The organism is Kribbella pratensis, assembly GCF_004365355.1.
Taxonomy (GTDB): Bacteria; Actinomycetota; Actinomycetes; order Propionibacteriales; family Kribbellaceae; genus Kribbella.
This window is the reverse complement of the sequence record NZ_SODP01000002.1, coordinates 332,479-553,740: the sequence shown is the minus strand read 5'-3', so window position 1 is coordinate 553,740 and position 221,262 is coordinate 332,479. Positions and strand designations below refer to the sequence as shown.

The window sequence follows — 221,262 nt, the reverse complement described above, 5'->3', positions numbered from 1 at the left end:
CCGCCGTCGCTGACAGCTCCGCCCCTGACAGCCGAGGCCTGACACAGGAACTCGTGGGCTGAAACAGGAACTCGTGGGCCGACACAGGTTATTGCCTGTCTCCAGCCCCCACGTCGTGTGCCAGCCCCCCAAGGCACGCACCTGCGCCAGCCCGCCTAGGCGCGCACCTCCTTCAGCCGGCCTGGGCACCTACCGGCGCCAGCCCGCCCAGGCACGCACCTGCGCCAATCCGCCTGGGCGCGTACCGGCGCCAGCCGGCCTGGGCACGTACCTGCGCCAGTCCGCCTGGGCGCGGACCTGCGCCAGTCCGCCTGGGCGCGGACCTGCGCCAGTCCGCCTGGGCGCGTACCTGCGCCAGCCGGCCCGGGCGCGTACCTGCGCCAGCCCGCCCAGGCAGGCACCTGCGCCAGCTCGCCTAGGCGCGTACCAGCTCCAGCCTGTCTGGGCACGCACCAGCGCCAGCCCGCTGGTGCGATCGGGCCGGCTACAGCTGGGCGTCCTCTGGGGTTTCGGCTTCTTCGCCGAAGGGGTGGGCTTCGATGAAGTCTTTGGTTTCGGTGTAGAGGCGTTCTATGTACTTCTCGAGCTCGGTCGACTCGACCCGCCACTGGCCTCGACCGCCGATCTTGACTGCGGGGATGTCGCCGCGGCGGACCAGCGCGTAGACCTGGTTGGCGGAGATGTTGAGCACCTCGGCGACGTCGGCGAGCTGGAGGAAGCGGGGACCCGGCATCCGTCGGACTCCTTCACATAGTGGCTGGTTGTTTCAGTTTGCCACGGTTGGCGGATGGATGAGCGGGTTTGTCCCCAGCCTGTGACTGCCTGTGGATGACCGTTCACGCCGCGATCGCGAACCAGGCAGAATGTCGCCCGAGAACGATCGATTGACTGGGGAGACGACGTGGTCGAGACAGCCGTGCGAAGTGGATTCGGGGCGCCGTCCGCCCCGGCCCAGCGCAACCGCAAGGCCCGGTGGAAGGACGGTCGGCTCGTCCTCGGCGTGCTGCTCGTCGCCGTCACCGCGCTGGCCGGCGCGAAGCTGCTGTCGTCGGCCGACGACACCACGACGATCTGGGCCGCCAAACACGACCTCAAGGTCGGCGTCCCGCTGACCGACGACGACCTGACCGCGGTCCGGGTCCGCTTCACCAGCACCAACGACTCCGAGCGTTATCTCGCCGCCGACGCCGACGTGAAGGGCCTGGTCGTCGGCCGGGCGATCGACCAGGGCGAGTTCCTGCCGAAGGACGCGGCCGTCGCCAAGTCCGACCAGGACCGCACCGAGCTCCCGCTGTCCGTCGCGACCGGCCGTCTCCCGTCCGACACCGCGGTCGGCGACATCGTCGACGTCTGGGTGGTGCCGAAGGAGGAGGGCCAGCCCGCGAGACCGTTGTGGAGCAGTGTCCGCGTGCTGCAGATCGACTCGGTCAAGGGCGTCGCGGGCAGCACAGCCAGACGCCAGGTGTTGATCGGGCTGACCGCGGCCGACCTGCCCCGCATCCCGGCCGCGCTGACCGCACTCGGCGCCGGTGAGCCCACCCTGGTCCGGAAGGCCGGCTGATGTCGATCCCGGTCCTACTCGCCGTCACCGGCGCGCCCTGGGAGGCCGATGTCGTCCAGCGGACCGAGCGCGCACCAGGGATCAAGGTCGTACGGCGCTGTGTCGACATCGCCGACGTGATGGCTGCCGCCGCGAGCGGTCAGGCCCGTGCCGTGCTGCTGGCTGACGCCCTAGCCCGGCTGTCCTCCGACGCCGTCGCCGCACTGCACGCGCGCGGAATCGCCGTGCTCGCACTGGTCGACCCGACGGAGACCGGTGCGCCCTTCGGCCCGGAGGACAGGCTCAGCCGGATGGGCATCGAGCGGATCCTCCCCGCCGACGTCAGTCCGACCGACCTCGGCCGTGCGGTGACCGAGGCCGTCGAGTCCGGCCCGGAGATCTCGACCGCGCACTTCTCCGGCGGATTCGTGCCGCTCACCCCGGAGAGTGCCGTCAACTACGACCCACCGCCGTACTCCCAGGGCGCCGGCCGGATGATCGCCGTCTGGGGCCCGACCGGCGCGCCGGGCCGGACGACGGTCGCGGTCAACCTCGCGTCCGAGCTGGCCGTGAAGGGCGTGCCCACGCTGCTCGCCGACGCCGATGTGTACGGCGGGACCGTCGCGCAGATGCTAGGGATGCTCGACGAGACCTCCGGGCTGGCCGCCGCGGCGCGCTCGGCGTCGAATGGTTCGCTAGACATGATCACGCTCGCGAGGTACGCGCGACAGGTCGCGCCGCACCTGCTGGTGCTGACCGGGCTCAGCCGGGCCGACCGGTGGACGGAGCTGCGACCGGCAGCGATCGAGGCGATCTGGTCGACGGCGCGGGAGCTCGCGCCGGTCACGGTGGTCGACGTCGGGTTCTGCATCGAGACTGATGAGGAGATCTCGTTCGATTCGCTGGCCCCGCGGCGCAACGGCGCGACGGTCGCGACGCTGGAGCAGGCCGACGAGGTGATGATCGTCGGTACGGCGGATCCGGTCGGGCTGACGCGGTTGATCCGGGCGGTCCACGAGGTGCGCACCGTCGTACCGTCGACGAACGTCCGCGTCGTGGTGAACCGGCTCCGCTCCGGCGCGCTCGGCGGAGCACCCGGAGCCGCCGCCGCCGAGGCCCTCGGTCAGTACGCCGGCATCGAGCCGGCCGCCCTCCTGCCGTACGACTTGAACGCCGTCGACACCGCCATGTCCCACGGCCGCAGCCTCGCGGAAGCGGCCAAGTCGAGCAAGCTCCGCAAGGCGTTCCAGCAACTGGCGGCCACCGTCGTCAAGCACCTCGTGCCGGCCTGAGCCGGTGCCCCGGAAGTCAGGGTCGGATCGGTGGGGAACCAGGGGATAACCCCGCCGACAGCCCGCCGACGATGTGCCAGGGTTGGCAGTACTTCGACCCGCAGGGAGAGTCATGTCCGATGTCCAGGGCCGGCCGCCGAGCTCGATGAGCACGAACCGTCGCTACGGGATTGCAATCTCGGTCGCCCTCATCCTCGGTGGCGCGTACTGGGCGCTCACCGGGCTGACCGAGGGCACCAAGTCCAGCCAGGAGAGCTACCCGGTGCAGGGCGACTCGCTGCTGGTCAAGGGCGGCGCGGCAGAGGTCGAAGTACGGCCCGGCGACGGGACCGAGGTGAAGATCGATCGGCAGTTCGAGCGGAACGTGTTCGGCTCGGACCCGAAGGAGAAGTATCACGCGGACGAGGGAAAGCTCGAGCTGAACAGCGGCGGCTGCGGGTTCCTGTCGTTCGGCTGCAAGACCAGCTACGTGCTCACAGTCCCGCGGGATCTGAAGCTCACCGTCGAGAGCAGCAGCGGGAACGTGACGGTCACCGGATTCTCCGGCGGCGCCGAGGTGAAGACCAGTTCCGGCGACATCGACGTGCACGACGTCGGGGGACCGTTGCAGCTCGAGTCGAGCTCGGGAGATGTCGAGGCGGACGGACTGACCGCGACGTCCGTGACAACGCACAGCAGCTCCGGCAGCGCCTCGCTGGACTTCTCCGTCGCTCCGCAGTCGGTCGAGGCGAAGTCGAGCTCGGGTGACGTGTCGATCCGGATCCCGTCCGGCGACGAGGCGTACAAGGTCGACACGAAGACCTCTTCCGGCGACGAATCGGCCAACGTGAAGATCGACCCGAACGCCACCCGGACCATCCAGGCGAAGACCTCCTCCGGCGACGTCACCATCGAGTACAACCACTGACCACGGGGAGTGAGGGCCGGGGCCGGAAGCGTGATGACAGCCCCCGCCTGAGTAGGCTTGCGGGCATGGTTGAGGTCCAGGTGGTGCCGCGTGGTCTGTTGGTGGACTGGGGCGGCGTACTCACCTCCGGGCTGGAAGCGGCACTGCGGCGCTGGGCCGAGGTGGACGATTTCGACTTCGACTCCTACCTCGAAGCAGTGCTGAAATGGCTGCCGGCCCGGTCGCCCGAGGACGCCGCCGCGGAGGCGGAGCTCAACCCGGTGCACGCGCTCGAGCGCGGCCAGATCGCCGTCCCCGATTTCGAGCGGAAGCTGGCCTCGATGCTCGTCCGCCGCGACGGTACGCCGGTGCCGGCCGAGGGCCTGATCGAGCGGATGTTCGCGCATTTCGAGCACCAGCCCGCGATGTCCGGGCTGGTCCGCCGCGCCCACGAGCGCGGGATCAAGACCGCCCTGCTGTCGAACTCGTGGGGCAATACCTATCCCCGCGACACCTGGGACGGGATGTTCGACGACATCGTCATCTCCGGTGAGGTCGGGCTGCGCAAGCCCGAGCCGGAGATCTTCCTGCTCGCCGCCCGCCGGCTGAACCTGGAGCCGGCGGAGTGCGTCTTCATCGACGACCTGCAACTGAACGTCGACGGCGCCCGCGCGGTCGGCATGACCGCGATTCTTCACACCGAGTACGACGAGACCCGGCGAGCGCTGGAAACCCTGTTCGGAGCCGACCTGACGTGACCGTGACCACCCCTCCCTCCTCCCCGACTCGTCCCGCCGGCCGCCGCAGTATCGTCATCGGCGTTCTCGCCTGCGCCGCGTTGGTCGCCGTCGGCGCCTGGATCGCGCACCTGTACGGCGGCATGATCGACCTGCGTGTGTACCGGATGGGCGGTTCGGTCCTCCTGCACGGCGACTCGCTGTACGACGCGAAACTGCCAGGCGGCTCGAACCTCCCGTTCACGTACCCGCCGTTCGCCGCGATCGCGATGGTCCCGCTGGCCGCCGTACCGTGGGGTGTCGCGCTGGTGGCGTGGACCACGATCTCGGTGCTCTGCATCACCGCGCTGTGGCGAGCCAGCCTGACCAAGACGTTCTGGTCGTTCTTCACCCAGCGGAAGCGGACGGCGGTGCTGATTGCGCTGACCGCGCTGTCGCTGCTGCTCGAGCCGGTCTGGCAGACGATCCAGTTCGGCCAGATCAACCTGTTGCTCACCGCAATGATCTTGCTGGATCTGGTCCGGCCGAACAACGCGCGGCTGCGGGGTTTCTGGCTCGGAGTGACGATCGGCGTCAAGCTGACCCCGCTGCCGTTCCTCGCGCTGCTGATCGTGACGAAGCAGTGGCGGGCGCTGCGCAACGCCGTACTGGGCCTGCTGGCGACGATGGCGATCGGGTTCGCGATCGTGCCGCACCAGTCGTGGCGATACTGGACCGACGTGATCCTGGACGCGAACCGCGTCGGCGGGATCGCGTACACGGGCAACCAGTCGTTCAACGGCTTCCTGCACCGGATCGGCAACGACGCGGGCTGGGTGCAGCCGACGTGGTTCGTGATCTCGGTCGTCTTCGGGCTGCTCGTGCTGTGGCTGGCCCGGCGCTACTGGCTGGCCGACGAGCGCGTCACCGCGATCTCGGTGATGGCGTTGGCGGTCCTGTACGCGTCGCCGATCTCGTGGAGCCACCACTGGGTCTGGATCATCCCGCTCGGCGTCAGCCTGATCCGCGGCGTCAACCGCGTCTGGGGCCTGAACCCGGCCGTGGTCACGGGCGTCCTGTTCTACGGCCTGTTCGTACTGCGCTCGATCTGGTGGGTCCCGTACCGCGACGACCGCGAGCTCAGCTGGACCTTCTGGCAGTCGATCCCGGGCAACTCGCACCTGATTGTCGGGATGATCGCGTTCATCCTGCTCGCCGTCACCAGCCGCAGCCTGCCTAAGCCGTCAGCTCCCGCAACGTCCGAGTCAGCCTGACCGCCAGCTCGGGGTCGACCTCGGCTATCTCGGCCAGCAGTACGTCGACGCTCGCGCGGAAGGCTCGCTGCAACTCGGCCGTGTCGAGCGATCGCACCAGCGTCGGCTCGACCGCCGAAGTGGTGGCCGCAGGCAACAAATGCAGACCGCGACCCTGGGAGTGCGGTACGCCGTGGCGCAGGCACATCAGCATCAGCACGTGATCCCGTACTCCGCTGATCATGTACTCCGCCTGCCACGCCTTGCCGCGGGCGATGCTCGAGCGCGCATGCAATGCGTACAGCCAGCCCATACCGATCAGGTCGACCGGCTTCGGCGAACTGCCGGCGGGCTGCTCGACGGCCTCACCGAACAGCAGGTGGAAGGTCGGCCCCAGAGCCCCGAATGCTCCGCTCGGGGCGAAGGCGATGTCGACCTGGAGCGTGGAGTCGAGCAGGAAGACTCGGTAGATCGTTCGGCCTGACCACACATCCGTGTGGTGGATGGCGCCGTGCTCGGCGTACATCGTCGAGGTCCAGTCAGCGACAGTGTCGGACTGGTCCGCGTCGGCTGCGAGGCCGAAGGACAGATCGATGTCCGACCACTCGTCCTCCGCTCCGACTGCGGCGGATCCGGTCAGCGCGGCGCCAGTGATCCGCGCATCCGCTCGGGCCCGCGCGACCAGTGCGTCGCGCAGGGCCGAGCGGTCGGCGGGCGTGTACATCACGAAGAGAACAGTAGGAGCAGGCCGCCGCAGGTGTAGCCGACCATGACAACGAGCAGCGGGATCTGGCCGGCTAGCGCCTTGGCGCGCGGGAACAGCGCGACCGCGCGGTCGTGGGCCGAGACGACGCCGAGCAAGTGGCCGCAGACCACCGCGAGGACCTGGGTGACCGCGATCGCCGTGCTGTGGTTGGTGATGCCGGTGTTCACGGCAAGGAGGCCGGTCCCGAAGATGTTCGCGCCGTTGCTGAGCGGGTCGCTGAGGTAGATCAGCGTCCGTTGGCCTTCCAGGATGAACAGCGTCAGGTAGTGCGCGACGACGTACCCGAAGGCGATCGGTATGAGGGAGTGCGCGAACAGGCCGGGAAGCGACGTCCGCGAACTGTCGGACAACCGGCCGGCGAGGACAGTGGCGCCGGAGTAGGTGCCGAGGACGAACAGGATGAAGACGGTCAGCGCGGCTGTCCCGAGCCACGTCATCGAGATGTCCTGGTTCTGCGCCCAGCCGATCCAGGTCGACGAGTTCGAGAATCCGTCGTACGCCGTGGAGCCGAGCAGGGCTGCGACCATGCCGACGAGGCCCGGTTGCGGTTTCAGCCCGTCGAGGTTCTCGAGCGGACGCCGTACGACGAGAGCGCCGTCGGTGCGACGACCCCACGGGGACAACCGCGACATCAGCGTGGCGTAGACCTCGAACGGGTCGCCCTGCGCGAACCAGCGGTCGCCGAACAGGATCGCCCCGAACATCGTGATCACGACGTACAGCGCGATCCAGGCCTGCAGCACCGGGATCGTCGCGCGGTCCGGTGCAACCAGCTCGAGCCAGGTGAACGCGAAGATGCCGAGCGCGGCCGGCCACAGACCTACCCACGCTGGGAGCTCGAGCAGGCCTTTCGACGGCGGCTGGCGAAGGGCCTTCGAGAGGAGGAGGTGGAGCGTGCGCAGCGGGTTCAGCGTCCGCCAGACCGGGCCGAACACGATCGAGATCGGTACCAGCCCGACCCAGACCAGGATGTAGATGAAGCCGAAGATCGGGTTCGTCAGCCGGTCCACGCCGAACATCAGCGACACCATCGCGTACAGGAAGATCGCCAGCCCGACCACGCGGACGATCCAGCGGAACCAGCCCGCGTCCACCGTCCTGGTGATTGCGGCAGGCAACGGCTTCCCGGAGGCATTGCCGCGGTACTTCGGACTCCGCCACGCCAGCCCGAGGACGACGAACGAGAGCGTCACCGCGACCGCGGCGCCACCCACCGCCAACCCGAACGGAACCGGCAGATCCTGCCGCCCCCCGATCCCGTGAAGCGGAATCATGCGCGTCCTCGCTTCGCTCCGGGCGCGCATGATGCTCTCATGCTGTGCTCGATGGTGAGCTCGCTACGCTCGCTCACGAGACGACGAGTTTGGCGACCAGCTTGCCGCTCTTGTGGGTCTCGACCTCGAAGGTGCCCTTCATGTTCGCGGTGAACTTGACCGAGGCGGGCTTGCCCGGGCTCAGCTCGAGCTCCTTGTCGTAGCCGTGGATGTGCAGCTCGTCGTCGGCGTCGCTGATCACCTTGACCAGCACGGTCTGGCCGGCCTTCACCTTGATCGTCGCGCCGCTCGGGTTGACCTTGCCGTTGGCAACGGTGACGTCGATGGTCACGTCGGCCTGCTCGCCGGACGGGTCCGCGGTGTTCGACGGGGAGCTGGTGTTCGGGCTGCCCGGGGTCGCGGAGGTCGTCGGCAGGGTCGACGTCGGCGTACTGGCCGGGGCGCTCGGTGACGGGGTGCTCGCGCTGCTGCCGGAGTCGCCTCCACCACAGCCGGCCAGGACGAGCATGCCGAGGGTGGGCAGGAGAGCGGTGGCGGCACCGCGAGTGAGCGTCGAACGCATCGGTCCAGGAGCCTTTCGAGGGGTGGTGAACTTCTCAGGGTGCGGAACACACCCTCTTGCCTGACGAACACAGATACCGCAGTGTTCCCGTACGGCCAGTGTCGCAGCCCACTGTCGGTAGCGGCCGCTAGGGTGAAGCAACCCGTAGAGAGAGGAAGGTGAACCGGATGCCTGACCGGCTGACGTCGCTGGATCTCACCTTCCTGAAAGCAGAGTCACCGGCCACTCCGATGCACGTCGGGACGGTCGACATCTTCGAGCCGCCGGTGCACGGCGACGAGGGGTTCGACTACGAGAGCCTGGTCGCGCTGATCCGGGACCGGATCGCGTTCGTGCCGCGGTACCGGCAGCGAGTGCAGCAGGTGCCCGGCCGATTCGCGGGACCGGTCTGGGTGGACGACGAAGAGTTCGACATCACCTTCCACGTACGGCGCTCCGCCCTGCCCCGGCCCGGCACCCACGCGCAGCTGCTCGAGCTGGTCGCCCGGATCATGTCCCGCCGGCTCGACCGCGCCCGCCCGCTGTGGGAGATGTATCTGGTCGAGGGCCTCCAAGGCGACCGGTTCGCGATCATCGCGAAGTCCCACCAGGCGCTTGTCGACGGCAACAGCACGGTCGACATCGGCCAGGTCGTCCTGGACTCGACCGCCCACCCGCGTGAGACGCCGACCGACACCTGGCAGCCGGCGCACCCGCCGTCCGCACTTCAGCTGCTCGCCGGGGTGTTCTTCGATGCGACCAAGCATCCGACCGCGGTCCTGGAGCTTGCCCGCGCCGAGATGGCCAGTCTGACCGGTTCCACCTCGGTTCGCGAGGTGCTCGGTGACGTGGTCGGCTCGCTGGCCGCGCAGCGGCATGCGCAGGAGAGCTCACTGCACGTGAAGACGTCCGGCCAGCGCCGGTTCACCACAGTGCAGACCGACCTGGAGGACTACCGGACCGTCCGCGCCGCGCACGGCGGCACGGTCAACGACGTGATCCTCGCCGTGGTCGCCGGTGCGTTCCGGGCCTGGATGATGACCCGCGGTGAGGGCGTCGGCCCGACCCGGAGTGTGCGGGCGGTGATCCCGGTCAGCATCCGCGACGATGAGGACGAGGAGCCGACCTCGCTCGGCTCCCGCGTGATCGCCTCGACCGTGAACCTGCCGGTCGGCGAGAACTCCCCGGTCATGCGGCTGCACCAGATCTCGTACCAGACCAAGGTGCACAAGGACACCGGTCGTGCCGTCAGCGCCCGCTCGCTGGTCGGCATCGCCGGGTTCGCCCCGACCACGCTGCACGCCCTCGCCGCCCGGGTCGCGACCACCACAGTCCGCCCGATCGACGACGTCGTGATCACCAACGTCCCCGGTCCGCAGTTCCCGCTGTACGCGCAGGGTGCGCCGATGCTCGCGTCGTACCCGGTCGTCCCGTTGATGCCGGGGCAGGGGCTGTCCGTCGGCGTCACGTCGTACGACGGGAAGGTGTATTACGGTCTGAATGCGGACCGCACCGCGATGCCGGACCTCGCTGTTTTCGCCCAATGTGTGACCGACGCGCTCGACGAACTGCTGGACACCACGAAGGGCAGCCGGAACCGGGCCTCCCGGGGACGGAAGAAACCCCGCGGCCAAACCCCGAAAAACGCACAGCCCAAGAAGGCGGGTTCATGAGGGTCTACATCCCATCCACGCTCCGGTTGCTGAGCGTGGCCTGCAACGCGGGGGAGCTCGGGCCGGCCCCGCTGACGGCGTACGCCGTGACGCCGGCCTTGCGCGAGTGGTACGCCGAGGGCGACGACGAGGAGCTGGAGTACGCCGCGATGGCGCAGGCGGCGCGCGCCTCGGTGGGGCTGCTTGCCGCGGATCCAGGGATCTCGCGGAGACGAGTGGTGATCGCGGCCGAGGTGAGTGCCGTGCCGCCGGCGGACGGATCAGTGGAGCTGGGTGACGCCCGGCTGGAGCTGCATGTGGTCGTTCCGTGGCGTGCGGTCGCTGCCGTCCACATGGATGGGACCGACGCGATCCCGGTGGTCGGGAAGGCGGCCGACCTCTGGGAGGCCGCACAGAACGGTGACGACGACGCAGTGTTCGCCCTCGATTCGTGCGAGGGTGAAGACCTGCTGTGGTACGCGACGCAAGAGATTCCCGACCTGCTCGCGGCGGAGGGGCCGCGGGGCCGGAACGGGTCGAACGGATCGAGCTGACGGGAGCTGATGGCGATGCAGGCGATCTGGAAGGGGGCCATCTCGTTCGGGATGGTGACGATCCCGATCAAGGTGTTCTCCGCGACCGAGGAGAAGGACATCTCGTTCCGCCAGGTGCATGTCGCCGACGGGGGGCGGATCAAGTACAAGCGGGTCTGCTCGATCGACGGCGAAGAGGTGCCGTACTCCGATATCGGCAAGGGCTACGAGATGCCCGACGGCCGGATGATCGTGCTCGACTCCGACGACTTCGCCGACCTGCCGCTGTCCAGCAAGAAGGTCATCGACGTCCTCGAGTTCGTCCCCGCGGACCAGGTCGACCCGCTCTACCTGGGCAAGTCGTACTACCTCGCCGCTGACGGCGGCCCGGGCGCCAAGCCGTACGTGTTGCTCCGCGACGCGCTCGAAGGCTCCGAGCTGTACGCGCTGGTCAAGGTCGCGCTGCGGTCGCGGGAGAGCCTCGGGCTGCTGCGGACCGTCGACGACGTACTCGTGCTGCAGGTGATGCTGTGGCCGGACGAGATCCGCGACAAGTCGTTCGCGGCGCCGCCCGAGGACGTCGAGATCCGGACGCAGGAGAAGGCGATGGCGTCGTCGTACATCGACACGCTGCGGGGTGAGTTCGACCCGGAGCAGTACCACGACGACTACCGCGAGGCGCTGGAGAAGGTCGTCCAGGCGAAGGCCGAAGGCGTGCCGCTGCCGGAGTCCGAGGACGAAGAGACCGAGGGCGCCGAGGTTGTCGACCTGGTGGCTGCGTTGCGTGCGTCTGTCGAGGCGGCCAAGGCCCGGCGTGCGGGCGGTGGCGCCGGCGGGTCCGAGCCGGCCAAGAAGGCACCGGCGAAGAAGGCCGCCGCCAAGAAGGCTCCGGCCAAGAAGGCAGCAGCGGCCAAGAAGGCTCCGGCCAAGAAGACGGCCAAGAAGGCCACGAAGAAGTCGGCATGAGGAGGCTCGGATGAGCGACCTGCCACCGACGACGACCGAGATCCCCGCGGACGCGTCCGAGATCCCCGACGACCCGACCGCGGCGGAGGTCAAGCCGGGTGCGTACCTGCTGGAGCTCGTGCCGGTCCCGGTGACGGACGTCGACAGGGCGAAGCGGTTCTACTCCGAGCAGGCCGGCTTCCACGTCGATGTTGACGTGTCGCCGGCCGACGGCGTACGCATCGTCCAGCTGACGCCGCCCGGCTCGTTCTGCTCGATCACGCTCGTCACCGGGCTGCCGCAGCTCGACATGCCGGCCGGCACCCTGCGCGGCCTGCACCTCGTGGTGAAGGACATCGAGGCGTCCCGCGCTGAGCTCATCAGCCGGGGCGTCGAGGTCAGCGAGACCGAGGATCTGGGTGGGGTGTTCTACGCCTGGTTCGAGGACCCGGACGGCAACACCTGGGCCCTCCAACACATGCCCTGGCGGCGCTGACCCCCCACCCGCCGACAGCGGGGAACGAGCCCAGCTGGGTGAAACGTATGCTACAGATGGTGTGGCACGGAGTGGGTGCTTCCTGAGTGGACCACTCGGTCCGGTGGTCAGGTTTGTGGTCAGGTTCGTTTCCGGTGGTGAGTCATGGCACCATGCTTGTGTCACCGATGGGCAGGCCGCCCACCTACACCGGCCCCCAGCCAGCAGAGGAGCTTCGCAGAATGGATGCTGTCACCGCGGTCCCGACGCCCGCCAACGAGCCGGTCAAGGGGTACGCGCCCGGCTCGGCCGAGCGCGCGAGCGTTGAGGCGAAGCTCAAGGAGTTCAACGCGGCGGGCGCGATCGACCTGACCTGCACGATCGGCGGCGAGCAGAAGCTCGGCGGCGGCGCGCCGATCAACGTGGTGCAACCGCACAAGCACGCGCACGTGCTCGGCACGCTCGGCAACGCGACCGAGGCGGACGGCCGTGCGGCGGTCGTCGCGGCGCTCGCCGCGGCCCCGTCCTGGCGTTCGCTCGCGTTCGACGACCGCGCTGCGATCTTCCTGAAGGCCGCCGACCTGCTGGCCGGCCCGTGGCGCGACACCCTGAACGCGGCCACCATGCTCGGCCAGTCGAAGACGATCCAGCAGGCCGAGATCGACGCCGCGTGTGAGCTGATCGACTTCCTCCGGTTCAACGTGGCGTTCGCGCGGCAGATCGTCAGCGACCAGCCGATCTCGTCCCCGGGCGTGTGGAACCGGGTCGACTACCGGCCGCTCGAGGGCTTCGTCTACGCGATCACTCCGTTCAACTTCACCGCGATCGCCGGCAACCTGCCGACCGCGCCGGCGCTGATGGGCAACACCGTGGTCTGGAAGCCGTCGCCGACGCAGCAGTTCGCGGCGCACTGGACGATGCGGCTGCTCGAGGCCGCCGGTCTGCCGGCCGGCGTGATCAACCTCGTCACCGGCGACGGCATCGAGGTCAGCAAGGCCGCGCTCACCCACCCGGATCTGGCCGGCATCCACTTCACCGGCTCGACGAAGACCTTCCAGTCCCTGTGGGGCACGGTCGGCACGAACATCTCGGCGTACAAGACCTATCCGCGGCTGGTCGGCGAGACCGGCGGCAAGGACTTCATCCTGGCGCACCCGTCGGCGGACCCGGCGGTGCTGAAGACCGCCATGGTCCGCGGCGCGTTCGAGTACCAGGGCCAGAAGTGCTCGGCGGCGTCGCGCTCCTACGTCCCGCGCTCGGTGTGGAACCTGATCAAGGACGACATCGTGGCGGAGACCGACTCGCTGACCATGGGCGACGTCAGCGACCTGTCGAACTTCATCGGCGCGGTGATCGACGACCGCGCGTTCGCCAAGCACAAGGCCGCCATCGACCGGGCGAACGCGACCGACTCGATCCAGGTCGTTGCCGGTGGCACCTATGACGACAGCGAGGGGTACTTCGTCCGCCCGACGCTGCTCGTTTCCGACGATCCGACCGACGAGATCTTCACGACGGAGTACTTCGGCCCGATCCTCGGCGTCCACGTGTACGACGACGCGGACTACGACGCCGTGATGCGCGGCATGGAGCACTCCGCGCCGTACGGGCTGACCGGTGCGGTCATCGCCCAGGACCGGCACGCGATCGCGGAGGCCTCGGAGTACCTGCGGTTCGCGGCCGGCAACTTCTACGTCAACGACAAGCCGACCGGCGCCGTCGTCGGTCAGCAGCCGTTCGGCGGGGCGCGTGCGTCCGGGACGAACGACAAGGCCGGCTCGATGTGGAACCTGATCCGCTGGGCGTCCCCGCGCTCGATGAAGGAGACCTTCGTCCCGCCGACCGACTACCGGTACCCCCACCAGGGCTAGCGGAGTAGGCCTCGGCGGACGGTGATGTAGAAGGTCGTCAGGTCGTCGACCAGGGCCTCGATCTGGCCCTGGTCGGACAGGTTCGCCTCCAGCAGCCAGTCCGAGATCAGGTCGAACATGCCGCCGACCAGCCCGATCGCGACACTGTGCCGGACGGCCCGCTGCTCCTCCGGCTGCGGCCCGTCGTACCGGTCCCAGAGCTGCACCAGGAATCCGGCGGCCCAGCGGCGGTTGGTACGCCGCTGGCGCTCGACCGCCGCCGAGATGCCCGACGCCATTCCGAAGGTGACCTTGGTGATCCGCGGGTCGTCGACCAGCGCATGCACGAACGTCGCCAGCAGCCGCGGCGCTTCCTGCCGCTCGTTGCCGGTGGCCTGCGCGGCGGCGCCGGCCATCCGCTCCTCCAGCCGCTCGGACGTCCGCTGGAGGAGCGCGAGATAGCACTCCTCCCGGCTGGCGAAGAGCTCGTAGAAGCTCTTCGTCCCGATGAACGCGGTACTGCAGATCTGCTCGATCGACGTACCGAGATAGCCCTCGGCGGCGAACAGTTTGAGCGCTGCGTCCAGCAGTTGCTCGCGTCGTTCGGCCCGGCGTTGCTCGGCGTCGAGTCCCCGTATGGTCCTGCTCATGCGCTGGACACTACCCCGGGTACGCGAGTCGTAACCGAAGAGAACTTATTTCGAACCCGGGATCTTGTTTGTAACCGGCGTACGTGCTCAACTAACCGTGGTTCACTGGTCACCGACTGAAACCATCACGGGGAGCTTGTCATGCGCAATCGCTTCCGGCGGACGGCCGCCGGCCTGTTCGCCGCCGTCCTGCTGGCCGCCTCGGTCACCTCCGCGACCACAGCAAGTGCGGCAAGTACGGCACCGTCGTCCGGCTTCGACGACTGGTCCTGCAAGCCGTCGGCCGCCCACCCCGACCCGCTCGTCCTGCTCCACGGACTCGGCGGCAACGGTCCCGGCAACTACTCGTACCTCGGTCCGTTCCTGGCCGCGAAGGGGTACTGCGCGTTCACGCTCACGTACGGCCAGGCCGACCCGAACATCCCGGTCGGCGGCACGGTCTCGATCGCACAGTCGTCCGTCGAGATCGCCTCCTTCGTGCAGCGGGTCCGCACCGCGACCGGCGCCGCGAAGGTCGACATCGTCGGTCATTCCGAGGGCGGGTTCCAGAGCATCTACGGTCCCAAGGTCCGCGGGTACGCCGGTCAGGTCGGCAAGGTGGTCGCGCTGGCGCCGCCGACGCACGGTACGACGTTCGCCGGGCTCGTGAGCGTGGGGGATTACCTCGGGCTCGGGCCGCTCGTCGACCAGGTGCTGCAGCGGTTCGGGTGCGCGGCCTGCGACGAGCTCATCGTCGGCGGGTCGGCCGTGAAGACGCTGACCACCGGTCCGATCGCTCAGCCCGGGACGAAGTACACGGTGATTGCTTCGCGCTTCGACGCGCTCGTGACTCCGCACGAGACGTCGTTCATCCGCGAGCCCGGCGTGACCAACGAGTACGTGCAGGACAGCTGTCCGCTGGATCCGGTCGGGCATGTCGGCCTGGCCTTTGATCCGACGGTCGCTCAGCTGGTCGCCAACGCGCTCGACCCGGCCCACGCGAGCCGGGTGGTCTGCGCGTTCGGTCCCCCGCTGTAGACGTAGCTCAGGCGATGCGGCCGGCCTGCTGCAGTGGTGGGTCGACCAGGAGGGCGGATCCGCACTTCACGCAGATCCACTCGTCGGGCTCGTCGACCAGATGATCCGCCGCTTCGATGCACTCGAATGGCATCGTGGTCGCGCAGAACACGCAGAACTGCTCGACCTCGTTGGCAGGCGGGGTCTTCGGCTTGGAACTTCGCATGAAACGAGTCACCTCCGGTGCAGCCTTCATCTCAGGTTGCCACCGGAGGTGACCCGCTCACTGCAGCGACACGGTTCGGGCGTGTCTCCCGGCCTACTTCGCAGCCCACTCGCGGCCGAGGTCGTGCTCCTTGACCAGGCCGGCCCGGATCGCGTCGACGACGGTCGGCTCGAGCTTCTTCCCGATCAGCGGTACGGCGACCTTCACGTCCAGGTCGATCGCCTGGACGGTCTGCGACCCGTTCGGCGCGATGCTCGCGGTCCCTTTCAGCGTGACCGGCGTGTTGGCGATCTCACCCGACACGTCCGCCTTCCGCGAGCCGTCGGCCGCGGGCGCGTGCCAGGTCTCGGTCTGTACGACGGTCAGCGTGTCGCCGACGAACTTCTTCGCCATGTCGGGGATGTCGACGGCCGGCATCTTGCGGCTGACCCGGACGATCGTGTCGGCGCCGGACGTGCTCACCTGGACGTCGTACGACAGTGCCTTGGTCTTCTCGCAGGCCTGCTCGCGGAAGGTGGTGTCCGTGACGATTGCGAACACTTCCTCGGGGGTGGCGTCGTACGACGCCGACAGCTTCAGCTCCATGCCCTCATCATGGCATCACTCATCGGTCATCAGGGCGCGGCGTTGAGGAGGTCGAGGGCGGATTGCTGGCGGGCCGCGTCGAGCTTGTCGACGGGGCCGTACCAGCGCAGGCCGTACTGGTCCATCGGCGTCCGGTCGGCTGTGAAGGCGCGGTCGGCCTGGCGTTGCAGGTAGGACGTGTACGGGTGGTCCGGGAGGGCCGCGTTCAGCTTGCCGAGGCCGCGGACGTGTGCGCCCTTGAAGGACGGACCGTCGCCACCGCAGTCGCCGTTCTCACAGGGCTCGCGGAGGATGCCGTCGGCGGTGTGGAGCGAGGCGGCGGTTGTCGACGCGTCGGCGAGTTGGCGTGCGGAGGTCAGGTACGCCGAGTTGTTCGTTGCCTTCGACAACTCCGTGAGCGCGCCGATCAGCACGCCCTGGTTGTACGTCCACGCGGTGCCGCCGTTGTTCTTGCACGTGGACAGGTCGATGCCGTCGTTGACGAGGTTCGAGCCGTTGATCATCCCGGTCTGCTGGAACCAGGTCCAGCCGGCCTGCGCGCGTTGCAGGTACGTCGAGTCACCCGCGACGCGGGTGTGGAGTTGCGCGTTGAGCTGGATGTACAGCGAGTTCGAGATCGCGTTCTTGTACGTCTTCGCCTCACTCCACCAGACCCCGCCGCCGCAGGTGTTGTCCCAGTACGCCGCCATGTGGTCGGCGTCGGCGCGTGCGGTCTGGAGGTAGCGGGCATCGCCGGTCAGGTCGTACGCCGCGACCCAGGCGAGACCCCACCAGCCGGTGTCGTCGATGTAGTCGTTGCGGAACTGGCCTTCGGCAGCGTCGAGGTTCAGGTCGTACGTGCGGGCGATCGCGTACTCGTAACTGTGCACGCCGCTGACCCGGATGTTGTCGATCAGCGCATTGAGCGCGTTGGCCGAGTTCCACCAGCCGGTCGTGTCGAACAGGCCGGTCGCCAAGTTGTAGTCCTGCATGAGCGCGGTCGCGGCCGCCGTACGACGGTCCCATGCGTTCCACGTCACCCGCGCCCACGGCGTACAGGCGATATCGGCGCGGTCACCCGCCTTGCCGCAGGCGCGGAGGGCGCCGACGCCGAGGTTGTTCCAGTCGTCGACGTTGTACATCTGCGTGCGCCAGCCGCGTTCTCCGGCGGGAATCGCGGTGTTGCCGAGGCGGCTGCCGGCGGACCAGGTGCGGCCGCCGTCCATCGAGCGGTCCAGCCAGACCTCGTCACCGGGGTTGCCGTTGTCGATCGAGGCCCAGCCCATCGCGTCGTCATCGTCGAGGTGCAGGGTGATCGTGCGGCCGAAGAGGGTGGCGGAGACCGGGGTGCGATCTTTGGGTGCGAGGGCGGGATCGCGGGCATCGCAGTACTTGTTGCAGATCGTTGCCTGGACGGACATATTCACCTCCGGCGTAGCTGGCGCCGGTGGGGGCGCGCCGAGGGGTGCGATGAGCAGGGCAAGGCTGGAAACGATTCCAACAGACATCACAATTCTCCCTGGGGCGGTAGGAAGAGAGCGGTGTCACCGACGGTAGGTGGGGCGCGACAGCAGGTCAAGGCGTGGGTTCGGATCTCCAGCCCATCTCAATCGTCCGACCGCGGGGCGCTGTGCGCTGAGAGATGCCGGCGACCGACGATTGTGATGGCCTGGAGATCCGGGCCCACTCAGGACGCGAGGAGTGCGACCAGGATGCCGGCGGTGAGGACGAGCGTGGCGGCGATCGTGATGCGGCGGCCGCGGGCGCAGCGGCGGTGGATCGCGGTGCGGTCGGGGCGGACCGAGCACGGGTCGAACTCGAGGCCGTCGGCCGGTGCGATCACACTGCCGAGCCGCGCGAGCAGCGAGCGCCCGGCAGCCTGCCGGGTCGCTTCCTGTACGACGCGGTGCCGCAGGAACTCGCGGTGGCGGGTGGCGGGAACGGAGACCTCGGGCTGGGAAGTCAGGCTGTACGGGAGCTCCAGGCCAGGCGGGAGCGCGCGCTGGACGACCGCGTGCGCCGCCGCCACCCGCCTCGCCCGGCTGATCGCAGGCGGGAGGATCAGATAGGCGAGGTGGACCAGCGACCGGTAATCGTCGAGCAGCAGCGCCTCGACCAACGGCTCTTCCCTGGTCGGGCCCTGAATCGGACCCGGAACGATCGGGGTCTCGATCGTGGCGGACATGCAACTCCTCAACTCGGCGTACTCCAGGTCCAACGAACGAATCACTGACCAGTCACGAACTGGTCAGCTAACCTCCGTGTCATGAGCACTGGTGACGGGGTTGCGGGGCAGTGGGGCGGGACCGACGTACATTTCGGTGAGGACGGCGGGCGGCTGACGTACGGCAGCTATCTGCGTCTGCCGCAACTCCTGGACCAGCAGCGCCTCGAGTCCGATCCGCCGGCGCACGACGAGCTGCTGTTCATCACGATCCACCAGGTGTACGAGCTGTGGTTCAAGCAGGTCCTGCACGAGCTGACCGCCTCGCGTGACGCGATGCTTGCCGGGGAGCTGTGGCTGGCCGAGCACCTGCTGCGGCGGGTGCACACGATCGAACGGGTGCAGACCCAGCAGGTCGACATCCTGGAGACGATGACGCCGCAGGACTTCGGCGAGTTCCGCCACCGGTTGTCGCCCGCGTCCGGGTTCCAGTCGGTGCAGTTCCGCGAGATCGAGTTCCTGTCCGGGGCGAAGGACCCCTCCTTCGTACGTCGCTTCCGCGGGTTGACCGAGGCGGAACAAGAGCGCCTGCGCCGCCGGCTGGACGAGCCCACGCTGTGGGACGCGTTCCTCGAAGTACTCCGGAAGGCCGGTTTCGACACCGAGACCGAGGACGCCGTCCGCCAGGCTCTCCGGCAGGTTGCCGGCGACCGCTCGCAGTACGCCGCCATCTGGGAACTGGCCGAAGCTCTCCTCCAGCACGACGAACTGGCCGCCGCCTGGCGAGCCCGCCATGTCGTCATGGTCGAACGCATGATCGGCACCAAACCAGGCACCGGCGGCTCCTCCGGCGCCAACTACCTGAGAAGCCGCCTGGACCTCCGCTACTACCCGCTCCTCTGGAACCTGCGCACCACTCTCTGAGCTCTTTCCGGAAACAATTCGGCGCCTGGTGACGAAAAGTGTCCGGAAACCTCGTGGACAGTCACCTCCACCGCTAGGGTCGCGTCGCACGGGTGTGTGGGTCGGCGTGGAGGAGGGGTTTGGGGCGTGAAGCTCTACTCGGATGTCGGGGTGCAGCGGGTCGGGCAGCTCGTGGGGGACCTGGTGTTCGTCGCCTGGGTCCTGGTGTGTGTGGAGCTGGGGCTGATCGTCTTCAAGATCACCAACGCGTTGGGGTTGCCAGGACGGAAGGCGGCCTCGGCCGGGGACGGTTTGGCGGGGCAGTTGCGGCGGTTGTCGGAGCCGATCGGCAAGGTGCCGGCGGTCGGGGATCAGCTGCGATCGCCGATCGACGGGGCTGCCGGTGCCGCGGGGCAGATGGCGCAGGCGGGCCGGGACATGGCGCATGCGGTGGAGCAGTTGGCCTACGTGCTGGCCGGTGTGACGATCGCATTGCCCGTGCTGTTCGCAGTACTCATCTGGCTTCCGCGGCGGATCCGGTTCTCGCGGCGGGCGACGGCGGCGCAGCGGTTCATCGACAGTGCGGCCGACCTGGATCTGTTCGCGCTGCGCGCCATGGCCAACCAGCCGATGCACAAACTCGCGAAGATCTCCGACGACCCTGTCACCGCCTGGCGGGACCGCGACCAGACCGTCATCGCCCAGCTCGCCACCCTCGAACTCCGCTCCAACGGCATCAAACCACCCACATAAGGCATGTCTGGTGATCCAGCCATGCTTTAACTGCCGCTTGACGATCTCTTGACGGGCCTGAAGCTACGCTCAGTGGCATGGCGCGGGTGCTGCTGGTCGAGGACGATGATGCGATTCGGACGTCGCTGGGCAAGGCCCTGACGGCGGCCGGACATGTCGTCTCCGCAGTCGCGGCAGGCGCCGACGGGGTGGCGGCCGTGGCCCGCGACAAGCCCGAAGTGCTGTTGCTCGACCTCGGCCTGCCGGATCTGGACGGACGGGACGTGCTCGCGATGGTGCGGTCGGTCAGCGACGTACCGGTGATTGTGGCGACCGCCCGGGACGACGACGCCAGCGTGGTGCGGCTGCTCGATGCGGGCGCGGACGACTACGTGATCAAGCCGTTCAGCGCGGCGCAGATGGACGCGCGGATTCGCGCCGTACTGCGACGGCTCGGGCAGGACCAGCAAGGCGAGTCGACCGTCGAGGTCGGCGGGTTGCGGATCGATCCGCGGAGCCGGGAGGTGACCGTGGACGGGGCGGCGGTGGAGCTCACGCGCAAGGAGTTCGATCTGCTACTGGCGTTGTCGCGGCGGCCGGGTGCCGTGGTGACGAAGCGGGAGCTGCTCGCGGAGGTCTGGGGGTTGCCCTGGGGCGGTGGTGACCGGACCGTCGACGTACACCTGTCGTGGTTGCGGCGGAAGCTCGGCGAGACGGCGGCCGCGCCGCGGTTCCTGCACAGCGTTCGCGGGGTCGGGATCAAGCTCGCGGCGGACGGGTGAGCATGCGGCGCCGCATCCTCCTGCTCTCCGTGGGTATGACCACGTTGGTCGTGCTCGCGTTCGCCGTACCGCTGGTGATTCTGCTTCGTACGACGACGGCCGGTGAGGCGAAGGACAAGGCGCTGTACCGGGCCGAGACCGTCGCGTACTACGTCGGGGACAGGAATCACACGGCCGACGACATCACGGCGTACATCGACGGCTTGCGGGACGGACCGGGCAGTATCTCGGTGCGGATGCCGGACGGTACGACGCTGGGCGACCCGCCGCCGGGCGGAGTGCCGACGCCGAAGTCGCTACCGGACGACTACAACGACGACGACGGCGAGGGCAAGGGACCGCCGAAGCTCGGCGACGCGGACTATCGCGATCTGAACGGCGGGATGGCTGTCGATGTCGCCGTCGACAGGCATGCCGGGCCCGCTTCGGTTTGTCTCTATCTGACCGCTGACGAGCTGTACGAGGGTTTGGTGCCACGGCTGCTGGTCCTCATCGGTGCGAGCCTGCTGGTGTTGCTGCTCAGCATCGTCGGCGCGGAGTTGGTGTCGCGGCGGCTGGCGCGGCCGCTGGAGGAGACGGCGAGTACGGCGGAACGCCTGGCTGCCGGCGACATCGAAGCGCGCGCTCCGACGACCGGCCCGGCGGAAGTGGCGAAGGTCGGGGCCGCGCTGAACGGACTCGCGGACCGCATCGACGAAGTGATCGCCGTCGAACGCGAGGCCGTGGCGGATCTCTCGCATCGGTTGCGTACGCCGCTGACCGCGCTGCGGCTGCAGGTGGAGGCGCTTGGCGATCGTGAGAGCGCTGAGGAACTGAACACGCAGGTCACGAATTTGGAGCGCACGTTGACCGCTGTCATCAGCGCCGCGCGACGGCCGCAACGTGAAGGCCGCGTCCCGCACTGCGACGCTGTCGAGGTGACCCGCGCCCGAGCCGCTTTCTGGGAGCCGCTCTTCGAGGACCAGGGCCGTGAGTTGACGTTGGACCTGCCAACGAATGCTGCCATGGTCCGCTCGTCGTCCGAGGACCTGGCCGCGGCTCTAGACGCACTGGTGGAGAACGTCGTCGCGCACACGCCCGACGGCACTCCGGCGCACATCACGCTGACCCGCGACGCCTCCCACATCCACATCACTGTCGCCGACGAAGGCCCCGGAATCCCCTTGGGCGCAGGCGAACGCGGCCGCTCCGACCGAGGCTCCACCGGCCTGGGACTGGACATAGCCCGCCGCTACGCCGAAGCAACCGGCGGCCACCTCACCATCCGCCGCAACCAGGTAGAACTGACCCTCGCGGCCGGCTAGATCTTCGAGGGGTGGGTGGCCAGCGGGGTTACCTGGAGCTTCATGTAGGGGAACAGCGGCAGGCTCGACAGGATGTCGTGGAGTTCGTCGTTCGAGGGGACGTCGAAGATGCTGATGTTGGCGTACTCGCCGACGATCCGCCACAGCCCGGGCCAGGCGCCTGCCTTCTGCAGTTCGATCGCGCGGTCTCGTTCCCGTCCGAGCAGCTCGGCGCGTTCGGCCGGATCCAGGTCGGGTGGGAGCTGGACGTCCATGCGGACGTGGAAGAACATCAGGTCTCCTTGGTCAGGTGGGGCCGGCGGAGGGCGGTTACTGCCTCAGGGTTCAGTTCTACGCCGAGACCGGGTCCGTCGGGGAGTTGCAGGGCGCCGTCGAAGTACGAAAGCGGCGTACGCAGGATCTCCTCGGTGAACAGCAGCGGGCCGAAGAGCTCACTGCCCCAGGTCACGCCGGGCGCCGCGCAGGCGAGCTGAAGAGAAGCCGCGGTGCCGATGCCGGTTTCGATCGAGGTGCCGCCGTGACAGGGGATGCCGGCTGCGGCAGCGATTCCGACGATGTCGCGGGACCGGCGGAGGCCACCCAGCTTCGTGGTTTTGATCGACCAGATGTCAGCGGCTCGGAGCGAGACCAGGCGGAGCGCGTCGACAGGTGTTCGCAGCGACTCGTCGGCCATGACCGGGATGGGAAGCAGGCTGTTCAACTCGGCCAGTGCTTCGACCTGTTCGCCCGGCACCGGCTGTTCGACCAGCTCGACTCCAGCAGCGGCCAGGCGGGGGAGGTAGGTCCGTGCGGTGAGGAAATCCCAGCGGGCGTTGAGATCCACGCGGACTCCGGCTGTGCCGGTCAGCTTCTCGGCGATTGCGCACACCCGCCGCGTGTCCTCATCCGGAGGCAATGCGCCCATCTTCAGCTTGAACGAGCGATGCCCGGCGCGCAGTTTCGTCAACGCCTCCTCGACCACGACCTCCTCGGGCTCGGCGCCCAACGCCCAGGTCACGTCAACCGAGGTGCGGGCGAGACCACCGAGCAGCACATGCACGGGTACGCCGAGGGTTCGCGCCCACGCATCATGCAGCGCCACCTCGACTGCGCACTTCGCGTAGAGGTTGGCGCCGACCCGGTCCGAGATGTCGGACCACAGTCCCGCGAGGTCGGCGACAGAGCGGCCGGGCAGCAGCGGAGCGACGTACGTGTCGAGGGTGACCTTCATCGACTCGACCGACTCGCCGCCCCACCACGGGCCGCCCGGGACCACGCCCTCGCCCACACCCACGACACCGTCGCGGGTGTGGACGAAGGCCAGCAGGACCGGCTGGGCGGTCATCGCGACGCGGGCGAACCGGTGCGGCCGCCGGAGGGGTACGTCGATGATCACCGTCTCCAGCCGGTCGATGGTGAGATCCATCAGCCCTGCTCGAGCTCGAAGTCGTAGGACACCCGCCGTACGCCGCTGCCGTCGTCGACCGGGTCGAGGATCAGCTCGGGCTTCGTCGCCTCGGCGACGTCGGAGTCGAGCCACTCGCCGCCGGCGAAGTACAGCTGGGTCGTCACCGTCCGGTGCCCGGCTGCCCGGACCATCAGGTGCAGGTGGGCCGGCCGCCACGGATGCCACCCGGCCGCTTGGATCAGCTTGCCGGTCGGCCCGTCGGTCGGGATCTGGTACGGCGCGGGCTGTACCGTGCGGATCTCGAACCTGCCCTCGGCATCGGTCGTCACCACGCCGCGCAGATTGCCGAGCGGGATGTCCGGCGCGAACCCCGAGTAGTAGCCGTCGGCATCGGCATGCCAGATGTCCACCTCGGCGCCGGCCAACGGGGAACCGTCCACGTCCCGCACCTGCCCCGACAGCACCAACGGCTCGCCCTGCTCGTCGGCCCGGTGCGGCAACTCACACGACGAAGGCAACCGCACCTGGTCCGGCAGGTAGTACGGGCCGAGGATCGAGCCCTTCGTGCCGTGCTGCTGGTCGGCCGCGACCTCCTCGACGACGTGCTCGACGAACACGTCCATGAACAGCGGCCACTCGCCGACCTCGCCTACCTCCATCAGCCAGGCCTTGGCAGCCTGGAACTCGGGATAGGTGACGGCATGCGAGCGGATCGCCGCGTGCACGCCTTGGAGCACAGCCGTCACGACCGCGCTGACTCGTTCCGGCGAAGCCTCAGCGCCGGATCGCGTGGCGGCCTTGAAGCTGGAGCTCGCGTTGGCGCCGGAGCCCGCGGCGGTGGGAGAGTCCTGCACAGTTGTCATCATGCGCTCCTTCAGCGGTTCCGGATCCGGCTGACGTCGGTCGGGTTGATCAGGTCGGGGACGGTCCAGCCGTCCAGGTCGTACTCCGCGAGCATGGTCTCGGCGAACCCCTTCATCGCCGTCGTCTCGCCTTGGGCCTCCGCGGCGAACAGGATCTCGGCCTTCACGTTCTCGTGGTTGCCGGAGTAGTTCCGCTCGTACAGTTCGTGCCGTCCGCCGAACTCGGTGCCGACCGAGTCCCACAGCGCCTTCATCAACTTGGTTCGTTCGACCGCGTCGTACCCGTTGGATCCGCGCACGAAGCGATCGAGGTACGGCCGGACTTCCGGCGTCTTGAAGTCGATCGCGTTCGAGTTGAGGTAAATGAGGCCGGAGGCAACGTCCTGCTGGATGATCTCCTTCACCCGCGGGTATCCGGTGATCATGAATTGCCGGTAGATCAGGCCGTAGTCGAGCTTCGGCAGCACGGTCCCGTTCGGTCCCGGGTCCGGGTTCAGCGCCATCGCGTCGGCCATGCAGCGGAACAGGTTGCGCCAGCCGATCACCTCGCCGACCCGGGTCTGTACGCCGCGGAAGTCCTTGCTGCCCGTACATTCGAGGGCCTTGAGCAACAGTCCGGCGATGAAGTCGAGCTTCACCGACAACCGGATGCAGCCGTGGAACGTGAACCGCGGGATGAAGCCGGACTGCGGGAAGAAACCGTTGATCTTGTCGACATCGCCGTACAGGAAGATGTTCTCCCACGGCACCAGCACCTTGTCGAAGACGAAGATCGTGTCGTTCTCGTCCATCCGGCTCGACAGCGGGTAGTCGAACGGGCTGCCCATCACGTCGGCCTGCATGGTGTACGACGGCCGGCAGATGAGCTTCACACCAGGAGCGCTCATCGGGACCGTGCAGATCAGCGCGTATTCCTTCTTCTTGATCGGCAGCCCGTAGTGCGCGATGAAGTTGTAGTTGGTGATCGCGGACCCGGTCGCGACGACCTTGGCGCCGGACACGATCACGCCGGCGTCGGTCTCCTTCTCGACCCGCATGAAGATGTCACCGGCCTCGTCCGGCGGCAGGTTGCGGTCGACCGGCGGGTTGATGATCGCGTGGTTCCAGTACAGGACCTTCTCCTGCGACTCCTTGTACCAGCGCTTCGCGTTCTCCTCGTACGGCGCGTAGAAGTCGGTGTTCCCGCCGAGCGTGCCGAGGAAGCTGGCCTTGTAGTCGGGGCTGCGGCCCATCCAGCCCCACGTCTGCCGGGCCCAGTGCTCGATCGCGCGGCGCGAACTCTGCAGGTCCTCGACGCTGTGCGGCGTCCGGAAGAACGCGTGCGTGTAGCCGCCGTTGCCGGTATCGGTCGGGACGGTGATCTCGTCCTTGGTGGCGGGGTCGTGCAAGGCGTCGTACAGCCGGGCGGTCATCCGGGCCGGGTTGCGGAACGCCGGGTGCTCGGTGACGTCCTTGACGCGTTCGCCGTAGATCCAGATCTCGCGGTCGTCGCGGAGCGAGTCCAGGTACTCCGCTCCCGTCATCGGGCGCTTGGTGGTGGTCTGCGGCTCGACAGTCGTAGTCATGGAAAGTCCTTTCAGGCAAGGGCAAGCGGGGTGAAGACGGCCGCGGCGTCGAACCAGCCGCGCTCGGGGCAGTCCAGCGATCCCGACCAATGGGTCTCGACCGGACCGAGGTTGCGGAACCGGCCGCCGTGGAACAGCAGCGGGTCCCGGGCAGTGATCTCGACCGCGGCCACCTCACCGATCACGATCAGGTGGTCGCCGCCGTCGTAGGTCCGCCACGGCCGGCACGAGATCGTCGTGGCCGCGCCTTCGAGCAGCGGAGCGAGGGGACCGTCGACCCAGCCGGGCGTGCGGCCTGGCAATTGGATGGGACGCCCGGCGAAGTGCCAGGCGACGTCGAGCTGGTCGTCGGCAAGCACGTTGATCGCGAACGGCCGGCCGTCCAGGTACTGGCACGCCTTCGACGTGCGGCCGAGCGTGACCTGCGCGAGGGCGGGCTCGAGCGAGACGGCGGTGAAGGCGTTCACGGTCGCGCCGTGCGGCCGGCCTTCCTCGCTGGTGCAGGTCACCACGGTCACGCCGGTGGCGAACTGGCCGAACGCGTTCCGAAGTTCTCGCGAGTCCATCTGCGTCACCTCTTTCGGCTGTACGCTCTGCGTACATTGAGTACGCTTGGCGTACAACAAGACCTTGGAGTCCTCGGCGCCGACTGTCAAGGGCTCAACAACTTTTCGTGGAAGGATGGCCCGCATGGTTGGGGAGGGGAGCGAGCGCGATTACGTGCAGAGCATCGAGCGCGGGTTCGCCGTACTGCTCGCGTTCGACGGCGACCGGCCGAGCCCGACGCTGGCCGAGGTCGCGACGGCGACCGGGCTCTCACGTCCCGCCGTACGCCGGATCCTGCTGACCCTGCAGAAGCTGGGGTACGTCGCCGCTGTCGGGAGCCGCTGGACACTGACGCCTCGGGTTCTGACGATCGGGCAGCACTACGCCGCGACCCACACCTTCGTGGAGACCGCGCAACCGCATCTGCTCCGGCTGGCGGAGGAGACGCAGGAGTCGGCCTCGCTCGCGCAGCTCGACGGGACCGACGTCGTGTACGTCGCCCGGGTCCAGGTCCGCCGGATCATGGCGGTCTCCGTCGACGTGGGAAGCCGGGTCCCGGCGTACGCGACCTCGATGGGACGTGTGCTGACCGCGTGGGCGGACGCATCCGTCGTCGACACCGTCATCGAGGGTGGGCTCAAGCGGCTGGCGCAGCGCACGATCACCGATCCGACAGTCTTCCGCGATGCGCTGCACCAGGTGCGGCAGGACGGTTACGCCGTGGTCGAGTCCGAGCTCGAGGACGGGCTGCTGTCCGCGGCAGTCCCGGTCCGTACGCCGGACGGCGCCGTACTCGCAGCCCTCGCCTACTCGACAACCGTCGGGCGGATGACCTCGGCCGCGATCGTCGAGAAGGTCATCCCGCTGATGCAGGTGACCGCGACGGCGATCGCCGAGGACCTCCGCCTGCTGGGTGGTACGCGCCGCCTCGACGCCCAGGCCCGAGACGGCTTCTACTGAACCAGTCCGGCCAGGACGGCGAGCGCGCGTTGCAGGTGCGGTGCCTCGTCGCCGCCTCTTGTCGCTGCCGCCAACTCGACCGTCGCCTGCCCGCTGAGCGCCCGATAGGCGACGCCTGGGACCATCAGCTCCGCCACCGGCTCCGGCACCACCGCGATCCCGAGACCGGCCGCCACGAAGGTCACCAAGGTCGACGTCTCCGCGACCTCGTGCCGAACCTGCGGCTCGAATCCGGCCGCCCGGCAGCGCGAGAGCACGGTGTCGTGCATCACCGACCGTCCACCGCCGGCGTGGATGACGAAGTCCTCGCCGGCCAGCTCCTTGAGTCGCACCCGACGTCGCGCAGCCAGGCGGTGTCCGTCCGGCACGGCCACGATCAGCCGATCGGCACGCAGCACCTCGACCTGCAGCGAATCGTCCTCGACCGGTGGCCGGAGCAGCCCGAGGTCGATCCGCCCGTCCACCAGCGCGCGGGCCTGATCGGGCGCGAGCATCTCACCCTGCACGGCAACCTCGACGTCCGGCAGCTCCTCCCGCAGCGTCCGCACCAACTGCGGGAGCAGGCTGTACGTCGCGGAGCCCACGCACCCGATCGCCAGCCGCCCCTGCAGCCCGGCTGCGACCCGCTGCGCTTCACCGGCCGCCGACGACACCGCCCTGATGATCTGCCGGGCCCTGACCAGGTACGCCTCGCCGGCGGGTGTGAGCTCGACCCGCCGCGTCGTACGGCGGAGGAGTTGCAGGCCGAGCTCGCTCTCCAGCTGACGGATCTGCTGCGACAGCGGCGGCTGGGCCATGTGCAGACGGGCCGCCGCGCGACCGAAATGCCGCTCCTCGGCGACGGCGACGAAGTACCTCAGATGACGCAGCTCCACGATTCATACTCTCAGAGTCTTGATCATGCGTAAATGAGTATTTCTCCATATCGGTCCCCACGGCCTACCGTCGAGAGCATGAGCGATGTGGTGATCTGCGAACCGATCCGTACGCCGGTGGGCCGCTTCGGCGGGGCCCTGTCCACGCTGTCGGCCGCCGATCTCGCCACGGCCGCGCTCACGGAGCTGGTACGGCGTACCGGTCTGGGGGAAGGTGATGTCGACGACGTCGTCCTGGGCCAGTGTTACCCGAACGGTGAAGCTCCTGCGATCGGCCGCATCGCCGCGCTCGACGCCGGGCTCGGGGTGTCGGTGCCGGGCGTGCAGATCGACCGCCGGTGTGGCTCGGGTCTGCAGGCGGTCTTGTACGCCGCCGGGATGGTCGCGACCGGCGCGGCACGCGTGGTCGTTGCCGGTGGCACCGAATCGATGTCGCAGGTCGAGCACTACGCGCTCGGTCTGCGCACCGGCGTCCGCGGCAACGTCGAGCTGACCGACAGGCTGATCCGAGCTCGCGAGACCGCCGGTGGGAAGTATCACCCGGTCCCGGGCGGAATGCTCGAGACCGCGGAGAACTTGCGCCGGCAGTACGGCATCAGCCGCGAGGAGCAGGACGAGTTAGCCCTCCGCTCCCACCAGCGTGCTGTCGCAGCCCAGGCTGAAGGCCGCTTTGCCGACGAACTGATCCCGGTGGAGGTCCCGAACCGCCGCGGCGGTCCTGCGGGCCGCCCCGCATCCGGCGCGACCGCTGGCGCGACCACTGGCGCCACCACGCTGGTGTCCGTCGATGAGCACCCGCGGGCCGACACCTCTCTCGAGGGCCTCGCTGCTCTTCGGCCCGTCATGCTCAAGAGGGACCCTGACGCCACCGTCACCGCCGGCAACGCGAGCGGGCAGAACGACGGGGCTGCGGTCTGCGTCGTCACCACCCGCGACGAGGCCGAGCGCCGCGGCCTCCGCCCGCTGGTGGCCCTGCGCTCCTGGGCCGTCGCCGGCGTCGGACCCGAGGTGATGGGCATCGGTCCCGTCCCCGCCACCGCGGCAGCCTTGGCCCGCGCCGACCTCACGCTCGACGACCTGGACCTGATCGAACTCAACGAAGCCTTCGCCGCCCAGGTCCTCGCCTGCCTGCGCGAATGGAAGCTCGACCCCACCGACGACCGCCTCAACCCCAACGGCTCAGGCATCTCTCTCGGCCACCCGCTGGGCGCTACCGGCGCCCGCATCCTCGCCACGCTCTCCCACGAACTCCACCGCCGCAACGGCCGCTACGCCCTGGAAACCATCTGCATCGGCGGCGGCCAAGGCATCGCCGCAGTCTTCGAGGCCGTCAGATGACGGTGGCTCATCTCGTCAGCGGCCGACCCGATGCCCCGGTCGTCGTACTCGCGAATTCCCTCGGCTCAACCTGGGAGATGTGGGACGCGAACGTCGCCGACCTTGAGCAGCACTTCCGCGTCGTCCGCTTCGACACCCGCGGCCACGGGCGGTCCCCAGCGCCACCGGGCCCGTACACGATCGACGACCTCGCCGACGACGTCATCGCGTTGCTCGACGACCTTGCTGTCGAGCGTGCCCACTTCGTTGGACTCTCGCTCGGCGGCATGACCGGCCTGCGGTTGGCTGCACGCCACCCGTCGCGCATCGACCGCCTCGTCGTACTCTGCACGGGCGCTCGCCTCGATCCGTTGAGCAGCTGGACCGATCGGGCCGAGCTCGTCCGCGCGAAGGGTACGGCGGCCGTGGCGGAAGTCGTCGTACGGCGGTGGTTCACTCCGGGCTGGTTGGCCGAACACCCCGAGGTCCGGGCTGCTTGCGAAGAGATGGTGGCTTCGACACCGGCCGACGGGTACGCCGCGTGCTGCGAGGCGATCGCCACGATGGACCTGATCGACCAGCTCCCCGCGATCGCCGCGCCGACGCTCGCGATCGCGGGCGCGGATGATCCGGCGACCCCACCATGGCAGCTCGACCGGATCGCCGCATCAGTTGCCCACGGCAAGCTTTTCGTCGTACCGGACGCCGCTCATCTGGCCGCCGCCGAACGACCCGACGTGGTGACGCCGGCCGTCATCGCCCACCTTCAGGAGGACCACGTATGAGTGTGGACAAGGTCTTCGCGACGCCGGCCAACGCGGTCGCCGATATCCCGGACGGGACCAGTCTGGCGGTCGGTGGATTCGGTCTGGCCGGCATCCCTTGGTTCCTCATCGGGGCGTTGCTCGACCAGGGCGCGCGTGACCTCACGGTGGTGTCGAACAACTGCGGCGTCGACGGCGCGGGGCTCGGACTGTTACTGGAACAAGGGCGGATCAGTCGGGTGATCGCGTCGTACGTCGGGGAGAACAAGGAGTTCGCACGCCAGTACCTTGCGGGGGAGTTGACCGTCGAGCTGACTCCTCAAGGCACGCTCGCCGAGCGGCTGCGGGCGGGCGGTTCGGGGATCGGGGCGTTCTTCACCCCGACCGGCGTCGGGACGCTGGTGTCGGAGGGCGGGTTGCCGTGGCGGTATGCCCCGGACGGCACCGTCGCGGTCGCGTCCCCGGCGAAGGAGGTCCGTACGATCCAGGGCCGGGAGATGGTGCTCGAGGAGGCGATCGTCACCGACGTCGCGCTGGTCCGCGCCGCGGTCGCCGATCGCGCCGGGAACTGCGTGTTCCATGCCGCCGCGCGCAACTTCAACCCGGTCGCCGCGATGGCCGGCCGGCTGACGATCGTCGAGGCCGAGCAGGTCGTCGAGGTCGGAGCGCTTGATCCAGATGCGGTTCATTTGCCTGGCGTCTTCGTCCAACGCGTCGTACCGCTCACTCCTGAGCAGGCCGAGGAGAAGAGCATCGAGAAGCGCACGACTCGTCCGCGACCGGAGGCCTGAGATGTCTTGGACCCGGGACGAGATGGCTGCCCGCGCTGCCGCGGAGCTGAACGACGGCGAGTACGTGAACCTCGGCATCGGTCTGCCGACGCTCGTCCCCAACCACCTGCCGGCCGGCTCGTCCGTCACCCTGCAGGCGGAGAACGGGGTGCTGGGCGTCGGTCCGTTCCCGTACGACGACGAGGTCGACCCGGAACTGATCGACGCCGGCAAGCAGACGATCACCGTCGTACCCGGAGCGTCGTACTTCGACTCGTCCACCAGCTTCGCCATGATCCGCGGCGGGCACGTGGACGTCGCGATCCTGGGAGGAATGCAGGTCTCGGCAGCGGGCGACCTGGCGAATTGGATGGTGCCGGGCGCCGTGGTGAAGGGCATGGGCGGCGCGATGGACCTCGTCTCCGGCGCCCGCCGCGTCGTCGTCCTGATGGAACACCGAACCCGCAAAGGCGACTCCAAACTCCTCGCCTCCTGCACCCTCCCGCTCACCGGCCGCCACGTGGTCAACCGAGTCATCACCGACCTGGCCGTCCTGGACGTCGCCAACGGCACCTTCCACCTCGTCGAACTGGCCCCCGGCGTAACCCGCCCCGAGCTGGAACAAGCCACCGCGGCGCCCATCGCGTAGTACTGCAAGCACGCCGGACTGCTGCACTATCGGGCAGGAAATCGCCTGTGCAGCAGGGCGGGGCGATTTGCATCGAGCTGCGATATATGCACTATTGCTCCCTTTCCTCGGCTATAGTCGGCGCGGATCTCGAGTTGATCGAGACCACACTGGAGGGGGAACTCCTTATGAAGTTGCAGCGCTTTGCGCTCGCATTGGCCGGAATCGGCCTGCTGGGCGCATCTGTCTCGTCGGTTCCGGCCTTCGCCGGAAAGACCGACCCGAAGCCGTACACGTCGGACAAGGTCGCGCATCCGACGCCGGTGAAGGCACTGGCCGCCGGGGGGCCGTGCATCAGCTACGTCGGTGTGCCGACCGCCGCCGGCACGATGCAGGAGATCGACGCGACGCCGGGCGCGCACCCGACCGCGGTCTCGTGGGAGCCGTTCAACTACGTCCCGACCCGCACGAACGCGACCTGGTACGGCGCGGTCAACGCCGCCGGGACGCAGTTTTACTACTACGGGCTGATGCTGCAGGGCGCGAACCTGTACCGCCAGACGACGTACCTGCCGGACGAGAAGCCGCCGGTGCCGACGTTCAAGAAGGTCGGGACGGGCTGGAGCAGCTTCACCTCGATCGCCACCTCCAACTACAGCGTCGCGACCCCGCGGCACGCGTACCTCTACGGCCTGAACACCAACGGCAGCCTGTACCGGTACCAGATCGTCGGCGCCGGCTTCAAGGCCCTCGGCCCCCTCCCGGGCTTCCGTGGCTTCAAGGCGATGACGGTGATCAGCGAGTCCGCGACGTACGACACGCTGCTGATGTCCACCAAGGCCGGTGCGCTCTACACCGTGCACATCCCGATCGCGGCCGGCGCCAAGCCGGTGCTGAAGCTGATCCGCTCCACGGGCTTCGCGGACTACGAGTCGCTGGTCGCCGACGGCTGCGGCACCCGTGGCGGGACGCTGGTCGTCGGTGTCGACCACGACACCCAGTCCGGCTACCAGTACGCGTTCAGCAAGTTCAACGGCTCCGCGACCGCCATGACGGCGTACGGCAAGATCCCGGCCGTCTTCAACGGCGTGAACCACGTGTTGTTCACCACGCATTACGACCAGCTGGTCGGCGAGTAGTTGTTCCATCAGCGAGCGAGGCCCCAGCACTGCGTGTTTGCTGGGGCCTCGAGCCGCCACGGCGGTGGGGTCGTCGGGTAGACGCGGGTGCTGAGCACACGGCCCGCGCTGGTGAAGGCCTCGACGACCGAACCATCCAGGAAGATCCGCACCGCGGGCCGGCCAGACGACGGATCGAAGGCGTCGGTCGCGACCATCCGCCCGCCGTGGGCATGCGGGGCGAGGCTGGCCTGGCTGCGGTCGATCGTGATCGTCGTGTCGGTCAGTTCGATCTGCAGGCGTTCTTGATCGCCGAAGTGCAGGATGACCTCGCCAACTCCTTCCGGTACGACGATCTCGCACTGGGCGCCGATCGCGGTGGGCGAAGCCGAGCCCGATCGAAGGGTGTCCATCGTCGGCACCGGCGCACTCCGCAGCGACGAGTCCGCGCCCAGCCAGACCATCCGGGGGAGTGAGATCACTCCGGCCCAGCCGTCGTTCCAGCCCGGACGGTCGCGTCCTTCGGGTAGCCAGCCGAACAACAGCGGACCGAACCGGCTCTCGCGCAAGGCCGACGCCGCGTAGAAGTTGGTGCCGAGATCGACCCGCTGCGTAGCCGGCGGTACGTCGACATCGAACGACAACACCTCGCCCGGGCCGCCCTCCGGCGACCACGAAGCAATCACGGCGATCCGCCGGCCGTCGATCGTGAGCACCTGCGGGCATTCCCACGCGGATCCCGTGTCCTCGCCGCCCGCCCGCGTCCGAGGGAGCTCGGCGAGCGGCTCGACGGCCGTCCACTGCGACAGGTCCGGCGACCGATAGAGAGCGATGCTCGCACCGCGGTCGACGGACCCGGCGCCGACCGCCATCCACCAGGTCCCGTTTTCCTTCCAGACAAAGGGATCCCGGAACATCACCGCCTCGTCCGGATCCGGAACCACCTGATGCGCCGGCCCGAACGACGCGCCGCCGTCGTCCGATACGGCCGTGAGAACCGACTGGTACGGCCTACCCTCCACCCGGCCCGAGTAGAAGGCATGGATCCGCCCGTCGTCCAGCACGGTATTGCCGGACCAGCAGCCGTCGGTATCCGGCCCGCCCGGCTGCGGCGCCATCGCCGGCCGGTGCAGCGTCCAGTGCACGTAGTCGGGCGAGGTGGCATGCCCCCATTCGACCGGGGCCCGCAGGTCGAGCGTCGGCCGCGACTGGAAATACAGGTGTACGTCGCTGCCGTGCTCGATCGGCCCGTTCGGGTCGTTGAGGTATCCGCTGGGCGGCCGGACGTGGTACGCGGGACGGAGGTGTGCCACCGTCCCGGTCGACCGGTGTCCAGAATTGATCTGAGGTTGGGTCTGGGTCACCGTGAAGCTCCTGCCGTGATGCCTGCGATGAAGTACCGCTGGGCGAAGATGAACAGCACTACGCTCGGCAGGATCGCCAGCACCACGCCGGCCAGCACCACCGAGATCGAACCGGTGCCGAGGTTTCCCTGCAGGCCGACCAGGCCCAGCGGCAGCGTGAAGTTGTCCTGGGTCTGCAGGAAGATCAGCGGCCGGTAGAACTCCGCCCAGAAACCGGAGAAGTTCAGGATCGCGAGGGTGGCGATCGCCGGTCCGGCCATCTTGGCGTAGATCAGCAGGAAGGTCTGGAAGTGGCCGGCGCCGTCGATCCGGGCCGCCTCGCCCAGCTCCTTGGGCATTTGCATGAAGTACTGGCGCATCAGGAACGTGCCGAACGCACTGCCCAGCGCCGAGACCACCAGCGACAACGGGCTGTCCGACAGGCCGAGGTACCGGATGATCACGAACACCGGGATGATGATCGTCTGCAGCGGCACCATCATCGTGGCCAGGAAGATCCCGAAGATCAGCGAGCGGCCGGGGAAGCTGACCATCGCGAACGCGTAGCCGGACAGCGTGCAGGTGATGGTCTGACCGATCACGATCAGACCGGTCACGATCACGCTGTTGAAGAAGAACCGGCCGATCGGGATCTTGTCGAACACCGCGCTGTAGTTGGAGAAGTCCGGATGCAACGGGATCCACTGCGGCGGGTTGCTGAACGCCTCGGCCGGCGTCCGCAGCGAGGTGGTGATCGTCCAAAGAAGCGGGCCGAGGGCAACCATTGCGGCGAGGACCAGGACGGCGATGCCGGTGATCCGGCCGATCCGCACGAGGGTTCCGGTGGAGTCTGTCATTGGTAGAACACCAACTTCCGTGCCGCCAGGAACTGCAGTCCGGTGATGATCAGGATTGCCACCAGCAGCACGATCGCGATCGCCGAGCCGTAGCCGAACTGCAGATTCTGGAAGCCCTTCTGGTACATGGAGATCGTGACCGTGGTGGTCGCCGAACCCGGGCCGCCCTTGGTCATGATGTACGGCTGGTCGAACAGCTGCATCGCGTTGATCAAGGCAACGACCGCGGCGAACAGGATCGTCGGGCTGATCAGCGGGACCTTGATCCGGAACAGCGTCCGCAACGGACCGGCCCCGTCGATCTGCGCAGCTTCGAGGACATCGGTCGGTACCGACATCAACGAGGCGACGAACAGGACGAACGTGAACCCGACCTGCTGCCACACCGCGATCAGCACGATCGTCGTGGCCGCTCCGAATCCACTCGTCAGCCACGGTACGTTCGGGATGCCGAGCAGTCCGAGGTAGTAGTTCACGACGCCGAACTTGTAGTCGAACAGGTAGCCCATGAAGATCGACACGGCGGCCGTCGACGCCAGCAGCGGCAGGTAGAACGCAGTACGGAAGAGGGTTCGGATCCAGACCAGCTTGCGTTGGTTGACGAGGACTGCCAGCGCCAGACCGAGGGTCAGTTGGAGTACGACGATGGCAAGCGCCATACCCAGCGTCACGCCGAACGACTTGAGCACCGGACCGTCGGTGAACAGCCGCTGGTAGTTCTCCACCCCGACGAACTGCGGGCTCGAAATGACGTCCCAGGAGAAGAACGACAATCCCAGCGACGCGACGATCGGGATCGCGGTGAAGATCGCGACGAACAGACACGACAGCCCGATCATCGCGAAGCCGAACGGAGCTTCCCGATGCGACGACGGGTGCCGGCGGCGCCTGGTGATGGCAGCCGGCACCTCAGCGGCGGCGGCGGACATCAGCTCGCCCCCGCTGCCTTCTCGAGGTCGGACTGCAATCCGTCCAGGGCAGCCTTCGCGTCGCCCGACGAGATCGCCTGCGTCGTGCGCTGGTTGAGCGCGGTCGCGAGTGCGTTGTAGTACGGCGGGGCCGGGATCGGCGCCGTCTCCGGGTGCTTGGTCAGCGTGTCGTAGAAGACCGACCAGTGCTTCGGTCCGGTCTTCGCGTATCGCGCGGCCGTCACCAGGGACTTGCGGCCGGGGGTGGTCACATTGCCCGGGAAAACCAGATCGAAGGTGTCCGGCTTGACCAGCAGTTTCAGGACCTCCCAGGCGAGGTCCTTCTTCTTCGACGACTTGAAGATCGCGTAGCCGCCGGCGCCGAACAGGTGCCGCTGGCTCTTCCACTTCGGGAACAGCTGTACGTCGAAGCTCCCGTTCTTCATCCCGGCGTTGGTCAACCCGCCGGCCCAGAATCCGCCGCCGATCGACATGCCGATCCGGTTCGACGCGAACAGGCCCTGGAGCGTGCCGCCCCCGCCGACGTCGGGTGACGGCGACAGACCCTTCTTGGTCAGCTCGATCATGTAGTTGAGGGCCTCGACGGTGCCCTCGGAGTTGGCGGTCGGCGCACCCCATTTCCAGCCGCCCTTGCGGCCCGCGGCGGCCGGATCACCGGCGTACGCCTTGTTCCACAGCCAGTCGCCGCCGTCGTACTTGCCCTCCTCGAGCAGGTTCGCGTTATTCGCGTACATGAACGACGTCCAGCTGCCCCACAGGCGGACCACCCAGCCGAAGGCGTTGATGCCCTTGAACTTGGCGATCTTGGTCGCCGCGGTCTCGAAGTCGTCGAGGGTCCAGTTCTCGCTCGGCGGTACGACGCCGGCCCGCTGGAACAGCTCGGTGCTGTAGAACATGTTCCCGGCGTTGAAGCTGTCGGGCAGCTCCCACAGGTGGCCCTGGTACATCATCGACTCGACCAGCGCGGGGTGGATGTCGGCGAAGTACTCCTTCAGCGCGGACAGGTCCTTGGTGACGTAGTCGTCGAGCGGGATCGCGAGCTCCTTGGACGCCATCAGCTGCAGGCCTTCGGTGGCGACGCTGATGATGTCGGGCGGGGTCCCGGCGGCGATCTGGGTCAGGACCTTCGCGAGGAAGTCGTTCCAGTCGGTGCCGTTGATGGCCGAGATCTCGAATTTGATGCTCGGGTCGAGCTTGGAGATCTGCGGCTGCAACCGGTTCTGCAGCTGGGTCGCCGCCGCCTGCTCTCCGAAGTACAGCATCTTCAGTGACTTCGACGACGAACCGCCGCCGTTGTTGCCGCAGGCGGCCAGATCGGCCAGCGCTGCGAGCCCGAGTCCACCGGCCGCCCCGGCCTTCAGCACGGTACGGCGGGCGATCGGGCCACCGGGGGGATGGATGCCTGTCATGGGGTTCCTCCTTGGCCGCTCGGGTGACCCGGCGAGCCACCCAATACGTATTGACCCGGGACGTTAGCAGCGGTGTACGGTGGGACGCAATACGTATTGGGTCCAGCTGTGATAGAAAATTGGCTGCGGTCACACAGCCGCTCACCGTTAAGGGGGACCATGGCGAAGCAGCCGGCCGGCCGGCCGAAGCGCGTCACGATGACCGATGTCGCCCGGCGCGCCGGGGTGTCCCAGCCCACCGTGTCGTTCGTCCTCAACGATCGCCGCGACGTGGCGGTGGCCGAGGAGACGCGGCGGCGCGTGCTGGAGGCCGCGGCCGAGCTCGATTTCGTGCCGAACCGGGCGGCGCAGCTGCTGCGGTCGAACAAGTCGTTCACGGTCGGCGTCGTGACCAGCGGCATCGTCTCCCAGCCGTACGCCGGTCTGATCGTGCTCGGTCTCCAGCAGGTGGTCCAGCCGGCCGGTTACGTCTGCATGGTCGTCGACACGACCGGTGATCCGGGCGAGGGCGACGATGCGGTGGCGAGCCTGGTGGGCCAGGGGGTCGCGGCGATCGTGTACGCGTCACTCGCGCCGAAGCCGCTCCATCGCAGTCCACGGCTCGACGGGATCCGGACGATCTTCGTCAATTGCTGGCCCGAGGAGGGCAAGGCCGACACCGTCCTGCTGGCCGACGAGTACGCCGGTGGTCGCGCCGCTGCGGCCTCGGTGTTCGAGCGCGGGCATCGCGAGGTCGCCTTCCTCGGCGGCATGCGGAACGACTACGCCTGCAAGGAGCGTCGGCGCGGGTTCGACGACGCCGCTCGCGCGGCCGGTCTCCGTCCGGCCGACCTCGTGCATCGGTACGGCAACTACCAGATCGGGTCGGGCTACGACCTGGCGACGGAAGTGGTGACCGAGCACCGGTCGACCGCTCTGGTCTGCGGGAACGACCGGATGGCGATCGGGGCGATGCTTGCCCTGCATGCGCTCGGGCTGGACTGCCCCAAGGACGTCAGCATCGTCGGCTTCGACGATCAGCCCGATGTCGCCGACCAGGTGCGTCCGGGGTTGACCACGGCGGCGTTGCCCCACCTGATGCTCGGCCGTCGCGCCGGCGAACTTGTGCTCGGCTCGCCGGAGGACGCGCCCGAACGGATTGTCGTCGACTGTGAACTGATCGAGCGCGACTCGGTCGCCGCACCGCCGAGGCGTGGTCGATGAGCGGGTACGTCGGTGACGTCATCCCGTTCAGCTATGACGGCCGGATCTGGTTGTTCTACTTGCTGGACGAGCGCCCGGACCCGCCATTGGATGAGCGGACCGGTATGCCCTGGGCGCTCCTTTCCACGACCGACTTCGTGGAGTACACCGACCATGGCGTCGTACTGCCTGCCGGTGACCGCGACGCCGTCGACTTCGACTGCTACACGGGCAGCGTGATCGCGGACGGTTCGCAGTTGCATCTGTTCTACACGGGCCACAATCCCCGGCGCGGGGATGCCGACGGCTCGTTCCAAGTGGTCTGCCATGCCGTCAGCGACGGCGACCCGACGCGCTGGACGAAGCTGCCTGACCTCACCTTCGGTGCGCCCGATGGTTATGTTCCGCAGGACTGGCGAGATCCCTTTGTTTACAGGGTGGCGCCGGATCAGCCATGGCAGATGGTCCTCGCCGCCCGGTACGCCGGCCGACCGGATCGCCGGTGCGGTGTCGTCGCCCGCCTGACTTCGAGCGACCTGGAGCAATGGACTCTGGCGCGACCGTTGTGGGAGCCGCACCGCTACATCACCCAGGAGTGTCCCGACGTCTTCCAGTGGGGCGACTGGTGGTACCTGGCGTACTCCGAATTCAGCGACGCCTTCCAAACCCGCTACCGCATCTCCCGCGACCCGGACGGCCCCTGGCTTGCCCCGGCCCGCGACACCGTCGACGGCCGAGCGTTCTACGCGGCCAAGTCCGTCGAACACGACAACCGCCGCTTCTTCATAGGCTGGATCCCCACAAAACAAGACGGTGCATGGCAGTGGGCCGGCGACCTCGCCGTACTCGAAGCCCATCAGGAGGACGACGGCACGCTCGCGTTCACACTGCCTGAAGAGCTCCGTACGACGTACGCCGACGTACAGCAGGTCTCGCTGAAGCCGGTCGACGGCGCGCCAACCTCGCCAGGCCAGGGTGCGACCGATCGCTATGCCGCCTGGATGGCCGACCCGATCCCGGCCGACTGCCTCGTCCAGCTGACCGTAGATGTTGCCCCAGGCACTCAATCCGTGGGTCTGCTGCTCCACGCCTCGGCCGACGGCGAGCAGGCCACCATCATCCGCCTGGAACCCCGGCAGAACCGGGTAGTCCTGGACACGTGGCCCAGAGGCCGCACCGGCCCCGCCCAGTGGCAGGTGAAGGGCGACATCCCGCACGCTGTCGATCTCGAACGTCCCTGTCCGCTCCCGCCCGGCCGCCACACCCTTCAAGTCTTGCTTCGGGGCACCACCGGCCAGGCGATCCTCGACAACCGCGTCGCCCTGTCCTTCCGCTGCGACGACCCCGGCCCGGGCCAGGTCGGCTTCTTTGTCACCGATGGCGGCGCCGACGTCATCAGTTTTACCGTCAACAGCTGAGGTATCACCGTCCGCCGGCCCGCGGTCCGAGATAGAGAGCATCTTTCTCGACCGCAGGAGGCAACGTGAATACCGAAGAACCCAGACGGGGTGACGACCGGCCGGAGGGCCTGTGGAGCCGGCTGGGGACGTTTGGCCAGATCCTGACCGCGGTGATCGGCCTGGTCAGCGCGCTGGTGCCGGTGCTGGTGGCAACCGACGCGTTCGATGCCGGCGGCGCCAGCAAGATCATCCAGGTCAGCCCGACCCAGCAACCGACGCCGCCGACGCAGCTGTCCAGCCCGAGTACCGAGACTCCTTCGAGCTCGACGCCGGTTGCGGACGACATCGCGCTCACTCTGTCCGACCAGCTCACCGATGGTGCGCTGGAGGAGAGGATCGACGTCGTACTCGAGGGATCGAAGGTCGCCTCGCTGTACGCGAGCGTTGACGAGCCGATTGTGACCCAGCAGGTGACGGCGACGTCGCCCGGGAACTACGACTATGTGCTGGACGGGACGATCGCCTGGCTCGACGCCGACGGCGTACGCCAGGAGGCGGATGCCACCGGACACGGCAGCGTGTACGTCGACGACGGGATGCGGCTCGACGTCTACGTGCACGTCGAGGGCGACGGCGTGATGAGCCTGTCGCTCCGGTCTGCCACGCGGTCGTGACGCGGGTCGTTAGTCGACGCGGGTCGAGGTCAGTTCGACGCCTCCATTCGAACTCTGGTGCAGCGCCGCACGGTCACCGTGGTCGACGATGGTGAGGTCTCCGCTCATCCCGTCGACCACGACGCGACGGCCGCAGCCGTCAAGACACTCGAAAAGCAAGCCGGCCGGGCTCGCCGTACAGTCCATCCGATGTGTTCTGGCCATCCTTCATCACAGCACCGCTCACCCACACGCGCAATCGCATCCGGTCCGACGCGGTTCCTGCGGCGTACGGCACACCTGGTCGGGTAACAGCACCGGTCCGACTCCGGGGACAGCCTGGCTGCGGGCGAACCGCAGGAGGGCCTCGGTTGCTTGCGGTGCGTTCTCGCCGGTCCCGGACATCCGCGCCGCGATCATCCCGGCCACCAATGGAGCCGAGAACGAGGTCCCGCTCCAGTTGCACAGTCCGTCGAAGTGTCGCGTCTGCTGCGGGTGCTCGTGGATGGTCTTGTAGTCGCCGACCACGAAGGCATTGACGAGATCCACGCCGGGTGCGTACACGTCGACCCAGCCGCCGTAGTTGGTGAAGTCGGCCCGGTAGGTTCCGTTCGCCGACAGGGCGCCGACCCCGACCACCCACGAGTACGCCGCGGGGTACGTCGGCAGCCGGCTCGTGTCGTTGCCGGCCGGGGCGACGACGACCACGTTCACGTGCCGCAGATACTCGTCGTAGAAGGCACTGAAGGTGAGCATCGGCAGATGCAACCGGGTGATGCCGTCGAACTCGCAGACGATGACGTCCGCACCACTGTCCATCACCTCGACCATCCGCCGGATGATCTCGTCCTCGTACGCCAGGCCCGCGAGCTCTTCCGCCCGCTTCACCTGGACCACCGCGTGCGGCGCGACGGATCGCACGCATCCGGCGACGAAGGTCCCGTGACCGGCGTACGGCTCGATGAACTTGTTCGCGTCGAACGGATTCTCGGGATCGCCGTAGACGCCCGCCATCCACGGCCACATCTTCGGCGCCTCCTGGAACAAACCGTCGTCCACGACGCCCACCACGACACCGTCACCGTCCCAGCCGTGCGTCCCGCAGCAGATCCCGTCGCTCACCGGCGGCACGGGACTGAAGGACTTGGACGCGATGACGGCAGGTTCGGTCGCCGGGCAGGGGTGACCGCTGTTGGGACACAGCGACAGGCCGTGGACCGGAGTCGCGGTTCCGACCCCGTGCAACTCGTCCAGCTGTTCGAGAATCTCCGGCGTCGAGAAGTCGTCGCCGGGCCACTCGAGCTTCACGACACCGGCGATCACCGGCAGGTGACCGACATCAGCCCGCTGAGCGCTCTCGTCGCCTTGCGAGAGAATCCCGCGCAGCGTCTCCCGGACCTGCTCGGCGTCAGCCGTGCGGACCAGGATGCTGTTGCGGCGGTAGAAATACTCGACGCGCCCGTCTTCGCGCCAGCTCGGTGGGTAGGCGGCTGCTCGGGGGTCCCGTTCCAGGATGAGGTCGACGGCTTCCTCGAGGCGTTGTTGTTCTGACATGTTGCACCCTCCCTTGCCATGGACATTGCGGTACTACGATCGGACTTGTCCGCGTTTGGGAGGGCGGGTGCTGCGATGGACGCCGACGACTTGCATGCGCTTGCTTTGTCGCGTCCGACCGAGGCCCTGCGGATCGCTCACGAGGTGCTGGCGGGGACGCCGTCTGACGCCGAGGCCGCGGCGGCCCACCACGCGGCAGGTCTCGTCCATCGCGATTTCGGCGACATCCGCGAGGCGGTCGCGGAACTGAAGGCGGCGTACCGATCGATCCGCCGGACGACGGATCGCGACCGCGAGGACGAGATTCTCGCGACGCTCGGCGTGGCTCTGGTGATGGGCGGTCAGACCGAGCGCGGGCTGGCCGCGCTCGACGCCGTCGTACCCGGCCGGACCGGAGTGCTCGCCGGCCGGTTGCTGATCCGTCGTTCCTGGGTCCTCGGAGCTCTGCTCGGCCGGTACGCCGAGGCGCTCGCGGATGCCGAACAGGCGGTCGAGTCGCTGGCCGACACCGGGGACCTGATCTGGGAGGCTCGCGCGTTCCAGATGCGGGCCATGGTGCTGCTCGCGATGGGCGTGATCGATCGCGCCGACAACGACTTCGCCCGCAGCGAGGAGCTGTTCGCGAAGTCCGGCCAGGAGGTCGAGTACGCCGACGCGCGACAGGCTCGCGGCGCTGCAGCGTTCGCCCGCGGTGATCTCCCGACCGCGATGCAGCTCTCGGACGACGCGCAACAGCTCGTCGAGCGGCTCGGCGTACTGGAGCCCGATCTGTACGCCAACAAGTGCTTGATGCTGCTGGCGGCCGGCCTCACCCACGAAGCCCTGGTCGGGATCAACAGTGCGCTCGAGCGGATCGAGGCGCAGCGTGGCTCGTCGGCGCGGCACGCGGAGCTGTTGCTGTGCGCCGGTCTGGCGGCGCACGCGGCCGGCGCGTTCGAGCTGGCCGAGCGCCGCAACCGCGACGCGATCAGGCTGTTCCGTCGACAGCAGCGTCCTTGGTGGGCGGCACGAGCAGAGCTTGCGTTGCTGCAGACTCGCTTTGCGAATGGCGGCCGGACGGCGCCGCTGCTTCGCGCCGGCCAACGCATCAGCGCGATGCTCGACGAGCTCGATCGGGATCTCGCCGCGGAGGCACACCTGTTGACCGGCCGGATCGCACTCGCACGCAACGACAGCGCCGAAGCGGTACGGCACCTGAGCATCGCGGCCAGGGCACGGAAGCGTGGCCTGCGAACGCGCGGCGCCGGCTGGCTCGCCCAAGCACTGCTGCACCAGGACAGCGGCCGGTCGCGCGGCATGCTCGGCGCGTGCAGGCAGGGCCTGAGCCTGATCGAGATCTATGTGCGGACTCTGGGCGCAACCGAACTGCGCGCACTCGCGACAGCCCAGGGCGCGGAACTCGCGGCCATGGCGCTCGGGCACGCCGTCGAGCACGGCAGTGGTCGCCAAGTGCTCGAGTGGAGCGAGCGTTGGCGCGCGACGGTGCTGGCGATTCCACCGGTGCGACCGCCGGCAGATGATGGGCTCGTCGCGGACCTCGCCGCCCTGCGCGATCTCACCCAGCGGATGGAGTCGAGCCACGATCGTGGGCCGGGCAAGAGTCACCAACATCGGGAACGCGAGCGGCTCGAGTCCGCAGTACGACGGCGGGTTCTGCTCACGCCGGGGCAACTCGACGAACGGCGCGAGCGGCTTCGGATCGCCGAGCTGCTCGAACAGCTCGGGGACCGGACGCTGGTGGAGCTTGTCGACCTCGAGGACCAGCTGTATGCCGTGGTGGCTTCGCACCGCCAGGTCCGGCTGCGGCCGATCGGTCCGACCTCGGTGGCCACTCATGCCCTCTCGCATGCCTTGTTCGCCCTCCGCCGCGAAAACGCCCGGCGCGGCCGGCACGAGCTCCTGCTCGACCCGATCGGAGCGCGGCTCGAATCGGCTCTGCTGGGCAACACGCTGCAGCGCCTCGGCGACGGACCGGTAGTCGTCGTACCGACCGGCCGGCTGCATGCGGTTCCTTGGAGTCTTCTGCCGTCGTTGCGGACACGTCCGACCTCCGTGGTCCCGTCAGCCGCGGCGTGGGTACGCGCGATGCGGGCGAAGCCTCCTGGCGTAGACAGAGTCGTACTGATCGGCGGACCGCACCTGTCGGCCGGCCGGGAGGAGGTACGGCGGCTTGCCGAGCTGTACCCAGATGCTGTCCTGCTCGCGGACGGCAGCGCGACGGCGGACGCTGTACTGGAGGCGATCGACGGGGCATCGCTTGTGCATGTGGCGGCGCACGGCACGTTCCGCGCGGACAGTCCGCTGTTCTCCGCGATCGAGCTGGATGACGGCCCACTCACGGTGTACGACTTCGAACGCCTGAAGCGAGCGCCGCACCGCATGGTCCTGTCCAGTTGCAGCTCGGCGCTCGGTGGGCCGAGTGGTGCCGACGAACTGGTGGGTCTGGTCAGTGCGTTGGTGGCGCTCGGATCGGCCGGAGTGGTCGCGAGCGTCGTACCTGTGTCCGACCCTGCGACCGTTCCGCTGATGCTGCGCCTGCACGAACAGCTGCGCGCCGGCGACGGACTCGCGGAAGCGCTCGCTCGGACCCATGAATCGGACGACGCGACCGCTCGATCCTTCATCGCTCTCGGCGCGTGAGGGCCGGTCACAACTGCACCCAGTCCGTGACGACGCGGCCGGTAGCCGTGTCACACCGCAACCGCATGGCACCGGCAGGCAAGGTCGGCAGTTCGAAGAAGCCCGATTCGTCGACCACGATGTCGTACGTCGTGCCGTCCGCGGTCTCGATGCGGATTTCGGCTGCGCTGGGCGGCAGGATCTGACCGAAGACTTCGGAGTGCACCACCTCCAACTCCACGGACAGCGGCGTTGAGGTGAACACCAGGACCCGGTCCGCGTTCGACTCGGCCCGGACGTCCGCGGCCGACGCCATCGACGAGTCGAAGGTCAGGCTCGCCAGCAACAGATCGTCGTCGATCGTGCGCCAGGACAGGGCGCCTTCGGCGTGCTCGGCGATCGTGTGTGCCAACGGTTCGGTGGCACGGACGGCCGCCGCGAGATCCTCGAGGAGATGGTCATCGTCATCCCAGCGATGCCGCGTCATGCCGATCACCTCCTGACAGGTCGGATGCGACGTACCTTCTGACGGCCGGCGTTCTGCGCAGCCGTTCGAGCGCACGGGCCCGCGTCGGGCCGATGCTGCCGACCGGGATCCCGGTCCGCCGCCTGATTTCGTCGTACGACGGTTGCGGGTCGGTCATCAGCAGCAACAGCAGTTCGCGTTGCCGGCTCGGTAGTTCGGCCAGCCCGGCGAGCAGCACCTGGTGCCGCTCGGACCGGACGAGTCCTTCGTCCGGATCGGGAACCTCGACCGCGACCGGTGGCTGCTCGGCATTCAACGGGTCACTCATCCTCCGGTGGCGCTGGGAGGACAGGTAGCGGATCGATTCCCGGCGCGCGGTCGTGACCAGCCAGCCGGGGATCGCTCGCGGTTCCTGGAGGCTGTCGAGGTGCTCGACGAGCCGCAGCCACACCGTCTGTGCGACGTCCTCGGTCTCGGCCGGCGTCAACCGGAACCCGCGAATGACCGATACGAGCAGGGGCGCGTAGCGGTCGACGAGCTCCCGCCATGCCTGTTGATCGCCCGCGGCTGCGGTGACCACAAGTGCGGTGACTGGTGAGACATCCTGTTCCATTCCCGCTCCCGGGTTGGTACGTGATGCTTCGTGCGAGGGGTGCACGCCACCGATCCCCCCTGCGGTGGCGTGCGTCCGTGGAGTTCCGTTCCGCAGGCTCAGGGCTCGCGAAGCAGGAACGTCGGGCCCTCGCTGAAAGCGGCCATCTCCGTCAGCACGTTCAGTGCGGTGCGGTAGGTGATGACCACGACGAGCTTGTACACGCCGGAGTCCGGCGCCTTGTCCGGCCGCAGCGTGTTGGCCGGGACGGTGATCTTCGCGGCGTACGCCGGACCGCCGTTCGCCGGCACGACCTTGCTGCCGATGAGCAGCTCGGGACCGGGGCCCATCGATTCGGCGTACGCCTTGACGGTCCAGTTGCCGTCGAGCAGTACGGCCGTGGCCGGCGGCTGGACCGTCCACTTGATCGTGACGTCGAACGGGAACTCGTCGTCGAGGACGCGGTTCGGATTGCCGTCGTGATCGATGATCGCCACCGCGGTCACCGAGCCTTCGAGACCAGCGAGGCCGTCGAAGTTGGGATCTGCTGTCATTTCGGGTTCCCCCCAAGTAGGCGCCCCACTCACCAGAGCGCTCTTACTTGGACGGACCTGCTCCGAACTCCACCAGATACATCCAATCCCTCAGTCCGGGTCGTCCATTTCTTGCAATAATCGATCGAGATATTGCGCGTGCGTGTCCACGGGGTTACGGTCTGGCGCAAACCGCCCCGTTTGAGAGTGAGTCGCGCATGATCCGGTCAGTGAAATCCTGGAGAGCCGGCGTGCTCTCCGTGTGCGGCGCGCTGGTCGCCGCGAGCCTTGCAGTCCTCGGATCCACGCCCGCGTGGGCCGCCGCGTCCGGTGGTGTCGGCGCCACGCTGCCGTACGTCGAAGTGCAGGCCGAGAACGCGTCCACGAACGGGACGGTGATCGGCCCGAGCGCGGCGTACAACACGCTGGCGGCCGAGGCGTCGTACCGGAAGGCCGTCACGTTGCAGGGGAGTGGGAAGTTCGTCGAGTTCACAACGCCCGCCGCGACGAACTCGATCGTCTTCCGCTACAGCATCCCGGACACCGGCTCGGGCTCGGTCTACACGCCGCAGCTGTCCCTGTACGTCAACGGGACCAAGCAGCCCAACTTCACCCTGACCAACGCCTACAGCTGGTATTACGGCGGCTATCCGTTCACGAACCAGCCGGGGAGCAACCCGCATCACTTCTACGACGAGGTGCACCGGCTGTTCCCGACCACCTATCCGGCCGGCACCAAGTTCCGGCTGCAGGTCGACGCCGAGGACACCGCGTCGTCGTACACGATCGACTTCGCCGACTTCGAGAACGTCGCGGGTTCGCTGAGCCAGCCGGCGGGTTCGGTGTCCGTGACCAGCACGGGCGCGGACCCGACCGGCGCCGCGGACTCCACCGCGGCGTTCAACGCGGCGATGACCCAGGCCGGTGCCGGCGGGACGGTGTGGATTCCGGAGGGGACGTTCAAGATCCCGGGCCACCTGATCCTGAACAACATCACGATCAAAGGCGCGGGGATGTGGCGCTCGACGGTCGTCGGGGCGGCGCCGGGCTTCTACGGCAACTACGCGCCGAACGCCAGCAGCGGCGTACACCTGGCCGACTTCGCGATCTTCGGCGACGTCCAGGAGCGTAACGACGGCGCACAGGTGAACGGCATCGGCGGCGCCCTGAACAACTCCACCGTGGACCGGGTGTGGATCGAGCACGAGAAGGTCGGCGCCTGGATGGACGGACCGTTCACCAACCTGGTGATGAGCGGTCTGCGAATCCGGAACGTCACCGCAGACGGGGTGAACTTCCACAACGGCGTCACCAACTCCAAGGTCACCAACAGCGACCTGCGCAACCTCGGCGACGACGGCCTGGCGACCTGGGCCGAGCAGAACGCCGACGCCAACGACTCGTTCGACCACAACACCGTGCAGTACCCGATCCTTGCCAACGGCATCGCCATCTACGGCGGCCACGACAACTTTGTCACCGACAACCGGGTGATCGATGCCGGCCTCACCCAGGGCGGCGGGATCCACGTCGCCCAGCGGTTCGGCTCGACGACGCTCGGGCGCACCGACGTACTGCGGAACACGATCATCCGCTCCGGAAGCCTGGACCCGAACTGGCAGTTCGGCGTCGGCGCACTGTGGTTCGATGCCCGCGACGGCGCGATGTCCGGCCTGACCAACGTCGACAACATCCTGATCCAGCAGAGCCCGTACGAGGCGATCCAGTTCGTCTCGGGCTCGAACATCAGCAACGTCCACATCAACAACGCGACGATCCAGAACACCGGGACCTGGGTGGTCCAGGAGCAGGTCGGCGGATCGGCGACGATCACCAACAGCACCGCCACCGGCACCCAGGCGCCGGGACCGATCTACAGCTGCGGCGTCGGTTTCACCCTGACCGACGGCGGCGGCAACTCGGGCATCTTCGCTCCTGCGCAGTGCCAGAACATCACGTCGCCGACGTTCCCGCCGTACCTGCCGGACAACGGCTCGCAGATCTCGATCAGCCCGACCGCACTCAGCTTCGGCTCCGTCGCGATCGGCGGATCGAGCTCCCCGCAAGCCGTCACGGTCACGAACACCGGTACTGCGGCGGCGCCCGTCAGCGCGGTCGCGACCAGCGGTGACTTCAGTCAGACCAACAACTGCGGCACGAGTATCGCGGCCGGTGCGTCGTGCACGGTCAGCGTCACCTTCCGCCCGACGGCGGCGGGCAGCCGGTCCGGAAACCTGACCGTCAACGCTTCCGGCATCACGAACACCGTCCCGCTCTCGGGCACCGGCGTCGCACCCGGTCCGATCCTCAACGCGAACCCAGCCAGCCTGTCCTTCCCGGACACGCAGGTCGGCAGTTCCTCGTCGGCTCAGACCGTCGCGGTGACCAACTCGGGTACGACGTCGGCGACTGTCTCGGGCGTGACCGCTACCGGCGACTTCAGCCAGACGAACAACTGCTCGGCGCTCGCCGTCGGCGCGTCCTGCACGGTCACGGTCACCTTCCGGCCGACCGCATCCGGATCGCGCACCGGCGGTGTGACGGTGACCAGCAACGCCAACAACAGCCCGACGTCGATTTCCCTGACAGGTAACGGCATCGGGACCGACACCAACCTCGCGCGTGGGAAGACGGCCTCAGCCAGCAGCCAGGTGAACGGCACCCAGATCCCGGCCACAGCGACCGATGGTGACGCGAGCACCTATTGGGAGAGCGCGAACAACGCCTTCCCGCAATGGTTGCAGGTCGACCTCGGTACGGCGCACAGCATCGGCAAGGTGACGCTGAAGCTGCCGCCTTCGGGTGCATGGGGCACGCGGACGCAGACCCTGTCGGTCCAGACAAGCACCGACGGATCGTCGTACAGCACGGTCGTCGGGTCCGCGACGTACACCTTCACTTCGCCGACGAACGTCGTGAACATCACCGTGCCGGCCACGAACGCGCGTTATGTGCGGGTCAACATCACGGCGAACAGTGGCTGGCCGGCCGGACAGGTGTCGGAGTTCGAGGTGTACCCCAGCGGGGGTGCGGCTCCGGTGCTCACCACGAACCCGTCGTCGCTCACCTTCGCCTCGCAAGCGCTCAATACCAACAGCGCGGCGCAGCCGATCACTGTGACCAACACCGGCACGGCAGCCACCTCGATTAACGTCAGCATCACCGGTGACTACAGCCAGACCAACAACTGCGGCAGCCTCGCCGCAAACACGTCCTGCACTGTCAACGTCACGTTCCGCCCGACTGCCGCTGGGACCCGCACCGGCACGCTGACGGTCAACAGCAACACCGTCGCGCTGTCCGGCACCGGCGCCGGCGCAACCAACACAAACCTCGCCGCGGGCAAGCCCACCAGCGAGTCCAGCCACAACGACGTCTACCCGTCGAGCAACGCGACCGACGGCAACCAGTCGACGTACTGGGAGAGCGCCAACAACGCCTTCCCGCAATGGATCCAGGTCGATCTCGGCTCAGCCGTCAGCGCCGGCCGGATCGTGCTGCAGCTACCCGCCGGCTGGGGAGCCCGTAGCGAGACACTGTCTGTCGCCGGCAGCGTCAACGGCAGCACCTTCACCACCCTCGTTCCGTCCGCCGGCTATTCGTTTGCCCCCGGCAACAACAACACGGTGACCATCACCTTCAGCCCGACCACCCAGCGCTACTTCCGCCTCAACCTCACCGCGAACACAAGCTGGCCGGCAGGCCAGCTGTCCGAATTCCAGATCTGGAACTCGTAGTCGCCGCCCCCGGCCCGGCGCGGGTCAGGCCGGGGGCGATCACCACTCAGTTCACTACTGGTTGTTGCGGGTGAAGAGCTGGAGGAAGAAGAGGAAGACGTTGAGGATGTCGAGGAAGATCGAGGCCGCCATCAGCGGCGCCGAGGCCAGGTCGGTGGATCGGCGCAGACGCTGGAAGTCGAAGGCCGTGAGCGCGGCGAAGATCACCAGACCGATGACCGAGTAGATCACGGCCCCGCCGGGAATCCGGATGAAGATCAGCACGATCCCGAAGACAAGCAGGCCGATCAGTGCCCAGGACGCGACGCGGGCGATCGCGGACAGATCCCGGCGGGTGGCGTACCCCGCGGTCCCGAAGGCGGCGATGAACAGCGCGGTCGCGCCACCGGCCTGCCACAGCGCGCTGGGGTTGACGTCGGCGTAGTACGCCAGCGTCGGCGCAACCGCCACCCCCATCAGCAGGCCGAAGGCCGCCAGGAGCGCGACCGCGCCTCCCGGCGACCTCCGGACGGCAAACTGCAGGGCGATGAGCACCACGAACGCGCCGATGAACGCGATGATGCCCACAGCGCCGTGCAGATTGCGGCCGAGATACGCCCCGAGCGCGAACAGCCCCGCCGTCATCGCGACGTACTGCATGGTCTGCGCGAACAACGTCCGCACCTGATCCCGCCCGGCCGACGCCGCTCCCGGATACCTCATCGAATCGCTCATACTCCGAGCGTCGCCGATCCCGACCCCGGTGACACCAGGGAAAGTCCCTGGTGTCACCCGTGTGCACGCGAGCCTCAAGCCTCCGAACGCTGAAGTTGGCGGGTGGTCGGTCGACCGTCCTCGTCCAGGCGTACGACGATGTGGTCGTCCCAGCGATTGTCGGAGTGGGGATGGTCGGACCGCCAGTGGCAGCCGCGGCTGTCCTCGCGTGCGGTCGCTGCTGCGACGACGGATCGCGCCACCGTTGCGAGCGGTCCGGTGCCGGCGGTGTCCAGCTCGTCCGCGGCGGCGTTCAGACCAGCGCCGTCGCGGCGGATGCCGGCGTACCTGCTGAGGATCGTGCGGATCCGCTCCGCTTCGCGATCCTCGCCCAGCGCGACCTCGTGCGAGCGGCCGTGGTCCGCCGCGGGGAGCTCGAGGGTCAGGGCAGTGGCGACGCGCCGTCCGAAGACCAGTCCCTCCAGCAGGCTGTTGGAGGCGAGCCGGTTGGCCCCGTGTACGCCGGTCGCGGCGACCTCGCCGACGGCGTACAGACCGGGTACATCGGTGGCGCCGTTGCGGTCGGTCCGAACGCCGCCGCACAGGAAGTGTTCGGCCGGCGCGACCGGGATCTGGTCGGACACCATGTCGACGCCGATGCGTGCGCAGGAGGCCAGCACGGTCGGGAATCGCCGCCGGATGACCTCAGGCGCGACACCGGTTGCGTCCAGCCAGACGTGGTCGGACCCGTCCCGCCGCATCGTCGCCTCGATCGCCCGCGCGACGACGTCCCGCGGAGCCAGGTCGGCTCGCGGATGCAATCCTTCCATGATCCTGCGGCCATGCACGTCGCGCAGTACGGCGCCTTCACCTCGGACGGCCTCGGTGACCAGAGGCAACTGACCACTGGTCTCACCGGTGTGGAGCGCGGTGGGGTGGAACTGGACGAACTCCATGTCCACCAGCGACGCGCCGGCTCGCAACGCCAGGGCGATGCCGTCACCGCGCACCGCCGAGGGGTTGGTGCTCGCCAGGTAGGCGTTACCGATACCGCCGGTGGCCAGTACGACGGCGCGCGCGTCGATCTGCGTGAGCTGGTCACCTGTCTCGACGAGCACCCCGACGATGCTTCCGGAATCCGACTGAACCAAACCGACGGTCCGTCCGGTCATCGTCCGGACACTGGTTCGCTGCAGGGCGGCACGGAGCGCGCGATGAACCTCCGCCCCGGTGGCGTCACCGCCCGCATGCACGATCCGGGGACGGCTGTGGCCGCCCTCCAGAGTTCTCGACAGCGATCCATCGGCGTTGCGGTCGAAGCGGGCGCCGTGAGCGATGAGCTCGGCGAGTCGCTGCGGTCCTTCCTCGACCAGCGCCCGAACGTTGCGGGGATCGCAGAATCCCGCGCCCGCGATGTCGGTGTCACGCCAGTGGTCGAGCGGATCGTCCTCGCCGTACGCCGCCGAGACGCCGCCCTGCGCCCAGGGCGTGCTGCCGTCGCCCGCGCTGAGCAGAAGTACGTCGCGGGTCGCGGCGAGACCGAGCGCGGTCGACAGGCCCGCCACGCCGGAGCCGATCACGACCACGTCGACGGCCCGCGTCATCGAGCACCCGCAGGCTTGCCGATGGCAACCATCCGCTCGACCGAACGCCGGGCCCGTTCGACGATCTCCGGCGGGAGCTGGATCTCGTCGCGTCCTCCCCGCAGGCACCGCACCAGCAGCTCCGGGGTGATCATCTTCATGAAGCGGCACGAGGCCTTCGGGTTCACAGGGACGAAATTCGTTCGCTGGTTGACCTTGCGAAGCTGGTGGAGCATGCCGATCTCCGTCGCGATCAAGGCCGTCTTCGAGGTCAGGTCGCGAGCGGTGTCCAGCATGCCGGCGGTGGAGAGGATGTGGGTCCGCTCGGCCGGCAGATCACCCACGCCGGCGAGCCAGATCGCCGACGACGCGCAGCCGCACTCGGGATGGACCAGGACCTCGGCCTCGGGATCGGCCGCCACCTGAGCGCGCAGGTCGGCGGCGCTGATGCCGGCGTGCACGTGGCACTCGCCCATCCACACCTCGATGTTGTCCCGGCCGGTTTGCCGCCGGACATGTGCTCCGAGGAACTGGTCGGGCAGGAACAGGATCGGCTGGTCCGCCGGAATCGAGTTCACCACCTCCACCGCGTTGGACGACGTACAGCAGACATCGGCCTCGGCCTTCACCGCGGCGGTGGTGTTGACGTAGGCAACGACCGCGGCGTCGGGGTGCTCGGCCTTCCAGGCCCGTAGCTGATCGGCGTCGATGGTGTCCGCCAGTGAGCAACCCGCCTGAGCGGTGGGGATCAGCACGGTCTTGTCGGGGCTGAGAAGCTTGGCGGTCTCGGCCATGAAGTGCACGCCGCAGAACACGATCGTGGAGGCGTCCGTCTCGGCCGCGATACGCGACAGGGCGAGTGAGTCGCCGACGTGGTCGGCGACGTCCTGGATCGCCGGCTCCTGATAGTTGTGGGCGAGGATCACCGCGTCGCGCTCCTGGGCGAGGCGGCGTACCTCGTCCTGCCAGGTGATCGCTGTGTTCTGACCAATGGTCACAACAGTTCCTTCTTCCTCAGTTGAGGCTGTGATCGCGGACGACCAGCAGACTGATGTCGAGTGCCGTGGGGGAGTGGGTCAGGGCGCCGACCGAGACGGCGTCGACACCGGTGGCGGCGACGTCTGCGACGGTGTCGAGCGTGATAGTGCCGGAGGCCTCGAGTTGCGAAGTGGACCCGGAGGTGTTGCGCCGCTGGACGATGAGGGCCATCTCCTCGGCCGGCATGTTGTCCAGCAGGATCCACTCGACCCGGCAGTCCAGCGCTTGGCGGGCTTCCTCGGCGGTGGTGACCTCGACCTCGATCGCCAGACTTCGGCCTTCCAAGGTCAGGCCGTCCCGGACCCGGCGGACGGCCGGGAGGACGCCGCCGGCCGCGGCGAGATGGTTCTCCTTCAGCAGGACCATGGCGGCCAGGTCGAGCCTGTGGTTCGTACCGCCGCCGCAGGCGACGGCGTACTTGTCCATGGCCCGGAGGCCGGGCGCGGTCTTGCGGGTGTCGAGGAGCCGGACCGGGCGCGGTCCGATCGCGGCCACGAAGGCTGCCGTGAGGGTTGCGATGCCGGACATCCGCTGGACGAAGTTCAGCGCCACCCGCTCGCCGGTGATGATCGAGCGCGCCGCACCACTGATCGACGCGAGCGGCTGTCCGGGGAGGACCGGATCGCCATCGGCAACAGCCGGCCGCACCGTGACGGTGGGATCGACCGCGGCGAATACGCCTTGCAGGAGCGGCAGACCGGCCACGCGCCCCGCCTGCTTGGCGACCACTGTCGCCTCGACCTGTAGGTCGGCCGGGACACTCCATCGCGTGGTGACGTCGTCCACCGCCTGATCCTCGGCCAGGGCGGCCGTGACCGCGGTCCGGACCGTCTCCGTCGTCAGTTGCATAGGTTCTCCGACCTTCCGTGATGTTTTCGCTTCAGAGGCGATAACTAGCTGCACGCTACCATCGGCGTCGTGCCCGAAGCCAAGAAAGGTGATCCGGTTAACTTCCCCAGCTACCCGCACGAGGTGCTGTCAGCGGTCCTGTCGGTCCGGGACGGCAGGTTGTGCGTCCTGCTGTGGAAGCGCGCACGGGACCCGTACCGCGGTCGGTGGGCGCTCCCCGGCGGTGGGGTCGAGCCCACGCAGCGGCTCCGGGAGGCCATCACCAGCCACCTGGCGACGAAGGTGGACGTCCGCGATGTCGCACACCTCGAACAGCTGGCCACCCACAGTGCGATCGATCGCGATCCACGGGCGCGCGTGCTGGCGACGGCCTACCTCGGCCTGGTTCCGTCCGACGTACAGCCGGTGCTTCCGTCCGACACTGTCTGGCATCCGGTCGACGACCTGCCGCAGACCGCGTTCGACCACCACTACTTCATCGAGGCTGCCGTCGGTCGGCTGCGCGCCAAACTGTCCTACACGAACATCGGCTTCGCGCTAGCTCCGCTGGAGTTCACGATCGCCGAACTGCGCGATCTGTTCGGCGCCGCACTCGGGTACGAGCTCGGCGCCACCAACCTGACCCGCGTCCTGACCCGACGCCACGTCATCGACCCGACCGAGCGCCGAGCCACCCCCGGCCAAAGCGGCGGCCGGCCCGCGACCGTCTACAAATTCGCCGCGCGCGAACTGACCGTGACCGATCCCTTCGCTGTACTCCGACCGCCGCGCTGATTGTCTGTCAGGCGGGATTCGGACCCTTGGTGCGTCTCGAGGTAGTCCTCGACGGTGAACAGGTGGGCCGACATCTGGATCCGCGCCCGGTCGGGGTTGTGCGCCGTCAGGGCGGCGAGGATCGCGAGGTGTTCCCCGTGGGCGGTTTCATCGGCGCCGGGCTCCGTGATCGATCGACGGAGCCGGTCGCGCATCGTTCGTCCACCGAGTGCGTTGATCAACGCCGCCAGTACCGGATTGCCGGCCGCATCCGCGATGATGCGGTGGAAGGCGATGTCGTTCTCGATCACTGTCTCGTGGTTGGGTGCCTCGAGCCTGAGTTCGGCCTCGTTGTGGCGCAACAGCTCGGCAGCGGCCGCGAGTTCTGCCGGCGCGATCTGTTGCGCCGCAAGGCCTGCGGCCTCGGTCTCGAGGACCCGGCGTACCGCGTGCAGGTGATGCGTGCCGCTGCCGTCCTGCAGGTCGACGACGAATCCGATCGGGGCGAGGAGCATCGACGGGTCCAGTTTGGTGACGTAGGTACCGTCACCTTGCCGGGTCTCCAGCACGCCCATCATGGACAGCGCGCGGACCCCTTCGCGGAGCGGATTCCGGGAGACGCCGAGTGCCGCGGCGAGGTCCTTCTCGACCGGAAGCCGGTCGCCGGAGCGGAGCTCGCCGTCGATGATCATCTGACGGATTCCCTCGATGACCACGTCGGTCTGGGACACGCCAGGTGGCCGGGACCGCTCGACCACGTCGCCGGGGCTCACGGCAGCGGTTCCCGTTCCGCGCGGGCCGACCAGTAGCTGCCGTCCGGGAACCGGTAGGTCTGAAGTGACTCCCTGTGCATCTCGGCACTGTAACCCGGAGCGGCCGGAAGCACGTAAGCACCGGCCTTGACCACACACGGTTCGACGAAGTGTTCGTGCAGGTGGTCGACGTACTCGGTGACACGCCCCTCGAGGGTGCCCGACAGGGCGACGTAGTCGAAGATCGCGAGGTGCTGGACGAGTTCGCACAGCCCGACACCACCCGCGTGCGGGCAGACCGGCACGTCGAAGCAGGCGGCGAGCAGATAGACCGCGAGTACTTCGTTGACGCTGCCGAGGCGCGCGGCGTCGAGTTGGCAGAAGTCGATGGCGCCGGCTTGGAACATCTGCTTGAACAGCACGCGGTTCATGCCGTGCTCACCGGTGGCGACGCCGATGGGCGCCACGGCCTTGCGGATCGCGGCGTGGCCGAGGATGTCGTCGGGGCTGGTGGGCTCTTCGATCCACAGCGGGTCGAACCCGGCCAGCGCCTTGACCCATTCGATGGCCTGCGGAACATCCCAGACTTGGTTCGCGTCGATCATCAGGTGACCGTCCGGGCCGAGCACCTCGCGGGCGATGCCGCAGCGCCGGATGTCGTCGTCCAGGTTGGCCCCGACCTTCAGCTTGACGTGTTTGTAGCCAGAGGCAACGGCTTCCTCGCACAGCCTGCGCAGCTTGGCGTCCGAGTATCCGAGCCATCCGGCCGAGGTGGTGTAGCACGGGTAGCCGGAGACCTCTAGCTCGGCAATTCGTTGCTTGCGGCCCGCTTCCTGGGCGGCCAGTAGGGCCACCGCCTGATCGGCGGTCAGGACGTCGCTCAGGTAGCGCAGATCGGCGGCTTCGACGAGTTCCTCGGGCGACATCTCGGACAGCAGTCGCCACAGGGGTACGCCGGCCCGCCGGGCGGCCAGATCCCAGACGGCATTCATCACCGCGGCCAATGCCAGGTGGATGACTCCCTTGTCAGGCCCGAGCCAGCGCAGCTGGCTGTCCGACTGGAGCTCCCGGTAGATGCCGCCGAGGTCGTTGCACAGCTCGTCGACGTCCCGGCCGATCAGCGGCTGGGCGCGTTGCTGAGCCGCCGCGACGCAGAGGTCGTTCCCCCGGCCGATCGTGAAGGTGAAGCCGTGTCCGGACAGGCCCGGAGCGTCGGTGTGCAGAACGATGTACGCCGCCGAGTGATCACCGTCCTTGTTCATCGCGTCCGAACCGTCGCTGGTCAGCGAGGTCGGGAATCGGACGTCGACAACCTCCAGCGAGGTGATGCGTGGCATGGCGGCCCCTCACATCGGTCCCATAGAGATGGGATCTTTTTGACAGAACGATGCCGCTCAGTATGGACCAACCGTCCGCGCAGCGCTACGATCCCGGAAATTCATAGGACTAATACCTCGTCTCATCGACGGAGGACTGCGATATGAGCGACCTGGTGGGCTCAGATCGGTCCGCTGCGCAACGCTTGCGCTACGACCGGCCTGCGGAGACGTGGCTCGAGGCTTTGCCGCTCGGCAACGGCCGCATCGGCGCGATGTGTTTCGGCGGTCTTGGCACTGACCGGATCGGGCTGAACGACGAGACTCTCTGGTCGGGCGGCCCGGAGACCGCACGGTTGTTGTCGGCTCCGCTCGGTGCGACCGGCGCGGAGGCGGTGCAGGAAGTGCGTGACGCCCTCACGGCCGGCGAGCTCCGCCGGGCGCATGAGCTGGCCGGCGGTTTCCACTCCGGCTACTGCCAGGCGTACCTGCCGCTGGGCGACCTCCTGATGGAGGTTCGGGTCGGCGGCACCACGCCCGCCGTCGGCGAGGTCGCGCAGTACCGTCGCGAGCTCGATCTGGACACCGCGACGGCGACCGCGGAGTACGAGCTCGGCGGAGTCGCGGTGCGCCAGGAAGTCTTCGTCAGCGCTCCGGACGGTGTCCTGGTCGTGCGACTGACAGCGTCCGAGCCGGTACTGGGGCTGACGTGCCGGTTGACCTCGCAGTTGCAGTCACAACCACACCCAGTCGAGGACGGGCTCGGATTGTTGTTGCAAGCTCCGGCCGATGTCGCCCCGCACCATCGCGATGTTCCGGTGCCGATCCGGTACTCCGATGGTGCGGACCGCGGTATGGAAGCGGCCATCGCACTGCGTGCCACGACCGACGGGCAGCTCCGAGCCGTCGACACCGAGCTCACGGTCGAGGAGGCAACCGAGGTCGTCCTGATTCTCTCCACCGATACCGGGTACGACGGACCGTCGACCTCGCCGACCCGATCGGCGACGGAGTGCTGGGCCGCTGGGGATCAGAAGGTGCTCGCGGCGCGCGATCGCACGTACGACGAACTCGTGGCCGACCATCGTGAGGATCACCAGCAGCTGTTCCGTCGTTCGTCGCTCGAGCTGCCCGGTCCGGCCGAGAATGCCGACCTGCCGACCGACGTACGCGTCGCGGGTGCGGTCGACGTCGAAGACCCCGCACTGGTCGCGCTGCTGTTCAACTACGGCCGCTACCTGATGATCGCGGGTTCGCGATCGGGTGGGCTGCCGACCAATCTGCAGGGGATCTGGAACGACATCCTCCGGCCGCCGTGGTCCAGCAACTTCACGGTGAACATCAACACCGAGATGAACTACTGGCCCGCGGAGACCACCAATCTCTCCGAGTGCCATGAACCGCTGCTCCGCTACATCGGTCAGCTCGCCGAGGCCGGGCGCCCGACGGCGAAGGAACGGTACGGCTGTGGCGGCTGGACCGCGCATCACAACGCCGACGCCTGGTGCTGGTCGTTCCCGGTCGAGGGCGATCCGCGGTGGTCGAACTGGCCGATGGCAGGTGCCTGGCTGGCCCGCCACCTGTGGGACCACTACGCGTTCACCGGTGATCTGGACTCCCTTCGCGAATCGTGGCGCGTATTGCTGGGCGCCGCGGAGTTCTGCCTCGACTGGTTGACGGAGATGCCGGACGGAACCCTCGGTACGGCGCCGTCGACCTCCCCGGAGAATACCTACCTGGCCGACGACGGACAGCCCGCGTCGGTGACCTGGTCGTCGACCATGGACCTGGCCCTGATCTCGGACCTCTTCCAGCGGGTCGAGCGAGCGGCTGAACTGCTCGATATCGTCGACCCGTTGGTCGGCGAGTTGTCCACCGCCCGCAAGCGAATCCCCGAGCCCGCGATCGGCTCACGCGGACAGCTGCAGGAGTGGTTGGCGGATCTACCCGAAGAAGAACCCCATCACCGGCACATGTCGCACCTCGTCGGTCTTCATCCGGGCGATGCGATCACGCCGGACGGCACGCCGGCCCTCGCGGCCGCCGCGGCCCGGACGCTCGAACTGCGTGGCGACCAGGCCACCGGTTGGTCGCTGGCCTGGAAGATCAACCTGTACGCCCGGTTGCGCGATGCGGCCGGCACGCACCGGCTCGTCCGGGCGTTCCTCGCACCTGCCGGCGACACCTCGACCGACTATGTCGGCAGCGGCGCGGGCGTGTACCCGAATCTCTTCTGCGCCCACCCGCCGTTCCAGATCGACGGGAACTTCGGCGCGACCGCCGGCATCGCCGAGATGCTGCTGCAGAGCCACACGGGCGAGATCGAACTGCTGCCCGCGCTGCCGGCCGAATGGCCGAGCGGGCGGGTCACGGGCCTACGGGCTCGCGGCGGGGTCACCGTCGACATCGCGTGGACGCCGGCCGGCGTCGAAGCGGTCCTGACCGCCGACCGGGACCAGGAGCGGGTCGTGCGTCACGGCGACGACCGGGTTCCGGTCCGGTTGACCGCCGGCGTCGGCCATCGCGTTAGCCCGATCTGACAACCGGCACGGATGAAGGAGGTTCCATGGCTACCCTGACCACGGTCCGGCCACCGGCCGGTGAGACGCCGGTGCGGCGCCGGCGGCGGCGAGAACGTCCCGGCGTCCAAGGACTGCGCCGCAGTCTTCGACGGCACTGGACCCTGTACCTGTTGATGGTCGTGCCGCTGGTGTGGTTCGTGATCTTCAAGTACATCCCGATGTCGAACGCAGTCCTGGCGTTCAAGAGTTTCAACGTGATCAAGGGCATCTGGGGAAGCCCGTGGGTCGGCTGGCAGAACTTCGACCTGTTCTTCCACAACCCGGTGTTCTGGACCCTGGTGAAGAACACCTTCATCCTGTCGGTCTACACCGTGGCGGCGAGCTTCCCGATCGCGATCATCCTCGCGCTGGCACTCAACGAGGTCCGCAACGGTGTGTTCAAGCGGTCGGTTCAGTTGGTGACGTATGCGCCGTACTTCATCTCCACCGTGGTGGTCGTGTCGATGACGATCCTGGTGCTGTCGCCGCGGCTCGGCATCGTCAACGAGGGCCTGGGCTTCTTCGGCGTGCCGTCGATCGACTTCCTCGGCAACCCGGAGTACTTCCGTCACATCTACGTGTGGTCGGACGTGTGGCAGACCACCGGATACTCCGCGGTGATCTACCTGGCTGCGCTGTCCGGCATCGACCCGGCACTGCACGAGTCGGCCAAGCTCGACGGCGCCAGCCGGTTGCAACGGATCCGGCACGTCGACCTGCCCGGCATCATGCCGACCGCCGTCATCATCCTGGTGCTTGCTGTCGGCAACATCATGGCCATCGGGTTCGAGAAGGCCTTCCTGCTGCAGAACCCGCTCAACCTGAGCCAGTCCGAGATCATCGCCACCTACGTCTACAAGACCGGCTTGCTGAACGCCGACTTCAGCGGCGCCACCGCGATCGGACTGTTCAACTCGGTCATCAACCTCGCGCTGCTGCTGATGGTCAATGCGATCGCCAAGCGGATCACCGGGAACGGATTGTGGTCATGAGCGTCCAAACCGAAACCAGAACGCTGCCCAGCAAGCGGGTCGAGCGCCGCGCCGCGCGCGCCCGCCGGATCCGGGAGCCGCGGACCGACCGGATCTTCCTGTTCTGCGTGTACCTGCTGCTGGCGGTCTTCTTCGTGATCGTCCTGGCGCCGTTGCTGTACATCGTGGCCAGCTCGTTCAGCAGCCCGGAAGCGGTATCGGCCGGCCGGGTGTTGTTCTGGCCGGTGGACTTCTCGCTGCGCGGCTACCACGCGGTGTTCGAGAATCCGCAGATCGTCCAGGGCTACCTGAACTCGCTGTTCTACACCGTGGTCGGCACGATCGTCAGCGTCACGATGACGATCGCGATCGCCTACCCGATGTCGCGCCGTACGCTGGTCGGCCGCAACGTGGTGATGACCGCCATCCTGTTCACGATGCTGTTCACCGGCGGCCTGATCCCGACATACCTGGTGGTCCAGTCCGTCGGTCTGCTCGACACCCGGTGGGCGCTGATCATCCCGCAGGCGATCGGGGTCTGGCAGGTCATCATCGCCCGGACCTACTTCCGCACCGCGATCCCCGACGAGCTGGTCGAGGCCGCGCAGCTGGACGGCTGCGGCGACCTGCGGTTCCTGTGGTCGGTGGTGATCCCGTTGGCCAAGCCAATGATCGCGGTGGTCGCGTTGATGTACGCGATCATGCAGTGGAACTCCTACTTCGACGCGCTGATCTACCTGAAGAACCCGGACCTGTTCCCGCTCCAGCTGGTCCTGCGGAACATCCTGATCCTCAACACCACCGGCGGCGGCGCCGTCGACGCGTCGGTCGTCATCCAGCGCCAGCAGCTCGCCGACCTGCTCAAGTACTCGCTGATCGTGGTCGCGAGCGTTCCGGTCCTGGTCATCTATCCGTTCGTCGCCCGCTACTTCACCAAGGGAATCCTGATCGGCGCCGTCAAGGGCTGATCCTCCGGTACCACCCGGTATCACTCCGTATCACCTCGACCCCTGTGAGGGAACCATGTCTGTACGAATCAGTAGGCGGAGGCGTGCCGCGATCGCCGGTATCAGTCTCCTGGCTCTCGGCCTCGCGGCCTGCTCCGGAGGCGGTGGCTCGGACGCCGCGGACGGAAAGCCACTGCCGACGGTCACCGGGAATCCCGCTGTCACCCTGAACGTCTTCTCGCCGCAGGCGGCCGACACGAACCTGGCCACCAACGACTTCACCAAGCTGATCCAGCAGAAGTTCAACATCACCATCAAGTGGCAGACGACCACGTACGACGGTGGGCCGGCCAAGGAGAAGCGGCAGATCTCGCTGGCCAGCGGTGACTACCCCGACCTGTACCTGCTGATCCCCTGGGTCGACCAGTTCACGACGGCGGACCTGCTGAAGCTGGGAAATCAGGGTGTCGTCGTACCGCTGAACCAGCTGATCGATCAGTACGCGCCGAACATCAAGAAGGCGCTGGACTCCACGCCGGAGTGGAAGGCGATGGCGACCGCGCCGGACGGCAAGATCTACGGCCTCCCGCAGTGGGTCGACTGCTTCCACTGTTCGTACCCGGACAAGCTGTGGATGAACTCGGCGTGGCTGAAGAAGCTGGGCCTCGAGCAGCCGAAGACCACCGAGGACATGCGGAAGGTGCTCCAGGCGTTCAAGACCCAGGATCCGAACGGCAACGGCAAGGCCGACGAGATCCCGATCAGCGCGAACGTCCGCGACAACCTCATCCCGTACTTCATGAACGCCTTCATCTACGACCCGCAAGGGCAGAACAACAGCGGCGGCAACAACACCACACTGGTTCTCAACAACGGCAAGGTCGACGTCCAGGCGAACAAGGACGGTTGGCGCGAAGGCCTGCGGTACATCAACTCGCTCTACAAAGAAGGGCTGATCGACAAAGGCGCCTTCACGCAGAACCCGGACGCGATGCAGCAGCAGGGCAACCACGGCGGCTCGGTCATCCTCGGCGCGGGCACCGTCATGCACTCGGGCATCTTCGTCACCGTCGGTTCGGCGGACGGGCGGGACCAGCAGTACGACGCGGTACCGCCGCTGACCGGTCCGAGTGGCGCGAACTACGCCAGCTACGTCTTCCCGAGCATTCCCGGCGCCACGTTCGTACTGACGTCGAAGGCCACACCGGAGAAGCAGATCCAGGCGATCAAGATGCTCGACTACATCTTCACCGACGAGGGCCAGATCAACGGACAGTTCGGCTCGGAGGGCAAGGCCTGGACCAAGCCCGGTTCCGGTGACGTGGCGCTCGACAAGTCGCTGAAGCCGAGCTTCAAGCAGATCCCGCTGAAGCCCGGCTCGAAGCCGCGGAACTCCGGGTGGGGAGCGCTCGCGCAGTACAACAACACCGCGCAGTTCCGGAACTCCGAGGTCATCGACACCGACGTCCACACGCAGGCGGGGTACGAGCGCAAGCTCTTCGATGCCACCAAGCTGTACGCCGGCCACGAGGACAAGGCGCAGATCTACCCGTTCTGGAAGGTCTGGATCGACCCCACCCTCGCCAACGAGGTCGCGACCCTGCAGACCAACCTCGAGAACTACATCCAGCAGAACTCCCTGCAGTTCATCACCGGCTCGAAGAACATCGACACCGACTGGGACAGCTACGTCAAGGGGCTGGAGGGTCTCGGTCTGAAGCGCTACCTAGAGATCCAGCAGACCGCGTACGACAAGGTGCCCAACAAGTAGGCGGACCCGGGCCGGCCGGAGTGATCCGGCCGGCCCTCACCCGGTATCAGCGACGAGGAGCAAAGAGTGCCGTTCGACGCAACGTTCGAGTCCCTGTCCACGTTCGAGTGCCCTGACTGGTTCCGGGACGCGAAACTCGGCATCTGGTCGCACTGGGGACCGCAGTCGGTGCCTCGGTACGGCGACTGGTACGCGCGCCACATGTACCGGCAAGGCTCTGAGCAGTACCTGCACCACCTGCGGATGTACGGACACCCGTCGCAGTCGGGCTATAAGGACATCGTCCGGCAATGGAAGGCGGAGCGCTTCGATCCGGCCGACTTGATGAACCGGTTCGTGGCGGCCGGTGCGCGGTACTTCGTGGCGCAGGCCGTCCATCACGACAACTTCTTCAACTACGAGTCGTCGGTGAACCCGTGGAACTCGGCAAAGGTCGGGCCGGGCAAGGACATCGTCGGCCTTTGGAAGGCCGCCGCCGAGGAGCGTGGACTGCCGTTCGGTATCACCGAGCATCTCGGTGCCGCGTTGACCTGGTTCGCCGTCAACAAGGGCAGCGACCGGCACGGGCCGCTGGCCGGCGTGCCGTACGACGGGACCGATCCGGCGTACCGGGATCTCTACCTCGACAACGCCAAGTACCTGCCGGCCGAAGACATCGTGGTGCAGGACCCGTGGTACGGCCAGGATCCTGCCTGGCACGCGTACTGGCTCGCGGCGGTCACCGAGATGATCGACCGGTACCAACCGGATCTGCTGTACACCGACGGTCCCGTGCCGTTCGGCGAGGCCGAGTACACCCCCGGTTTGACCGCGATCGCCCACCTGTACAACACCAGTGCGGGGATCCACGGGACCAACCGCGCCGTGTACCAGCAGAAGGACCGCCGGCCCGAGGTGAGCGTGGTCGGCGTGATGGACATCGAGCGCAGTCAGACGCCTGGGATCAACCCCCGGCCGTGGCAGACCGACACCTCCGTCGGCGACTGGTTCTACAACGTCCGCGACGTCTACAAGACCGGTGGACACGTGATCGAGATGCTCGTCGACATCGTGTCGAAGAACGGCAACCTCCTGCTCAACGTGCCGCAGCTGCCGGACGGCACGCTCGACCTCGAATGCACCCAACTCCTCGACGATCTGGGCGCCTGGATGCGGGCGTGCGGCGAAGGCATCCACGGCACGCGTCCGTTCCGGGTCTTCGGTGAAGGCCCGTCCAGTGTCGTCATCGACGGATTCACCGAGGACCGGGTGGGCTGGACTGCTTCCGACTTCCGCTTCACCCGCCGGGAGAACACCGTCTACGCGTTCCAGATGGCCTGGCCGGAGGACGGACGCGCGGTGATTCGCAGCCTCGCGGATCACGAGACGGTGACCGGCGTACGACTGCTCGGCCACGGTCCGGTCCCGTTCGAACAGGCCCACGGGATCCTCGTTGTCCGCCTGCCCGCCACTGCTCCGCTCGACGTCGCAAACTGCCTCGCCCTCGAGCTCGGCGCTTGACGTGCTGCGCACGGTTCGTGCGTCAGGCGGCCGGACAACACTGAAGGAAGGGCCGACCAGAGACAGATGGTTGCTGAACGCCCGTTATCTACGCGGGCTCAGCGCGGACAACCTGCTGCGGCCCTACCGCGCCGAGGCCGGTCTGTGGAGTTATTCGGGCTCCTGGGGCACGACCGTTGGCGCGGACTCTCCGGATGGTCCGCAGACCTGGCATTGGGGATGGGAGTCGCCGACGTGCGATCTGCGAGGCCACATCCTCGGACATTGGCTGTCGGCGGCGGCACGGGTCGGTGAGGAGGACCGTGAGGTGGCAGCACGAGCTGCCACCGTCGTGGACGAACTCGCGATGTGCCAGCGGGCCAACGGCGGGCAGTGGGCCGGGTCGATTCCACCGGCGTACTTCGAACGGCTGGCCGCGGGCCGGGACGCGTGGGCTCCGCAGTACGTCGTCCACAAGACCTTGATGGGGTTGCTCGACCAGTACCGAATCGCGGGCAACGAACAGGCGCTCGAGATCGCGTCGGCTTTCGCCGGATGGTTCCACACCTGGACGGGTGGGCTCTCGCGGGAGCAGCTCGACGACATCCTCGACCGCGAGACGGGCGGGATGCTGGAGGTCTGGGCGGACCTCCTTGCGTTCACCGGTGATCAGACCGCCGCCGATCTGATCGAGCGGTACGACCGGCGCCGGTTCTTCGAGCCGCTTCTCGCCGGTGCCGACGTACTGACCAACAAGCACGCCAACACCCAGATCGCGGAGATTCTCGGGGCGGCCAGGGCCTGGGAGGTCACGGGCGAGCGACGCTGGCGCGACGTCGTCGAAGTCTTCTGGGACTCCGCGGTGCAGACCCGCGGGACGTACTGCACCGGTGGCAGCAGTTGCGGAGAAGTGTGGCAGCCGCCCGGCGAACAGTCCGCCCGTCTGCACGCTGTCCAGGAACATTGCCTCGTCTACAACCTGATGCGCCTCGCCGCCGTTCTGTTCCGGTGGACCGGCGATCACCGCTACGGAGACTACTGGGAACGGAACCTGGTCAACGGGATCTGGGCGCAGCAACACCCGGACACCGGTATGCCCGCGTACTTCTTGCCTTTGGCAACCGGAAGCCAGAAGAAATGGGGTCGGCCGACCGAGGACTTCTGGTGCTGCCACGGCACCCTGCTGCAGGCCCAGAGCTCGGTCGGCGAGGCGGCTGTTTACGTCGACGACCAGGGGATCGCGGTCTGTCAGTACCTCGAGTCGGTCACGACCTGGCCCGATCTGTTCGGCGGCCGGGTCGAGCTCGCGATCACGGCGGACATCGAGCAAGGCGTTTCTCTCGGCCAACGACAGAGTGCTTACGCTGCCGAGGGAATCCAGGAGTTGTCGGCGCGGCCGTTGCCGCGGCGTCGGCCGAACCACCACGTGCACGTCGTCGACGTACGGTGCGAGCGACCAACCAGGTTCGAGATCCGGCTCCGCGTCCCACTGTGGGCTACCGGCTCGCCGACGCTGGAGATCGACGGGAAACCGTTGCCGGTCGAGGTCAGGGGCGGATGGATCCTGTTGTCCCAGGAATGGAGCAGCCAGCGCATCCGGCTGACTGTGCCGTCGGGATTGTCCACCGTGCGATTGCCCGACCAGCCGGACCTGGTCGCCGTACTCGACGGTCCGGTCGTCCTGGCCGGCCTCACCGAGCAGGAGACCGCGTTGTCCGGTGACCCTGCCGACCCGGCGTCGTTCCTCACACCTGACCGGGAGCGACACCACAGCTGGTGGCAGCCGGGCAGATACCGGACCCACGGCCAAACCACCGGCCTGCGCTTCATCCCACTCGCCGAGGTCCGCGACGAGCGGTACACCGTTTACTTCCCGGTGCGCTGCGCGACGTTCACCGGTGAGGACATCTCCTCGAGCAACGCACGGCGAGCCGTACGACCAAGTGAGGATCTATGACCGACCTGCTGCACTGGAGCACGCCTGACCTTGCGCTGACCTTCGTCCTCGACGACGGCCCCGTCCGACTGGTTGCTGTCCGGGAGGCGTCCCAGCCGAGGGGTGGCGAGCCCGATCCGGGCCAGCCCTTGGTGGAGGTGGCCGCTGTGGGACATGGCCATTCCAGCAACCGTCACGCCGGCACCCTCCTGGGGCAGCGGTTGAGGTACGCCGGGCACCACGAGACCGGGACCACGCTGCGCATCGTCCAGGAGGAGCCGACCACGGGTCTCCGCGTCACCAGCGTCTTCGAGGCGCGGGCCGGCGTACGCGCCTGGACCGAAGCGTCGATCATCGGTCCGGGTTCTCTGGAGCTCACCAGCCTGTCGTCGTTGGTCGTCGGCCTCGCGTCGGTCGACGCCGAGCTGTACTCCGCCGCGAACAGCTGGATGGCGGAGAACCGTTGGTCCAAGCGCGTAGTGCGGGACGTGTTGGCTGACATCGTCCACGATCCGCATCACCACGTCGCCAAGAGCCGGGACGCGGTGACGGGTATGAACTCGTGGTCCACGGGGGAGAGGCTGCCTGTCGGCGTTCTGGTCGATCGGAGTACGCCGTACGCCCTGGGCTGGCAGATCGAGCACAACGGCCCATGGCACTACGAGCTCGGTGAGACCCGGCACGGTGGCTACCTGCTGCTGAGCGGCCCGACCGACCTGGAGCACCAGTGGAGTGTCGAGGTCACTGCCGACAAACCGTTCACGACGGTTCCTGTGTCGCTTGTCGTCGGGACCGACGTCGACAGCGTGTTCGCCGCACTCACGCGTCAGCGCCGGGCGATCCGGACGCGGCGCCCAATCGACGACCGGATGCCGGTCGTCTTCAACGACTACATGAATACGTTGCTGGGTGACCCGACAACGGAGAAGCTGCTGCCGCTGATCGACGCCGCGGCCGAGGTCGGCGCGGACTACTTCTGCATCGACGCCGGCTGGTACGCCGAAGGCGTCTGGTGGAACACCGTCGGCGAATGGCAACCGTCGGCGACGCGGTTCCCGAACGGACTCGCCGAGGTGATCGACCGGATCCACCACCACGGCATGGTGCCCGGACTTTGGCTCGAGCCCGAAGTCGTCGGTGTCCGCTCACCGATCGCCGACGAACTACCTGATGACGCGTTCCTCACCCGCCACGGCCGAAGAGTCGCCGAGAACGATCGCTACCTGCTCGACCTGCGCAGCCCGGCCGCACGCAAACACCTCGACACCACGGTCGATCGGCTGGTCGACGAGTTCGGCATCGGGTTCTTCAAGTTCGACAACAACTCCGTGACCGGGCCCGGAACCGACAAGAACGGGACATCCCTCGGGCAGGGCCTTCTGGAGCACAACCGCGCACTGCTCAGCTGGCTGGACGGCATTCAGGAGCGGCATCCGGACCTGCTGATCGAGAACTGCGCCTCCGGTGCCATGCGGATGGACTACGCCATGCTGTCCCGCCTCCACCTGCAGTCGACCTCGGACCAGGAACACCCGTTGCTGTACGCATCGATCACCGCCGCCGCACCGGCCGCCGTACTCCCTGAACAAGCCGGTCACTGGGCCTATCCGATCACCGGAACCACTCGCGAGGAATTCATCTTCGCCCTCGTGAACGGCATCCCTGGCCGCCTCTACCTGTCCGGCCACCTCAACCGGATGACACCCGCCGAGCTCGAACTGATCCGCTCGGCGCTGTCAGCCCATCGGGAAGTCCTCGAGGACCTGGAGACGCTCGTCCCCGCCTGGCCCCTCGGCCTGCCCGCCTGGACCGATGAGTGGATCGCCCTCTCCCTGACCGGCGCCAAGGTCTCGTACCTTGCCCTGTGGCACCGCGCGCCCGGCCCGTCCACCATCACCCTTCCGATCCCGCGGTCGCAGAAGATCGCGCCACACTTCCCGACCGACCTCGGCGACTGGACCTACGCCTGGACCGACGACGGTCTGGTCGTCACCGCCAACACCCCCGAACCCGCCGCCCGCGTCCTCCGCCTGCAATGACCGGCCGCGACAAGGATGAGTCAGCTCCCATGAAACCCAACCAAGTGCCACCCGACTATGTGGGCTACCTGTACGCGCATTTCAAGCGTGAATCAGCCGACGGTGAGCAGATCTACTTCGCCTTGAGCGACGGCAACGACCCGCTGCACTTCGACGACCTCAACGGCGGCAAGCCGGTGCTGTACTCCGTCCTGGGCGAGTGCGGTGTCCGTGACCCGCACATCGTCCGTTCCCCGGACGGCGACCGGTTCTACCTGGTCGCAACCGACCTGCGGCTGTATGTCAGCCTCGACTGGGACCGGCACCAGCGCCGAGGCAGCCGCTCGATCATGGTCTGGGAGTCGGCAGATCTCGTGAACTGGGGTGAGGGTCGACTCGTCGAGGTCGCTCCGCCCGAGGCCGGAAACACCTGGGCACCGGAGGCGGTCTGGGACCCCGAGCAGGAGGCCTACCTGGTTCATTGGTCCTCAACTCTGTACGACGACGCTGAACACGAGGGGGACAGCTACAACCGGATCATGTGTGCGTCCACCCGCGACTTCCGCGAGTTCTCCGCGCCCCGCGTCTGGATCGACCGGGGATGGCACACGATCGACACCACGGTGATCCAGCACGAGGGCGTCTATTACCGTTTCCTCAAGGACGAACGCAGCCGCAGCGGGGACGCACCGCACGGCAAGTCGATCTACTCCGAGACGTCGACGTCGCTGTCTGCGGCCGATTGGAAGCCGCTGGCCGAGGGCATCGGCCTCGGAGCGGTTACCCAGGGCGAGGGCCCATTGGTGTACAAGTCGAACACCGAGAACAAGTGGTACCTCTGGATCGACGAGTTCACGCCGGAACGCCGGTACGTCCCCTTCGAGACGACCGACCTCGCCGGCGGCGAGTGGATCCCATCGAAAGACCATCGGCTGCCGACAGACCCCTGCCACGGCGTCGTTCTGCCGGTGACCGCCGAAGAATACGAGCGGCTCAGTGCTGCTTGGATGTGAGTGCAGAAGTCTTTGGAGAGGAAGATCCGGCAGATGAAGGTGCGTTTGGCCTACGGAGAGTCCGGTCTGGTCGTCGAGGCGGACTCTGCGCGCACGACCGTGGTGGAACCGGTCCATCACGACGCCGCCGCCGATCCGTACGCCGTGCTGCGCCGCGCGCTGCGTGAGCCTGTGGCCGGACCACCGTTGCGCGAGCGTATCCAGCGCGGTCAGACCGTGGCGATCTCTGCCTGCGACGGTACTCGGCCGCAGCCGCGGCACTTGATGATCCCGGCCGTCCTTGCCGAGCTCGACGGCTTGGTCGACCTGGCTGACGTGGTCGTGCTGGTCGCCACCGGAACGCATCGCGGCAACAGCGACGCCGAACTGCGCCAGATGTTCGGGGACGAGGTCGTCGACTCCGTGCGGATCGTCAATCACGACGGACGCGATCGGGAGCAGTTGGCCTGGCTGGGAGTCCACGGCGACGGCGTACCGGTCTGGTTGAACCGCCAGTGGGTCGATGCGGACGTCAGGATCACCACCGGCTTCGTCGAGCCGCACTTCTTCGCCGGCTTCTCGGGTGGGCCGAAGCTGGTCGCGCCCGGTCTGGCGGGTCTCGACACTGTTCTGGTGCTGCATGACGCCGCCCGGATCGGAAGTTCGAAAGCGACGTGGGGGGTGACGCAGGGAAACCCGGTGCACGACGACGTCCGGGCGATCGCCGAGGCCACCGGTGTCACGTTCGCCTTGGATGTCGTGCTCAATCGCGACAAGGACATCGTCGCGGCGTTCGGCGGCGATCTGCCGTCGATGCACGCCGCCGCCTGTGCCACCGCCAAGCGAATCGCCATGCAGCCGGTAGATGCGCCGTTCGACGTGGTGGTCACCACGAACTCGGGGTTTCCCCTTGACCAGAACCTCTATCAGTCCGTCAAGGGAATGTCGGCCGCACACCAGATCGTTCGCCCCGGCGGCACGATCATCTGCGCAGCCGAATGTCGCGACGGCTTCCCCGATCACGGGGACTACCGCTCGGTCCTGGTCTCGGCCGACTCGCCCCAGGCGCTTCTCGATCAGATCGGACGGAGCGCCGAAACCGCCCCCGACCAATGGCAGGTGCAGATCCAGGCCCGGATCCAGGCCACGAGCCGGGTCGTCATGCACACCGGCTTCCTCACCGATGCCGAACTGCGCACTGCTCACCTGGAACAAACCGCCGACATCACCGCGACCATCGCCGAATCCCTGGCTGCAGCGGGTCCGGATTCGCGCCTGTGCATCCTGCCCGAGGGTCCGCAGACGATCCCGTACATTGCCGGCCGCTGATCGGGCCTGAACGGTCGGCGCCGGCCCACCCCGGCTCCGCCGTACGCGCGACCGGTTGTGATGACGGTCGCGCGCACGGGGACGAGCCGGGTCAGGCGCGAGTGAAGGCCCGGATCTCGATGCTGTACGGCGCAGTTGCCAGGACACTGTCACGTGCGTCGAACGCTGCTTCGGCCACGGTGACCTGCGGCGGTTGGCCGACCCTGTTCGTCGCGTCCAGGCTGGTGCCGGTGAGCCGCCACAACCGGCCGTTTGGCCGGACCTGGAATCCGGCGAGGTCGACACTGACGTTCTGGACGTCTGCGGTCGCGTTGACGGTTGCCACCGTCAACGTCCGGCCGTCTTCCGACAGCGCCGCCATCATGTCGACCGGGTACGTCGGGCTGCCCGCGTTGACGCTGGGCTGATCGCCACCAGCCGGCCAGCCAGGCGTCGGCTGGGGCGAGTTACCGGTGATGGCCACCGGCGTCACGCCGAACCGCTCCCGGTAGAGCTTGAACAGCACACCTGCCCCGCTGTACGTCGAATCCGTCTTGTTGTACGACAGCCACGACGTACCCATCGTGTACGCCGCCATCGTGATGAAGTCGCTGGCCCGGAACATCTCGTGCAGCATCATCGCCAGGCCGAACAACTGCTTCATCCCGGACGCGTTCTGGAAGCCCCACTCGTCGATGCTGACCTTGATCTGGTTCTGCTCGAGCTCCGGGAAGTCGGGCTTGTACAGCTCCCAGTTCTCGCGGACGGACTTGATGTAGTTGGCGCCCCGGCGGCAGGAGTCGACCATCGACTCCGCCGGGCTGACGTTGATGTACTTGCCCTGGTTGAGGTCGAACCGCTGGGTGGTGCCGTAGCAGTGCTCGGAGATGATGTCGAACTTACCGGCGCTGCTGGTCAGGAGCCGGTGGTTCCAGTCGGTCAGTGAACCGTACTCGACCTTCACCTTGGTCGGCTGCACGATCTGCCGGCTGCTCGGGTCGATGTAGAAGGGCAGCCGGTGGACCGTCATGCTGGCCGGGAAGCCGCCGACCGCGACAATCGCGATCGAGGGGTCGACCTTCCGCATCGCGTCCGCGAACAGGTTGTGCTTGATCATGTAGTGGGCCGGTGTCATGTAGCCGAGCTGCCAGAAGCCGAACATCTCGTTGCCGACGGCCCAGTACTTGACGCCGTACGGCTTGTGGTGACCGTTCGCGGACCGCAGGGCACCCATCGGGGTGTCGGGGGCGCCGTTGACGTACTCGACCATGAGCGCGGCCTCGCGAGCAGATCCGAAGCCGGTGTTGACGCACGGATACGGTTCGGTGTCGAGCAGATCGCACATAGCCAGGAACTCGTCGGTGCCGACATCGTTGGACTGCGCCTGATTGCGGTCGTAGTCGAACGTGGTCGCGCGTAGGTCCGGATCGCCGATGGCGTTCTGCCAGTCGTGGCCGGAGACGAAGTTCCCGCCGGGGAAACGCCAGAAGCCGCCCATACCGCGGAGCAGATCGATGGTGTCCTTGCGGAAGCCCTTGACGTTGTCGGCCGGCATCAACGACGCGGCGCCGACCCGGAACTCGCCGGAGCCCGTGCCGGTGATCTCGAGCTTGCCGGCGGTGGTCGCGGCGCGGCAGGTGAACCGCAGCGGGATCGTCGTCCAGCCCTTCTTCACCGCGAGGGTCACGCTCTGGCTCTGCCCCGGACCGTCGCCCCAGGTCAGCGTCGCGATGACGTGCGTACCCGGGTCTCCGGCGATCACCACCCGGCCGACGTACCCCTTGGCGGCAAGACCGAGGCCGGTTTGCCCGATGCCACGCGACTCCGAGCGGCTGAGCGCGACCTTCGCCGACTGCTCGCCGACGTACGGCGTCGTCGTGTCCATGGTGATGGCAGTCGCCGTCCCGACGGGCCGCCATTTCTTCATCGTGGGGTTCTGCGTGTCCACGGGGTAGAAGAACTTGCGGTCCGACAGGACCTCCGACCACAGGCTGTCGTAGACGAGCGTGCCGATGTGTTCGATGAAGGCGCCGTAGACGTACTTCTGGATCGGATCGTTCGTCTTCGAGACGTCGATCCCGGCCTGGATGCCGGGGCTGTCGGCGTACGCCGCGACAGTGCCGGCCGTCGCGGACAGTCCGGTCGCCAGACCCGCTGCAACGGATGCCTGGATGACGGTGCGGCGCGAGATGCCGCTGCTTTCGGGAGAGATGCTGTCCATCTGGTTCTCAACTTCCCCTCGACGCGTGGTGTGGATGGCGAATCCGTGCAGGTACGGCGATGCCGGCGCGGCGTACACGAGGCCTTGACACTCGCAGCGCGCCCACGACGACAGAACGGCGGATAGGTCCGCGGGACTTGCCCGGAAAGATTGAATGAAAGTTTCTGAATCTTTCGTGTCGAACGCTAAATCCCGTGATCCGGCTCGTCAAGACTTCGAGGCCACGGCCTTGGCTCCGCCGACGGGGTTGGCCGTGAGTAAACTGTCGGCGGGAGCGCCGAAAATTTCTGCCGGGGAGTCATGATGGCCAGAACCGACCGCGTGAAGCTCACCGATATCGCTCGCGCGGCCGGTGTGTCGGCTCCGACCGTGTCGAAGGTCCTCAACGGCCGAGCCGAGGTCGCTCCGGAGACGCGCGACCGTGTGCAGGAAGTGCTGCGGGCGCACAACTACCAGCGGCGGCCCAGCGGGAAGCAGCCCAAGGCGGGCCTGGTCGACCTGGTGATCAAGGAACTGGCGACCCCGTGGTCCGTCGAGATCATCCGCGGCGCGGAGGATGCCTGTCGGGAAGCCGGCATCGGTCTTGTGGTGTCAGCGGTGCACAGCGATCGGGTCGACGCTCAGCGGTGGCTCGACAACCTCGCCGGGCGGCACTCCGACGGCGTCCTTCTCGCCGTCTCGAACCTCGACCGAGCCGAACGGGAACGACTCGACGCGCTGGGAGTCCCGCTCGTGCTGATCGACCCCATCGGCGATCCTGACGCGAACATTCCGTCGATCGGATCGACCAACTGGGCCGGCGGCCTGGCCGCGACCGAGCACCTGGTCGGCCTTGGGCACCGACGGATCGCGATGATCGCCGGGCTACCGAACCTGCTGTGCACCCAGGCCCGCCTCGGCGGGTACCGCGCCGCGCTGGAACGGGCGGGAATCACCCCCGAGCCCGAGTTGCTCCGGTTCGGCGACCACTTTCCGCCGAGCGGGCAAGCGGCGGCACTCGAGTTGCTGGACCTGGCCGACCCGCCGACCGCGATCTTCGCGGGAACCGACCTCCAGGCTTTCGGCGCCTACAAAGCCCTGCAGTCGCGCGGCGTACGCATCCCCGACGACATCAGCGTCGTGGGCTTCGACGACCTGGCCGCGTGCGACTGGGTGACCCCACCACTGACCACCGTCCAGCAACGCCTCGTGGACATGGCCCGAATGGCAGTACAAGTCATCATCGACGGCGGTACCGAACCCGGCGAACCCAGCCGCATCGAACTAGCCACCTCACTCACAATCCGCGACAGCACAGCCCCACCGCCAGCCGCCCGCTGATCCCACGATCGCGACGGCCACCCGCCGGTTGGTCATCCGAAACTGACACGCTGCAGGTAGTAGTCGAGCAGGTCGTTATCGCCTTGCACTTCGATTCTGCTGTCGCGGCGCTTGTAGAGGTGGAGCAGCAACTCGGTGACCGGTCCCCGGGCGACGACCGCTGTGGGCTCGTCGCTGTGCCGCCAGCGGATCGCATCGCCGGTCAGGTCGACCACCCAGGACTGCTCCGGAGCAGCGAACTTCAGTGTTCGGCCCGGGCCGAGCAGCTCACGCATCCAGGGATGCACCTCGAAGTGGAACGGGAGAGCGCCGAGCTCCATCCACTCGTCGATCCCGTCCGCCGCGACCTCGGGATCTAGTTCGTACTCCACTCCGAGAGCGAGCGCCGCGTCGGCACGATGCATCACGGTCTCGTGCGCCATCCGCCGGGCGGTAAAACGTGTGGTCGGGTCCTCGATCGGCATCTTGATCGGTACGTCGGGACCCGCGCTACGCAGGGCCTCCGCCAGCTCATGTGCTCCCGCGACGACCCAGCCGGCGAGCTCGCGCAGTTCGGTGTCGGTGCAATCGGCCGGTTCGGAGTACCAGTGCGTCGGGTCGCGGAACTCGTCGTACGGCGGTGCCTCACCGGTCCGCGCGACAACGGTTGCCTCACGGTGCGCGCCGCCGACATGGCGGACGAGCTGCCCGACATTCCACCCCGGACACGACGGCACCGCCACCCCCAACTGCGCGCCCGGCCTACCAACCAGATGCCCGGCCAACAGCCCGGCCTGCTCGACAATCAACTCACAATGCCGCCCGAACTCCATCTACATCTCCTCCGCCCAGTCTCACTTGAGGGTCGAAGCCACCCGCTCCACCTTGACATCAGCCAAGAGGCTGCGGCGATCACACGCCTCGCCGTGCGAGAACGAGTCGAATCGGTTCGATTAGGTGTCCGGCGGCCAGTAGGGGCGTACTGCGATACTCCAGAGGGTTTGGTGTCCGGCTTCGCCGCATCCTTCACGACGCCCCGGGGGAGCGCGACGCGACGGATCATGACCCAGTCTGCGGGCACCTACACCCTCGACGCCGGATGGTTCAACCTCGACCACCTGGTGGTCACCCAGTAAAGATCGACGCCGTACGACGCTCACGGGCGGCTCCGCGGGTCGGTTGCTAGGAGCAACCGACTTCGGGGAGCCGCCCGTGAGCGCGACCGGCGGCAAGTTCTAGCTCGGGCTGGTGGTTGCCGCGGTCGTGTCGATCAGCTCAGAGGTCCGGTACGTGTCCGGCGTCGTGCCCGCCCGGACGAGGACGATGTTCTCGCCCTTGTGGGTCTTGAACTCCAGCAGACCGTTCTCGGGGGCAACGAGTGTCTCGGCCTTCCGTCCCTCGCGGTACAGCACCACATCGGAATCCCACGGGTTTCTGACGCGGGCGCGTTCGCCGAGCTGCGACTCGATCTCGACGTACTGGATATCGCCCGCCACCATCGACGACGACACCAGGAAGCCGTCCTTGGCCAGCAGCTTGTACTTCGCATCCCACGCCGTGGGCCACGCCGGGAACACGCGGATCACGGGATCGCCGACAGGAGTCGGGCTCAGGCTTTGGTGCAATGCATCCTGCAGCGCTGCCGCAAAGGTGCCGTAGCCTTCGGCCGAGTAGTAGTCCAGCTGGTTGAACAGCAGGTTCGGGAAGACGCCGTAGGTGCTGAACACGCCGTACTGCGTGTTCAGGATGTTCACCATGTCATCCGCTCGCCCGAGCTTGGCCGCGTCCACGTGGAAGCGGCTCGAGCCGTTCCTGTCGATGACCTGGCCCTTGACCTGGTTCAGGTAGCCCGGCGAGTGGAGATACGTGTTGAGCGCGATCTCCCAATCGCCGTTGTCGAGACCCTGGTCCCGCGTCTCCAGGTTCAGTACGTCGTACTTCTCGAGCATCTTGAAGATCGGGCTCTCGGTGCCGTGCAGATCCCGGATGAAGTACGCCGGTCGCAGACCCTGCGCCCAAGCCGGCTGGTCGGTTGCCAACTGCGACGCGAGCGCCGGATTCGTACTCGCCGCCCACAGGGCGTCGGGATCCGATCGCAGCGGGTACGCCGCGAGGTTGTCGCGGATGTCCCTCCACTGCGGGCGATTCTCCTGGTCGACACCGAGCAGTTCGGACGCCTTGACCACTGCGGCGAAGACGCCTCTGGCCATGGACAGGTCATCGATGACGTCCTTGCCGGCCCAGATGTGCTCGTGCAGGTTCGTGTTGTAGACGTGGTACTTCCCGTCGCTCTCCTTCCGGAGACCGTCGTACGACCGGTACATCTCCGCGGCGCCCTTGATGAAGGGATAGGCGACCTCCCGGAGCCAATGGACATCCTTGGTGTAGCAGTACACCTGCCAGTAGTACTCGGCGGTCTCCTGGGTGGCCATCATGGTGTGCGTGACGTAGCTCGCCTGGCTGTTGCCGCCGAAGACGTTCCAGTTCCACGGAGACAGGAACTTGTTCCTCCGCATGGTGATGTCGGTGAATTCCTGGCTGCGAGTGCTGGTCTTGAACGTGTAGTACTGCTGCATCGGGTCCGCGATGCCGGCCGGCAGGGTTTCCCAGCCGAGAATGCCGGCGGTCTCGCCGATGAAGATGCCCTCACTGCCCCACATCTGTTGTGCAGCACCCTTGTACTGCTCGAAACCCGCCTGCCGCATCGTGAACAGCGGCTCCAGCAGATCCAGGTGGTTGGCGGCGAGCAGGGGCTGATACAGGCAGTCCTGGTTCCAGTTCCAGAAGAAGCTGCCCCAGTCCCGCCGGTCCTCTTCTCCGATCCAGATGCCGCCGTTGTACTTGCTGGGATAGGAGCCGCGGTTCGAGATCGCGGCCAGGTACATGTAGTAGTTGCGGCGCTGCTCGAAATTGAACTGCGTGGGGAAGTAGACGTACGACCGGTGCCAGAAGTCGCGCCACCAAGCCTGGCTGCGGGCATAGATGCAGGTGTGGCCGGGAGCCTTCGTAGCGTTCGTAACCGCCGCGGCCGCGGCCGTCCGAACTGCTTTCCGCGTATCGGCGTTCCCACCGACGACAACCGTGAAGGTGCCCTGTCGCGCGGGCAGAGTCATTCGCAGCGTCGCCCGGTTGCCGATCGTGCCGCTGACGACGTCCGAGATCTCTCGATCCTGCACAGTCGCCGCTACAGCTGTGTTGACGTAGTGATCGTTGACCTTGATGCCAGTGTCCGCGGGTTCCTGAACGACCTGCTCCAGCACGATCGTTTCGTTCCGCGAACCCGGGCGCCCGGTGCCGGCGACGGTAGTCAGGGTGGATATCGCGCTGTGTGCGCCCCAGATCTGGTTGGCGTCCCGGACCATGGCCAGGTCGACTGTGATCGGCTGGGGCGTGGCTCGGTTGTCGGTGACCTGGATCGAGACGACATCCGAATCCACGTCGGCAATCACGTCGGCGCTTACGCCGACGCCGGCGATGCTCAGTTTCCCGTCGTACAACGACAGATGCTGTTGCGTCGTGGTGTCGAAGACGGTCCCGGTTCCGAAGCCGATGTGGATCCGGCCGAGGACGCCGCCACCGGAGTTCTGATGGTCCTTCGACGCTGCTGAGGCATCGTTGAACATGAACATGTCAGTGTGGTTCAGCTGCATCACCAGGGTGCTGCCGTTGCTCTGCCATACCGGGCCGCCGAACCGTCCGTTGGCCACGGACATGCCCTGGGTCCCGGTGGTGATTCTTCCCGTGTAGGTGAGGTCCGACCGACCGATCAGCCGGGCGTAGTCCGGATCGAACAGTGGCGCCTTCTTGTCGCTCGGGTGAGCGGGGGCCGGAACCGGACTCGGTGGGGAGGCCATCGCGGACAGCGAACCTGTCGCTGCCGCCGACAACCCGAGACTCAGGCTTCCACCGACGAACCGGCGCCGCGAGACCCCACTCGCCCGCGAGGTATTTTCTGCTGCCATCTCGTGCTCCTCCGTATCAGGAAGTTGTCTACCTGGAACGAACCGCCGACAGCTCAACCACACCCGCAGGCCTTCCGCTGGTGGGAAGGCCTGCGGTTTCTGCGTGAGTGCTTGGATACGAGACCTAGGAAGCTGATCCCGCGGCCGTTGTGATGGCGACGGAGTCGAACTCGTTGATCGCTGATTGCGTTGTGTTGTGGGAGGTGGAGAAGATGCCGCCGTCCTGTTGGGCTGCGGCCGAGGCCAGGGTTACCGGCGTGCCGATCGGGACGTAGTTCTGGCCGTCGTAGGAGTACGAGGCGCTGTACGACGTGCCGGACCGGGCGAGTTTCACCCAGATGGGCCGGTAGATGTCGGCGCTGGCGCGCGCCTCGGTGTCGAGGTAGCCGTCAGCGTTGGCGTCGTACTCGAAGACGACCCCGTTGCGAGCGGTGACCGCGACGACCGCGTAGCCGGCCGAGGATCCGGCCTTGGTCATGTCGTTGCGGATCATGACGCCCGACTTGGCGTTCGAGTTGGAGTCGTTGACCGCCACGACCCGCGCGGAGACGCTGGTCGTCGCCTGGACCGAACCGGGGCGGTAGATCGAGGCGAACTGGTCGTCGTGCTGACCTCCCGCGCCCCAGACGTCCGCACCCGCGGCCGCGATTCCGAAGGCTCCACCGTTCTGGCCGGTGTAGGAGTTGACGACAGAGGCGTTGGCGATCGCCCATCCGGGCGCGACAGGAGCAGCGACCGGGCAGCCGGTGAAGCCGAACTGGTTGGCGTTGAGCGAGGTCCGGTACTGCGGTGCGACTCCGGCCGCGCAGATCACGTCGACTGCTCCCGCGGGCCAGTTGGTGCCGCTGATCTTGAGGTTGTTGATCAGCTGGTTGTTGTGCGCCGCCGCGTTCGGCGTGGAGGCCCCGCCGGAGTTGTACCAGTTGTTCTGGATCAGGTTGTCGCTGGTGTTGTTCCGCAGGCTGGAGGCGTTCGTGAACACGAACGAACCGCCCTGGACCACGTTGTTCTCGTAGGTCATCGACCGCGAGCCCTCGTCGAGGTACAGCCCGACACCGGAGATGTTGAACAGGTAGTTCTTGCTGACCACTGCGCCGGGGTTCGCCGACAAGTTGTAGACCGACCCGCCGTCGGCGAAGCGTGCCTTCGTGTTGTGCACGAGGTTGCCCTCGACCTGGGTGTCCTTGAGCGTGGTCGGCGTCGTGTACTTGGTGTTCCAGTTGTAGTAGCCGCGGTCGACGTAGTCGTTCGACCCGCCGGCGTCGTTGATACCCCAGCCGTAGCCGGTGTCGATCCCGTCGTACGGGACGTTGGAGACCTCGTTGTGGAGGATCCGGGCGCCGGTGACGTAGGTGCTGAGGATGCCGCTGTTGTCCTTGTAGTCCACGCCGACCCGGTTGATCGTGTTGTTCTCGATCAGGATGTCCTGGTTGGTCATCCGCGGGTCGCTGGGGTGATGCGCGTCGGGCAGTACGCCGCCGACCGCGACGCCGTGGCCGCTGTTCTCGACGAACTGGTTGCCGACGACATCGATGTTGCTCGCGCCGAGGCCGACGCCGGTCACGGTCGCGTTCGCGTCGTTGCCGATGCCAAGTGCCGACTGGCCGAGGTTCGTGAAGGTGTTCCCGGTGAACGAGACACGGCTCGCGGCCGAGACCTGCACTGCGGCCGGCTCCTGGTACCACGAGGTCCGCGCGCGCTCGAACATCTCACAGCCGCGGGAGCAGCTGGTGAACGCGTCCGCGGGGCGGTAGTCGTAGGTGCCCTTGATGAACAGGCCGTTCTGCTGGTCGGCGTACCCGTCGACCGACGGGCCGAGCCACGACGTCCCGGAGAACTGGATGCCCTCGAAGGAGAGGCCGGTGACCGGGTTGTCGTAGGTCCCGCCGATGCTGATCAAGGACTGCAGCCGGGGCAGCTCGACATCCAGCTGATTAGGGTCCACGCCGTCGGCGGGCTTGTAGTAGAGCTTGCCGCCGGTCGGGTCGATGTACCACTGACCGACCTGGGTGAGGAAGCTCAGCGAGTTGTCGAGGTACCAGCTCGGCCCCGCCAGGAAGGATCGCTGGACAGTGTCCCAGCCCCACGTGTTGTTGTCCCACGCGGGCTGCACCATCGTGATCTCGGTCGGGCTGATGCTCTGCACCGGCGAGTACCGGTTGGTGAAGTCGCCGAGCGACTCGAACTCGATCCGGCCCTGGTCGGGAAGCGTGGCGAGATAGCTCAGTGCCGGGTTCTTGATGGTCAGACCGGTCGCGGTCGGAGTGACGTCGGAGTTGGCGAGACGGATCGCGGCGCGCGGAGCGATCACGCCGTTCACGTACAGCTGGCGGCTGTCGATGCCGCTGGGAGTGCTGGCTTCCCAGATCCCCGGGCCGGCGGTGGACTTGGTCCAGCCGGTGACCGCGGAGGCGCCGGTGATGACGGGGTGGGCGCCGGGGGCGGCAGTCCAGTGCACGGTGTTGTCGCCGCCGCTGTCGTCGGCGTCGAACCGGAGCGGCTCCGTCAGCCGGTAGTTGCCGTCGGCAAGTTGAACGGTAACGTCGCCGTGCTTCACGGATTTGCGGAGCACCTTCTGCGCTCGTTCCAGCGTGCAGGGCTTCGCCTGGGTGCAGTTCCCGGCGTCCTTGCCGTCCGGTGCCGCGTAGTACGTCGTCGCGGGGTCGGCCTGCGCGCTCAGCGGGCTGAGCGCCGAGGCGATGACGGCGCCGGCGCCGAGCAGCGCCAGCAGGGCCGGTCGGCGTCCCCTGGGTTTGGTCATCGAGCGTCGCGATTCAGACCTCAATGTCATGTTCGATCGCTTCCTGTTCTAGGGGGCGTCGATACCCCCGGAACAGAGTTAGCATACGTATGATGTTTGCGACAAGAGCTCGCTCGACTAGAGGTTTCGGGCCGGATCCGGAGCTGAACCGGTCGAGTGCAGCTCGTCCCACAGGGCGTCCGGGATGTCCTGCCGGTACCGGTTCGCGGTACTGCGGACATGCTCCGCGGTGCGCATGCCGGTGACCACCGAAACGACCGCGGGATGGCGCAGCGGGTACTGGATCGCGGCCGCCGGAAGGCTTACGTCGTACCGATCGCAGATCTCGGCGAGGCGTGACGCACGGTCGACGACGGCTTGCGGGGCCTGTCCGTAGTCGTAGTACGCGGTGCTGTCGACGGTTGCGCTGCTGAGCAGGCCAGAGTTGTAGACCGCCGCCGCGACCACGCCGACACCGCGCTCGTGGGCGACGGGCAGCAGTTCGTCGAGAGCCGAATGGTCGAGGAGGGTGAGCCGCCCGGCAACCATGACGACGTCGACATCCGTACGCCGGACGAACTCCGCCAGCATCGCGGCCTGGTTCATGCCGGCCCCGATCGCGCCGACGACGCCCTGTTCCCGAAGCTCAACCAGGGCAGCGATTCCGGTCGATGCGGCCGATTCCCAGTGGTCGTCCGGATCATGCAGGTACGCGATGTCGAGCCGGTCTGTCCCGAGGCGGGCAAGGGACTGCTCCACGGAGCGGAGGATCCCGTCGCGGCTGAAGTCCCAGACGCGCTTGGTCGTTGCGGGGACCACGAAGCCGTCGTCGTCGAGCTGATTGGCGGTCTCCGGACTCGCGACCAGCAGACGTCCCACCTTCGAGGAGACCAGGACGCCATCGGTGCCGCCCAATGCCTGGCCGAGCCGGCGCTCCGACAGTCCCAGGCCGTAGTGCGGAGCCGTGTCGAAGTAGCGAAGGCCTTCGTCGAGGGCGGCCGTGACCGCGCCGGCTGCCTGCTGGTCGGTGGTCTCGGTGAACAGGTTGCCGAACTGGGCGGCGCCGAGGCCGAGTTCGGTGAGCTGGTGACCGGTGCGCAGCGGCCTGGTGGCAAGTGGGTCTCTGGACATATTTTCAGCATACGTATTATGTTTGCCGCGTTCTATCGAGGAGGAAACAGGGATGTTCGCGGTCAACTACGTGGGTAGCCGGACGATGGCGCTCGAGGAGCGCGAGCCGGCCGACCTGCGTGCGGGGGAGGTTCGGATCGCCGTCGCGTACGTCGGCCTGTGCGGCACCGACCTGCACGTGTTCCACGGCGACATGGACGCTCGGGTCAGCACGCCGGCAACCATCGGGCACGAGATGTCGGGCACGATCGCCGCGCTGGGACCTGGCGTCGAGGGATGGTCGATCGGTGACCCGGTGACCGTCATGCCGCTCGTCTGGGACGGGACGTGTCCGGCATGCCGAGCGGGGAACCAGCACATCTGCCAGCACCTGGACTTCATCGGTATCGACAGCCCGGGTGCCTTGCAGCAGTTCTGGAACGTCCCGGCGGCAACACTGGTGAGGCTGCCGTCGGGAGTGTCCCTGCGAGACGCCGCACTCGTCGAGCCGGTCGCCGTCGCGGTGCACGACGTACGGCGGTCGGAGCTCGCGGCCGGCGACAAGGCCGTCGTCATCGGCGCCGGACCGATCGGTGTGCTGATCGCGACCGTCGCGGCCGCGCTCGGTGCCGAGGTCGTGGTCGCGGAGATCGATCCGGCCCGCAGGGCCTCTGCTGCGGAGCTCGGACTCACGACGGTGGACCCCTCGTCGGTCGACCAGGCCGCCTGGGTCGAGGAGTGGACAGGTGGCGCCGGCGCGGATGTGGTGTTCGAGGTATCGGGTGCTGCCGCGGCCGTCCGAGGAGCCACCGACCTGGTCAAGGTCCGCGGAACGCTTGTCGTGGTGGCGATCCATCCGCAACCGCGGCCGCTCGATCTCCATCGGGTGTTCTGGCGGGAGCTGAGGATCCTCGGTGCGCGGGTGTACCAACGAGCGGACTTCGAGCGCGCCGCGGAACTGGTTGCCGATGGCACCATACCGGCGGCGAAGCTGGTGACCGGCGTCGTACCGCTGGCCGAGGTGCAGTCGGCCTTCGGTGTGCTCGAGGCAGGGCAGGCGATGAAGCTGCTGGTGGAGCTGAACGCCTCATGAACCCCTTCGACCTGACCGGGCGGCTCGCGGTGGTGACGGGTGCGAAGCGCGGGATCGGCTTTGCTGTCGCCGAGGCGCTGGCCGCTGCCGGCGCCGACATCGTCGGTGTGTCAGCCACCCTGGACCCCACCTCGTCCGCGATCGGTGACCGCGTGCGCGAACTCGGCCGGGACTTCTCCGGGCACCGGGTGGACTTCGTCGACCGCGCTCAGGTGATCGATTTCGCCGAAGCGCTCGACGGCCGCCAGGTGGACATCCTGGTCAACAACGCCGGGACCATCCGCCGCGCGCCCGCGGCCGAGCATCCCCTCGACTGGTTCGACGAGGTACTCGAGGTCGATCTCACCAGCGCGTTCGTCCTCAGTCAGATTCTCGGCCGGCGGATGCTGCAGGCGGAGTACGGCCGGATCGTCTTCACCGCCTCGCTGCTCTCGTTCCAGGGCGGGATCAACGTGCCGGGCTACGCGGCCGCCAAGTCCGGTGCGGCCGGGCTGGTGCGCGCGCTGTCCAACGAGTGGGCCGGGCGCGGCGTGACCGTGAACGGGATCGCTCCCGGCTACATCGCGACCGACAACACCGAAGCACTGCGGGACGATCCCGACCGGTCGCGCGCCATCCTCGAACGGATCCCGGCAGGTCGCTGGGGTACGGCGGCCGACATCGCCGGCGCGGCCGTGTACCTGGCCTCGGACGCCGCCCGCTACGTCACCGGCACGATCCTTCCGGTCGACGGCGGCTGGCTGGCCCGGTAACACGCCGAGGCATAGTCATACATCATACGTATGCCCTATCATCTGGCATCACCGATCCACTCCGACTCGTCAATAGAGTCGACAAGACAAGGACAGCTCATGGTCGGAATCCACACCGCGGTTCAGCTCCGCCGCCGGCCGGCGAGGACCGTCGCCGTGCTCTGCGCCGCCGCAACGGCGTTCCTGGTGCTCGCCGCGTGCGGCGGCAGCAACAGCTCGGCGAGCGGGTCGCACGGCTTCCCCGAAGCCAAGCAGGACACTTCGTCGACCATCACGGTCTGGGTGGACGCCGACCGGCAGGCCGCCGCGAAGGCTTTCCAGCAGGCCAACCCGGACACCAAGATCCAGGTCGTGTCGTACGACGGATCGGCGAACGGGTCGAACTCGTTCCGTACCAAGATGCAGCTCTTCGACCGGGCCGGCAGCGGCTGGCCGGACGTCGTGTTCTCCAGCCAGAACAACGACGCGGCGTGGGCGAGCCAGAAGAGCGGCGGCAAGCAGGCCTTCGCGGCCGTGCTCAACAAGGGCCTGGTGCCCGATGACACGCTCTCGAAGTTCACGGCGGGTTCGCTGAACCCGTGCACCGTGGAAGGTCAGGTGTACTGCCTGCGGAACGACCTCGCGCAGGCCGTGCTCTGGTACAACAAGAAGCTGATGGACCAGTTCGGGTACGCCGTTCCCACCACCTGGGAGGAGTACCAGGCGCTCGGCGAGAAGGTGGCCAAGGAGCACCCCGGCTACATCATCGGCACGGCCGGGGACGCGTGGACGCCGGAGGTCTTCTTCTGGGCCAGCAAGTGCCAGGCCAACGGGATCACCGGACCGAAGGCGGTCACCGTCAACACCGACACGACCGAGTGCAAGCGGGCGGCGTCGATGCTGGACACCCTCCGCGGCAACGGAACCGTCCCGGTCGTCAGCGTCTTCACCCCGGAGTTCTTGAAGAAGTACACCGGCAAGGTACTGATGATGCCCGGTCCGGCCTGGTACGCCGGCGCGATCTTCAACAACCCGCAGTCGCTGAAGGTGCCCGCCGGCCAGCTCGGCATCGCCGCGCCGCTGCCGTGGAAGGGCGACGACAAGCCGGTCACCGGCAACGTGGGCGGTGGGACGTGGTTCATCTCGAGCCATTCGAAGAACCTCGCTGCGGCGGAGAAGTTCGTCCAGTTCGTCACCACTGCCGACGACTACCAGGTGAAGGTCGCGCCGGGTTACCCGGCTTACGCCCCGGCGGCCGAGAAGTGGGTCGCGAAGCAGGAGTCCAGCAAGTACTTCGCAACCTCGCTCGAGCCGATCGTCACCGCCGCGTCGCAGGTGTGGGACGGCTGGGGTTACGGCATCTTCAGCCAGGAAGCGGTCTGGGCCAAGACGGTGACCACGGCGGTGACCGGCGGCAAGTCGATCCTGGAACTGCTGCCGACGTGGCAGCAGGCGATCGAGAACCAGGCCAAGGTCAACGGATACTCGGTGAACTGACATGACCATCGCTCCCCCGAGCGACCAGCTGACCGCCGGCGCTTCCGAGCGCCGGCGGCCGGCCCGGCAGAACGGCCGGACAGCCGGCCGCACGCCGATCGGCTACGTCTTCGTCGCGCTCTACGCACTCCTGACCCTGGCCTTCGGCGTCGTTCCCGCGCTGTACGCCGTGGTGCTGGCCTTCACCAACGCCAACGGAGGATTCGCCGGCATCACCAACTTCACAAAGGTCGTCGGCGACTTCCGGTTCTGGCCGGCCGTGCTCCACGTGACCATCTACCTGGTGATCTGGCTGATCGCGCTGGTCGTCTTCGTCGTGGGTCTGGCCCTGCTCGTGCACGCCGTACGGGTCCGCTGGGTGAGTACGGCGCTGCGGTTCGTCTACTACCTGCCCGGCGCGCTCGCCGGGGCGTCCAGCGTGCTGCTCTGGCTCTTCGTTCTCGACCCGACCGCCAGCCCGGTCAGCGGCCTGCTCAAGGCCTTCGGGTTCAACAGCTTCGTCGCGGTCATCCAGCCCGGGCACCTGCCTGCGATCTTCGCGATCATCGCGTTCTGGACCGGGGCCGGCGGATGGATCGTGATCATGTACGGCGCGCTGAACAACATCAGCACCGAGGTGATCGAGGCGGCCCGGGTCGACGGCGCGAACGCCGTACAGACCGCGATCCACATCCAGCTGCCGATGCTGCGCAAGTGGATCGCGTACATGGGCGTCATGTCGCTGGCGGCGGGCACGCAGCTGTTCGTCGAACCGCAACTGCTCAGTCAGGCCAGCAACGCGGTGGTCCCGAACGACTACTCGCTGAACCAGCTTGCCTACCAGTACGCGTTCCAGCAGAACGACTTCAACGGCGCGGCGGCGATCTCGCTCCTGCTGCTGGTGGTCGCGCTCCTGCTGTCGTGGGTGTTCGTGACCCGCGGCGGCCTGTTCGAGAAGGAATGAGTATGTCGGCACTGTCCGGTGAGTCCAGCCGCGTGAACCTCCGCGGGTGGAGCGCGCGGTCCGTCGCGGGAATCGTGATGGCCCTGTTCGTCCTGTTCTTCGTGATCCCGATCGTCTGGCTGCTGCTCGCGGTCACCAAGTCCGCGAAATCGCTGATCGTCTCGAACCCGTTCTCAGCCGGCTCGTGGAGCGATCTCGTCGCCAACTGGCACCAGCTGTTCGCCTTCCAGGACGGCGCCGTCACCACCTGGATCGGGAACTCGGCCGTCTACGCGCTCGGTGCGCTCGTGATCACGCTCGTGGTCGGCGTCCCCGCCGGGTACGCGCTGGCGCTCACGGAGTTCAAGGGACGCCGGGCGCTCCTCGTGCTGACGCTGGTGGTGATGCTCATCCCCAGCACCGCTCTGGTACTGCCGATCTTCCTCGAGCTGAACAGCATCGGCCTGATCGGGAGTCCGCTGTCGGTGATCCTGCCGATGTCGTTCTTCCCGTTCGGCGTCTACCTGACCTATATCTACTTCTCGACGAGCATCCCGCGCGACCTGCTGGCGGCTGCCCGCATCGACGGCTGCACGGAGTTCCAGGTCTTCTCGCGGATCGCGTTGCCGCTGGCCGCGCCGATCGTCGCGCTGGTCGCCTTCTTCAGCTTCGTGCAGAACTGGAACAACTTCTTCCTGCCGTTCGTGATGCTGCCCTCGAGCGACGGCTATCCGGTCCAGGTCGGGCTCACCTCGCTGCTGGCCGCGACCCCCGCGTTCAACCCCAGCTCGGCAGGATCCGACTCCGTCCAGCTGCCTACCCTGGCTTTGGCGACGATCGTGTCGATCCTGCCCGTGCTGTTCGTGTTCCTCTTCTCGCAACGGTTCCTCGTCGCGGGGATGACCGCGGGAGGCACCAAGGAATGACCGCCCTCAAGGAGAACCACCTATGAAGATCACCGGATATCGCAGTCTGAGCACGGTTCACGATTGGGGGAGAGTCACCGGCGACGTCAACGGCGTACAGAGCGGGAACACGACCCCGGTGCCCGTGCTCGTCGTCGAGACGGACGCGGGCATCGAGGGTGTCGGCCTCGGCGCGCACAACGACATCGCGCGGGTCTTCCCTGCCGTGGCCGGCGAGGACCCGCGATCGGTGATCGCGCTCTACGACCGGATGCTCGACTGGGTGTTCAAGGCCGGCCACTCAGGACCCGTGTTCGGCACGATCGGTGCCATCGACATGGCGCTGTGGGACATCAAGGCCAAGGCGGCCGGGGAGCCGCTCTGGCGGCTTCTCGGCGCGCGCGAACGGTTCGTTCCCGGCTACGCGTCGGGCCTCGAGTACGGCCTCACCGACGAGGAGTTGGCCGAGCTCTACGGACGCTTCGCGGACCGCGGCTTCAAGGCGGCCAAGCTCAAGGGCGGCCGTGACCTCGACCGGGACCTGCCGCGACTGGAGATCGCCCGTGACGTCCTGAGCCGCAACTCCCGCCGGCCCGCGCTGATGTTCGACGCCAACGAGTCGTGGAACCAGGCCCAGGCTGCCCGGTACGTGGCAGCGATCGAGGAGCGGATGGACCTCACCTGGGTGGAGGAACCGCTGCGCCGGTGGGATGCCGCCGGTCTGGCCGCGCTGCGCGGCAAGGTCCGGGCAGCGATCGCCAGCGGCGAGAACCTGACCGGTCTCGAGCAGTACCGGCCGCTACTCGACGCGAAGGCCCTGGACATCGTCCAGGTGGGCAACGTCTGGGGGATCACCCACTTCCTGCGGGTGGCGACGCTGGCGCACGGTCACGACCTGCCGGTGAGCCCCGTCGCCTACAACGCGAACCCGATCGCGCACGCGGCCGCCGCCGTACCGAATCTTCTGACGCACGAGGTCCAGGATCTGCATTTCCCCGTCGGTCTGGACGTCGACCAGGAGTTCGACGACGGCGGGATCATTCTCGGCGATCGCCCGGGTATCGGCATCGAGGTGGACGAGTCCCAGCTGGTACCGGCCGGTGCCGCGGCGGCGGTTCCCGCGTCGACGGGACCGCACATCCGGCCGGAGCGCGCCGCACTACGGCTGGTGGCCGAGCCGGACGTGATCGACGTTCCCGCCATGCCGCTGAGGCCGGTCTCGTGACGCGCGCGCCGGAGCGTCACGCGCTCGTCGTCGGCGTACGTCCCGAGAAGCGTGAGGAGTACCTGAAGCTGCACAGCGCCGTCTGGCCGGGCGTGGAGCAGAAGCTTGTCGAGTGCAACATTCGCAACTACAGCATCTTCGTCTTCGGCGACATCTTGTTCGCGTACTACGAGTACGTCGGCGAGGACCACGACGCGGACATGCAGCGGATCGCGGACGACCCGGTGTCGCAGGAGTGGTGGAAGCACACCGACCCGTGCCAGGTGCGGATCGCCGAAGAGCGGATCCCGGGCGCGTTGTGGCAGCCCGTCGACGAGGTCTGGCATCTCGGATGACCGTGGGAATCGACGCGCACGTACATCTGTGGGATCGGGCACTGGACCCGCAGGACTGGATCGACCCGGAGACGATGGCGCCGATCGCCCGGGACTTTGGAGCGTCCGACCTGAAGGAGATGCTCGGCTCGACGGGGCTCGACCATGCGGTCGTCGTTCAGTCGAGCAACAGCTTGGCGGAGAGTGTCCGGCTCGCTCAGCTGGATCCGTCCGTGGTCGCGGGTCTGGTCGGCTGGGTCGACCTGACCACCGACGTTGAAGCGCAGCTCGACGAGATCCGCCGGAACGCGACCGTTCCGCTGGTCGGGGTGCGGCATCTCGTGCACATCGATCCCGATCCCGAGTGGCTGGCGCGGGAGGACGTTGCCCTCGGCATCGGTGTGCTGGAGCGCGAGGGTCTTTGCTTCGACTTCGTCGTCCGCGACTGGCAGCTGCCGCAGGCGGCGGTCGTGAGCGGTCGGCACGAGGGAGTGCGCTTCGTCCTGGACCATCTGGGCGGGCCGCCTGCGCCCGGAGCGGACGCGAGCGCCTGGGCAGCCGGGCTGAAGGAGCTCGCACGCCGTCCGAATGTCGCCGCCAAGGTCTCGGGCATCGTGTCCGGTCTGACGCCGGGGTCCTGGCGCGCCGAAGATCTCGCCGACCGTGTGCTGATCGCCCTGGAGGCGTTCGGGCCGGACCGCCTGCTCTACGGTTCCGACTGGCCGCTGGTGGAGCTCGGCGGTGGAGCGGTGGCCTGGAAAGCTGCCGTGGACAGCCTGCTGGGCGAGCTGTCCGCGGCGGAGCGTGCGCGAGTGTTCGGCAGCAACGCTGCCGACATCTACTCGCGCCGCTGACCTCGCTTGCGGCCGCGGGGGCGGGGAGCGTGGTCGGACAGCCGGCGACGCTCCCACGAACCGTGGATGTGATTGTGCATCGCCTTCTCGGCGCCGGCGCGGTCGTTGCGCGCGATCGCCTTGACGATCGCCTCGTGCTCCTTGAGAGTGAGCGCCACGGCGTCCGGCGGGTCGATGCCCTGGTACCGGCTGGACTCGACGGCTCGTTTGTAGAGGTGTTTGGCGATGTTCTCGGCGAGCTGGTTGCCGGAGATCTCCATGACGGCATAGTGGAAGATCACGTCGGCCTGCCGGAACGAGTCCGTCTCGGATTCACTCTCCCGCATCGCCGTCAACGCGTTCTCCAGCCGGCGGAGCTCGTCGGCGTTGTGGGCTCCGGCGACCGCTCCGGCCATCGCTGACTCGAGACTCGCACGCACCACGGTCAACTCGTCGAGGACACCCAGGCTCTCGTCGTTGTCGATCAGTGCCGACAGCACCACCGGGTCCAGCATGTTCCAGTACCCCGGTGCTCGCACCTGGGTGCCGCGACCCTGCGAGACGGTGACCAGCCCTTTCTCCTCGAGCCGTTTCACCGACTCACGCAACACCGTCCGGCTCACACCGAAATGCTCGCTCAGTGGCGCTTCCGGAGGCAGCAGGTCGCCCTCCTGCAACCGGCCCGTCACAATCAGGTCCACCAGCTCGGCGACGACCGAAACCCCGAGCCGACCCGCGGGCAGACGTCGCGGAATCAGCCCGGATGCCGGAATCGAGTCCCTTGCCATACGTATGATCTTACCGACGATCAGCCCGCCGGCCTTACGTCGACGGCGGCCAGGTGCTACTTCTTCCGGGCCTCGCGCCAGATCAGCGACAGCATGTTCGGGTTGTCTGCTGTGGTGATCACGTGGGCCACCTTCCGCACGAACCGGTCGTCCGAGACTTGCTGCAGCATGGCGGCTGCCAGATCCCGGCGCGAGGTGAACCGTCCCGGTCCGTGCTCTTCGGTGAGGGAGTAGTCCGTCACCCGCGGCAGTTCGAAGAGCCCTGAAGGGCGCAACACGGTCCAGTCGACATCGCTGGCTGCCACGAGGTCCTCCAGCCGGCGCATGTCGTCGTAAACCGTTTTGCCGATGACCCGCGTGACATAGGGCTGAAGCACTCGGTTGAACAGAAATCCGCCGGTCGGTTCAGGCCGATCCGTGACGGCGCCGGAGGTGACGACGACGAGTCGCGTCGTACCGAACCGCTTCATCGCATCGAGGGTGTTCCGGCCGCCCTCTGAGTAGACCTCGACTTTGCCCTTGGTGAACGGTGTCCCGAGCACCGACAGCACAGCGTCGCTGCCATCGACGACGGTGTCGACGGCCGTCGGATCGCGGACGTCGCCTCCGGCAACCACCAGGTTCGGATGCGCGATCGGAAACTCTTTCGGGCGCCTGGTCAAGGCGACGACGTCACACTTCGCCGCCAGTGCCTGTTCGGTGAGCAGTCGGCCGGTGGGACCGTTGGCCCCGAGGATCGTGACTCTCAGTCCAGCCGGAGCGACGACGTCCTCATGCATCGGTCGCACGCCTAGTGCTCGACCGTGAGGACGATCTTGCCGAACTGGGCGTTGGACTCCAGGTGGCGATGAGCCGCGACGACGTCGGTCAGGTCGAAGGTGCGGTCGATCACGGGCCGGAGCGTGCCCGCTCGCACACCGGCATTGACGAAGTGCTTGGCGCGGCGGAGCCGGGCTGGATCTTCGATCGTGACCTCGGTGAACGCGTAGGTCCGAATATTGCGGCCACGGAAGTCAGCGGCGATGGGCATCGGCGCCGGCGTCGGATCCAGCCAGCCGTAGAACAACAGGCTTCCGTCCGGCGCGACCGTTTGGATGAGAGTCGTGACCGCCGGGCCCATGATGGCGTCGATGGCCAACTCCACACCCCGGCCACCCGTCAGGCCATGAACTTCCGCGACGAGGTCCTCCTCCTCGGTGGCGATGACATGGGCCGCGCCGGCGTCCAGCAGCCGTTGCTTCTTGGCGTGAGTGCGAGTGGTGGCGATCGGGATGGCGCCGAGGTGGTTGGCGACCTGGATCGAGGCGAGGCCGACGCTGCTCGATGCCGCATTGATGAGTACGGTGTCGCCCGGATTGACTCGGCCGAATTCGACCAGCAGCCCGTACGCGGTCGTGTAGGCCATCCACATGGCGGCTCCGGTCACCGCATCGACCTCGGCCGGACGGTGCACCAGGGCGTGGGCGGGCAGAATGACCGCATCGCCGTACGTGCCGTAGTCGGTCATCAGGAACGTCGGCGCGGCGCTGACCGCGTCGCCGACCGCGAACTCGTCGACCCCGTCGCCGACCGCATCGACCACTCCGGCGGCCTCGTAGCCGAGCCCCGAGCCCGGCAGGTTGGGCGGATAGACGTAGGTGCCCGAACGGAAATTGGATTCGGCCCGATTCAGGCCGATCGCGTCGACGCGGATCCGGACCTCGCCGTGGGCGGGCTCCTCGAGCTTCAGCTCTTCCAGCCGGAGCACCTCCGGCCCACCGAGCTCGTCGAAGCGCACTGCCTTCGTCATGCCTGACTCCCTTTGATCGTGTGGCCCGGTACGACGCGAACCGGGCGGCGCTCCTTCAGGCTAGGAGCGTTCGATCAAGAGACTCCATGCTCGATCGTCCGCGACAACGAAGCGATCGTCTTCCGCCGGATCTGAACTTTGGTGGCCCGCGGCAACATCCTTGGACGAGGGACGCCGGTATCGGCCGGGGCTGACGCCGTGCTCTCGCTTGAACGCGGCGGCGAAGGCGATCTCGGAGCTGTATCCAGCCTGTCTTGCCACGACGCGCAAAGGGACATCGGACTCCCGCAGCAGCCGGGCGGCCGTGATCATCCGCCACCAGGTCAGGTACGCGAGCGGCGGTTGCCCGATCAACGTCGTGAACCGCCGGGCGAACGCCGCCCGCGACAGACCCGCTCTCTGCCCAAGTTCTTCGACCGTCCATGGATGGGTCACGTCGTGATGGATGGCGGACAACGCCGAGGTGATCGCCGGATCGCTCAGTGCTGCGATCCACCCTGCCGTGCTCTCGTCGTGCGATCTCTCGTCCAGCCAGGCCCGCACAATGTAGAGCAGCAGCGTGTCGAGCAACGACGGCACGATGGCGTCCATGCCAGGTTGCGGTCGATCCAGCTCATCAGCCAGTAACTCGACGACTGCGTGGACCGACGGATGCCTTCCGGAGTACGCCGGCAGGTGGACGACGGGCGGCAGCTCGGACAGCACAGGGTGGATCCGTGTCCGGTCCAGCAGATACGCGCCGCACAAGATCACCGTGCTTGGACCGGAACCTTCGTGCCGGATCTCGCGGTACGGCGTATCGCTGTCGCCGAGCTGGAATTCCACCAGACGTGACGTCGGGCTATCGGCGATCCCATGGGCGAGCTCGCCGCCGACGAGTGCCACATCGCCGGCCTTCAGCGCGATCGGTGGCCCCTCTGCCGGGATCAGCCAACACGAGCCCCGAAGTACGACGTGGAAGCCTGCGCCCTCGCCTGATGGGAAATGCATCCCCCACGGCGCGAACAACTCGTGCCGAATCGAGTGCGGCCGGCCAGTCCGCACGGCAACAATCGCGTCGCTCAGAACATCCACCTCATGAGTATCGGCGCTCCCGCCGGCCGGCCGATTCCGATGATCGCGCTGCATGGGGCTGCTCAGCGCGGCGGCGTGTTGGGGCGGAGCGCCTCCACGACCTGCGCGGCCTTGGGGAGCAGGTCTGTCGGGCAGCCCCAATAGTCGAAGATCCCTCCACGCCTGCTGTTGCTGCCGCAGACGACGAACACTCCCGTCCCCAGTTCGCGTTTGAGTGCGGTGGCAAGCCATCCGACGAACCCGCTGTTGTCGAGGTCCGCCGAAAAGTGGAACGAGAACACCCCGAAGACCTCTGCCTCGCGGGCGGCTCCCGACCATGGCACGAGAGCGCTCCAGACCTCCTCGTCCCGTACGACGGCGAGCTCGCGTCCGGTCAGCTGCGGAGGAGCTGTCAGCGGCGATTCCTCGAAGTACCAGGCTCCCGGATGTACGACGAACTCCGCCGCCGCGAGGACCCGGCGGAGGCGTCGCTCGGTCTCCTCGGGCTTTTCGACACTGACGCTCACCATGCAAACTCCATTCCTGCTGAGCTGGGCTTTCAGGGGATCGTGAGCACTGCTTTGCCGTGGAACGTGCGGTTGCGGAGCCCGTCGAGGGCTCGGTCTATCTGGTCCCACCCGGCCTGGAACCCTACGGCTGGCTGGAGGGATCCTGCGGCGACAAGGTCGGCAAGTGTTCGTAGGTCGGCGTTGACCGGAGAGGGGTCCGCGTACGAAAGGTAGCTGACCAGGCGTGCGCCCTCGTGACCGATGAAATCGTAGAGGTTGATGGACGCCTTGCCGCGACTGCTCGCGCCGAAGACCACCACCGTGCCACCCGGTGCGACCTTTGTGACGGCCGCTTCGAGGAACTCACCGCCGATCGACTCCGTGATCAGATCGAACAGACCGTTGGCCTGCGAGACAGCCGGTACGACAGAGCTTGCGCCGTATTTGACCAGAAGCTCCGCGGCTTCGCCACGGCCGACCGCGGTGACCTCGCCGCCGGCGAGGACTGCGAGCTGGACCTGGAGCTGACCGACGCCACCGGTTGCGCCGGTGACAAGAACCTTCTTGCCCACCAAGTTGCCACCGATGCGCAAGGTGTTCAACGCGGCCCGACCGGCCAACGGCAGCGCGGCGGCGTGCTCGATGTCCACGGTGTCGGGCAGCTCGGCCAAGCGGGCCGTGGATACCGCGGCGAGTTCGGCCCAGCCACTGGTCTCGGCGAGGGCGACGACCCTCGCTCCTGCCGCTGGTCCGGATCCGTCCGCGGCCGGTTCCACCACCACCCCGGCAATGTCTTGTCCCGGCCGCCAGTCCTCGGTGCGGGCCGCGAGCAGGTCGAGTTCGCCGCGGTTGACGGAGAACGATCGTACGGCGATCAGCGCCTGGTCGGGCGCCGGCACCGGGTCGGCGACGGTCTGGACGACGAGGCCTGTGGGCGTGTTCACGAGTGCTTTCATGGGTCCATCTCAGGCCGTGAGTACGCCGCCAACAAGGCGACTCCGCCATGTGCACTCATCACCGATCGGCATGAATCACCATCGTTGACGAAGCTCGGACCGAGCCGTCTGGGAGCCTGCAGCGGGCAGTCAGGCGGCGGCAAGGCAGCTGTCCAGCAGGAGCCGGACCGTGGGAGCCGGCGGGCCGGGAGCGGTCGCGATCAGGGTCTGCAAGGCCGGGACGTCCAATCGCCGGAAGGCGATCCGGTTGACGCGCAACCGCTCGGCCGCCGAGGAGTACAGGACGGTCCAGGCAGGTGGTCCGGCACCGATCTCGGCGAGTGCGTCGTACACCGATCCGATTGCCGGACCTCCTGGCGGTTCGACGCCGGATTGCTGAAGAAGGCCGGTGACGAAGTCGTAGAGCCCAGGATTCGCCGCCCGCGGGCTCAGTCTGAGCGGCGTACTCGCCAGATCGGTGAGGGTTACGAGCGAGCGCGCCGCGGCCACGTGGGTGGCCGGCAGCGCGGCCACGAGGGTCTCGTTCCAGACCGCAACAGTGTCCAGGCCGGGGACGTGCGCCGCGGGCCGAACGAAGGCGGCATCGAGCTCACCGCGCCGCAGTGCGTCGAGACGATCCGCGGACGGCAGGCTGACGAGCCGGACATCGACCTGTGGTGCCAGCGTCGCGATCGAGTCGAGGACGCGGTCGAGGCGATCTCCCAACCCCTGGCTCGTCCCGAGCCTGAGCGGACCGGTGATTTCCGCGACGGGCTCGGCAACCGCGGACCGCAGCCGCCCGAAGGCTGCCAGCGTGGCTTGTGCCTCCGGCAACAGCCGTCCGCCGGCCGCCGTCAGCTTGACCCGGCGGGTCGTGCGATCGAAGAGCTGGACACCGAGCTCACGCTCCAGGCGCGCGACCTGCTGGCTGACTGCCGGCTGCCCGATGTGTAGCCGTTCCGCGGCGCGGCCGAAGTGCAACTCCTCCGCGACAGCGACAAAGAACTCGAGCTGGCGAACTTCCATGATCCCGACTCCTGCCGTCTGCAGCCGTCCGTCCTGATCGCTACAACGTCTGCCGCAGACGTCTTCTTCCGTCCGCGCGGTGGTCGGGGGAGCCGCGCTGTGACCGGGGTCACTCCCACGCAACGACGGTTTTCGAGCTCAGCGGGGGTCATGACCTTCGACCGAACCTGATCAGCGTGATCCGCGCGACGCCAGACCGGAGGACATCCACAGTGAGTCTCACAGCGACCCAGGCAGACACCGGAATGCCACCGGACGGGGGCTTCGCCGCCGCGGTTGAGCCCTTCAGACGAGAACTGCTCGCGCATTGCTACCGGATTCTCGGCTCGATCCATGACGCCGAGGACCTGGTGCAGGAAACCTATCTGCGGGCGTGGCGCGGGTTCGACCGGTTCGAGGGGCGTTCTTCGGTACGGCGATGGCTGTACAAGATCGCCACCATGGCTTGTCTGACCGCCCTCGAGACACGCTCACGACGTCCGCTGCCGTCGGGTCTGGGTGCGCCGTCGGACGATCACAGGGTCGAGCTCGCGCCGGGCGACCCCTCGGTTCCGTGGCTCCAGCCCGCGCCCGACGCGCTGTTCGGTGGTGAAGACCCAGCGGCGATCGTGGAGGGGAAGAGTAGCGTCCGGCTCGCGTTCGTCGCCGCGCTTCAACTCCTGCCCGCCCGGCAGCGAGCTGTGCTGACGCTGCGCGACGTGCTGTCGTTCCGATCGGCCGAGGTCGCGGAGATGCTCGGGACGACGACCGCCGCTGTCGACAGCGCGCTGCGTCGCGCCCGGGCGCAGCTGGCAACGGCGGGGCCCGTCCAGGACGACCTGGCCGAGCCGGCGGAGGAATCGCGGCGCGAGCTCCTCGCGCGGTACGTGGACGCGTTCGACCGCGCCGATGCCGACGCGCTCGTGAACCTCCTACGGGCGGATGTCGAGCTGGAAATGCCGCCCGTCCCTACCTGGTTCACCGGCAGGCGAGCAGTCGTCGGTTTCCTGGCCGATCATGTTCTGCTGCACCGGCAGCAATGGCGAATCGTGCCGACGGCCGCCAACGGGCAGCCCGCCTTCGTGATCTATCAGCGCACCCACGACGGCCGCTACGAGGCGTACGGAGTTCAGGTCCTGACGTTGATCGGGGCCAGAGTCTCCCGCATCACCGTCTTCGTCGATCCGTCCCTGGTACCGGCATTCGGGCACGCGCCGGCTCTCGCGCGCTGATCTCGACCACCTCGCCCACCTCGCCGCCGACCGTCGGTCACGTCATGACCGGTCGGCGGGTCATCTCTCCCTCAGAAGAATGGAAATCGACAGCATGGTGTTCATTGCGGACAAGACAATTCTGGTGACCGGTGCCAACCGCGGCATCGGCCAAGCGTTGGTCGAGGAGGTCCTGAAGCGAGGTGCGAAGCGGGTGTACGCCGGCACGCGGACCGGCTGGACCCACGCGGATCAGCGCGTGACGCCGCTGACTCTCGACGTGACCGACGCAGCTCAGGTCGAGCTGGCGGCCGAACAGATCGACTCCCTCGACGTCCTGATCAACAACGCCGGAGTAGCGGCGTACGACGATCTCAGCGATCGCGCTGTAATCGATTGGCATCTTGCCGTCAACCTGTTCGGGACGCACAGGATGGTCGAGGCCTTCCTGCCGCAGTTGGTTCGTTCGGGTGGCGCGATCGTCAACAATCTCTCGGTCAACGCCCTCGCACCGTTCCCGGTCATTCCAGCCTATGGAATCTCGAAGGCGGCGGCCTTCTCGTTGACTCAATCGCTGCGGGCGCTGCTCGCGGATCGCGGCGTGAGTGTCCATGCCGTGCTGACCGGCATCGTCGACACCGACATGAGCGCGGGGGTTGACGTTCCCAAGGCGTCGCCGGAGTCCGTCGCGGAGAGCATTCTCGACGGAGTGGAGAAGGACGAGGAGGACATCTTCCCGGATCCGATGGCGCGGGCGTTGACCGAGAGCTGGCGCAGCGGCGCGGTGAAGGCGCTCGAGCGGGAGAACGCGTCCCTCGCCGGTGCAATTCGCGCGCAGGCACAGAACGCGATCGGAGCAAATTGATGTTGCTGGAAGGCAAGAACGCGGTCGTCTACGGGGCGGGCGCCACTGGTGGTGCGGTGGCTCGTGCTTTCGCTCGTGAGGGAGCGCGTGTCTTCCTGACCGGACGGGACCAGGCCGCTGTCGATGCCGTCGGCAAGGACATCTCCGGCGCCGGTGGACTGGTGGAGACGGCGCAGGTCGACGCGCTCGACGACGCGATGGTGCAGCGCCATCTCGATGCCGTCGTCGAGACTGCCGGCTCGATCGACATCTCCTACAACGCGATCGGGATTCCGCAGCAGGGTATGCAGGGCATCCCGCTGACGGACCTTGCGATCGAGAGCTTCATGTTGCCGATCACTACCTATACAAGGGCGCACTTCGTCACCGCGAGGGCGGCCGCCCGTCGGATGGTCGAGCAACGGTCCGGGGTGATCCTGATGCACACGCCGGAGCCGGCTCGTGCGGGTGGGTCGCTGCTCGGCGGCATGAGCCCGGCCTGGGCGGCGCTGGAGGGACTCAACCGCGCGCTCTCGGCGGAGTACGCGCAGTACGGCGTACGCGCGGTGTGCCTGCGTACTACGGGTATGGAGGAGACGGCAACGATCGACGTGGTCTTCGGCCTGCATGCCAAGGCCCGTGGGATCACGCAGGAAGCGTTCAGGGCCGCGATCGCCGAGATGCCCCATCGGAAGCGCGCGACAACGCTGGCCGAGTTCGCCGAGGTGGCCGCGTTCGTGGCCTCGGACCGTGCGGCGGCGATGACCGGAACCGTTGCCAACCTCACCGGCGGAATCATCGTAGACTGAGCGCGTCGACCACGTCACGCGCACGCCGGTCAGTCAAGGCGGCACCGGCCGGAGATCGTCGCGGCGCCTCCGACTTCGACGACCGGTGCGCCGGGCGATCCTGTGACTGTGGCTGTCATGGTCGCGGGATGTCCCAATGAATCGCCCATGTCGACCTGGAGCCTTGCGTGCCCTCGAGTCGACAGATACACGGCCGCACACGCTGTGCTGTTGGCGTTGGCGATGTCTTCTGGAACGCCGATGGACGGAGCGAACATGCGGGCGACCGTGTGGCCGTCAGCCGACGGCGTCACGTAGGCGTAGCAGCCGAGCAGATCGAGCCGATCGGTAGCCGCACGCAGCGCAGGCATGTCAGGTGCCAGGTTCGCGAGCGTCTGCTGGTCGGCGAGCTCGACCAGCAGACGCGGTCGTCCCACGGAGGCGACGTGGCATCCGGCGACCTCGGCGCTGACTCGTAACGCCGACAGAATTGGATCCGCTTCCTCCCTAGTCGCGGCGCGCAGGTCGACCGGGCCGGGCTCGAACGCCGCGCTGTAGTCGCCCTCGTTGCCGATGGCGTGACCTGGCAACGATCGCGCCGTCGAATGCAGTACTCCGTCGTACCGGTCGTCGCCGCTGCGCTGGGCCAGTACGGCGAGCGCGGCGACCGTGCCGTGGCCACAGGCGGGGAGCTCACCGGTAGAGGTGAAGAACCGCAACCTGACCGCCGACGGATCCTGCGCGGAGATGAAGACCGCATGGGATGCTCCGACTGCCGCAGGTACCCCGCGCCGCGCGGCGTCGCTCAGGTCACCGTCCTCGATCACCGCGGTCCGGCTTCCACCGCGTCCCGAACGCAGGCATGCCTGCACGATGGTCACCTCGAGGCTCATGGCTAGTCCTTCCTCCTGTCCTCACGAAGCATGCCTCGCCAGACCCTGACGCGCGATCCTGCCTCCTCCGAAGTACGACGTACGTCGTATAAGCTGGTGCCGAAAGGGGAGGTACCTCATGCCGCGTTCGCACCGTCGCGTGCTCACTCACCCGGACCTCGTCGAGCTGGATCTTCTCGACCTGCTGCACGCGTTGGCGGACCCGACGCGGATGACGATCGTTCGCACGCTTCGGTCCGATGTCGAGCGGCCGTGCGGCACGTTCCCGGTCGACGTCGCGCCGTCGACGCTGACGCATCACTTCCGCGTCCTGCGGGAGGCCGGGGTGATCCGTCAGCGCGACGAAGGCAACCGCCGGTGGACGACGCTTCGGCTGGACGATCTGAATGCCCGGTTCCCCGGCCTGCTGGACTCGGTGCTGGAGACCTACGAGCGACAGCTCGCCGGCACCTGACCGGCGTACGACCTCGTAGAACCGGTCGCCACACAGGGACGCCTGCCCTTCTGAGGCATCCGGCGGCGGCCCTTGCGCAGTTCCAGTGGCCTAGTTATACGATGTTCGTCGTACGTCGAACAACTAGGAGGGGACATGCATGCAGTGATCTTCGATCAGCCGGCCGCCGACGGCAGTGCGACCAGAGTCGGGGACGTCGAGGTGCCGGTGGCGGGGCCGGGTGAGGTGACGATCGACGTCCGGGCCGCGGGTGTGAACTTCATCGACGTGATGGCGCGCCGGGGCGACCCTGGCTACGCGACGGGCTGGCCGTTCGTTCCCGGCCTGGAGGCGGCTGGCACCATCCGCGCCCTGGGGCCCGGGGTGGACGGACTCGCGGTCGGCATGCCGGTGGTTGCGTTCACGACGGCCGGCGGATTGGCCGAGGTCGTGAAGGTGCCGGCGGGTCTGGTGTCGCCGATTCCGGCCGGGCTAACGTTCGAAACGGCGGCGGCAGTCCCAGGCACCTTGACGACAGCCGTGCTTCTCCTCCGGTCCTTGCGGCCGGGAGGGTCGGTGCTGGTTCACTCGGCGGGTGGTGGCCTGGGGCAAGCACTGGCTCGGGTGGCGCGCCGCCAGGAGGCAGGGCTCATCCTGGGAACGGTCGGCCACAGCAGCCGTTCCGCGGGCGCCGAACGGGCAGGGTACGACGCCGTGCTGGTGCGCGACGACGGGTTGTCCGCCGCTGTACTGCGGCGTACTGACGGACGCGGCGTGGACCTCATCCTGGACTCGCAGGGGACCAAGTGGATCGACAAAGATCTGGAACTGGTGGCGCCGACGGGACGGATCATGCTGTACGGCAACGCCAGCGGTGCGGCGCTCGACGCGATCCCCACGGGCCGGCTCTTCGCGACGAATGCGATGGTCGGCGCATTCAGCATGCGCGGCCTCGCGGCCAGGGCGCCGTGGCTCATCGCCGAGGCGCAATCCGAAGCGCTCGATGCCGTCGCGCGCGGCGAACTGCCGGTGGAGGTCACGCCCCTTGAGGGTCTCCAGCAGGTCGCCGGAGCCCAGCAAGCCCTCGCCGACGGACGCGGCGAGGGCAAGTATGTCGTCACCCTCCCGAGCCGGGCAGACTAGTTGCGCAGGGCATCGTTCCCGGCCTGGCGGGACGGTGGCCGGTGTGGGCGCTCAGTTCTCGTCGTTCGCGGTGTCTGTACGACGATGGGCGCGTGACGGCTGCGCGCTGCCGGAAAGGTGGATGTGGTGACGGAAGACCTGATCTCGAGGGCGCGGGCCGGTGACGCCGAGGCGTTCCGTGCGCTGACCGAACCTCATCGTCGCGAGCTCGCTGTGCATTGCTACCGCATGCTGGGTTCGATGCCGGACGCCGAAGACGCCGTACAGGAGACGCTGGTGGCGGCCTGGCGCGGTCTCGCCGGCTTTGGTGAGCGGGCGTCGATCCGCACCTGGCTGTACCGGATCGCGACCAACCAGTGCCTCAATGCGCTGCGAGCCGCTCGCCGGCGGCCGGCGAAGGCGTGGGACATTCCCGGTGTCGAGCCGCCCGAGCCGACCCGGCTCGGCGAGGCGGTTTGGCTCGGGCCGATCCCGGATGTTTTCGCGGAGGGTGCGCTCGGGCTGCCGGTCGGCCCCGAGGCGCGGTACGAGCAGCGCGAGTCGATCTCGTTGGCGTTCGTGGCTGCGCTGCAGGTCCTGCCTCCGCGGCAGCTCGCGGTCGTGATTCTCCGCGACGTCCTGGGATTCCGTGCGGGCGAGGTCGCGGAGATGCTCGACAGCACAGTGGCCTCGGTCAACAGCGCGCTCAAGCGGGCGCGTTCGAATCTGGAACGGCAACGGGCCCTGTGGGGACAGACCGACGTACAGCCCGCTGCCGGGTCGCCCGAGGAGGACGCCATCGTGGCCCGGTTCGTCCGGGCCTACGAGTCGTCCGACCTCGAGGCACTCGTCGAACTGTTCACCGACGACATTTTCGTGTCGATGCCGCCGATGCCGCTCGAGTACGAGGGACGGGAGCGCGCCGCCCAGTTCATGGAGTTGCTGTTCGGCAGTGGCCGCCAGTACAGCCTTGTCCCTACGCGAGCCAACGGCCAGCCTGCCTTCGGCGCCTACGTCCGCGGCCCCGACGGAACGCGCCGCGGAGCGAGTCTGTTCGTCCTGCTGATCGTCAACGACCGTATCCGCGCAATGACCCGCTTCGAGAACACCGTCTTCGGAGCATTCGGCCTGCCACAGTCCCTTCCGGAACGCTAGAGGCGAGTTCTAGAGGTCCTGGTCCTTGCGGGCACGCAGCCCGAGCATGACGAGCATCGAACTGACCAAGGTGACCGCGACGTCGACGGTCAAGGCGACGTGGATGCCGGTCAGCTCGACGCTCTGGGTTGCGGCAACGGTGCTGAGGATCGGGATGCCGACGGCGATGGCGACTTGTTGGGTCATGGTCGCGAGCCCGGTGGCCAGGCCCTGGTCGTCGTTGGTGAGTCCAGAGGTGCCGGTGACGGTGTAGCCGACGATGCTGCAGACGTGCCCGAAGAATCCGATCAGCAATGTCGGCACGACAACGGCAATAGTTGCGCGGCTTTGGCCGAGGAAGACCAGCGGGATGATGGCAGTCCCTTGCACACACATGGCGACAGGCAGAATTCTCGCGGGACCGAATCTGCCGAGCAGACGTCCGGCGATGACGCCGGCGGCGACGGCCGCCAGACCGGGAATGCCGAAGACGAGTCCGGTGATGAAGGGGCTGAGCCCCAGGATGCGCTGCAAGTACAGCGTCATCAGGAAGATCATCCCCGTCTCCATGGTGAACACGGTGAATCCGGCTACGTTCGCCCAGGTCACCGTGCGGCGGGACAGGACACTGATCGGCGCGAGCGGTGCGGGCGAGCGGCGCTCCACCAGCCAGAACGCGACCAACAGCGCGGCGCCTGCGATCGCGGCGACGACGCTCTTCTCGACTACGGCGTACACGACTCCGACCAGGCCCACGCTGACCGTCGCTGCGCCGGCGACGTCGAGGGCCGGCCTGACCGGCGGCCGGCTGTCCTCGATCACCAGTGGCGTGCACGCCAAGATGGCGATGGCGACCGGCACGTTGAGCAGGAACGCTGCGCGCCAGCTGAGCAGACTGACGAAGGTGCCACCAACCAAGGCGCCCAGCGTGAAACCGCCGGAGAGCAGAGCGCCGTTGAGTCCGAGTGCGCGCTCGCGCAGCCTCCCTTCTGCAAAGGTCGTGGTGAGTAGCGCAAGTGCGGTGGGGAGGGCCATCGCTGTAGCCGTTCCCTGCAAGGCACGCGCAGCGAGGACTGTCGCCGGGTCGGCTGCCAGTCCACCGAGCAGTGACGCTGCGGCCAGCAACAGCATGCTTGCCATGAACAAACGTCTGCGCCCGACGCGGTCCGCCAGCCTTCCGAACAAGAGTGCCAGCCCCGCCGAAGGGAGCGCGTAAGCCGACGCGATCCACGGCCAGTCCTTCAGTTGCATGCCGATCCCGGCACCGGTCTCTGGAAGAGCGACATTGAAGATGGAGAAGTCGACCGACACCAAGAACCCGGCGCCCAGCAACACCAGCAGAATCACTCGCTGTCTGCTGGTGAATGTCGTGGTCGGGCTGAGATTTGTGGCCGTGCTCATAACGGCTTTCCCTTTCATCTTTAGTGCAACCCTGCGGTTGCACATCATGGCATGAGTGTGCACCCTCAGAGTTGCAATAGGTTTGCTGATAACGCCTAGCGACGGGAGGGCGAAGAACTCCGCTCGGCCTGGCGGCGGATACGGTCCAGGCGTTGATCCCAGAGCCGTCCCACTCGTTCCAGTTCCTCGGCCAGGCGGCTGAGTTGCCCCCCGAGAGCATGGAACACCAGTTCGCGGCCTTCAGTTCTGGACTCCACCAGCCCTGCCGCCTTCAGTACGTCCAGATGTTTGGTGATCGCTTGCCGGCTGACCGGGAACACGCGAGCCAGTGCAGAGGCCGAGGCTGGTTGTTCACCGAGCGAGGTCAAGATCTGCCATCTCGTGTCATCGGCAAGCGCTGAGAGGATCGGGCCGATGGGCGTCTCGGTGGTCACGTCGCGACCGTGAACTTGCGGGCGGCCAGTAGTTCGAGCTCCCACCCGAATTGATGCTCCTCGAGCAGCCGCTCCTTGGCCTCAGCGGACATCGCCAGGGCCTCGAAGCCACTTTCGACGACGCGCAGTGTCACACCGCCCGGCCGCTCCTCGACGAAGAATTCGACGACCGTGTCGGCGGCGTACTGTCCACCGACCCAGCGATACGACAGGTAGCGGGGACGGTCGACGCGGAGTGTGTGGACCTCGAACCTGCCTTGCTGTGGGTGCTCGACGATCTGCACCCCACTCGTTGCCGCCGGCAAGGAATCCGGCTCGATCTCCCCGTCGTTGATCCACCACCCCGGGCGGCACACCAGTTCCCACACCTCTTCGGCCGACGCGTCGATCGCCGTACTCCGCTCAACCCGATCAAGCCCGCCATCACGAGCGACCGTCGCAGGATTCATACCTCCGATCCTGCCACGATCACCCCCATCCTGCAACCGTACGCTTGCACATACGGCAATGCTCCGGATGAGGCCTGGCGAACCGGGTAGCGTGGGCTGTGCAGCCCATTTTGATACGAGAGGACTATTGATGTCCGAGATCCAGCTCATCGCTCGCTACGTGATCAGCCCCGGCAAGGAGGACGAGGTCAATCGGCTGCTGGGGGAGTTGGCGACGGCGAGTCGGGGCGAGGCGGGCAACGTCTCGTTCGAGGCCTTCGCCGGCCTGGATGACCCGCGACGAATCGTTCTGCTCGAGCGGTACCGCGACGCCGCCGCGCTGGCCGCCCATCGCGAGACGCCGCACTTCGCCGACCTGGTGCTCGGCCGGATCGTGCCCCTGCTGGAATCGCGCGTACTCGAGACGTACGACGTACCGGACGAGGCGTGAACCCCCGCGACGCGGCGCGAGCCTTCCGCGCGCACCACGAGGGCCCGGCGCCGTTGGTATTGCCGAACGCATGGGATGTCGGCTCCGCACTGGGGTTCGTGGTCGCGGGCTTTCCCGCGGTCGGCACGACCAGCTTCGGAGTCGCGGCGGCCGGGGGCTCTCCGGACGGTGGCCGCTCCACGCGAGAGGCGACGGCAGCGCTAGCGGCTCGACTGCTGCGGTTGCCAGTGCCGGTGACCGCGGACGTCGAGGACGGCTACTCCGATGATCCCGACGAGGTCGCGTCGTACCTCGCCGAGCTCGGCGTGGCCGGTGTCAACATCGAGGACAGCACCGATCAACGACTCGTCGCCCCCGACCGGCACGCCGCCAAGGTGGCGGCGATCAAGGCGGCCTCGCCCGACCTGTTCGTGAACGCGCGGGTGGACAACTATTGGCTCGGCCAATCGGCGAACCTGGACGAGGCGTTGATCCGGGCGCGGGCCTACGTCGGGGCCGGCGCCGACGGGATCTTCGTCCCTGGTATCAGCCGGCCCGACGAAATCCGGACTCTGACGGCGACGCTGACCGTGCCGGTCAATGTCTTACCGGTCCCTGGCATGACGGTACGCGAACTCGCCGACCTCGGCGTACGGCGCGTGAGTACCGGATCGCTGCCGTACCGGGCAGCAATCGACGCGGGCGTGGAAGTCGCGATCCGGCTCCGCGACGGCGAAACTCCGCCCAAGGCGACGCCTTACCCGCAGGCGCAGGGGCGGCTGGTGGCCTATCGCGACGGCAAGCTTTCAGCGACCGGCGAGTGACTTTCGTTCATGCCCGCGATCGGGCGGAGCGGAAGGTCGACAGGTAGTTCATCGCGGCGGTGAGGGCATCGCGGAGCGCGGTGGAATCGCCCGATGCCTGGGAGAGCAGCATCCCCCCTTGAAAGCTGGACATCAGGGCATTGGTCAGGGCTCGGGGATCGGCGCTGCGCTTCAGTTCGCCGCGATCCCGCATAGCCTGCAGGCCCGCGCGGAACAGCTCCTCCCACTGGTCGAACCCGTCGGCCACCTTCCCCCGGAGCCCTGTCTCGCTCTTGACCAGCTCGGCTGCGAGCGAACCGAAGCTGCAGCCTGACACGCACGCCTCCTCGTGATCGAGGTAGGCATCGACCCAGGACTGCAGTCCTTCGAAGGTGTCCAGACCTTCCTTGGCCGCCATCTGGGTGAAGTTCATAACCGCCTGGGCCCGCCAGTCGATGACGGCCGACAAGAGCGATTCCTTGTCGGGGAAGTAGTGCATGAGCTGCGATCCGCTGACACCAGCGGCACGGCGCACCTCCTCGTTCGTCATCCCCTGGACCCCGCGCTCGAGCGCCACCGCAGCGGCACTTTCGACGATCCGGTCGCGGGTGGCACGGCCCTTCCGGGTCAAACGAGTCTCGGCGTCGGTCATGGCACCAGCGTAGCTCAATAATGGGCTGACCAACCCATAATGTGCTGAGGTGCCCGGCGGTCGGCTTGGGATGGTCGGCCGCCGGGGTGGGGCGGCGGAATCGTCAGTTTGTGAGGCTTTGAGCTCTTCGCGGTGATCCGCTCCTCGAGATCCGTCAACCATGTCGCGATCTCCGAGGGCTTGATGCTCTTGACCGGTCGGCTCCCGAAGTACGGCAGCACATACAGCCGCAGCGCTGTCTCGTACCGGATCAGCGTGGTCGGATCCTTCCCACTCGGGTCATGCCAAACCCCGCGCCACCGCCTTCCCCGCCCCCACCGCGGTTTGAAGCCGCTTGCCGCCTGACGGGAATGCGTTGCGCCGCTGCCGGGCACCGGAGGGATCGTGTGAGCGGGGAACACGCGCCCGTGTGGCGTGTGAACCGACCCGAAGGAGCAACGATGAGCCCCAACCCGACGGAGTCCGTCAAGAAGGCGGGAAAGACCAGCCGCAAAGCGACCAGTGATGCGGCGCACAAGGTCGAGCCCAAGCAGCTGGGGAAGAAACTGGCCAAGGAACTGCCGCTGAGCATCTGGACGAAGATCCGCATTGGCGTGGCCTATCTGAAGGCCAAGCTGAAGAAGTGGCGGATGAGCCGGCGCGTACGCAAGTCCTAGGCAACAAAGGGCCGCTACGCCTCGGCCCCGACGTACTGATGCAGTTTCACGAAGCTGTCCGTCCAGCCGTGCCTGTGGAGCGTCAGCCATGCCGGCGTCCGACTGGCCCGGCGGTCGGCTGGGGGAGGGCGGCCGCCGGGGTGAGGTGTGGAATCGTCAGTTTTGTGAGGCTTTGAGTTCGTCGCGGTGCTTGTCGAGCCAGTCCGCGAAGGACTCCAGTTGGGGGTTGAGTTCGCGGACCTTCGCCACGTCGCGTTCGCCGGTGAAGCGTTGGTGGTCCTCGGCGTAGAACTGGAACATGTTGGCCTTCAGTTGACCGAGCCGAGCGAAATCGGGTGAACGCCGGGCCTGGTCTGAGCGTGTTCCCGCAGGTCAGAGGCCTATTTCGAAGGATGGATCGGCCTCGAATTGGGACAGGTTCTGGAGGTCCCCTTTTGCCGCCTGCTCCGTGACTGCTCCGTGAGCCGCTGACGAGAAGATATGACCGAGCCGCGAGTCGATCGCCTTGCGGGCTCGCTCGTGCGACGACGGCAGCATGTGAGTGTAGAGGCGGAGCGTGAAACCGGGGTCGCTGTGTCCTAAGTACTCGGCCAGCTCCTTGATGTTGACCCCGTCCGCCAAGGCGACGCTGGCGTAGTAGTGGCGCAAAGCATGCATCCCGGTGTCTCTGCTGCTGACGTACTGCAGTGCGCCACGGTCCGTCCGGGTCGGCTCCGGGATGACGCCGGCGGCGACTAGCGCCGGCTTCCATACCCGTTCGTTGTAGCTGCGCGCCTGAATGTGCCGGTCATCTCTCCAGCGGAACAGGATCTTGGCCTCCAACGGATCCCCGTCCGGCTTCTCCCACGGCAGCGAATACGGTCGTGGCGGGTAGGTCTCCATGTGCTGGAGGAGCACAAGCGCCGCACCTTCAGACATGGGCACCTCGCGTTCAGTGTCGCTCTTCGGCAATGCGAAGACGAAGCTCCCGCCGAGTCGCTTCACCTGTCGCCGGACGTGGATGATCATCCGTTCAAAGTCGAGATCCTCGGTCGCGAGCCCGAACAGCTCACCCTGTCGCAGCCCAGCCGCGGCACCGATGACCGGGATGGCGCGGAACTGCGGTTGGTGGCACTCGACGACACGCTGAACCCGGGCATCGCCCCAGGCCAGGATCTTCCGGTGCTTCGGAGACGACAGGTGGACGACGTTCGCCTTGGCCGGGTTCCGCTTGATCGTGCCGTCGTCCACCGCCAGCTCCAAGGTGCCGTGCAGAACGACGAACGCTGTCCGGGCAGTCGCTACTCCGATCCGATCCTCGAGATCCGTCAACCAGGTCGCGATCTCCGAGGGCTTCATGCTCTTGACCGGTCGATTCCCGAAGTACGGCAGGACATGCAGCCGCAACGCTGTCTCGTATCGGATCAGCGTCGTCGGATCGACGGATCGCGACTTGAGCCAGATCTGCGCGATAACTTCGAACCGAACCTGTCCGGCCTTCGGATCGACATAGTCCCCACGAGCCGCGTCGGTCTCCATCGCACTGGCGTACTTGCTCGCCCGAACCTTCGTATCGAACGCCTGCGACTGCTCCTTTCCGCTCGGGTCATGCCAAACCGCCAGCCACCGCTTTCCCCGCCCCCACCGCTTCTCGTTCCGCTCCCGAATGACCGTCCCGTCCGGCTGCTTCACGGCAGTCGTCCACTGATCCTTGACGAACGCCACGCGCATCCTCCCCGCGGGTCGACTTCCGGACCGAAGCTCAACGCGCGAGGCGGGGAGACTTTCAGCGCGGGCAACCCAACGTCCGCCGTGCCGGAGTATGGACGCCGCCGGACTGGCCGTGGAGCCGTTGTCCTGGGAGCCGCGGCCGAAAACGAGCCGGCGAATGCAGTCCAAGCGGCACGACGCTCAAGACGCCGGGAATAGACATCAAGGAAGCGCTAGGACGGGCCCTCGAACTTTCTCGGCCGGGATGGTACAGACGCTCTCGTTGCCTTGGCGAAGATCGGGAGTTGGCTGCTCTCAGTCAGCTGATGGGGTCCTGTCGCCTTGACGTACGGATGATATTCGCCTTTCATCCTTCTACGGTGTTATTGCAAGTTTGCGACGGTCTTTGGCAACTTCCTGACATCGCGGCTGATGCAGTCGCCCCTTCGGGACGCCCCTCCCGACGCTGCGCGGTCAGAGAGGAAGACGATGCGCCCCATCCCGTTCCGTGGACTCGCAGGCTGCGTCCTGGCCGCTAGCACTCTCACGGCCGCGCTGGTCATGCCGGCCGCTGCGCACGAGACTCGCGTGGACGCCGCCGCCGGTGCGACTGTTCCGTTCACGTCGTACGAAGCCGAGGCCGGTTCGCTCGGCGGCGGTGCGGCCGCGGTGTCGCTGACCTCGCCGCCGACGACGCAGTACTCGAGTGCGGCTCTGGAGGCGTCCGGCCATGCGTACGCTCATCTCGCGGGCACCGGGCAGAGTGTGCAGTGGACAAACACGACCGGTCACGCGATCAGCGCGATCACCGTGCGGCTGAGCATCCCCGACAGCAGCGCGGGTGGCGGGCAGACCAGCACGCTGAATCTGTACGTCGACGGCGGCCTGCGCCAGGCACTCAACGTCAACTCGAAGCAGACGTGGTTGTACGAGGGCAACAACAACTACAACGGCAACAACCAGAATCCGTCAGACGGCGACCCGCGGGTGTTCTTCGACGAGACGCACACCTTCGTCACTGGTACGCCGATCGCCGCGGGCAGCACCTTCATGCTGCGCAAGGACGCCGGCAACTCGGCCGCTTTCTACGACATCGATGTCGTCGACGTGGAGAGCCCGCCCGCTGCGATCGCCCAGCCGGCGAACTCGATCTCGATCACGGACTGCGGTGCGGTCGCCGACAACACACCGACCAACGGCGCGGCCGACCCTGCCTCGGTCGACAGCCGGGCCGCCATCCAGAACTGCATCGACCAGGCACAGACGCAGAACAAGACCTTGTGGGTCCCGGCCGGAATCTTCTACGTCAAGGGCACGCAGGGCCTTCGGGCGCAGGGCATCACGATCGCCGGCGCGGGCGCGTGGTACAGCACGATCTACCGCGACGTACCGCTGCCGAACAGTACGCCGCTGCCCGCGTTGTGGGGCCTTACCTCGACCACGATCCAGAACCTGCACGTCGACTCCAACGCCACCAGCCGCGCCACGGTCGACGGCGCGGGCGGGTCGATGGATGTCAGCGGGACGAACTGGGTGGCCGACGGGATCTGGACCCAGCACACCCTGTCCGGCTTCTGGGCCTCCGGCACCGGCGGCACGATCCGGGACAACCGCCTGACGACGATCTGGGCCGACGGCGCCAACATCAACAACGTGTCGATGGGCAACTCCGTCGGCAACAACCTGACCGTCACCAACAACTTCGTCCGCGGCACCGGCGACGATGCGCTGGCGATCAACTCGGTCAACTACAACGACATCGACGGCACGAAGGTCTACTACACCCCGATGGTGAACGCGGAGGTCACGAACAACACGTCGATCGCGCCCTGGGGCGGCAAGGGCGTCGGCGTGTACGGCGGCAGCGGTCATCGGATCGAGAACAACTACGTGTCCGACACCGCCCGCTACATCGGCCTGGGCGCGGGACGTTTCGGTGTCAACGGCAACGATCTGCTGTCGGCGAGCGTGACCGGCAACGTCGTCGTACGGTCCGGTGGGAACGCGTACAACCAGGGACAGCCGGCATTCCACATCGGCAACGGTGGTGACGGCCAGAACGTCGGGGCGGTCGACCACGTCACCGCGAGCAACAACACCATCCTCAACTCGCTGTACGACGGGATCGGCTTCTCCACCTCGACCAACACCGTGCTGCAGAACAACACTGTTACCTCGCCGTGGCGCAACGGCATCGTCATCGCGCCGCCGTTCTACCCCGCTCCCTCGGGATCCGCGACAATCACCGGCAACACAGTGACCGGCGGCGGTACGCCGTACCTCAACAACTCCGGCGGATTCACCGCGTCGCTTAGCGGCAACAGCTGGCAGGGCGGTACGCCGGAAGGCCCGTACGGCGGAATGCCCGCGGCGATCCCGGGCACCGTGCAGGCGGAGAACTACAACACCGGTGGACAGGGAATCGCCTATAACGTGGACTCGACCAACGGTACCGCGAACACCTATCGGACCGATGGCATCGATCTCGAGTCCACTTCGGACACCGGTGGCGGCTACAACCTGGGCTGGACCGGCACCGGTCAGTGGTTCCATTACACGGTCAACGTCGCCACCGCCGGTACCTACAACGTGGCCATGCGCGTCGCGGCACCGGCGGTGGTGACGAATGCATTCCACCTGGCCAGCTCCTCCGGTGCCAACCTCAGCGGGAACGTCAGCCTGCCGTCGACCGGCGGCTGGCAGAACTGGTCAACCGTCACCACGCAGGTGGCCCTGCCGGCCGGGGTGCAGACCCTGACGGTGTACCAGGACAACGGCGGCTGGAACCTCAACAGCCTGCAGTTCACCAGCGGACCGACGGCGCCCGCGAACCTGGCGGCGGGCAAGCCCACCAGTGAGTCCTCACACAACCAGACCTACGCGTCGGCCAACGTGACCGACGGAAACCAGTCGTCGTACTGGGAGAGCGCGAACAACGTGTTCCCGCAGTGGGCCCAGGTGGACCTCGGCTCTGCCCAGTCCGCAAGCCGCGTCGTACTCCAGTTGCCCTCCCCGTGGGGAGCGCGGGACCAAACCGTGTCACTGCTCGGCTCGCTCGACGGCACCACGTTCACAACGCTGAAGGCTGCCGCGACGTACACCTTCACCCCCACGGCGAACAACATGGTGACCTTGACCTTCCCCGCGTCGACCCAGCGGTACTGGCGAGCAACCATCACCGCAAACACCGGCTGGCCGGCCGCCCAACTCTCCGAATTCCAGCTCTGGACTCAGTAGCCCCCGTCCGCGAATTGGCGCACGCGGTCGTCGACGTCGAACCCCAGCCGCCCCCGACCCGACCGCCTCCTCGCGGCCTCACCGCGGTGTACCAGGACTTCGGGCGTCGCCGGGCCGGACGGGATGGGTCACCGGCGCCAGCTTCCGTCGACGGGGAAGCCGGCCGCGGCAGCGACGTGGTCACGGGACTCCAGCAGACGGTTCCTGAGAGTGGACAGGTCGACGCCGACAAGTTGGCCGTCGCGTTTCACCACCCGCCCGGCAACGAGAACGGTGTCGACGAGCCCGGGATGTGCGGCGGTGACGATCGTGCCGACGGGATTGTTGAAGGGGAACACGGCCGGGTCGTCGATCCGCAGGAGGATCATGTCGGCGGCCCGGCCAGGGGTGAGGCTTCCGGTCGGCAGACCGACGGAGGCAGCGGCGTTGACGGTGGTGAAGGCGAGCAGGTCCCGCGACGTCAGGCCACCGTCGAGCCCGCGCTGGGCCGCGTATGCCGTACGCATTGTTGCGAACAGGTCGCCGCCCACCGCAGGCACGTCGTCCGCGGACAGCGTCGGCCGCAGTCCGGCGGCCAGCATCCGTCCTGTCTCGGGCTGCCCGAATCCCATCTTCAGTTCCACGTCGGGGCTGATCGACACCGAGCTGCCGGCGTCCGCGATCATCTGGATCTCGTCGTCGGTGAGCCCGTTGGCATGCACGTACGTCGTGGTGTCGCGCAGCAGGCCGTTGTCCCGTAGCGCGGTGATCGGGCGCCGGCCGTTGAGTCCGTCGACGTGGACGCTGACACGCAGGCCGAGTTCGTCGGCGAGCTTCAGGTCGGCGACGACATTGTCCATGATGGTTTCGTCCGGACCGCGCAGCCCGAGGGCCATCGCGTCGTCGGGGAGGAGCGCGCGGACCCGGCGTACCTCGGTTTCGATGGGCTGATCGGTGCGGTACCCGGCGCCGTAGCAGAAGATCGACCGCCCCGGCGCGTCCCGGAGTCCGGCGATCGCGGCGTCGGCGTGCGCGGGTGTCTGCGCTGCGTGGAACCAGTCGAGCATTGTGGTCACACCGGAGTGCAGCGCCTCGATACGCCCGAACAGGTTGCTGATGTAGACATCCTCGGGCCGGTACTGCGGTTTGAGCATCCCGTGGATCACGGTGGCGTAGTCTGCGAACGTCCAGTCCGCGCCGACCCCGCGGAACGCGGTCTGCCAGGTGTGCCGGTGGTTGTCGACGAACCCGGGCATGACGACCCGGCCGCTCGCGTCGATCACCTCGGCGTCCGACACCTCGATCCGCTCGGCGACCTCGACGATCACACCGTCGTCGATCAGCAGGTCGCCGCGTCCGAAGTCACCGATCACCGGATCCATGGTCACGACGTTGCCACCGGCAACGAGAGTCTTCATCGGTGGAGTGCCTCCCATATGTCCAGGTACGCCGGAGCGCTGAACGAGGCTCCGGCGGTCGCTCCAGCTTGGCCCAGTGCACGGATGGACGGAGTCGATCTGAGCAATCTTGGTAGCACATTGCTCTGCCTGGTGACGCGATCGATGTGCTAGGGGAGTTCAAGACGCAATAATCTGCCCCATGGATGAAGTCGACCGTGCCATCCTCGGCGTGCTGGAACACGACGGCCGGATCAGCAACGCAGAGCTCGCCGCGCGGGTCGGGCTGTCACCGTCGCCGTGTCTGCGGCGTGTGCAGCGGCTCGAACAGAACGGCGTGATCCGCGGCTACCGCGCGCTGATCGATCCGGCCGCGGTCGGACGTGGCCTGCGAGTGCTCGCCGGCGTAAGGCTGGTCCGGCACGCGCGCGCCGACGTTGCCGCATTCGAACGCGCGGTCATGAAGTTGCCCGGGGTCGTGTACTGCCATCACGTCACGGGCAACTTCGACTACCTGTTGCAGGTCGAGGTCGCCGACCTCCCGGCATACGAGGAGTTCCACGCCAACCAGCTCGCGGGGCTGCCTGCTGTTGCGACGGTGACGAGCTACGTCGCAATGAAGACGCTCGGCTGAGTGTCAGGCTTCCGCGAAGTCCTGCGGCCGTCGGACGCGGGCTGGTCGGGCACTCGATTCAGGCTGGGTCGTGCCTGATGATGTGCTGATGGACGAGGTGTCGGCCACGGCGTACGGGCTGTTCGGTCGCGATGACGCTCTGCAGGTGCTGCACCGTGCGCTGGAGGGTGGCGGTAGCGCCGTCGCGGTCGGTTCGCCGGGGGTCGGCAAGAGCAGTCTGCTCAAGGTCGCGCAGCAACTCGCCCAGCGCCGCGGCCAGAGGGTGTTGTCGGTCGCGCCGACCGAGTTCGATCGCGGCCTGCCGTTCGCGGGCCTGGCCGAGCTGGTCAACCAGTGCCCCGACGGCACGATCGAGCGGCTGCCCGGTCCGCAGTACCGCGCTCTGGCCGTCGCCCTACAGCGGGAGGAGTTCGACGGGCCCGAGGCCGATGCGTTGGCCGTACCGCTCGCGGTCCGCGGATTGCTGACGCAGCTGTGCGGGACCGAGCCGGTGGCGCTCGTCGTCGACGATCTCCAGTGGCTGGACCACGCCAGCGAAGGCAGCATCGCGTTCGCCGTACGGAACGTGGATGCGCGGCGCCTGAGCGTCCTGGTCGAGACAAGACCTGATCCGGACTCGGGCACCGACCTGCGCCGGTCGTTGCCCGAGCCTCAGCAGGAGTTCATGCTGCGGCCGCTGGAGGACTGGGCGATCGGGCAGTTGCTGCGCGAGCGGCTGGGTTCGCGATGGACGCCGCCGATGGCCGCGGGCGTCGCGCGTGCCAGTGGCGGCAACCCGTTCCTGGCGTTGATGATCGCGCAGGCGATGCAGTCCGATCTGTCCAAGTGGCGGTGGAGCGCACAGCAGGGCCACGATCCGATCTTCCCGGTGCCGCCGAGCCTGGCCGGCCTGCTCGCCGAGAAGGTGTCCGTGCTGCTGTCGCAGGATGCGCGGGACGTCCTGCTCCTGGTCGCCGCCGCAGGTCGTCTCACGGTTGCCCAGTTGCAGCGGATGATCGAGGAGACGAGGCTTCGGTTGGCGCTGGAGGCTGCTGACGACGCCGATATCGCGAGGATCGGTGCGGGATCGGTCGTCGACTTCACCCATCCGCTGCTGGCGTCAGCCCTGTACGACGGCGCGGCCCCGGCCGAGCGACGTCGCGCGCATCGCGTGCTCGCGGACAAGCTGGAGGATCCGGTCGAGCGGGCCCGGCATCGCTCGAAGTCGATCCTCGCGCCGGACGAACTGGTCGCGGACGAGCTGGAACACGCGGCGGACGTCTCCCGCGCCCGCGGTGCACAGCAGTTGGCCGGGGAGCTGCTCGAGGGAGCAGCGCTGGCCACTCCGGCCGACGTGGATGCGCCGGAAAGCTTCCGTCGCTGGATCCGAGCGGTTGACACCTACGTCGGAGCGGGCGATGCGCTGGCCGCGAGGGCGGCGTTGGAGAAGGCTGCGGAGGTGGCCGACGGACCGCCCGAATGCGCCCAGGTCCTCATTCGGCAGGCGCGGACATCGGACGACCTGACCGTCGCCCGCTCGTTGACGCCGCTGACGCCGTCGCCCAGCAAGCAGGTCAGGGCAACGACTCAACGCGGCAGCTTCACGCCGGTACGAAGTTCGGTCCACTGGTGCGGAAGTCGCGTTCGTTGTCGCGGACGAACTGGGTGACGTCGTGCGGCGAACTGCCTCCGATCCGCTGGACGTTGTCGTTGGTTCCGGAGAACACGCCGTCGCGGTAGTCGAGCGCGACTTGACTGAAGTGCTGCACGCGGCGTTCGGGCATGCCTCGATCGAGCATCGCCTTGGTGAAGGTCTCCACGCTCAAGGGCTCGTAATGCACCGGATGGCCCAGTGTGGCGGCGATTACGGCCGCTATTTCGTGGTGGTTCATGTCGGCCGGTCCGTGCAGTGTGTACACCGCACGGTCGTGAGGCTCCGGGTTGATGAGGATCGCGGCGATCACGCGGGACAGGTCCGCGGCGGCGATCGGCGCATGCCTGCCGAGGCCGAAGGGCAGGCGCAGGTATCCCTCGCCGTTGCGCAGTTCCCACCAGAGTTTCAACCACTCGGCGAAGAACGTCGGCCGTAGGTGCGTGGTCATCAGATCGGCGCGATCGAGCAGCCGCTCGCTGAGCCAGTGATCCCGGGCGGCATGGCTGCCGGCCTCGGGGTGGGCGGAAATCTGCGACATGTTCACCACGGATCGCACGCCCGCGTCGAGCGCCGCTTGGGTGAAGAACGTCGTCGCGTCGATCAGCCCCGGCATGATCGGATAGCAGAAGTATGCCGCTGACACCCCGCGTACCGCCGTCTTGATCCCATCGAAGTCGAGCAGGTCGGCGACGGCAATCTCTGCGCCCGCGTGCTGGAGCGCGTCCGACCGGTCGTCGTGGCGGTGCACCAGTGCGCGGACCCTGCGTCCTTGCTCGAGCAGAAGCCGAGCGGCGCCTCCTCCTGTTTTGCCGGTCGCGCCGGTGATCAGGAACAGTTCGTCTTTCGGCATCAGGTGTCTCCTTGGTGTCTTGTTCTTCTTCTCAGCTGGCAGGCGCTGGAACAACCGACAGCTCTCGCGCCACTGCTGAGTTCGCTCGGACTGCGCTCGTCTCGTAAGAGATCCGTGCCGGGCTAGGTGGTTGGCGAGTCGGTCGATGTATCGGGTTGCCCGATCGACCTCAGAATTCGGCGTTGCTGCCGGCCCACTCGCGTGCGAACCGTCGTTTCGACCGTGCGCGCCGCGACGTAGAGGATGAACATCGTCGCGCCGGCGAGCACTACCCAGACGTAGGTCTTCCACCCGGGTGGACGCACCGCGTTGAACCAGCGGATGGCGTAGTTGGTTGTTGATGCGAGTGGGAAGGTGAAGATCCACCAGCCGGCGCTGAAGGTCAGGGTGCGGTATTCGCCGATCAGCGCGCCCTGCACGAGGAGCATCAGTACGAGTACGCCGGTCATAAGCTCTTGTGCCTGATCCGGAGGGCCGGGGTGGGCGATGATCCAGGCGAGGTTCGCGGTCGCTGTACCGGCGACGAAGGCGGTCATGGCGGGTCGAAGCGCGTCTGGGAGCCGTTCTCCGATCAGCATCCGAACGGTGACGATGGCGGTCATGGCGACCCAGAAGAACAAACCTGCCCCGATCGCGGCGGTGGCGAGGGAGTGCTGCCCGATCGCGGACAATCCGATGCTCGCGATGAATGGGCCGGCGACCGCCGGGATGTAGTACCCCGGATGAATGGCGTGCAAGTCGATGGCACCGCTGATCCAGTGAGCGATCAGCTGGGCGACCACGACCGCCAGTGCCGCTGTGGCCGCGCCGCAGATCCAGGCGAACACGGTGAAGCTGTACGTCGTCGAGTAGTGAGCGGAAAGCAGTACGGCGACGAGCGGGATCACGGACGCGAACGGACCGCTGAACGGATGCCGCAGGTCGTCTCCGAACGCGCCGCGGGTGCGGATGCCGCCGTGAAGGTAGAGCGCGACGTACGTCAACCAGAGTGCAGCACTCATCCCGTAGCAGATCTCAGCCGGCCATGTTGGCGCATTGACCGCGATCGCGGCTGCAGACCAGGCTCCGCCGAGCCCAGCCAGGCCGAGCGGCATGCCGAAGAGGGTCAGTGGTAGCCGCCACCTTGTGCTGGCGGATTCGACCCCTCGGTGGCCTCGGCGCGCAGACATGTTCCGACCTCTCGATGTAAACGGAAGCGTTTACATGACACTAACACGACCGTCTTCCGAGGTAAACGACGGCGTATACTTCCGGCATGACCCAGGGTGTCCAGGCAACGTCGAGCCGCGACGCGCGGAAGCGGATCTTGGTCGCCGCCGCGCGGCTGTTTCGTGCACAGGGGATCGTCGCCACGCAGATGGAGGCGGTGGCGACTGCGGCTCCGGTGTCGAAGCGCACGCTGTACAAGCACTTTCCGGACAAGTTCGCCTTGATTCAGGCGTATCTGCAGGAACGCGACCGGCAGATGTTCGGGGTGCAGTTGGCTTCGGAGCAGGATGCGCGTGAGCAGATCCTCGGTCTGTTCACTCCGACCGGTACCGACCGGCCGATCGCGACCTGTCCCTTCATCGCGGCGTCGACCGAGTTTCCCGAACCGCAGAGCGAACCACATCGCGCGGCGGTCCTGCACAAACAGGAGTTCGAGAAGCGGCTGCAGCACCTGGCGGCAGGCGCCGGTGTCGAGGATCCGGAGGGAGTCGGCACGTTGATCTCGTTGCTGTACGACGGCGCGATCAGTCGATCGCAGACTCTGAACGATCGTCGGCCGCTGGAGGCGGCTCGTCGTCACGTCGCCGTGTTGCTCGGCGCGACGGCCGGCGCCGAGTCGTAGTAGTTCGCAGCGGCGCGACGGGTGCCGGGCGCGCGCATCGCCCGGTCCCGCCGCGGTTTCGGCTGTCGGCCTCGCCGACGTGATCGCTGTGTCAGATCTCGGGGTGCAGGTCCCGGACCGTGCTGGCCTGCTCGAGCAGCTTGCCGATGTGCAGGACGGTTGACTCGGCGTGCCAGGCGGCCGCCACCTGGACGCCGATCGGCAGTCCTTCGGAGCTGGTGCCGAAGCGCAGTGACAGTGCGGGCAGACCCGTGACGTTGAACTGAACTGTGTACGACTGGATGTGGCCCGCGTCGACGGTCTGGCCCTCGATGACGAACTCCGACGCGCCGTGGGGATAGGCGGGAATCGGAAGCACGGGCAGCAGTACGGCGTCGAATCGGGAGAAGTAGTCGGCGTAGCCGTCGCGGATCCGGTCGAAGGCCTGCTCGACGTCGACATACTGCTCGACCGGGGTGAGAGGCGTCTGCAACAGCGCCTTCGTGTACTTGTACATCTCGTCCTCATGGCCGGCTGTCGCGGCGGCGACGGCCGGCTTGAGCTCGTTGACATGCTGTTTGTAGAACAGCGCGAGCGGGTTGTCGGCCTGGAGGGCGGGAATCGACACCTCCTCGACGTGCACCCCGGCCGCGCGGAGAGCCTCGGCGGCGTTTCGCACGGTCCGGGCGACCTCCGGGTCCACCGGTCCCAGGCCGGAGTCGACGAACCATCCCACGCGCAGTTGCCGCGACGGCGCCGACCCGACGCCCGCGTCGTACCCGTGCGGAGCAACCGACGCGCCGTCGGCGCCATCCGGGCCGTTCAGGACCGAGTACGCCAGCTCGACGTCACGGATCGAGCGCGCCATCGGACCGACGTGCCACACCCGGCGTGGTTCCCGCGGCCAGATCCCGGTCATCGGGACACGGCCGTGCGTGGGCTTCAGCGCCACGATTCCGGTCAGGGCCGCCGGACCGCGCACCGAGATCGTCAGGTCGGTGCCCAGCCCGATCGGACTCAGCCCGGCCGCGATCGCCGCGGACTCACCGCCGCTGGAACCACCAGGCGTGCGCTCGAGGTTCCACGGGTTGTTGGTCGTTCCGGTCAGAAGATTGTCGCTCTCGCAGGCGTAGGAGAACTCGGGCAGGTTCGTCTTGGCGAGCAGGATCCCGCCTGCGGCCTTCATCCGCGCGACGCTGGTGGCGTCCTGGTCGGGCACCCGTCCGGCGAAGATCGGTGATCCGCGCTGCGTGAGAACGTGAGCGGTGTCGATCGAGTCCTTCACGGTGAACGGCACACCGTGCAGCGGCCCGACGGCCTGTCCCGCGGCTACTGCGTCGTCGGCCGCCTTCGCCTCGTCGAGGGCGTTCTCGTTCAGCGTCACGATCGCGTTCAGCTTCGGATCGATGGCCTTGATCCGGTCGAGGTAAGCCTGGACGACCTCGACCGACGTCACCTTCTGAGCCCGGATCTGCTCGGCGAGGACCGATGCATCCTCGTAGATCAACTCTGTGTTCACGATTCTCCTTCGACGACCGGAGTAGACCGGTCGTCTCTAAATGGATAAGCGTTGCCGTTCAGCAACGTCGAGGTGTTACACCCCCAGCAGCCGGCGAGTGCCGGCCATGGCGCGCTGGAGGGGTTCTGGCGTTCGCTGCACCTTGGTCAGCACGCTGGCCCCGAGCCAGGAGTCGTACTGGCTCTGCGCGAGTTCCCGCACGGTCGTCTGCACGGCGCCGGCCGGCAGTGATCCGTCGTCGCGAGCAATCGTCAGGAGCTTCTCCAGCCGATCGATGATCTGCGACGTCCCGTCGACGAGTTCCAACCGCATCGCTTCGGACAGGTCGGAGACTTCTGCTGCCAGCTTGACGACGAGACATTGCCCTTGGCAATCGTCAGCGGTCTGTACGTCGTAGAACCATTGCCAGTAGTCCATGGTCCGCTCGGTCCCAGTCTTCGAGGTATCGGCGATGATCCGATCCATCGTGGTGAGATAGGTCCGGAAGTAGTTCTTCATCAACGCTTCCCCGAACGCGTCCTTGGAGGGGAAGTGGTGGTAGAAGGAGCCCTTCGGAACGGCCGCGTGCTTCAGGACCACGGTCAACCCGGACGCCGCGTAGCCGCTGTGGGCTATGACTTCTTGTGCCACATCCAAGATGTGCTGGCGGGTGTCGGACTCCTTGCTGGCCATGAAGGAACCGTAGCACGAGTAGACCGGTCGTCTCCAACTCTTGGATGGGAGATGGCGGCAGAGACTCATCCCCGCATCCGTTTCTCGGGTTGCCCAGTGCTCCGGTCCCAGAACCTCTTGACCCGGTCGGTCTCATCGATCCACTGCCTGCGGCCGGCCTCGAACGCAGGGATCTCAAGGCTCGGGTTGAGAAGGTCGCGGCCGCCATCGGTGAGATCGAGAAATCGCTGGGCCGGCATGACAACCTCGACGGTGGGCCCGTGGCGCCTCAGCGTTTCGATTTCTTCGGCGAGGGCGGCGCCGCGCGGCGTGGCGGCGCCGACCGAGTGGCAGCTGATGACTAGGACTCGATCCGCGTCCGCCGCCGCGTCGGCGTTCAGGGAACTGCGCACGCCGCCGTCGATGTAGCGGTCGTGTCCTATCGTGATCGGCGGCCACACGCTGGGCATTGCGGAACTCGCCGCCAGGGCTTGCTGCAGCGATGCACCTGAGGACTTGTCGAGAAGAATCAGCTGGCCGGTGGTGATGCTGACCGCGGCGGCACGAAAGCGCCGTGGCCAGGGAACGCCTTTCATCGAGACGATGTTCGGTCGCGCCATCGCTGTCGCCTCGTCAGGCGTCACCGCTTCGAGGGCGGCAGCCCCGATGCGCCGGCGAGTTTCTGCCGGGTCCGGGGCAACTGCTGCGCCGGTGATCATCGCCAGAATCGCCGGGTCGGGGCGTGGAGGCGTCTCATCGCCCTGCGAAGGGGGCGGGAGCGTGGTGCGCATGTCCCGCCCCAGGGCGATCTCGGCTCCGACGATCGCCCCGGCCGACGTCCCGACGATCAGGTCCGCCGAGCCGAGGTCGAGCCCGGACTCGATCGCACCAGCGACGAATCCTGTCTGCCAAGCCCGCCCGACGGACCCACCAGCTCCCAGAACGAGCCCGCGTGATCCTTGTAATGCCAGGTCGGTCATCGGCGGTCAGGCGGCTGCTGCTCGGACGAGGCGTGCCACTCCCACCGGATCGACCCGGCACGGAGCATGCCCGGTGTCGAGCAGGTCGAGTGCATCGGTGCGGGACGTGAAGACCTCGGTCAAGGCCGCGGGAATCGCGCGGTCGCGCGATGCCCGCACATATGTCGACGGCACGCGCTTCCACGCGCTCGAGGTGAGTGGTTCGGTGAGCGAGCGCAGACTTTGTGGCCGAAGGCCTTTGATCGCTGCCGCCGCGATGTCTCCCTGCAGGTCGGCGTAGATGTTCTGCTCCGGCGTGCGCACGCGAACCAGTCCAGCGGATTCGTCGATGTCCCAGTGCGGCTTCGGGCCACCTGCGATGGAAACCATCGACTCACCCTCGTAAAGGACGAACGAGGCGAGGAAGACGATGCGCGCCACCGCGGGACAGTAGGAGACGGCTTCGGCGGCCGGAATCCCGCCGTACGAATGGGCCACGACGGTCACCGGGGCGTCGAACTCGTCGATGGCCCGGCGGATCTCCTCGGCGTCGTCGTACATCCCTGCCGGGTGTGCGCCCGGGGATCTCGAGGAGGACGGCAAGGCGATCGCCCGGACGTCGTAGCCGTCCAGTTCGGGAAGTACGGCATCCCACGCCTCCGGGCCGTTCCAGGCTCCGCGAACAAGAAGAACAGCGGTGTTGGTCACAACGTCACCGTAGGCCGGAGCAACCACGATGTAAACGCTATCGTTTACACTGATGCGGTGCCGCATTGACAATCTGAGTCGCGGTACTCAGTATCAGCTGTCTGAGTCGACCAACTCAGATTCGCCCGTGGTGTATGGAGGTCAGGATGCGGAAGTCGGACTGGAAGTCGGTGGTGGATACGGCCGCGGGTGCGGCGCTCGAGTACTTCGAGTCGTTGCCCGAGCGTGCGGTGATGCCGGCTTCGGACCGGGCGCTGGTTCGAGCAGCACTCGATCGGCCGCCCGCGGGCGAGGGGACGGATGCCGCGCAGGTCGTGGCGGAACTGGCCCGGGATCTGGGGCCGCACGTGGCCGCGCAGTCCGGCGGTCGGTACTTCGGCTTCGTCGTCGGCGGGCTGCATCCGGCGGCGTACGGCGCTGAAGTACTGCTGACCGCGTGGGATCAGAACACTTCGATGTTTTCGTCGACACCTGGGGCGTCGGTGGCTGAGGAGCTCGCCGCGGAGTGGCTGGTGGAGCTGCTCGGGCTGCCGGAGGGCAGCTCGGTCGGGTTCGTGACCGGTGGTCAGATGGCGACGTTCACCTGCCTCGCGGCGGCGCGCAACGAAGTGCTCCGCGCCACCGGCTGGGATGTCGAGGCCGACGGGTTGATCGGTGCTCCGTCGATCACGGTGGTCGTGAAGGCGGGGGCGCATTCGACGGTGTTGCGGGCGCTTCGGTTTCTGGGGCTCGGCGAGAAGGCGGTCGTGACCGTGGACTGCGACGACCAGGACCGGATCCGGGCGGACGGACTGGCCGAGGCGCTGGCGTCGATCTCCGGTCCGACGATCGTCGCGGTCGAGTGCGGAAACGTGAACACCGGCGCGTTCGACGACTTCCAGGCGGTCGCGGACCTGGTCGACGCACATCGCGAGGCGGGCAATCCGGCCTGGGTTCATGTCGACGGTGCGGTGATGTTGCTGGCGGCTGCCTCGCCGGCCATGGCCGATCGGGTCAGCGGGCTCGAACGGCTCGACTCGTGGTCCACCGACGGGCACAAGCTGCTGAACGTCGCGTACGACTGTGGGATCGCGATCTGCCGGAACGCCGCGGCGCACCGCGCCGCGATGAGCGTCCAGGCGTCGTACCTGGAACAAGGAACGGGTGGACGGGACCCGATGGACTGGAACCCGGAGTTCTCTCGTCGCGCTCGCGGTGTCGCCGTGTATGCGACGTTGCGGGCGCTCGGGCGCACCGGCGTAGTCGAGCTCGTGGACAGGACCTCTCAACTGGCTCGACGCTTCGCGGCATCACTCGCGGGCAGCGGATTGGCGGAGATCGTCAACGAGGTGGTGTCCAACCAGGTCCTGGTCCGCTGGCTTGCACCGGACGGTGACAACGGCGGGCTGGCGGACGCGGTGATGGCCGGGGTGCGGGCGGAGGGCAGCGCCTTCTTCAGCGGTACGACGTACCGCGGTGAGCGGCTGATGCGTATCGCGGTGTCGGACTGGGCGACCGACGAGCAGGATGTCGATCGGGCGGTGGAAGCGCTCCTGCGCAACGCTCACCGGTCAATCGCAGCACTCTGACAGTGACCCGCTGCTCGACTCACAAGGTCGCGACAAGCCGGCGCAGAGCCTTGAGGTGACGTGACCGTTCTGCACCGTCGCTGTCGGCGCGCGCGATGACCAGCGTGCCGAGAACCGCCGACGTGAACACGTCGGCCATCACGGCGGGATCGGCGCTCGACTCCCCCAACGTGCGGGCACGCCGCAACGCCGCGCGGAAGCCGGACCGAAGTTGCTCCCGGTAGCGGTGGGTGGCGCGGGTGACGTGGTCGTCGACCGGCCTGGCCATCGCGGTGGTCGCGAGGCATCCGAATCCTGCGTTCGGACCGCCGAGAAGCTTCTCGAGGCGGGACAAGCTGAGCAGAAGGTCGTCGCGGCCGCGCTCGCCGTCGGTGAGCGGCTCGACGACCTCTTGCATGCGGTGCAGGTACTCGTCGACCGCCTCGCGGTAGATCTCGATCTTCGTGCCGAACGAGTTGTACAGGCTCGACGTCGACAGCCCGGTCGTAGCGGCCATCTGTTGCTGGGTCACCCCGTCGAACCCCTCGCGCCAGAACAGCGTCATCAACCGGTCGAGCATCTCGGCCCGATCGAAGCCCAGCGGGCGGCCGGACCGCCGATCGGCGAGTTTTGAGTGCACGAACTCAGTGTCCGTTCCAGGCTCGGCGATCTCAACTCGTCCGAGAGTTCGCGAGTCGCGTCGTGTCCGAGTCGATCGGGTCACTGCAGGTCGCGCAGACAAGCGCGGTCGAGCCCTGATGCCCGCACCGAGGGCGGCTGAATTCGATCCGTTCGCCGGGCGTCTCGCAGTACGCCTCGCCCCACTCGTACAGCATCTGCAGCACCGGCCACACGTCACGGCCCTTGTCGCTCAGCTGGTAGTCGAAACGCAGGGGGCGGTCGCTGTACGGGACTTTGACCAGAACCTCGTTGTCCACCAGAACCTCGAGCCGCTGCTGCAGAACATTCCGGGCGATGCCCAGCTGCTGGAAGTCGTCGAAACGACTCACTCCTCGAAACGCGTCGCGCAGGATCAGCAGAGTCCAGCGATCCCCGATGACCTCAAGGGCCTGGGCGATCGAGCAGTTCATCTCCTTGAAGCTCGTGCGTCGCATGTCGTCAGCATAGTTCGTTGCATGAAGAAACTCAGATGAGTAGGGTGAGTTGCATCAAGCAACTCTTCCGTGTGTCGGCACGCTGACCGCAGCCGGCGCGCGGTGCATCGAAAGGATCGGGTCGATGAAAGCCATCCAGTTGCAGGCGTTCGGCAAGCAGTCCGAAAGTCTGCGTCTCGTCGAGGTCCCTGACGTGGGAGCGCCCGGTCCGGACGAGGTGATCCTTGCGCTCGAGGCGTCGCCGATCACGGGCTCGGATCTGTCCGTGATCGCCGGAAGCTACGGCCAACTCCCCGCTCTGCCGAGCATCGGCGGCTTCGAAGGAGTCGGCCGCGTCGTCGCGGTAGGGCGCGACGTGACGTTCCTCGCCGAGGGAGAACTGACCCTCATTCCCCCGCTGCAACCGGCCTGGGCGGAACGCATCAAGAGCCGAGCCGACTGGCTGCGCCCGCTGCCCGATGGCGACGTGAAGCAACTGTCGATGCTCGGCATCAACCCGGCCACCGCCTATCTGATGCTGACCGAGACCGTGTCGCTGGCTCCTGGTGCCTGGGTGATCCAGAACGCCGCGAATTCCGCAGTCGGACGAGCCGTGATCGCGATCGCGCGATCTCGCGGTCTGCGCACCGTGAACGTCGTACGGCGACCCGAGCTGATCGAGGAGATCGAGGCGATCGGCGGTGACGTCGTCCTCGTCGACGGCCCGGATCTGGCGCAGCAGGTGGCGAAGGCAACGAGCGATGCCCCCGTCGTGCTGGCCCTGGACACGATCGGAGGTGACGCCACCTTGAGGTTGATGAGCGCGGTGGCGCAGGGCGGCTCGGTCGTCATGTACGGCAACGTGAGCCGGCAGCCGCTGCAAGCTTCCGTGCCGCAGCTGGTTTTCACCGATCTCACGATCCGCGGGTTCTGGCTGGTCGAGTGGTTCAAGACCGCCACGCTCGACAAACTCGTTCCGATGTACGAGGAGCTCGCGGATCTGGTCGCATCCGGCGCGATCACAGTTCCCATCGCCGCGACCTACTCCTTCGAGCAGTATGCCGACGCGATCGACGCTGCGGCCCAGTGGCAAGGCAAAGTGCTGCTGACCCCACACTCCGACGGCCTGCCGAGCTGAAGCACGTCGCTGTGATCTCAGACGAGGCAGGACGTGAGGTAGCGGCAGGCCCGAGTCTCTCGATGCTCGACAACCCGGTCCGGCACTCACTGGCCGGCACGCACCGGCAGTGGGCTGCCGTGGCCGGGCACACCGCTCGCTACCCGGCCGGTGTTGCCCCCTTCATGGCGCTGCCAGATGCTGCGGAGCCGGCGGACTGGGACCAGCTCATCGAGCTCGCCGGCGAAGACGACGTGGTGCTGGTGAATCCGCCGGACACGGTGCCGCCGACCGTGACGGCGACGCGCCGACTGCTGGCGCTGCAGATGGTTGCCGACAGCACGCTGCTCCCCAGTGTGGACGCTCCTGACGGGTTCGCGGTCAGAAAGCTGGACGAAGCGGACTCCGCGCAGATGCTCGACCTGGCGCAGCGCACCAAACCGGGACCCTTCGGCCCGGATACCTGGCGCCTCGGCGCCTACTACGGCATCGAGCGCGGCAACAAGCTGGTGGCGATGGCAGGAGAGCGAATGCGCCCTCCGGGCTGGTCGGAGATCAGCGGAGTCTGCAGTGACACCGAGTACCGAGGCTTCGGCCTCGCACGGACAGTCGTGACTTCTGTGGTGGGCGAAGTCGTCGGCCGCGGCGACCAGCCGTTCCTGCACGTCATGGAAGACAACGTCGGCGCGATTCGCCTGTACCGCGCCCTCGGCTTCACAGTACGGCGGCGAATCGTCATCGGAAGTTATCGCAAAAGGTGAGACCCGAGGCCACCGGCGACCCGGCCCGCGCAGCCGAAGCGGCACGGCACCGAAGGGTGCCGGCCCGCTTGCTGCGCGAAAGGCGACCAAACGCCGCCAGATCATTCGGGGACCGCGCCGAAGGTCGGGTCGTCCTCACTTCGGCGCCCCATCAAGTAGCCGGTCGGGTGCTGCACGTGTCTCGTCCGCCAACTGGTTAGATCTTCACCACGATCAACACTGGCCGATGCGCCGAGTCAGCTGCACCCGAAGAGGATCAGGCCTTCGCGGGAAGATCCTTGGCGGCCCACTGATCCAGCTCGGCGAGACGCGAGGTGAGTGCGGCGCGGATGCCGTCGACTGCGTCCTGACCAATCGCCAGTCGCAGCGGCGGCTCGTCCATCTTCGCCACTGCGAGAATCGCGTCCGCGACCGCGCTCGGGTCACCCATAGCGTCGGCGGGCAGCTGCGATACGCCGGCGAGGAACGCCCCGACGGTCGGCTGATACACGTCGTTCGGAGCCATGACCTGCGAGGTGCCGACGAACTCGGTCGCGAACATGCCGGGCTGGATGACCGTCACCTTTGCTCCGGTCGGCGCCAGCTCCTGCGCGAGGCCTTCGCTGAACAGCTCGACCGCGGCCTTGGAAGCGGAATACAGGCCGGAGCCGGGCCAGGAGAACGACCCGACGAATGAGGACAACTGGATGACACGACCCCGTGACGCGCGGATGGCGGGCAGGGTCGCGCGCAGAATAGCGAGGTTTGCGAGCACATTGGTGTCGAAGATCGCCTGCGCTTGGCCCGCGTCGGTCTGCTCGACCGAACCGAAGAGACCGTAGCCGGCGTTGTTCACGACGACGTCGAGCCGGCCCGCGGCCTTGACGGCGTCGCCGATCACCCGCTCGGCGGAAGTGTCGGTGACGTCGAGCGCGATCGCAGTGACCTGGCCGGCTGGGGCGGACGCGACGAGGTCGTCCAGGCGGTCGCGGCGGCGGCCGACGGCGATGACCTCGTCGCCCCCAGCCAGAACCCGGTCGGCGACCAGCCGGCCGAATCCGGAAGTGGCGCCGGTGATGAGCCAAGTGGACATTGCGAACTCCTTGAGTTGGTGTGCAGTCTGTTGCTGATGGCACCCAGTCAACTCAGCTCGATGTGTCGTTGGAGGGCCGGAGCGAGCCCCGCGAATCCCGGGTTGCCGCGACCTAGGAACGAGAGGGCTAGGCAGTCCCCGCGAGGACGCCGCAGTCGGGGGACAATGACGGTATGGCCAGGAATGAGGAGCTGGGAGATTTCCTGCGTGCACGCCGCGCTGCGCTGGATCCGGCTGCGCTCGGGATCCACGATGCTCAGAAGCGACGGGTCCCAGGCCTGCGCCGCGAGGAGCTCGCGCGGCTGGCTGGAGTCAGCGTCGACTACTACACGCGTCTCGAGCAGGGCCGGCCGATCGAGCCGTCAGGCGCGGTACTGGACGCGATCGCCGCAGCCCTGCAACTCGACCGGGCCGAACGCAACTATCTCGAAACAGTGGCCGTCCGGGCGCGTCCCGCGCGAACGCGTGCACCGCGGTCCGGGCAAGCGGTACGCCCAGGAGTCTTCGCCTTGATGGAGCAGCTCGGAGACGCCCCCGCATATGTACTCGGGCGCCGTACCGATGTTCTGGCCGCGAACCGTTCGGCCAGGGCGCTGCTTGCCGACTTCAACGCAATGCCCGCCAAGCACCGCAACGCGACGCGCTGGGTCCTGCTCGACGAGGCGGCCCGGCTGCTGTGGGCCGACGAGTGGGAACGAGTTGTGGCCGAACTCGTCGGCGCGCTCCGGATGGACGCGGCGCGGTACCCCGACGACCCCAAGACGACCGAACTGGTCGGCGAACTGTCGATCAAAAGCGAGCACTTCCGCAAGTGGTGGGCCGAACAGAAAGTCGTCGAATTCAGCCACGGCACCAAACGACTGCACCACCCCGTCGTCGGCGACCTGACCCTCGAATCGGAGGTCGTCACCTTCCCAGGCGATCCAGATCAAGCGCTGTTCATATACCTGGCCAAGCCCGGCACCACGTCAGAACACGCCCTCCACCTGCTCACCAACTGGTCCGCGACCTCTGCCCCACAGCAGGACAAGATCACAAGTGGTTCCCTCAACCAGCCGCACTAATGACACGACAACAAGGCCGGAGCCGCGTCTGAAACACTGCGGGGGATCCTGACGGCCTGTTCGCTGCCGTACCGCTGGTGGGACGACCCCTGACCCAGCAGCCACCCGGCCCTGGCCGGTCCCGCCGACGCAGTGCCGGCAGGCCTGCTCGACGTGATCCGGGCTGTGCGGTCGGACGGACCGACGGGCACTTCATCGACCGCGCTGGGAACATTCATAGTGAACCCGCCCCTGCTCTGTCTGGTCCCGACCTGACATTTGATCCGTTATCGGCTTCATCGACGCATCCGGCTGCGGCTGAGCAGCCGCCGGTGATCGTTCATCGGCTAGCTAGCGTCTTCGGTTCCAGAGCTGATTCGTTGCGGCGGCGATGAGGCGTTGTTCGATGATCGCAGCGGCCACGCGGTCCGGACTGACGGTCCAGGTCAGCTCGAGATCTGCTCGGGTCAGAGCTGCCTGCGCCCATTGCTTGGCCCGCAGAGGACCTTCGGTCCGAGTGCGTCGGATCATGTGATCCAGCCACGCCGGGTCGGCCAACGCGCGGTCGAGAGCGGCTTCGCCCAAGCCGCTGACGGCCGCCTTGCCGGTGAGGTAGATGCGCAGCCGGCCGCGGATTCCTTGGCCGCGACGCTCACCTGCCATTCCGATGTAGACGATCTGCCCCAGTGGGTCGTTCGCGGGCAACGTAGACCCCTGGCTCGCGCGGCGCGACGCGCACGGCCTCCTCGAACAACAGCCACGGCGCCCACTGCAGGCCCGAATCCAGTTCCATCTGCAGATCTTCGGGCACCCGTCGGGTAGCTTGCGAGCTCTGCCGCTGCCTTTCAGGCGGTGAGGTGTGCTGCCGGAGTGCGGACCGCGCACCCACATCGGACACCGTGGCCGCTGGTGCTCACCCTGGACCGGCTGCACTCCGTGGTGATCGCCGTCATGGCCACCTGGCCAGTGCAGCAAACCAAGGATTTCGAAGGAGGACCGCCGGTATCGGTCGCCTGGTCGACGCTCTCTATCCGGCTGAGCTGGCGCCGCCGAGGGTGGGGTACAGCTGGCAGGACTTTATGCCTGCCCCGCTGACTGTGACCTGGACGGCCGTCGATCCGCCGGACTTCACGGTGAAGTAGTCCTCGCCGCCGCCAACGATCGTGCCCGCGGCGCTTCGGCAGACAGCCGCCACGTAGGCGTCCTTCACGTCCTGGTCGTACTTGCTGGTGATCTTCCCGGTCACCGATGCGTCGTAATCCCCCGGCCGATACTTAACTCCGCTGGCAACGAACGTCGAGGACGGGTGCTCGTCCTTCTGCTTCTGCAGGACGTTCGCCTCTGCCGTCACTTTCGCTACCTTGCCGCTCTTGATTTCAATCGGCGTGGTGGTGGCGACGGTCGCGCCGGCGCGAGCAATCGGCGCTGACGTCTCCTGCTGGCCGAGCACCTCTCCCGCAGCGTCATACGCCGCGAAGCTCACCTGCAGCGACGAAATCTGATCAGTGCCGTTCCGAATCACCGCGACCGCAGTGACGTAGTCGCCCGACTTCCCGAACCCGACCTCGGTGACCTTGATTCCGCCCGCCGCCTTGGCCGGCAGGCTTGTTTGCGTGCTTGGCGTCGCCGAGCTGGGCGCCGTCGCGGTGGCCTGGTCGGCCTGCACATCTCCGCTGCTCGCCTTGGATCCCCGCTGCAACCGGTGAGCAGCATTCCGGCCGCCACGATTGCAGCCACGAGCTTCCCCGTCATATCCCCAACCCCTTCACACATCTCATATGGCACTGACCTCGGTTCGCCGATCGTCGATCGTTCCCTGGTCAACTACCTGCGAACTATCCATGTGTCCCAACGACTCAGCAAAATCGTGAGCAGTACGGCGAGGGATGCGATCTTCGCAGTTCTGGGTCGGCGAGACGACGATCATGCGTTCGTACGAGCCGTGCAGCGGAGCGGTAGGCCGGGGCGTCGGCGGTTTCGTCGCGGTGGCCGCGCGCGGCAGCTCTCTCGAGGTGGCTTCATGAGCTCAAAGGGGACGGAGGTCGGCGCCTGGGACCCATGTGACGTGACCGTTCTTGTCGCGGACTCGGCCCAGCCATTCGCCGTTGTCGCGGATCCAGACGTCGAGCTCGCCGGTGGACCAGGTGGCACGCTGTACTTCCTGGGAAGGCTGGAGGTGCCGGATCGCGTCAGCCGGGCGCGGGCCGTGGGCGTCGTACTGGATGTCTAGGTCGGAAGCCAGTTCGCGGGCCTTGGGCTCGTCGGAGATGCCTGTTGCACGCCATCCGTTGACCGCGCTGTCCCAGACGCCGAATGTGTTGGCACCGTCATCGGACGGGCGCACGGTGAACCGACCGAGCATGGCCTCAGAATACATGTTCTTCGAACGTATGTTCTAGTTGGCGCAACGCTCCCTGCTCCGTCACTGCTCCGTGAGGTGCTGCGAAATGGCGGTCAACGACGCGAGTTGATGAGTGCGAATCAGTCGGATGCCCGGCGGCCTGGGGGTACGCCTCAGGCCGCCGGGGTGAAGCGGGGGTTCGTTAGTTTTGCGAGGCTTTGAGCTCGTCGCGGTGCCTGTCGAGCCAGGTTGCGAAGGACTCCAACTGCGGGTTCAGCTCGCGGACCTTGTCGACGTCGCGGTCGCCGGTGAAGCGTTGGTGGTCTTCGGCGTAGAACTGGAACATGTTGGACATCTCTACTGCCATCGGGAAGGGGTATTCGCGGAACTCTTCCCAGGTGGGGGCGTGGTAGAGGACCTCTTCGCCGAAGGCTTCGCTCAGGGCGGCGGCGTACTGGTCGACGGTGAGGTGGTCGCCGGCGATGCTGATGGTTTCGCCGATCAGGTCGGGGTGCTTGAGGATGGCGAAGGCGGTGCGGCCGATGTCCTCGGAGGCGACGCCGGCCAGCGGGCGGTCGGCCATCGGCATGGTGATGGTCAGCTTGCCGTCGGCGTTGCGGGTGGGCGGCATGCCGTTGATGAACGCGTCGAAGTAGAACGTGGTCCGCAGGAACGTCGTCGGTACGCCGTACTTCGTGAAGATCTCGTCGGCCTCGCCCTTCGCGTCGAAGTGCGGGACCTTGTAGCGCCCGTCCTCCAGGCTCGGTACGTCGTCGCGCCCGGCGAAAAACGTCCTGGTGTCCTCGAGCGTCGACCAGACCACGTGCTCGACACCGGCGTCGCGGGCGGCCCGGGCGGCGATCTCGGCCTGGTCGAGCTCCATCTCGGCGCGGGTTCGGGCGGCCTCTTCCTCGTCGGTCCGCTGGACCCAGTAGTCCGTCACCACGAAGGCGCCGTACGCGCCGTCGAACGCGGCCCGCATGCTCGCCTCGTCGTCGAGGTCGGCCGCGACCACCTCGGCGCCCGCGGCGGCGAGTGCCTTGCCCTTGGCCGAGTCCGGGTTCCGGGTCAGGGCCCGGACGGCGTACTCGCCGGACGTGTCGGCCAGGATCGCGCGGACCAGACCGCCGCCCTGGTTCCCGGTGGCGCCGACGACAGCGATCAGCTTGGTCATATCCAGTCACTCCCAAGAGTTAGGTTGATGTGTCAACTCGACCGATCGTAGCTCGTTGGGTTGATGTGTCAACCCGACCCGGTAGGATGGGTTCGTGAGCAAGGGACCGTGGCTCGACGACGACGAGCAGAAGGCGTGGCGCAGCTACCTGCTGATGACCCGGACACTGGAGACGCACCTCGAGCGTCACCTCCAGCGGGACTTCGGCCTGTCCAAGTCGGACTTCGAGATCCTGGTCAACCTGTCCGAGTCGGAGTCCGGCCGGATGCGGGCGTTCGAGCTGAGCCGGTCGACGCAGTGGGAGAAGAGCCGGCTGTCGCACCACCTGACCCGGATGGAGAAGCGCGGCCTGATCCGCAAGGAGGCGTGCGAGTCCCGCTACCCGGAGATCGCCATCACCGAGGCGGGGATGGCTGCGATCAAGGAGTGCGCGCCGGCGCATGCGGCCCGCGTCCGGGAGTTCTTCGTCGACGTGTTCGGCCCCGACCGGATGACGGTCCTCGGCGAGGTGTCCGACGAGGTGGTCGCGACGATCGGCAAGCACTGCGACACCGACTGCCCGCTGGCCGACCGGTCCTGAGAGCCCCTCTCAGAGAGCTTTCAGCAAGACTTGACGATGGCTTGATCTTCTCTTGGAGTGCGGCTGACGGGCCTCGACCGAGGCTTGGGGCATGGTCAGCACAGACAAGCCCCAGTCCATTCGCCGGCGCTGGTTGCATCGGGCGTCCGCAGCCGCGATAGCCACCGCCGTCCTCGGTGTCGGCGCGACCGGGATCTCGGTCGCGGTCGTGTCGTCCAAGAACAGCGACAGGACAAGCAACACCAGCGGTACGACGGCCACCTCGAGCAGCTCGGACGACTCGAACTCGAGTGGCTCCGACGACAGCGGTAGCTCCAGCTCGAGTGGGCTCGGCTCGTCCAGCTCCGGCTCGACTTCGCAAGGTGGGAGCAACGGGTCATGACCGCCTCCCGGACCTGGACCGCGTGGAGTTGTACCGTCCGGCTGACCGTCGACGATCCCGCCGTACTGGGAGCGGCCTGCGGCGAGCTCAAGACGCTGATGGATCGCGTCGACAAGGCCGCCAGCCGCTTCCGCCCGGACTCCGAGCTCTCCGCCGTGAACAGTCGCGCCGGCGCGCTCGTACCGGTGTCCCGTCTGCTCGTCGACCTGGTCGACGTCAGCCTGGTCGCGGCCCAGATGAGCGGCGGCGCGGTGGACCCGACCGTCGGCCCGGCGGTGATCGCGGCCGGGTACGACGCCGACATCGAGACGGTACGACGCCGCTTCCCGCAGGCACCGGCCGACCCGAAGCCGGTCGCGGGCTGGCAGGAGGTTCGCCTCAACCGCAAGCTCGCCCTGCTCGGCGTACCGACGGACTGCGCGCTCGACCTGGGCGCGACGGCCAAGGCCTGGACCGCGGACCGTGCTGCGAACGTCATCAGCAAGCGCTACGGCTGCGCCGTCCTCGTTGAGATCGGCGGTGACCTCAGAGCTGCTGGTACGCCGGCTGAGCCGTGGGTAATCACTGTCGCCGAGCGCGCCGGCGAGGAGGGCGTCCTCGTCACGCTGGCCCACGGCGGTCTGACCACGTCAACTCGCACGGTACGGCGTTGGCAGACGCCGACCGGCTACAACCACCACGTCATCGACCCTCGGACCGGACTGCCTGCGGCAGGCTCGTACCGGACTGCATCGGTCTGGGCTCCGACCGCAGTACGGGCGAACACCTTCAGTACTGCGCTTGTGGCCACCGGGGACGCAGCGGTCGGTCGACTGAAGCTGGCTGGTCACCCGTCCCGGCTGGTCGCTGAGGACGGCGAGGTCACCGAGTTGTCGGGCTGGCCGACTGCAAGCAGGGCTGCCTGATGACGCTGTGGTACCTGGCCCGCGCTGCTGGTGTGGTCACCATGGTCATGTTCACGCTGTCAGCAGTGCTCGGCATGGTCATGCCGAACGTCCGTCGGCCTGAGCGCCGGTTCTGGCTGCAGTACGTGCACCGCTCGGCCGCAGTGACCGGACTGGTCCTGCTGACAACCCATGTGGTCGCTGTGATCGCCGACAGCTATGTGGCGATCAGTCCGACTGTGCTGGTCTGGCCGTTCGGCGCTGGCTACAGGCCGTTCGCGATGGCGGTCGGCGTAGTGGCTCTCTACAGCCTCGTACTGGCGTCCCTCGTCGGCGCATCCCGTGGTCGGTTGGCCGCGTCCGCGACGTTCACGAAGTACTGGCGCAAGCTCCACATCGCCGCGTCGGTCGGCTGGCTGCTGGCCATCGGGCACGCACTGCTCGCCGGCACAGACCGCAGTACGCCGTGGATGCTCGCCATCACCATCGGCTGCCTGACTGCGGTCGCCACTGCGGGTGTGTACCGCCTCAACGCCGCCCCGAAGCTCACCCGTGCCTGGAGGACTCAATGATCACCGTGGACGACACCCGGGTCATCGGTGAGGCCAGAGTCCTCGCCGGACTCGACCAGGGCCGCCTGGACCTGCAGCGTCATCTGCTGACCCACGGCAGCCTGCCCGTGTTGACCCGCGACCAGTACACCAAGCTGTGTGAAGCGGTGGGACTCAGAGGACGTGGCGGAGCGGCGTTCCCGGTCGCACTCAAGCTGCAGGACCTCCCAGCTCGTGGAGTGGAAGCTGTCGTGGTCAACGGCTCAGAGAGCGAGCCGGTGAGCCGTAAGGACCGCTTGCTCCTGACCCAGTCACCACACCTCGTCCTGGACGGCGCGGTCGGACTGGCGCACGCGCTGGGAGCGCCGCATGTGCTGATCGCCGTGCATGACGCAAGAGCCGCCGTCTCCATCCGTGAGGCGCTGATGGAGCGTGACGACCGGCTCGCCATCGAAGTACAGGAGACGCCGGGTCGGTTCGTCGCGGGGGAGGCCCGTGCGGTGCTGAGCGCGCTGGAGGGTGGCAACGCCGTACCGCCTGGTCGCAGGGTGCTGCCGACCCGCAAGGGGTATCACCGACGACCGACGTTCCTGTCGAACGTCGAGACCTTCGCTCAGCTCGCCGTACTCGCGCGGCTCGGGTCCCGTGGGTTCAGCAGCACCGGACTGATCAGTGAGCCCGGCACGCAGCTGCTGACGATCGACGGCGCCGTACAGCGGCCCGGCGTGATCGAGACACCGACCGGTATCCCACTCGACACAGTCCTGCAGTACGCCGGTGCGCAAGCCGGCCCCGTACTGCTGGGCGGCTACCACGGCCGCTGGCTGCCACAGACCGAGGGCGTGACGCTGCAGCGACCGGAGGTGTCGGCCGGCATCATCCTGGCGCTCGGGTCCGACACCTGCCCGCTCGGTGAGATCACCCGTGTCACCCAGTGGCTGTCCAGTCAGTCAGCCGGGCAGTGCGGGCCCTGTGTCTTCGGCCTGGCAGCTCTGGTCGACGACTTCGCCCGGTTGACGGCCGGCGATCCGCGGGGCTGGCACGACGCACACCGGCATCTCGGTCTGGTTCCGGGGCGGGGAGCCTGTGCACACCCGGACGGGACTGCGAGATTCCTCACGTCCGCGCTCGAGGTGTTCGACGACGACGTACAGCATCACCTCACCGGTCGGGGATGCGGCCGCCCGGTCCTCGGAGTCCTCGGAGGTACCCGATGAACAAGCTCGAGATCGACTGGACCAGGTGCGACGGGCACGGCTTGTGCGCAGGCCTTGTGCCCGACGACATCCTGCTCGACGAGTGGGGATTCCCAGTGCTGCGCGGCCGTGAAATCACCGCCGGTGAACTGTCGGATGCGCGCCGCGCAGTCCTCGCGTGTCCGGCTCTTGCCTTACGCCTCACCAATCGATGACAGCTCCGTCCCGACACCACACCAGTGACAAAGGTGGACTAATCTCTGAGTGACCGCACAACGTCGTGCGGTCCGGCGAGAGCGACGCCGACGTCACGTGTGGAGACGGTGGGGAATGCAGAGCAAGCTGGACGTCCAGAAGGCAGATGTGCTCGCCAAGGCGGTGGCAGCGGGCACCCATGGGCACGACAAAATGGTCGACCCGGGCAAGCTGAGGACGTTCCTCGAGCAGTACTACCGGCACGTCGCCGCCGAGGACGTCGCGGAGCGCCAGCCGAACGACTGTCTGGGCGCCGCGCGGCATCATTACAAGTCCGCGATGAGCCGCCCGCAGGGTACGGCGAAGGTCCACGTCTTCACCCCGACCGTCGATGAGCACGGCTGGTCCGCGAGCGGCCGGACCGTCGTCGAGATCGTCATCGACGACATGCCGTTCCTGGTCGACAGCGCCTCGATGGCGATCACCGAGCACAACCTCGAGCTCCAGCTGCTGATCCACCCGCAGTTCGTCGTACGCCGTGACGTCGCCGGCACGCTGCAGGAGGTCCTGGACGACAGCGCCGCCGCGGACGGGCACGACCTGGTCCGCGAGAGCTGGATGCACCTCGAGATCGAGCGGATCGCCGACGTCGCCGAGCACCGCGCGCTCGAGCAGGCGCTGCAGAAGGTGCTGAACGACGTACGCGAAGCCGTCGAGGACTGGCCGAAGATGCACGAGAAGGCGGTCAGCATCGCCGCCGGGCTGAAGGCCGACGACCTGCCGGTCCCCGAGAGCGAGGTGGAGGAGGCCCGCGAGCTGCTCGAGTGGCTGGCCGACGAGCACTTCACCTTCCTCGGCTACCGCGAGTACGACTTCACCATGGAGGGCAAGCAGGGCATCCTGCGCGGACGTCCCGGGACGGGTCTGGGCATCCTCCGGTCGGACCCGAAGCCGGGCTCCGGCAAGCTGCCGCCCGAGGTGAGCGCCAAGGCGCAGGAGCGGAAGCTGCTGATCCTCACCAAGGCCAACTCGCGCTCCACCGTGCACCGGTCGACCTATCTCGACTACGTGGGCATCAAGCAGTTCGACGAGAACGGCGAGCCGGTCCGGGAGTGTCGCTTCATCGGTCTGCTCTCGTCGACGGCGTACACCGAGAGCGTCATGCAGGTGCCCGTGCTGCGACGCAAGGCGCTCGAGCTGTTCCGCCTGACCGGCTTCGACCCCAACAGCCACAGCGGCAAGGGCCTGCTCGACGTACTCGAGACGTACCCGCGCGACGAGCTGCTGCAGGCCCCGGTGGAGGACCTGCTGCCGATCGTGCAGTCGGTGCTGCACCTGCAGGAGCGGCGTGCGGTCAAGCTGTTCGTACGGCGTGACGTCTACAACCGGTACCTGTCCTGCCTGGTGTACCTGCCGCGTGACCGCTACACCACTGCGGTCCGACTGAAGATGCAGCAGATCCTGAAGGACGCTATCGGCGCGGAGACCGTCACGTACGCCGCGTACGTCACCGAGTCGGTGCTGGCCCGCGTGCACTTCGTGGTCCGGATGAAGCAGGGCGAGACCGTCGGGGAGTACGACGCGGACCTGCTCGAGCAGCAGGTGATGGACGCGACCCGTGCCTGGGCCGACGACTTCACCGCCGCGCTGCACGCACAGGGCGGCGACGGTGCGGTCACCAAGCTGTCCCGCCGGTACGCACAGGCGTTCCCGGAGGCGTACAAGGAGGACTTCGACGCCCGCGTCGCGGTCAACGACGTACATGTCCTGGAGAGCCTGCCGGCCGAGGACGGGCTGGCCATGTCGCTCTACAGCCCGATCGACGAGGAGTGGGAAGGCGAGCGCCGCTTCAAGGTCTTCCGGCGAGGGACGGCGCTGTCGCTGTCGCAGGTGCTGCCCCACCTGAGTGCGATGGGTGTCGAGGTGATCGACGAGCGGCCGTACGAGATCCGCTGCGACGACGGCACGATGGCCTACATCTACGACTTCGGCCTGAAGGCGCCCGAGGACACCGAGGAGCGCGAGGACCTGCGCAAGCTGTTCTCCGACACGTTCCAGGCCGTCTGGGAGGGCCGGGCCGAGTCCGACAAGCTGAACGCACTGGTGCTGCGCGGCAATCTCAGCTGGCGGCAGGTGTCGATCCTGCGCGCATACCAGCGCTACATCCGCCAGGGCGGCACACCGTTCAGCCAGGACTACATCCAGAACACGTTCCTGAACCACGTGGACGTCGCCGGTCTGCTGGTGCAGCTGTTCGAGACCAGCTTCGACCCGGCGCTCGGCCCGGCCGACGATCCGGACCGGACCATGCGGACCGATCAGCTGGAGAAGGAGATCCTGGCCGCACTGGACACCGTGCAGAGCCTGGACGAGGACCGGATCCTGCGGTCGTACCTGACCGTGATGAAGGCGACGCTGCGGACCAACTACTTCCAGCCGGGTCCCGACGGGCAACCGCGGTCGTACCTGTCGCTCAAGCTGGAGCCCAAGGCGATCCCGGACCTGCCCCAGCCGCGGCCGGCGTACGAGATCTTCGTCTACTCGCCGCGGGTCGAAGGTGTGCACCTGCGGTTCGGCGCGGTCGCGCGCGGCGGTCTGCGCTGGTCGGACCGGCGCGAGGACTTCCGCACCGAGGTGCTCGGGCTGGTCAAGGCGCAGATGGTGAAGAACTCGGTGATCGTGCCGGTCGGCGCGAAGGGCGGGTTCTACGCCAAGCAGCTGCCGGATCCGTCCGTCGACCGGGATGCGTGGCTGGCCGAGGGCATCGCGTCGTACAAGACCTTCATCTCGGGGCTGCTGGACATCACCGACAACATTGTTGCCGGTGACATCGTTCCGCCGCGCGACGTGGTCCGGTACGACGGTGACGACGCTTACTTGGTCGTTGCCGCGGACAAGGGAACCGCGACGTTCTCGGACATCGCGAACGGGGTCGCGAAGGAGTACGGGTTCTGGCTGGGCGACGCGTTCGCTTCCGGCGGCTCGGTCGGCTACGACCACAAGGCGATGGGCATCACCGCCCGCGGCGCCTGGGAGTCGGTCAAGCGGCACTTCCGCGAGATGGGTCACGACTGCCAGACCGAGGACTTCACCGTCGTCGGCGTCGGCGACATGTCCGGTGACGTGTTCGGCAACGGCATGCTGCTGTCCGAGCACATCCGGCTGGTCGCGGCGTTCGACCACCGGCACATCTTCCTCGACCCGACGCCCGACGCGGCCTCGTCGTTCGCCGAGCGGCGGCGGCTGTTCGAGCTGCCGCGGTCGTCCTGGGCGGACTACGACGCGTCGCTGATCTCCGCCGGCGGCGGGGTGTTCCCGCGGACGGAGAAGGCGATCCCGATCTCCACCGAGGTGCGCGACGCGCTCGGCATCGAAGGCAGCCCGGCGACGCTGACGCCGGCCGAGCTGATGAACGCGATCCTGAAGGCGCCGGTCGACCTGTTCTGGAACGGCGGCATCGGCACGTACGTGAAGTCGTCGGCCGAGTCGAACGCCGACGTCGGCGACAAGGCCAACGACGCGATCCGGATCAACGGCTCCGACCTGCGGGCCCGCGCCGTTGGCGAGGGCGGCAACCTCGGCTTCACCCAGCTCGGCCGGATCGAGTACGCCGCGACCGGCGGCCGGATCAACACCGACTTCATCGACAACGTGGCCGGCGTGGACACCTCCGACCACGAGGTGAACATCAAGATCCTGCTGGACAAGGTGGTTGCCGACGGCGACCTGACCGAGAAGCAGCGCAACGACCTCATCGCGTCGATGACCGACGAGGTCGGCGCGCTCGTGCTGAAGAGCAACTACCGGCAGAACATCGCGCTCGCCAACGCCGGCGCCCAGGCCGCGGCGCTCATGCACGTTCACCAGGACTGGGTACGGCGGCTGGAGCGTCAGGGCCTGCTCGACCGCGAGCTGGAGTTCCTGCCGAGCGTGACGGAGTTCAAGCGGCGCAAGGCCGAGGGCCGCGGGCTGACGTCACCCGAGCTCTCGGTGCTGATCGCCTACACCAAGATCGTGATGGAAGCCGAGCTGCTCAAGACGACGCTGCCGGACGACCCGTTCCTGAAGCACAAGCTCGCGAGCTACTTCCCGAAGGCGATCCAGGAGCGGTTCGAGGACCAGATCCAGAGCCACCAGCTGCGGCGCGAGATCATCACCACGCAGATCGTCAACGAGTTCGTGAACACGTCGGGCATCACGGCGTACCACCGCCTCTCGCTGGAGACCGGCGGGACGGTCGAGGACGTCGTGCGCGCGAACCTCGCGGCCAGCAGGATCTTCTCGCAGCCGGAGCTGCTGTCGCGCAACGCCGAGCTGGACAACATCGTCGCCGCCGAGACACAGACGCACATGCGGCTGGAGACCCGGACGCTGGTCGAGCGGGCGACGCGCTGGCTGGTCAGTAACCGGCGGCCTCCGGTCGACATCGAGGATCTGATCGAGTTCTTCGGCCCGGGGATCGCGAAGCTGACGGCGGCGCTGCCCGACGTACTGCGGGGCCGCGAGCTGGCCCTGTTCGAGCAGCGGCGGGAAAGCCTTGTGCAGAAGGGCGTTGCCGACGACTTCGCCACCCGGATCGCGGTGCTGCCCCCGGCGTACGCCGGACTCGGCATCGTCGAGACCGCGTCCCGCGACGACATCGACATCCTCGAGGTCGCCAGGGTCCACTTCGCCTTGGGCGAGCGGCTGCAACTCGGCCGCTTCCTGGAGCGGATCATCGGCCTGCCCCGCACCGACCGCTGGCAGACGATGGCCCGCGCCGCCCTCCGCGACGACCTGCACGCCGTCCACTCCCGCCTCACCCGACAGGTCCTGGCCACCACCGACGCCTCGGCCGAGCCGGAGAACCGGGTTATCACCTGGCAGGACCAGAACGCCGTGGCCCTGTCCCGCGCCTCCTCCATGCTCGAGGAGATCGTCGAGACCGAAGGCCCCGAACTGGCCCAACTCTCCGTAGGCCTCCGCCTGGTCCGAACCCTGATCGCCAACCAGGGGTAGGTCAGCGCTCGGAGACCACCACGTCGACGGAGTAGTGGTCGGCGCGGTAGCAGTGGTTGCCGTATTCGATCGGGGATCCGTCGGCGGCGTAGGCCGAGCGGGTCATGGTGACGAGCGGCTCGGCCTTGGACATGTGGAGCGTACGGCGCTCGTCGGCGGTGGCGTTGCGGGCGCCGATGCGCTGGCGGGCGACCGTCGGGCGGATGCCGCGGGCCCGGAGTACGGCGTACAGGCCCTCGTGCGTGAGTTGTTCCAGCGTGAGGTCGTTGAGGGCCGGCGGCAACCAGTTGCGCATGATCGCGAGTGGTACGTCGTCGGCGTAGCGAAGCCGGACGATCGAAACCAGCGGGGTGCCGGGCGGGAGCTCCAGGACCGTCGCGGCGCGGTCGTCCTGCGCTTCGCAGTCGAGGGACAGGACCTCCGTGCGGGGAGTCCGGCCCTCCCGCTCGAGGTCCTCGTACAGGCTGGTCAGCTCGGCCTTGCGGTGCACCATCTGGCTCGCAACCGTGGTGCCGATGCCGCGCCGGCGGACCAGCAGACCCTGGTTGACCAGCTCGGCGATCGCGCGGCGCACGGTCGGCCGGGACAGGCCGAGCCGGTCCGACATGGCGATCTCGTTCTCGAACGGATCGCCCGGGCGGAGCGAGCCGTCGGTGATGGCGGACGTCAACTGCTCGGCCAGTTGGTGATACAGCGGCACCGGGCTGGCCCGATCGATACTGACCGGAAGAGCAACCATGGGCGGATGTTACATGATCAAGGTATGTATGTCGTGACGTGAAAATGTGTTAACAAAGTGTTGACACTCTGCTGCCTCCCGGGGAAGCTGACGGAGGCGTGCTGACGGGCGAGCGGAGAGGTGACCGGAATGCGGATCGGGTTGGTCGGGGTCGGGCGGATCGGGGCGTTCCACGCCGCGACGCTCAAGGGTTTGCCGGCGGTGGATCAGGTGGTCGTCGCCGACGCGGACCCGGGCCGGGCGGAGCTCGTCGCGAAGGATCTCGGGCTGGAGTTCGCACCCGACGTCGACACGCTGCTGGCGAGCCGTCCGGACGGCTTCGTCATCGCGGCCGCGACCTCGGCGCACGCGAAGCTGATCGCGGCCGCGGTGGCGGCCGGGATCCCGACGTTCTGTGAGAAGCCGGTGGCGATCGACCTGGCCGAGACCAAGCGCGTGGTCGAGCTGGTCGAGAAGGCCGGCGTACCGGTGCACATCGGCTTCCAGCGCCGGTTCGACCATGGGTACCAGACGGCCGCGGCGCAGGTCCGGTCCGGCGAGCTCGGGTTCATCCACCACATCCGCGCGAACACGAACGACGCGTTCCCGCCGCCGGCGGAGTACATCCCGACCAGCGGCGGGTTCTTCCGCGACTGCACCGTGCACGACTTCGACATCATCCGGTTCGTCACCGGCCGCGAGGTGGTCAGCGCGTACGCGACCGGTGCGAACCGCGGCGAGTCCTTCTTCGGTGAGTACGGCGACGTGGACGCGGCGGCTGCGCTGCTGACCCTGGACGACGGCACGTTCGTCGCGGTCAGCGGCACGCGCTACAACGCGGCCGGCCACGACGTACGGATGGAGGTGCTCGGCAGCCTCGGTTCGATCGCGGTCGGGCTGGACGAGCACACCGCACTGCGCTCGGCCGAGGAGGGCGTGACCTTCCCGAGCGGTCAGCCGCATGCGACGTTCATGGACCGCTTCCGCCTCGCGTACGCCGCGGAGCTGGCCGCCTTCACCGAGGTCGTCGCCGGCGCCCGCGAGGTCCCGTGCACGGTGCGGGACGCGTATCAGGCGTTCCGTACGGCGGACGCGTGTGAGCTGTCCCGGCGCGAGAATCGCGTCGTGAGCCTGGATGAGATCGCATGAACCGTTCACTAGCAATCGTTCACCAGCAGAGGAGACCGGTCGATGACTGACCTGGTGCACAGGATCGCAGGCGCCCCGATCTCTTGGGGTGTGTGCGAGGTACCCGGGTGGGGATGGCAGTACGACCCGCAGACGGTGCTCGCCGAGATGCGCGAGGTCGGCCTCGCCGCGACCGAGTTCGGACCGGACGGATTCCTGCCGGTGGATCCGGCCGAGAAGGCGAAAACCCTTGCAGATGTGGGTCTTCGGGCGGTCGGCGGCTTCGTTCCGGTCGTGCTGCACGATCCGTCGTACGATCCTGCTCCGTCGGTTGCCACGGCACTCGAGGGCTTCGTCGCCGCCGGCGCGACCACGCTGGTGCTCGCGGCCGCGACCGGGCAGGACGGGTACGACGACCGCCCGGTGCTGGACGAGACCGGGTGGAGCACGTTGCTGGGCAACCTTGACAAGCTGTCAGAGCTTGCGGCCGCTCGGGGCGTACTCGCGACGATCCACCCGCATGTCGGCACGATGGTCGAGAACGCTGACGACGTCGACCACGTGGTGAGCGGGTCGTCGATCGGTCTCACGCTCGACACCGGTCACCTGCTGATCGGCGGCGTCGACCCGGTCGCACTGGTGGTCAAGCACACGGACCGCGTACGCCACACGCACTTGAAGGACGTCGACGCCACCTGGGCGGCGCGAGTGCAGGCGGGCTCGGTCAGCTACACGGACGCCGTACGGCAAGGGATGTATCGGCCGTTGGGTGCCGGAGACATCGATATCGCCACGATCGTGGGGACGCTCGAGCAGGCCGGGTACGACGGTTGGTACGTGCTGGAGCAGGACACGATCCTGCCGGAGCGGCCGACCGGCGAGGGGCCAGTGGTCGACGTACGGACGAGCATCGCGCACTTGCGGGAGATTGCGGGTCGGGTCTGATGGTGGACGACGTACTGACGATCGGGCGGATCGGGGTCGACCTGTATCCGTTGCAGGCCGGGACGCATCTCGAGGATGTGGAGTCGTTCGGGAAGTTCCTCGGCGGGAGCGCGACGAATGTGGCGGTCGCGGCGGCGCGGCACGGGCGGAAGTCGGCGGTGATCAGCCGGACCGGGAACGATCCGTTCGGGACGTTCATCCACCGGACGCTGGGTGAGCTCGGCGTCGACGATCGGTTTGTCTCGCCGGTCGACGGGCTGCCTACGCCGATCACGTTCTGCGAGATCTTCCCGCCGGACAACTTCCCGCTGTACTTCTACCGGTTCCCGAAGGCGCCGGACCTGGTGATCAACCCGTCCGAGCTCGACCTGGACGCGATCCGGGAGGCGCGGATCTACTGGTCGACGGTCACCGGGTTGTCCGCGGAGCCGTCGCGGTCGGCGCACTTCGCGGCGTGGGAGGCGCGTGAGCGGAGGCCGATCACCGTGCTCGACCTCGACTACCGGCCGATGTTCTGGGCCGATCCGAGCGAGGCGCACGAGCAGGTGTCGCGGGCGCTGGACTACTGCACGGTTGCTGTGGGCAACCGCGAGGAGTGTGAGGTCGCGGTCGGCGAGACGGACCCCGACAAGGCGGCGCAGGCGCTGCTCGATCGTGGGCTGGAGCTCGCCGTGGTGAAGCAGGGGCCGCGTGGGACGTTGGCACGTACCCGCGATGAGCGCGTCGAGGTCCCGCCGTACCCGGTCGAGGTGGTCAACGGACTCGGCGCCGGCGACGGCTTCGGCGGCGCGCTTTGCCACGGTTTGCTCTCGGGCTGGCCGCTGGAAAAGGTCATCCGCTTCGCGAACATCGCCGGCGCCATCGTCGCCTCCCGCCTCGAATGCTCCACCGCCATGCCCACCACCGAAGAAGTCCTGTCCAAGTTGGGTGACCCCTCATGACCAAACGAGACCAGGACCCGTACGACGAAGACGCCCGCCCCATCCCCATCCATCGCCCCACCCCAACCCCGACCGAAGAAACCATCCACGACCCCGCCCCCAACGACCCCACAATCGCGGTCAACCGCGCCACCCCCACCGACTCGCCGTTCGCGCCTCAGCCAGCTGCGAACGACCCGACCGCTGCGTACCGCGGGGTCCCCAGCGACTCACCATTCGCGCCACAGCCGGGCGCGAACGACCCAACTGTTGGCGCCCAGCGCCCTGGCCACGGCTCGAACGACCCGACGGAGGCCTACCGCAGCGCGCCGAGCGACTCGCCGTTCGCGCCGCAGCCGGGTGCGAGCGACCCGACTGTCATAGCCCAGCGTCCAGCCCCCGGGTCGAATGACCCGACGGCCGCCCAGCGCGGCGCGTCGAGTGAGTCGCCTTTCGCGCCGCAGCCGAGTGCCAACGACCCAGCCGTCGCGCAGCGCGGCACCCCGAGCGACTCGCCGTTCGCGCCGCAGCGGGGTGCGACTGACCCGACGACTGCTGCGCAGCATCCCGGCTCGCCCACACGCCCAGCACACCAGGCAGCTCCAGGCGCGGGCGATCCGACGCTCGCCCAGGGCGGCTCCCAGAGCGACTCGCCGTTCGCGCCACAGTCGGGTGCGAGCGACCCGACTGTCATAGCCCAGCGTCCAGCCCCCGGGTCGAACAACCTGACGGTTGCCCACGAGGCCGCGCCGAGCGACTCGCCGTTCGCGCCGCAGCCGGACGCACGGCAGGCATCTCCAGGCGCCGGCGATCCGACGGCCGCTCACCGGGGCACGCCGAGCGATTCGCCATTCGCATCACAGCCAGGCACGAACGACCCGACGGTCGCGCACACACCCTATGACTCTCCGTTTGCGACGGAGGCGGGTGTGAACGATCCGACGGTTGTCGTGCAGCGCTCGGGCTCCGGGGCGAATGACCCGACGGTTGCTCACGGGGGCGTGCCGAGCGACTCGCCGTTTGCGGCGCAGTCGGGTGCGAACGATCTCACGGCTGCTGCCGACGACCCGGGGCACAGCAACCCCCCGCAGGGCGGGGCTCCGGCCTGGCAGGACGAGGCGACGGTCATCGCCCCGGAGTCAGCCCCCGCCACCGCTGGCACCTTCGCCAACTCCGGCACGCCCGGTGCCTTCGCCGACCCCGCGACCCCTAGTGTGGCCGGCACCGACGGCACCGGCGCCCCCGGAACGTTCGACAACGCCGTGAGCGCGGACGCGACCGGCACGCCTGGCGTCCCCGGCGCCTTCGCCAACCCCGCTAACCCGGGCGCGCCTGGCGCGTTCCCTGACCCCGCGAACCCGGGCGCGCCTGACACCTTCGCGGATGCCGCGAGCTCGGGTGGGCTTGGCGCGTCCAACACGGGTGGTGTGGGCGGCGCGCCCGGGTCCTCGGCTGGGGCTGGTCAGCAGGTGGATATGGGTGGGGCGGCGGAGTCGGTGGGGGTGGTGCATTCCGGGGCTGAGTCGACCGTTGAGCGGGGTGTGGGGGAGCAGGGTGGGGAGTGGTTGGGGGATGGGCAGACGACGGTGATCGGGGGACTTGAGTTGCCTGCGGAGCAGGCTGGGCAGGTGCGGTGGCAGGGGTATGGGGAGCGGCTGGCGGAGCTTACTGAGATTCGGGTGCGGCATCCGGAACGGCTGGCTGAAGCGTGGCAGCAGCGGCGGACGCGGGCGTTGGTGGGCGACGACGGACGACTGCTGATTGTTGCTGCAGACCACCCGGCCCGCGGTGCACTCGGGGTACGTGGTGACCGGATGGCGATGGCCAGCCGCCCGGACCTGATCACTCGACTGATGACCGCATTGGAGCGTCCCGGCGTAGACGGTGTCCTCGCAACTCCGGACATCCTCGAAGACCTTCTGCTCCTGGGGGCGTTGGAAGGCAAGGTCGTCATTGGCTCGATGAACCGCGGCGGTCTGCAAGGCGCCGCGTTCGAGGTGGACGACCGCTTCACCGCGTACCGCACGGCGGACGAGATCGCCAGCCGCCGACTGGATGGCGGAAAGATGCTGACTCGCATCGATCTTGGCGACCCTGGAACCGTGACCACGTTGGAGTCCAGCGCCGCGGCCGTCACCGGTCTCGCCGAGCACAAGCTGATGGCGATGGTCGAACCGTTCTGGTCGACCCGCGCCGAGGACGGCCGGGTGACGAACCTGCTCGACCCGGACTCGGTGATCAAATCGATCCACATCGCCTCCGCCCTCGGCGCGACGAGCGCGTATACCTGGCTCAAGCTGCCGGTGGTCGACGAATTGGAGAGGGTGATGGAGGCAACAACCCTCCCGACCTTGCTCCTCGGCGGCGACCCAACGGTCGCACCGGAAGCGACGTACGCGTCGTGGGGTAAGGCGCTTGGCCTCCCCTCCGTACGTGGCCTCGTGGTCGGCCGGGCGCTCCTCTTCCCACCCGACGGCGATGTCGCCGCAGCAGTCGACCACGCCGCAATGCTCGTCCACGGAGGTGTCGCATGACCGAGTGGTTCCGTCGCGCGGGCTCGACGGCGTACGAAGGCTTCGAGGTGATGGTCCGACCGGGCGAGCCCGACTGGCATCACAGCGGCCTGTCGATCCGCACCCTGCTCCCAGGCCAGTCGGTCGAGATCGACACCGGCGACTGCGAGTACATCGTTCTCCCGCTCAGTGGATCGGCCGAGGTGATCATCGACGGCGAGTCGGTCCCGCTCGCCGGCCGCGCTGATGTCTTCGCCGGGGCGACGGACCTCGCCTACGTCCCGCGCGGTACGACATTCGCAGTCGTCAGCGCAGGTGGCGCGAGGATCGCGTTGCCGAACGCCAAGGCTGCGAAGGACGTCCCGTTCCAGCGGATCGCGGCCGACGACGTCGAGACCGAACTGCGCGGCGCGGGCGTCTCCTCCCGCCAGGTTCGGAACTTCGGCATACCCGGTGTGCTCGACGCCGACTCGATCATCGCCTGCGAGGTGATCACGCCGGCCGGCAACTGGTCGTCGTATCCGCCGCACAAGCACGACGAGCACAAGCCGGGGAAGGAGAGCGAGCTCGAGGAGATCTACTACTTCGAGCTGCAGCTGTCCGACGACGTACCGGAAGGTGTCAAGGGCAACGATCCGATCGGCTACCAGCGGGTCTACGGGACCGACGACCGGCCGATCGACGTGCTCGCCGAGGTCCGCAGCGGCGATCTGGTGCTCGTCCCGCACGGCTGGCACGGCCCGGCGATGGCACCGCCCGGCTACGACATGTACTACCTCAACGTGATGGCCGGCCCCGGCACCGAGCGCCAGTGGCTGATCACCGACGACCCGCAGCACGCCTGGGTCCGCGAGCTGTGGAACACCCAACATATCGATCCGCGCCTGCCTTTCGGAAAAGAAGAATCTGTCGGAGGAGATGAGCTATGACGGTGCGTCTCACGGTCGCCCAGGCGCTGGTGCGATTCCTGAGCGTCCAGTACTCGGAGCGGGACGGGGTCCGGCAGCGGCTGATCGCCGGATGCCTGGGCATCTTCGGGCACGGCAACGTCGCCGGGGTCGGCCAGGCGCTCCTGCAGTCGGAGCTCGAGGACCCGAAGGCGCTGCCGTACATCCTGGCCCGTAACGAGCAGGCCATGGTGCACACCGCGGCAGCCTTCGCACGCACCCGTGACCGGCTCCAGACCTACGCCTGCACAGCCAGCGTCGGCCCGGGCTCGACCAATATGGTGACCGGCGCGGCCCTCGCAACAATCAACCGGCTGCCGGTGCTGATCCTCCCTTCGGACGTGTTCGCAACCCGGGTGGCGACACCCGTGCTGCAGGAGCTGGAGAGCTTCGGCGCCGGTGACGTCTCGGTCAACGACGCGTTCCGCCCGGTGTCCAAGTACTTCGACCGGGTCTGGCGACCCGAACAGTTGCCCTCGGCACTGATGAACGCGATGCGGGTGCTGACGGATCCGGTCGAGACCGGCGCGGTCACGCTGGCCCTGCCGCAGGATGTCCAGGCCGAGGCGTTCGACTGGCCGGATGAGCTCTTCGCCGAGCGCACCTGGTACGTCGCACGACCATTGCCGGAGGCATCAATTGTCGACAAGGCGGCAGATCTCCTACGGTCCGCGCAGCGACCGCTGATCGTCGCGGGCGGTGGCGTGCATTACTCGGGAGCCGAGGATGCGTTGCGCGAGTTCGCCGAGCGGACCGGCATTCCGGTGGCGGAAACCCAGGCAGGTAAGGGATCTCTGCGCTACGACCACCCGCAGTCGGTGGGCGCGGTCGGCTCGACCGGGACCACGGCGGCCAACGCTCTGGCTCGTGACGCCGACCTGGTGATCGGGATCGGCACTCGCTACAGCGACTTCACGACGGCGTCGCGGACCGCGTTCGCGAACCCGCAGGTCAGGTTCGTGAACATCAACGTCGCGCGCTTCGACAGTGGTAAGCATGCTGGCCTTCCGGTTGTGGCCGATGCGCGGGAAGCCCTTGTTCTGCTGGGATCGGCGCTGGGCGAGTGGTCGGTGGATGCCAAGTACACAGCCGAGGCCCAGGAACTCACAAGGAACTGGAACGGAACTGTGGACGCAGTTTTCCGGCCCTCCGCGGAGATCACCGCGAAGTTGGCGGAAGGCCTGCTGACGCAGGGCGAGGTGATCGGTGCCGTCAACGAATTGTCGGCGGCGTCTGATGTGGTTGTCTGCGCGGCCGGCTCGATGCCGGGTGACCTCCACAAACTGTGGCGGACGCGCGATCCGAAGGGATACCACGTCGAATATGGCTTCTCCTGCATGGGATACGAGATCGCGGGCGGACTCGGTGTCCGCCTCGGCGCGCCGGATCGCGATGTGTTCGTCCTGGTCGGCGACGGGTCGTACCTGATGATGTCCAGCGAGCTCGCGACGGCGGTCCAGGAGAACCTCAAGATCATCGTGGTTCTCGTCCAGAACCACGGCTTCGCGTCGATCGGCGCGCTGTCGGAGTCGCTCGGCTCCCAGCGGTTCGGTACGGCGTACCGCAAGCGCACCGGCGACGGGCGGCTCGACGGCGACTACCTGCCCGTCGACCTCGCGGCGAACGTTCGCAGCTTCGGCGTCGAGGTGATCGACGTCCACAGCCGCCCGGAGCTCGAGAAGGCGATCCAGACCGCCAAGGCGGCAACCGGACCGATCGCGATCCACGTCACCACCGACCCGCTGATCGGCGGTCCGGACAGCGATTCCTGGTGGGACGTTCCGGTCAGCGAGGTGTCCGAGCTGCAGTCCACGCAAGCTGCCTCGGCGGCGTACGAGGAAAGCAAGAAGACCCAACGTCCGTACCTCACCCCGGCCGAAGGAAACAGCTGATGGGCAAGATCAGCATCGGCACAGCGCCGGACTCCTGGGGCGTCTGGTTCGCCGATGATCCGCAGCAGACACCGTGGACGCGGTTCCTCGACGAGGTCGTCGCGGCCGGGTACACGCGGATCGAGCTCGGGCCATACGGCTACCTCCCGACCGATCCCGTGCGGCTGAAGGACGAGCTGGACCGGCGCGGTCTCACCATCACCGCTGGTACGACGTTCGAGCAGCTACACCGCCCGGACGGTTGGGAATCGACCTGGCGGGACGTCGCAAGAACTGCCGAGCTGACCGCTGCGATGGGCGCGAAGCATCTGGTCGTGATGCCGTCGATGTGGCGCGGCGACAACGGCGAGATCGTCGAGGAGCGATTGGACCATGAGGGGCAGGCCAAGCACGGGCAGGCCGTGACCGAGCTGGGTCGCCGGTTGGCGGAGGAGTTCGGGCTGCAAACGCAGTACCACCCGCACGCGGACGGGCATATCGACACGCAGGACACCGTCGAGCGCCTCCTCGAGGAGACCGACGCAACCTACGTCAATCTGTGCCTGGACACTGGGCATATCAGTTACTGCGGCGGCGACAACCTCGAGCTGATCCGGAAGTACCCGGAGCGGATCGGCTACCTCCACCTCAAGCAGGTGGATCCGAATGTTCTGGCCGAGGTCGACGCCGAGGGTTTGAGCGTCGATGAGGCCGTACGACGGGGCGTGATGTGCGAGCCGCCCAACGGCGTACCCGAGCTGCCGCCGGTGCTCGACGCGGTGGCCGCTCTGGACAACGACGTGTTCGCCATCGTCGAGCAGGACATGTATCCGTGCCCGCCAGACGTACCGCTGCCGATCGCGGAGCGGACGTTGGCATATCTCACTGCATTCGGGGGTGCCGTATCGAGCTGACGGCCGGTGGAGTGTGACACTCTCTGGTCCCACGCAAGTCCGCGGCCTCGCCGCGGTAAATCGGAAAGGCTGGTCGAAGTCATGGTTCGGTGGCAGAAGAAGGCGGTGGCCGCGGGCGCCGCGGTTGCGCTGGCCGCGGCACTGGCGGCATGTAGTTCGTCGGGGGGCAAGCAGTCGGAGCAGAGCTCCGGCGGCAGTGGCGGGAACGTCGCCGACACCCCGCGTATGAAGGTTGCCCTGATCACCCATTCGGGCCCGGGCGACACCTTCTGGGACATCGTCCGGCGCGGCGCCGAGGCGGCCGCGAAGAAGGACAACATCGAGCTGCAGTACTCCGCCGACCCGGACGGCGCCGCGCAGGCCAACCTCGTGCAGACCGCGATCGACTCCAAGGTCGACGGCATCGCCGTGACGCTGAACAAGCCCGACGCGGTGATCCCGAACGTCAAGAAGGCGATCGCGGCCGGCATCCCGGTGACGATCCTGAACGGTGGCCTCGACCAGTGGAAGACCACCGGAGCGCTCGGGTACTTCGGTCAGGACGAGCGGATCGCCGGTCAGGCTACGGGCGAGAAGCTCAAGCAACTCGGCGCGAAGAAGGTCCTCTGCGTCATCCATGAGCAGGGCAACGTCAGCCTCGAGGCGCGCTGCCAGGGCATCAAGGACAAGCTGCCGACCACAGAGAACGTCAACGTCAACGGCACCGACCAGCCGGGCACGCAGGCGACGCTGACGTCGAAGCTGCAGCAGGACAAGACCGCCGACTACGTCGTCGCGCTGAACGCCGGTATCGCACTGACCGCCGTAGCGGCCGCGAAGGACGCGGGATCGTCGGCCAAGATCGGTAGCTTCGACATGAGCAAGGAGATGGCCAAGGCGGTCGCGGACGGCACGGTGCAGTTCGCCGTCGACCAGCAGCCGTACCTGCAGGGCTACCTTGCGATCGACGCGATCTGGCTCTACCGGACCAACGGCAACACCATCGGCGGTGGCGAGGCCACGCTGACGGGGCCGGCGTTCATCGACAAGTCCAACATCGCGGCGGTGCAGAAGTTCGCCGAAGCCGGGACCCGTTGAGGTAACGCCATGGCATCGACCATCACCTCACCGGCTTCGGCCGACGACCGCGTCTCCGCGCGGTCCCTCGGGGCACGACTGCTCAGCCGGCCGGAGATCGGATCGCTGGTCGGCGCGGCTGTCATCCTGGTGTTCTTCCTGATCGCCGCACCGCCGTTCCGCGAGATCAACAACACCGGCACGATCCTCTACCAAGCCGCGCTGATCGGCGTGATGGCGGTGCCGGTCTCGCTGCTGATGATCGGCGGCGAGTTCGACCTTTCGGCGGGTGTCGCGGTGACGACGGCCGGTCTGACGGCGGGTCTGTTCGCGTACCAGTTCAGCGTGAACGTGTGGGTCGGCGTACTAGTCGCCCTGGTGCTCTCGCTGGCGATCGGCGCGTTCAACGGCTGGCTGCTGATGCGGACGGGACTGCCCAGCTTCCTGGTGACGCTGGGCACGTTCTTCATCCTGCAAGGCCTCAACATCGCGGTCACCCGGCTGGCCTCCGGCGCCGTGGCGTCGAACTCGATCAGCGACATGGACGGGTTCAACGCGGCGAAGGCGATCTTCGCGTCGGAGTTCAAAATCGGTGGCGTGACGATCAAGATCATCGTCGTCTGGTGGATCGTGTTCGTCGCGATCGCGGCCTGGGTACTGCAGCGGACCCAGATAGGCAACTGGATCTTCGCGGTCGGCGGCGACGCGGCGGCGGCGCGCGCGGTCGGCGTACCGGTCCGGAAGGTGAAGATCGGGCTGTTCATGACGGTCGGGTTCTTCGCCTGGTTCACCGGCATGCAGCTGCTGTTCGTGCAGAACGGCGTGGTGCAGTCCGGTGAAGGTGTCGGGAAGGAGTTCCTGTACATCATCGCGGCGGTCGTCGGCGGGTGTCTGCTCACCGGCGGCTACGGGTCCGTGGTCGGTGCCGCGGTCGGCGCGCTGATCTTCGGAATGGTCCAGCTCGGTGTCGTGTACGCCGGCTGGAACCCGGACTGGTTCAAGGCGTTCCTCGGGGTTATGTTGCTGCTGGCAACCATTGTCAACCTCGTCGTCAAGAACAGGGCGGAGGCACGATGACCACGACGGACTCGTTCGCGGACGAAGCCTCCGCCAGCCCCAACACGCCGATCGTGCTGCTGGAGGAGGTCGGCAAGAGCTACGGGAACATCAACGCGCTCCGCGGGGTGTCGTTGTCGGTCCGCCAAGGTGAGATCACCTGCGTGCTCGGGGACAACGGCGCGGGGAAGTCGACGCTGATCAAGATCATCGCCGGCCTGCACGACTACACCTCGGGGCGAATGTCGGTGAACGGTGAGGAGCGGCACTTCGGCTCGCCTCGGGAGTCGCTGGACAGCGGCATCGCGACCGTCTACCAGGACCTCGCGCTGGCGCCGCTGATGTCGGTCTGGCGCAACTTCTTCCTCGGCAACGAGATCACCAAGGGTCCGTTCCGGCAGCTGGACTCGACCAAGATGAAGCGGATCGCGCAGGAGGAGCTGACGAAGATGGGGATCTCGATCCCCGACCTCGAACAGCCGGTCGGCAAGCTGTCGGGCGGTCAGCGGCAGTGCGTCGCGATCGCACGCGCGATCCATTTCGGGGCGAAGGTGCTGATCCTCGACGAGCCGACCGCAGCCCTCGGCGTTAACCAGTCCGGGGTCGTGCTGAAGTACGTCGTGAGGGCGCGCGACGCGGGGATCGGGGTCATCTTCATCACGCACAATCCGCATCACGCCTACCTGGTCGGGAACCACTTCGTCGTCCTGAAGCTGGGCCGGGTCGCGCTCGACACGCACCGGTCGGAGATCACGCTGGAGCAGTTGACGACCGAGATGGCAGGCGGCTCCGAGCTCGAAGCTCTGAGCCACGAACTGCGCAGCGTCAACCCTGAACTGGTCGTGGAGAATGAATCCCAGCGGCAGGAGGACACATGAGCGATCTGCGGGTCGGGGTCGTCGGCGTGGGGGTGATGGGCGCCGACCATGCCGAGCGAATCGTGCGGAAGACGGCGGGTGCGCGCCTGGTCGCGGTGTCGGATCCCGATCTGGCGCGGGCCGAGGACCTCGGATCGAGGCTCGACGCTCGCGTCGTGGCCGACCCGCTCGAGCTGATCGCGAGCAACGAGGTCGACGCGGTGATCCTCGCTTCACCCGGATTTGCGCACGCCGAGCAACTGTTCGCTTGTCTGGAGCACGGCAAGCCTGTGCTGTGCGAGAAGCCGCTGACCATGGACGCCGCGTCGGCATTGCAGGTCGTCGAGACGGAGCACAAGCTCGGACGGCAGTTGATCCAGGTCGGGTTCATGCGGCGCTTCGATCCGGAGTACGCCGCCATGAAGCAACTGCTCGACTCGGGTGAGCTCGGGCGGACGTTGCTGCTGCACAACGTCCACCGGAACAAGTCGGCCTCCGCGACGTTCCGCAGCGAGATGATCGTGCGGGACTCGATGGTGCACGAGGTCGACGTCGCACGCTGGTTGTTCGGCTCGGAGATCACCCGGATCACCGTCAGTACGCCGCAGCCGACCAGCCTCGTCGCGGACGGGGTGCTCGATCCGCAGCTGGCCCTGTTCGAGCTGGCGAACGGCGCGATGGCCGACGTGGAGGTGTTCGTGAACTTCCAGGTCGGGTACGAGGTCCGGTGTGAGGCTGTTGCCGAGCGCGGGAGCGCGACGATCGGGCTCGGGTCCGGCGTGTTTACCCGGGCCGGCGGGCAGTGGGGCGGCGCGATGCCGGCCGACTTCCGGGTGCGGTTCGAGCAGGCGTACGACATCGAGGTCCAGCGCTGGGTCGATGCCACCGCGCGCGGTGAGATCGACGGGCCGAGCGCCTGGGACGGCTACGCCGCGGCCGCCGTCTGCGAGGCGGCCCTCGAGTCGCTCAGCTCTGGTAGACCGGTAGACGTCACGCTGGTCGACAGCAGCAAGGTCCTCGGATGAATCACCTTCAGGAATCCGGCAGTGAGGAAGCATCGTGAGTACTGAGATCAAGCGCATCACCCATCTCGTCGGTGGCAGCCCGTGGACCGGCGTGGCCGAGCGGACCAGCAAGGTCTACAACCCGGCGACGGGCCAGGTCACCGGTGAGTTGGACCTGGCCTCGGCGGCGACCGTCGACGAGGTCGTCAAGGTCGCTCACGAGACCTCCAAGGCGTGGGCGCACACCTCGCTCACCAAACGCGCCCAGGTCCTGTTCGCGTACCGCGAGCTCGTGAACCGGGACAAGGAGCGAATCGCGGCGATCATCACCGCCGAGCACGGCAAGGTGCTGTCCGACGCGCTCGGCGAGGTGACCCGCGGTCTTGAGGTGATCGAGTTCGCCTGCGGCATCCCGCACCTGCTCAAGGGCGGGTACAGCGAGGGTGTGTCGACGAACGTCGACGTGTACTCGATCCGCCAGCCGCTCGGTGTCTGCGCAGTGATCTCGCCGTTCAACTTCCCGGCCATGGTGCCGATGTGGTTCGTACCGATCGCCGTTGCCTGCGGCAACAGTGTGGTGATCAAGCCGTCCGAGAAGGACCCGTCGGCGGCGAACGCGATGGCCGAGCTGTGGAAGGAGGCCGGCCTGCCGGACGGTGTGGTCAACGTCGTGCACGGCGACAAGGAGGCCGTCGACCGCCTGCTCGAGCACCCGGACATCAAGTCGGTCTCGTTCGTCGGCTCGACCCCGATCGCCAAGTACGTCTACGAGAACGGCACCAAGAACGGCAAGCGCGTGCAGGCACTCGGCGGCGCGAAGAACCACATGATCGTGCTGCCCGACGCGGATCTCGACCTCGCCGCCGACGCCGCCGTGAACGCCGGATTCGGTTCGGCCGGTGAGCGCTGCATGGCGATCTCCGCGCTGGTCGCGGTCGAGCCGATCGCGGACGAGCTGATCGGCAAGATCAAGGATCGGATGGCGAAGCTGAAGACCGGCGACGGGACGCGCGGCTGCGACATGGGCCCGCTCGTCACCGGTCCACACCGCGACAAGGTTTCCGGGTACGTCGCTGCCGGGGTCGACGAAGGCGCCGAGCTGGTCGTCGACGGGCGCGAGGGTGACTTCGACGGCGCGGCCGACGGGTTCTGGCTCGGTCCGACCCTGTTCGACAAGGTCACCCCGGAGATGTCGATCTACACCGACGAGATCTTCGGCCCGGTGCTGTCGGTCCTGCGTACGGCGTCGTACGACTCGGCGCTCGAGCTGGTGAACTCGAACCCGTACGGCAACGGGACGGCGATCTTCACCAACGACGGCGGCGCGGCGCGACGGTTCCAGAACGAGGTCGAGGTCGGGATGGTCGGTATCAACGTGCCGATCCCGGTCCCGATGGCGTATTACTCGTTCGGCGGCTGGAAGAACTCGCTGTTCGGTGACACCCACGCGCACGGCACCGAGGGTGTGCACTTCTTCACTCGCGGCAAGGTCGTCACCTCGCGCTGGTTGGACCCGTCCCACGGCGGGATCAACCTCGGCTTCCCGACGCACGACTGACTCCATGGAGCAGGTGCAGTTGGCTCGGCGATCGGTGGCGTAGCGGTCAATCCGGGCGCCATCGATCGGCGGCGGCGAGGACATGCTCAGCCGTCTGCACGTAGTCGGCACGGGCAGCGAGGTGTAGCGTCGAAAGCGACCCCCGGGGCATGAGGAGTACCGCGGCGTACCAAGGGCCTGTCGGCCCTGCCCAAGCCAGCGAAGATCAGCCCCGGGAGTGCGTCATGTCGAAGAACAAGGGTGGCCGCGAGGTCCGCAAACCCAAGCAACCCAAACAGCCGAAGGCCAAGCCGGCTGACAGCGCGATCATCCCACCCACCAAGCAGGCGCGGAACAGCGGCCGTTGACCGAAGGAAAACGAGGTTGGGTAACTTCTTGAGGGCGTCGTGAGGACGCGTCGAGACTCGCCGGAAGGCTGGAAGCCACCTCACGTTCCCATCAGGTTGAGCTGCTGACGCGCTCTTGTGGCCCGTGCGAGTCCGGGCGCGAGAGGATGCGTTGTGAAGCTGCTGCCCGATCGGCCGAGTATCGAGTTCCTGCGCAAAGAGGCCAAGGACCTGCTGGCCGCGTTGCGCGAGACGACACCCGATGCCTCGCTCGCTGACGCCCAGCGAGCGCTGGCCGCGGAGTACGGGTTGCGTGACTGGCCGGGCTTGAAGGCGGAGGTCGAACGCCGTGCGGCGGCCGCACCCGCCGCACCTGGCGGCCTCGCCGAGGCGCTCGCCGAAGCCTTTGGTCTGGGTACGGTGACTGCCAAGCCCAGACCTGTTGCGTTCACGTCGATGGGCCGGTGCTGGGATCTGACCACCGATCGCGGGCGCTGGCTCGCGGTCACGGTGTTCGACTGGATCACCAACGAGCAGGCCGAGCTTGGTGCTCGGCTGCGGGATGCTGCGGTAGAGGTCGGCGTGGCGGCGCCGGTCGGCGTACGGAGTCCGTGCGGTCGGCTGATCGAGGGCGTGCAGGGTGAGAACTGGCGCGTATACGAGTGGCTCGAGGTGGGTCCGTCGCCGGCATTACCGGTGTCTGCGGCGGTGGCTCGACGCGCGGGTACGGCGTACAGGAAGTTGCATGCGTTGGCGATCCCGACCGAGATGCCGATGAGCCCGTATCTGGTCTGGCGGCGGGACGCGACCGAGTGGGACAAGCTGCTCGAACGGGCTCGGAACGCCGGCAAGCCGTGGGCCGATCGGTTCGAGGCGATTCTCCCGGTGTGGCTTGATCTGCAGACGATCGAGGCCGAGATCCAGCCTGCTGAGCTCATCCTCTGCAACAGCAACCTGATCCCGACGCATGTCCGGCTGGGGCGTGACGACGAGCTGATCGTGATGGAGTGGGACTTCACCGGCTCGATGACGCCTGCGTTGGAGTTGGGGTCGGCGTTGACGCAGTGGGTGATGCGGCCGACCGTCAACCGCAAGGCGCTCACGGCGTTCCGGGAGGGGTACGGCGACTGGCCGGCGATGGAGCTCTCCTCATTCAGCGTGGCGATCACCGGCTGGCTGAACTGGGCGTACAACGCGATCTGCGAGGCGATCGATCCGCAGGACTCCGACCACGCGGATTTCGCCGAGCGCGAGGCTGTCGGGGTACTCGACCGTCCGATGACTCGTGCGGGCCTTGAGCAACTACTTGAGGTTCGAGCGTAGAAGGGCAGCTGGTTCCGACAGGTCGCCGTGGAGGAGTTCGGTTCTGTGGACCAGGCGCGGGCTCGTGAGGGGAACGGCTGTCTGAACCGGGGCTGAGCTGGGCAGGACGGCTAGGCCGTGGCCGGCGGCGATCAGCGTGAGGAGGGTGTGGAGGTCGGTGCCGGCGTAGGTGAAGGCGGGGCGGAAGCCGTCGGAGCCGGTGGTTGCGCGGAGTACGGGGAGCGGCGCGGCCAGGTCCGGTGCGTCGATCCAGCGGGCGTCGGCGAGGTCGTGCAAGGACAGGCCTCGCCGGTGGGCCAGCGGATGATCGTTGGAGAGGGCAACAATCAGGGCGTCGTGGGTGACCGGCGTGGTTCGCAGGTGCAGGGCGTCCGAGAGCCGGAGTGGGTCGCTCGGCGCGGCCACACCGTCGACCAGCCCGACAGCGAAGGTCCCGGCGGCCACACCCTCCACCACCTCGTCCCGACCACAAACAGTCAACGTCACCCCGATCCCGGGGTACGCCCGCCGCACCTCCCGCAACGCCACAGCCAGGGCACCGGGCCGGGGCGGGGCGTTCACGGTGGTGCCGGAGGTGGCCAGGGGGGTGGTGGCGAGGGTTAGGGCGGTTGGGGGTTGGGCGAGGGTGCGGCGTACGTCGGCTCGGGCGGTGGCCAGTCGGAGGAGGATCGGGGCGGCGTGTTCGAGGAGGCGTTCGCCGGCGGGGGTCGGGGCGACAGGGCGGCGGCGGAGTAGCGGCGTACCCAGGTCGTTCTCCAGGGCGGAGATGTGCTGGGAGACGGCTGACTGCGTGTAGCCGAGGCGTTCTGCCGCGGCGGAGAACGAGCCGCACTCGGCGACCGTCACGAACGTCCGCAGCAGATGAGGATCCACGTGGATCAGTATCGCTTATGCACAGTGCAGAGATCATCGTTGGCGCTGATACCGGCAGTGCGCCCAGGATGGAGCCATGAACCTCTACTCCGGACGCATCGCCCTCGTCGGTGATCGCTCGCCGCATGTCCGCTCGCACGTCCGCGTACCCGGGCTCCTCGACCGCCTGCGTGACCGCGACAACCTCGACTTCGACGCCTACTGGATCCCGACCGACCAGGTGGACGAGGCCCTCGAAGGCTTCGACGGGATCTGGCTCCTTCCCGGCAGCCCGTATCGCAGCGAGGCGGGCGCGATCACCGCGATCCGCATCGCCCGCGAGAGCGGCATCCCGTTCCTCGGCACGTGTGCCGGATTCCAGCACGCGATGCTCGAGTTCGCCCGCAACGCCTGCGGCGCGGCGGAGGTCCAGCACGGCGAGAGCACGCCGGACGCCGACGACCTGCTGATCGTTCCGCTCGCGTGCTCACTCGACGGTCATGAGGGCGCGATCCAGGTGACGCCGGGCACCCGAGCGGCCGCGCTCCTCGGCGTCGAGCGATCGATGGAGCGCTACCACTGCTCGTACGGCCTCGACACCACCAGGCTCGGTCTGCTCCGCGAGCACGGCCTGGTCTTCAGCGGGTATGACGACGAGGGCGATCCGCGCATCGCGGAGCTACCCGAGCACCCGTTCTATCTCGCCACGTTGTTCCAGCCGGAGCTGGCCGGTGACGGCACGCGACCGCACCCCTTCGTCCAGGCGTTCGCACGCGCCGCGGCTCAGAGGGCAGACGTCGGGCGCGGCGTCATCCCGGCCGCGATGTAGCAGGCATCGATGAGCTCCATCGTCGCCAGTGCGTCGTCGGCGTCACTGAGCACCGGGGCGCCGTTGCGGACGGCGCCGGTGAAGGCCTCGAGCTGATACGTCCACGACGTACGCGTGCCGCGGTGCTCGACCCAGGTGTCCTCCTTGGTCGTCACCACCACGCGGTCGTCGCGCTGCGGCAGCACGTAGAACGGCGCGAACGCCTCACCGCGACTGCCCACGACCTTCAGGCTGAACTCGAGCTCCTCGGCCGCCATGCTCGTCCGCACCGCACCGGTCGCGCCGTTCGGGAACTCCAGGTCGGCGTTCAGCCACTCGTCCACGCCAGGCAGCCGCTTCCGCTCGCCGGCCCGCGCGCTGACGAGCTGCGGCGCACCACCGGCGTACGGCGCGAACATCCGCTGGGCGTGCAGCGCGTAGCAACCGACGTCCATCACGGCGCCGCCGGCCAGCGGCAGGGACCAGCGCGGGTCGTCCTCCGGCGGTGGAGGCATCACCATGGTCGCCTCGACGTGTTGCAGGTCACCGAGCTCACCTTTGGCCACCAGCTCAAGCAGACGGCGCATCACCGGGTGGTACGCGTAGTGGAACGCCTCCATGAACACCAGTCCGGTCGAGTGGGCGGCGTCCCGCACCTGCATCGCCTCGGCAGCATTGCTGGCGGACGGCTTCTCGGTCAGCACATGTTTGCCCGCGGCAAGCGCCTTGAGGTTCCACGGCCCGTGCAGGCCGTTGGCCAGCGGGTTGTAGATCGCCTCGACCTCGGGATCGTCGAGCACCGCCTGGTACGACGCGTGCACCCGCTCGACCCCGTGCTCGGCGGCGAAGGCCTCGGCGCGGTCGGCATCGCGCGCGGCGACCGCGACCAGCCGGGCGCCGGTCAGCTTGGCCGGCTCGACAATGGCCCGGCCCGAGATCCGGGCGGCACCGAGGATCCCGATCCGCAACGGTTCCATGCCTTCTCCTTCGAGGGTCGGCCGCACGGGCGGCGTACGGCGGTTCGTCCACGAGGCGCGTGTTCCGCCGGTAAGGGTAGCCCCCGGATCGGACAGCGAACGTGCCATCCTGCCTGACGATCACTCCGGTCCGACAGCGGCTGCCCGTGATCCGGACGTGGTTCACCCAACGTTCACGCGTTTCTGTCGTCGGTCTCCCGCCGGCCGGCGTGCTCGACAAGTGCCTGGTGCAACCGGTCGGGGTGCCAACGCTGCGTGACCGCGGAGCGCAGTACGTCGGCTTGGGACTGAGGCGCGAGGCCCCCGATCGGCTGGTCGCGATCGAGATTGGTCGGGAACGCGTAGCCCTCGGCCGTTGCCGCGATCACGTTCTCGATCGCTGCCGGAGCGGTCTGGGCGAGCAGGGCGGGATAGACCGCTTCTATCATCCGGGCCCGGTCGATGCTCTCCATTGCCCGGCCGAACGCGGACGAGATCTGCAGGAGGTTCGCCATCCGCTTGATGCCGGCCGAACGGTTGCTTCCGGCGGCGTGGAACAGCGCCGGGTTGAAGAAGACTGCGTCGCCCTTCTCCAGCGGCAGTTGCACATGGTTCTCGACGAAATGTGCCTGGAACTCGGGCCGCCGGTACGCGAGGTAGCCCAGCCCGTACTTCTGCGAATGCGGCAGATACAACGTCGGCCCAGACTCGAGCGGCATGTCACAGTGCGCGACCGCGCCCTGCAAAGTCAGCACGGACGACAGGCGATGCACATGCTCCGGGTACTGCGCTGCGACCTCGTCCGACTGGAATCCCAGGTGGTAGTCACGGTGCACCGTCTGCCCCTCGCCGCCGGGGTTCACCACGTTCACCTGCGAGGTGACCTGGTACGCCGGTCCGAGCCAAGCAGCCGACACCAGCCCGAGCAGATCGTTCGCGTAGTACGCTGTGAACACCTCAGGCGCACCCACCGCGAGCTTCTCGAGCGCGTTCCAGACCCGGTCGTTCGCACCCGGCTTCGCGAAGTGATCGCCGGCCGCGACGCCGGACCGGTGCTGCTCGTCGATCATCCGGCTGAACTCAGCGGTCGTGGGGTCGACCACGTCGTTGCTGAAGGCCCCTTTCAGGACGACGATCCCCGGCCCGTCGGCGAACGCCCGGACGAACTCGGTCTGTACTTCGCGCGTATCCGCGGCCCGGACCCGCGCGGCGTCGTACACCGGGACCTGCTGCTCGACGACACCGGCGTGCGGGTAGTCGGCCGGATCGGTCTGGTCCTTCAGCACGGTCAGCAGGTCGTCGAGCCGGACGTCGGCGGGGTTCAGCCACATGGTTCTAGATTGCTTGACCAGCTGAGTACCTGTCCACGTTCGATCAGCCTGGCCTGTAGCTTCTCCACATCTACATCTTGTACGTCGGTCTGCGCGCGGAGCGACTGCACAGCCGCGACCGCGGCCGACTCGGCGAGGACGCAGAACACAGGTTCCATCCGCGTCGCGGCGTACCCGATGTGGGAGGCGGACAGGCAGACCGGCACCAAGAGATTCCCGGTCTGCTGCGGAGTGATGGCTCGGTAGGGGACCGGGTACGGCCGACCGGTGCCCAGGTGGCCGCCGATGAACATGTCGCCCTCGGTGGCCACGCCCAGTTGGCCGGATGCGTTGCGGCTGGCGATGCGCCGGACCGGATAGACGTCTACACCGAACAAAGCGAGGCCGATGCTGTCCGGTGGTTCAGTCTGGTTGATCACGTCGGCGTGGGTGATCGTGTACTGGCCTTCGAGGCGTCTGCAGACCCGGATGTACAGCTGCGGCGGCCAGCCGTCTGTCTCCGGGAAGACGCTCCCGTCCAGTCCGTACGCCGCTGTCTCCGCACGGAACGCTGCGGGCACAGACTCGTCCGTCGACAGGAAGTGGTGGAGTCCACGGAGGTAATCGAGGTGCTGCCTCCAGATGCGCGAGCGGACGTCCCAACTGCCGTCTTGATACTCGCGACTGAGTCCGAGCGGAGCATTGGTTATCAGAGAGCCACGCTGGTAGTTGTACTCGCCTGAATTGATCCAGCCGGGGAAGATGCCGGACAGGTCGTCGGCGTGCTTGAGATAACGCCGCACTAGCTTGTAGTCGGCCGGTGAATAGTTGTCGGGCGGGGTGAGCTCCACACGCTTGGCAGGGTCTGTGGTGACGTAGAAGCGGTAGTTGTAGGCCTGCGTGTAGTCATCGGCCGCACCGATCGCCCGGCCGTGATCCTCCTCGACCAGCGGTAGCAGTCCGCTCGTGCTGTCGCCAGGAACGACGTACGGGTCGATCGGGGTCCAGTTGGTGACCGGGCGGACGCCTGCGATCTCCTCGCCGAAGACGTCCTGGGACTCGCGCCCGGTTCGGTAAGGGACACCGGCGAGGGCCATCAGGTCGCCCTCGTACGACGCGTCGATGAAGAACTCCGCCTGGACCTCGCGGTCGGGGAGAGAGGCGGCGGCCGGGACGCCCCATCGGTCCGGCGGCGACGTCTCGAGCTTGATGGTGGTGATCCGGTTGCCCGCGCGTGCGACCGACCGTACGCGGCGTTCGAAGATCACCTCGATGCCGGCCGCGGCGATCCACTCGTGAAAGGCGCGCATCACGTTGTGCGGGTGATTGCCGAAGCCGAACACCACGTCCCGGGTCAGCCCGCCCGCGGCAGCCGGGACCGGACAGTCCTGCGCCGGCTTGATCCCCGCACCGAGCATGCCGCCGAGCCAGCGACTCGGCTCGATCAGCAGCACCGACGCGCCTTCCTGGTACGCCGTCATCGCCGCCACACAGCCCGCGGCCGTTCCTCCGTAAACGCAGACATCCACCATGTCATGCACTCTGCAACAGGTAGAGTCCGTGAGAAATAGCGGTTCTGAGCATGTCCATGTACTTTCTTGCCATGCTCGAGTTGGACGGCTATCTCCTCGCGCCGCCTCGGCCGCAGTTCGCTCTGCCCTTCGATACCTACGACACCTGGTGCGTCCTGCTTCCGGCCACCGGCTCCTTCGACTACCAGGTTGGCGACGCGCACGGGATCGCCAAGTTCGGCGATGTGGTCGTCTGTCCACCCGGCGGCATCCTCCACCGCCGCATGCGCTCGCGAACCTCGTTCTTCCACGCTCGCTTCACCACCGAGTTGGAGCCGCCAACCGGCCGCACCCGGGTCCGCGACCTCGACCGCCTCCGCGGCAACCTCACGCTGCTCGAGAACGCCACCACGGCGATCGCCACCCATGTCGTCACCGACCTTGTCCTCATGCTCAGCCGCACCAGCCCACCGAAAGACCCATTGGTCGACAGCGCGCTGACGTACCTCAACGAGCAGTACGTCTCACCGGACGTGTCGTTGACCGAGCTGGCAGCCATCCTCGGCATCAGTCCGTCGCAGCTCTCTCGGCGCTTCCGCGCGGTCCGCGGCACCACACCGGTCGCCTACCTGCGTGACCTGCGCCTGCAGAAGGCACGTGAGCTGCTGGCCGAGACCGATCAGACGCTCCAGGTCATTGCCGAGCACACCGGTTACCGCAGCGCGTTCTACCTCAGCAGAGTGTTCAGTACGCAGACAGGGCAGTCGCCGTCGGAGTATCGCCGTACCAGCCGGGTCTGAAGCGTTCTAGGGTTTAGCTATGCGCACAGATCACGGGCTGCCGGTGGTGCGGCTGGGACTGATCGGGGCCGGCCGGATCGGCACGATGCATGCCGGCAACATCGCCCGGCACGTGCCCGGCGCCGAGCTGGTGGCGGTCGCTGACACCAGGCCGGAGGCTGCCCAGAAACTCGCAGCCCGGTACGACGCCGCTTCGGTGACCGTCGACGAGTTGCTCAAGGATCCGGAACTCGACGGCGTGGTGATCACCTCGCTCGCGATCGCGCACTCCGAGTTGATCACCCGCGCGGCTGAGGCCGGCAAGGCGGTCTGGTGTGAGAAGCCGGCTTCGCTGACGCTGGCTGAGCTGGACCAGGCGATGGCTGCGACCGATCGCGCGGGTGTCCCGTTCCAGGTCGGCTTCAACCGGCGGTTCGCCAAGGACTTCGCGGCGGCGCGCCGGACGATCGAGGACGGCGGTATCGGGACGCCGCGGCTGATGCGCTCGATCACCCGCGACCCCGGCGGTCCCGGCGGTCTGCGGTACGCCGACCGCATTCCGCAGTGGACGATCTTCCGCGAGACGCTGATTCACGACTTCGACACGCTGCTCTGGCTGAATCCCGGTGCGCGGCCGGTCGAGGTCTACACGACAGCGGACGCCCTGGTGGAACCGGCGTACAAGGAGTCCGGACTGCTCGACACGGCGGTCGTCGTGATCACGTTCGACAACGGTGTGATCGCGACGGCCGAGGCGAACTTCTCGTCGTACTACGGGTACGACGTGCGCGGCGAGGTGTTCGGCAGTGAAGGCATGGTCGTAGCCGGTCAGCTCGCCAGTAGCGCGCTGACGCACTACACCGCGACCGGAGTGCATCAGCAGACGTTGCGTAGTGACGAGGAGATGTTCCACGACGCGTACGTGCAGGAGCTTGCTGACTTCGCGGATGTGGTGCGGACGAACGGCGTACCGCCGGTGACCGGCCAGGACGCGCGGAACGCCTTGCAGGTCGCCCTCGCGGCGATGACGTCGTACGAGGAGCACCGCCCGGTGCGGATCTGATCAAATCCGGGTGGTGGGTCGACGGAAGCGGGCCCAGCATTCAAGATGTGCCCATGAGTACCGTCCAGGTGCAGGTCGATCGGAACAGCCGTACGCCATTGCACGTTCAACTGGCGCAGCAGCTCGAAGCGGCCATCCAGGGCGGTGAATTGCCGGTCGGCTCCCGGCTGAGCAACGAGGTGGACCTGGCCGAGGCGTACGGCCTCAGCCGGCCGACAGTGCGTCAGGCGATCGCCCGCCTGGTCGACCAGGGCCTGCTCGTCCGCAAACGCGGCGTCGGCACGCAGGTCGTCGGCAACTCCGGTCAGGTACGCCGATCGCTCGAGCTGACCAGCCTGTACGACGACCTCGCCGCCGCGCACCGGAAGCCTGAAACCGAGATCCTGCGCTTCGGTATCTCGCCTGCGAGCGCGGAAGTGGCCACTGCTCTGCAGTGCGAGCAGGGTGAACGCGTACTGCGGCTGGAGCGACTGCGCCGTGCCGATGGCGAACCGCTGGCCCTCATGCGCAACTGGCTGCCGCCGGAGCTCTTGGAGACCGACCCGACCACGCTGGCCGAGCGCGGCCTCTACCAACTGCTGCGAGCCGAGGGGGTCCGCCTGAAGGTGGCGCACCAGACGATCTCTGCCATCCCAGCAACGCCAGAGCACGCACGGCTGCTGTCAGAGGAGCCTGGTTCACCGCTCCTCGCGACCACCCGCATCACGTACGACGACCACGGCCAGCCGGTCGAGTACGGCTCCCACCTGTACCGCGCGAGCCGGTACTCCTTCGAACACACGCTGGTCCACCGCTAAGAGACCTGCGGCGCGCTCGCCGTACCGGCCGGCTAGTGCGGTCCGGCGGTGGCGCAGGACCTTTCCGCGACGGATGCCTCGGGCAACCAGCTCGGAAGTGGCCGCCTGGACGCCGAGCACCCCGAGTCGGCGTCCTGTTACCAGTCGGATGGATTGCAACAAGCTGCAATTTTCTGGACCGGTGGTGAGCCGATGGATACGGTGAGTGAGCCCTCAGCGTGTCACGGTTATCCACAGGGCCGCCTGTGCGAGTGGCGCCGGCAGCTCTGGAATTGAAAGGATGGTCGCGCATGGTGACCGCGTGGTCGCCAGACGGGACACTCACGGGGAGATCGATGACAGCGGACAGACTCGACGCGCACCGATCCGGCTGGGACGGTGCCATCGAGCTGATCGACGCCCAGGTGCGCGACGTCGTGCGCCGCGAAGGCATCGACCCGCTCCGCGACCCCGCCGCGGTGAACGCGATCGTCGCCCTCGTCGTCAAGGAGTACGACGAGCGCAGTCTGACCGGGGTCGTTCCGCCGATCGGCGACGTGGAGGCGGTCAGCCGCGAGGTCCACGACCGGGTCGCCGGCTTCGGGCCGCTGCAGCGCTACCTGGACGACCCGACCGTCGAAGAGATCTGGATCAACGAGCCGAGCCGCGTGTTCATCGCCCGCGAAGGCCGGCACGAGCTGACCACGACCGTGCTGACCGAGGAGGAGGTCAGCGATCTGGTCGAGCGGATGCTCAAGACCACCGGCCGCCGGATCGACGTGTCACAGCCGTTCACCGACGCCCGGCTGCCGGACGGGAGCCGGGTGCACATCGTCCTCGGCGGCATCACCCAGCGGTATGCGGCGATAAATATCCGCAAGTTCACCGTCCGCGCGACCCGGCTGACCGACTTGGTCCAGCTGGGTTCGTTGACGCCGCACGCAGCTGCGGTGCTCGAGGCATCTGTTGCCGTCGGCCTCAATGTGCTGGTCTCCGGTGGCACGCAGGCCGGCAAGACCACGATGCTGAACGCATTGGCCGGTTCCATCCCCGGTAGCGAGCGGGTGATCAGCTGCGAGGAGGTCTTCGAGATCAAGCTGCCGATCCCCGACTGGGTGTCGATGCAGACCCGTCAGGCTGGCCTCGAGGGCACCGGCGAGGTGCGGTTGCGCGACCTGGTGAAGGAGTCTCTGCGGATGCGGCCGTCCCGGGTGATCGTCGGCGAGGTGCGCGGCGAGGAGTGTCTCGACCTGCTCCTCGCGCTGAACAGCGGCCTGCCCGGCATGTGCACGATCCATGCGAACTCGGCCCGTGAAGCGCTCACGAAGATGTGCACACTGCCGCTGCTGGCCGGTGAGAACATCGGTTCCCGGTTCGTGCTGCCGACGGTGGCGGGGTGCGTCGACATCGTCGTACACCTGGGGATTGCGGCGGACGGGCATCGGCGGGTGCGGGAGATCGTCGCGGTCACCGGGCGGGTCGAGGAGCAGGCGATCGAGACGGAGTCGCTGTTCGTGACGTACGACGGGTATCTGCGCCGGGCCGAGGGACATCTGCCGCATCCGGAGCGCTTCCAGCAGGCCGGCTACAACGTGGCCGGACTGCTGACCGAGTTGCCGCGGGGCGTGGGCTGATGGGACTTCTGATCGGGCTCTTCTTCGGGGTCGGCCTGCTGCTGATCATCGCGGCGTTCGTTTCGCCGTCGGAGGCGGTGGCCGGCACGGACGGGCGGCTGCGTCGCAGGACTCGTGAACTGCTTGCCAGCGCAGGGATCGAGGGCCTGACGCCTGGTGCCTTCATCGGCGCTTGTGTGATCACCGGGCTGGCCGGGTTCGTGCTGATGTTCCTCGTCTCCAGGGCGTTGCCGGTCGGTGCGGTGTTCGGGCTGATGGCGGGTTGGTTGCCGATCGCCCTGGTGCGGTCCAGGGCTCGTCGGAGGCTGGCCGAGTTCCGCGAGTTGTGGCCGGATGTGGTGGACAACGTCGCGTCGGCTGTTCGTGCCGGGTTGTCGTTGTCGGAGGCGCTGGCTCAGGTGGGCGAGCGTGGTCCATTACCGCTGCGAGAGCCGTTCCGGCGGTTCGGTGCGGACTATGCGTCGACGGGCCGGTTCGCGGAATCGCTCGACCGCTTGAAGGCGCGATTGGCCGACCCGGTCGGTGACCGGGTGGTCGAGGCGCTGCGGATCGCGCGCGAGGTCGGCGGCGGTGATCTCGGGCGGCTGCTGCGATCGCTGTCGACGTTCCTGCGTGAGGACGCCCGGACACGCTCCGAGCTCGAGTCGCGGCAGTCGTGGTCGGTCAACGGCGCCCGGGTCGCGGTCGCCGCGCCCTGGCTGGTGCTGGCGATGCTGTCGTTCCAGGGCGATGTGATCCAGCGGTACAACTCGCCCGTCGGTGCGCTGATCATCGCTGGCGGTGCAGTCATCTGCGTGCTCGCGTACCGGTTGATGCTGCGGATCGGTCGCCTGCCCGAGCCCGAGCGGGTGCTGCGATGAGCCCGATGCTGGTTGGCGGTTTCCTCGGTGCACTGCTCGGCGCCGGGTTGCTCGTCGTCGTACTGCGGTTGCCGTTCTTGCGCAGACCCACGGTGGACGAGCGGATCTCGCCGTACCTGCGGGATCTCGGGGCGCCGGATGTCTTCGTCGGCGTCGTGGATTCGCGATCGCCGTTCTACGCGATCCTGCGGTTGTTCGGGCCGTCGCTGCGGTCGGCCGCTGCGCGGCTGGAGCGGATCCTCGGCGGGGCGAACACGGTCCGGCGGCGGCTGCAGCGAGCCGGGATCCAGCGGACCGTGGAGGAGTTCCGGATCGAGCAGTTGCTGTGGGGAGCGCTGGCCTTCGGCGCCGGCCTGGTGATCTCGATCATCGCGGCGGCGTTCGACACCGGGGATCCGGTCGCCCTGATGGTGTTCTGCCTGGTTCTCGGTGTCCTCGGAGTGCTCGGCCGCGACACCTATCTGACCTCACAGGTACGACGCCGCGAGCGCCGGCTGCTTGCTGAATTGCCGACTGTGGCCGAGCTGCTGGCGTTGTCGGTCGCTGCCGGCGAGGGACCGGCCGCGGCGCTCGACCGGGTGACGCGATCATGCCGGGGCGACCTGGCCGACGAGCTGGAACGGGTCCTGGCGGAGACCAGGGCGGGGGAGTCACTGGTCCGCGCGCTCGATGCGCTCGCGGACCGCACCGGATTGCTGGCGCTGTCGCGCTTCGCGGACGGGCTGGCGGTGGCGCTCGAGCGCGGCACCCCGCTGGCCGACGTACTGCGCGCACAGGCCGCCGACATCCGGGAAGCGGGGCGCCGCGAGCTGATCGAGTCGGGCGCGCGCCGTGAAGTAGCCATGATGGTGCCGGTGATCTTCCTGGTCCTCCCGGTGACCATCGCCTTCGCCTTCTACCCGGGCGCTGTCGGAATCCGGCTGATCGCCGGATGAATCGAGGAGAGGTCATGTCCCTACACCTGACGAGACTGTTCGTGGCGTTGCTGCTGAAGCCACGCCCCGCGCGGACAGAGCGCGGCGACGTCCCCGGCTGGGTGCTGATCACCGTGATGACGGCCGGCCTGGTCGTCGTGATCTGGCGAGTGGCCGGCGACCAGCTCGCCACCATGCTCAAGGACGCCCTGTCGTCGGTCTCCAACAAGTAATGCGCAGAGCCCGTGGCGAGCGGGGCGCGGCGGTTGTCGACTTCGTCCTGGTCTCGACGCTCGTGGTGCCGTTGTTCCTCGGGATCCTGCAGGTCGGTCTGTTCCTGTACGTGCGCAACACGGTGACCGCCGCTGCCTCCGAGGGCGCGCACTACGCGGCCGTGCTCAACCGGGAGCCGGCCGACGGTGAGGCACGCACCCGCGAGCTGATCAGCGGCGTGGTGCGGGACCAGTTGATCGACTCGGTATCGGCTCAGGCGACCGACATCGACGGGCAGCCCGGCGTCGAGGTCACCGTCAACGCCCACATGCCGCCGCTCGGCCTGTGGGGACCGGGCATCTCATTCAGCGTCCAAGGGCATGCGGTGAAGGAGACCGGCGAATGAGGCGCCGGCGGGACGAGCGCGGGAGCGCGATCGTCGAGTTCTCCTGGCTGGCGATCCTGCTGATGGTCCCGTTGGTGTACTTCATGCTCGGCGTCTTCGACGTACAGCGAGCCTCGTACGGCGCGACCGCCGCGACCCGCGCCGCCGGCCGCGCGTTCGTCATCGTGCCGGACGGTGTGTCCGAGGACGAGGCGCGGTCGCGGGCGTTCGAGGCGGCGAAGCTGGCGATGAAGGACCAGGGGATGGAGCTCAGCACGGACGAGCTCACGATCAGTTGTAGCCCGGCTTGTCTGCAGCCCGGGTCGACGGTGACTGTCACGCTCAACACCGAAGTACGCCTGCCGTTGATCCCGGACGCGCTGGGCGGCGAGCCGCCGGCGATCCGGATCAGCGCCTCGCACACCGAGGCGTTCGGCGACTACCGCGAAGCCAAGGGCAGCGGATGAGCCGGCGGAGGCGAGGTGAGGACGGGCAGATGACCGTCCTGATCATCGGGTTCACCGTGGTCATCCTGTTGATGATCGTGGTGGTGACCGATATCTCGAAGGCCTTCCTGGTCCGCCGCGATCTCGATGCGACCGCCGACGGCGCCGTCCTCGCGGCCGCCAACGGCCTGGCCGCGGTCTATGCCCAGCCCGGCGCGGGCGGCAACGCGTCGATCGACCCCGACCAGGCCGCCCGCCTCACCGCCGACTACCTCAACGAAGTTGCCGCTAGCAACAGATTCGACAGCCTCGGCTGGTCCGTTGACGTCGAAGGCACGACGGTCACCGTCCACCTCACCTCGACCGCGAACCTCCCCTTCCACCCACCAGGCTTCCCCACCTCAACCGACCTGTCCGCCGAGTCAGCCGCCATAGTCCCCATCCGCTGACCCCGCCCCAAACCTCATCCGCCCGGCCTCCGCCGCTTCGCGCTGCCCGTCCCCGCGCTGCCCGTCTCCGCGCTGCCCGTCTCCGCGCTGCCCGTCCCCGCTGCCCGTCCCCCCGCAGGTCAGCTGAACAGGCCTGGGTTGTCGGTCAGCCAGGTCTGGAAGGTGCGGCCGGTGTGGCCGGTGAGGAGTTCGACGCCGGGCTCGATGCGCTGGGGCGAGCCGACGCAGGACTTCCAGTAGGCCAGCAGGGTTTCGCGTTGGCCCTCGTCGCGCATGGGCAGCTCGGCACGCGCCTCGTCGGGCGGCAGGTCGACGGCCTCGATCGGTACGCCGGTGGTCGTCGTGATGAGGCCGATCTGGTGACGACGGGTCATCGACTCCGGGCCGGTGAGCGGATAGCCGCGACCGTCGTGTCCGTTGCCGGGGCCGTCGAGGAGGATGCGGAGCGCCGCGTCGGCGATGTCCTGCTCGTGGATCGGCGCCTCCTCGGCGTCGAGGTACGGCAGCCGGATCTGACCGGTCGCGCGAACCTGATGCGCCCAGTACCTCGCATTGCTCATGAACGCACCGGGCTGCAGCCGGGTCGTCGCATACGACCCCTCGGCGATCACCTGCTCGGTCTTCGCGTGCGGGTCCTCGGGACCGCCCAGGGAAGAGAGCGACGAGAGCAGTACGACGTGCTTCACGCCGGCGGCCTCGGCTGCTGCCGCGAACGCGGGTGCGGTCCGCGGGTCGGAGTACAGGAAGACCTGGCTGATGTCGCGGAGCGCGGGCGCTGGGTCGGCGGGGTCGTAGCCGACGGCCGACGGGAGAGCGGAGGGCTCTCGGCTGGCGACGCGGACGTCTCGTCCGGCCGCGATCAGTCCGGCGGTGACGGCGCGGGCGATCGCGCCGCGGCCGCCGGTGACAAGAATTGTCATTGGATGTGCTCCAAAGATGTAGTGACTACATGATTGGAATCAGTAAAGCAGATGCCCTAGGCTCGGTCCAATGGAGGCCATGGAGCTGGGGCGGCGGGAACGCAAGAAGCAGCAGACGCGGCACGCCATATCGGACGTGGCCACGCGGTTGTTCCTCGAGCGTGGGTTCGACGCCGTCACCGTTGCGGAGGTGGCGCGCGCGGCCGATGTCGCCGTACAGACCGTCTTCAACCACTTCCCGGCGAAGGAGGATCTGTTCTTCGACGAGTCGGGGTGGTGGTTGGGACCGGCGCGGGCGATCCGGGAGGCGCCGGCAGAGGCGGATCCGATCGATGTGCTCGAGGCGCATTACCTGGCTGGGACACGAGATCGGTTCGAGGTCGGGCATCTGGCGACTTGGAAGCAGTTCGTCCGCACGATCGAGAACAGCCCGGCGCTGGAGGCCCGTCGCCGGTTGCAGGCCGCCGAGCTGGAGACCACGCTCACCGCGGCGCTCGACGAACGCGCGCCCGATCACCTGCGCAACCGGCTGATCGCAGCGCAGTACGCCGCCGCGCAGAAGGTCCTGGAGGAACAGTTGATGCGCCTCCTGCCCGACCAGGCGTCACCGCAAGAGCTGACCACCACCCAAACCGAGCTCGAGCAGGCGGTTGCCCAGGTTTTCGCCGTTCTTCGTCGAGGACTCGGCTAGAGGGCGTCTGGGGGCTCTGCGCCTACTGCGCGGCACTCGGCGGGCACCTCGCCGTGCTGGAGCGAAGGGAACGATGAACACCGCATCGACCCCTCCGCTCCAGCACGCCGAGGCACTCCGCCGAGCACCTGCTCGCGACGGCGCAGAGCCCCCAGACGCCCTCTAAGGTACGCTGTTTCGTTGTGGCTGGACTGGATTTTGACGCGGAGCTGAAGCAGCTCGACGTGACGATGACCTCGATCGAGAAAGTGCTTGATCTCCCCGCACTGCGCAAGGAGATCGAGGAGCTCGGCGAGCAGGTCGCTGCGCCCGACCTCTGGGACGACCAGGCGAACGCGCAGAAGGTGACGTCGCGGCTTTCCAGCCTGCAGTCCGACGTCGAGCGGGTGACCGCTCTCCGCAGCCGGCTCGACGACCTCGGCGCGCTGATCGAGCTGGGCCGCGAGGAGAACGACGCCGAGACGCTGGCCGAGGCGGAGAAGGATCTCGGCCCGCTGGGCAAGGCGATCCAGTCCCTCGAGGTCCGCACGCTGCTGTCCGGTGAGTACGACGAGCGCGAGGCGCTGGTGACGATCCGTTCCGGCGCGGGCGGTGTCGACGCGGCGGACTTCGCCGAGATGCTGCAGCGGATGTACCTGCGCTGGGCCGAGCGGCACGGCTACCCGACCGAGGTCTACGACACGTCGTACGCCGAAGAGGCCGGGCTCAAGTCGACCACGTTCGGGGTCAAGGCGCCGTACGCGTACGGCACGCTGAGTGTCGAGTCGGGGACGCACCGGCTGGTGCGGATCTCACCGTTCGACAACCAGGGCCGCCGGCAGACGTCGTTCGCCGCGGTCGAGGTGGTCCCGGTGCTCGAGCAGACCGACGAGATCGACGTACCGGAAGAAGAGCTGCGGATCGACGTGTACCGCTCGTCCGGCCCGGGTGGTCAGAGCGTCAACACCACCGACTCCGCGGTCCGGATCACGCACATCCCGACCGGAACCGTCGTTTCCTGCCAGAACGAGAAGTCCCAGCTGCAGAACAAGGCCAGCGCGATGGTCATCCTGAAGGCCAAGCTGCTCGCGCTGAAGAAGGCCGAGGAGCGGGCCCAGCTCGACGCGCTGCGCGGTGACGTGGCCGGCTCGTGGGGCGACCAGATGCGGTCGTACGTCCTGCACCCGTACCAGATGGTGAAGGACCTGCGGACGCAGTACGAGTCCGGCAACACGTCCGGGGTCTTCGACGGTGAGATCGACGAGTTCATCGAGGCCGGCATCCGCTGGCGCCGCACCGGCCACACGGTTGCCGAGCAGAACTGATCTCAGGGCCGACTGCGCGAACTGCGTCGGCCTCTGCTGCATCGCGCTGACCTTCACCAGGTCGGCGGACTTCGCGCTGGACAAGCCCGCGGGTGAACCGTGCCCGAATCTTAGTGACGACTTCCGCTGCACGATCCACAAAGACCTGCGCAGCAAGGGCTTCCAGGGCTGCACGGTGTACGACTGCTTCGGCGCCGGCCAGGAGATCACCAAACGCGGCCAGTCCGCGCCGGAGATGTTCGCCGCGCTCCCGATCCTCCGCCAACTGCACGAGCTGCTCTGGTACCTCGAGCAGGTGCTCGAGTACGACGAGGCCGCGCGCGACGCGGTCGCCCGCATCGAGGACGTCAGCCGTACGCCGGACCTCACAACCGTCGACGTGAACGCCGAACGCGCTGCCGTGAACGAACTGCTCCTCAAGACCAGCCGACGCGTCCGTGGCAAGCAGAGCAAGAAGAAGGAGCGTCGTGGCGCCGACCTGATCGGAGCCCGCCTCCGCGGCGCCGATCTCGCCAAGGCCAACCTTCGCGGCGCCTACTTGATCGGTGCCGATCTCCGAGAGGCAGACCTGCGCCAGGCCGACCTCATCGGCGCGGACCTGCGGGACACAGACCTGCGCGGCGCCGACCTGACGGGTGCCTTGTTCCTCACCCAGACCCAGGTCAACGCCGCGCGGGGCGACCACTCCACAAGGCTTCCGGACGCTGTTACGCGCCCTTCCCACTGGACCGCAGCTGATGCGTGACCGGCGTCATCAGTAGCGAGATCGCGGTAATGGCCAGAGCTACCGCAGCCAACGCGCCACCCTGGCCCCAGGACCTACTGGCCAGCGACAGGTAGGCGGTGCCGACCGTGGCTGCGCCAAGAGCCAGACAGGTCTGCTGGCTCGTCAGCAGGATGCCGCTACCGAGGCCTGCCTGCGCCGGCGGGACCTGGCTGAGCACCACCCCCATCAACGGCACCATGACCAGCCCCGAGCCGAATCCTGCGATCAGCATCGGCAGGGCGAGCTTCAGCGGGTTCACGTCGGGCCACAGGGTCAGCGCCGCGACCGCGAGTACGGCGTACCCGATGCCCTGGATGATCCAGCCGCGGACGATCAGGCCGGCGCCGTACCGCACCTGCAGACGTGGTCCGTAGATCGAGGTGATCAGGAACCCCACCGCCATCGGCAGCAGGCTCAGACCACCTTCCAGCGGAGACATGTGCGCCTCGCCCTGGGTGGCGAGCGCGAACACGAACATGAAGCCGCCGAACGTCGTGAAGAACGCGACGGCCAGCAGGAGGCCGATCCGCATCGCCCGCAACCGCAGCACGGTCGGCGGGATCAGGGGAGACCGTCCCGACTGCTCGGAGCGGTGCTGATGTACGCCGAGCGCTAGTACGGCCGGAATCGTCGCGGCCAGGCAGAGCCAGGTCCACAGCGGCCAGCCGAGCGGCCTGCCTTCGGTGAGCGGCAGGAGCAGGAGGACCAGCGTCAGCGCGAGCAGTGCGGCTCCGACCAGGTCGACGCGCTGTGCCTTGCCGGCCTTGGTTTCCGGGATCAGCCGGATCGCTGCAGCCACGCCGACGATCCCGACCGGGACGTTGATGAGGAACACGGCCCGCCAACCGAGATCGAACACATTCGCCTCGACCAGTACACCGCCGAGAATCTGGCCGAACGCCGCCGCGGCGCCGCCGGCCACGCCGTACATGGCCATGGCACGGGCGCGGTGTTCGCCGGTGAGCAAGCTGGTGATCGTCGCCAGCACCTGCGGAGTGACGGCGGCGCCGGCCGCACCCTGGACGACGCGGGCGACCAGAAGTACGCCGATGGTCGGCGCCACGGCGCAGATCAGCGACATCACGGTGAAACCGACCAGGCCGATCATGAACAGGCGTTTGCGGCCGAACTTGTCGCCGAGGCGGCCGCCGACCACGAGGAGGGTGGCGACGGCGATGCCGTAGCTGCCGACCACCAGTTGAAGCTCGCCCGAGGTGGCTCGCAGGTCCGAGCCGATCGCGGGCAGGGCAACGTTGATAACGAAGAAGGAGAGCATCGGCAGGAAGGCGCCGAAGATCAGAGTCGTGAGGGCCACCGGCCTCAGCGGCGCCGCGTCGGCCTGCGGGCGGGCGGGCGCTCCGATGGTGGCGGCTTGGAGCTGGTCTGTCATGCGTCCAGCCTGAACGCGATCGGAGCCTGGTGGTGAGAGCCCGGTTATCCTATTACTCGCAGCACCTGGCACCAGGCTCGATCTGTGCCCATGATGGAACCATGACCACTGTCCCAGCCGCCACCGACAGAACCGTGACTGCCGAGCGGCGGGAGCTGGGCATCTTCCTGCGCAGCCGGCGCGAGCGCATCCGGCCGGACGAGGTCGGGTTCGCACCGGGCGGTCGACGGCGTACGCCGGGACTGCGCCGCGAGGAGGTCGCGCTGCTCGCCGGGGTCGGCGTCACCTGGTACACCTGGCTCGAGCAGGGTCGCGACATCAACGTGTCCTCGCAGGTCCTGGACGCGATCGCGACGGCGCTGCGGTTCGACCGGCAGGAGCGCATCCACTTGTACCGGCTGGCCGGGAGCCGGTCCGGTCCGGCGCCGGGAGTGTGCTCGGCGTTGCCGCCGTCGGCGCAGAAGACCCTCGACGCGGTCTCGCCGTACCCGGCGGTGGTGCTGAACAAGCGGTACGACATCCTCGCCTTCAACGAGGCGTACTGCCGGGTCGTCATCGATCTGGAGAAGGTGCCGGTCGAGGACCGGAACCTGCTCTGGCTGAACTTCGTCTCGGACGAGTGGAACTGCAGCTTCGTCGACGCCGAGTCGACCAGGCACCACATGGTCGCGGCGTTCCGCGCGGCATCGGCCGACCACCTCGGTGACCCGCTCTGGCAGGACCTGATCCAGAGCCTGCTCAGGATCTCGCCGTACTTCGCCGAACTGTGGGAGCGGTACGACGTCGCAGCGCCGAGCACCCGGACGAAGATGCTGGAGATCGAGGGGTTCGGGATCCTGAAGATGGATCCGATCAACCTGTGGCTGTCGCCGGCCGGGCCGCTCCGGGCGACCGTGTACACGGCGCTCGACGACGAGACCGAGGCCAAGCTTCGGCAGATCGTCGATGCGCCGTCGGCGAAACCTGCCTTCGGGCGCAGCTGATCAGGCCGTGTCGCGGTCGGGCCAGGCGGCCTTCAGGGTCTCCAGGGTCACGCTGATCGCCGGGCGGCGCGAGGTGGTCGTCCGCCAGACCGCGTACAGGCGGCGGGTCGGAGCCGGCTGCAGCGGTACGACGACCACGCCGGCTGGGACCGCGCCGCGGCCGAGACGCGGGAGCAGCCCGATGCCGATGCCGCGGGCAAGCATCGCGAGTTGGGTCTGGTACTCCGCGATCGAGTACGCGACCTCCGGCTCGACGCCCGCGCGGCGCATCGTCCGGATCAGCCATTCGTGGCAGATCGATCCGGCCGGCTGGCAGATCCAGCGTTCGCCGACCAGATCCTCCGCGCGCACAAACTCCTTGCCTGCAAGGCGATGCGACGCCGGCACCAGGACGTCGGCCGGATCCGTGCCGAGCTTCGCCCGCGACAATCCCTCCGGCAAGGCGAGTGGCGTGTTGTGCCAGTCATGGACGACCGCCACATCGATCTCGCCACGGTTGACCGCCGCCACCGCCTCGAACGGATCGGTCTCCCGGACCTGAATGTCGAGCCGGTCGTGATCGTGGAGGAGTCGCACCAGCGCCGCCGGCAGCAGCCCGCGCGCAGCGGTCGGAAAGGCCGCGATGCTGAGCGTCCCGATCACCTGTCCACGCTGCTCGTCCAGCGTCAGCTCGGCGTCTTCGACGAGCGCGAGAATCCGGGCCGCTGTCGACGCGAGCTGCTGGGCCGCGTCGGTCAGCACGATCCCGCGCCCCTGCCGCTCGATCAGCGTCGTCCGCGTCTCGCGCTCGAGCTTCGCCAGTTGCTGCGACACCGCGGAGGGTGTGTAGCCGAGCACCTCGGCCGCCCGATTGACCGAGCCGTACTGCGCGACCGCGTGCAACGCGCGGAGCCGACCGAGATCGATCATGTAGCACTCCTACATTGAAGGCGGTAGAAATCGGTGCTGGTCCTTAAGTGTACCGCCACCCACACTGAACGGTATGAAGCCTCGTGACCTGCTCCTTGCCCTCGCCGTCGTCGTTGTCTGGGGCATCAACTTCGTCATCATCGAGGTCGGTCTGGAAGGCGTTCCGCCGCTCCTGCTGTCCGCACTACGGTTCTTCTTCGCCGCCGTCCCGGCGATCTTCGTGCTCGGCAAACCCCGCGTCCCGTGGCGATACGTCGTCGGCGTCGGGCTCGCGCTCGGCGTGGCGAAGTTCGGTCTGCTGTTCATCGCGATGGATCACGGCGTACCGGCAGGTCTGTCGTCGCTCGTACTGCAGGCGCAGGTGATCTTCACGGTCCTGTTCGCGATCGCCGTACTGCGGGAACGCCCGCGGCCGGCGCAGCTCGTCGGCATCGTGATCGCATGCATCGGGATCGCGCTGATCGTGCTCGATCGCAAGTTGTCGGCCCCGGTCGGCGCACTGGTCCTCGTCATCGTGGCGGCAGGCTTCTGGGGCGTGTCGAACACGATCACCAGGTACGCGAAGCCGCCGGACACGCTCCGCTTCATGGTCTGGGTGAGCGCGGTCGCCGTCGTACCGCTGCTGATCCTGTCCCTGATCACCGAAGGACCGCGCGCCGACGTCGACGCGCTGCGCGACATCAACCTCAGCGGAATCGGCGCGATCGCCTACCTCGCCTTCGGCGCCACGCTGTTCGGCTTCGGAGTATGGGGCTACCTGCTCCGGCAGTACGACGCGAGCACGGTCGCGCCGTTCTCGCTGCTCGTGCCGATCGTCGGGATGTCGGCCGCCTGGGTACTGCGCGGCGAGGCCGTCGGGTTGCAGCAGGGGATCGCCGCCGTGCTGGTGATCGGCGGCATGGCCTGCACGATCATCCGGCGCCGGACCCCGCGTGCGGTGGAGTCCGGCGATCCGGAGCTGACGTCAGTCGCCTGACCCGACGGCGATCGGCATCGGCGGCATCTGCCAGCCCCGGGCGAGCGAGGAGGCGTACGCAGGGCTGCCGCCGGCGAAGTACTCGGTGAACTTCATGATCAGCGGGTCCCACCGGAGCGGGTCGATGTAGCGGTCGTTGCTCATCAGCAGGTCCTCGCGGACCCGCACGCGCTCGACCTTCATCTCCAGCGAGCACAGGTGCGAGTCCGGCCCGCCAATCTCGTTGATCGCCTCGATCCGGCCCTCGAGGTTGATCGGGCTCTCGACGACCGAATGCAGGTCGGACAGCTCGCTCGGCTCGCGGGTCAGCCCGGCCGCGGCGAACTTGTCCGGCTCGTACCGGTACCCGCGCGCCCGCTTCGCGTCGGACATCTCCCGCGAGCCGGTCAGCAGAGCGATCCGGTCGAGCGCGGCGACCATGTCCGGGTCGATCAGATTCAGGACGATCTCCGGCCGCTCGACGAGGTTCTTCACGGTCTGGGCGCTCGTCCCCATACCCAGCATCGCGGTGTACCCGAGCCACCACGCCGACGACATCGGCGCGAGGTTCGTGGTGCCGTCGGGGTTGAGGGAGCTGATCAGGACAACCGGCGTACCGAAGTACAGGACCTTGGGCTCGACAGTTCGCTTCATGTGAATGGAACGGCGCAGCGCCGGGATGTGTGAGGGGGCGCGGATCTCCAGGCCATCACAATCGCTGCCTCTCCGCCGACGCACGCGGGGCCGCGCCGCGATCGCGCGATTGTGATGGCCTGGAGATCCGCGCGGCAGCCACCGGCGTGGCAGTGTGGACGTATGGACGCCGACATCGTGCGCGCAGTCAACGACCTCACCACCCGCTGGGCCAGGAGTCTCCCGGCGGGCAACACCGTGGTGTCCGGACTCGGGTTGTGGCCGCTGCTCGCGCTGCTGGCGACCGGGGCGGACGAGCCCGGCCGGAGCGAGCTTGCCGCGGCCGCCGGGGTGGACGCGGCGAACGGTTCGACCGACGCGATCCGGCTGATCGAGGCGATCGAAGGGTCCGCGGACCTGCACGCCGCGCTTGGCGTGTGGGTGAGTGAGCAGTTGAAGCTTGCGGAGTCGTTCGATGCCGTGATGCCCGCGCCGCTCGTCGGCATGCTCACCGGCAACCCTGCCGTGGACAAGCCGAAACTCGACGCGTGGGCCGCGGAGCACACCGACGACCTGATCCGCGAGATGCCGCTCGAGCTCGACCCCGACGTACTCCTCGTGCTCGCGTCGGCCCTGCTGCTGCGGACGACCTGGGTCCGCCCGTTCACCGAGCAGGTGCGGCGCGTGCCGGACGGCCCGTGGGCGGGTTCGTGGCACTGGCTGGAGCGCGTCGACTCAGACCTGGACGTCGTACGGCGGTACGGGGACCTGACCGTTGTCACGGTGCAGGGCGATGCCGATGTCGACGTACTCCTGGGGCTCGGCGATGACGACGTACTTGCAGGCCTGCTCGAAGCTGCGGGCCGCCCGAACGACGGCGTACCAGGCAGTCGGTTGATCGACGATGACGAGCCAGGCCCGGGTCTGCGGATCGGGCAGACCACGTCGGCGCGGCCGGATCTGAAGCTGACGTTGCCGTCGTTCAGCATCGAGGTCGAACACGACCTGATGGAGTCTCGTGAGCTGTTCGGCCTGACCGCCGTCACTTCGGATCCCGGTGAGCACGGGCATTTCAGCGCGCTCAGTCCGACCCCGCTCCGGGTCGGGCAGGCGAAGCAGAAGGTGCTTGCCCGGTTCTTCGCGACCGGGTTCGAGGCGGCGGCCGTGACCGCGATGGCGATGACCCGCGCCGCGATGATCACGACCAAACAGCGCCGGCTCGAGGTCGCGCTGGACCGGCCGTTCGCGTTCACCGCCGTACTGCGGGAATCGCGGCTGCCGATCGTGGCCGGCTGGGTGGAGACGCCTACTCAACCGGGGGACTGAACAGCCGGTTGAGCAGCGCGGACGCCTCGTCGACGCCCGCCTGATCGCCGGTCAGCAGCAGATCGAACAGCAGACCGCGCGACGCCGCCAGACCGAGCCGCGCGTACGCCGGTGCCTCGTCAGCCGGGAGGCCCGCGCGGAGACACAGCTCGATCAACGGCGGCAGCCACACGTTGATCAGGTCCGCCTTCAGCGACTCGGTGTGCGGCATGTCCTGCATCGCGTGCGCGCTGAGCTCGAAGAACAACGGACCGTAGATCAGCGCGGCCTCGGTCACCCGGCGCCAGAACAGCTCGTTCTGCTCCGCGACCGGGAGGTCGGTCGCGAGTACCTCGGCCAGCAGGTCGCGCTGTTGCTGCTCGACCGTGCGGACCACCTCGGCCAGCAGCCCCTCGCGCGAGCCGAAGTGGTAGATCAGCATCCGGTGACTGGTCCCGATCGAGGTCGCGATACTGCGCAGGCTGGCGTCGCCGATCCCGTTCTTGGCGAAATGCTCGACCGCGTCAGCCAGCAGACTGTCGCGACTCACTGATCTCCTTGAGCTTCTGCGTCTCCGTTGCGATGTAGCTCTTGGTGAGTTTGGCGTACAGGCGGCCGAACAGCCAGCCGAGGGGGCCTTCCTGGATGATCGTCGCGGTCGCGACGGTGCCGTCCGGCGTGCTGATCACCCGGTGGCCGCCGGTCGTCCTGATGCCGGGAGCCTTCGAGACCCATTCGAAGTACTCGCCCTCCTTCAGCTCCGTCACCTCCCAGACGGCCACCGGGAGCTTGGGCTGGCGGATGCGGGTGCGGGCGCCGATGTGGATGCGGCCGGCGTCCAGCCGCTCGACGGAATCGACGGTCGGGGTCCAGTCGGGCCACTGCTCGACATCGCTGAAAACCTCCCAGACCCGCTCTGGCGAGGCCTGGATCGTACTGGAGTGATCGAAGCGCATGTACCAAATGGTACATGGAGCCGTGTCACTGACAAACCGGTCCGCCAAGCGTGCACGGAGGTAGCACGGAGCGTGAAAGGCGGGTAAAACAGGACCCTTGGTCAGTGGTGCGGGTCCGGGTCCCAGGTAGGGTCTTGGGCCATGGCTGACCAAAACCTCCCGCAGAACGTGGAGAACGAGCAGGACCCGGGCGCGAACACGCAAATGTTCCGCGCGTTCGTCAACGAGGGCGCGACCGAGACGACCCGCGATCCGAAGATCAACGGCCGCGTACTCGCCGTGATCGGCGCGGCGGTGCTGCTGATCGCGGTGATCGCCGCAATCGCTGTTCTCTGACTTGACCGCAATTCCCGTGGAGGTCGTCCACGTCTTCACCGACCCGGACGGCCGGTTCGGCAACCCTCTCGGCATCGTCGACGGCTCTCTCGTCGCCGAGCCTGACCGCCAACGCGTCGCCGCAGCCCTCGGCTACAGCGAGACCGTGTACGTCGACGACGCGGCGACCGGCACGCTGCGCATCTACTCCGCGACCGGCGAGATGCCCTTCGCCGGCCACCCAACCGTCGGCGCGGCCGCCTGGCTCCATTCAACCGGCCACCCTGTCGACACCCTCCACGTCCCCGTCGGCCCCATCGCCGTCACCCGCAGCGACGACCTCTTCTCCGTCCGCGCCGACACGACCTGGGGCAGCACCTGGGAGTGGCACCACCTCGCCTCACCCGAGGCAGTCCTCGCGGCCGACCCCACGACGTACGACGCCGGCCACAGCTTCCTGTGGTCCTGGCTGGACGAACCCCGCGGCATCATCCGCGCCCGCGCTTTCGCCCCCGCGATGGGCGTCCCCGAGGACGAAGCCACCGGCTCCGCCGTCACCCAACTAACCGCCCAACTAGCCCGCAACCTCCACATCATCCAAGGCACCGGCTCCCACCTCTACACCACCCACGAACCCCCCACCCACGCCACCGTCGGCGGCCGAGTCCGCCCCGCCGAACCCCGGACCCTCACCATCTGACCGCCCCAGCTTTAACTGGCCAGCCCGGACCGTCAGCCGACGCCGGGCCTGTGATTTACCGCTGCCTGGATGCACTTCTCGGCTGACGGGTCATCTACTCGCCAGCACTCCACCGAACCCAACTGTCGGTACCGTCCATCCGGTACCGCTGACCGTCGTCGAAGCGCCACACCGCCAGCAACCGCCGCGCCGCGGCCGGCGCTCGATGGTACGGAGCGAGCAGTGCGGCCAATTCGTCGTACCGAGCGTTGACCCGGCCTTCGCCGGGATGCGGGCCGGCCGAGGTCGGCGCGGTCTCGTACCGCTGGTTCCATCGCACGAAGATCGCCCACGCCTCACGCTCCAGGGCGACCACACCGGCGTCCGCAGGCCAAACGAAGTACTCGTCGAGCCGCTCCCAACTCTCGTCCTCGTCCCGCTCGAAGTAGTGCGGTGCACCATCGATTTCGACGATCCCGGCCCGTGGCCCGTCCCACCACTCGAGCTCGACGTACACGTGCGTGAACCCGTCTGCAACCAAGTCCGCCCGATCCCAGCCCTCCGCCACCGCCGCACCCTACCGATCCCGACAACCAACCGCTTCTAAGGTGAGAAGATGCTGGAGCGGTTCTGCGCCACATTCCGAATGACGGACGGGTCCGTGAATTCTGGAGAAAAGGCCTCCGGAGGGACCCCGCCGCAGATGGTGCGTGCGCGTCTTGGTGGGTGCAGCTTCGAGCACGGGCTGTACCGCGTTCATACGGACGCCTCGGCGGAGGCGGCTGCGCAGTTCACGGACGCGGCATTTCCCGAGTTCAGGGGGAGGTTCGACTATCTTGGCTTCGATTGGCTTGGCCGGCAGTTCGCCGCGGACAACAAGCGCGGTGCCGGTGCGGACCCTGAGGTCATGATGCTTGAGCCGGAAACTGGTGAGGCTCTGGAGATACCGGTGCCGGTGTCGGCCTTCCACGATGACGAATTGGTGGAGTACACCGATGAGGCGCTCGCATCCAGTTTTAATGCCGAGTGGATGGCCGGGCACGAGTCCGCGCTGCGCCTGGATCAGTGTGCCGGTTACCGGGTACCGCTGTTTCTCGGGGGTGACGACGTGGTCGCAAACCTCGAGGTTTCCGACCTCAGCGTCTGCTGGGGTCCGATGGGGAAGTTGCGACTCAAGGCCATGCACATCACCACGAGGGGTCTCGACAAGTGAGCTCACTGCTGCGGTGGCTTCGTCGTTCGGTGCGGACCTTGCCGGCGGTAACTGGGGAAGCTGGCAGACGTGTGCCGGCCAGGCCGAAGGAGCTTTCAGTCTCGCAGTTGTCGGGGCTAGTGCAGAAGAACACGACAACCGGTCGCGGCGCCAACGGTCGCCCGCAATGGCTTGCAGAGAATGCGGGATCGGTCCGACGTGTGGTCCTGTTTGCCCAGAACTTCAAGTCTGGAGAATTTCTTCGCTGCAATGCGGTGCTCTTCGGATCCGCTCATGACTGGATGTTCTCGGTCGACGTGACCCTCGCGGACTTCGACGAGTTGCCAGACATGTCTGTGCAGGACAGCCTCTTGTTGTTGCGGGACTTCCTCTTGAATATTCACGTCCTGCCGCTTGACGACGATTTGTCCCGATCCGCTCCGCCGCCCCTGTCCGACGATGCGGAGAGCAGACGTGCTGCTGACTTATGACGCGCTCGACTTGACCGGGCTTCAGGCCACGACGCAGGCGGACATTCTGGTGGCAGTGGATGCGGACTTCCGGGCGGTCGACGGCGATCGGGTGGTCTATGAGGAACGCTCGTTTCCGGTGGTGGAGTTGGCATGGAGCCTATTGAGGTGGCTGGATCAGCCTGATCGAGGGGACTTCGTGTTCGAATCGATGTCCTTCGAGGAACTGGGCGCGGTGACCGTCCGCAGACAGGGAGCGGGATGGGTTTTCGGGTCGGTCTTTGTGCCTGATATCGCCAGTGATCCGGTGTCCTGGGGTGAGGTGGAGCGGTCCGTCCGTGCGTTCACCCGGAGGGTGACTGCCGACCTGTCTGCCGTCGGCCTCGATGCCACTGATGCGCTGCGGTACCCACCGGCCCGTTGACGGCGACCCGTTCTGTCACGGCGGGGGGTGAGCAGGGTGTCCGTTGACTCTCTCCCGGGTCGGATGGAGGATGAGTGCTCGGCTACTTGGGGAGGTCTTGTGGCAGACGTTGTCAGGGCGGCTTTGGTGCAGACGGCGTGGACCGGGGACAAAGAGTCCATGATCAAGGCGCACGAGGACTACGCGCGGCAGGCGGCCGCGGCGGGTGCGAAGGTGATCTGTTTCCAGGAGTTGTTCTACGGGCCGTACTTCTGCCAGAAGCAGGACGCGGAGTACTACGAGTACGCCGAGTCCGTGCCGGGTCCCACCACCGAGCGGTTCGCGGCGCTCGCCAAGGAGCTCGGGATGGTGATGGTGCTCCCGGTGTACGAGCAGGAGCAGCCGGGCGTGCTGTACAACACCGCCGCCGTGATCGATGCCGACGGCACCTATCTGGGCAAGTACCGGAAGAACCACATCCCGCAGGTGAAGGGGTTCTGGGAGAAGTTCTACTTCCGGCCGGGCAACCTTGGGTACCCGATCTTCGACACCGCCGTCGGGCGGATCGGCGTCTACATCTGCTACGACCGGCACTTCCCGGAGGGCTGGCGCGCGCTCGGACTGGCCGGCGCGAAGATCGTCTTCAACCCGTCGGCGACGAGTCGCGGGCTCTCGGCGTACCTGTGGAAGCTGGAGCAACCCGCGAGTGCGGTCGCGAACGAGTACTTCATCGGCGCGATCAACCGGGTCGGCATCGAGTCCGAGTTCGGCGACAACGACTTCTACGGAACGTCGTACTTCGTCGACCCCGAGGGCAAGTTCGTCGGGGACGTCGGCCATGACCACGATCCGGAACTGATCGTCCGCGACCTGGACCTCGGTCTCCTCGACACCGTCCGCGACCGCTGGCAGTTCTACCGCGATCGCCGGCCGGACGCGTACGGAGACCTGACGAAACCGTAGAGGGGACCGCGAATGTCTTTGCTCGTCAAAGGTGGAACCGTCGTCGGACCGACCGGGACCCGGCTCGCGGACGTGCTGGTCGAGGGCGAGAAGATCGTTGCCGTGCTCGACCCGTCGTTCACGCCGACGATCACTGCGAACGAGGTGATCGATGCCTCCGGCAAGTACGTGATCCCGGGCGGGATCGACGCGCACACGCATATGGAGATGCCGTTCGGCGGTACGTCGGCCAGCGACACGTTCGACACCGGGACCCGCGCCGCGGCGTACGGCGGGACCACGACGATCATCGATTTCGCGATCCAGCGCACCGGCGAGGTGGTGCAGGACGGGCTGGCGGCGTGGCACGCGAAGACCGAGGGCGAGTGCCACATCGACTACGCGTTCCACATGATCCTCGGCGGCGTCGACACCGACGCGCTGAAGGCGATGGACCAACTGGTCACGGACGAGGGCATCACCAGCTTCAAACTGTTCATGGCCTATCCGGGCGTCTTCTACTCCGACGACGGGCAGATCCTGCGGGCGATGCAGACCGCGCGGGCCAACGGCGCGATGATCATGATGCACGCCGAGAACGGGATCGCGATCGACGTCCTCGTCCAGCAGGCGATCGAGCGCGGTGAGACCGACCCGATCTACCACGGCATCACCCGCCCGGCCGCATTGGAGGCCGAGGCAACGAACCGGGCGATCGCGTTGGCCGAGGTCGCGCAGGACTGCCCGCTGTACATCGTCCACCTGTCCGCGAGCCAGGCGCTGGCCAAGGTCGCGGAGGCGCGCGACCTTGGGCGCAATGTGTTCGCCGAGACGTGCCCGCAGTACCTGTATCTGACGCTCGAGGACCAGCTCGGCGCGCCTGGGTTCGAGGGCGCGAAGTGGGTCTGCTCGACGCCGCTGCGCAGCAAGCACGAGTCGCACGCGAAGGACCTGTGGAAAGGGCTGCGGAGCAACGATCTCGCGATCGTGTCGACGGACCACTGCCCGTTCTGCATGAAGGATCAGAAGGAGATGGGCATCGGTGACTTCTCCAAGATCCCGAACGGTATCGGCGGTGTCGAGCATCGCGTCGACCTGATCTTCCAGGGTGTTGTCGACGGCAACATCTCGCTCGAGCGCTGGGTGGAGACGATCGCGACGACGCCGGCCCGGATGTTCGGGCTGTATCCGCAGAAGGGCGTCGTCCAGCCCGGTTCGGACGCGGACCTGGTGATCTACGACCCGAACGGTACGACGCGGATCGGCGTCGAGACCCATCACATGAACATGGACTACTCGGCGTACGAAGGGGTCGAGATCCAGGGCCGCGTGGGCACGGTGATCTCGCGCGGCGAGGTGATCGTGGCTGACGGCAACTACCATGGCCGCAAGGGCCGGGGGAAGTTCCTGAAGCGTGGCCTGTCGTCCTATCTGATGTAGGGGGAAACCGTGGACTTCGGTGTGGTGTTCCAGTGTGATCCGCCCGCGTCCACGGTCGTGGAGCTGGCACGGAAGGCGGAGGACGCCGGGTTCGGCTACGTGTGGACGTTCGACTCGCATCTGCTGTGGCAGGAGCCGTTCGTCATCTACAGCCAGATCCTCGCCGCCACGCAGCGGGTGATCGTCGGGCCGATGGTGACGAACCCGGGGACGCGGGACTGGACCGTGATCGCGTCCCAGTTCGCCACGCTGAACGAGATGTTCGGCAACCGGACGATCTGCGGGATCGGCCGCGGCGACTCCGCCCTGCGCACGCTCGGCGCGAAGCCTGGGACGATCGCCGAGATGAAGCAGTGTGTCGAGGTGGTACGCGCGTTGGCCCGCGGCGAGACCGTCGAGTACCGCGGTCAGCAGTTGAAGTTCGAGTGGGTCGACAACGGTGCGCTGGACGTGTGGGTGGCGGCGTACGGTCCGCGCGCGTTGGCCGCGACCGGGGAGGTCGGCGACGGCTACATTCTGCAGTTGGCGGATCCCGATATCGCCGAGTGGATGATCACCGCCGTACGGCGGGCCGCGGAGCAGGCGGGCCGCGACCCGATGGCGATCAAGTTCTGCGTTGCGGCCCCGGCGTACGTCGGCGACGACCTGGAACACCAGCGCGAACAGACCCGCTGGTTCGGCGGCATGGTCGGCAACCACGTCGCGGACATCGTCGAGCGCTACGGGTCCACCGGCGCCGTGCCGAAGGCGCTCACCGACTACATCGAAGGCCGCAAAGGCTACGACTACGCCGAACACGGCCGCGCGGGCAACACCCACACCACCTTCGTCCCCGACGAGGTCGTCGACCGCTTCTGCATCCTCGGCCCCGTCGAGAACCACCTCGCCCGCCTCAACCAACTGAAGGACCTCGGCGTAGACCAGTTCGCCCTCTACCTCCAACACGACGCCAAAGAACAGACCCTCGCCGCCTACGGCAAGGACATCATCGTGACCTTCTGAGTTGCGCGGTCCGCTCACTAGTATGACAAATAGGTTATACTTCGAGAGGTGACCTGGAGATCAGCCTCCATCCGGAGGTCGAGGCGTGGTATCTGGCGACCTGTGCGAATGAACCGGAGACGGGAGACTTGATCGAGGCGGCGATCGATCAGCTGGTCCACGAAGGGCCGGCAGCGGGTCGGCCGCTGGTTGATCGGGTGAAGGGCAGCCGATTCCAGAACATGAAGGAGTTGCGACCGCCCTCGTCGGGCAAGAGCGAGATCAGGATGCTGTTCGCATTCGACCCGGCTCGCGAAGCGATCATCTTGGTGGCTGGCGACAAGTCGGGACGGTGGGAGAGTTGGTACCGGGCCGCAATCCCATTGGCGGATGAGCGATTTGCCGAACACCTGATTGCGCTGAAGGAGGAGAGATGACCAAGAATGTGAAGTGGTCCGACGTCAAGGCGAAGAGCCGTGCCGTCGACCCTCGGTCTGAGGCGGAGCGTACGGCGAGTAAGCGGGCGGCCCGGGAGCGCGTGGAAGCATCCGTCCGGGGTCACCAACTCGCCGAGATGCGCAAGGCGGCAGGGATGACCCAGGTAGGGCTCGCTGAGTTGCTCAACGTCTCGCAGGCTCGCGTCTCCAAGATCGAGAGTGGCGAGATCTCCGGCATCGAGGTCATTCGAGCGTACGTCGCTGCACTTGGCGGCACCGTGGACCTGGTCGCAACACTCGGCGACCGCACCTGGAAGGTCGCGTGACGCCCTAGGCGTCCTGCTCATCCTGGAGTTGCATCTGCTGAGCTGCGTGAGCCAGTTGGAGGCCGGGGGTGGTGGCTCGGTACACGGTCGCTGGTGGGTAGTCGGTGGTGACGGTGCGGCTGATCAGGTCGGCTGACTCGAGTTCTTTGAGGGTCAGCGTCAGGGCGCGGGGGGTCACGTCGCGTAGGGCGCGGCGGATCTCCGAGAACCGGCGTTCTCCGACCAGCAGCGTGAGGGTTGGCAGCGACCACTTCTTCAGGCCCACGTCGGTCACACCGAGCTCGTCCAGGAGGTCGGTGAGTACGGCGGCGTCGGCGCCCAGTTGCGTGTGAGTCAGCAGGTATTCCGGGCGTAGGGGGTGGCCCTTGCCCGGGTTGCGTTGGATCAGCCCGGTCTCGGTGAGGAACGTCAACGTCCGCCGTAGTGACTCGCGGCTCACGCCCAGGGTGTGGCTGAGGTTCACGAACCGTCCGCCGTGGCCGCGGTGGAGTTCGGCCAGCACCGGGACGGCCCAGCGGAAATGGACCAGGCGCGCAAGCGTTGACACGAAAGTAAGCTTAGTATAAAAACAGGACTATGGGTGGGATCGAGTACGACGGGCGCGCGGTCTGCGCGCTGGACGTTTCCGACCTCGAGCGGGCCGTGCAGTGGTACGGGCAGGCGCTCGGCTTCGAGGTCGTACACCGGCTGGAGTCCTGGGGCTGGGCCGAGTTGAGTACGCCGTTGCCGGGGATCTCGATCGGCCTCGGCCAGGTCGAGGACCCGAAGACCGACGGCGGGGTCGTGGTCACGTTCGGCGTTCGCGGCATCGACAAGTCACGCAAGCATCTGGAGTCGCTGGGCACCCGATTCGACGGCGAGACGAGGCAGATCGCCGACGAAGTCCGCCTCGCGACGTTCTACGATCCGGACGGCAACGCCTTCATGCTCGCCGAGAGGCTGGTGTGAGCGCACCGCCGCGCCCGGGCATGGAGAGCCTGACGCTGGTCCTGCTCCGCCGCCCGGCGGCTCCGACGCACCTCACCGAGGACGAGTCGGACCGGATCCAGCAGGCCCACCTCGACTTCCTCGACGGCAAGCGAGCGGCGGGTGTGATGGCCGCGGCCGGCCCGTTCCGGGATCACGACGACCAGGTACTGCGGGGCCTGTGCGTCTACCGCACCGGTATCGACGAGGCCCGCAAGCACGCGGCGGAGGACCCCGCGGTGCGGGCGGGCCTGCTCGAGGCTGAAGTGATCACCTGGTGGTTCCGGGCCGGGGAGGTGCGGCTAGCGTGACCGCATGAGCGGACGGATCCTCGACGACGGCGCATTGGAGGATGTGTTTCGTAGGAGGATCCGCCCGGTACTGCGTGGCTCGCGGCCGACAGGTCCGAAGACCGCGTTGCTTGTCACCGGACAGGAGGCGAGCGGGAAGACGAGCGTGATGCAGCCGTTCGCCGCTTCGCTCGGGCTCGCTGGAGCGTGCCGGTTCGAGGCGGACGACCTGTTCGCCGCGCATCCGGAGTTTGCTGGCGGCAACGACGAAGAACTCCTCGACGACATCAACTATTTGACGTATCTCGCCGAATCCGAGATCAGCGAGCAAGGGTGGGACCTGGTCACGAGCCAGCCTTGCTACAGCGAGCAGTTGGCGGTCGGAGAGCTCGAGTACCACCGTGCGCACGACTATCGCGTCGTGGCGGCCGTCGTCGCAACCCATCCGGCCGAGAGCCTGCTGAGCGCCGCGGACAGGTACTACAACCACGGCGGCCGATGGATCACCGCGGAAGACCACGCGACCAGCGTCGAGGCCTTGCCGCGAGTCGTCCGCGCAATCGCCCAGTCCGACGCATGCGCGGGGCTACACCTCGTCACCCGCCACAACGCAGTACCGGGACCTGATTTCCGCGGCTCGCCGGATGCGGCAGAACAAGAGCTGAAGAGGTTTCAGGATCGGCCGTGGACCGCCGAACAGGTGGAACGCTTTCAACAGATCCGCGCACCGCTTCCGCCTGGCGCCGAGCTGGTTCGCGAAATCGACAGACTCGCCGAACCGAAGCTGACCGAGTTCTATGCCGCGCGACAACACCAGGTCGCGCAGGCAGCCGGCATCTCGACAGCGGTCCGAGCTTCGGGGCTGACGGATTCCCCACGCGCCCCCAGTACGCCGCCCGACACCCGCGCGAGGCCGGTCTGGAAGAGCATTCGAAGCCCGTGGCGCGGCAGGGATCAGGGCGACCAACGATAGGCGCCGGGCAGCAGCTCGGTGATCGATACCGTTCCGGGCCCGTCCGGTCCGGGCAGGATGACACGGATGCCCGGGTGGTAGTCGAGCAGGACCTGGCGGTCGCGGCCGCACGGGCCGAAGACGCCGCGGCCCTCGTTGCCTACAGCCACGATCGTCGTCAGCTCGCGGGCGCCCGACGCGCGCGCGTGGCCGAGGGCAACCAGTTCGGCGCAGGGCCCGCCGGTGAAGTGGTAGAGGTTGATGCCGGCGTACATCCGGCCGTCGATACCACGGACCGCGGCGCCCATCGTGTGGACGCCGTCGGGTCCGTCGGTGTTCGCGTCGACCGTCCGGCGGGCCAGCTCGATGAGTTCACGGTCGTCGTCGGTGAGCGGTTGCAGGGAGTGCATGCCGCCTACCCTGCCACGCCCGAGCCGCGCCGATGGAACAAATCGGGTCGAAGCGTGGTTGGATGTAGTAGGTCTAGTTTCAGTAGCTGTGGTTTATCTCGATCTTTCCTTGCGAGAGATGGTCTGCCGCGCCGGTGCGACGAACGCCGGGCCTGCCGCGACCGCGGTGCGCCTCATCTCCGACAAGGGAGCAACAACATGGCACAGGGAACTGTGAAGTGGTTCAACGCCGACAAGGGCTTCGGCTTCATCACCGTCGACGGCGGCGGAGCGGACGTTTTCGTCCACTACTCCACCATCCAGACCGACGGGTTCCGTAGCCTCGACGAGAACCAGCGGGTCGAGTTCGACATCGCCCAGGGCCCGAAGGGTCAGCAGGCGGAGAACGTCAAGGTCGTCTGACTCCGAAGAGCCGCGGCCCCTCGCGTAGGGGCCGCGGCTTTTTCGTCAGCCGGCGATGCGTTTCAGCTCCGCCTCGGTGACACCGCGAACCTTCTTGATCTCCGCGGCCGGGTCGGCGCCGCTGCGGATGATCCGGTTCAGCGCGTCGGAGTACGCCGTGCTGGCCTTCGGTGACCACAGCATCGGGTTCTGCGGGCGGCCGTTCTCGTTGAGCAGCTTGACCGCGTCGGCGGCCGGGCCGGACTTGAGCTTGTCCGCCTTGCCGGCCAGGCTCTTGCGAGCCGGGACGTGGAAGCCGTACGACTGCGCGAAGTCGAGCTGGTCATCGGTCTGGTCGACCCACAACCACTTGATGTACTTCTTGGCCGCGTCGATGTTCTTCGACTTCGCGTTCACGCACGCGCCATAGGCGCCGACGGGCACGCTGGCCTCGCCGGTGGTCGCGTTGAGCTTCGGCCAGGGGAGTACGCCGTAGTCGCCCGGCAACGCCTTCTCGATCACGGGAAGCGTCCACAGCCCGGTGAACTGCATCGCGGTCAGCCCTTGGGTGAAGGCCGCCGGGTCGGACCAGTCGGTCGGTGCCCCGAGCAACAGAACCTTCGAGGTCCAGAGCTCGCGCAGCTTGCTCAGCGACTCGGCCGCCAGCGGGTCGTCGAACCCGAACTGGTTGTCAGCGGTCAGGTAGTCGAGTCCGGCCGACCACAGCGCCGGTCCACCCAGCACGCCGACGCCGCCGTCGTTGCCGACGAACAGCCCCTTCACCTTGTCGTTGGTCAGCTTCTTCGCGGCGGCCAGCAGTTCGTCGACCGTCTGCGGCGGCTGTACGCCGGCCGCGCTCAGCATGCTCTTGCGGTAGACCATCAGCTGCATGTCGATCACCTGCGGGATCGCGTACAACTTGCCCTGGTACGACATCCGCTCGACCAGCGCGGCGTTGAAGTCGTCCTTGGCGTCACCCAGGACGCCGCTGAGGTCGACGACCTGACCGCCCTTGATCATGTCGATCGTCGGACCGTTGGGGTACTCGAACGTGTCAGGCCCCTGGTTGGTGAGCAGCGCGGTCGAGGCCTTCTTCTCGTAGTCGCCCGGCGACCACTGGATCGTCACGGTCGCGTCCGGGTAGGCCTTCGCGTACTTCTCGACCGCCTGCTGCGTGCCCGCTTCGCCGTACTGGTGGTACCACTGCTGGAGCGTCGGCTTGTTGCCGCTTCCGCTACTCGAGGGCCGCCCGCTGTTGGAACCACATCCGGCGACGGCCATTGCCGCCAGCCCGGCCCCGAATCCCAGCACCCGCCGCCTGCTGATCCCACCGCTCATCACACCGTCTCCAGTCCCGCACGGTCCCACAGCCCGTGCGCATCCGCTGACTCTACGTCGGCGGTGGGGCTTCGAAGACGGTAATTCCAGGGATCAGGCGGGGGCCGGCGCGGCACCGGCGCCGTTGTCCGGCCGGGCGCCCGCGATCCGGGCGACGCCGGCATCGGGTTTGCGGCCGGCCCTGCGGGCAGCCTCGACATGCAACCGGGCCAGCTCGACGGCCTGGCGGGAGACCTTCACGGTCTTCTTCTCAGCCATTGTCACTGTCTCCCTCGACGACCTCGATGTCTGCATCCGCAATATCAGCGTACGCGGCCGCGCCGACCCGGTCGATCGCTACCGCCGCGGTCAGCGCGGCGACCAGGTCGTAGTCCTCCGGCTGTAACAGCTCCGAGCGCATCAGTGAGCGCAGCGTCACGACACCGGCGTCCGTGCCCGCGTTGTCCTCGCCGTCGAGGATCTGCTCGACCGCCCAGCGGACCATCCGCATGGTCTCCTCACGGTGCCGCCAGGTGTCGAGCTCGCGGTCGGACTTGCGGACCAGATATGACCCGAGGAAGACGCCGCCGAGGGCGAGCAGCGGACTGAGCACCGTCATCACGACACCGACGACCGAGATCCAGGTGGGGATCACCTACGTGCCTCCCATTCCGGCTAACTTGATGGTTTTGACCGGCCGATGATGTTACGAAGGAGCATTCCACCCGCCACCGACAACACCGGCCAACCCCGACACAGGCCGACACACCCCGACACACACCGGCAGAGCTGACCCAGGATGACAAGGAGCGGTGTCACCGTGACCGACGAACCCGAGATGTACGACGTGTTCGTACAAGGGACCGTGTTCTACGACATCGTGATGACCGGCCTGGAAACCGCCCCGACCACCGGGACCGAGATCTTCGCGGAAGGTATGGGCTCCTGCCCGGGCGGTGTCGCGAACTTCGCGATCGCGGCCGCGCGGCTCGGCCTGAAGAGCGGCCTGGCCGCCGTCTTCGGCGACGACGTGTACGCCGACTTCTGCTGGCGGACCCTGGCCGATCAGGAGGGGGTGGACCTGTCCCACTCGCGCCGGATCGGCCACTGGCACTCGCCCGTCACGGTCTCGATGTCGATCGACCGCGACCGGGCGATGGTCACGCACGCCCACGAAGCGCCCGGCGACCCGAGCAAACTGGTCGGTCCCGGCCTGAAGACACGGTCCGCGATCGTGCCGGTCGCCGACGAGCTGCCCGGCTGGACCGTCGAGGCACGGGAGTCCGGTGCGCTGCTGTTCGGTGACGTCGGGTGGGACCCGACGGACGAGTGGTCGCCGGCCGTCCTCGACGTACTGGAGGGTTTCTACGCGTTCACGCCGAACGCCACCGAGGCGATGGCGTACACGCGGACCGACACGCCGAAGGCCGCGCTGCACAAGCTCGCCGACCGAGTGCCGCTCGCGGTCGTGACGAACGGCGCGGACGGCGTACTCGCGATCGACTCGACGACCGGTGAGGAGGAGCAGGTGCCGGCACTTCCGGTCCGCTCGTACGACCCGACCGGCGCCGGCGACGTCTTCCTCGCGTCGTTGGTTCTCGGCACGCTCCGCGGCTGGCCGCTGGCTCATCGGCTGGCGTTCGGCAACCTCTGCGCCGGCCTGTCGGTCCAGCATTTCGGTGGATCGCTCGCGGCGCCGGGATGGGGCGACATCATCGACTGGGTCCGCGATCACACCCGGCACCGCCCTGGCGAGGTCGACCCGGCCGTCCTCCAGCACTACACATTCATCGGCGACGTGCTGCCCGAGGGGCCGGTCCCGATCGTTCGCCGGGCGTCGGCGACCATCGCGCGCCAGTCCGACGCCTGACACATCCGTTTCAAACGCACCGGGTATCGGACGCGGCCGCACGCACCGGCAGGCCTGGTCGGCGGCACGCCCGGGAACGCCTAGACTGATCGCCGGCCGCTCCGGTGGCGTACGGTGCCCTTCGTGGTTACCGTCGCGCCGCTTCCTGTTCCCGACCACGGCCGGATGATCCCGTGATCCGCTTCGAGAATGTGTCCAAGACGTACGAGGGCCAGTCCAAGGCCGCTCTGCTGAACGTCAACGTCGAGATCGAAAAAGGCGAGTTCGTCTTCCTGGTCGGCACCTCCGGGTCCGGCAAGTCGACGTTCCTGCGCCTGGTACTGCGTGAGCACCGGACCACCCGCGGTCACATCATGGTCGCCGGCAAGGACCTGAACCGGCTGGCCAGCTGGCGGATCCCGCAGATGCGCCGCCAGATCGGGACCGTGTTCCAGGACTTCCGGCTGCTGCCGAACAAGACCGTCGCGGAGAACGTGGCGTTCGCGCTGCAGGTGATCGGCAAGCCCCGCTCGCACATCCGCAAGACCGTTCCCGAGGTGCTCGAGCTGGTCGGCCTGGACGGCAAGGAAGACCGGATGCCGGACGAGCTGTCCGGCGGCGAGCAGCAGCGGGTGGCGATCGCCCGCGCGTTCGTGAACCGGCCGATGATCCTGATCGCCGACGAGCCGACCGGAAACCTCGACCCGGGGACGTCGGTCGGCATCATGAAGCTGCTGGACCGGATCAACCGGACCGGGACGACCGTGGTGATGGCCACCCACGACGTGTCGATCGTCGACCAGATGCGCAAGCGCGTGATCGAGCTGGAGAACGGCCACGTCGTCCGCGACGAGTCGCGTGGCGTCTACGGCTACCAGCACTGACCAGGGGACTGACTGACTGATGCGCTTGAACTACATCCTGTCCGACCTCGGGATCGGCCTGAAGCGGAACATGTCGATGACGATCGCGGTCGTCGTCACCATCTGGGTCTCGCTGTCGCTGTTCGGCAGCGCGCTGCTCGCCCGCGAGCAGGTCGACCTGATGAAGGGGAACTGGTACGACAAGATCCAGATCTCGGTGTTCCTCTGCACCAAGGACTCCGGCGGCCGCGGGTGCAGCGGCACCGAGGTGACCCAGGAGCAGAAGAACCGGATCCAGCAGGTCATCCAGACCAACCCCGACACCGCACCCGACGGCGTCTTCTCGGAGTCGAAGGCCGAAGCGTTCGAGTCGTTCAAGAAGCTGTACAAGGACTCGCCGATCGTCAGCACGGTCACCCAGGACCAGATGCAGGAGTCCTTCCGGGTCAAGCTGAAGGATCCACAGCGATATCAGAACCTGGTCAGCGCGGTCAGCGGCCTACCCGGCGTCGATACGGTCCAGGACCTCAGGCAGTACCTCGATCCGTTGTTCAAGGCACTCAACGGGTTGCAGGTCGGCGCGCTGATAGCCGCCGCGCTGCTGCTGGTCGCGGCCCTGATGCAGATCTCCAACACGATCCGGCTGGCGGCGTACGCCCGGAGACGGGAGATAGGCATCATGCGCCTGGTGGGCGCCTCGAACTTCTATATCCAGCTGCCGTTCCTGCTGGAAGCGGTGCTGGCAGCCCTGGTGGGCGCGGTCTTTGCCTGTGGCACCTTGTGGGTCGGGGTGTACTTCGTTGTCATGCAGCGGGCCCAGGAGACGTTCCGGGTCTGGCAGTGGGTCGGCGCGACCGAAACCTTCCGCGCGACCCTGATCATGGTCGTGGTCGGCCTGATCCTGGCCGTCATCCCGACATTCCTGACGACGCGGAAATACCTCAAAGTCTGACCCGGGTGCCGTATCGTCGGGCACAGTTCGTGCGTTAACAGGAGTAACAGCAGTCACTCCTGTTACGCACAACAACTGAACCCAGAGCAAGGGGTCGACCTGTGGTCCCGCACTTCCCCGGTGCGAACCCGCGTGAGCGGGGGAGCATCAAGCGAGACGACAGCACCGGCACCGCCACCACGCCGTACCCGCGATCACGCACGCGACCGCCGGGCCGGCAGACGGTGGTTGCCGCATGCTGCCTTGTCCTGTCCCTGTCCGCCGGAGTCCTGGCGGCGGTTCCGTCTGCACCGGCAGAGGCGAAACCGCCGGATCCAGCCGCCAAGAAGAAACAGCTCGACGCGCAGCTCGGCCAGCAGAAGGCCGATCTCGACGACGCGTCCGACCAGCTCGGCAAGTCCGTTGCCGCGTACAACCAAGCCGAGACGAAGTACCAGGCCGTCCAGGTCCGGTACGCCGCCGCGCAGGGCCAGTTGGCCGCTGCGAAGGCCGCCGATGCGGTTGCCGCGGGCAAGCTTGCCGCGGCCGAGGCGGCGCTGCGTACGGCGGTGTCCGACGTCGAGGCCGGTGAGAAGCTGATCGCGGAGAAGCGGGCCGTCGCCGGCCGCGCCGTCCGGTCGGCGTACCAGCAGCAGAACAGCCTGGTCGGGTTGTCGATCGCGTTGCGCGGCGCCGCGCCCGCCGATATCGCCACCGGGATGCAGATCCAGCGGAACGTGTTCGGCATCCAGAGCAACGCGATCACCAACCTGAACAACGCGCAGGCGGAGCTCGCCAGCCGCCGGGTCAAGGTCGCGGCCGCGGAGAAGGCGTCCGAGGCCGCCCGGGCCGAGGCGGCGGCGACGGTCAGCCGCGTCACCGAGCTGACGAAGCAGGTCGCGGCCGACAAGGCGGAGGCAGCGGCTGTCGCGAAGGTCAAGCTGGTCGCGTTCAAGGCCGCCGAGAAGGAGAAGAACACCGAGCTGGCGCAGTACAACTCGTTGCTGCGGGAGCGGGCGCGGGTCGAGCAGCTGCTGATCGCGCGGGCGAAGGCCGAGAAGGCAGCGGCCGCTCGCCGGAAGGCGGCAGCCGAGAAGGCCGAGCGGGAGAAGGCACGCAAGGAGCACCGGCCGCCGCGTAACATCCCGGATCCGGGCGGGTCGGGCGACGGACGGTTGAGCTACCCGGTGAGCAGCTACATCACCTCGCCGTACGGGATGCGGTTCCACCCGGTCCTGCACTACTGGAAGCTGCACGACGGCACCGACTTCCGCGCTCCCTGCGGTACGCCGGTGCGCGCCGCGGCCGACGGTGTGGTGACGGACAAGTACTACAACGGCGGTTACGGGAACCGGCTGTTCGTCTCACACGGAGTGATCGACGGCCGCTCGATCACGACCGTCTACAACCACTTGTCGAAGTACAAGGCCCATGTCGGCGAGCGGGTGCGCCGGGGCGAGATCATCGCCTGGTCCGGCACCACCGGCTACTCGACCGGCTGCCACCTGCACTTCATGGTCTACCAGGACGGGAACGTCGTTAATCCGATGAAGTGGCTCTAAGCGGCCGTCGTCTGCGATCTGGGATACTGGTCGGATGGTGAAACAGACCGGCCAGCAGAAGCCGATCGCGCAGAACCGGAAGGCGCGACACGACTACCACATCGAGGACGTGGTGGAGGCCGGGCTGGTGCTGACGGGGACCGAGGTCAAGTCCCTCCGGCAGGGCCGGGCCTCCCTCGTCGACGCGTTCGCCGCCGTCCGCGGTAACGAGTTATGGCTGCAGGGCATGCACATCCCGGAGTACAAGCACGGCACGTGGACCAACCACGAGCCGCGCCGTGCCCGCAAGCTGCTGCTGCACAAGGACGAGGTGCAGAAGCTGATCCGGGCGGTGGAGCAGCAGGGTGTGTCGCTGATCCCGCTGTCGCTGTACTTCAAGGACGGCTATGCGAAGGTGGAGCTCGCGACCGGGCGCGGCAAGAAGGACTACGACAAACGCCACGCCCTGGCCGAACGCCAGGCCAACCGCGAAGCCCAGCGGGCCCTCTCCGACCGCCACCGCCGCTGACTGGGGTCCGCTCAGGGGTTGCTCCGGGCTGAACCCGATGGGGTGAACGGTCGCCGGCACGCAGAGTGGAAGCATGTCCACTTCAGACCTGCTGGTGACGCCGGCCCAACGGGACCGCGCAGTCGAGATCCTGAAAGAGATGTACGCCGACGGCCGGCTCGACCACATGGAGTTCGACCTCCGGCTCGAGAAGGCCCTGAAGGCCCGCACCCGCGCGGAGCTGAACAGCACGTTCGACGGCCTGGTCGCCCGGCCCGTCCCGACGTTCGCGCCGGCCGCCTTCACCCGCCCGGCGCCGATCCAGCGCTACCAGGGTGACGGGCGAGGGATGGGCACGGTCGCCCACTGGCTCGGGTACCCGACGTTCTTCGTCGGCCCGGCCATCGTGGTCGCCACCACCGGCCAGAAGAACCCCGCCGTACGCCGGCACGCCGTCGAGGCGCTGAACTTCCAGCTGACCGCGTTCGGCGCCTTCGCCGCCCTCGGCATCCTCACCGGGTTCACCCACGGCTTCCTCGGGTTCTTGTTCCCCATCCTCGGCATCCTCTGGTTCCTGCTGACCGGCATCGGCGGCCTGGCCACCGCTGCCACCGGCAAGTTCCGCTACCCGTTCACGCTCCGTCTGATCAAGTAGCCCTACGCTTTCTGCGTGGGCGTTCCGGTCGGGGTGCGGTGGGAGGTCGGGGCGTTCCTGGGATTGACCGCGGCGACGGGGCTGATCGACGCGGTGAGCTACCTGAAGCTCGGGCATACCTTCGTCGCGAACATGACGGGGAACGTGGTGTTCCTCGGGTTCGCGGCGGCGCCGGATTCGGGGTTCCGGTTCGGGCCGCCGTTGGTGGCGGTCGCGGGGTTCGTGCTGGGATCGCTGGGCGGGGGACGGGCGGCCCGGGTACTCGAGGCGCGACCCCGGCGGTGGCTGGGGATTGTCTTCAGCGCTCAAGCGGTTGTGCTGTGGTTGTGCGGGCTGCTGGTCGGCGTCGGCGTACTCCGGGAGTCGGGCGGGACGTCGTACCTGCTGATCGCCGCGCTCGCAGCGTGCTTCGGGCTGCAGAATGCGACCGTTCGGCACGTGGCGCCGCGTGACATGACGACTACGGTGCTCACGCTGACGCTGACCGGGCTGGCCGCGGACAGCGTGCTCGGGAATGGACGCTCCGCGAGACCGTATCGCCGGCTGGGCTCGATCGCGGCGATGCTGGCCGGCGCCGCCGTCGGCGCACTGCTCCTCCGGTCGACCACCGGTTGGGTGATCGCGCTCGCCGGTGCGGTCGTCGCCGTCGCCGCGGCGATCTTCCTGGCGGCACCCGCCGACTGACGGCCTGGGGAATGTCAGGTGCGGTTGGTCTGTTGGACTTGATAGTGTGGATCTTCCACCACCCTCCGGGGCGGTGGGAGTTTGACAACTCAACAGGGGGTGAACGGTTTCGACTTTGGACGTTGGTTCCAAGGGAAGCGGGCCGAGGATCCAGGGTTATCTCGTTAACGATCTCTGGAAAACAATAAGTGCCAATACATCGCGCACTAGCTACGCTCTCGCCGCCTGACGGCCGAGCACTAAAGTAGCGGTCAGCCCGGGGATGCTTCCGACCCGGTTCCTGGCCTCAGCTAGGAAGCTTGCTGTGTTAGCCCGGTCACGGGGCTAACACGGGACATTTACAGTGACTGAGCCTGTCAGCGACGTGTCTGTGAGAGCGCTGGGGCTGAGAAAATCGCTTAACAGACTGCGCCCGGAGAAGTCTTGAAACCCCGCCGAAGGACGCGGGTTCGATTCCCGCCACCTCCACCCCTTTGAGAACGCGCAGGTCAGACCCATCTGACCTGCGCGTTCTGCTGTCTGCGGCCCAAAACGACCGTCACTGCAACGACGCCACAGCCGGCCAGGTCGTCCGCCTTCGCCTTCAGTCCGTGCAGCACATCACACACGTCGAAAAACGGCGCGTACGCGAGGTCACGCGCCTCGGTACCGGTCGGCCTCCGGCAGTCGAGCGAATGTGTGCGACGCGCTGTTGTCGTCGTCCGGTCGCGCTCCGTAGTTGGGTTACCTAGGCTTGACTGCGGATTGGGGGACGCGTGGTTGATGCCCGTTGTGAGGTTGTGCTGGTATCTGGGCCCCAAGGGTTCGTCGACAAAACTCGGGAGGTTGTTCGGCACGAGCCGGTGGTGAATGGGCGGATCGCGATCACCTACAGCGGCGGCCGGCGGTACGAGTACAAGCAGGCTCGTGTACGGATCCTCACGAACCCCGTGTCGGTCGAGGTCCGTGCGGGACAGAAGCTCGAACTCGACGGCGAGATCTGGGAGAACGCGACAGAGGTCCGGACATTCGTCGCGCCCGAAGGCGAGTGGGCGCACGTGTTCTACCGGAAGCTCGACGGGGAAGGGTGGGCCAGTCGTTGGGCGCCGCGGATCCGGGTCATCTCAAGTGCCACCGACACTCCAGGTGTCGCGGATGCCCTCGGGTATTGGCGCAGCATCGTGTCCCGTCTCGATGCCGACGACCCGCTGCGGCCGGTGTACGAGTCGTTGGGCTTCGTCCACCCCGAGAGCGCCCTCGCGCAGTACCTGACCGGTGGTCCGATCCAGCCGGGTGAGCTGGCAGCTCCGCCGATCTATCCGTTCCGCAGCAACCTCAGCCAGCGACAGGCGGTCGAGAACGCCCTGACCCACTCCGTGTCCGTGATCGAAGGACCGCCGGGCACCGGCAAGACCGAGACGATCCTTAACCTGATTGCCAACATCATCGTCGGCGGCGCGGCGACCGTCGGCGTGGTCTCGTACGGCAACTCGGCGGTCGACAACGTCCGCGAGAAGCTCGCGGATCTCGGGTTCGGACACGTGATCGCCCGGCTCGGACGCCGCGAACTCGTGGACGCGTTCTTCGAGGGGCAGGCGCAGCGCAACGCCCACGTGGAGGATTTCGTCCGCCGTACTCCGCCTCCGCCGCCGCCCGAACGGCTGGTCGAGCTGGACACCCGGCTGCGCCGACTTCAGCAGGCCGAGCGCGAACGAGCTCGGGTGCGGCAGGAGATCGATGCGTACAGCTTGGAGCTCCAGCACTTCGAGAAGCATGTCGAGCCTGGTGACTTGTCGCAGCTCGAACGCCTTCCGCTGCTGCGCCGATCGTCCGACCGCATCCTCGACTACCTGGCCGAGACCGCACTCGAGGACGGTCGGCGCGTAGGGCTCGTTCGCCGCATCCACAAGTACTTGAGGTACGGATCGCTGCGCGGACTCGACCCCGCCGACACCTCCGTCGTACTGCGGCTCCAGCGAGCGTTCGACGACCGCCAGCTCGCTGAACTTACCGCCCAGCTTGCGCAACTGGACAACGAGCTGAGCAGTGCCGACTTCGAGCGGCTGGTCGAGGAGCACAGCCAACTGTCGGTCCAGGCGCTCCACGCCGCGCTCGGCGAGCGGTACGCGACGACACGTACGACGTACAACGCGAAGACCTATCGCAACAACTTTCAGCGGTTCGCCGCGGACTATCCCGTGCTGCTCAGCACCTGTCACGCGCTGCGTGGCAACCTGCCGTTCGGGCAGTTGCTCGACTATCTGATCATCGACGAGGCGTCCCAGGTCAACCTTCTGGCCGCCGGTGTCGCGTTCGCATCATGCCGAAATCTCATCGTCGTCGGTGACCTCCAGCAGCTACCGCCCATCGTCGACAAGGATGCGGCTCGCGGCGTCGTTGCACCAACCGCCGCATACGACTACGAGCTCCAAAGCATCCTGTCGTCGCTAGGCGCCGTATATCCGGAGGACATCCCGCGCACCTTGCTGCGTGAGCACTACCGCTGCGACCCGGCGATCATCGGGTTCTGTAACAAGACGTTCTATGGCGGCCGGCTCGTTCCGTTCACTCGATCCCAGAGTGAACAGCCGATGGTGGTACGCCGTACCGCTGAAGGCAATCACATGCGGCAGCACCGTGGCGGTGGTCGTTCGAACCAGCGAGAGGTCGATGTCATCGTCAACGAAGTCATCCCCGAGGACTGCGCCGGCGTACCGCGCGATCAGATCGGTGTCACAACGCCTTACCGCAAGCAGGCCGGCAAGGTCGTCGAGCAGTTCGTCGACGCGATCGAGAAACTCGAGGCGGACACCGTTCACCGGTACCAAGGCCGGCAGAAGGACACCATGATCATGACCACGGTTCTCGACGAGACCTGGCGCGGACAGACCGGGCTCGCGTTCGTCGACGATCCGCAGCTGGTCAACGTTGCGGTGTCGCGAGCGGTGCGGAAGTTCATCCTGGTGACCAACCACAGCCTGCTTTCGAGGAGCAGGTACATTCGCGACCTGATCGGCTACATCGACTACCAGGCCCTCGACATCGGTGTGGTCGACAGCTCCATCGTCTCGGTGTTCGACCTGCTGTACCGCGACTACAACAAGCGCCTGCGGTTGCTCGCCGGACGACTGCGCAACGAGCAGAAGCGGTCCGAGGACATCATCTGGACCGTCCTCCACGACATCCTGGCCGATGCGAAGTACCAGCATCTGACCGCACGAGCGCAGATCTTGTTGCGGAATCTGTTCCTAGGAGACAGACCGCTCACCGAGGCGCAGACGACGTACATCGCCAATCGGGCCTCCGTCGACTTCGTCGTCTACAACCGGGTGAGCAACCAGCCGCTGCTCGCGATCGAGGTGGACGGGTTCGCGTTCCACGAGAAGGATCCGGTGCAGCTGGCACGAGACAAGCTCAAGGACGAGATCTTCCTGGCCTACGAGATGCCGCTGCGGCGGCTGCCGACCACGGGGAGTGACGAGGTCGCGCGGATCCGTATGGCTCTGGACCAAGCCGAAGCCGAATGGGTCAGCCGATCCAGATGAGTTCGTGCCAGCGGGAAGTCAGGGGCGTGTCAGTGGTGTTTGGGAAGGTAGGGGTGTGAGCCTGGAGGGGTGGCGATGGGACGTACCGAGGTGTGGCGGCGGGCGTTGGTGGGCGGGGTCGAGGTGTCCAGTACGGGGGCCGGGCCCGGGGTGGTCGTGATTCCGGGGAACAATCGGCGGGCTCATCACTACGAGCGGCTCGCGCGGGGGTTGGCCGGAGTTCATACCGTGCATGTGGTTGAGCGACGTGGGCACGGGGCGAGCGCGCCACGAGGTACGGCGTACTCGGTGGAGACCGAGGCTGACGATGTGCTTGCGGTGATGGAGCGCACGGGGGCGCGGGTGGTGTTCGGGCACAGCTACGGCGGGTTGATCGCGCTTCACGTGGCGTTGCGGGAGCCGCTGGACGCCTTGATTGCCTATGAGCCGGGTGTGAGCATCGGCGGGTCGTTCGATGCGAGCTGGCTGGATGCGTTTGCGCAGCAGTTGCAGGACGGGCGGCGGGTGGCCGCGATGGCGACGTTCCTCAAAGGCACCGATTTGTTGCCGTTCCGGGCCAGGCCGTTGCTGTGGGCAATCTCCTTGCTGATGTTGCGCGGCTCGGGTGGGCGCGAGACGCGGGAGATGATGCCGACGACGCCGGCCGAGATCGGCGAGGTCGCCCGGCTCGACTCCGACGGGAGCCGGTACGCCGGGATCGCGTCGCGGACCCTTCTCCTCGGTGGTGAGAAGTCGCCCGCGTACCTGACCGGAGTACTCCCGCAGCTCGCGACGATCCTGCCGAGCGCGGAGTACACGATCCTCCCCGGCCTCGATCACAACGCCCCCGACCTCAACGCGCCGGACACGATCGCCCAGCAGATTCGTCTGCACCTGGTCCGCGGGGAGCGCCACGGGTACGTCGACCACGATCTCGAGGCATCTCTCCACACCAGCTGACCGCGTATGTACCTTGACAGTTACGTACCCGAGTGGTTACATACAAGCCATGGAAGCTGTACTGCGGGCTCTGGCCGATGACGGTCGACGGACGCTGGTCGAGGCGCTGGCCGCCGGTCCGGCGACAGCGGGCGAGTTGGCGGAGCTGTTGCCGATCGCGCGCCCCGGGGTCTCCCGGCATCTGAAGGTGTTGCGGGAGGCGGGGCTGGTCGACAGCCGGCAGGAGGCGCAGCGCCGGGTCTACAGCCTGCGGTCCGAGCCGCTGGCCGAGCTCGACGAATGGCTGGGACGGTACCGCGCGCTCTGGGAGCAGCGGCTCGACGCCCTGCACACCGAGATCGCCAGGGGAAAGAGGAGCGACACATGACATCCAACGGAGCAACCCGGGTTCTGGGCCGGTTGGCAGTGGCCGACGGCGCGGGCGTCGTCCGGATCGAGGACCGCTACGACACCGACATCGACGATCTCTGGTCGGCCGTCACCGAGCCGGACCGCGTGGCCCGGTGGTACGGGAAGGTAGACGGCGATCTCCGCCTCGGCGGCGCCTTCACCCTGTACGTCGCGTCCGCCGACCTGCACAGCACCGGACGCATCGAGGTCTGCGAACCGCCGCGGAGTCTGCGGGTCACCACCAGAGAGACCGACGAATCCGCGCAGCGAGGCAATGGCCCGGCGCCGTTCGAGAAAACGATCGAGGCCACGCTGACGCCCGACGGCGCGCAGACGATTCTGGCCATCGAGGTGCGCGGCGTCCCCTTGGACAAGATCGAGTACTTCGGAACCGGCTGGCAGATCCACGCCGAGAACCTCGCGGCGTACCTCACCGGGAGCGAATCCGCCGACACCGAGTCCCACTGGGCGGAGCTCGTCACCGCCTACCAAGCCATGTCAGCCGCTATCCGCTGAGCGGACTCAGCGCAACGCGGTCGCGATGAGTTCGTCCGACAGGCTGCGCAGGCGTGCCCGGGCGTCCGCGTCGTACGCCTGCTCGTTCGCGCGCGATTCGCGGAGGCCGTTGAAGTATCGCCCGGTCGGCAGGTCCGGCGCCGTGATGAGGCGCATCGTGGCGTCGGCGCCCTCGGCGACAGTGCTGATCGGGCTGACGCCGCTCTCGGTCACCATCGTGGTGGCCATGAATGTTGCTGGGTGCAACGAGTTGGCCAGGACACCGTCCGACGCCAGGTCGATGGTGAACATGATCTGCGCCAGTTTGCTCCGCTGGTACGCCGAGAAGCCGTCCCAGCCGCGCTCCATCATCGGATCGTCGAAGTCGATCGGCTCCTGGCCGGCCGACGCCACGTTGACGATCCGGCCCGACGGGGCCAGCTGTGACAGCAGGAGCCGCGTCAGCCGGTAACCGGCGAGATAGTTGACCGCGAACCGCAACTCGATGCCGTCGGCACTCACCTCGCGCGGCCCACCCCGCGGGCCCGCGCCGATGCCCGCATTGTTGACAATGACATCGAGTTCCCCGTTGATGCCTCCGGCAAGCTTGTCGACCTCGCGAAGGCCGGCCAGGTCCGCCAGCAGGATCTCAGGCTCAGGCCCGCCGGCGGCGAGGATGGCAGCCTGCACCCGCTCCGCGCGCTCGGCGGAACGTCCGTGGATGAGGATGCGCGCTCCCGCAGTACCCAAACGAAGGGCCAGCTCACGTCCGAGGCCGTCGGTCGCGCCGGTGATCAGAATCGTCTGCACGACCTCCACCGTACGTCAGCCACCGTACGTCAGCCGCCGTACGTCAGCCGCCGTACGTCAGCCGCCGTACGTCAGCCGCCGTACGTCAGCCGCCGTACGTCAGCCGCCGTACGTCAGCGGAGATCGCGAAACGTCCGCCGGAGGTCGTCGGTCCACTCCGTTGGGAGCTCCCACGGAATGAAGTGGCCACCGTTCGGGTGGGCGGTGATGTTGACGTGGTTGTACCAGGCGGCGCGGTCGCTGGCGAGGAAGTTGTCGACGCGCTCCTGCGGGCTGTGTACGCCGGGCGGGTCCTCGTGGCCGACGAACGTGATCCCGGTCGGCGCTTCGATCACCGGCGTACGGTCGTGGGACGGCGTCCAGGGGTAGCGGTTGTTGTTGGCGTACGTCCGGATCGAGGTGTCGATCGCGTTGCCCGCCCAGAAGATCGTCGCGTGCGTGAGCAGGTCGTCGTCGGTGAACGCCTTCTCGCTCTCGGCCCACTTCTGCCAGCGTTCCAGGATCCAGGCCAGCATCCCAGCGGGTGAATCGGCGAGACCGAAGCCGAGCGTGCTCGGGTCCAGGACGTGCGTGGCGAGGTGCGACGCGAAGCGGTGTTCGAGCTCGATGATCCGGGCGTGAATCTCCGGCGGCAGACCGGCCGGGATGGGGTTGCCGCCGCTCAGGTCCCACCCGCGATCGCCGTTGAAGAACGAGAGCTTCAGCGCCGATCCGATGTGGATCCCGTACAACTCGTCGGCGTACTTGTGCCCGAGCTGCCCCGTCACCAGCGCGCCGACGTCGCACCCGGCCGCGGCGTACTTCGGGTGTCCCAGCACATCCGTCATGAGCGAGTGCCAGACGTCGGCGATCTTCCAGAAGTTCATGTCCGGCCGCGTCGGCGTCGAGAACCCGAACCCGGGCAGAGACGGCACGATCACATCGAACGCATCGGCCGGATCGCCACCGTACGACGCTGGGTCGGCGAGCGGGTCGATCACCTTCGACCAGTGCCAGAACGTCCACGGCCAGCCGTGACTCAGGATCAACGGGATCGGGTTCGGACCGACGCCCGGCTTGTGCATGAAGTGCACCGGTACGTCGCCCACGTCGACCCGGTAGTGGTCGTAGGCGTTGATCGCGCGCTCGGCGGCCCGCCAGTCGAAACCGTCGGCCCAGTACTCGACGAGCGGTTGCAGGCGAGTACGGCGTACGCCGTAGAAGCCGTCGTCATTGCCCGCGTCGCGGGGCCACTTCGTGGCACGGAGACGCCGGCGGAGATCGTCGAGAACGTCGTCGGACACCTGGATGGGCGTTGGAATCATGGGGAATCCTCCGCAAGCTCGGTCAAGCGATGGAGTACGTCGACGGAGCCCGCGAGCACAGCGCGCTCCTCGGGCGTCAGCTGGTCGACGAGTGCGGTCAGTTTCGCGACCCGGTGGGCGTGCCGGGAGTGGACGATCTCCTGGCCCGCGCTGGTCAGCGAGATCAGGCTGGCCCGGCCGTCGCTCGGGTCGGGGCGGCGTTCGAGGAGACCGTCCTGCTCGAGCTTGGCGACCAGGCTGGTCAGGGCAGGCTGCTTCAGCTGCTCGGTCGGAAGGAGGTCGGTGAGGCGCAGCGGACCGTTGCGATCGAGCGTGTGCAGCACCGAGAGCGTCGAGAAGTTGAATCTCCGCACCGACGGCAGCCGGATGAAGATCGTGTTGAAGTCCTCGATGACAGTCGTCAGCCGATCGACATCCATGCCGACGACTATATCAATTTTCGATGTATGTTCAAGTCAGTTGCTGAGGGCAACGGGTATGGCGAACGCGGTCTCGCCGGATTTCAACGTGAGGACGGCGGCGTCCGCGCTGTCCGGGAGCTTGCCCTTGAACGTGATCGTTCCGCGCGCGGTGCCGCCGGTGGCCACCTTGCTCGGCCAGTTGCTGCGGCGGGTGTCGGCGTGCAGGGCGGTGCCGTCCGCAGCGGTGAAGGTCGAGCCGGCGATCGGGATCGTCACCGGCTCCTTCGCGCCGTTGGCGAGCATCACCTCGACCCGGGTGAAATGGCTCGTGTACGTGACGTTCTCGACCGTGACGGTGACCTCCCCGGAGGGTTTCGCGACAGGTTTGACCAACCGGTCCTCGCCGGACTCGTTGCCGGTCAGGTAGCCGCCGACGTACTCCGTGCCGGCGGTCAGCGCGAACCCGCCGACGCCGATGCCGACGAGGACAACGGCGATCGCGATCAGGATCGACACGTCGAGCCGCCCGGGACGGTGGTCCTTCGGTGCGGCCGCGTCGAGCAGCGCCAGCACCATCGACACCACCAGGGCGATCCCCGGCGGGACGAGCCAGCGCAGTTCGCCACCGGGTCCGTCGGCGAGGAACGTGACGATCAGGTTCACGATCAGCCCGAGAACGATGATCCCCGCGCCGACGATCAGCACGCGAGGCAGCCGCACGGTCCCGACGGCATCGTCCTCGACCCCCGCCGTACGCCGGTCCGCGTGGGGCAACCGCTCCGCGTTCGTACGCCGGTCCGCGGTGGCGCGTCCATCGGCGCGTCGGTCAGCGCTCGTACGGCGATCCCCGCCGGGCAGCCGTCGGTCCGCCGGCGCACGAGCCGGTTCCGGCCAGTTGTCCGACCGGTTCCAGTTCGGCTCCGCCTGCTCGACCCGCGCCGAGATCTCCGACGGCGTCCGAACCGGCTCCGGGTTGTCCGCCGACGGATACGCCGCCCAACCCCTGTCACCGGGCCGCCCGGCCCCATCCTCCACCTCAAACCCAGGCACAACCCCAGCCGGCCCATACGAGGCCTCATCCTCAGCCCTGTACTCCGCCTGAGCCCGGTGATCCGCCTGAGCCCCGTACTCCGCGTCAGCCGGGTTATGCGCCTGAGCGCCGTACTCCGCCTCAGCCCGGTAATCCGCCTGAGCCTCGTTCTCCGCCTCAGCGCCGTACCCCGCCTCAGAGGGGTACCCGGCTCCGTCGTCCCGGTACGCCGGTCCGCCGTATTCGCCACCGCCGACCGCCTGGTCAGCCTGGTGCTGCGCCGGGTCGGCCTGGTACGCGGGTTCGTCGTACTGCTCGCCGCCGTCCACGCCCCCGTCGGCCACCCACGGCTCCTCAGCAGGCGGGAAGGCTCCACCCGGCGCAGGGCCCGCAGGTGTCGGAGGCGGAGTGGGCGCAGCAACTGCCGGTGGCGGGGGAGCTGGTTGGCCGAACCCAGCCGGCTGGGACGGCCCTTCGCGTTCATCGGCGCGGGGATAGACGTCCGGCTGTGCACCTGCGGCGTACGCCTCGCCCGGCTGGGAGGCCGCTTCGCGTTCATCGGCGCGGGGATAGGCGTCCGGCTGTGCACCCGCGGCGTACGCCTCGCCCGGATGGGCGGCGGTTGGGGTGACTGGGTCCGGGATGGTGGATTTGTGGAAGGTGAGGACCGAGCGGCCGATGTGGATGCGGTCGCCCGTGCTCAGGGCCGTGGGCGCTGTGATGCGGTGGCCGTTGAGGCCGGTACCGTTGCGGGACTCGTCGTGGAGGGTCCAGGTGGCGCCGTCGCGGGCCAGGCGGGCATGGATGCGGGAGATCTGGTCGTCGGCCTGCAGCCGGATGTCGGCGTTGGAAGCGCGGCCGATGGTGATCGTGTCGGCCTCGGCCGGCAGCGTCCAGCGCTGCTCACCGAGCGACAGCACGAATTCGGTTTCCACTCACACCCCAGCCGGCGTCATCCTGATCGCGTTCCGTCGCGCCGCTGCCGGCGCGTCGCACCCCGCGGCAGACAACCCGTCGGCGCGATTCTGCCATCCGCGCCGGTTCCCGACCACCGGCAGTACCCCACCAGCACCCTCCGCGACAGCGCCCTCACAGCCCGGCCCGAATCATCCGACGGAACGGCCTCGAGTCGTCACAAATCTCAGGATTCGGTCGCCTTTGTCAGCTGTTAGTAGCGATGACAACGCGGTCAGTTGTCCTCAGGGTGCCAACGGCACGGTAGCGCCTTGCCCGGGTGAGGTCGCGGACATAGTGTCCCCCCGCGCGATTCATCGGGGCCGGATGAAAAGGGGGAGCCCAGCAACAGGCCCGATGAGTAGGCCGGAGGTTCCAGGCGGAGTGGTGCACCGCCTGCAGTCCGGCGAGGCGCAACCCGCCCAAAGCACCGTATTCGCGAAGGGACCAATACCAATGGTCTTGTTCCAGCGTTCTCGAAAGCCTGCTGTCGTCTTGGGGCTCACCGGCCTCGCCGCGGCAGCACTCGCCGGATTCGGTACGTCGGCCGCAGGGGCCGCGCCGAGTGCGGCACCCCCACCCCGGCCCTCGCAGGCGCAGTCGAAGGCGTTCGCCGTCGATTCCGCGTCGTCGCTGGTCGCCGGCCGGCCGAGCGCACTGCACGCCTCGAAGGACGACAAGTTCACCGCGAAGTCGGTGATCTCGGATCCGTCCGGCCTGCAGTACGTCCCGTACGAGCGTTCGTACAAGGGCCTCCCGGTCATCGGTGGCGACTTCGTCGTCGTCACCGACGCCAGAGGGGCCGTGAAATCCACCTCCGTCGCCCAGACCACCGCCGTACCCGACCTGTCGACGTCGGCCAAGGTGACCGCCGCGGCCGCGCTGAAGACCGCCACCAAGCAGCTGAAGAAGGTCGACTCCTCGACCGCCCCGACGCTCGCGGTCTACGCGCTCAACGGCACCCCGAAGCTTGCCTGGCAGTCTCGGGTCAGTGGCAGCAAGGGCAACGAGCCGTCGAGTCTGTCCGTGTACGTCGACGCGCAGAGCGGCAAGGTGCTCGGCACCCAGGAGCACGTGATGGCCGGCAACGGCACCGCGGCGTACAGCGGACCGAACCCGGTCCACCTGGACACCACGCTGTCCGGCAGCACGTACTCGATGAAGGACCCCAACACCACCAACCAGTCCTGCCAGGACGCGGCGAACAACACCACGTTCTCCGGTCCGGACGACAACTGGGGCAACGGAACGGCGTCCAACAAGGAGACCGGCTGCGTCGACGCGCTGTTCACCGCCCAGACCGAGCGGCACATGCTGACCGACTGGCTCGGCCGTAACGGCTTCGACGGCAACGGCGGCGGCTGGCCGATCCGCGTCGGCCTGGACGACGAGAACGCGTACTACGACGGTTCGCAGGTGCAGGTTGGCCACAACACGGCCGGCGGCTGGATCGGTTCGATGGACGTCGTGGGCCACGAGCTCGGCCACGGCATCGACGACCACACGCCGGGCGGCATCTCCGGCAGCGGCACCCAGGAGTTCGTCGCCGACACGTTCGGTGCGGCCACGGAGTTCTACAGCAACCAGGGCTCGGCCTACGACCCGCCGGACTTCTACGTCGGTGAAGAGGTCAACCTGGTCGGCAGCGGCCCGATCCGCAACATGTACAACCCGTCCGCGGTCGGCGACCCGAACTGCTACTCGAGCTCGATCCCGGGCTCCGAGGTGCACGCCGCGGCCGGTCCCGGCGACCACTGGTTCGTTCTGCTGTCCCTGGGCAGCGGCGGCAACCCGAACGTCCCGACCTGCAACAGCTCGACGGTGACCGGTCTGGGCATCCAGAAGGCCATCAAGATCATGTACAACGCGATGCTGATGAAGACCAGCAGCAGCTCGTACCTGAAGTACCGCACCTGGACCCTGACCGCGGCGAAGAACCTGTACCCGGGCAGCTGCACCGAGTTCAACACCGTCAAGGCGGCGTGGGACGCGGTCAGCGTTCCGGCTCAGTCCGGTGACCCGACCTGCACCGTCTCCGGCGGCGTCACGGTCAACAACCCGGGCAACAAGAGCGCCACGGTCGGTACCGCGATCGCGTCGTTCACGCTGACGGCCAGCGGCGGCACCGCGCCGTACACCTGGTCCGCCACCGGTCTGCCGGCTGGCATCACCATCGGTTCCTCCACGGGCACCGTCTCCGGTACGCCGACCACCGCCGGCACCTACAACGTGACCGCCACGGCCACCGCGAGTGCTGGTGGATCCGGCAGCACGTCGTTCAGCATCACCGTCAGCCCTGTCGGTGGCGGCTGCTCGTCGCCCGGCCAGAAGCTCGGCAACGCGGGCTTCGAGACCGGTACGGCGTCACCGTGGTCGGCCTCGACCGGAGTGATCGACAACACCGCTTCCCAGCCCGCGCACAGCGGCACCTGGAAGGCGTGGCTCGACGGTTACGGCCAGACCCACACCGACACGCTGAGCCAGTCGGTCACCATCCCGGCCGGCTGCGCGGCGACGCTCACCTTCTACCTGCACATCGATTCTGCGGAGACCACCACGACGACGCAGTACGACAAGCTCACGGTGAAGGCGGGCTCGACCACGCTGGCGACGTACTCGAACCTGAACAAGGCGAGCGGCTACTCGCTCAAGTCGTTCAACGTCTCGTCCCTCGCCGGCCAGACGGTGTCGATCAGCTTCACCGGCACCGAAGACAGCTCCCTGCAGACCTCGTTCGTCATCGACGACACGGGCCTCAACCTGAGCTGACCCCCTGAAAGAACCCGGCCGCCGCACCTTCGGGGGTGCGGCGGCCGGCTCATGCTCGGGCTCAGCCGAGCTCGTGCTCGGGCTCAGCCGAGTGACATCCGGGGCTCGCCGTTGACGAGGCCGGTGCCGGCGATGGTGCAGGTGCCGCCGCGGTTCTGGGTGTAGGTCTGGCGGACGCAGCTGCGGAGTGCGAGCTGGGCCCAGTAGTTCGGGTGCAGGGACTCCTGGATGAAGTAGTCCGAGCCGACTGTGGTGACCGTGCGGATCTGGTTGATCCACTCGGTCTTGTCGACGGCGGTGGGCTGAGTCCAAGAGGTCAGTCCGACTTCCTCGTACAGGCCGACCGACTTCTCGCACAGGCGACGGCCGTTGAACGCGGACTGGAGTTCGAGCAGGCGAGCGTTGCTGAGGCCGGACTGGCCGATCGCAGCGCGGACGGTGTTGTTGATGGTGACCAGCGCGGTCGCGTTGGCCCAGTCGGCGTCGGCGTTCCAGAAGCCGCAGCCGCCGGTGCTCTGCCGGGTGTAGCCGGACTGGCTGTACCGGAACCCGCTGGCCGACGGGATCGGGGACGGATAGGTCTGTACGACGAGATTCCACGCGTTGTCGCCGTATCCGGCGCTGCGCATCGCGGTGCGGACGTTCTGGAAGGCAGTCGCGATTCTGGCGCGGACGGTGGTGATGTTGGCGGAGGTGAAGTTGGCGACGACGGACGAGTCGTCCTTGCAATAGTCGGGATCCCAGGACGGCGACAGCAGGAGGTTCTGCACGCACTGCGTGACGATCGACGCGAAGTTGAAGTCGTTGCCGCCGATCGAGACGACGACCTGCTTCACGTTGTGGCTGACGGCGAACTGCTGCAGCATCTTCGCCTGGCCCAGGTTGCCGGCGCCGTCGTCGTAGAAGTCGATCCCCGGCTTGAAGTAGTCGCCGGTGGCGGTCGTGGTCTTGGCGCCGGAGCAGGCCAGGTTCAGTCCGCCGACGCCACCGCCGATGTACGCCTCGGCGGACTGGCTGCGGTGGCAACGCGGGATCTGCTCGGCGGTGTGGCTCGCGTTGTCGTGGTAGGCGTGAGCACCGAGCGCGTCGGCCGGTGCCTCGGAGTCGTTCGAGCTACCGGCCCAGCGGCCGGCCTCACCCGAAATGTAGGAGTCCCCAACGGTGACGACGTACGGCGTACCGGAGCCGGGACCGTCGGCGTGGGCCGGGGGAGCGACCAGGCCGAGCCCGGTCAGGGACAGTAGGAGGATTGCTGCGGACACTCGACGCCAAGCTGAGAAAACAGAGGGCGGGTTTCTCACCGGAAGGCCTCTCGCCGGAGTTCGGTGATCCCAGGACCCCCACCAGATCACCGTCGGCGTCAAGGTACTCCCGGGTAACCCTCAGGGGTAGACCGAGCGTACTGACACGTTTGCGCCCTGTCACCACCGTGTCAGTTCGATCCGGCCGGCTCAGCCGGGGAGGTTGAGGTCCTCCGGCCAGCGCTGCTGCCACCAGGCGCGCCAGCGGGCCTCGAGTTCGTCGCGGTCGACGTCGCCGTACACGGACAGGATCGCCATCGTGGCGCCGTCGGGCTTCTGTTCGCCCGGCGGGATGTGACTGAGCACGAGCAAACCGTTGCCCCAGGCATCTACTGTCACTCCGACCTGATGCTCGCTGGTATACCAGATCTCACCCTTGATGGGCTGACCAACGAGCTCCAGCTCGACGAGTGCGCCGGCCGGCTCCGCCGGGATGCCCAGCTCCGTGATCGGGGACACCGCGCCGGTGCCCGAGAAGAACAGCGTGTGCCGGGGCTCGTCCGGATGCCGCTCGACGGCGAAGCGCAGTTGGTGCAGGAAGGTGATCCAGCCTTCGGTCACGTCGTCGTAGTACGCCTCCCACTCGGGGTTCGCGCCGCGCGGCGCGCGGGTCAGCGTGACCCGGGATCCGCCCTCGACCGGCTCGACCTCGAAGCGGTCCCCGTGGCCGAGTGTCAGCGTCGTACCCTCCTCGGTCGTCTCGGTGAAGTAGATGAGGTCGATCTCCTCCTCCAGCCCACCTTGGGTGCCCTCGTACTCCCAGCCGTGCCAGTGCCGGATCTTCTCCTTGTTCCGCAGGGCGTCCCAGACTGCCTCGACCGGCGCCGCGACGGTGACCACGATCTTCATGACTCTCCTTCGGTACGGCGGGGCGCCGGGTGACCGCCCGCGATCAATCGGTACGGCCGTCCGCCTTCGCTGTCGAACTGCTCGACGACCTGCTGTACTGCCGCGGCCAACGAATCGGTGAACCGATGCACCTCACCCGGCTCCGCGAACCGCACCTCGGCCTCGAGCGTGAACGTCAGCAGCCGCTTTCCCTCGGCGTCGGCCGCGTTCTGCATCCGCGCTACCTCGCGGACCGTGCCGGCGGCGACCTCGACCAGGTGCTCGGCGGCGTACTGGTCCTGGATCTCGGTGAACGCCCGGCCCATCACGCCCGGATCGACCACCAGACCGGCCGACGCACGCAGGATCCGTTCGGTGAATCCGCGCCGTCGCCGCTCCTCGACGAGCTCCACCAGGCCGGCCTTCTCCAGCTCGCGAAGGTGGTAGTTCACCCGCTGCCGAGGCAGGTCAAGGGCGGCGGCCACCTGGGTCGCGGACGCCGGCTCCCGCAGCAGCTCGAGCAGTTGCCGCCGGATCGGCGACAGCGCCAACCGCACCTTCTCCGGCTCCTCGACGTAGCGCAGCATGAAGACAATCTCTAATTGACAGGAAAATTTGTCAAGAGGATCGCGGATCGCCAGGCCATCACAATCGGCGGCCGGTGTGCGTGGCCCGCGGGGAACGGGCGGCGGCCTGCAAATGTGATGGCCCGGGGATCCACCGATACGGGAGCATGGGCGGCATGTCGGTGCGAGGTGCACAGCGAGGGCCGCAGTTGCCGGTGGGGACGCAGGTGGTGATTCGGGTGGCTGCCCCCGATGATCAGGGCGGTACGGCGCAGCGTGGGGCGACCGGGCGGGTTGCGGGCATCACGGCGGACGGGCGGTACACAGTGCGACTCGTTGACGGGCGGGAGACGGTTGCGCGACGCGACCAACTGAGCTTGCGGACGGTGTACCAGGACGAGGCGATCGAACTCGAACTGCCGGACGGGGACCGCCTGGTCCGCGAACACACGATCTATGCGGCGGTAGTCGGTTCGCGGGCGTTCGGTCTGGACACGGATGCTTCGGACACGGATACGCGCGGGGTGTACGTCGCGCCGACCGAGGCGTTCTGGTCGCTGGCCAAGCCGCCGACGCACGTGGACGGTCCGGAGCCGGAGTGGTTCTCGTGGGAGATCGAGCGGTTCTGCGAGCTGGCCTTGAAGGCCAATCCGAATCTGCTCGAGGTCCTGCACTCACCGCTGGTGGTACGCCAAACCCCACTCGGTGAAGAGTTGGTCGGACTGCGCCAGTCGTTCCTGTCGCAATTGGTATACCAAACCTATTCGGGGTACGTGCTCAGCCAGTTCAAGAAGCTCGAGGCGGACTTCCGGCGCGACGGTTCGCCGAAGTGGAAGCACGTGATGCACCTGATCCGGCTGCTCCTCGCCGCACGGAGTCTGTTGCTAGAGGCAACGTTGATCGTCGACGTCGGCCCGCATCGGGACCGGCTGCTGGCGGTGAAGCGTGGCGAAATCCCGTGGGACGAGGTCGAACGCTGGCGGCTGTCACTGCACGAGGAGCTCGACAACGCGCTCCAGCAGACGGTGCTCCCGGCGATACCGGATGTCGCGACGGTCGACGAGTGGTTGCGGTCCGTACGGAAGAGGAGTCTCAGTGACGCGTGACATGCGGCACCTCGACTACGCCGAGCTGCGCACGATCATGGGCGAGCAGCCGTACCCACTGCTGTTCGCGACAGTCTCCGGCGCGCACCTGTACGGCTTCCCGTCCCGCGACTCCGACGTCGACCTGCGCGGCGTACACGTCCTTCCGGCCGCCGAGGTCGTCGGGCTGCGGACCGGTCCCGAGACGCTCGATCGCACCTGGTTCGAGAACGAGGCCGAGGTCGACCTGGTCACCCACGACCTGGCCAAGTTCGCCCGGCTGATGCTCCGCCGCAACGGCTACGTACTCGAGCAGGTCCTGTCCCCGCTCGAGGTCACCAGTACGCCGGAACACGCCGAGCTGATCGAACTCGCGGCCGGCTGCATCACCAAATGGCACGCACATCACTACCGCGGCTTCGCGAAGACCCAGTGGGAGTTCTTCCTCAAGAAGCGCGAGCTCAAGCCGCTGCTGTACACGTTCCGGGTGCTACTCACGGGCATCAACCTGATGCGGACCGGCGTCGTACAGGCGGATCTGCGCGAGTTGCTCGAGGGTGCACCGGCCTACCTGCCCGAGCTGATGGCCGCCAAGGCCGAGGCCGAACATGCGCCGCTGGACGGCCCGTCGGGGGAGCGGTTGTCCGAGGATGTCACCCGTCTCCAGGCGGCCCTCGACGAGGCGGAGGCCGAAAGCCGCCTTCCCGACCGCCCAACAGCCGAGCCGGCCCTGCACGACCTGCTAGTTCGCACCCGCCTCGGCTGAAGCCGCACGCAGCAAGCAGCGCGTCGCCGCCGCGGCGGTAGGGCCGCCTGTTCGCGGGGGTGGGGGCCGCCGCCTCCCGCCCCGGCCCGCAGGCCGCGACCCGCCCGCCCGCCACCTCCCGCCGCGCGGCCCGCCGCCCGCGGCGCGCGGTCTGCGGTGGTGCTGTCGACCGGGTAGGGGTTGGATAACGGTTACCGGAGTCTGGGCTGACAACGCAGGACAGTCGTAGGGTAATTACTTAACTTCGTGAAGCATTGACATTGTGGCTGACGGGGTAAATAGTTCCGTCCTGAAATCAATCAGAAAGCAGAGTGAATCAACAGTGTCGAACATCGAGATCCTGCAGCTCCGGGCCGCCGCGGTCAGCCTGGTGCTCGACTGCTCCGGCCCCGGCCTCCCGTCCGTCCTGCACTGGGGTGCGGACCTGGGCGAGCTGACCGAGAGCGCTCTGCTGGAACTACGCCGCGGCGCGGGTGCGGTCCAGGACGGCAACGGCCTGGACGAGAACCGCCCGATCGCGATCGTGCCGGAGTACTCGGCCGGCTGGTTCGGTACCCCAGGCCTGAGCGGGCACCGCGACGGGCACGACTTCTCCGCGAGCTTCCGGCTGACCAGCGTCGCGCAGACCGGCAACACCGTGAGGGTCGACGCCGCCGACACCGAGGCAGGCCTGGACCTCACGCTCACCATCGAGCTGACCGACTCCGGTCTGCTCCGGGCCAAGGCGGACCTGACCAACACGGCCGCGACGCCGTACACCGTCGACGGCCTGCTGCTCGCGCTGCCGGTCCCGACCGAGGCGACCGAGCTACTCGACCTGACCGGCAGGCACATCGGCGAGCGCCACCCGCAGCGCCATGCGTTCACCCAGGGTGCGCACATCCGCGACAACCGCCGCGGCCGCACCGGCGCCGACGCGACCCTGCTCCTGTTCGCCGGCACCCCCGGCTTCGGCTTCCGCGACGGCGAGATCTGGGCCGTGCACACCGCCTGGAGCGGCAACCACCGTTCGTACGCCGAGCGCGGCATGAGCGGGTACGCCGTCATCGGCGGCGGCGAGCTCCTGCTCCCGGGCGAGGGCCGCCTCCAGCCGCAGGGCACGTACAGCACCCCGTGGATCTACGGCTCGTACGGCGTCGGCCTCGACCAGGTCTCACATCGCTTCCACGACTACCTGCGTGCCCGGGCGAACCACCCGAAGACCGAGCGCCCCGTCGTACTGAACACGTGGGAGGCCGTGTACTTCGATCTCGACCTCGACAAGCTGAAGGCGCTCGCGGACGCGGCCGCCGAGGTCGGCGCCGAGCGATTCGTCCTGGACGACGGCTGGTTCCGCGGCCGCCGCGACGACCACGCCGGCCTCGGTGACTGGTACGTCGACGAGGGGATCTGGCCGAAGGGCCTGCACCCGCTGGTAGACCACGTGAAGGGCCTCGGCCTGCAGTTCGGGCTCTGGGTCGAGCCGGAGATGGTGAACCCGGACTCCGACCTGGCCCGCGAGCACCCGGACTGGATCCTCGCCGCCGGCGACCGGCTGCCGCCGACCGCGCGTCACCAGCAGGGCCTGAATCTTGGTATCCCAGCCGCCTACGACTACATCCTCGAGCGGCTCGACAGCATCTTGTCCGAGTACGACATCGCCTACCTGAAGTGGGACCACAATCGCGACTTCGTTGACGGTGGCAACCAGTTGACGGGTACGGCGGGGATCCACGAGCAGACGCTGGCGGTCTACCGGCTGATCGACGAGCTCAAGCGCCGGCACCCCGGCTTGGAGATCGAGTCCTGCTCGTCCGGCGGCGCCCGCGTCGACCTGGGCATCTTGGAGCGCACCGATCGGATCTGGGGCAGCGACAGCAACGACGCCCTCGAGCGGCAGACCATCCAGTGGTACACGCAACTGCTGCTGCCGCCGGAGCTGATCGGCTGCCACGTCGGGCCGCCCCGGGCGCACACCACCGGCCGGACGCAGACCCTGTCGTTCCGCGCGACGACGGCGCTGTTCGGCCACTTCGGTATCGAGTGGGACATCGCGTCGGCCAGCCCCGAGGAGCGCGCGGAACTCAAAGGCTGGGTGGCGCTGCACAAGAAGCTCCGGCCGCTGCTGCACACCGGCCGAGTGGTCCGCGCCGACCGCGGTCCCGAAGACGTGCTCGTGCACGGGGTCGTCGCGCAGGACGGCGGGCGTGGCGTGTTCAGCGTCGTACAGGTGAAGCAGTCGGTGACATCTGCCGTCGGACGCGTCAGGCTGCCCGGCCTCGACCCGCAGCGGACGTATCGAGTCAACAAGGTCGCGACACCCGGACCCGAGTCGCGGTCCACCGCCTGGTCGGCCGACCGTGGAAGCGTGGAGCTGAACGGCGCCGCCCTCGCCTCGGTCGGAGTACTCATGCCCGTGCAATGGCCCGAGAGCGCGATCTTGCTGGAAGTTACAGCGATCGGGTAAGCCACCCGATCGCCGACAGAAGAGGAGATCCCCGTGACCGCCACCACCAACGCACCACCCGACACGAGACGAAGTCACGGGGACTCCGGAGCACCGCCGGGGAAGCGGCGAAGCCTGGGAGACCTGAAGGTGGCGATGATCTTCATCGCCCCTGCCACCCTGGGCTTCGTCGTGTTCTACATCTGGCCGACCTTGCGCGGCGCGTACCTGAGCTTCACCGAGTACAGCTTGCTCTCGGCACCGAAGTTCAACGGCCTGGCCAACTACGACCGGATGATCCACGACAGCTTCTTCTGGAACGCGCTCGGCGTCACGGTCGAGTACGTCGTGATCAACATCGGCCTGCAGACCGTCCTGGCGGTCGGGATCGCGATGCTGATGTACCGGCTGACCAAATCGATCACGGTCCGCGCGATCATCCTCGCGCCGTACCTGGTCGCGAACGTCGTGGTCGCGCTGGTCTGGTACTGGATGCTCGACGTGCAGGTCGGCGTGGTGAACACGTTCCTGGGCTGGGTCGGGATCGACCCGATCGCGTTCTTCGGCGACTCGCACTGGGCGATCCCGACCGTTGCCGGGATCAACGTCTGGCGGCACATGGGGTATACCGCACTCTTGGTCTTCGCCGGGCTCCAGACGATCCCGTCGTACGTCTACGAGGCGGCCGAGGTCGACGGGTCGACCGAGTGGAAGACGTTCTGGCGGATCACGTTGCCGCTGTTGCGGCCTGTTCTGGTGATGGTCCTGGTGGTCACCATGATCGGGTCGTTCCAGATCTTCGACACTGTCGCGGTGACGACGCAGGGCGGTCCGATCAACGCGACAAGAGTCATCTACTACTACATCTACGAGCGAGCGTTCACCCGGTTCGACTTCGGGTACGCGTCGGCGATGGCGCTGGTGCTGTTCGCCATCCTCGCGGTCGTCTCGCTGGTCCAGCTACGGTTGCTGCGGGCGCGGGAGAGTGATCTCGCATGAG

221 protein-coding genes and 1 other RNA gene (1 of these 222 only partly in view) are annotated in these 221,262 nt (G+C 67.5%); 134 read left to right on the top strand and 88 right to left on the bottom strand.

Going from position 1 to position 221,262, the window contains the following annotated elements; all coding sequences use genetic code 11:
* Positions 1-484: 484 nt before the first annotated feature.
* A complete protein-coding gene (locus EV653_RS19255; protein WP_134105129.1) occupies positions 485-733 on the bottom strand; it encodes a helix-turn-helix domain-containing protein in 249 nt (82 codons plus the stop codon).
* Between the two features lie 168 nt (positions 734-901).
* On the opposite strand from EV653_RS19255, the gene EV653_RS19250 reads away from it, so the two are divergent.
* The 5 genes from EV653_RS19250 to EV653_RS19230 all read left to right on the top strand — a co-directional run bounded on the left by EV653_RS19250 (position 902) and on the right by EV653_RS19230 (position 5,708).
* The gene (locus EV653_RS19250; protein ID WP_134105128.1) at positions 902-1,561 is read left to right on the top strand and encodes an SAF domain-containing protein; all 660 of its coding nucleotides are present in this window, start codon (positions 902-904) and stop codon (positions 1,559-1,561) included.
* Positions 1,561-2,832, top strand: coding sequence for an AAA family ATPase (locus EV653_RS19245; RefSeq protein ID WP_134105127.1), 1,272 nt, complete (start codon positions 1,561-1,563; stop codon positions 2,830-2,832). Before EV653_RS19250 ends, EV653_RS19245 begins: the two co-directional genes overlap by 1 nt.
* A gap of 112 nt (positions 2,833-2,944) precedes the next feature.
* Positions 2,945-3,739, top strand: coding sequence for a DUF4097 family beta strand repeat-containing protein (locus EV653_RS19240; protein WP_134105126.1), 795 nt, complete (start codon positions 2,945-2,947; stop codon positions 3,737-3,739).
* A gap of 65 nt (positions 3,740-3,804) precedes the next feature.
* A complete protein-coding gene (locus EV653_RS19235) occupies positions 3,805-4,476 on the top strand; it encodes an HAD family hydrolase (RefSeq protein WP_134105125.1) in 672 nt (223 codons plus the stop codon).
* Positions 4,473-5,708: a glycosyltransferase 87 family protein gene (locus EV653_RS19230; protein WP_238159889.1), complete on the top strand. Its 1,236-nt coding sequence runs from the start codon at positions 4,473-4,475 to the stop codon at positions 5,706-5,708. Before EV653_RS19235 ends, EV653_RS19230 begins: the two co-directional genes overlap by 4 nt.
* Here EV653_RS19230 and EV653_RS19225 read toward each other — a convergent pair.
* The 3 genes from EV653_RS19225 to EV653_RS19215 all read right to left on the bottom strand — a co-directional run bounded on the left by EV653_RS19225 (position 5,671) and on the right by EV653_RS19215 (position 8,289).
* A complete protein-coding gene (locus EV653_RS19225; protein WP_134106593.1) occupies positions 5,671-6,411 on the bottom strand; it encodes a nucleotidyltransferase domain-containing protein in 741 nt (246 codons plus the stop codon). The two genes, EV653_RS19230 and EV653_RS19225, sit on opposite strands and share 38 nt — an antisense overlap.
* The gene (locus EV653_RS19220; RefSeq protein WP_134105124.1) at positions 6,411-7,727 is read right to left on the bottom strand and encodes a hypothetical protein; all 1,317 of its coding nucleotides are present in this window, start codon (positions 7,725-7,727) and stop codon (positions 6,411-6,413) included. The genes EV653_RS19225 and EV653_RS19220 overlap by 1 nt, the downstream gene beginning before the upstream one ends.
* 73 nt (positions 7,728-7,800) lie before the next feature.
* Complete coding sequence (locus tag EV653_RS19215) at positions 7,801-8,289, bottom strand: cupredoxin domain-containing protein (RefSeq protein WP_134105123.1); 489 nt, start codon at positions 8,287-8,289, stop codon at positions 7,801-7,803.
* 167 nt (positions 8,290-8,456) lie between these two features.
* On the opposite strand from EV653_RS19215, the gene EV653_RS19210 reads away from it, so the two are divergent.
* The 5 genes from EV653_RS19210 to pruA all read left to right on the top strand — a co-directional run bounded on the left by EV653_RS19210 (position 8,457) and on the right by pruA (position 13,744).
* Positions 8,457-9,941 (top strand): WS/DGAT/MGAT family O-acyltransferase, encoded by a 1,485-nt coding sequence (locus EV653_RS19210; protein WP_134105122.1) that lies wholly within the window; start codon positions 8,457-8,459, stop codon positions 9,939-9,941.
* Positions 9,938-10,474: a DUF6912 family protein gene (locus EV653_RS19205; RefSeq protein ID WP_134105121.1), complete on the top strand. Its 537-nt coding sequence runs from the start codon at positions 9,938-9,940 to the stop codon at positions 10,472-10,474. The genes EV653_RS19210 and EV653_RS19205 overlap by 4 nt, the downstream gene beginning before the upstream one ends.
* Before the next feature lie 15 nt (positions 10,475-10,489).
* Positions 10,490-11,419 carry a non-homologous end joining protein Ku gene (gene ku, locus EV653_RS19200; protein ID WP_134105120.1) on the top strand — a complete coding sequence of 310 codons (930 nt, stop codon included), beginning with the start codon at positions 10,490-10,492 and terminating at the stop codon, positions 11,417-11,419.
* Between the two features lie 10 nt (positions 11,420-11,429).
* Complete coding sequence (locus tag EV653_RS19195) at positions 11,430-11,894, top strand: VOC family protein (RefSeq protein WP_134105119.1); 465 nt, start codon at positions 11,430-11,432, stop codon at positions 11,892-11,894.
* 221 nt (positions 11,895-12,115) lie between these two features.
* Positions 12,116-13,744, top strand: a complete 1,629-nt coding sequence (gene pruA / locus EV653_RS19190; RefSeq protein WP_134105118.1) for an L-glutamate gamma-semialdehyde dehydrogenase — start codon at positions 12,116-12,118, stop codon at positions 13,742-13,744.
* Here pruA and EV653_RS19185 read toward each other — a convergent pair.
* Positions 13,741-14,373: a TetR/AcrR family transcriptional regulator gene (locus tag EV653_RS19185; RefSeq protein ID WP_134105117.1), complete on the bottom strand. Its 633-nt coding sequence runs from the start codon at positions 14,371-14,373 to the stop codon at positions 13,741-13,743. The two genes, pruA and EV653_RS19185, sit on opposite strands and share 4 nt — an antisense overlap.
* Positions 14,374-14,514: 141 nt before the next feature.
* Between EV653_RS19185 and EV653_RS19180 the strand changes: the two genes are divergently transcribed.
* Positions 14,515-15,390, top strand: coding sequence for an alpha/beta fold hydrolase (locus EV653_RS19180; protein ID WP_134105116.1), 876 nt, complete (start codon positions 14,515-14,517; stop codon positions 15,388-15,390).
* Between the two features lie 7 nt (positions 15,391-15,397).
* Here the strand turns inward: EV653_RS19180 and EV653_RS19175 are convergent, their stop codons facing one another.
* The 4 genes from EV653_RS19175 to EV653_RS19160 form a co-directional block, all read right to left on the bottom strand.
* A complete protein-coding gene (locus tag EV653_RS19175) occupies positions 15,398-15,595 on the bottom strand; it encodes a hypothetical protein (RefSeq protein ID WP_134105115.1) in 198 nt (65 codons plus the stop codon).
* Positions 15,596-15,688: 93 nt separating this feature from the next.
* The gene (locus EV653_RS19170) at positions 15,689-16,180 is read right to left on the bottom strand and encodes a DUF2505 domain-containing protein (RefSeq protein WP_134105114.1); all 492 of its coding nucleotides are present in this window, start codon (positions 16,178-16,180) and stop codon (positions 15,689-15,691) included.
* Positions 16,181-16,209: 29 nt separating this feature from the next.
* Entirely contained in the window at positions 16,210-17,667 is a 1,458-nt protein-coding gene (locus EV653_RS19165) for a glycoside hydrolase family 76 protein (RefSeq protein WP_134105113.1), read from the bottom strand.
* A gap of 179 nt (positions 17,668-17,846) precedes the next feature.
* Positions 17,847-18,344: a hypothetical protein gene (locus EV653_RS19160; RefSeq protein ID WP_134105112.1), complete on the bottom strand. Its 498-nt coding sequence runs from the start codon at positions 18,342-18,344 to the stop codon at positions 17,847-17,849.
* An 81-nt stretch (positions 18,345-18,425) separates the two neighbouring features.
* Here EV653_RS19160 and EV653_RS19155 point away from each other — a divergent pair, with 81 nt between their 5' ends.
* The 4 genes from EV653_RS19155 (at position 18,426) to EV653_RS19140 (ending at position 22,044) form a co-directional block, all read left to right on the top strand.
* Positions 18,426-19,247, top strand: a complete 822-nt coding sequence (locus EV653_RS19155) for a tryptophan 2,3-dioxygenase (protein WP_134105111.1) — start codon at positions 18,426-18,428, stop codon at positions 19,245-19,247.
* Positions 19,248-19,373: 126 nt separating this feature from the next.
* On the top strand, positions 19,374-19,979 hold the full coding sequence (locus EV653_RS19150; RefSeq protein WP_134105110.1) for a hypothetical protein: 606 nt from the start codon (positions 19,374-19,376) through the stop codon (positions 19,977-19,979).
* A 77-nt stretch (positions 19,980-20,056) separates the two neighbouring features.
* Positions 20,057-20,740, top strand: coding sequence for a response regulator transcription factor (locus tag EV653_RS19145; RefSeq protein ID WP_134105109.1), 684 nt, complete (start codon positions 20,057-20,059; stop codon positions 20,738-20,740).
* 35 nt (positions 20,741-20,775) lie between these two features.
* A complete protein-coding gene (locus tag EV653_RS19140) occupies positions 20,776-22,044 on the top strand; it encodes a sensor histidine kinase (RefSeq protein WP_166679491.1) in 1,269 nt (422 codons plus the stop codon).
* Here EV653_RS19140 and catC read toward each other — a convergent pair.
* Genes catC through EV653_RS19115 form a run of 5 tightly spaced genes read right to left on the bottom strand, consistent with a single transcriptional unit; the run spans position 22,041 to position 26,425 of the window.
* Complete coding sequence (gene catC / locus EV653_RS19135) at positions 22,041-22,316, bottom strand: muconolactone Delta-isomerase (RefSeq protein WP_134105107.1); 276 nt, start codon at positions 22,314-22,316, stop codon at positions 22,041-22,043. The genes EV653_RS19140 and catC overlap by 4 nt on opposite strands.
* The gene (locus EV653_RS19130) at positions 22,316-23,449 is read right to left on the bottom strand and encodes a muconate/chloromuconate family cycloisomerase (protein WP_202871745.1); all 1,134 of its coding nucleotides are present in this window, start codon (positions 23,447-23,449) and stop codon (positions 22,316-22,318) included. The genes catC and EV653_RS19130 overlap by 1 nt, the downstream gene beginning before the upstream one ends.
* On the bottom strand, positions 23,449-24,294 hold the full coding sequence (catA, locus tag EV653_RS19125) for a catechol 1,2-dioxygenase (protein ID WP_134105106.1): 846 nt from the start codon (positions 24,292-24,294) through the stop codon (positions 23,449-23,451). The genes EV653_RS19130 and catA overlap by 1 nt, the downstream gene beginning before the upstream one ends.
* Before the next feature lie 11 nt (positions 24,295-24,305).
* The gene (locus EV653_RS19120; protein ID WP_134105105.1) at positions 24,306-25,859 is read right to left on the bottom strand and encodes a 4-hydroxyphenylacetate 3-hydroxylase family protein; all 1,554 of its coding nucleotides are present in this window, start codon (positions 25,857-25,859) and stop codon (positions 24,306-24,308) included.
* Between the two features lie 11 nt (positions 25,860-25,870).
* Positions 25,871-26,425, bottom strand: a complete 555-nt coding sequence (locus tag EV653_RS19115; protein ID WP_134105104.1) for a flavin reductase family protein — start codon at positions 26,423-26,425, stop codon at positions 25,871-25,873.
* A 124-nt stretch (positions 26,426-26,549) separates the two neighbouring features.
* Between EV653_RS19115 and EV653_RS19110 the strand changes: the two genes are divergently transcribed.
* A complete protein-coding gene (locus EV653_RS19110) occupies positions 26,550-27,365 on the top strand; it encodes an IclR family transcriptional regulator domain-containing protein (RefSeq protein WP_238159888.1) in 816 nt (271 codons plus the stop codon).
* On the opposite strand, the gene EV653_RS19105 is transcribed toward EV653_RS19110, so the two are convergent.
* Positions 27,359-28,240, bottom strand: coding sequence for a LysR substrate-binding domain-containing protein (locus EV653_RS19105; protein ID WP_134105102.1), 882 nt, complete (start codon positions 28,238-28,240; stop codon positions 27,359-27,361). The genes EV653_RS19110 and EV653_RS19105 overlap by 7 nt on opposite strands.
* A gap of 78 nt (positions 28,241-28,318) precedes the next feature.
* Between EV653_RS19105 and EV653_RS19100 the strand changes: the two genes are divergently transcribed.
* The 5 genes from EV653_RS19100 to EV653_RS19080 all read left to right on the top strand — a co-directional run bounded on the left by EV653_RS19100 (position 28,319) and on the right by EV653_RS19080 (position 32,858).
* Positions 28,319-29,578, top strand: a complete 1,260-nt coding sequence (locus EV653_RS19100) for an acetyl-CoA C-acetyltransferase (protein WP_202871744.1) — start codon at positions 28,319-28,321, stop codon at positions 29,576-29,578.
* Positions 29,575-30,342: a 3-oxoadipate enol-lactonase gene (pcaD, locus tag EV653_RS19095; protein WP_134105100.1), complete on the top strand. Its 768-nt coding sequence runs from the start codon at positions 29,575-29,577 to the stop codon at positions 30,340-30,342. The genes EV653_RS19100 and pcaD overlap by 4 nt, the downstream gene beginning before the upstream one ends.
* Positions 30,339-31,112, top strand: a complete 774-nt coding sequence (locus EV653_RS19090) for a CoA transferase subunit A (RefSeq protein WP_134105099.1) — start codon at positions 30,339-30,341, stop codon at positions 31,110-31,112. The genes pcaD and EV653_RS19090 overlap by 4 nt, the downstream gene beginning before the upstream one ends.
* Before the next feature lies 1 nt (position 31,113).
* Positions 31,114-31,740 carry a 3-oxoacid CoA-transferase subunit B gene (locus EV653_RS19085; protein WP_134105098.1) on the top strand — a complete coding sequence of 209 codons (627 nt, stop codon included), beginning with the start codon at positions 31,114-31,116 and terminating at the stop codon, positions 31,738-31,740.
* Between the two features lie 167 nt (positions 31,741-31,907).
* Complete coding sequence (locus tag EV653_RS19080) at positions 31,908-32,858, top strand: hypothetical protein (protein WP_134105097.1); 951 nt, start codon at positions 31,908-31,910, stop codon at positions 32,856-32,858.
* Between the two features lie 8 nt (positions 32,859-32,866).
* On the opposite strand, the gene EV653_RS19075 is transcribed toward EV653_RS19080, so the two are convergent.
* From EV653_RS19075 to EV653_RS19060, 4 genes are read right to left on the bottom strand one after another with little or no spacing between them, the layout of a single operon-like run.
* The gene (locus EV653_RS19075; RefSeq protein ID WP_134105096.1) at positions 32,867-34,201 is read right to left on the bottom strand and encodes a glycoside hydrolase family 32 protein; all 1,335 of its coding nucleotides are present in this window, start codon (positions 34,199-34,201) and stop codon (positions 32,867-32,869) included.
* On the bottom strand, positions 34,198-35,037 hold the full coding sequence (locus tag EV653_RS19070; protein WP_134105095.1) for a carbohydrate ABC transporter permease: 840 nt from the start codon (positions 35,035-35,037) through the stop codon (positions 34,198-34,200). The genes EV653_RS19075 and EV653_RS19070 overlap by 4 nt, the downstream gene beginning before the upstream one ends.
* Positions 35,034-35,966, bottom strand: coding sequence for a carbohydrate ABC transporter permease (locus tag EV653_RS19065; protein WP_238159887.1), 933 nt, complete (start codon positions 35,964-35,966; stop codon positions 35,034-35,036). The genes EV653_RS19070 and EV653_RS19065 overlap by 4 nt, the downstream gene beginning before the upstream one ends.
* A complete protein-coding gene (locus EV653_RS19060; RefSeq protein ID WP_134105094.1) occupies positions 35,966-37,375 on the bottom strand; it encodes an ABC transporter substrate-binding protein in 1,410 nt (469 codons plus the stop codon). The genes EV653_RS19065 and EV653_RS19060 overlap by 1 nt, the downstream gene beginning before the upstream one ends.
* A 159-nt stretch (positions 37,376-37,534) precedes the next feature.
* Here EV653_RS19060 and EV653_RS19055 point away from each other — a divergent pair, with 159 nt between their 5' ends.
* From EV653_RS19055 to EV653_RS19045, 3 genes are all read left to right on the top strand, one after another.
* A complete protein-coding gene (locus tag EV653_RS19055; RefSeq protein WP_134105093.1) occupies positions 37,535-38,578 on the top strand; it encodes a LacI family DNA-binding transcriptional regulator in 1,044 nt (347 codons plus the stop codon).
* Positions 38,575-39,975, top strand: a complete 1,401-nt coding sequence (locus EV653_RS19050; protein WP_134105092.1) for a glycoside hydrolase family 32 protein — start codon at positions 38,575-38,577, stop codon at positions 39,973-39,975. The genes EV653_RS19055 and EV653_RS19050 overlap by 4 nt, the downstream gene beginning before the upstream one ends.
* A 65-nt stretch (positions 39,976-40,040) precedes the next feature.
* The gene (locus EV653_RS19045) at positions 40,041-40,631 is read left to right on the top strand and encodes a hypothetical protein (protein ID WP_134105091.1); all 591 of its coding nucleotides are present in this window, start codon (positions 40,041-40,043) and stop codon (positions 40,629-40,631) included.
* A 9-nt stretch (positions 40,632-40,640) separates the two neighbouring features.
* On the opposite strand, the gene EV653_RS19040 is transcribed toward EV653_RS19045, so the two are convergent.
* Positions 40,641-40,835 (bottom strand): hypothetical protein, encoded by a 195-nt coding sequence (locus tag EV653_RS19040; RefSeq protein ID WP_134105090.1) that lies wholly within the window; start codon positions 40,833-40,835, stop codon positions 40,641-40,643.
* 18 nt (positions 40,836-40,853) lie between these two features.
* A complete protein-coding gene (locus tag EV653_RS19035) occupies positions 40,854-42,164 on the bottom strand; it encodes a S8 family peptidase (RefSeq protein ID WP_134105089.1) in 1,311 nt (436 codons plus the stop codon).
* Between the two features lie 75 nt (positions 42,165-42,239).
* Here EV653_RS19035 and EV653_RS19030 point away from each other — a divergent pair, with 75 nt between their 5' ends.
* A complete protein-coding gene (locus EV653_RS19030; protein WP_166679490.1) occupies positions 42,240-44,804 on the top strand; it encodes a CHAT domain-containing protein in 2,565 nt (854 codons plus the stop codon).
* A 7-nt stretch (positions 44,805-44,811) separates the two neighbouring features.
* On the opposite strand, the gene EV653_RS19025 is transcribed toward EV653_RS19030, so the two are convergent.
* From EV653_RS19025 to EV653_RS19015, 3 genes are all read right to left on the bottom strand, one after another.
* Positions 44,812-45,270: a hypothetical protein gene (locus tag EV653_RS19025; RefSeq protein WP_134105087.1), complete on the bottom strand. Its 459-nt coding sequence runs from the start codon at positions 45,268-45,270 to the stop codon at positions 44,812-44,814.
* Entirely contained in the window at positions 45,248-45,862 is a 615-nt protein-coding gene (locus EV653_RS19020; RefSeq protein ID WP_134105086.1) for an RNA polymerase sigma factor, read from the bottom strand. Before EV653_RS19020 ends, EV653_RS19025 begins: the two co-directional genes overlap by 23 nt.
* A gap of 98 nt (positions 45,863-45,960) precedes the next feature.
* The gene (locus EV653_RS19015; protein ID WP_134105085.1) at positions 45,961-46,395 is read right to left on the bottom strand and encodes a hypothetical protein; all 435 of its coding nucleotides are present in this window, start codon (positions 46,393-46,395) and stop codon (positions 45,961-45,963) included.
* 209 nt (positions 46,396-46,604) lie between these two features.
* Between EV653_RS19015 and EV653_RS19010 the strand changes: the two genes are divergently transcribed.
* Positions 46,605-50,111 carry a choice-of-anchor D domain-containing protein gene (locus tag EV653_RS19010; protein WP_202871743.1) on the top strand — a complete coding sequence of 1,169 codons (3,507 nt, stop codon included), beginning with the start codon at positions 46,605-46,607 and terminating at the stop codon, positions 50,109-50,111.
* Between the two features lie 54 nt (positions 50,112-50,165).
* On the opposite strand, the gene EV653_RS19005 is transcribed toward EV653_RS19010, so the two are convergent.
* From EV653_RS19005 to nadC, 4 genes are all read right to left on the bottom strand, one after another.
* Positions 50,166-50,825, bottom strand: coding sequence for a Bax inhibitor-1/YccA family protein (locus EV653_RS19005; protein WP_134105083.1), 660 nt, complete (start codon positions 50,823-50,825; stop codon positions 50,166-50,168).
* A gap of 74 nt (positions 50,826-50,899) precedes the next feature.
* Positions 50,900-52,408 carry an L-aspartate oxidase gene (gene nadB / locus EV653_RS19000; RefSeq protein WP_134105082.1) on the bottom strand — a complete coding sequence of 503 codons (1,509 nt, stop codon included), beginning with the start codon at positions 52,406-52,408 and terminating at the stop codon, positions 50,900-50,902.
* The gene (gene nadA / locus EV653_RS18995) at positions 52,405-53,385 is read right to left on the bottom strand and encodes a quinolinate synthase NadA (RefSeq protein WP_134105081.1); all 981 of its coding nucleotides are present in this window, start codon (positions 53,383-53,385) and stop codon (positions 52,405-52,407) included. Before nadA ends, nadB begins: the two co-directional genes overlap by 4 nt.
* 16 nt (positions 53,386-53,401) lie before the next feature.
* Entirely contained in the window at positions 53,402-54,274 is an 873-nt protein-coding gene (nadC, locus tag EV653_RS18990; RefSeq protein WP_134105080.1) for a carboxylating nicotinate-nucleotide diphosphorylase, read from the bottom strand.
* A 69-nt stretch (positions 54,275-54,343) separates the two neighbouring features.
* Here nadC and EV653_RS18985 point away from each other — a divergent pair, with 69 nt between their 5' ends.
* Complete coding sequence (locus tag EV653_RS18985) at positions 54,344-55,048, top strand: NUDIX hydrolase (RefSeq protein WP_134105079.1); 705 nt, start codon at positions 54,344-54,346, stop codon at positions 55,046-55,048.
* On the opposite strand, the gene EV653_RS18980 is transcribed toward EV653_RS18985, so the two are convergent.
* Positions 54,982-55,800, bottom strand: a complete 819-nt coding sequence (locus EV653_RS18980) for a FadR/GntR family transcriptional regulator (protein WP_202871742.1) — start codon at positions 55,798-55,800, stop codon at positions 54,982-54,984. The genes EV653_RS18985 and EV653_RS18980 overlap by 67 nt on opposite strands.
* Positions 55,797-57,116, bottom strand: coding sequence for an L-fuconate dehydratase (locus EV653_RS18975; RefSeq protein ID WP_134105078.1), 1,320 nt, complete (start codon positions 57,114-57,116; stop codon positions 55,797-55,799). The genes EV653_RS18980 and EV653_RS18975 overlap by 4 nt, the downstream gene beginning before the upstream one ends.
* A gap of 143 nt (positions 57,117-57,259) precedes the next feature.
* Between EV653_RS18975 and EV653_RS18970 the strand changes: the two genes are divergently transcribed.
* The 9 genes from EV653_RS18970 (at position 57,260) to larA (ending at position 71,099) form a co-directional block, all read left to right on the top strand.
* A complete protein-coding gene (locus EV653_RS18970) occupies positions 57,260-59,635 on the top strand; it encodes a glycoside hydrolase family 95 protein (RefSeq protein ID WP_134105077.1) in 2,376 nt (791 codons plus the stop codon).
* A gap of 26 nt (positions 59,636-59,661) precedes the next feature.
* Positions 59,662-60,648, top strand: a complete 987-nt coding sequence (locus EV653_RS18965; protein ID WP_134105076.1) for an ABC transporter permease — start codon at positions 59,662-59,664, stop codon at positions 60,646-60,648.
* Positions 60,645-61,595 (top strand): carbohydrate ABC transporter permease, encoded by a 951-nt coding sequence (locus EV653_RS18960; RefSeq protein WP_134105075.1) that lies wholly within the window; start codon positions 60,645-60,647, stop codon positions 61,593-61,595. Before EV653_RS18965 ends, EV653_RS18960 begins: the two co-directional genes overlap by 4 nt.
* A gap of 55 nt (positions 61,596-61,650) precedes the next feature.
* Complete coding sequence (locus EV653_RS18955) at positions 61,651-63,345, top strand: extracellular solute-binding protein (protein ID WP_134105074.1); 1,695 nt, start codon at positions 61,651-61,653, stop codon at positions 63,343-63,345.
* A 66-nt stretch (positions 63,346-63,411) separates the two neighbouring features.
* Positions 63,412-64,845: an alpha-L-fucosidase gene (locus tag EV653_RS18950; RefSeq protein WP_202871741.1), complete on the top strand. Its 1,434-nt coding sequence runs from the start codon at positions 63,412-63,414 to the stop codon at positions 64,843-64,845.
* 1 nt (position 64,846) lies between these two features.
* A complete protein-coding gene (locus EV653_RS18945) occupies positions 64,847-66,781 on the top strand; it encodes a beta-L-arabinofuranosidase domain-containing protein (protein ID WP_255510825.1) in 1,935 nt (644 codons plus the stop codon).
* A complete protein-coding gene (locus EV653_RS18940) occupies positions 66,778-68,799 on the top strand; it encodes a glycoside hydrolase family 36 protein (RefSeq protein ID WP_134105072.1) in 2,022 nt (673 codons plus the stop codon). Before EV653_RS18945 ends, EV653_RS18940 begins: the two co-directional genes overlap by 4 nt.
* A 29-nt stretch (positions 68,800-68,828) precedes the next feature.
* Complete coding sequence (locus EV653_RS18935; RefSeq protein WP_166679489.1) at positions 68,829-69,791, top strand: glycoside hydrolase family 43 protein; 963 nt, start codon at positions 68,829-68,831, stop codon at positions 69,789-69,791.
* A gap of 33 nt (positions 69,792-69,824) precedes the next feature.
* Positions 69,825-71,099, top strand: a complete 1,275-nt coding sequence (gene larA / locus EV653_RS18930; protein WP_134105070.1) for a nickel-dependent lactate racemase — start codon at positions 69,825-69,827, stop codon at positions 71,097-71,099.
* A gap of 91 nt (positions 71,100-71,190) precedes the next feature.
* Here the strand turns inward: larA and EV653_RS18925 are convergent, their stop codons facing one another.
* The gene (locus tag EV653_RS18925) at positions 71,191-73,299 is read right to left on the bottom strand and encodes an alpha-L-arabinofuranosidase (RefSeq protein ID WP_134105069.1); all 2,109 of its coding nucleotides are present in this window, start codon (positions 73,297-73,299) and stop codon (positions 71,191-71,193) included.
* Between the two features lie 303 nt (positions 73,300-73,602).
* Between EV653_RS18925 and EV653_RS18920 the strand changes: the two genes are divergently transcribed.
* Positions 73,603-74,619, top strand: coding sequence for a LacI family DNA-binding transcriptional regulator (locus EV653_RS18920; RefSeq protein WP_134105068.1), 1,017 nt, complete (start codon positions 73,603-73,605; stop codon positions 74,617-74,619).
* A 32-nt stretch (positions 74,620-74,651) separates the two neighbouring features.
* Here EV653_RS18920 and EV653_RS18915 read toward each other — a convergent pair whose 3' ends face one another.
* Positions 74,652-75,431: a maleylpyruvate isomerase family mycothiol-dependent enzyme gene (locus tag EV653_RS18915; protein WP_134105067.1), complete on the bottom strand. Its 780-nt coding sequence runs from the start codon at positions 75,429-75,431 to the stop codon at positions 74,652-74,654.
* 171 nt (positions 75,432-75,602) lie between these two features.
* On the opposite strand from EV653_RS18915, the gene EV653_RS42495 reads away from it, so the two are divergent.
* The gene (locus tag EV653_RS42495; protein ID WP_255510822.1) at positions 75,603-75,734 is read left to right on the top strand and encodes a hypothetical protein; all 132 of its coding nucleotides are present in this window, start codon (positions 75,603-75,605) and stop codon (positions 75,732-75,734) included.
* A gap of 99 nt (positions 75,735-75,833) precedes the next feature.
* Here EV653_RS42495 and EV653_RS18910 read toward each other — a convergent pair whose 3' ends face one another.
* The 3 genes from EV653_RS18910 to EV653_RS18900 form a co-directional block, all read right to left on the bottom strand.
* Positions 75,834-78,560 carry a glycosyl hydrolase family 95 catalytic domain-containing protein gene (locus EV653_RS18910; RefSeq protein ID WP_134105066.1) on the bottom strand — a complete coding sequence of 909 codons (2,727 nt, stop codon included), beginning with the start codon at positions 78,558-78,560 and terminating at the stop codon, positions 75,834-75,836.
* Positions 78,561-78,684: 124 nt separating this feature from the next.
* Positions 78,685-81,321 (bottom strand): right-handed parallel beta-helix repeat-containing protein, encoded by a 2,637-nt coding sequence (locus EV653_RS18905; RefSeq protein ID WP_202871739.1) that lies wholly within the window; start codon positions 81,319-81,321, stop codon positions 78,685-78,687.
* Between the two features lie 117 nt (positions 81,322-81,438).
* Positions 81,439-82,431 (bottom strand): aldo/keto reductase, encoded by a 993-nt coding sequence (locus EV653_RS18900; RefSeq protein ID WP_134105065.1) that lies wholly within the window; start codon positions 82,429-82,431, stop codon positions 81,439-81,441.
* Positions 82,432-82,483: 52 nt separating this feature from the next.
* On the opposite strand from EV653_RS18900, the gene EV653_RS18895 reads away from it, so the two are divergent.
* From EV653_RS18895 to EV653_RS18860, 8 genes are all read left to right on the top strand, one after another.
* Positions 82,484-83,503: a zinc-dependent alcohol dehydrogenase gene (locus EV653_RS18895; protein WP_134105064.1), complete on the top strand. Its 1,020-nt coding sequence runs from the start codon at positions 82,484-82,486 to the stop codon at positions 83,501-83,503.
* Positions 83,500-84,255 carry an SDR family oxidoreductase gene (locus EV653_RS18890; protein WP_134105063.1) on the top strand — a complete coding sequence of 252 codons (756 nt, stop codon included), beginning with the start codon at positions 83,500-83,502 and terminating at the stop codon, positions 84,253-84,255. Before EV653_RS18895 ends, EV653_RS18890 begins: the two co-directional genes overlap by 4 nt.
* Positions 84,256-84,354: 99 nt before the next feature.
* Complete coding sequence (locus tag EV653_RS18885; protein ID WP_134105062.1) at positions 84,355-85,731, top strand: ABC transporter substrate-binding protein; 1,377 nt, start codon at positions 84,355-84,357, stop codon at positions 85,729-85,731.
* A gap of 1 nt (position 85,732) precedes the next feature.
* Entirely contained in the window at positions 85,733-86,674 is a 942-nt protein-coding gene (locus tag EV653_RS18880; protein WP_134105061.1) for a carbohydrate ABC transporter permease, read from the top strand.
* A 2-nt stretch (positions 86,675-86,676) separates the two neighbouring features.
* Positions 86,677-87,579 carry a carbohydrate ABC transporter permease gene (locus tag EV653_RS18875; protein ID WP_202871738.1) on the top strand — a complete coding sequence of 301 codons (903 nt, stop codon included), beginning with the start codon at positions 86,677-86,679 and terminating at the stop codon, positions 87,577-87,579.
* A gap of 22 nt (positions 87,580-87,601) precedes the next feature.
* Positions 87,602-88,783, top strand: coding sequence for a mandelate racemase/muconate lactonizing enzyme family protein (locus tag EV653_RS18870; RefSeq protein ID WP_134105059.1), 1,182 nt, complete (start codon positions 87,602-87,604; stop codon positions 88,781-88,783).
* Positions 88,780-89,118, top strand: coding sequence for an L-rhamnose mutarotase (locus EV653_RS18865; protein WP_134105058.1), 339 nt, complete (start codon positions 88,780-88,782; stop codon positions 89,116-89,118). Before EV653_RS18870 ends, EV653_RS18865 begins: the two co-directional genes overlap by 4 nt.
* The gene (locus EV653_RS18860; RefSeq protein ID WP_202871737.1) at positions 89,115-89,951 is read left to right on the top strand and encodes an amidohydrolase family protein; all 837 of its coding nucleotides are present in this window, start codon (positions 89,115-89,117) and stop codon (positions 89,949-89,951) included. The genes EV653_RS18865 and EV653_RS18860 overlap by 4 nt, the downstream gene beginning before the upstream one ends.
* Here the strand turns inward: EV653_RS18860 and EV653_RS18855 are convergent.
* The 7 genes from EV653_RS18855 to EV653_RS18825 all read right to left on the bottom strand — a co-directional run bounded on the left by EV653_RS18855 (position 89,936) and on the right by EV653_RS18825 (position 96,030).
* Entirely contained in the window at positions 89,936-90,718 is a 783-nt protein-coding gene (locus tag EV653_RS18855; RefSeq protein ID WP_134105057.1) for a FadR/GntR family transcriptional regulator, read from the bottom strand. The genes EV653_RS18860 and EV653_RS18855 overlap by 16 nt on opposite strands.
* Positions 90,719-90,774: 56 nt before the next feature.
* Positions 90,775-91,497 carry an NAD(P)-dependent oxidoreductase gene (locus tag EV653_RS18850; RefSeq protein WP_238160153.1) on the bottom strand — a complete coding sequence of 241 codons (723 nt, stop codon included), beginning with the start codon at positions 91,495-91,497 and terminating at the stop codon, positions 90,775-90,777.
* 11 nt (positions 91,498-91,508) lie between these two features.
* Entirely contained in the window at positions 91,509-92,507 is a 999-nt protein-coding gene (locus tag EV653_RS18845) for a zinc-dependent alcohol dehydrogenase family protein (RefSeq protein WP_134105056.1), read from the bottom strand.
* A 60-nt stretch (positions 92,508-92,567) separates the two neighbouring features.
* Positions 92,568-93,581 (bottom strand): AraC family transcriptional regulator, encoded by a 1,014-nt coding sequence (locus EV653_RS18840; RefSeq protein WP_134105055.1) that lies wholly within the window; start codon positions 93,579-93,581, stop codon positions 92,568-92,570.
* Positions 93,582-93,643: 62 nt separating this feature from the next.
* On the bottom strand, positions 93,644-94,090 hold the full coding sequence (locus EV653_RS18835) for a DUF6196 family protein (protein WP_134105054.1): 447 nt from the start codon (positions 94,088-94,090) through the stop codon (positions 93,644-93,646).
* Positions 94,091-94,119: 29 nt separating this feature from the next.
* A complete protein-coding gene (locus EV653_RS18830) occupies positions 94,120-95,025 on the bottom strand; it encodes a zinc-binding dehydrogenase (protein ID WP_134105053.1) in 906 nt (301 codons plus the stop codon).
* Between the two features lie 129 nt (positions 95,026-95,154).
* A complete protein-coding gene (locus EV653_RS18825) occupies positions 95,155-96,030 on the bottom strand; it encodes a LysR family transcriptional regulator (RefSeq protein WP_134105052.1) in 876 nt (291 codons plus the stop codon).
* Positions 96,031-96,242: 212 nt separating this feature from the next.
* Between EV653_RS18825 and EV653_RS18820 the strand changes: the two genes are divergently transcribed.
* The 3 genes from EV653_RS18820 (at position 96,243) to EV653_RS18810 (ending at position 98,873) form a co-directional block, all read left to right on the top strand.
* On the top strand, positions 96,243-97,241 hold the full coding sequence (locus tag EV653_RS18820) for a sigma-70 family RNA polymerase sigma factor (RefSeq protein ID WP_238159886.1): 999 nt from the start codon (positions 96,243-96,245) through the stop codon (positions 97,239-97,241).
* A 79-nt stretch (positions 97,242-97,320) separates the two neighbouring features.
* On the top strand, positions 97,321-98,085 hold the full coding sequence (locus EV653_RS18815) for an SDR family NAD(P)-dependent oxidoreductase (RefSeq protein ID WP_202871736.1): 765 nt from the start codon (positions 97,321-97,323) through the stop codon (positions 98,083-98,085).
* A complete protein-coding gene (locus EV653_RS18810; protein WP_134105051.1) occupies positions 98,085-98,873 on the top strand; it encodes an SDR family NAD(P)-dependent oxidoreductase in 789 nt (262 codons plus the stop codon). Before EV653_RS18815 ends, EV653_RS18810 begins: the two co-directional genes overlap by 1 nt.
* A gap of 29 nt (positions 98,874-98,902) precedes the next feature.
* On the opposite strand, the gene EV653_RS18805 is transcribed toward EV653_RS18810, so the two are convergent.
* Positions 98,903-99,745, bottom strand: a complete 843-nt coding sequence (locus tag EV653_RS18805; protein WP_134105050.1) for a PhzF family phenazine biosynthesis protein — start codon at positions 99,743-99,745, stop codon at positions 98,903-98,905.
* 118 nt (positions 99,746-99,863) lie between these two features.
* On the opposite strand from EV653_RS18805, the gene EV653_RS18800 reads away from it, so the two are divergent.
* The 3 genes from EV653_RS18800 (at position 99,864) to EV653_RS18790 (ending at position 102,455) form a co-directional block, all read left to right on the top strand.
* Positions 99,864-100,199 (top strand): ArsR/SmtB family transcription factor, encoded by a 336-nt coding sequence (locus EV653_RS18800; protein ID WP_134105049.1) that lies wholly within the window; start codon positions 99,864-99,866, stop codon positions 100,197-100,199.
* A 135-nt stretch (positions 100,200-100,334) separates the two neighbouring features.
* Positions 100,335-101,321, top strand: coding sequence for a quinone oxidoreductase family protein (locus tag EV653_RS18795; protein ID WP_134105048.1), 987 nt, complete (start codon positions 100,335-100,337; stop codon positions 101,319-101,321).
* A gap of 126 nt (positions 101,322-101,447) precedes the next feature.
* Positions 101,448-102,455: an RNA polymerase subunit sigma-70 gene (locus EV653_RS18790; protein WP_202871735.1), complete on the top strand. Its 1,008-nt coding sequence runs from the start codon at positions 101,448-101,450 to the stop codon at positions 102,453-102,455.
* A 9-nt stretch (positions 102,456-102,464) separates the two neighbouring features.
* Here the strand turns inward: EV653_RS18790 and EV653_RS18785 are convergent, their stop codons facing one another.
* The 3 genes from EV653_RS18785 to EV653_RS18775 form a co-directional block, all read right to left on the bottom strand.
* Positions 102,465-103,835 carry an MFS transporter gene (locus tag EV653_RS18785; RefSeq protein ID WP_238159885.1) on the bottom strand — a complete coding sequence of 457 codons (1,371 nt, stop codon included), beginning with the start codon at positions 103,833-103,835 and terminating at the stop codon, positions 102,465-102,467.
* Positions 103,836-103,930: 95 nt separating this feature from the next.
* Positions 103,931-104,269, bottom strand: coding sequence for an ArsR/SmtB family transcription factor (locus EV653_RS18780; protein ID WP_134105045.1), 339 nt, complete (start codon positions 104,267-104,269; stop codon positions 103,931-103,933).
* Entirely contained in the window at positions 104,266-104,718 is a 453-nt protein-coding gene (locus EV653_RS18775) for an SRPBCC domain-containing protein (protein ID WP_166679488.1), read from the bottom strand. The genes EV653_RS18780 and EV653_RS18775 overlap by 4 nt, the downstream gene beginning before the upstream one ends.
* A 130-nt stretch (positions 104,719-104,848) precedes the next feature.
* On the opposite strand from EV653_RS18775, the gene EV653_RS18770 reads away from it, so the two are divergent.
* Positions 104,849-105,148, top strand: coding sequence for a putative quinol monooxygenase (locus EV653_RS18770; protein WP_134105043.1), 300 nt, complete (start codon positions 104,849-104,851; stop codon positions 105,146-105,148).
* Positions 105,145-105,951: an isocitrate lyase/PEP mutase family protein gene (locus tag EV653_RS18765; protein WP_134105042.1), complete on the top strand. Its 807-nt coding sequence runs from the start codon at positions 105,145-105,147 to the stop codon at positions 105,949-105,951. The genes EV653_RS18770 and EV653_RS18765 overlap by 4 nt, the downstream gene beginning before the upstream one ends.
* Positions 105,952-105,958: 7 nt before the next feature.
* Here the strand turns inward: EV653_RS18765 and EV653_RS18760 are convergent, their stop codons facing one another.
* Positions 105,959-106,582 carry a TetR/AcrR family transcriptional regulator gene (locus EV653_RS18760; RefSeq protein ID WP_134105041.1) on the bottom strand — a complete coding sequence of 208 codons (624 nt, stop codon included), beginning with the start codon at positions 106,580-106,582 and terminating at the stop codon, positions 105,959-105,961.
* A gap of 14 nt (positions 106,583-106,596) precedes the next feature.
* Positions 106,597-106,956, bottom strand: a complete 360-nt coding sequence (locus EV653_RS42730) for an N-terminal phage integrase SAM-like domain-containing protein (RefSeq protein ID WP_166679487.1) — start codon at positions 106,954-106,956, stop codon at positions 106,597-106,599.
* Between the two features lie 66 nt (positions 106,957-107,022).
* Here EV653_RS42730 and EV653_RS41230 point away from each other — a divergent pair, with 66 nt between their 5' ends.
* Positions 107,023-107,238: a hypothetical protein gene (locus EV653_RS41230; protein ID WP_166679486.1), complete on the top strand. Its 216-nt coding sequence runs from the start codon at positions 107,023-107,025 to the stop codon at positions 107,236-107,238.
* Between the two features lie 156 nt (positions 107,239-107,394).
* Here EV653_RS41230 and EV653_RS41225 read toward each other — a convergent pair whose 3' ends face one another.
* Both EV653_RS41225 and EV653_RS18750 read right to left on the bottom strand, forming a co-directional pair.
* Positions 107,395-107,538 carry a hypothetical protein gene (locus tag EV653_RS41225; protein WP_166679485.1) on the bottom strand — a complete coding sequence of 48 codons (144 nt, stop codon included), beginning with the start codon at positions 107,536-107,538 and terminating at the stop codon, positions 107,395-107,397.
* Positions 107,539-107,610: 72 nt separating this feature from the next.
* Positions 107,611-108,942 (bottom strand): tyrosine-type recombinase/integrase, encoded by a 1,332-nt coding sequence (locus tag EV653_RS18750; protein WP_166679484.1) that lies wholly within the window; start codon positions 108,940-108,942, stop codon positions 107,611-107,613.
* Between the two features lie 474 nt (positions 108,943-109,416).
* Here EV653_RS18750 and EV653_RS42155 point away from each other — a divergent pair, with 474 nt between their 5' ends.
* Positions 109,417-112,164 carry a carbohydrate-binding protein gene (locus EV653_RS42155; RefSeq protein WP_134105038.1) on the top strand — a complete coding sequence of 916 codons (2,748 nt, stop codon included), beginning with the start codon at positions 109,417-109,419 and terminating at the stop codon, positions 112,162-112,164.
* Positions 112,165-112,292: 128 nt separating this feature from the next.
* Here EV653_RS42155 and EV653_RS18740 read toward each other — a convergent pair whose 3' ends face one another.
* Positions 112,293-113,561 (bottom strand): amidohydrolase family protein, encoded by a 1,269-nt coding sequence (locus EV653_RS18740; protein ID WP_134105037.1) that lies wholly within the window; start codon positions 113,559-113,561, stop codon positions 112,293-112,295.
* Positions 113,562-113,742: 181 nt separating this feature from the next.
* On the opposite strand from EV653_RS18740, the gene EV653_RS18735 reads away from it, so the two are divergent.
* A complete protein-coding gene (locus EV653_RS18735; protein ID WP_134105036.1) occupies positions 113,743-114,174 on the top strand; it encodes an Lrp/AsnC family transcriptional regulator in 432 nt (143 codons plus the stop codon).
* 70 nt (positions 114,175-114,244) lie between these two features.
* A complete protein-coding gene (locus tag EV653_RS18730; protein WP_134105035.1) occupies positions 114,245-115,822 on the top strand; it encodes an AAA family ATPase in 1,578 nt (525 codons plus the stop codon).
* On the opposite strand, the gene EV653_RS18725 is transcribed toward EV653_RS18730, so the two are convergent.
* Together EV653_RS18725 and EV653_RS18720 are read right to left on the bottom strand one after the other, a co-directional pair.
* Entirely contained in the window at positions 115,755-116,657 is a 903-nt protein-coding gene (locus EV653_RS18725; protein ID WP_134105034.1) for an NmrA family NAD(P)-binding protein, read from the bottom strand. The genes EV653_RS18730 and EV653_RS18725 overlap by 68 nt on opposite strands.
* 122 nt (positions 116,658-116,779) lie before the next feature.
* Positions 116,780-117,826, bottom strand: a complete 1,047-nt coding sequence (locus tag EV653_RS18720) for a TDT family transporter (protein WP_134105033.1) — start codon at positions 117,824-117,826, stop codon at positions 116,780-116,782.
* 86 nt (positions 117,827-117,912) lie between these two features.
* On the opposite strand from EV653_RS18720, the gene EV653_RS18715 reads away from it, so the two are divergent.
* Positions 117,913-118,488: a TetR/AcrR family transcriptional regulator gene (locus tag EV653_RS18715; RefSeq protein WP_134105032.1), complete on the top strand. Its 576-nt coding sequence runs from the start codon at positions 117,913-117,915 to the stop codon at positions 118,486-118,488.
* Positions 118,489-118,579: 91 nt separating this feature from the next.
* Here EV653_RS18715 and EV653_RS18710 read toward each other — a convergent pair whose 3' ends face one another.
* The 4 genes from EV653_RS18710 to EV653_RS18695 form a co-directional block, all read right to left on the bottom strand.
* Positions 118,580-119,986, bottom strand: coding sequence for an amidase (locus tag EV653_RS18710; RefSeq protein WP_134105031.1), 1,407 nt, complete (start codon positions 119,984-119,986; stop codon positions 118,580-118,582).
* Positions 119,987-120,061: 75 nt separating this feature from the next.
* Positions 120,062-120,658, bottom strand: coding sequence for a TetR/AcrR family transcriptional regulator (locus tag EV653_RS18705; RefSeq protein ID WP_134105030.1), 597 nt, complete (start codon positions 120,656-120,658; stop codon positions 120,062-120,064).
* A 65-nt stretch (positions 120,659-120,723) separates the two neighbouring features.
* The gene (locus EV653_RS18700; protein WP_134105029.1) at positions 120,724-121,617 is read right to left on the bottom strand and encodes a patatin-like phospholipase family protein; all 894 of its coding nucleotides are present in this window, start codon (positions 121,615-121,617) and stop codon (positions 120,724-120,726) included.
* A gap of 6 nt (positions 121,618-121,623) precedes the next feature.
* Positions 121,624-122,304, bottom strand: coding sequence for an alpha/beta hydrolase (locus EV653_RS18695; RefSeq protein ID WP_166679483.1), 681 nt, complete (start codon positions 122,302-122,304; stop codon positions 121,624-121,626).
* 146 nt (positions 122,305-122,450) lie between these two features.
* Here EV653_RS18695 and EV653_RS18690 point away from each other — a divergent pair, with 146 nt between their 5' ends.
* Positions 122,451-123,872, top strand: a complete 1,422-nt coding sequence (locus EV653_RS18690; RefSeq protein WP_134105027.1) for a pyridoxal phosphate-dependent decarboxylase family protein — start codon at positions 122,451-122,453, stop codon at positions 123,870-123,872.
* 19 nt (positions 123,873-123,891) lie between these two features.
* Here the strand turns inward: EV653_RS18690 and EV653_RS18685 are convergent, their stop codons facing one another.
* Both EV653_RS18685 and EV653_RS18680 read right to left on the bottom strand, forming a co-directional pair.
* Positions 123,892-124,491 carry a TetR/AcrR family transcriptional regulator gene (locus EV653_RS18685; protein WP_134105026.1) on the bottom strand — a complete coding sequence of 200 codons (600 nt, stop codon included), beginning with the start codon at positions 124,489-124,491 and terminating at the stop codon, positions 123,892-123,894.
* A gap of 31 nt (positions 124,492-124,522) precedes the next feature.
* Entirely contained in the window at positions 124,523-124,966 is a 444-nt protein-coding gene (locus tag EV653_RS18680; protein WP_134105025.1) for a winged helix-turn-helix transcriptional regulator, read from the bottom strand.
* A 124-nt stretch (positions 124,967-125,090) separates the two neighbouring features.
* Between EV653_RS18680 and EV653_RS18675 the strand changes: the two genes are divergently transcribed.
* Together EV653_RS18675 and EV653_RS18670 are read left to right on the top strand one after the other, a co-directional pair.
* Entirely contained in the window at positions 125,091-126,083 is a 993-nt protein-coding gene (locus EV653_RS18675; RefSeq protein WP_134105024.1) for a zinc-dependent alcohol dehydrogenase family protein, read from the top strand.
* Positions 126,084-126,094: 11 nt separating this feature from the next.
* The gene (locus tag EV653_RS18670) at positions 126,095-126,823 is read left to right on the top strand and encodes a GNAT family N-acetyltransferase (RefSeq protein WP_202871733.1); all 729 of its coding nucleotides are present in this window, start codon (positions 126,095-126,097) and stop codon (positions 126,821-126,823) included.
* 256 nt (positions 126,824-127,079) lie between these two features.
* Here EV653_RS18670 and EV653_RS18665 read toward each other — a convergent pair whose 3' ends face one another.
* On the bottom strand, positions 127,080-127,895 hold the full coding sequence (locus EV653_RS18665; RefSeq protein WP_134105023.1) for an SDR family NAD(P)-dependent oxidoreductase: 816 nt from the start codon (positions 127,893-127,895) through the stop codon (positions 127,080-127,082).
* Between the two features lie 173 nt (positions 127,896-128,068).
* On the opposite strand from EV653_RS18665, the gene EV653_RS18660 reads away from it, so the two are divergent.
* Complete coding sequence (locus tag EV653_RS18660) at positions 128,069-128,959, top strand: helix-turn-helix transcriptional regulator (protein WP_134105022.1); 891 nt, start codon at positions 128,069-128,071, stop codon at positions 128,957-128,959.
* Between the two features lie 330 nt (positions 128,960-129,289).
* On the opposite strand, the gene EV653_RS18655 is transcribed toward EV653_RS18660, so the two are convergent.
* Together EV653_RS18655 and EV653_RS18650 are read right to left on the bottom strand one after the other, a co-directional pair.
* The gene (locus tag EV653_RS18655; RefSeq protein ID WP_202871732.1) at positions 129,290-129,643 is read right to left on the bottom strand and encodes a hypothetical protein; all 354 of its coding nucleotides are present in this window, start codon (positions 129,641-129,643) and stop codon (positions 129,290-129,292) included.
* Positions 129,644-129,965: 322 nt separating this feature from the next.
* Positions 129,966-130,604 (bottom strand): hypothetical protein, encoded by a 639-nt coding sequence (locus tag EV653_RS18650; protein ID WP_134105021.1) that lies wholly within the window; start codon positions 130,602-130,604, stop codon positions 129,966-129,968.
* Positions 130,605-130,824: 220 nt separating this feature from the next.
* Between EV653_RS18650 and EV653_RS41220 the strand changes: the two genes are divergently transcribed.
* Positions 130,825-130,962 carry a hypothetical protein gene (locus tag EV653_RS41220; protein WP_166679482.1) on the top strand — a complete coding sequence of 46 codons (138 nt, stop codon included), beginning with the start codon at positions 130,825-130,827 and terminating at the stop codon, positions 130,960-130,962.
* A 2-nt stretch (positions 130,963-130,964) separates the two neighbouring features.
* Here EV653_RS41220 and EV653_RS18645 read toward each other — a convergent pair whose 3' ends face one another.
* Positions 130,965-131,300: a hypothetical protein gene (locus tag EV653_RS18645; protein WP_134105020.1), complete on the bottom strand. Its 336-nt coding sequence runs from the start codon at positions 131,298-131,300 to the stop codon at positions 130,965-130,967.
* 181 nt (positions 131,301-131,481) lie between these two features.
* On the bottom strand, positions 131,482-132,453 hold the full coding sequence (locus EV653_RS18640; RefSeq protein ID WP_134105019.1) for an NmrA/HSCARG family protein: 972 nt from the start codon (positions 132,451-132,453) through the stop codon (positions 131,482-131,484).
* 94 nt (positions 132,454-132,547) lie between these two features.
* On the opposite strand from EV653_RS18640, the gene EV653_RS18635 reads away from it, so the two are divergent.
* The 7 genes from EV653_RS18635 to EV653_RS18605 all read left to right on the top strand — a co-directional run bounded on the left by EV653_RS18635 (position 132,548) and on the right by EV653_RS18605 (position 141,239).
* The gene (locus tag EV653_RS18635; protein ID WP_130444725.1) at positions 132,548-133,033 is read left to right on the top strand and encodes a MarR family winged helix-turn-helix transcriptional regulator; all 486 of its coding nucleotides are present in this window, start codon (positions 132,548-132,550) and stop codon (positions 133,031-133,033) included.
* Positions 133,034-133,124: 91 nt separating this feature from the next.
* Complete coding sequence (locus EV653_RS18630) at positions 133,125-133,415, top strand: hypothetical protein (protein ID WP_134105018.1); 291 nt, start codon at positions 133,125-133,127, stop codon at positions 133,413-133,415.
* A complete protein-coding gene (locus EV653_RS18625) occupies positions 133,412-134,320 on the top strand; it encodes an FAD:protein FMN transferase (protein WP_134105017.1) in 909 nt (302 codons plus the stop codon). Before EV653_RS18630 ends, EV653_RS18625 begins: the two co-directional genes overlap by 4 nt.
* Positions 134,320-134,871 carry a ferric reductase gene (locus EV653_RS18620; protein WP_134105016.1) on the top strand — a complete coding sequence of 184 codons (552 nt, stop codon included), beginning with the start codon at positions 134,320-134,322 and terminating at the stop codon, positions 134,869-134,871. The genes EV653_RS18625 and EV653_RS18620 overlap by 1 nt, the downstream gene beginning before the upstream one ends.
* On the top strand, positions 134,868-136,067 hold the full coding sequence (locus EV653_RS18615; RefSeq protein WP_134105015.1) for an NADH-ubiquinone oxidoreductase-F iron-sulfur binding region domain-containing protein: 1,200 nt from the start codon (positions 134,868-134,870) through the stop codon (positions 136,065-136,067). Before EV653_RS18620 ends, EV653_RS18615 begins: the two co-directional genes overlap by 4 nt.
* Positions 136,064-136,261, top strand: a complete 198-nt coding sequence (locus EV653_RS18610) for a ferredoxin (protein ID WP_134105014.1) — start codon at positions 136,064-136,066, stop codon at positions 136,259-136,261. The genes EV653_RS18615 and EV653_RS18610 overlap by 4 nt, the downstream gene beginning before the upstream one ends.
* A 115-nt stretch (positions 136,262-136,376) precedes the next feature.
* A complete protein-coding gene (locus EV653_RS18605) occupies positions 136,377-141,239 on the top strand; it encodes an NAD-glutamate dehydrogenase (protein WP_134105013.1) in 4,863 nt (1,620 codons plus the stop codon).
* 1 nt (position 141,240) lies between these two features.
* On the opposite strand, the gene EV653_RS18600 is transcribed toward EV653_RS18605, so the two are convergent.
* Positions 141,241-141,978: a GntR family transcriptional regulator gene (locus EV653_RS18600; protein ID WP_134105012.1), complete on the bottom strand. Its 738-nt coding sequence runs from the start codon at positions 141,976-141,978 to the stop codon at positions 141,241-141,243.
* A gap of 129 nt (positions 141,979-142,107) precedes the next feature.
* Between EV653_RS18600 and EV653_RS18595 the strand changes: the two genes are divergently transcribed.
* From EV653_RS18595 to EV653_RS18535, 14 genes are all read left to right on the top strand, one after another.
* Complete coding sequence (locus tag EV653_RS18595; RefSeq protein ID WP_134105011.1) at positions 142,108-143,106, top strand: Gfo/Idh/MocA family protein; 999 nt, start codon at positions 142,108-142,110, stop codon at positions 143,104-143,106.
* Between the two features lie 42 nt (positions 143,107-143,148).
* Entirely contained in the window at positions 143,149-144,030 is an 882-nt protein-coding gene (locus tag EV653_RS18590; protein ID WP_134105010.1) for a sugar phosphate isomerase/epimerase family protein, read from the top strand.
* A complete protein-coding gene (iolC, locus tag EV653_RS18585) occupies positions 144,030-144,971 on the top strand; it encodes a 5-dehydro-2-deoxygluconokinase (protein WP_134105009.1) in 942 nt (313 codons plus the stop codon). The genes EV653_RS18590 and iolC overlap by 1 nt, the downstream gene beginning before the upstream one ends.
* A 1,634-nt stretch (positions 144,972-146,605) precedes the next feature.
* A complete protein-coding gene (locus tag EV653_RS18580) occupies positions 146,606-147,484 on the top strand; it encodes a Cgl0159 family (beta/alpha)8-fold protein (RefSeq protein WP_134106580.1) in 879 nt (292 codons plus the stop codon).
* Complete coding sequence (gene iolB, locus EV653_RS18575) at positions 147,481-148,392, top strand: 5-deoxy-glucuronate isomerase (RefSeq protein WP_134105008.1); 912 nt, start codon at positions 147,481-147,483, stop codon at positions 148,390-148,392. The genes EV653_RS18580 and iolB overlap by 4 nt, the downstream gene beginning before the upstream one ends.
* Positions 148,389-150,302, top strand: coding sequence for a 3D-(3,5/4)-trihydroxycyclohexane-1,2-dione acylhydrolase (decyclizing) (gene iolD, locus EV653_RS18570; protein ID WP_134105007.1), 1,914 nt, complete (start codon positions 148,389-148,391; stop codon positions 150,300-150,302). The genes iolB and iolD overlap by 4 nt, the downstream gene beginning before the upstream one ends.
* Positions 150,302-151,195 carry a sugar phosphate isomerase/epimerase family protein gene (locus EV653_RS18565; RefSeq protein WP_134105006.1) on the top strand — a complete coding sequence of 298 codons (894 nt, stop codon included), beginning with the start codon at positions 150,302-150,304 and terminating at the stop codon, positions 151,193-151,195. Before iolD ends, EV653_RS18565 begins: the two co-directional genes overlap by 1 nt.
* A gap of 81 nt (positions 151,196-151,276) precedes the next feature.
* Positions 151,277-152,272: a sugar ABC transporter substrate-binding protein gene (locus tag EV653_RS18560; protein WP_134105005.1), complete on the top strand. Its 996-nt coding sequence runs from the start codon at positions 151,277-151,279 to the stop codon at positions 152,270-152,272.
* A 9-nt stretch (positions 152,273-152,281) separates the two neighbouring features.
* Positions 152,282-153,328 (top strand): ABC transporter permease, encoded by a 1,047-nt coding sequence (locus EV653_RS18555; RefSeq protein WP_134105004.1) that lies wholly within the window; start codon positions 152,282-152,284, stop codon positions 153,326-153,328.
* Positions 153,325-154,185 (top strand): ATP-binding cassette domain-containing protein, encoded by an 861-nt coding sequence (locus EV653_RS18550; RefSeq protein ID WP_134105003.1) that lies wholly within the window; start codon positions 153,325-153,327, stop codon positions 154,183-154,185. Before EV653_RS18555 ends, EV653_RS18550 begins: the two co-directional genes overlap by 4 nt.
* The gene (locus tag EV653_RS18545; protein WP_134105002.1) at positions 154,182-155,189 is read left to right on the top strand and encodes a Gfo/Idh/MocA family protein; all 1,008 of its coding nucleotides are present in this window, start codon (positions 154,182-154,184) and stop codon (positions 155,187-155,189) included. The genes EV653_RS18550 and EV653_RS18545 overlap by 4 nt, the downstream gene beginning before the upstream one ends.
* Positions 155,190-155,223: 34 nt before the next feature.
* Positions 155,224-156,726 carry a CoA-acylating methylmalonate-semialdehyde dehydrogenase gene (locus tag EV653_RS18540; RefSeq protein ID WP_134105001.1) on the top strand — a complete coding sequence of 501 codons (1,503 nt, stop codon included), beginning with the start codon at positions 155,224-155,226 and terminating at the stop codon, positions 156,724-156,726.
* Positions 156,727-156,950: 224 nt separating this feature from the next.
* Positions 156,951-157,073, top strand: a complete 123-nt coding sequence (locus EV653_RS42490; protein ID WP_255510816.1) for a hypothetical protein — start codon at positions 156,951-156,953, stop codon at positions 157,071-157,073.
* A 153-nt stretch (positions 157,074-157,226) separates the two neighbouring features.
* On the top strand, positions 157,227-158,375 hold the full coding sequence (locus EV653_RS18535) for a phosphotransferase (RefSeq protein WP_134105000.1): 1,149 nt from the start codon (positions 157,227-157,229) through the stop codon (positions 158,373-158,375).
* On the opposite strand, the gene EV653_RS18530 is transcribed toward EV653_RS18535, so the two are convergent.
* Positions 158,355-159,248, bottom strand: coding sequence for a LysR family transcriptional regulator (locus EV653_RS18530; protein WP_134104999.1), 894 nt, complete (start codon positions 159,246-159,248; stop codon positions 158,355-158,357). The two genes, EV653_RS18535 and EV653_RS18530, sit on opposite strands and share 21 nt — an antisense overlap.
* 76 nt (positions 159,249-159,324) lie before the next feature.
* Here EV653_RS18530 and EV653_RS18525 point away from each other — a divergent pair, with 76 nt between their 5' ends.
* On the top strand, positions 159,325-160,056 hold the full coding sequence (locus EV653_RS18525) for a CTP synthase C-terminal region-related (seleno)protein (RefSeq protein WP_134104998.1): 732 nt from the start codon (positions 159,325-159,327) through the stop codon (positions 160,054-160,056).
* Here EV653_RS18525 and EV653_RS18520 read toward each other — a convergent pair.
* From EV653_RS18520 to EV653_RS18510, 3 genes are all read right to left on the bottom strand, one after another.
* The gene (locus EV653_RS18520) at positions 160,011-161,012 is read right to left on the bottom strand and encodes a Gfo/Idh/MocA family protein (RefSeq protein WP_134104997.1); all 1,002 of its coding nucleotides are present in this window, start codon (positions 161,010-161,012) and stop codon (positions 160,011-160,013) included. The genes EV653_RS18525 and EV653_RS18520 overlap by 46 nt on opposite strands.
* A 173-nt stretch (positions 161,013-161,185) precedes the next feature.
* Complete coding sequence (locus EV653_RS18515) at positions 161,186-162,322, bottom strand: phytanoyl-CoA dioxygenase family protein (protein WP_134104996.1); 1,137 nt, start codon at positions 162,320-162,322, stop codon at positions 161,186-161,188.
* Positions 162,313-163,833, bottom strand: a complete 1,521-nt coding sequence (locus tag EV653_RS18510; RefSeq protein WP_134104995.1) for an FAD-dependent oxidoreductase — start codon at positions 163,831-163,833, stop codon at positions 162,313-162,315. Before EV653_RS18510 ends, EV653_RS18515 begins: the two co-directional genes overlap by 10 nt.
* A gap of 71 nt (positions 163,834-163,904) precedes the next feature.
* Here EV653_RS18510 and EV653_RS18505 point away from each other — a divergent pair, with 71 nt between their 5' ends.
* From EV653_RS18505 to EV653_RS18460, 10 genes are all read left to right on the top strand, one after another.
* The gene (locus tag EV653_RS18505) at positions 163,905-164,612 is read left to right on the top strand and encodes a helix-turn-helix transcriptional regulator (RefSeq protein WP_238159884.1); all 708 of its coding nucleotides are present in this window, start codon (positions 163,905-163,907) and stop codon (positions 164,610-164,612) included.
* Positions 164,613-164,631: 19 nt separating this feature from the next.
* Entirely contained in the window at positions 164,632-165,654 is a 1,023-nt protein-coding gene (locus EV653_RS18500; protein WP_134104993.1) for a Gfo/Idh/MocA family oxidoreductase, read from the top strand.
* A gap of 53 nt (positions 165,655-165,707) precedes the next feature.
* On the top strand, positions 165,708-166,451 hold the full coding sequence (locus EV653_RS18495; protein WP_134104992.1) for a GntR family transcriptional regulator: 744 nt from the start codon (positions 165,708-165,710) through the stop codon (positions 166,449-166,451).
* Positions 166,452-166,786: 335 nt separating this feature from the next.
* Entirely contained in the window at positions 166,787-168,064 is a 1,278-nt protein-coding gene (locus tag EV653_RS18490) for a CpaF family protein (RefSeq protein WP_134104991.1), read from the top strand.
* Positions 168,064-168,924 carry a type II secretion system F family protein gene (locus EV653_RS18485; protein WP_134104990.1) on the top strand — a complete coding sequence of 287 codons (861 nt, stop codon included), beginning with the start codon at positions 168,064-168,066 and terminating at the stop codon, positions 168,922-168,924. Before EV653_RS18490 ends, EV653_RS18485 begins: the two co-directional genes overlap by 1 nt.
* Entirely contained in the window at positions 168,921-169,859 is a 939-nt protein-coding gene (locus tag EV653_RS18480) for a type II secretion system F family protein (RefSeq protein ID WP_134104989.1), read from the top strand. The genes EV653_RS18485 and EV653_RS18480 overlap by 4 nt, the downstream gene beginning before the upstream one ends.
* Positions 169,860-169,873: 14 nt before the next feature.
* Positions 169,874-170,071, top strand: coding sequence for a hypothetical protein (locus tag EV653_RS18475; protein ID WP_134104988.1), 198 nt, complete (start codon positions 169,874-169,876; stop codon positions 170,069-170,071).
* Positions 170,071-170,457, top strand: coding sequence for a TadE family protein (locus tag EV653_RS18470; protein WP_134104987.1), 387 nt, complete (start codon positions 170,071-170,073; stop codon positions 170,455-170,457). Before EV653_RS18475 ends, EV653_RS18470 begins: the two co-directional genes overlap by 1 nt.
* Positions 170,454-170,903, top strand: coding sequence for a TadE/TadG family type IV pilus assembly protein (locus tag EV653_RS18465; protein ID WP_134104986.1), 450 nt, complete (start codon positions 170,454-170,456; stop codon positions 170,901-170,903). The genes EV653_RS18470 and EV653_RS18465 overlap by 4 nt, the downstream gene beginning before the upstream one ends.
* Positions 170,904-170,932: 29 nt before the next feature.
* Complete coding sequence (locus EV653_RS18460) at positions 170,933-171,331, top strand: pilus assembly protein TadG-related protein (protein ID WP_134104985.1); 399 nt, start codon at positions 170,933-170,935, stop codon at positions 171,329-171,331.
* Positions 171,332-171,450: 119 nt separating this feature from the next.
* Here EV653_RS18460 and EV653_RS18455 read toward each other — a convergent pair whose 3' ends face one another.
* The gene (locus EV653_RS18455; protein WP_134104984.1) at positions 171,451-172,251 is read right to left on the bottom strand and encodes an SDR family oxidoreductase; all 801 of its coding nucleotides are present in this window, start codon (positions 172,249-172,251) and stop codon (positions 171,451-171,453) included.
* A gap of 70 nt (positions 172,252-172,321) precedes the next feature.
* On the opposite strand from EV653_RS18455, the gene EV653_RS18450 reads away from it, so the two are divergent.
* The 3 genes from EV653_RS18450 (at position 172,322) to EV653_RS18440 (ending at position 174,991) form a co-directional block, all read left to right on the top strand.
* Positions 172,322-172,942 (top strand): TetR/AcrR family transcriptional regulator, encoded by a 621-nt coding sequence (locus EV653_RS18450; protein ID WP_134104983.1) that lies wholly within the window; start codon positions 172,322-172,324, stop codon positions 172,940-172,942.
* A 182-nt stretch (positions 172,943-173,124) separates the two neighbouring features.
* Positions 173,125-174,246, top strand: coding sequence for a peptide chain release factor 2 (gene prfB / locus EV653_RS18445; protein ID WP_134104982.1), 1,122 nt, complete (start codon positions 173,125-173,127; stop codon positions 174,244-174,246).
* A complete protein-coding gene (locus EV653_RS18440) occupies positions 174,230-174,991 on the top strand; it encodes a pentapeptide repeat-containing protein (RefSeq protein WP_134104981.1) in 762 nt (253 codons plus the stop codon). Before prfB ends, EV653_RS18440 begins: the two co-directional genes overlap by 17 nt.
* Here EV653_RS18440 and EV653_RS18435 read toward each other — a convergent pair.
* On the bottom strand, positions 174,954-176,402 hold the full coding sequence (locus tag EV653_RS18435) for an MFS transporter (protein WP_134104980.1): 1,449 nt from the start codon (positions 176,400-176,402) through the stop codon (positions 174,954-174,956). The genes EV653_RS18440 and EV653_RS18435 overlap by 38 nt on opposite strands.
* 101 nt (positions 176,403-176,503) lie before the next feature.
* Here EV653_RS18435 and EV653_RS18430 point away from each other — a divergent pair, with 101 nt between their 5' ends.
* Positions 176,504-177,385 (top strand): helix-turn-helix transcriptional regulator, encoded by an 882-nt coding sequence (locus tag EV653_RS18430; RefSeq protein WP_134104979.1) that lies wholly within the window; start codon positions 176,504-176,506, stop codon positions 177,383-177,385.
* Here the strand turns inward: EV653_RS18430 and EV653_RS18425 are convergent, their stop codons facing one another.
* Complete coding sequence (locus tag EV653_RS18425; RefSeq protein WP_134104978.1) at positions 177,386-178,294, bottom strand: LysR family transcriptional regulator; 909 nt, start codon at positions 178,292-178,294, stop codon at positions 177,386-177,388. It lies immediately after the preceding gene.
* A gap of 73 nt (positions 178,295-178,367) precedes the next feature.
* Here EV653_RS18425 and EV653_RS18420 point away from each other — a divergent pair, with 73 nt between their 5' ends.
* The gene (locus EV653_RS18420) at positions 178,368-179,270 is read left to right on the top strand and encodes an EamA family transporter (protein ID WP_134104977.1); all 903 of its coding nucleotides are present in this window, start codon (positions 178,368-178,370) and stop codon (positions 179,268-179,270) included.
* Here the strand turns inward: EV653_RS18420 and EV653_RS18415 are convergent.
* A complete protein-coding gene (locus tag EV653_RS18415; protein WP_134104976.1) occupies positions 179,259-179,903 on the bottom strand; it encodes a flavin reductase family protein in 645 nt (214 codons plus the stop codon). The two genes, EV653_RS18420 and EV653_RS18415, sit on opposite strands and share 12 nt — an antisense overlap.
* A gap of 162 nt (positions 179,904-180,065) precedes the next feature.
* On the opposite strand from EV653_RS18415, the gene EV653_RS18410 reads away from it, so the two are divergent.
* Positions 180,066-181,208, top strand: a complete 1,143-nt coding sequence (locus tag EV653_RS18410) for a serpin family protein (protein WP_134104975.1) — start codon at positions 180,066-180,068, stop codon at positions 181,206-181,208.
* On the opposite strand, the gene EV653_RS18405 is transcribed toward EV653_RS18410, so the two are convergent.
* Both EV653_RS18405 and EV653_RS18400 read right to left on the bottom strand, forming a co-directional pair.
* Positions 181,189-181,737, bottom strand: a complete 549-nt coding sequence (locus EV653_RS18405; RefSeq protein WP_134104974.1) for a TetR/AcrR family transcriptional regulator — start codon at positions 181,735-181,737, stop codon at positions 181,189-181,191. The two genes, EV653_RS18410 and EV653_RS18405, sit on opposite strands and share 20 nt — an antisense overlap.
* A complete protein-coding gene (locus tag EV653_RS18400; protein WP_134104973.1) occupies positions 181,712-182,143 on the bottom strand; it encodes an SRPBCC family protein in 432 nt (143 codons plus the stop codon). Before EV653_RS18400 ends, EV653_RS18405 begins: the two co-directional genes overlap by 26 nt.
* A gap of 141 nt (positions 182,144-182,284) precedes the next feature.
* Between EV653_RS18400 and EV653_RS18395 the strand changes: the two genes are divergently transcribed.
* Together EV653_RS18395 and EV653_RS18390 are read left to right on the top strand one after the other, a co-directional pair.
* Positions 182,285-182,479: a hypothetical protein gene (locus EV653_RS18395; protein ID WP_134104972.1), complete on the top strand. Its 195-nt coding sequence runs from the start codon at positions 182,285-182,287 to the stop codon at positions 182,477-182,479.
* A 1-nt stretch (position 182,480) separates the two neighbouring features.
* The gene (locus EV653_RS18390) at positions 182,481-183,158 is read left to right on the top strand and encodes a PhzF family phenazine biosynthesis protein (RefSeq protein ID WP_134104971.1); all 678 of its coding nucleotides are present in this window, start codon (positions 182,481-182,483) and stop codon (positions 183,156-183,158) included.
* A gap of 94 nt (positions 183,159-183,252) precedes the next feature.
* On the opposite strand, the gene EV653_RS18385 is transcribed toward EV653_RS18390, so the two are convergent.
* Positions 183,253-183,705, bottom strand: coding sequence for a hypothetical protein (locus tag EV653_RS18385; protein ID WP_134104970.1), 453 nt, complete (start codon positions 183,703-183,705; stop codon positions 183,253-183,255).
* A gap of 48 nt (positions 183,706-183,753) precedes the next feature.
* Between EV653_RS18385 and EV653_RS18380 the strand changes: the two genes are divergently transcribed.
* The 8 genes from EV653_RS18380 to EV653_RS18345 all read left to right on the top strand — a co-directional run bounded on the left by EV653_RS18380 (position 183,754) and on the right by EV653_RS18345 (position 189,328).
* A complete protein-coding gene (locus tag EV653_RS18380) occupies positions 183,754-184,350 on the top strand; it encodes a DUF1851 domain-containing protein (protein WP_134104969.1) in 597 nt (198 codons plus the stop codon).
* On the top strand, positions 184,347-184,820 hold the full coding sequence (locus tag EV653_RS18375) for a hypothetical protein (protein ID WP_134104968.1): 474 nt from the start codon (positions 184,347-184,349) through the stop codon (positions 184,818-184,820). The genes EV653_RS18380 and EV653_RS18375 overlap by 4 nt, the downstream gene beginning before the upstream one ends.
* Positions 184,804-185,223 (top strand): DUF7878 domain-containing protein, encoded by a 420-nt coding sequence (locus EV653_RS18370; RefSeq protein ID WP_202871730.1) that lies wholly within the window; start codon positions 184,804-184,806, stop codon positions 185,221-185,223. Before EV653_RS18375 ends, EV653_RS18370 begins: the two co-directional genes overlap by 17 nt.
* A 99-nt stretch (positions 185,224-185,322) precedes the next feature.
* Positions 185,323-186,165: a nitrilase-related carbon-nitrogen hydrolase gene (locus EV653_RS18365; RefSeq protein ID WP_202871729.1), complete on the top strand. Its 843-nt coding sequence runs from the start codon at positions 185,323-185,325 to the stop codon at positions 186,163-186,165.
* Positions 186,166-186,177: 12 nt separating this feature from the next.
* Positions 186,178-187,584 carry a dihydropyrimidinase gene (hydA, locus tag EV653_RS18360; protein ID WP_134104966.1) on the top strand — a complete coding sequence of 469 codons (1,407 nt, stop codon included), beginning with the start codon at positions 186,178-186,180 and terminating at the stop codon, positions 187,582-187,584.
* A gap of 9 nt (positions 187,585-187,593) precedes the next feature.
* The gene (locus tag EV653_RS18355) at positions 187,594-188,586 is read left to right on the top strand and encodes a TIGR03842 family LLM class F420-dependent oxidoreductase (RefSeq protein ID WP_134104965.1); all 993 of its coding nucleotides are present in this window, start codon (positions 187,594-187,596) and stop codon (positions 188,584-188,586) included.
* Positions 188,587-188,714: 128 nt separating this feature from the next.
* A complete protein-coding gene (locus tag EV653_RS18350) occupies positions 188,715-189,002 on the top strand; it encodes a type II toxin-antitoxin system RelE/ParE family toxin (protein WP_238159883.1) in 288 nt (95 codons plus the stop codon).
* Positions 188,999-189,328, top strand: a complete 330-nt coding sequence (locus EV653_RS18345) for a helix-turn-helix domain-containing protein (protein ID WP_134104963.1) — start codon at positions 188,999-189,001, stop codon at positions 189,326-189,328. Before EV653_RS18350 ends, EV653_RS18345 begins: the two co-directional genes overlap by 4 nt.
* A gap of 4 nt (positions 189,329-189,332) precedes the next feature.
* Here the strand turns inward: EV653_RS18345 and EV653_RS18340 are convergent, their stop codons facing one another.
* Positions 189,333-189,875 (bottom strand): winged helix-turn-helix transcriptional regulator, encoded by a 543-nt coding sequence (locus EV653_RS18340; RefSeq protein ID WP_134104962.1) that lies wholly within the window; start codon positions 189,873-189,875, stop codon positions 189,333-189,335.
* Positions 189,876-189,904: 29 nt separating this feature from the next.
* Between EV653_RS18340 and EV653_RS18335 the strand changes: the two genes are divergently transcribed.
* Genes EV653_RS18335 through EV653_RS18325 form a run of 3 tightly spaced genes read left to right on the top strand, consistent with a single transcriptional unit; the run spans position 189,905 to position 191,557 of the window.
* On the top strand, positions 189,905-190,276 hold the full coding sequence (locus tag EV653_RS18335) for a VOC family protein (RefSeq protein WP_134104961.1): 372 nt from the start codon (positions 189,905-189,907) through the stop codon (positions 190,274-190,276).
* The gene (locus tag EV653_RS18330) at positions 190,273-190,605 is read left to right on the top strand and encodes a YciI family protein (RefSeq protein ID WP_134104960.1); all 333 of its coding nucleotides are present in this window, start codon (positions 190,273-190,275) and stop codon (positions 190,603-190,605) included. The genes EV653_RS18335 and EV653_RS18330 overlap by 4 nt, the downstream gene beginning before the upstream one ends.
* A gap of 4 nt (positions 190,606-190,609) precedes the next feature.
* On the top strand, positions 190,610-191,557 hold the full coding sequence (locus EV653_RS18325) for a zeta toxin family protein (RefSeq protein WP_134104959.1): 948 nt from the start codon (positions 190,610-190,612) through the stop codon (positions 191,555-191,557).
* Here EV653_RS18325 and EV653_RS18320 read toward each other — a convergent pair.
* Positions 191,539-191,946, bottom strand: a complete 408-nt coding sequence (locus tag EV653_RS18320) for a cytidine deaminase family protein (protein ID WP_134104958.1) — start codon at positions 191,944-191,946, stop codon at positions 191,539-191,541. The genes EV653_RS18325 and EV653_RS18320 overlap by 19 nt on opposite strands.
* A gap of 198 nt (positions 191,947-192,144) precedes the next feature.
* Here EV653_RS18320 and EV653_RS18315 point away from each other — a divergent pair, with 198 nt between their 5' ends.
* Positions 192,145-192,348, top strand: a complete 204-nt coding sequence (locus tag EV653_RS18315) for a cold-shock protein (RefSeq protein WP_134104957.1) — start codon at positions 192,145-192,147, stop codon at positions 192,346-192,348.
* 45 nt (positions 192,349-192,393) lie between these two features.
* On the opposite strand, the gene EV653_RS18310 is transcribed toward EV653_RS18315, so the two are convergent.
* The 3 genes from EV653_RS18310 to EV653_RS18305 form a co-directional block, all read right to left on the bottom strand.
* Complete coding sequence (locus EV653_RS18310) at positions 192,394-193,665, bottom strand: ABC transporter substrate-binding protein (protein ID WP_134104956.1); 1,272 nt, start codon at positions 193,663-193,665, stop codon at positions 192,394-192,396.
* 93 nt (positions 193,666-193,758) lie between these two features.
* The gene (locus EV653_RS41215) at positions 193,759-193,923 is read right to left on the bottom strand and encodes a hypothetical protein (protein ID WP_166679481.1); all 165 of its coding nucleotides are present in this window, start codon (positions 193,921-193,923) and stop codon (positions 193,759-193,761) included.
* Complete coding sequence (locus EV653_RS18305; RefSeq protein ID WP_238159882.1) at positions 193,916-194,299, bottom strand: hypothetical protein; 384 nt, start codon at positions 194,297-194,299, stop codon at positions 193,916-193,918. Before EV653_RS18305 ends, EV653_RS41215 begins: the two co-directional genes overlap by 8 nt.
* A 165-nt stretch (positions 194,300-194,464) precedes the next feature.
* On the opposite strand from EV653_RS18305, the gene EV653_RS18300 reads away from it, so the two are divergent.
* The 12 genes from EV653_RS18300 (at position 194,465) to EV653_RS18245 (ending at position 206,044) form a co-directional block, all read left to right on the top strand.
* Positions 194,465-195,514, top strand: a complete 1,050-nt coding sequence (locus EV653_RS18300) for a carbohydrate kinase family protein (protein WP_238159881.1) — start codon at positions 194,465-194,467, stop codon at positions 195,512-195,514.
* Between the two features lie 173 nt (positions 195,515-195,687).
* Positions 195,688-196,377, top strand: a complete 690-nt coding sequence (ftsE, locus tag EV653_RS18295) for a cell division ATP-binding protein FtsE (protein WP_130444829.1) — start codon at positions 195,688-195,690, stop codon at positions 196,375-196,377.
* A 19-nt stretch (positions 196,378-196,396) separates the two neighbouring features.
* Positions 196,397-197,308, top strand: a complete 912-nt coding sequence (gene ftsX, locus EV653_RS18290) for a permease-like cell division protein FtsX (protein ID WP_134104954.1) — start codon at positions 196,397-196,399, stop codon at positions 197,306-197,308.
* A gap of 101 nt (positions 197,309-197,409) precedes the next feature.
* Complete coding sequence (locus EV653_RS18285) at positions 197,410-198,849, top strand: M23 family metallopeptidase (protein WP_134104953.1); 1,440 nt, start codon at positions 197,410-197,412, stop codon at positions 198,847-198,849.
* 34 nt (positions 198,850-198,883) lie between these two features.
* Positions 198,884-199,357 carry an SsrA-binding protein SmpB gene (gene smpB / locus EV653_RS18280; protein ID WP_134104952.1) on the top strand — a complete coding sequence of 158 codons (474 nt, stop codon included), beginning with the start codon at positions 198,884-198,886 and terminating at the stop codon, positions 199,355-199,357.
* Between the two features lie 73 nt (positions 199,358-199,430).
* Positions 199,431-199,991 (top strand): DUF1707 and DUF4870 domain-containing protein, encoded by a 561-nt coding sequence (locus tag EV653_RS18275; protein WP_134104951.1) that lies wholly within the window; start codon positions 199,431-199,433, stop codon positions 199,989-199,991.
* A 15-nt stretch (positions 199,992-200,006) separates the two neighbouring features.
* Positions 200,007-200,675 (top strand): YoaK family protein, encoded by a 669-nt coding sequence (locus EV653_RS18270; protein ID WP_134104950.1) that lies wholly within the window; start codon positions 200,007-200,009, stop codon positions 200,673-200,675.
* Between the two features lie 95 nt (positions 200,676-200,770).
* Positions 200,771-201,146: a transfer-messenger RNA gene (ssrA, locus tag EV653_RS18265) on the top strand.
* A 374-nt stretch (positions 201,147-201,520) separates the two neighbouring features.
* The gene (locus EV653_RS18260; protein WP_134104949.1) at positions 201,521-204,199 is read left to right on the top strand and encodes an AAA domain-containing protein; all 2,679 of its coding nucleotides are present in this window, start codon (positions 201,521-201,523) and stop codon (positions 204,197-204,199) included.
* A 75-nt stretch (positions 204,200-204,274) separates the two neighbouring features.
* The gene (locus tag EV653_RS18255) at positions 204,275-205,138 is read left to right on the top strand and encodes an alpha/beta fold hydrolase (protein ID WP_134104948.1); all 864 of its coding nucleotides are present in this window, start codon (positions 204,275-204,277) and stop codon (positions 205,136-205,138) included.
* A gap of 49 nt (positions 205,139-205,187) precedes the next feature.
* The gene (locus tag EV653_RS18250; protein ID WP_134104947.1) at positions 205,188-205,505 is read left to right on the top strand and encodes an ArsR/SmtB family transcription factor; all 318 of its coding nucleotides are present in this window, start codon (positions 205,188-205,190) and stop codon (positions 205,503-205,505) included.
* Entirely contained in the window at positions 205,502-206,044 is a 543-nt protein-coding gene (locus tag EV653_RS18245; RefSeq protein ID WP_134104946.1) for an SRPBCC domain-containing protein, read from the top strand. Before EV653_RS18250 ends, EV653_RS18245 begins: the two co-directional genes overlap by 4 nt.
* Before the next feature lie 6 nt (positions 206,045-206,050).
* Here the strand turns inward: EV653_RS18245 and EV653_RS18240 are convergent, their stop codons facing one another.
* From EV653_RS18240 to EV653_RS18225, 4 genes are all read right to left on the bottom strand, one after another.
* Positions 206,051-206,833 (bottom strand): SDR family NAD(P)-dependent oxidoreductase, encoded by a 783-nt coding sequence (locus EV653_RS18240; RefSeq protein WP_238159880.1) that lies wholly within the window; start codon positions 206,831-206,833, stop codon positions 206,051-206,053.
* Positions 206,834-206,946: 113 nt separating this feature from the next.
* Positions 206,947-208,137: an epoxide hydrolase family protein gene (locus tag EV653_RS18235; RefSeq protein WP_134104944.1), complete on the bottom strand. Its 1,191-nt coding sequence runs from the start codon at positions 208,135-208,137 to the stop codon at positions 206,947-206,949.
* Positions 208,134-208,556: a MarR family winged helix-turn-helix transcriptional regulator gene (locus EV653_RS18230; RefSeq protein WP_134104943.1), complete on the bottom strand. Its 423-nt coding sequence runs from the start codon at positions 208,554-208,556 to the stop codon at positions 208,134-208,136. Before EV653_RS18230 ends, EV653_RS18235 begins: the two co-directional genes overlap by 4 nt.
* A 36-nt stretch (positions 208,557-208,592) precedes the next feature.
* Positions 208,593-210,503, bottom strand: coding sequence for an FHA domain-containing protein (locus tag EV653_RS18225; protein ID WP_134104942.1), 1,911 nt, complete (start codon positions 210,501-210,503; stop codon positions 208,593-208,595).
* A gap of 514 nt (positions 210,504-211,017) precedes the next feature.
* Here EV653_RS18225 and EV653_RS18220 point away from each other — a divergent pair.
* Positions 211,018-213,291 carry a M4 family metallopeptidase gene (locus tag EV653_RS18220; RefSeq protein WP_238159879.1) on the top strand — a complete coding sequence of 758 codons (2,274 nt, stop codon included), beginning with the start codon at positions 211,018-211,020 and terminating at the stop codon, positions 213,289-213,291.
* A gap of 83 nt (positions 213,292-213,374) precedes the next feature.
* On the opposite strand, the gene EV653_RS18215 is transcribed toward EV653_RS18220, so the two are convergent.
* The 3 genes from EV653_RS18215 to EV653_RS18205 all read right to left on the bottom strand — a co-directional run bounded on the left by EV653_RS18215 (position 213,375) and on the right by EV653_RS18205 (position 216,007).
* A complete protein-coding gene (locus tag EV653_RS18215; RefSeq protein ID WP_134104940.1) occupies positions 213,375-214,553 on the bottom strand; it encodes a hypothetical protein in 1,179 nt (392 codons plus the stop codon).
* Positions 214,554-214,742: 189 nt separating this feature from the next.
* Positions 214,743-215,441, bottom strand: a complete 699-nt coding sequence (locus EV653_RS18210; protein ID WP_134104939.1) for a hypothetical protein — start codon at positions 215,439-215,441, stop codon at positions 214,743-214,745.
* Positions 215,438-216,007: a winged helix-turn-helix domain-containing protein gene (locus tag EV653_RS18205; protein ID WP_238159878.1), complete on the bottom strand. Its 570-nt coding sequence runs from the start codon at positions 216,005-216,007 to the stop codon at positions 215,438-215,440. The genes EV653_RS18210 and EV653_RS18205 overlap by 4 nt, the downstream gene beginning before the upstream one ends.
* A gap of 218 nt (positions 216,008-216,225) precedes the next feature.
* Between EV653_RS18205 and EV653_RS18200 the strand changes: the two genes are divergently transcribed.
* The 5 genes from EV653_RS18200 to EV653_RS18180 all read left to right on the top strand — a co-directional run.
* On the top strand, positions 216,226-217,092 hold the full coding sequence (locus EV653_RS18200) for a nucleotidyltransferase domain-containing protein (RefSeq protein WP_238159877.1): 867 nt from the start codon (positions 216,226-216,228) through the stop codon (positions 217,090-217,092).
* On the top strand, positions 217,082-217,837 hold the full coding sequence (locus EV653_RS18195; RefSeq protein ID WP_238159876.1) for a nucleotidyltransferase domain-containing protein: 756 nt from the start codon (positions 217,082-217,084) through the stop codon (positions 217,835-217,837). The genes EV653_RS18200 and EV653_RS18195 overlap by 11 nt, the downstream gene beginning before the upstream one ends.
* A 322-nt stretch (positions 217,838-218,159) precedes the next feature.
* Positions 218,160-220,283: an alpha-galactosidase gene (locus EV653_RS18190; RefSeq protein ID WP_134104938.1), complete on the top strand. Its 2,124-nt coding sequence runs from the start codon at positions 218,160-218,162 to the stop codon at positions 220,281-220,283.
* Between the two features lie 33 nt (positions 220,284-220,316).
* Entirely contained in the window at positions 220,317-221,261 is a 945-nt protein-coding gene (locus EV653_RS18185; RefSeq protein WP_238159875.1) for a carbohydrate ABC transporter permease, read from the top strand.
* On the top strand, positions 221,258-221,262 hold the start of the coding sequence (locus tag EV653_RS18180; RefSeq protein ID WP_134104937.1) for a carbohydrate ABC transporter permease. Its footprint extends 895 nt past the window's final position; the window shows 5 of its 900 coding nt (coding positions 1-5); its start codon is at positions 221,258-221,260; the stop codon falls past the right edge of the window. Before EV653_RS18185 ends, EV653_RS18180 begins: the two co-directional genes overlap by 4 nt.

Coding starts and splice junctions, on each gene's coding strand:
- EV653_RS18415 (WP_134104976.1), bottom strand. CDS start 179,903: ATGAAGCGAACTGTCGAGCCCAAGGTCCTGTACTTCGGTACGCCGGTT.
- EV653_RS18920 (WP_134105068.1), top strand. CDS start 73,603: ATGGCCAGAACCGACCGCGTGAAGCTCACCGATATCGCTCGCGCGGCC.
- EV653_RS18590 (WP_134105010.1), top strand. CDS start 143,149: ATGACTGACCTGGTGCACAGGATCGCAGGCGCCCCGATCTCTTGGGGT.
- EV653_RS19195 (WP_134105119.1), top strand. CDS start 11,430: ATGAGCGACCTGCCACCGACGACGACCGAGATCCCCGCGGACGCGTCC.
- EV653_RS19170 (WP_134105114.1), bottom strand. CDS start 16,180: ATGGAGCTGAAGCTGTCGGCGTCGTACGACGCCACCCCCGAGGAAGTG.
- EV653_RS18465 (WP_134104986.1), top strand. CDS start 170,454: ATGAGGCGCCGGCGGGACGAGCGCGGGAGCGCGATCGTCGAGTTCTCC.
- EV653_RS18490 (WP_134104991.1), top strand. CDS start 166,787: ATGACAGCGGACAGACTCGACGCGCACCGATCCGGCTGGGACGGTGCC.
- EV653_RS18630 (WP_134105018.1), top strand. CDS start 133,125: ATGGTCAGCACAGACAAGCCCCAGTCCATTCGCCGGCGCTGGTTGCAT.
- EV653_RS18760 (WP_134105041.1), bottom strand. CDS start 106,582: ATGACCGACGCCGAGACTCGTTTGACCCGGAAGGGCCGTGCCACCCGC.
- EV653_RS19005 (WP_134105083.1), bottom strand. CDS start 50,825: ATGAGCGATTCGATGAGGTATCCGGGAGCGGCGTCGGCCGGGCGGGAT.
- EV653_RS18435 (WP_134104980.1), bottom strand. CDS start 176,402: ATGACAGACCAGCTCCAAGCCGCCACCATCGGAGCGCCCGCCCGCCCG.
- EV653_RS18720 (WP_134105033.1), bottom strand. CDS start 117,826: ATGTCTGCGCGCCGAGGCCACCGAGGGGTCGAATCCGCCAGCACAAGG.
- EV653_RS19225 (WP_134106593.1), bottom strand. CDS start 6,411: ATGTACACGCCCGCCGACCGCTCGGCCCTGCGCGACGCACTGGTCGCG.
- EV653_RS18600 (WP_134105012.1), bottom strand. CDS start 141,978: ATGGTTGCTCTTCCGGTCAGTATCGATCGGGCCAGCCCGGTGCCGCTG.
- EV653_RS18510 (WP_134104995.1), bottom strand. CDS start 163,833: ATGGTGGATGTCTGCGTTTACGGAGGAACGGCCGCGGGCTGTGTGGCG.
- EV653_RS18320 (WP_134104958.1), bottom strand. CDS start 191,946: ATGCACTCCCTGCAACCGCTCACCGACGACGACCGTGAACTCATCGAG.
- EV653_RS19220 (WP_134105124.1), bottom strand. CDS start 7,727: ATGATTCCGCTTCACGGGATCGGGGGGCGGCAGGATCTGCCGGTTCCG.
- EV653_RS18485 (WP_134104990.1), top strand. CDS start 168,064: ATGGGACTTCTGATCGGGCTCTTCTTCGGGGTCGGCCTGCTGCTGATC.
- EV653_RS18255 (WP_134104948.1), top strand. CDS start 204,275: ATGGGACGTACCGAGGTGTGGCGGCGGGCGTTGGTGGGCGGGGTCGAG.
- EV653_RS18855 (WP_134105057.1), bottom strand. CDS start 90,718: ATGGCAAGGGACTCGATTCCGGCATCCGGGCTGATTCCGCGACGTCTG.
- EV653_RS18610 (WP_134105014.1), top strand. CDS start 136,064: ATGAACAAGCTCGAGATCGACTGGACCAGGTGCGACGGGCACGGCTTG.
- hydA (WP_134104966.1), top strand. CDS start 186,178: ATGTCTTTGCTCGTCAAAGGTGGAACCGTCGTCGGACCGACCGGGACC.
- EV653_RS18230 (WP_134104943.1), bottom strand. CDS start 208,556: ATGGATGTCGATCGGCTGACGACTGTCATCGAGGACTTCAACACGATC.
- ftsX (WP_134104954.1), top strand. CDS start 196,397: ATGCGCTTGAACTACATCCTGTCCGACCTCGGGATCGGCCTGAAGCGG.
- EV653_RS18335 (WP_134104961.1), top strand. CDS start 189,905: ATGGGTGGGATCGAGTACGACGGGCGCGCGGTCTGCGCGCTGGACGTT.
- EV653_RS19155 (WP_134105111.1), top strand. CDS start 18,426: ATGAGCACTGGTGACGGGGTTGCGGGGCAGTGGGGCGGGACCGACGTA.
- EV653_RS18860 (WP_202871737.1), top strand. CDS start 89,115: ATGACCGTGGGAATCGACGCGCACGTACATCTGTGGGATCGGGCACTG.
- pcaD (WP_134105100.1), top strand. CDS start 29,575: ATGACGGTGGCTCATCTCGTCAGCGGCCGACCCGATGCCCCGGTCGTC.
- EV653_RS42155 (WP_134105038.1), top strand. CDS start 109,417: ATGCGCCCCATCCCGTTCCGTGGACTCGCAGGCTGCGTCCTGGCCGCT.
- EV653_RS18935 (WP_166679489.1), top strand. CDS start 68,829: ATGAAACCCAACCAAGTGCCACCCGACTATGTGGGCTACCTGTACGCG.
- EV653_RS19145 (WP_134105109.1), top strand. CDS start 20,057: ATGGCGCGGGTGCTGCTGGTCGAGGACGATGATGCGATTCGGACGTCG.
- EV653_RS19025 (WP_134105087.1), bottom strand. CDS start 45,270: ATGACGCGGCATCGCTGGGATGACGATGACCATCTCCTCGAGGATCTC.
- EV653_RS19050 (WP_134105092.1), top strand. CDS start 38,575: ATGAGCGGGTACGTCGGTGACGTCATCCCGTTCAGCTATGACGGCCGG.
- EV653_RS19185 (WP_134105117.1), bottom strand. CDS start 14,373: ATGAGCAGGACCATACGGGGACTCGACGCCGAGCAACGCCGGGCCGAA.
- EV653_RS19110 (WP_238159888.1), top strand. CDS start 26,550: ATGGTTGGGGAGGGGAGCGAGCGCGATTACGTGCAGAGCATCGAGCGC.
- EV653_RS18715 (WP_134105032.1), top strand. CDS start 117,913: ATGACCCAGGGTGTCCAGGCAACGTCGAGCCGCGACGCGCGGAAGCGG.
- EV653_RS19140 (WP_166679491.1), top strand. CDS start 20,776: ATGACCACGTTGGTCGTGCTCGCGTTCGCCGTACCGCTGGTGATTCTG.
- ku (WP_134105120.1), top strand. CDS start 10,490: ATGCAGGCGATCTGGAAGGGGGCCATCTCGTTCGGGATGGTGACGATC.
- EV653_RS19245 (WP_134105127.1), top strand. CDS start 1,561: ATGTCGATCCCGGTCCTACTCGCCGTCACCGGCGCGCCCTGGGAGGCC.
- EV653_RS18890 (WP_134105063.1), top strand. CDS start 83,500: ATGAACCCCTTCGACCTGACCGGGCGGCTCGCGGTGGTGACGGGTGCG.
- EV653_RS41225 (WP_166679485.1), bottom strand. CDS start 107,538: ATGTTCCAGTTCTACGCCGAGGACCACCAACGCTTCACCGGCGAACGC.
- EV653_RS19205 (WP_134105121.1), top strand. CDS start 9,938: ATGAGGGTCTACATCCCATCCACGCTCCGGTTGCTGAGCGTGGCCTGC.
- iolD (WP_134105007.1), top strand. CDS start 148,389: ATGACGGTGCGTCTCACGGTCGCCCAGGCGCTGGTGCGATTCCTGAGC.
- EV653_RS18810 (WP_134105051.1), top strand. CDS start 98,085: ATGTTGCTGGAAGGCAAGAACGCGGTCGTCTACGGGGCGGGCGCCACT.
- EV653_RS19255 (WP_134105129.1), bottom strand. CDS start 733: ATGCCGGGTCCCCGCTTCCTCCAGCTCGCCGACGTCGCCGAGGTGCTC.
- EV653_RS41220 (WP_166679482.1), top strand. CDS start 130,825: ATGCGATCTTCGCAGTTCTGGGTCGGCGAGACGACGATCATGCGTTCG.
- EV653_RS18380 (WP_134104969.1), top strand. CDS start 183,754: ATGCTGGAGCGGTTCTGCGCCACATTCCGAATGACGGACGGGTCCGTG.
- EV653_RS18605 (WP_134105013.1), top strand. CDS start 136,377: ATGCAGAGCAAGCTGGACGTCCAGAAGGCAGATGTGCTCGCCAAGGCG.
- EV653_RS41230 (WP_166679486.1), top strand. CDS start 107,023: ATGAGCCCCAACCCGACGGAGTCCGTCAAGAAGGCGGGAAAGACCAGC.
- EV653_RS18795 (WP_134105048.1), top strand. CDS start 100,335: ATGCATGCAGTGATCTTCGATCAGCCGGCCGCCGACGGCAGTGCGACC.
- EV653_RS18700 (WP_134105029.1), bottom strand. CDS start 121,617: ATGACCGACCTGGCATTACAAGGATCACGCGGGCTCGTTCTGGGAGCT.
- EV653_RS18680 (WP_134105025.1), bottom strand. CDS start 124,966: ATGCGACGCACGAGCTTCAAGGAGATGAACTGCTCGATCGCCCAGGCC.
- EV653_RS18210 (WP_134104939.1), bottom strand. CDS start 215,441: ATGAAGATCGTGGTCACCGTCGCGGCGCCGGTCGAGGCAGTCTGGGAC.
- EV653_RS18505 (WP_238159884.1), top strand. CDS start 163,905: ATGCTCGAGTTGGACGGCTATCTCCTCGCGCCGCCTCGGCCGCAGTTC.
- EV653_RS18205 (WP_238159878.1), bottom strand. CDS start 216,007: ATGCTGCGCTACGTCGAGGAGCCGGAGAAGGTGCGGTTGGCGCTGTCG.
- iolC (WP_134105009.1), top strand. CDS start 144,030: ATGGTGGACGACGTACTGACGATCGGGCGGATCGGGGTCGACCTGTAT.
- EV653_RS18275 (WP_134104951.1), top strand. CDS start 199,431: ATGTCCACTTCAGACCTGCTGGTGACGCCGGCCCAACGGGACCGCGCA.
- EV653_RS18690 (WP_134105027.1), top strand. CDS start 122,451: ATGCGGAAGTCGGACTGGAAGTCGGTGGTGGATACGGCCGCGGGTGCG.
- EV653_RS18500 (WP_134104993.1), top strand. CDS start 164,632: ATGCGCACAGATCACGGGCTGCCGGTGGTGCGGCTGGGACTGATCGGG.
- EV653_RS18905 (WP_202871739.1), bottom strand. CDS start 81,321: ATGACCAAACCCAGGGGACGCCGACCGGCCCTGCTGGCGCTGCTCGGC.
- EV653_RS18900 (WP_134105065.1), bottom strand. CDS start 82,431: ATGTCCAGAGACCCACTTGCCACCAGGCCGCTGCGCACCGGTCACCAG.
- EV653_RS18430 (WP_134104979.1), top strand. CDS start 176,504: ATGACCACTGTCCCAGCCGCCACCGACAGAACCGTGACTGCCGAGCGG.
- EV653_RS18520 (WP_134104997.1), bottom strand. CDS start 161,012: ATGGAACCGTTGCGGATCGGGATCCTCGGTGCCGCCCGGATCTCGGGC.
- EV653_RS18660 (WP_134105022.1), top strand. CDS start 128,069: ATGGCCAGGAATGAGGAGCTGGGAGATTTCCTGCGTGCACGCCGCGCT.
- EV653_RS19015 (WP_134105085.1), bottom strand. CDS start 46,395: ATGACAGCAGATCCCAACTTCGACGGCCTCGCTGGTCTCGAAGGCTCG.
- pruA (WP_134105118.1), top strand. CDS start 12,116: ATGGATGCTGTCACCGCGGTCCCGACGCCCGCCAACGAGCCGGTCAAG.
- EV653_RS19085 (WP_134105098.1), top strand. CDS start 31,114: ATGTCTTGGACCCGGGACGAGATGGCTGCCCGCGCTGCCGCGGAGCTG.
- EV653_RS18770 (WP_134105043.1), top strand. CDS start 104,849: ATGTCCGAGATCCAGCTCATCGCTCGCTACGTGATCAGCCCCGGCAAG.
- EV653_RS18640 (WP_134105019.1), bottom strand. CDS start 132,453: ATGACCAAGCTGATCGCTGTCGTCGGCGCCACCGGGAACCAGGGCGGC.
- EV653_RS18970 (WP_134105077.1), top strand. CDS start 57,260: ATGAGCGACCTGGTGGGCTCAGATCGGTCCGCTGCGCAACGCTTGCGC.
- EV653_RS18940 (WP_134105072.1), top strand. CDS start 66,778: ATGACCGACCTGCTGCACTGGAGCACGCCTGACCTTGCGCTGACCTTC.
- EV653_RS18235 (WP_134104944.1), bottom strand. CDS start 208,137: ATGATTCCAACGCCCATCCAGGTGTCCGACGACGTTCTCGACGATCTC.
- EV653_RS42490 (WP_255510816.1), top strand. CDS start 156,951: ATGTCGAAGAACAAGGGTGGCCGCGAGGTCCGCAAACCCAAGCAACCC.
- EV653_RS18410 (WP_134104975.1), top strand. CDS start 180,066: ATGGACGCCGACATCGTGCGCGCAGTCAACGACCTCACCACCCGCTGG.
- smpB (WP_134104952.1), top strand. CDS start 198,884: ATGGTGAAACAGACCGGCCAGCAGAAGCCGATCGCGCAGAACCGGAAG.
- EV653_RS18815 (WP_202871736.1), top strand. CDS start 97,321: ATGGAAATCGACAGCATGGTGTTCATTGCGGACAAGACAATTCTGGTG.
- catC (WP_134105107.1), bottom strand. CDS start 22,316: ATGTTCTTCCACGTCCGCATGGACGTCCAGCTCCCACCCGACCTGGAT.
- EV653_RS19235 (WP_134105125.1), top strand. CDS start 3,805: ATGGTTGAGGTCCAGGTGGTGCCGCGTGGTCTGTTGGTGGACTGGGGC.
- EV653_RS18885 (WP_134105062.1), top strand. CDS start 84,355: ATGGTCGGAATCCACACCGCGGTTCAGCTCCGCCGCCGGCCGGCGAGG.
- EV653_RS18345 (WP_134104963.1), top strand. CDS start 188,999: ATGACCAAGAATGTGAAGTGGTCCGACGTCAAGGCGAAGAGCCGTGCC.
- EV653_RS18965 (WP_134105076.1), top strand. CDS start 59,662: ATGGCTACCCTGACCACGGTCCGGCCACCGGCCGGTGAGACGCCGGTG.
- EV653_RS19175 (WP_134105115.1), bottom strand. CDS start 15,595: ATGCGAAGTTCCAAGCCGAAGACCCCGCCTGCCAACGAGGTCGAGCAG.
- EV653_RS18915 (WP_134105067.1), bottom strand. CDS start 75,431: ATGGAGTTCGGGCGGCATTGTGAGTTGATTGTCGAGCAGGCCGGGCTG.
- EV653_RS19100 (WP_202871744.1), top strand. CDS start 28,319: ATGAGCGATGTGGTGATCTGCGAACCGATCCGTACGCCGGTGGGCCGC.
- EV653_RS18310 (WP_134104956.1), bottom strand. CDS start 193,665: ATGAGCGGTGGGATCAGCAGGCGGCGGGTGCTGGGATTCGGGGCCGGG.
- EV653_RS18955 (WP_134105074.1), top strand. CDS start 61,651: ATGTCTGTACGAATCAGTAGGCGGAGGCGTGCCGCGATCGCCGGTATC.
- EV653_RS18455 (WP_134104984.1), bottom strand. CDS start 172,251: ATGACAATTCTTGTCACCGGCGGCCGCGGCGCGATCGCCCGCGCCGTC.
- EV653_RS19115 (WP_134105104.1), bottom strand. CDS start 26,425: ATGGACTCGCGAGAACTTCGGAACGCGTTCGGCCAGTTCGCCACCGGC.
- EV653_RS19020 (WP_134105086.1), bottom strand. CDS start 45,862: ATGGAACAGGATGTCTCACCAGTCACCGCACTTGTGGTCACCGCAGCC.
- nadC (WP_134105080.1), bottom strand. CDS start 54,274: ATGCAACTGACGACGGAGACGGTCCGGACCGCGGTCACGGCCGCCCTG.
- EV653_RS18495 (WP_134104992.1), top strand. CDS start 165,708: ATGAGTACCGTCCAGGTGCAGGTCGATCGGAACAGCCGTACGCCATTG.
- EV653_RS18705 (WP_134105030.1), bottom strand. CDS start 120,658: ATGGCCAGCAAGGAGTCCGACACCCGCCAGCACATCTTGGATGTGGCA.
- EV653_RS19120 (WP_134105105.1), bottom strand. CDS start 25,859: ATGACTACGACTGTCGAGCCGCAGACCACCACCAAGCGCCCGATGACG.
- EV653_RS18835 (WP_134105054.1), bottom strand. CDS start 94,090: ATGGTGAGCGTCAGTGTCGAAAAGCCCGAGGAGACCGAGCGACGCCTC.
- EV653_RS18470 (WP_134104987.1), top strand. CDS start 170,071: ATGCGCAGAGCCCGTGGCGAGCGGGGCGCGGCGGTTGTCGACTTCGTC.
- iolB (WP_134105008.1), top strand. CDS start 147,481: ATGACCGAGTGGTTCCGTCGCGCGGGCTCGACGGCGTACGAAGGCTTC.
- EV653_RS18825 (WP_134105052.1), bottom strand. CDS start 96,030: ATGGAAGTTCGCCAGCTCGAGTTCTTTGTCGCTGTCGCGGAGGAGTTG.
- EV653_RS18595 (WP_134105011.1), top strand. CDS start 142,108: ATGCGGATCGGGTTGGTCGGGGTCGGGCGGATCGGGGCGTTCCACGCC.
- EV653_RS18475 (WP_134104988.1), top strand. CDS start 169,874: ATGTCCCTACACCTGACGAGACTGTTCGTGGCGTTGCTGCTGAAGCCA.
- EV653_RS18325 (WP_134104959.1), top strand. CDS start 190,610: ATGAGCGGACGGATCCTCGACGACGGCGCATTGGAGGATGTGTTTCGT.
- EV653_RS19070 (WP_134105095.1), bottom strand. CDS start 35,037: ATGACAGACTCCACCGGAACCCTCGTGCGGATCGGCCGGATCACCGGC.
- EV653_RS18515 (WP_134104996.1), bottom strand. CDS start 162,322: ATGTGGCTGAACCCCGCCGACGTCCGGCTCGACGACCTGCTGACCGTG.
- EV653_RS18740 (WP_134105037.1), bottom strand. CDS start 113,561: ATGAAGACTCTCGTTGCCGGTGGCAACGTCGTGACCATGGATCCGGTG.
- EV653_RS18785 (WP_238159885.1), bottom strand. CDS start 103,835: ATGAGCACGGCCACAAATCTCAGCCCGACCACGACATTCACCAGCAGA.
- EV653_RS18675 (WP_134105024.1), top strand. CDS start 125,091: ATGAAAGCCATCCAGTTGCAGGCGTTCGGCAAGCAGTCCGAAAGTCTG.
- larA (WP_134105070.1), top strand. CDS start 69,825: ATGAAGGTGCGTTTGGCCTACGGAGAGTCCGGTCTGGTCGTCGAGGCG.
- EV653_RS18625 (WP_134105017.1), top strand. CDS start 133,412: ATGACCGCCTCCCGGACCTGGACCGCGTGGAGTTGTACCGTCCGGCTG.
- EV653_RS18315 (WP_134104957.1), top strand. CDS start 192,145: ATGGCACAGGGAACTGTGAAGTGGTTCAACGCCGACAAGGGCTTCGGC.
- EV653_RS18850 (WP_238160153.1), bottom strand. CDS start 91,497: ATGCATGAGGACGTCGTCGCTCCGGCTGGACTGAGAGTCACGATCCTC.
- EV653_RS18975 (WP_134105078.1), bottom strand. CDS start 57,116: ATGCCACGCATCACCTCGCTGGAGGTTGTCGACGTCCGATTCCCGACC.
- EV653_RS18420 (WP_134104977.1), top strand. CDS start 178,368: ATGAAGCCTCGTGACCTGCTCCTTGCCCTCGCCGTCGTCGTTGTCTGG.
- EV653_RS18805 (WP_134105050.1), bottom strand. CDS start 99,745: ATGAGCCTCGAGGTGACCATCGTGCAGGCATGCCTGCGTTCGGGACGC.
- EV653_RS18880 (WP_134105061.1), top strand. CDS start 85,733: ATGACCATCGCTCCCCCGAGCGACCAGCTGACCGCCGGCGCTTCCGAG.
- EV653_RS18400 (WP_134104973.1), bottom strand. CDS start 182,143: ATGCGCTTCGATCACTCCAGTACGATCCAGGCCTCGCCAGAGCGGGTC.
- nadB (WP_134105082.1), bottom strand. CDS start 52,408: ATGACGCGGGCCGTCGACGTGGTCGTGATCGGCTCCGGCGTGGCGGGC.
- EV653_RS18620 (WP_134105016.1), top strand. CDS start 134,320: ATGACGCTGTGGTACCTGGCCCGCGCTGCTGGTGTGGTCACCATGGTC.
- EV653_RS19055 (WP_134105093.1), top strand. CDS start 37,535: ATGGCGAAGCAGCCGGCCGGCCGGCCGAAGCGCGTCACGATGACCGAT.
- EV653_RS18480 (WP_134104989.1), top strand. CDS start 168,921: ATGAGCCCGATGCTGGTTGGCGGTTTCCTCGGTGCACTGCTCGGCGCC.
- EV653_RS18550 (WP_134105003.1), top strand. CDS start 153,325: ATGACCACGACGGACTCGTTCGCGGACGAAGCCTCCGCCAGCCCCAAC.
- EV653_RS19160 (WP_134105112.1), bottom strand. CDS start 18,344: ATGTCCGCCACGATCGAGACCCCGATCGTTCCGGGTCCGATTCAGGGC.
- EV653_RS19180 (WP_134105116.1), top strand. CDS start 14,515: ATGCGCAATCGCTTCCGGCGGACGGCCGCCGGCCTGTTCGCCGCCGTC.
- EV653_RS19040 (WP_134105090.1), bottom strand. CDS start 40,835: ATGGCCAGAACACATCGGATGGACTGTACGGCGAGCCCGGCCGGCTTG.
- EV653_RS18960 (WP_134105075.1), top strand. CDS start 60,645: ATGAGCGTCCAAACCGAAACCAGAACGCTGCCCAGCAAGCGGGTCGAG.
- EV653_RS18525 (WP_134104998.1), top strand. CDS start 159,325: ATGAACCTCTACTCCGGACGCATCGCCCTCGTCGGTGATCGCTCGCCG.
- EV653_RS19030 (WP_166679490.1), top strand. CDS start 42,240: ATGGACGCCGACGACTTGCATGCGCTTGCTTTGTCGCGTCCGACCGAG.
- EV653_RS18845 (WP_134105056.1), bottom strand. CDS start 92,507: ATGACGAAGGCAGTGCGCTTCGACGAGCTCGGTGGGCCGGAGGTGCTC.
- EV653_RS18565 (WP_134105006.1), top strand. CDS start 150,302: ATGGGCAAGATCAGCATCGGCACAGCGCCGGACTCCTGGGGCGTCTGG.
- EV653_RS19035 (WP_134105089.1), bottom strand. CDS start 42,164: ATGTCAGAACAACAACGCCTCGAGGAAGCCGTCGACCTCATCCTGGAA.
- EV653_RS18665 (WP_134105023.1), bottom strand. CDS start 127,895: ATGTCCACTTGGCTCATCACCGGCGCCACTTCCGGATTCGGCCGGCTG.
- EV653_RS18545 (WP_134105002.1), top strand. CDS start 154,182: ATGAGCGATCTGCGGGTCGGGGTCGTCGGCGTGGGGGTGATGGGCGCC.
- EV653_RS18245 (WP_134104946.1), top strand. CDS start 205,502: ATGACATCCAACGGAGCAACCCGGGTTCTGGGCCGGTTGGCAGTGGCC.
- EV653_RS18925 (WP_134105069.1), bottom strand. CDS start 73,299: ATGGACAGCATCTCTCCCGAAAGCAGCGGCATCTCGCGCCGCACCGTC.
- EV653_RS19090 (WP_134105099.1), top strand. CDS start 30,339: ATGAGTGTGGACAAGGTCTTCGCGACGCCGGCCAACGCGGTCGCCGAT.
- EV653_RS41215 (WP_166679481.1), bottom strand. CDS start 193,923: ATGGCTGAGAAGAAGACCGTGAAGGTCTCCCGCCAGGCCGTCGAGCTG.
- EV653_RS18895 (WP_134105064.1), top strand. CDS start 82,484: ATGTTCGCGGTCAACTACGTGGGTAGCCGGACGATGGCGCTCGAGGAG.
- EV653_RS18395 (WP_134104972.1), top strand. CDS start 182,285: ATGGCTGACCAAAACCTCCCGCAGAACGTGGAGAACGAGCAGGACCCG.
- EV653_RS18725 (WP_134105034.1), bottom strand. CDS start 116,657: ATGCCGAAAGACGAACTGTTCCTGATCACCGGCGCGACCGGCAAAACA.
- EV653_RS18830 (WP_134105053.1), bottom strand. CDS start 95,025: ATGAAAGCACTCGTGAACACGCCCACAGGCCTCGTCGTCCAGACCGTC.
- EV653_RS18425 (WP_134104978.1), bottom strand. CDS start 178,294: ATGATCGATCTCGGTCGGCTCCGCGCGTTGCACGCGGTCGCGCAGTAC.
- EV653_RS18910 (WP_134105066.1), bottom strand. CDS start 78,560: ATGGCAGCAGAAAATACCTCGCGGGCGAGTGGGGTCTCGCGGCGCCGG.
- EV653_RS18800 (WP_134105049.1), top strand. CDS start 99,864: ATGCCGCGTTCGCACCGTCGCGTGCTCACTCACCCGGACCTCGTCGAG.
- EV653_RS18615 (WP_134105015.1), top strand. CDS start 134,868: ATGATCACCGTGGACGACACCCGGGTCATCGGTGAGGCCAGAGTCCTC.
- EV653_RS19240 (WP_134105126.1), top strand. CDS start 2,945: ATGTCCGATGTCCAGGGCCGGCCGCCGAGCTCGATGAGCACGAACCGT.
- EV653_RS18775 (WP_166679488.1), bottom strand. CDS start 104,718: ATGAATCCTGCGACGGTCGCTCGTGATGGCGGGCTTGATCGGGTTGAG.
- EV653_RS18875 (WP_202871738.1), top strand. CDS start 86,677: ATGTCGGCACTGTCCGGTGAGTCCAGCCGCGTGAACCTCCGCGGGTGG.
- EV653_RS19210 (WP_134105122.1), top strand. CDS start 8,457: ATGCCTGACCGGCTGACGTCGCTGGATCTCACCTTCCTGAAAGCAGAG.
- EV653_RS19065 (WP_238159887.1), bottom strand. CDS start 35,966: ATGTCCGCCGCCGCCGCTGAGGTGCCGGCTGCCATCACCAGGCGCCGC.
- EV653_RS18560 (WP_134105005.1), top strand. CDS start 151,277: ATGGTTCGGTGGCAGAAGAAGGCGGTGGCCGCGGGCGCCGCGGTTGCG.
- EV653_RS18645 (WP_134105020.1), bottom strand. CDS start 131,300: ATGCTCGGTCGGTTCACCGTGCGCCCGTCCGATGACGGTGCCAACACA.
- catA (WP_134105106.1), bottom strand. CDS start 24,294: ATGACAACTGTGCAGGACTCTCCCACCGCCGCGGGCTCCGGCGCCAAC.
- EV653_RS19130 (WP_202871745.1), bottom strand. CDS start 23,449: ATGGATCTCACCATCGACCGGCTGGAGACGGTGATCATCGACGTACCC.
- EV653_RS19215 (WP_134105123.1), bottom strand. CDS start 8,289: ATGCGTTCGACGCTCACTCGCGGTGCCGCCACCGCTCTCCTGCCCACC.
- EV653_RS18250 (WP_134104947.1), top strand. CDS start 205,188: ATGGAAGCTGTACTGCGGGCTCTGGCCGATGACGGTCGACGGACGCTG.
- EV653_RS18460 (WP_134104985.1), top strand. CDS start 170,933: ATGACCGTCCTGATCATCGGGTTCACCGTGGTCATCCTGTTGATGATC.
- EV653_RS18555 (WP_134105004.1), top strand. CDS start 152,282: ATGGCATCGACCATCACCTCACCGGCTTCGGCCGACGACCGCGTCTCC.
- EV653_RS19165 (WP_134105113.1), bottom strand. CDS start 17,667: ATGTCTGTTGGAATCGTTTCCAGCCTTGCCCTGCTCATCGCACCCCTC.
- EV653_RS18735 (WP_134105036.1), top strand. CDS start 113,743: ATGGATGAAGTCGACCGTGCCATCCTCGGCGTGCTGGAACACGACGGC.
- EV653_RS18870 (WP_134105059.1), top strand. CDS start 87,602: ATGAAGATCACCGGATATCGCAGTCTGAGCACGGTTCACGATTGGGGG.
- EV653_RS19060 (WP_134105094.1), bottom strand. CDS start 37,375: ATGACAGGCATCCATCCCCCCGGTGGCCCGATCGCCCGCCGTACCGTG.
- EV653_RS19080 (WP_134105097.1), top strand. CDS start 31,908: ATGAAGTTGCAGCGCTTTGCGCTCGCATTGGCCGGAATCGGCCTGCTG.
- EV653_RS18450 (WP_134104983.1), top strand. CDS start 172,322: ATGGAGGCCATGGAGCTGGGGCGGCGGGAACGCAAGAAGCAGCAGACG.